This window comes from Bacillus sp. PS237, assembly GCF_037963345.1.
In the GTDB taxonomy this organism is placed as follows: Bacteria; Bacillota; Bacilli; order Bacillales; family Bacillaceae; genus Bacillus; species Bacillus subtilis.
Window position 1 is genome coordinate 446,716 of record NZ_CP150156.1, and the last position, 230,686, is coordinate 677,401.

General features: G+C 42.9%; 235 protein-coding genes, 11 tRNA genes, 3 rRNA genes, 6 pseudogenes and 3 riboswitches (2 of these 258 running past the window's edge). Of the genes and pseudogenes, 180 read left to right on the forward strand and 75 right to left on the reverse strand.

What is annotated here, in order from left to right:
• Both ycnJ and ycnK read right to left on the reverse strand, forming a co-directional pair.
• Nucleotides 1-1,308: the 5' portion of a copper transporter YcnJ gene (gene ycnJ, locus NST22_RS02260; RefSeq protein ID WP_003246637.1), read on the reverse strand. The gene continues 318 nt to the left of window position 1, outside the view; the window shows 1,308 of its 1,626 coding nt (coding positions 1-1,308); it begins with the start codon at nucleotides 1,306-1,308; the stop codon falls past the left edge of the window.
• 34 nt (nucleotides 1,309-1,342) lie between these two features.
• Nucleotides 1,343-1,915, reverse strand: a complete 573-nt coding sequence (ycnK, locus tag NST22_RS02265) for a copper uptake transcriptional regulator YcnK (RefSeq protein ID WP_003246724.1) — start codon at nucleotides 1,913-1,915, stop codon at nucleotides 1,343-1,345.
• Between the two features lie 164 nt (nucleotides 1,916-2,079).
• Between ycnK and NST22_RS02270 the strand changes: the two genes are divergently transcribed.
• The 6 genes from NST22_RS02270 (at nucleotide 2,080) to lepB (ending at nucleotide 7,474) form a co-directional block, all read left to right on the forward strand.
• A complete protein-coding gene (locus tag NST22_RS02270; protein WP_003246726.1) occupies nucleotides 2,080-2,433 on the forward strand; it encodes a hypothetical protein in 354 nt (117 codons plus the stop codon).
• Between the two features lie 172 nt (nucleotides 2,434-2,605).
• Nucleotides 2,606-4,042 (forward strand): PTS mannitol transporter subunit IICB, encoded by a 1,437-nt coding sequence (locus tag NST22_RS02275; RefSeq protein WP_010886406.1) that lies wholly within the window; start codon nucleotides 2,606-2,608, stop codon nucleotides 4,040-4,042.
• A 24-nt stretch (nucleotides 4,043-4,066) separates the two neighbouring features.
• A complete protein-coding gene (locus NST22_RS02280; protein ID WP_003246714.1) occupies nucleotides 4,067-4,498 on the forward strand; it encodes a PTS sugar transporter subunit IIA in 432 nt (143 codons plus the stop codon).
• Between the two features lies 1 nt (nucleotide 4,499).
• Complete coding sequence (locus NST22_RS02285) at nucleotides 4,500-5,621, forward strand: mannitol-1-phosphate 5-dehydrogenase (RefSeq protein ID WP_003246548.1); 1,122 nt, start codon at nucleotides 4,500-4,502, stop codon at nucleotides 5,619-5,621.
• Nucleotides 5,622-5,711: 90 nt separating this feature from the next.
• Nucleotides 5,712-6,776 (forward strand): tartrate dehydrogenase, encoded by a 1,065-nt coding sequence (locus tag NST22_RS02290; RefSeq protein WP_003234436.1) that lies wholly within the window; start codon nucleotides 5,712-5,714, stop codon nucleotides 6,774-6,776.
• Between the two features lie 134 nt (nucleotides 6,777-6,910).
• Nucleotides 6,911-7,474: a signal peptidase I gene (gene lepB / locus NST22_RS02295; RefSeq protein ID WP_003234434.1), complete on the forward strand. Its 564-nt coding sequence runs from the start codon at nucleotides 6,911-6,913 to the stop codon at nucleotides 7,472-7,474.
• Between the two features lie 59 nt (nucleotides 7,475-7,533).
• Here lepB and NST22_RS02300 read toward each other — a convergent pair whose 3' ends face one another.
• Complete coding sequence (locus NST22_RS02300) at nucleotides 7,534-8,142, reverse strand: dienelactone hydrolase family protein (protein WP_003246621.1); 609 nt, start codon at nucleotides 8,140-8,142, stop codon at nucleotides 7,534-7,536.
• A gap of 85 nt (nucleotides 8,143-8,227) precedes the next feature.
• On the opposite strand from NST22_RS02300, the gene NST22_RS02305 reads away from it, so the two are divergent.
• Nucleotides 8,228-8,620 (forward strand): 3-hydroxyacyl-ACP dehydratase FabZ family protein, encoded by a 393-nt coding sequence (locus NST22_RS02305; protein ID WP_003246580.1) that lies wholly within the window; start codon nucleotides 8,228-8,230, stop codon nucleotides 8,618-8,620.
• Between the two features lie 32 nt (nucleotides 8,621-8,652).
• Here NST22_RS02305 and NST22_RS02310 read toward each other — a convergent pair whose 3' ends face one another.
• Nucleotides 8,653-8,817: a hypothetical protein gene (locus NST22_RS02310; RefSeq protein ID WP_003234425.1), complete on the reverse strand. Its 165-nt coding sequence runs from the start codon at nucleotides 8,815-8,817 to the stop codon at nucleotides 8,653-8,655.
• 132 nt (nucleotides 8,818-8,949) lie between these two features.
• Between NST22_RS02310 and NST22_RS02315 the strand changes: the two genes are divergently transcribed.
• From NST22_RS02315 to NST22_RS02355, 9 genes are all read left to right on the forward strand, one after another.
• Entirely contained in the window at nucleotides 8,950-9,699 is a 750-nt protein-coding gene (locus NST22_RS02315) for a phosphoglycolate phosphatase (RefSeq protein WP_003234424.1), read from the forward strand.
• 205 nt (nucleotides 9,700-9,904) lie between these two features.
• Nucleotides 9,905-10,678, forward strand: a complete 774-nt coding sequence (gene pxpA, locus NST22_RS02320; RefSeq protein WP_003234423.1) for a 5-oxoprolinase subunit PpxA — start codon at nucleotides 9,905-9,907, stop codon at nucleotides 10,676-10,678.
• A gap of 14 nt (nucleotides 10,679-10,692) precedes the next feature.
• Nucleotides 10,693-11,907 carry an NRAMP family divalent metal transporter gene (locus NST22_RS02325; protein ID WP_003234422.1) on the forward strand — a complete coding sequence of 405 codons (1,215 nt, stop codon included), beginning with the start codon at nucleotides 10,693-10,695 and terminating at the stop codon, nucleotides 11,905-11,907.
• A gap of 23 nt (nucleotides 11,908-11,930) precedes the next feature.
• Nucleotides 11,931-12,704, forward strand: coding sequence for a putative hydro-lyase (locus tag NST22_RS02330; RefSeq protein ID WP_010886407.1), 774 nt, complete (start codon nucleotides 11,931-11,933; stop codon nucleotides 12,702-12,704).
• Between the two features lie 44 nt (nucleotides 12,705-12,748).
• Entirely contained in the window at nucleotides 12,749-13,471 is a 723-nt protein-coding gene (gene pxpB, locus NST22_RS02335) for a 5-oxoprolinase subunit B (RefSeq protein WP_003234420.1), read from the forward strand.
• A 2-nt stretch (nucleotides 13,472-13,473) separates the two neighbouring features.
• Entirely contained in the window at nucleotides 13,474-14,481 is a 1,008-nt protein-coding gene (gene pxpC / locus NST22_RS02340) for a 5-oxoprolinase subunit PxpC (RefSeq protein WP_003234419.1), read from the forward strand.
• A 15-nt stretch (nucleotides 14,482-14,496) separates the two neighbouring features.
• Nucleotides 14,497-15,249 (forward strand): IclR family transcriptional regulator, encoded by a 753-nt coding sequence (locus tag NST22_RS02345; protein WP_003246517.1) that lies wholly within the window; start codon nucleotides 14,497-14,499, stop codon nucleotides 15,247-15,249.
• A gap of 63 nt (nucleotides 15,250-15,312) precedes the next feature.
• Nucleotides 15,313-15,954 (forward strand): spore germination lipase LipC, encoded by a 642-nt coding sequence (gene lipC / locus NST22_RS02350; protein ID WP_003234415.1) that lies wholly within the window; start codon nucleotides 15,313-15,315, stop codon nucleotides 15,952-15,954.
• A gap of 172 nt (nucleotides 15,955-16,126) precedes the next feature.
• Nucleotides 16,127-16,372, forward strand: coding sequence for a YczI family protein (locus NST22_RS02355; protein ID WP_003240256.1), 246 nt, complete (start codon nucleotides 16,127-16,129; stop codon nucleotides 16,370-16,372).
• A 5-nt stretch (nucleotides 16,373-16,377) separates the two neighbouring features.
• On the opposite strand, the gene NST22_RS02360 is transcribed toward NST22_RS02355, so the two are convergent.
• Nucleotides 16,378-16,665 carry an antibiotic biosynthesis monooxygenase gene (locus tag NST22_RS02360; protein WP_003234413.1) on the reverse strand — a complete coding sequence of 96 codons (288 nt, stop codon included), beginning with the start codon at nucleotides 16,663-16,665 and terminating at the stop codon, nucleotides 16,378-16,380.
• Between the two features lie 150 nt (nucleotides 16,666-16,815).
• Here NST22_RS02360 and pbpC point away from each other — a divergent pair, with 150 nt between their 5' ends.
• The 4 genes from pbpC to NST22_RS02380 all read left to right on the forward strand — a co-directional run bounded on the left by pbpC (nucleotide 16,816) and on the right by NST22_RS02380 (nucleotide 23,818).
• Nucleotides 16,816-18,822, forward strand: coding sequence for a penicillin-binding protein 3 (gene pbpC, locus NST22_RS02365; protein WP_003246590.1), 2,007 nt, complete (start codon nucleotides 16,816-16,818; stop codon nucleotides 18,820-18,822).
• Between the two features lie 100 nt (nucleotides 18,823-18,922).
• Nucleotides 18,923-19,825, forward strand: a complete 903-nt coding sequence (locus NST22_RS02370) for an aldo/keto reductase family oxidoreductase (RefSeq protein ID WP_003246655.1) — start codon at nucleotides 18,923-18,925, stop codon at nucleotides 19,823-19,825.
• Between the two features lie 185 nt (nucleotides 19,826-20,010).
• Nucleotides 20,011-22,095 carry a mannitol operon transcriptional activator MtlR gene (mtlR, locus tag NST22_RS02375; protein ID WP_003246695.1) on the forward strand — a complete coding sequence of 695 codons (2,085 nt, stop codon included), beginning with the start codon at nucleotides 20,011-20,013 and terminating at the stop codon, nucleotides 22,093-22,095.
• Between the two features lie 211 nt (nucleotides 22,096-22,306).
• Complete coding sequence (locus tag NST22_RS02380; RefSeq protein ID WP_003246534.1) at nucleotides 22,307-23,818, forward strand: class I adenylate-forming enzyme family protein; 1,512 nt, start codon at nucleotides 22,307-22,309, stop codon at nucleotides 23,816-23,818.
• A 19-nt stretch (nucleotides 23,819-23,837) separates the two neighbouring features.
• On the opposite strand, the gene NST22_RS02385 is transcribed toward NST22_RS02380, so the two are convergent.
• Complete coding sequence (locus tag NST22_RS02385) at nucleotides 23,838-24,434, reverse strand: methyltransferase domain-containing protein (protein WP_003234403.1); 597 nt, start codon at nucleotides 24,432-24,434, stop codon at nucleotides 23,838-23,840.
• A 155-nt stretch (nucleotides 24,435-24,589) separates the two neighbouring features.
• Between NST22_RS02385 and NST22_RS02390 the strand changes: the two genes are divergently transcribed.
• From NST22_RS02390 to amj, 5 genes are all read left to right on the forward strand, one after another.
• Nucleotides 24,590-25,450 carry an SDR family oxidoreductase gene (locus NST22_RS02390; protein WP_003246648.1) on the forward strand — a complete coding sequence of 287 codons (861 nt, stop codon included), beginning with the start codon at nucleotides 24,590-24,592 and terminating at the stop codon, nucleotides 25,448-25,450.
• A gap of 15 nt (nucleotides 25,451-25,465) precedes the next feature.
• Nucleotides 25,466-25,969, forward strand: a complete 504-nt coding sequence (gene lyxE, locus NST22_RS02395) for a D-lyxose ketol-isomerase (protein ID WP_003234400.1) — start codon at nucleotides 25,466-25,468, stop codon at nucleotides 25,967-25,969.
• An 85-nt stretch (nucleotides 25,970-26,054) separates the two neighbouring features.
• Nucleotides 26,055-26,606, forward strand: coding sequence for a GNAT family protein (locus NST22_RS02400; RefSeq protein ID WP_003246691.1), 552 nt, complete (start codon nucleotides 26,055-26,057; stop codon nucleotides 26,604-26,606).
• 77 nt (nucleotides 26,607-26,683) lie between these two features.
• On the forward strand, nucleotides 26,684-27,106 hold the full coding sequence (locus tag NST22_RS02405) for a pyridoxamine 5'-phosphate oxidase family protein (protein WP_003234396.1): 423 nt from the start codon (nucleotides 26,684-26,686) through the stop codon (nucleotides 27,104-27,106).
• Between the two features lie 505 nt (nucleotides 27,107-27,611).
• The gene (gene amj / locus NST22_RS02410) at nucleotides 27,612-28,421 is read left to right on the forward strand and encodes a lipid II flippase Amj (RefSeq protein ID WP_003234394.1); all 810 of its coding nucleotides are present in this window, start codon (nucleotides 27,612-27,614) and stop codon (nucleotides 28,419-28,421) included.
• 43 nt (nucleotides 28,422-28,464) lie between these two features.
• Here amj and NST22_RS02415 read toward each other — a convergent pair whose 3' ends face one another.
• Nucleotides 28,465-28,755 (reverse strand): DUF3817 domain-containing protein, encoded by a 291-nt coding sequence (locus NST22_RS02415; protein WP_003246602.1) that lies wholly within the window; start codon nucleotides 28,753-28,755, stop codon nucleotides 28,465-28,467.
• 184 nt (nucleotides 28,756-28,939) lie between these two features.
• Here NST22_RS02415 and lrpC point away from each other — a divergent pair, with 184 nt between their 5' ends.
• The 10 genes from lrpC (at nucleotide 28,940) to NST22_RS02465 (ending at nucleotide 43,435) form a co-directional block, all read left to right on the forward strand.
• Nucleotides 28,940-29,374 (forward strand): transcriptional regulator LrpC, encoded by a 435-nt coding sequence (lrpC, locus tag NST22_RS02420; protein ID WP_003246585.1) that lies wholly within the window; start codon nucleotides 28,940-28,942, stop codon nucleotides 29,372-29,374.
• A gap of 64 nt (nucleotides 29,375-29,438) precedes the next feature.
• Nucleotides 29,439-31,622: a DNA topoisomerase III gene (locus NST22_RS02425; RefSeq protein ID WP_003246684.1), complete on the forward strand. Its 2,184-nt coding sequence runs from the start codon at nucleotides 29,439-29,441 to the stop codon at nucleotides 31,620-31,622.
• Nucleotides 31,623-31,824: 202 nt separating this feature from the next.
• On the forward strand, nucleotides 31,825-32,913 hold the full coding sequence (locus NST22_RS02430) for a lipoprotein (protein WP_003246551.1): 1,089 nt from the start codon (nucleotides 31,825-31,827) through the stop codon (nucleotides 32,911-32,913).
• Nucleotides 32,894-33,745, forward strand: a complete 852-nt coding sequence (gene epsK, locus NST22_RS02435) for a cyclic-di-GMP receptor EpsK (protein ID WP_003246541.1) — start codon at nucleotides 32,894-32,896, stop codon at nucleotides 33,743-33,745. The genes NST22_RS02430 and epsK overlap by 20 nt, the downstream gene beginning before the upstream one ends.
• A 10-nt stretch (nucleotides 33,746-33,755) precedes the next feature.
• The gene (locus NST22_RS02440) at nucleotides 33,756-35,465 is read left to right on the forward strand and encodes a DUF2334 domain-containing protein (protein ID WP_010886408.1); all 1,710 of its coding nucleotides are present in this window, start codon (nucleotides 33,756-33,758) and stop codon (nucleotides 35,463-35,465) included.
• Entirely contained in the window at nucleotides 35,458-36,720 is a 1,263-nt protein-coding gene (locus NST22_RS02445) for a glycosyltransferase family 2 protein (protein ID WP_003246697.1), read from the forward strand. The genes NST22_RS02440 and NST22_RS02445 overlap by 8 nt, the downstream gene beginning before the upstream one ends.
• Nucleotides 36,721-36,725: 5 nt before the next feature.
• The gene (locus NST22_RS02450; RefSeq protein WP_003246598.1) at nucleotides 36,726-38,837 is read left to right on the forward strand and encodes a cellulose biosynthesis cyclic di-GMP-binding regulatory protein BcsB; all 2,112 of its coding nucleotides are present in this window, start codon (nucleotides 36,726-36,728) and stop codon (nucleotides 38,835-38,837) included.
• Nucleotides 38,838-38,972: 135 nt separating this feature from the next.
• Nucleotides 38,973-39,116, forward strand: a riboswitch (cyclic di-AMP (ydaO/yuaA leader).
• Between the two features lie 196 nt (nucleotides 39,117-39,312).
• Nucleotides 39,313-41,136: a potassium transporter KimA gene (gene kimA, locus NST22_RS02455; protein WP_003246693.1), complete on the forward strand. Its 1,824-nt coding sequence runs from the start codon at nucleotides 39,313-39,315 to the stop codon at nucleotides 41,134-41,136.
• A gap of 58 nt (nucleotides 41,137-41,194) precedes the next feature.
• On the forward strand, nucleotides 41,195-41,644 hold the full coding sequence (gene mutT / locus NST22_RS02460; protein ID WP_003246544.1) for an 8-oxo-dGTP diphosphatase MutT: 450 nt from the start codon (nucleotides 41,195-41,197) through the stop codon (nucleotides 41,642-41,644).
• A gap of 66 nt (nucleotides 41,645-41,710) precedes the next feature.
• The gene (locus NST22_RS02465; protein ID WP_003246569.1) at nucleotides 41,711-43,435 is read left to right on the forward strand and encodes a pyruvate oxidase; all 1,725 of its coding nucleotides are present in this window, start codon (nucleotides 41,711-41,713) and stop codon (nucleotides 43,433-43,435) included.
• Here NST22_RS02465 and NST22_RS02470 read toward each other — a convergent pair.
• The 5 genes and pseudogenes from NST22_RS02470 to NST22_RS02490 form a co-directional block, all read right to left on the reverse strand.
• Nucleotides 43,427-43,631, reverse strand: a pseudogene (locus NST22_RS02470) (hypothetical protein). The gene NST22_RS02465 and the pseudogene NST22_RS02470 sit on opposite strands and share 9 nt — an antisense overlap.
• 27 nt (nucleotides 43,632-43,658) lie before the next feature.
• Complete coding sequence (locus NST22_RS02475; RefSeq protein ID WP_009966591.1) at nucleotides 43,659-43,925, reverse strand: hypothetical protein; 267 nt, start codon at nucleotides 43,923-43,925, stop codon at nucleotides 43,659-43,661.
• Nucleotides 43,926-44,028: 103 nt separating this feature from the next.
• Nucleotides 44,029-45,306, reverse strand: coding sequence for an Nramp family divalent metal transporter (locus NST22_RS02480; RefSeq protein WP_003234364.1), 1,278 nt, complete (start codon nucleotides 45,304-45,306; stop codon nucleotides 44,029-44,031).
• A gap of 229 nt (nucleotides 45,307-45,535) precedes the next feature.
• Nucleotides 45,536-45,793 (reverse strand): GlsB/YeaQ/YmgE family stress response membrane protein, encoded by a 258-nt coding sequence (locus NST22_RS02485; protein WP_003246519.1) that lies wholly within the window; start codon nucleotides 45,791-45,793, stop codon nucleotides 45,536-45,538.
• Between the two features lie 77 nt (nucleotides 45,794-45,870).
• The gene (locus NST22_RS02490) at nucleotides 45,871-46,323 is read right to left on the reverse strand and encodes a DUF2188 domain-containing protein (protein ID WP_003246574.1); all 453 of its coding nucleotides are present in this window, start codon (nucleotides 46,321-46,323) and stop codon (nucleotides 45,871-45,873) included.
• Between the two features lie 117 nt (nucleotides 46,324-46,440).
• Between NST22_RS02490 and NST22_RS02495 the strand changes: the two genes are divergently transcribed.
• The 4 genes from NST22_RS02495 (at nucleotide 46,441) to NST22_RS02510 (ending at nucleotide 48,585) form a co-directional block, all read left to right on the forward strand.
• Nucleotides 46,441-47,259: an EcsC family protein gene (locus tag NST22_RS02495; protein WP_003246628.1), complete on the forward strand. Its 819-nt coding sequence runs from the start codon at nucleotides 46,441-46,443 to the stop codon at nucleotides 47,257-47,259.
• A gap of 128 nt (nucleotides 47,260-47,387) precedes the next feature.
• Nucleotides 47,388-47,759 carry a glucose starvation-inducible protein GsiB gene (gsiB, locus tag NST22_RS02500; RefSeq protein ID WP_003246542.1) on the forward strand — a complete coding sequence of 124 codons (372 nt, stop codon included), beginning with the start codon at nucleotides 47,388-47,390 and terminating at the stop codon, nucleotides 47,757-47,759.
• 131 nt (nucleotides 47,760-47,890) lie between these two features.
• Entirely contained in the window at nucleotides 47,891-48,232 is a 342-nt protein-coding gene (locus tag NST22_RS02505) for a cupin domain-containing protein (RefSeq protein ID WP_003246564.1), read from the forward strand.
• Complete coding sequence (locus NST22_RS02510) at nucleotides 48,226-48,585, forward strand: YdbC family protein (protein WP_003246730.1); 360 nt, start codon at nucleotides 48,226-48,228, stop codon at nucleotides 48,583-48,585. The genes NST22_RS02505 and NST22_RS02510 overlap by 7 nt, the downstream gene beginning before the upstream one ends.
• A gap of 36 nt (nucleotides 48,586-48,621) precedes the next feature.
• Here the strand turns inward: NST22_RS02510 and NST22_RS02515 are convergent, their stop codons facing one another.
• Together NST22_RS02515 and dctB are read right to left on the reverse strand one after the other, a co-directional pair.
• Nucleotides 48,622-49,443, reverse strand: a complete 822-nt coding sequence (locus NST22_RS02515) for a manganese catalase family protein (RefSeq protein WP_003234352.1) — start codon at nucleotides 49,441-49,443, stop codon at nucleotides 48,622-48,624.
• A gap of 84 nt (nucleotides 49,444-49,527) precedes the next feature.
• Nucleotides 49,528-50,580, reverse strand: coding sequence for a C4-dicarboxylate TRAP transporter substrate-binding protein DctB (gene dctB, locus NST22_RS02520; RefSeq protein ID WP_003234350.1), 1,053 nt, complete (start codon nucleotides 50,578-50,580; stop codon nucleotides 49,528-49,530).
• A gap of 69 nt (nucleotides 50,581-50,649) precedes the next feature.
• Between dctB and dctS the strand changes: the two genes are divergently transcribed.
• The 8 genes from dctS (at nucleotide 50,650) to NST22_RS02560 (ending at nucleotide 59,179) form a co-directional block, all read left to right on the forward strand.
• Nucleotides 50,650-52,257 carry a two-component system sensor histidine kinase DctS gene (dctS, locus tag NST22_RS02525; protein ID WP_003234348.1) on the forward strand — a complete coding sequence of 536 codons (1,608 nt, stop codon included), beginning with the start codon at nucleotides 50,650-50,652 and terminating at the stop codon, nucleotides 52,255-52,257.
• Nucleotides 52,247-52,927, forward strand: a complete 681-nt coding sequence (dctR, locus tag NST22_RS02530) for a two-component system response regulator DctR (protein WP_003234347.1) — start codon at nucleotides 52,247-52,249, stop codon at nucleotides 52,925-52,927. Before dctS ends, dctR begins: the two co-directional genes overlap by 11 nt.
• Before the next feature lie 120 nt (nucleotides 52,928-53,047).
• Nucleotides 53,048-54,313 carry a C4-dicarboxylate transporter DctP gene (dctP, locus tag NST22_RS02535; protein ID WP_003246626.1) on the forward strand — a complete coding sequence of 422 codons (1,266 nt, stop codon included), beginning with the start codon at nucleotides 53,048-53,050 and terminating at the stop codon, nucleotides 54,311-54,313.
• A 147-nt stretch (nucleotides 54,314-54,460) separates the two neighbouring features.
• Nucleotides 54,461-55,513 carry an AI-2E family transporter gene (locus NST22_RS02540; RefSeq protein WP_003246523.1) on the forward strand — a complete coding sequence of 351 codons (1,053 nt, stop codon included), beginning with the start codon at nucleotides 54,461-54,463 and terminating at the stop codon, nucleotides 55,511-55,513.
• Nucleotides 55,514-55,789: 276 nt separating this feature from the next.
• Nucleotides 55,790-56,716 (forward strand): ABC transporter ATP-binding protein, encoded by a 927-nt coding sequence (locus tag NST22_RS02545; protein ID WP_003246573.1) that lies wholly within the window; start codon nucleotides 55,790-55,792, stop codon nucleotides 56,714-56,716.
• A complete protein-coding gene (locus NST22_RS02550) occupies nucleotides 56,709-57,476 on the forward strand; it encodes an ABC transporter permease (protein WP_003246631.1) in 768 nt (255 codons plus the stop codon). The genes NST22_RS02545 and NST22_RS02550 overlap by 8 nt, the downstream gene beginning before the upstream one ends.
• 94 nt (nucleotides 57,477-57,570) lie before the next feature.
• Nucleotides 57,571-57,906 (forward strand): hypothetical protein, encoded by a 336-nt coding sequence (locus tag NST22_RS02555; RefSeq protein WP_003225151.1) that lies wholly within the window; start codon nucleotides 57,571-57,573, stop codon nucleotides 57,904-57,906.
• Between the two features lie 127 nt (nucleotides 57,907-58,033).
• Entirely contained in the window at nucleotides 58,034-59,179 is a 1,146-nt protein-coding gene (locus NST22_RS02560) for an acyl-CoA dehydrogenase family protein (RefSeq protein WP_003234334.1), read from the forward strand.
• 24 nt (nucleotides 59,180-59,203) lie between these two features.
• Here the strand turns inward: NST22_RS02560 and fbpB are convergent, their stop codons facing one another.
• Together fbpB and NST22_RS02570 are read right to left on the reverse strand one after the other, a co-directional pair.
• Nucleotides 59,204-59,383, reverse strand: coding sequence for a Fur-regulated basic protein FbpB (gene fbpB, locus NST22_RS02565; protein ID WP_010886410.1), 180 nt, complete (start codon nucleotides 59,381-59,383; stop codon nucleotides 59,204-59,206).
• Entirely contained in the window at nucleotides 59,337-59,501 is a 165-nt protein-coding gene (locus NST22_RS02570) for a Fur-regulated basic protein FbpA (protein WP_003225157.1), read from the reverse strand. The genes fbpB and NST22_RS02570 overlap by 47 nt, the downstream gene beginning before the upstream one ends.
• 246 nt (nucleotides 59,502-59,747) lie before the next feature.
• Between NST22_RS02570 and NST22_RS02575 the strand changes: the two genes are divergently transcribed.
• Nucleotides 59,748-60,620: a cation diffusion facilitator family transporter gene (locus NST22_RS02575; RefSeq protein ID WP_003234329.1), complete on the forward strand. Its 873-nt coding sequence runs from the start codon at nucleotides 59,748-59,750 to the stop codon at nucleotides 60,618-60,620.
• A 14-nt stretch (nucleotides 60,621-60,634) separates the two neighbouring features.
• On the opposite strand, the gene NST22_RS02580 is transcribed toward NST22_RS02575, so the two are convergent.
• The gene (locus tag NST22_RS02580) at nucleotides 60,635-60,955 is read right to left on the reverse strand and encodes a thioredoxin family protein (protein ID WP_003234326.1); all 321 of its coding nucleotides are present in this window, start codon (nucleotides 60,953-60,955) and stop codon (nucleotides 60,635-60,637) included.
• 153 nt (nucleotides 60,956-61,108) lie between these two features.
• Here NST22_RS02580 and NST22_RS02585 point away from each other — a divergent pair, with 153 nt between their 5' ends.
• The 5 genes from NST22_RS02585 to NST22_RS02605 all read left to right on the forward strand — a co-directional run bounded on the left by NST22_RS02585 (nucleotide 61,109) and on the right by NST22_RS02605 (nucleotide 67,646).
• Nucleotides 61,109-62,194 (forward strand): D-alanine--D-alanine ligase, encoded by a 1,086-nt coding sequence (locus NST22_RS02585; RefSeq protein ID WP_003246721.1) that lies wholly within the window; start codon nucleotides 61,109-61,111, stop codon nucleotides 62,192-62,194.
• 71 nt (nucleotides 62,195-62,265) lie between these two features.
• Nucleotides 62,266-63,639, forward strand: coding sequence for a UDP-N-acetylmuramoyl-tripeptide--D-alanyl-D-alanine ligase (murF, locus tag NST22_RS02590; protein ID WP_003246696.1), 1,374 nt, complete (start codon nucleotides 62,266-62,268; stop codon nucleotides 63,637-63,639).
• 399 nt (nucleotides 63,640-64,038) lie between these two features.
• Nucleotides 64,039-65,523 (forward strand): ATP-dependent RNA helicase CshA, encoded by a 1,485-nt coding sequence (gene cshA, locus NST22_RS02595; protein ID WP_003246685.1) that lies wholly within the window; start codon nucleotides 64,039-64,041, stop codon nucleotides 65,521-65,523.
• Nucleotides 65,524-65,695: 172 nt separating this feature from the next.
• Nucleotides 65,696-66,175: a PH domain-containing protein gene (locus tag NST22_RS02600; protein WP_003234318.1), complete on the forward strand. Its 480-nt coding sequence runs from the start codon at nucleotides 65,696-65,698 to the stop codon at nucleotides 66,173-66,175.
• Entirely contained in the window at nucleotides 66,165-67,646 is a 1,482-nt protein-coding gene (locus tag NST22_RS02605) for a PH domain-containing protein (protein ID WP_009966602.1), read from the forward strand. Before NST22_RS02600 ends, NST22_RS02605 begins: the two co-directional genes overlap by 11 nt.
• A gap of 251 nt (nucleotides 67,647-67,897) precedes the next feature.
• Here the strand turns inward: NST22_RS02605 and NST22_RS02610 are convergent, their stop codons facing one another.
• On the reverse strand, nucleotides 67,898-68,497 hold the full coding sequence (locus NST22_RS02610; RefSeq protein ID WP_003246687.1) for a rhomboid family intramembrane serine protease: 600 nt from the start codon (nucleotides 68,495-68,497) through the stop codon (nucleotides 67,898-67,900).
• A 94-nt stretch (nucleotides 68,498-68,591) separates the two neighbouring features.
• Between NST22_RS02610 and acpS the strand changes: the two genes are divergently transcribed.
• The 19 genes from acpS to NST22_RS02705 all read left to right on the forward strand — a co-directional run bounded on the left by acpS (nucleotide 68,592) and on the right by NST22_RS02705 (nucleotide 80,784).
• Nucleotides 68,592-68,957: a holo-ACP synthase gene (acpS, locus tag NST22_RS02615; RefSeq protein ID WP_003234281.1), complete on the forward strand. Its 366-nt coding sequence runs from the start codon at nucleotides 68,592-68,594 to the stop codon at nucleotides 68,955-68,957.
• 165 nt (nucleotides 68,958-69,122) lie between these two features.
• On the forward strand, nucleotides 69,123-70,139 hold the full coding sequence (locus NST22_RS02620; RefSeq protein ID WP_003234282.1) for an outer membrane lipoprotein carrier protein LolA: 1,017 nt from the start codon (nucleotides 69,123-69,125) through the stop codon (nucleotides 70,137-70,139).
• A 114-nt stretch (nucleotides 70,140-70,253) separates the two neighbouring features.
• Entirely contained in the window at nucleotides 70,254-71,423 is a 1,170-nt protein-coding gene (gene alr / locus NST22_RS02625) for an alanine racemase (RefSeq protein WP_003234284.1), read from the forward strand.
• Between the two features lie 115 nt (nucleotides 71,424-71,538).
• Nucleotides 71,539-71,820 carry a type II toxin-antitoxin system antitoxin EndoAI gene (gene endB / locus NST22_RS02630; protein ID WP_003225183.1) on the forward strand — a complete coding sequence of 94 codons (282 nt, stop codon included), beginning with the start codon at nucleotides 71,539-71,541 and terminating at the stop codon, nucleotides 71,818-71,820.
• Nucleotides 71,821-71,824: 4 nt separating this feature from the next.
• Nucleotides 71,825-72,175 (forward strand): type II toxin-antitoxin system endoribonuclease NdoA, encoded by a 351-nt coding sequence (ndoA, locus tag NST22_RS02635; RefSeq protein WP_003156187.1) that lies wholly within the window; start codon nucleotides 71,825-71,827, stop codon nucleotides 72,173-72,175.
• A 114-nt stretch (nucleotides 72,176-72,289) separates the two neighbouring features.
• A complete protein-coding gene (rsbRA, locus tag NST22_RS02640; RefSeq protein ID WP_009966610.1) occupies nucleotides 72,290-73,114 on the forward strand; it encodes an RsbT co-antagonist protein RsbRA in 825 nt (274 codons plus the stop codon).
• A 4-nt stretch (nucleotides 73,115-73,118) separates the two neighbouring features.
• On the forward strand, nucleotides 73,119-73,484 hold the full coding sequence (gene rsbS, locus NST22_RS02645; RefSeq protein ID WP_003225190.1) for an RsbT antagonist protein RsbS: 366 nt from the start codon (nucleotides 73,119-73,121) through the stop codon (nucleotides 73,482-73,484).
• 3 nt (nucleotides 73,485-73,487) lie between these two features.
• Nucleotides 73,488-73,889 carry a serine/threonine-protein kinase RsbT gene (rsbT, locus tag NST22_RS02650; protein ID WP_003246640.1) on the forward strand — a complete coding sequence of 134 codons (402 nt, stop codon included), beginning with the start codon at nucleotides 73,488-73,490 and terminating at the stop codon, nucleotides 73,887-73,889.
• An 11-nt stretch (nucleotides 73,890-73,900) separates the two neighbouring features.
• A complete protein-coding gene (rsbU, locus tag NST22_RS02655; protein ID WP_003234295.1) occupies nucleotides 73,901-74,908 on the forward strand; it encodes a phosphoserine phosphatase RsbU in 1,008 nt (335 codons plus the stop codon).
• A gap of 61 nt (nucleotides 74,909-74,969) precedes the next feature.
• Nucleotides 74,970-75,299: an anti-sigma factor antagonist RsbV gene (rsbV, locus tag NST22_RS02660; RefSeq protein WP_003234298.1), complete on the forward strand. Its 330-nt coding sequence runs from the start codon at nucleotides 74,970-74,972 to the stop codon at nucleotides 75,297-75,299.
• Nucleotides 75,296-75,778, forward strand: a complete 483-nt coding sequence (gene rsbW / locus NST22_RS02665; protein ID WP_003234299.1) for an anti-sigma B factor RsbW — start codon at nucleotides 75,296-75,298, stop codon at nucleotides 75,776-75,778. Before rsbV ends, rsbW begins: the two co-directional genes overlap by 4 nt.
• Nucleotides 75,744-76,532 carry an RNA polymerase sigma factor SigB gene (gene sigB, locus NST22_RS02670; protein WP_003246715.1) on the forward strand — a complete coding sequence of 263 codons (789 nt, stop codon included), beginning with the start codon at nucleotides 75,744-75,746 and terminating at the stop codon, nucleotides 76,530-76,532. The genes rsbW and sigB overlap by 35 nt, the downstream gene beginning before the upstream one ends.
• Nucleotides 76,532-77,131, forward strand: a complete 600-nt coding sequence (gene rsbX / locus NST22_RS02675; RefSeq protein ID WP_003246608.1) for a phosphoserine phosphatase RsbX — start codon at nucleotides 76,532-76,534, stop codon at nucleotides 77,129-77,131. The genes sigB and rsbX overlap by 1 nt, the downstream gene beginning before the upstream one ends.
• A 110-nt stretch (nucleotides 77,132-77,241) precedes the next feature.
• Nucleotides 77,242-77,358 carry a hypothetical protein gene (locus NST22_RS02680; protein WP_003246539.1) on the forward strand — a complete coding sequence of 39 codons (117 nt, stop codon included), beginning with the start codon at nucleotides 77,242-77,244 and terminating at the stop codon, nucleotides 77,356-77,358.
• Complete coding sequence (locus tag NST22_RS02685; RefSeq protein ID WP_003246653.1) at nucleotides 77,319-77,480, forward strand: hypothetical protein; 162 nt, start codon at nucleotides 77,319-77,321, stop codon at nucleotides 77,478-77,480. The genes NST22_RS02680 and NST22_RS02685 overlap by 40 nt, the downstream gene beginning before the upstream one ends.
• A complete protein-coding gene (locus NST22_RS02690) occupies nucleotides 77,431-77,667 on the forward strand; it encodes a hypothetical protein (RefSeq protein WP_147797771.1) in 237 nt (78 codons plus the stop codon). The genes NST22_RS02685 and NST22_RS02690 overlap by 50 nt, the downstream gene beginning before the upstream one ends.
• A complete protein-coding gene (locus NST22_RS02695) occupies nucleotides 77,664-78,104 on the forward strand; it encodes an EVE domain-containing protein (protein ID WP_003246529.1) in 441 nt (146 codons plus the stop codon). The genes NST22_RS02690 and NST22_RS02695 overlap by 4 nt, the downstream gene beginning before the upstream one ends.
• Nucleotides 78,088-78,531: a MarR family transcriptional regulator gene (locus tag NST22_RS02700; protein ID WP_003246643.1), complete on the forward strand. Its 444-nt coding sequence runs from the start codon at nucleotides 78,088-78,090 to the stop codon at nucleotides 78,529-78,531. Before NST22_RS02695 ends, NST22_RS02700 begins: the two co-directional genes overlap by 17 nt.
• A gap of 93 nt (nucleotides 78,532-78,624) precedes the next feature.
• Nucleotides 78,625-80,784: a Tex family protein gene (locus NST22_RS02705; protein ID WP_003246556.1), complete on the forward strand. Its 2,160-nt coding sequence runs from the start codon at nucleotides 78,625-78,627 to the stop codon at nucleotides 80,782-80,784.
• 9 nt (nucleotides 80,785-80,793) lie between these two features.
• On the opposite strand, the gene cmpA is transcribed toward NST22_RS02705, so the two are convergent.
• Nucleotides 80,794-80,907 (reverse strand): cortex morphogenetic protein CmpA, encoded by a 114-nt coding sequence (gene cmpA, locus NST22_RS02710; protein ID WP_003225207.1) that lies wholly within the window; start codon nucleotides 80,905-80,907, stop codon nucleotides 80,794-80,796.
• 103 nt (nucleotides 80,908-81,010) lie between these two features.
• Here cmpA and NST22_RS02715 point away from each other — a divergent pair, with 103 nt between their 5' ends.
• The 8 genes from NST22_RS02715 to NST22_RS02750 all read left to right on the forward strand — a co-directional run bounded on the left by NST22_RS02715 (nucleotide 81,011) and on the right by NST22_RS02750 (nucleotide 82,301).
• A complete protein-coding gene (locus NST22_RS02715; protein WP_003246525.1) occupies nucleotides 81,011-81,463 on the forward strand; it encodes a SprT family protein in 453 nt (150 codons plus the stop codon).
• 122 nt (nucleotides 81,464-81,585) lie between these two features.
• Nucleotides 81,586-81,660 (forward strand) — tRNA-Asn (locus tag NST22_RS02720).
• Between the two features lie 4 nt (nucleotides 81,661-81,664).
• A tRNA-Ser gene (locus tag NST22_RS02725) sits at nucleotides 81,665-81,755 on the forward strand.
• 29 nt (nucleotides 81,756-81,784) lie between these two features.
• Nucleotides 81,785-81,856, forward strand: a tRNA-Glu gene (locus tag NST22_RS02730).
• Nucleotides 81,857-81,867: 11 nt separating this feature from the next.
• A tRNA-Gln gene (locus NST22_RS02735) sits at nucleotides 81,868-81,942 on the forward strand.
• A gap of 26 nt (nucleotides 81,943-81,968) precedes the next feature.
• Nucleotides 81,969-82,044, forward strand: a tRNA-Lys gene (locus NST22_RS02740).
• Nucleotides 82,045-82,055: 11 nt separating this feature from the next.
• A tRNA-Leu gene (locus NST22_RS02745) sits at nucleotides 82,056-82,137 on the forward strand.
• 80 nt (nucleotides 82,138-82,217) lie between these two features.
• Nucleotides 82,218-82,301 (forward strand) — tRNA-Leu (locus NST22_RS02750).
• A gap of 309 nt (nucleotides 82,302-82,610) precedes the next feature.
• On the opposite strand, the gene NST22_RS02755 is transcribed toward NST22_RS02750, so the two are convergent.
• Nucleotides 82,611-83,630 carry an LLM class flavin-dependent oxidoreductase gene (locus tag NST22_RS02755; protein ID WP_003234259.1) on the reverse strand — a complete coding sequence of 340 codons (1,020 nt, stop codon included), beginning with the start codon at nucleotides 83,628-83,630 and terminating at the stop codon, nucleotides 82,611-82,613.
• A gap of 259 nt (nucleotides 83,631-83,889) precedes the next feature.
• Between NST22_RS02755 and lrpA the strand changes: the two genes are divergently transcribed.
• Nucleotides 83,890-84,300, forward strand: a complete 411-nt coding sequence (gene lrpA / locus NST22_RS02760; protein WP_003246601.1) for a transcriptional regulator LrpA — start codon at nucleotides 83,890-83,892, stop codon at nucleotides 84,298-84,300.
• 122 nt (nucleotides 84,301-84,422) lie between these two features.
• On the opposite strand, the gene lrpB is transcribed toward lrpA, so the two are convergent.
• Nucleotides 84,423-84,872, reverse strand: coding sequence for a transcriptional regulator LrpB (gene lrpB / locus NST22_RS02765; protein WP_003246612.1), 450 nt, complete (start codon nucleotides 84,870-84,872; stop codon nucleotides 84,423-84,425).
• A 114-nt stretch (nucleotides 84,873-84,986) separates the two neighbouring features.
• Here lrpB and NST22_RS02770 point away from each other — a divergent pair, with 114 nt between their 5' ends.
• The 8 genes from NST22_RS02770 (at nucleotide 84,987) to cspC (ending at nucleotide 91,836) form a co-directional block, all read left to right on the forward strand.
• Complete coding sequence (locus NST22_RS02770) at nucleotides 84,987-85,529, forward strand: cysteine hydrolase family protein (RefSeq protein ID WP_003234256.1); 543 nt, start codon at nucleotides 84,987-84,989, stop codon at nucleotides 85,527-85,529.
• A 552-nt stretch (nucleotides 85,530-86,081) separates the two neighbouring features.
• The gene (locus tag NST22_RS02775) at nucleotides 86,082-86,846 is read left to right on the forward strand and encodes an MBL fold metallo-hydrolase (RefSeq protein ID WP_003234254.1); all 765 of its coding nucleotides are present in this window, start codon (nucleotides 86,082-86,084) and stop codon (nucleotides 86,844-86,846) included.
• Nucleotides 86,847-87,039: 193 nt separating this feature from the next.
• Entirely contained in the window at nucleotides 87,040-88,350 is a 1,311-nt protein-coding gene (locus NST22_RS02780) for an MFS transporter (RefSeq protein WP_003234253.1), read from the forward strand.
• Between the two features lie 582 nt (nucleotides 88,351-88,932).
• On the forward strand, nucleotides 88,933-89,109 hold the full coding sequence (locus NST22_RS02785; RefSeq protein ID WP_009966645.1) for a hypothetical protein: 177 nt from the start codon (nucleotides 88,933-88,935) through the stop codon (nucleotides 89,107-89,109).
• Nucleotides 89,110-89,133: 24 nt separating this feature from the next.
• Nucleotides 89,134-89,820, forward strand: coding sequence for a hypothetical protein (locus tag NST22_RS02790; RefSeq protein WP_004399401.1), 687 nt, complete (start codon nucleotides 89,134-89,136; stop codon nucleotides 89,818-89,820).
• 424 nt (nucleotides 89,821-90,244) lie between these two features.
• Nucleotides 90,245-90,430: a hypothetical protein gene (locus tag NST22_RS02795; RefSeq protein WP_009966647.1), complete on the forward strand. Its 186-nt coding sequence runs from the start codon at nucleotides 90,245-90,247 to the stop codon at nucleotides 90,428-90,430.
• A 349-nt stretch (nucleotides 90,431-90,779) separates the two neighbouring features.
• Nucleotides 90,780-91,373 (forward strand): type 1 glutamine amidotransferase family protein, encoded by a 594-nt coding sequence (locus NST22_RS02800; RefSeq protein WP_003234249.1) that lies wholly within the window; start codon nucleotides 90,780-90,782, stop codon nucleotides 91,371-91,373.
• 262 nt (nucleotides 91,374-91,635) lie between these two features.
• Nucleotides 91,636-91,836 (forward strand): cold shock protein CspC, encoded by a 201-nt coding sequence (gene cspC / locus NST22_RS02805; protein WP_003234247.1) that lies wholly within the window; start codon nucleotides 91,636-91,638, stop codon nucleotides 91,834-91,836.
• Nucleotides 91,837-92,522: 686 nt separating this feature from the next.
• Here the strand turns inward: cspC and NST22_RS02810 are convergent.
• From NST22_RS02810 to NST22_RS02820, 3 genes and pseudogenes are all read right to left on the reverse strand, one after another.
• Nucleotides 92,523-92,984, reverse strand: coding sequence for a CarD family transcriptional regulator (locus NST22_RS02810; RefSeq protein WP_010886417.1), 462 nt, complete (start codon nucleotides 92,982-92,984; stop codon nucleotides 92,523-92,525).
• 567 nt (nucleotides 92,985-93,551) lie between these two features.
• Nucleotides 93,552-93,818, reverse strand: a pseudogene (locus NST22_RS02815) (DMT family transporter); the annotation flags it as partial.
• Nucleotides 93,819-93,885: 67 nt separating this feature from the next.
• On the reverse strand, nucleotides 93,886-94,761 hold the full coding sequence (locus NST22_RS02820; protein WP_003234240.1) for an AraC family transcriptional regulator: 876 nt from the start codon (nucleotides 94,759-94,761) through the stop codon (nucleotides 93,886-93,888).
• Nucleotides 94,762-94,873: 112 nt separating this feature from the next.
• On the opposite strand from NST22_RS02820, the gene NST22_RS02825 reads away from it, so the two are divergent.
• Complete coding sequence (locus NST22_RS02825; protein WP_003242891.1) at nucleotides 94,874-95,833, forward strand: DMT family transporter; 960 nt, start codon at nucleotides 94,874-94,876, stop codon at nucleotides 95,831-95,833.
• Between the two features lie 152 nt (nucleotides 95,834-95,985).
• On the opposite strand, the gene NST22_RS02830 is transcribed toward NST22_RS02825, so the two are convergent.
• Nucleotides 95,986-96,858, reverse strand: a complete 873-nt coding sequence (locus NST22_RS02830) for an AraC family transcriptional regulator (protein ID WP_003234236.1) — start codon at nucleotides 96,856-96,858, stop codon at nucleotides 95,986-95,988.
• A 226-nt stretch (nucleotides 96,859-97,084) separates the two neighbouring features.
• On the opposite strand from NST22_RS02830, the gene NST22_RS02835 reads away from it, so the two are divergent.
• The 4 genes from NST22_RS02835 to NST22_RS02850 all read left to right on the forward strand — a co-directional run bounded on the left by NST22_RS02835 (nucleotide 97,085) and on the right by NST22_RS02850 (nucleotide 101,310).
• Entirely contained in the window at nucleotides 97,085-98,473 is a 1,389-nt protein-coding gene (locus tag NST22_RS02835; protein WP_003244576.1) for a PLP-dependent aminotransferase family protein, read from the forward strand.
• A 109-nt stretch (nucleotides 98,474-98,582) separates the two neighbouring features.
• Nucleotides 98,583-99,875, forward strand: a complete 1,293-nt coding sequence (locus tag NST22_RS02840; protein ID WP_003234232.1) for an MFS transporter — start codon at nucleotides 98,583-98,585, stop codon at nucleotides 99,873-99,875.
• 230 nt (nucleotides 99,876-100,105) lie between these two features.
• Nucleotides 100,106-100,480 carry a hypothetical protein gene (locus NST22_RS02845; RefSeq protein ID WP_003243802.1) on the forward strand — a complete coding sequence of 125 codons (375 nt, stop codon included), beginning with the start codon at nucleotides 100,106-100,108 and terminating at the stop codon, nucleotides 100,478-100,480.
• A 236-nt stretch (nucleotides 100,481-100,716) separates the two neighbouring features.
• Nucleotides 100,717-101,310, forward strand: a complete 594-nt coding sequence (locus tag NST22_RS02850; RefSeq protein ID WP_003234230.1) for a YdeI family protein — start codon at nucleotides 100,717-100,719, stop codon at nucleotides 101,308-101,310.
• 351 nt (nucleotides 101,311-101,661) lie between these two features.
• Here the strand turns inward: NST22_RS02850 and NST22_RS02855 are convergent, their stop codons facing one another.
• Together NST22_RS02855 and NST22_RS02860 are read right to left on the reverse strand one after the other, a co-directional pair.
• Nucleotides 101,662-102,321, reverse strand: a complete 660-nt coding sequence (locus NST22_RS02855) for a lipoprotein (protein ID WP_003243990.1) — start codon at nucleotides 102,319-102,321, stop codon at nucleotides 101,662-101,664.
• 421 nt (nucleotides 102,322-102,742) lie between these two features.
• Nucleotides 102,743-103,606, reverse strand: coding sequence for a DMT family transporter (locus tag NST22_RS02860; RefSeq protein WP_003234225.1), 864 nt, complete (start codon nucleotides 103,604-103,606; stop codon nucleotides 102,743-102,745).
• A gap of 154 nt (nucleotides 103,607-103,760) precedes the next feature.
• On the opposite strand from NST22_RS02860, the gene NST22_RS02865 reads away from it, so the two are divergent.
• Entirely contained in the window at nucleotides 103,761-105,152 is a 1,392-nt protein-coding gene (locus NST22_RS02865) for a PLP-dependent aminotransferase family protein (protein WP_003234223.1), read from the forward strand.
• Nucleotides 105,153-105,345: 193 nt separating this feature from the next.
• Nucleotides 105,346-105,771: a MaoC family dehydratase gene (locus NST22_RS02870; protein WP_003234221.1), complete on the forward strand. Its 426-nt coding sequence runs from the start codon at nucleotides 105,346-105,348 to the stop codon at nucleotides 105,769-105,771.
• Nucleotides 105,772-105,823: 52 nt separating this feature from the next.
• Here NST22_RS02870 and NST22_RS02875 read toward each other — a convergent pair whose 3' ends face one another.
• Together NST22_RS02875 and NST22_RS02880 are read right to left on the reverse strand one after the other, a co-directional pair.
• On the reverse strand, nucleotides 105,824-106,396 hold the full coding sequence (locus NST22_RS02875) for an alpha/beta hydrolase (RefSeq protein ID WP_003234219.1): 573 nt from the start codon (nucleotides 106,394-106,396) through the stop codon (nucleotides 105,824-105,826).
• An 81-nt stretch (nucleotides 106,397-106,477) separates the two neighbouring features.
• Nucleotides 106,478-106,807 carry a winged helix-turn-helix transcriptional regulator gene (locus NST22_RS02880; RefSeq protein WP_003243941.1) on the reverse strand — a complete coding sequence of 110 codons (330 nt, stop codon included), beginning with the start codon at nucleotides 106,805-106,807 and terminating at the stop codon, nucleotides 106,478-106,480.
• A 254-nt stretch (nucleotides 106,808-107,061) separates the two neighbouring features.
• On the opposite strand from NST22_RS02880, the gene NST22_RS02885 reads away from it, so the two are divergent.
• A complete protein-coding gene (locus tag NST22_RS02885; RefSeq protein ID WP_003234217.1) occupies nucleotides 107,062-107,934 on the forward strand; it encodes a YitT family protein in 873 nt (290 codons plus the stop codon).
• Between the two features lie 149 nt (nucleotides 107,935-108,083).
• Here NST22_RS02885 and NST22_RS02890 read toward each other — a convergent pair whose 3' ends face one another.
• Entirely contained in the window at nucleotides 108,084-108,470 is a 387-nt protein-coding gene (locus tag NST22_RS02890) for a winged helix-turn-helix transcriptional regulator (RefSeq protein WP_003242640.1), read from the reverse strand.
• Between the two features lie 110 nt (nucleotides 108,471-108,580).
• On the opposite strand from NST22_RS02890, the gene NST22_RS02895 reads away from it, so the two are divergent.
• The gene (locus NST22_RS02895) at nucleotides 108,581-109,174 is read left to right on the forward strand and encodes an NAD(P)H-dependent oxidoreductase (protein ID WP_009966655.1); all 594 of its coding nucleotides are present in this window, start codon (nucleotides 108,581-108,583) and stop codon (nucleotides 109,172-109,174) included.
• A 143-nt stretch (nucleotides 109,175-109,317) separates the two neighbouring features.
• On the opposite strand, the gene NST22_RS02900 is transcribed toward NST22_RS02895, so the two are convergent.
• Complete coding sequence (locus NST22_RS02900) at nucleotides 109,318-110,505, reverse strand: MFS transporter (RefSeq protein WP_003244454.1); 1,188 nt, start codon at nucleotides 110,503-110,505, stop codon at nucleotides 109,318-109,320.
• A 203-nt stretch (nucleotides 110,506-110,708) separates the two neighbouring features.
• On the opposite strand from NST22_RS02900, the gene NST22_RS02905 reads away from it, so the two are divergent.
• The 5 genes and pseudogenes from NST22_RS02905 to NST22_RS02925 all read left to right on the forward strand — a co-directional run bounded on the left by NST22_RS02905 (nucleotide 110,709) and on the right by NST22_RS02925 (nucleotide 114,851).
• Entirely contained in the window at nucleotides 110,709-111,305 is a 597-nt protein-coding gene (locus NST22_RS02905; RefSeq protein WP_003244147.1) for a TetR/AcrR family transcriptional regulator, read from the forward strand.
• A 607-nt stretch (nucleotides 111,306-111,912) separates the two neighbouring features.
• A complete protein-coding gene (gene aseR / locus NST22_RS02910) occupies nucleotides 111,913-112,248 on the forward strand; it encodes a metal-responsive transcriptional regulator AseR (RefSeq protein WP_003243257.1) in 336 nt (111 codons plus the stop codon).
• A gap of 12 nt (nucleotides 112,249-112,260) precedes the next feature.
• On the forward strand, nucleotides 112,261-113,568 hold the full coding sequence (locus NST22_RS02915; RefSeq protein WP_003243030.1) for an arsenic transporter: 1,308 nt from the start codon (nucleotides 112,261-112,263) through the stop codon (nucleotides 113,566-113,568).
• 58 nt (nucleotides 113,569-113,626) lie between these two features.
• Nucleotides 113,627-113,872 (forward strand): annotated as a pseudogene (locus tag NST22_RS02920) (hypothetical protein).
• Between the two features lie 193 nt (nucleotides 113,873-114,065).
• Nucleotides 114,066-114,851 (forward strand): GNAT family N-acetyltransferase, encoded by a 786-nt coding sequence (locus NST22_RS02925; protein ID WP_010886420.1) that lies wholly within the window; start codon nucleotides 114,066-114,068, stop codon nucleotides 114,849-114,851.
• 56 nt (nucleotides 114,852-114,907) lie between these two features.
• On the opposite strand, the gene NST22_RS02930 is transcribed toward NST22_RS02925, so the two are convergent.
• Nucleotides 114,908-115,828 carry an EamA family transporter gene (locus tag NST22_RS02930; protein ID WP_003244236.1) on the reverse strand — a complete coding sequence of 307 codons (921 nt, stop codon included), beginning with the start codon at nucleotides 115,826-115,828 and terminating at the stop codon, nucleotides 114,908-114,910.
• A 132-nt stretch (nucleotides 115,829-115,960) separates the two neighbouring features.
• Between NST22_RS02930 and NST22_RS02935 the strand changes: the two genes are divergently transcribed.
• On the forward strand, nucleotides 115,961-117,409 hold the full coding sequence (locus tag NST22_RS02935) for a PLP-dependent aminotransferase family protein (protein WP_003244019.1): 1,449 nt from the start codon (nucleotides 115,961-115,963) through the stop codon (nucleotides 117,407-117,409).
• A 117-nt stretch (nucleotides 117,410-117,526) separates the two neighbouring features.
• Here NST22_RS02935 and NST22_RS02940 read toward each other — a convergent pair whose 3' ends face one another.
• Entirely contained in the window at nucleotides 117,527-118,150 is a 624-nt protein-coding gene (locus tag NST22_RS02940) for a flavin reductase family protein (RefSeq protein WP_003243530.1), read from the reverse strand.
• Between the two features lie 89 nt (nucleotides 118,151-118,239).
• On the opposite strand from NST22_RS02940, the gene NST22_RS02945 reads away from it, so the two are divergent.
• Complete coding sequence (locus tag NST22_RS02945) at nucleotides 118,240-118,920, forward strand: winged helix-turn-helix domain-containing protein (RefSeq protein ID WP_003244115.1); 681 nt, start codon at nucleotides 118,240-118,242, stop codon at nucleotides 118,918-118,920.
• Between the two features lie 79 nt (nucleotides 118,921-118,999).
• On the opposite strand, the gene NST22_RS02950 is transcribed toward NST22_RS02945, so the two are convergent.
• The 3 genes from NST22_RS02950 to NST22_RS02960 all read right to left on the reverse strand — a co-directional run bounded on the left by NST22_RS02950 (nucleotide 119,000) and on the right by NST22_RS02960 (nucleotide 119,848).
• Entirely contained in the window at nucleotides 119,000-119,443 is a 444-nt protein-coding gene (locus NST22_RS02950) for a carboxymuconolactone decarboxylase family protein (protein ID WP_003242768.1), read from the reverse strand.
• An 85-nt stretch (nucleotides 119,444-119,528) separates the two neighbouring features.
• Nucleotides 119,529-119,708, reverse strand: coding sequence for a hypothetical protein (locus NST22_RS02955; protein ID WP_010886421.1), 180 nt, complete (start codon nucleotides 119,706-119,708; stop codon nucleotides 119,529-119,531).
• A complete protein-coding gene (locus tag NST22_RS02960) occupies nucleotides 119,705-119,848 on the reverse strand; it encodes a hypothetical protein (protein ID WP_003243880.1) in 144 nt (47 codons plus the stop codon). The genes NST22_RS02955 and NST22_RS02960 overlap by 4 nt, the downstream gene beginning before the upstream one ends.
• A gap of 267 nt (nucleotides 119,849-120,115) precedes the next feature.
• Here NST22_RS02960 and ydfH point away from each other — a divergent pair, with 267 nt between their 5' ends.
• The 3 genes from ydfH (at nucleotide 120,116) to NST22_RS02975 (ending at nucleotide 124,263) form a co-directional block, all read left to right on the forward strand.
• Complete coding sequence (gene ydfH, locus NST22_RS02965) at nucleotides 120,116-121,339, forward strand: two-component system sensor histidine kinase YdfH (RefSeq protein WP_010886422.1); 1,224 nt, start codon at nucleotides 120,116-120,118, stop codon at nucleotides 121,337-121,339.
• Nucleotides 121,332-121,973, forward strand: a complete 642-nt coding sequence (ydfI, locus tag NST22_RS02970) for a two-component system response regulator YdfI (protein WP_003244318.1) — start codon at nucleotides 121,332-121,334, stop codon at nucleotides 121,971-121,973. Before ydfH ends, ydfI begins: the two co-directional genes overlap by 8 nt.
• Nucleotides 121,974-122,088: 115 nt before the next feature.
• On the forward strand, nucleotides 122,089-124,263 hold the full coding sequence (locus NST22_RS02975) for an MMPL family transporter (protein ID WP_003243548.1): 2,175 nt from the start codon (nucleotides 122,089-122,091) through the stop codon (nucleotides 124,261-124,263).
• Nucleotides 124,264-124,674: 411 nt separating this feature from the next.
• Here NST22_RS02975 and NST22_RS02980 read toward each other — a convergent pair whose 3' ends face one another.
• The 4 genes from NST22_RS02980 to mneP form a co-directional block, all read right to left on the reverse strand.
• Nucleotides 124,675-125,577, reverse strand: a complete 903-nt coding sequence (locus NST22_RS02980) for a carboxylesterase (protein WP_003242638.1) — start codon at nucleotides 125,575-125,577, stop codon at nucleotides 124,675-124,677.
• A gap of 201 nt (nucleotides 125,578-125,778) precedes the next feature.
• Nucleotides 125,779-126,468 (reverse strand): DUF554 domain-containing protein, encoded by a 690-nt coding sequence (locus tag NST22_RS02985; protein ID WP_003242513.1) that lies wholly within the window; start codon nucleotides 126,466-126,468, stop codon nucleotides 125,779-125,781.
• An 89-nt stretch (nucleotides 126,469-126,557) separates the two neighbouring features.
• On the reverse strand, nucleotides 126,558-127,370 hold the full coding sequence (locus tag NST22_RS02990) for a MerR family transcriptional regulator (protein WP_003244218.1): 813 nt from the start codon (nucleotides 127,368-127,370) through the stop codon (nucleotides 126,558-126,560).
• A gap of 110 nt (nucleotides 127,371-127,480) precedes the next feature.
• Nucleotides 127,481-128,374, reverse strand: a complete 894-nt coding sequence (mneP, locus tag NST22_RS02995; RefSeq protein WP_003244477.1) for a manganese transporter MneP — start codon at nucleotides 128,372-128,374, stop codon at nucleotides 127,481-127,483.
• Between the two features lie 475 nt (nucleotides 128,375-128,849).
• Between mneP and NST22_RS03000 the strand changes: the two genes are divergently transcribed.
• The 4 genes from NST22_RS03000 to NST22_RS03015 all read left to right on the forward strand — a co-directional run bounded on the left by NST22_RS03000 (nucleotide 128,850) and on the right by NST22_RS03015 (nucleotide 131,439).
• Entirely contained in the window at nucleotides 128,850-129,470 is a 621-nt protein-coding gene (locus tag NST22_RS03000) for a nitroreductase family protein (protein WP_003244392.1), read from the forward strand.
• Nucleotides 129,471-129,485: 15 nt separating this feature from the next.
• Nucleotides 129,486-130,424 carry a ring-cleaving dioxygenase gene (locus NST22_RS03005; RefSeq protein ID WP_003234172.1) on the forward strand — a complete coding sequence of 313 codons (939 nt, stop codon included), beginning with the start codon at nucleotides 129,486-129,488 and terminating at the stop codon, nucleotides 130,422-130,424.
• Nucleotides 130,425-130,525: 101 nt separating this feature from the next.
• A complete protein-coding gene (locus NST22_RS03010; RefSeq protein WP_003234169.1) occupies nucleotides 130,526-130,915 on the forward strand; it encodes a DoxX family protein in 390 nt (129 codons plus the stop codon).
• Between the two features lie 185 nt (nucleotides 130,916-131,100).
• Entirely contained in the window at nucleotides 131,101-131,439 is a 339-nt protein-coding gene (locus NST22_RS03015) for a thioredoxin family protein (protein WP_339232954.1), read from the forward strand.
• Nucleotides 131,440-131,478: 39 nt separating this feature from the next.
• Here the strand turns inward: NST22_RS03015 and NST22_RS03020 are convergent, their stop codons facing one another.
• The 4 genes from NST22_RS03020 to NST22_RS03035 all read right to left on the reverse strand — a co-directional run bounded on the left by NST22_RS03020 (nucleotide 131,479) and on the right by NST22_RS03035 (nucleotide 133,182).
• Nucleotides 131,479-131,715, reverse strand: coding sequence for a spore germination protein (locus NST22_RS03020; protein ID WP_003244342.1), 237 nt, complete (start codon nucleotides 131,713-131,715; stop codon nucleotides 131,479-131,481).
• A gap of 204 nt (nucleotides 131,716-131,919) precedes the next feature.
• The gene (locus NST22_RS03025) at nucleotides 131,920-132,213 is read right to left on the reverse strand and encodes a hypothetical protein (protein WP_009969672.1); all 294 of its coding nucleotides are present in this window, start codon (nucleotides 132,211-132,213) and stop codon (nucleotides 131,920-131,922) included.
• A gap of 33 nt (nucleotides 132,214-132,246) precedes the next feature.
• Nucleotides 132,247-132,477: a spore germination protein gene (locus tag NST22_RS03030; protein ID WP_003244212.1), complete on the reverse strand. Its 231-nt coding sequence runs from the start codon at nucleotides 132,475-132,477 to the stop codon at nucleotides 132,247-132,249.
• Nucleotides 132,478-132,600: 123 nt separating this feature from the next.
• Nucleotides 132,601-133,182 (reverse strand): DUF421 domain-containing protein, encoded by a 582-nt coding sequence (locus tag NST22_RS03035; protein ID WP_003234158.1) that lies wholly within the window; start codon nucleotides 133,180-133,182, stop codon nucleotides 132,601-132,603.
• A 208-nt stretch (nucleotides 133,183-133,390) separates the two neighbouring features.
• On the opposite strand from NST22_RS03035, the gene NST22_RS03040 reads away from it, so the two are divergent.
• Complete coding sequence (locus tag NST22_RS03040) at nucleotides 133,391-134,098, forward strand: DUF421 domain-containing protein (RefSeq protein WP_003234156.1); 708 nt, start codon at nucleotides 133,391-133,393, stop codon at nucleotides 134,096-134,098.
• Between the two features lie 14 nt (nucleotides 134,099-134,112).
• Here the strand turns inward: NST22_RS03040 and cotP are convergent, their stop codons facing one another.
• From cotP to NST22_RS03055, 3 genes are read right to left on the reverse strand one after another with little or no spacing between them, the layout of a single operon-like run.
• Nucleotides 134,113-134,544 (reverse strand): spore coat protein CotP, encoded by a 432-nt coding sequence (cotP, locus tag NST22_RS03045; RefSeq protein WP_003234154.1) that lies wholly within the window; start codon nucleotides 134,542-134,544, stop codon nucleotides 134,113-134,115.
• 12 nt (nucleotides 134,545-134,556) lie between these two features.
• Nucleotides 134,557-134,799, reverse strand: a complete 243-nt coding sequence (locus NST22_RS03050) for a spore germination protein (RefSeq protein WP_003234151.1) — start codon at nucleotides 134,797-134,799, stop codon at nucleotides 134,557-134,559.
• Between the two features lie 13 nt (nucleotides 134,800-134,812).
• The gene (locus NST22_RS03055) at nucleotides 134,813-135,085 is read right to left on the reverse strand and encodes a spore germination protein (RefSeq protein WP_003243854.1); all 273 of its coding nucleotides are present in this window, start codon (nucleotides 135,083-135,085) and stop codon (nucleotides 134,813-134,815) included.
• 298 nt (nucleotides 135,086-135,383) lie between these two features.
• Here NST22_RS03055 and NST22_RS03060 point away from each other — a divergent pair, with 298 nt between their 5' ends.
• The 3 genes from NST22_RS03060 to NST22_RS03070 all read left to right on the forward strand — a co-directional run bounded on the left by NST22_RS03060 (nucleotide 135,384) and on the right by NST22_RS03070 (nucleotide 136,948).
• On the forward strand, nucleotides 135,384-135,971 hold the full coding sequence (locus tag NST22_RS03060; RefSeq protein ID WP_003234149.1) for a TetR/AcrR family transcriptional regulator: 588 nt from the start codon (nucleotides 135,384-135,386) through the stop codon (nucleotides 135,969-135,971).
• Nucleotides 135,968-136,312: a DoxX family protein gene (locus NST22_RS03065; protein WP_019846817.1), complete on the forward strand. Its 345-nt coding sequence runs from the start codon at nucleotides 135,968-135,970 to the stop codon at nucleotides 136,310-136,312. The genes NST22_RS03060 and NST22_RS03065 overlap by 4 nt, the downstream gene beginning before the upstream one ends.
• 162 nt (nucleotides 136,313-136,474) lie before the next feature.
• The gene (locus NST22_RS03070; RefSeq protein ID WP_003234145.1) at nucleotides 136,475-136,948 is read left to right on the forward strand and encodes a GNAT family N-acetyltransferase; all 474 of its coding nucleotides are present in this window, start codon (nucleotides 136,475-136,477) and stop codon (nucleotides 136,946-136,948) included.
• Nucleotides 136,949-137,107: 159 nt separating this feature from the next.
• On the opposite strand, the gene vmlR is transcribed toward NST22_RS03070, so the two are convergent.
• The 3 genes from vmlR to dinB all read right to left on the reverse strand — a co-directional run bounded on the left by vmlR (nucleotide 137,108) and on the right by dinB (nucleotide 141,137).
• Nucleotides 137,108-138,751 (reverse strand): ABC-F type ribosomal protection protein VmlR, encoded by a 1,644-nt coding sequence (vmlR, locus tag NST22_RS03075; protein WP_003234144.1) that lies wholly within the window; start codon nucleotides 138,749-138,751, stop codon nucleotides 137,108-137,110.
• Between the two features lie 319 nt (nucleotides 138,752-139,070).
• Nucleotides 139,071-140,447 (reverse strand): amino acid permease, encoded by a 1,377-nt coding sequence (locus NST22_RS03080; RefSeq protein WP_003234143.1) that lies wholly within the window; start codon nucleotides 140,445-140,447, stop codon nucleotides 139,071-139,073.
• Between the two features lie 171 nt (nucleotides 140,448-140,618).
• Complete coding sequence (gene dinB, locus NST22_RS03085; protein ID WP_003234141.1) at nucleotides 140,619-141,137, reverse strand: damage-inducible protein DinB; 519 nt, start codon at nucleotides 141,135-141,137, stop codon at nucleotides 140,619-140,621.
• A 168-nt stretch (nucleotides 141,138-141,305) separates the two neighbouring features.
• Between dinB and NST22_RS03090 the strand changes: the two genes are divergently transcribed.
• Nucleotides 141,306-141,764 (forward strand): MarR family transcriptional regulator, encoded by a 459-nt coding sequence (locus NST22_RS03090; RefSeq protein WP_003242874.1) that lies wholly within the window; start codon nucleotides 141,306-141,308, stop codon nucleotides 141,762-141,764.
• Nucleotides 141,761-144,418 (forward strand): MMPL family transporter, encoded by a 2,658-nt coding sequence (locus NST22_RS03095; RefSeq protein ID WP_003242658.1) that lies wholly within the window; start codon nucleotides 141,761-141,763, stop codon nucleotides 144,416-144,418. The genes NST22_RS03090 and NST22_RS03095 overlap by 4 nt, the downstream gene beginning before the upstream one ends.
• Before the next feature lie 145 nt (nucleotides 144,419-144,563).
• Here the strand turns inward: NST22_RS03095 and NST22_RS03100 are convergent, their stop codons facing one another.
• Together NST22_RS03100 and NST22_RS03105 are read right to left on the reverse strand one after the other, a co-directional pair.
• Nucleotides 144,564-145,193, reverse strand: coding sequence for a nitroreductase family protein (locus NST22_RS03100; protein ID WP_003234135.1), 630 nt, complete (start codon nucleotides 145,191-145,193; stop codon nucleotides 144,564-144,566).
• Nucleotides 145,194-145,208: 15 nt separating this feature from the next.
• Nucleotides 145,209-145,703: a MarR family transcriptional regulator gene (locus NST22_RS03105; RefSeq protein WP_010886424.1), complete on the reverse strand. Its 495-nt coding sequence runs from the start codon at nucleotides 145,701-145,703 to the stop codon at nucleotides 145,209-145,211.
• A gap of 310 nt (nucleotides 145,704-146,013) precedes the next feature.
• On the opposite strand from NST22_RS03105, the gene NST22_RS03110 reads away from it, so the two are divergent.
• Nucleotides 146,014-147,222: a Bcr/CflA family efflux MFS transporter gene (locus NST22_RS03110; protein WP_003234132.1), complete on the forward strand. Its 1,209-nt coding sequence runs from the start codon at nucleotides 146,014-146,016 to the stop codon at nucleotides 147,220-147,222.
• A gap of 35 nt (nucleotides 147,223-147,257) precedes the next feature.
• Here NST22_RS03110 and NST22_RS03115 read toward each other — a convergent pair whose 3' ends face one another.
• Entirely contained in the window at nucleotides 147,258-147,995 is a 738-nt protein-coding gene (locus tag NST22_RS03115) for a sulfite exporter TauE/SafE family protein (RefSeq protein WP_003234130.1), read from the reverse strand.
• A gap of 248 nt (nucleotides 147,996-148,243) precedes the next feature.
• Here NST22_RS03115 and NST22_RS03120 point away from each other — a divergent pair, with 248 nt between their 5' ends.
• The 3 genes from NST22_RS03120 to NST22_RS03130 all read left to right on the forward strand — a co-directional run bounded on the left by NST22_RS03120 (nucleotide 148,244) and on the right by NST22_RS03130 (nucleotide 151,655).
• The gene (locus NST22_RS03120) at nucleotides 148,244-148,918 is read left to right on the forward strand and encodes a GntR family transcriptional regulator (RefSeq protein WP_003234129.1); all 675 of its coding nucleotides are present in this window, start codon (nucleotides 148,244-148,246) and stop codon (nucleotides 148,916-148,918) included.
• Nucleotides 148,919-149,044: 126 nt separating this feature from the next.
• A complete protein-coding gene (locus NST22_RS03125; RefSeq protein WP_003234126.1) occupies nucleotides 149,045-150,307 on the forward strand; it encodes a glycoside hydrolase family 18 protein in 1,263 nt (420 codons plus the stop codon).
• A gap of 160 nt (nucleotides 150,308-150,467) precedes the next feature.
• Nucleotides 150,468-151,655 carry a glycosyltransferase gene (locus tag NST22_RS03130; RefSeq protein ID WP_003234124.1) on the forward strand — a complete coding sequence of 396 codons (1,188 nt, stop codon included), beginning with the start codon at nucleotides 150,468-150,470 and terminating at the stop codon, nucleotides 151,653-151,655.
• A 38-nt stretch (nucleotides 151,656-151,693) separates the two neighbouring features.
• Here NST22_RS03130 and NST22_RS03135 read toward each other — a convergent pair whose 3' ends face one another.
• Both NST22_RS03135 and phoB read right to left on the reverse strand, forming a co-directional pair.
• On the reverse strand, nucleotides 151,694-152,404 hold the full coding sequence (locus NST22_RS03135) for a membrane lipoprotein lipid attachment site-containing protein (RefSeq protein ID WP_003244238.1): 711 nt from the start codon (nucleotides 152,402-152,404) through the stop codon (nucleotides 151,694-151,696).
• A gap of 65 nt (nucleotides 152,405-152,469) precedes the next feature.
• A complete protein-coding gene (phoB, locus tag NST22_RS03140; protein WP_003234119.1) occupies nucleotides 152,470-153,858 on the reverse strand; it encodes an alkaline phosphatase PhoB in 1,389 nt (462 codons plus the stop codon).
• A gap of 361 nt (nucleotides 153,859-154,219) precedes the next feature.
• Here phoB and fra point away from each other — a divergent pair, with 361 nt between their 5' ends.
• The gene (fra, locus tag NST22_RS03145) at nucleotides 154,220-154,591 is read left to right on the forward strand and encodes an iron chaperone frataxin (protein ID WP_003244145.1); all 372 of its coding nucleotides are present in this window, start codon (nucleotides 154,220-154,222) and stop codon (nucleotides 154,589-154,591) included.
• 74 nt (nucleotides 154,592-154,665) lie between these two features.
• On the opposite strand, the gene NST22_RS03150 is transcribed toward fra, so the two are convergent.
• The gene (locus tag NST22_RS03150; protein ID WP_003234115.1) at nucleotides 154,666-155,163 is read right to left on the reverse strand and encodes a YdhH/YoaO family protein; all 498 of its coding nucleotides are present in this window, start codon (nucleotides 155,161-155,163) and stop codon (nucleotides 154,666-154,668) included.
• 17 nt (nucleotides 155,164-155,180) lie between these two features.
• The gene (locus NST22_RS03155; RefSeq protein ID WP_010886425.1) at nucleotides 155,181-155,663 is read right to left on the reverse strand and encodes a GNAT family N-acetyltransferase; all 483 of its coding nucleotides are present in this window, start codon (nucleotides 155,661-155,663) and stop codon (nucleotides 155,181-155,183) included.
• A gap of 82 nt (nucleotides 155,664-155,745) precedes the next feature.
• On the opposite strand from NST22_RS03155, the gene NST22_RS03160 reads away from it, so the two are divergent.
• Both NST22_RS03160 and NST22_RS03165 read left to right on the forward strand, forming a co-directional pair.
• A complete protein-coding gene (locus tag NST22_RS03160) occupies nucleotides 155,746-156,723 on the forward strand; it encodes an HD domain-containing protein (protein WP_003234111.1) in 978 nt (325 codons plus the stop codon).
• A gap of 141 nt (nucleotides 156,724-156,864) precedes the next feature.
• Nucleotides 156,865-157,482 carry a YdhK family protein gene (locus NST22_RS03165; protein ID WP_003242997.1) on the forward strand — a complete coding sequence of 206 codons (618 nt, stop codon included), beginning with the start codon at nucleotides 156,865-156,867 and terminating at the stop codon, nucleotides 157,480-157,482.
• A 15-nt stretch (nucleotides 157,483-157,497) separates the two neighbouring features.
• Here the strand turns inward: NST22_RS03165 and pbuE are convergent, their stop codons facing one another.
• Nucleotides 157,498-158,664, reverse strand: a complete 1,167-nt coding sequence (gene pbuE, locus NST22_RS03170; protein WP_003234105.1) for a purine transporter PbuE — start codon at nucleotides 158,662-158,664, stop codon at nucleotides 157,498-157,500.
• Between the two features lie 55 nt (nucleotides 158,665-158,719).
• A riboswitch (purine riboswitch) is annotated at nucleotides 158,720-158,819 on the reverse strand.
• A 175-nt stretch (nucleotides 158,820-158,994) separates the two neighbouring features.
• Here pbuE and NST22_RS03175 point away from each other — a divergent pair.
• The 8 genes from NST22_RS03175 to gmuG all read left to right on the forward strand — a co-directional run bounded on the left by NST22_RS03175 (nucleotide 158,995) and on the right by gmuG (nucleotide 166,235).
• On the forward strand, nucleotides 158,995-159,306 hold the full coding sequence (locus NST22_RS03175; protein WP_003242472.1) for a PTS sugar transporter subunit IIB: 312 nt from the start codon (nucleotides 158,995-158,997) through the stop codon (nucleotides 159,304-159,306).
• Nucleotides 159,306-159,638, forward strand: coding sequence for a PTS lactose/cellobiose transporter subunit IIA (locus NST22_RS03180; RefSeq protein WP_003243550.1), 333 nt, complete (start codon nucleotides 159,306-159,308; stop codon nucleotides 159,636-159,638). The genes NST22_RS03175 and NST22_RS03180 overlap by 1 nt, the downstream gene beginning before the upstream one ends.
• An 18-nt stretch (nucleotides 159,639-159,656) precedes the next feature.
• The gene (gene celB / locus NST22_RS03185) at nucleotides 159,657-160,985 is read left to right on the forward strand and encodes a PTS cellobiose transporter subunit IIC (protein WP_003244271.1); all 1,329 of its coding nucleotides are present in this window, start codon (nucleotides 159,657-159,659) and stop codon (nucleotides 160,983-160,985) included.
• Nucleotides 160,986-161,002: 17 nt separating this feature from the next.
• Nucleotides 161,003-162,400 (forward strand): 6-phospho-beta-glucosidase GmuD, encoded by a 1,398-nt coding sequence (gene gmuD / locus NST22_RS03190; RefSeq protein WP_003243625.1) that lies wholly within the window; start codon nucleotides 161,003-161,005, stop codon nucleotides 162,398-162,400.
• 142 nt (nucleotides 162,401-162,542) lie between these two features.
• Nucleotides 162,543-163,256, forward strand: a complete 714-nt coding sequence (gmuR, locus tag NST22_RS03195; protein WP_003234096.1) for a transcriptional regulator GmuR — start codon at nucleotides 162,543-162,545, stop codon at nucleotides 163,254-163,256.
• Between the two features lie 28 nt (nucleotides 163,257-163,284).
• Entirely contained in the window at nucleotides 163,285-164,184 is a 900-nt protein-coding gene (gene gmuE / locus NST22_RS03200; protein WP_003234095.1) for a fructokinase GmuE, read from the forward strand.
• Nucleotides 164,181-165,128, forward strand: a complete 948-nt coding sequence (gene manA, locus NST22_RS03205) for a mannose-6-phosphate isomerase, class I (RefSeq protein ID WP_003242491.1) — start codon at nucleotides 164,181-164,183, stop codon at nucleotides 165,126-165,128. Before gmuE ends, manA begins: the two co-directional genes overlap by 4 nt.
• An 18-nt stretch (nucleotides 165,129-165,146) precedes the next feature.
• Complete coding sequence (gene gmuG / locus NST22_RS03210) at nucleotides 165,147-166,235, forward strand: mannan endo-1,4-beta-mannosidase (protein WP_003244107.1); 1,089 nt, start codon at nucleotides 165,147-165,149, stop codon at nucleotides 166,233-166,235.
• Nucleotides 166,236-166,295: 60 nt separating this feature from the next.
• Here gmuG and NST22_RS03215 read toward each other — a convergent pair.
• Nucleotides 166,296-167,149, reverse strand: a pseudogene (locus NST22_RS03215) (manganese catalase family protein).
• A gap of 333 nt (nucleotides 167,150-167,482) precedes the next feature.
• On the opposite strand from NST22_RS03215, the gene NST22_RS03220 reads away from it, so the two are divergent.
• The 12 genes from NST22_RS03220 to tsaD all read left to right on the forward strand — a co-directional run bounded on the left by NST22_RS03220 (nucleotide 167,483) and on the right by tsaD (nucleotide 176,671).
• Nucleotides 167,483-167,559: transfer RNA gene (locus NST22_RS03220), tRNA-Arg, on the forward strand.
• Between the two features lie 13 nt (nucleotides 167,560-167,572).
• A tRNA-Gly gene (locus NST22_RS03225) sits at nucleotides 167,573-167,646 on the forward strand.
• A 161-nt stretch (nucleotides 167,647-167,807) separates the two neighbouring features.
• Nucleotides 167,808-169,357, forward strand: a 16S ribosomal RNA gene (locus tag NST22_RS03230).
• 170 nt (nucleotides 169,358-169,527) lie between these two features.
• A 23S ribosomal RNA gene (locus NST22_RS03235) occupies nucleotides 169,528-172,455 on the forward strand.
• Nucleotides 172,456-172,510: 55 nt separating this feature from the next.
• Nucleotides 172,511-172,626: ribosomal RNA gene (gene rrf, locus NST22_RS03240) — 5S ribosomal RNA — on the forward strand.
• The 16S, 23S and 5S rRNA genes sit together here with 4 tRNA genes alongside, the layout of an rRNA operon.
• 14 nt (nucleotides 172,627-172,640) lie before the next feature.
• Nucleotides 172,641-172,717: transfer RNA gene (locus tag NST22_RS03245), tRNA-Met, on the forward strand.
• Between the two features lie 60 nt (nucleotides 172,718-172,777).
• Nucleotides 172,778-172,854, forward strand: a tRNA-Asp gene (locus NST22_RS03250).
• 180 nt (nucleotides 172,855-173,034) lie between these two features.
• Nucleotides 173,035-174,012 (forward strand): thiamine-phosphate kinase, encoded by a 978-nt coding sequence (gene thiL, locus NST22_RS03255; RefSeq protein ID WP_003234080.1) that lies wholly within the window; start codon nucleotides 173,035-173,037, stop codon nucleotides 174,010-174,012.
• A gap of 14 nt (nucleotides 174,013-174,026) precedes the next feature.
• Nucleotides 174,027-174,503, forward strand: coding sequence for a tRNA (adenosine(37)-N6)-threonylcarbamoyltransferase complex ATPase subunit type 1 TsaE (gene tsaE / locus NST22_RS03260; protein ID WP_003234079.1), 477 nt, complete (start codon nucleotides 174,027-174,029; stop codon nucleotides 174,501-174,503).
• Nucleotides 174,484-175,173, forward strand: a complete 690-nt coding sequence (gene tsaB / locus NST22_RS03265; RefSeq protein ID WP_003234078.1) for a tRNA (adenosine(37)-N6)-threonylcarbamoyltransferase complex dimerization subunit type 1 TsaB — start codon at nucleotides 174,484-174,486, stop codon at nucleotides 175,171-175,173. Before tsaE ends, tsaB begins: the two co-directional genes overlap by 20 nt.
• A 9-nt stretch (nucleotides 175,174-175,182) precedes the next feature.
• Nucleotides 175,183-175,638 carry a ribosomal protein S18-alanine N-acetyltransferase gene (rimI, locus tag NST22_RS03270; protein WP_003243019.1) on the forward strand — a complete coding sequence of 152 codons (456 nt, stop codon included), beginning with the start codon at nucleotides 175,183-175,185 and terminating at the stop codon, nucleotides 175,636-175,638.
• On the forward strand, nucleotides 175,631-176,671 hold the full coding sequence (gene tsaD / locus NST22_RS03275) for a tRNA (adenosine(37)-N6)-threonylcarbamoyltransferase complex transferase subunit TsaD (protein ID WP_003244138.1): 1,041 nt from the start codon (nucleotides 175,631-175,633) through the stop codon (nucleotides 176,669-176,671). The genes rimI and tsaD overlap by 8 nt, the downstream gene beginning before the upstream one ends.
• A 229-nt stretch (nucleotides 176,672-176,900) precedes the next feature.
• On the opposite strand, the gene NST22_RS03280 is transcribed toward tsaD, so the two are convergent.
• A complete protein-coding gene (locus NST22_RS03280; protein ID WP_003244150.1) occupies nucleotides 176,901-178,829 on the reverse strand; it encodes an ABC-F family ATP-binding cassette domain-containing protein in 1,929 nt (642 codons plus the stop codon).
• A gap of 125 nt (nucleotides 178,830-178,954) precedes the next feature.
• Between NST22_RS03280 and moaC the strand changes: the two genes are divergently transcribed.
• From moaC to tatC, 4 genes are read left to right on the forward strand one after another with little or no spacing between them, the layout of a single operon-like run.
• Entirely contained in the window at nucleotides 178,955-179,467 is a 513-nt protein-coding gene (gene moaC, locus NST22_RS03285) for a cyclic pyranopterin monophosphate synthase MoaC (RefSeq protein WP_003243499.1), read from the forward strand.
• Nucleotides 179,464-180,111, forward strand: a complete 648-nt coding sequence (locus NST22_RS03290) for a redox-sensing transcriptional repressor Rex (protein ID WP_003234073.1) — start codon at nucleotides 179,464-179,466, stop codon at nucleotides 180,109-180,111. Before moaC ends, NST22_RS03290 begins: the two co-directional genes overlap by 4 nt.
• A gap of 21 nt (nucleotides 180,112-180,132) precedes the next feature.
• Nucleotides 180,133-180,306: a sec-independent protein translocase protein TatAY gene (gene tatAY / locus NST22_RS03295; protein ID WP_003234072.1), complete on the forward strand. Its 174-nt coding sequence runs from the start codon at nucleotides 180,133-180,135 to the stop codon at nucleotides 180,304-180,306.
• A gap of 6 nt (nucleotides 180,307-180,312) precedes the next feature.
• Complete coding sequence (gene tatC, locus NST22_RS03300) at nucleotides 180,313-181,077, forward strand: twin-arginine translocase subunit TatC (RefSeq protein WP_010886426.1); 765 nt, start codon at nucleotides 180,313-180,315, stop codon at nucleotides 181,075-181,077.
• Nucleotides 181,078-181,114: 37 nt separating this feature from the next.
• Here the strand turns inward: tatC and NST22_RS03305 are convergent, their stop codons facing one another.
• Nucleotides 181,115-181,306: a YdiK family protein gene (locus NST22_RS03305; RefSeq protein ID WP_003225680.1), complete on the reverse strand. Its 192-nt coding sequence runs from the start codon at nucleotides 181,304-181,306 to the stop codon at nucleotides 181,115-181,117.
• Nucleotides 181,303-182,037: a type II CAAX endopeptidase family protein gene (locus NST22_RS03310; RefSeq protein WP_003234069.1), complete on the reverse strand. Its 735-nt coding sequence runs from the start codon at nucleotides 182,035-182,037 to the stop codon at nucleotides 181,303-181,305. Before NST22_RS03310 ends, NST22_RS03305 begins: the two co-directional genes overlap by 4 nt.
• 238 nt (nucleotides 182,038-182,275) lie before the next feature.
• Here NST22_RS03310 and groES point away from each other — a divergent pair, with 238 nt between their 5' ends.
• Complete coding sequence (groES, locus tag NST22_RS03315) at nucleotides 182,276-182,560, forward strand: co-chaperone GroES (RefSeq protein ID WP_003155970.1); 285 nt, start codon at nucleotides 182,276-182,278, stop codon at nucleotides 182,558-182,560.
• Between the two features lie 46 nt (nucleotides 182,561-182,606).
• A complete protein-coding gene (groL, locus tag NST22_RS03320; RefSeq protein WP_003243151.1) occupies nucleotides 182,607-184,241 on the forward strand; it encodes a chaperonin GroEL in 1,635 nt (544 codons plus the stop codon).
• Nucleotides 184,242-184,328: 87 nt separating this feature from the next.
• On the opposite strand, the gene NST22_RS03325 is transcribed toward groL, so the two are convergent.
• Both NST22_RS03325 and NST22_RS03330 read right to left on the reverse strand, forming a co-directional pair.
• Entirely contained in the window at nucleotides 184,329-184,460 is a 132-nt protein-coding gene (locus NST22_RS03325) for an integrase (RefSeq protein ID WP_223257635.1), read from the reverse strand.
• Between the two features lie 625 nt (nucleotides 184,461-185,085).
• Nucleotides 185,086-185,391, reverse strand: coding sequence for an Arm DNA-binding domain-containing protein (locus NST22_RS03330; protein ID WP_009966699.1), 306 nt, complete (start codon nucleotides 185,389-185,391; stop codon nucleotides 185,086-185,088).
• 413 nt (nucleotides 185,392-185,804) lie between these two features.
• Here NST22_RS03330 and NST22_RS03335 point away from each other — a divergent pair, with 413 nt between their 5' ends.
• The 5 genes from NST22_RS03335 (at nucleotide 185,805) to NST22_RS03355 (ending at nucleotide 190,070) form a co-directional block, all read left to right on the forward strand.
• Nucleotides 185,805-186,185: a hypothetical protein gene (locus tag NST22_RS03335; protein ID WP_003243716.1), complete on the forward strand. Its 381-nt coding sequence runs from the start codon at nucleotides 185,805-185,807 to the stop codon at nucleotides 186,183-186,185.
• 258 nt (nucleotides 186,186-186,443) lie between these two features.
• On the forward strand, nucleotides 186,444-186,716 hold the full coding sequence (locus NST22_RS03340; RefSeq protein WP_010886427.1) for a hypothetical protein: 273 nt from the start codon (nucleotides 186,444-186,446) through the stop codon (nucleotides 186,714-186,716).
• 196 nt (nucleotides 186,717-186,912) lie between these two features.
• The gene (locus tag NST22_RS03345) at nucleotides 186,913-187,065 is read left to right on the forward strand and encodes a terminase small subunit (protein WP_223257636.1); all 153 of its coding nucleotides are present in this window, start codon (nucleotides 186,913-186,915) and stop codon (nucleotides 187,063-187,065) included.
• A gap of 530 nt (nucleotides 187,066-187,595) precedes the next feature.
• A complete protein-coding gene (locus NST22_RS03350; RefSeq protein ID WP_003234063.1) occupies nucleotides 187,596-188,879 on the forward strand; it encodes a DNA cytosine methyltransferase in 1,284 nt (427 codons plus the stop codon).
• Between the two features lie 21 nt (nucleotides 188,880-188,900).
• Complete coding sequence (locus NST22_RS03355; protein ID WP_003242904.1) at nucleotides 188,901-190,070, forward strand: DNA cytosine methyltransferase; 1,170 nt, start codon at nucleotides 188,901-188,903, stop codon at nucleotides 190,068-190,070.
• Between the two features lie 95 nt (nucleotides 190,071-190,165).
• Here the strand turns inward: NST22_RS03355 and NST22_RS03360 are convergent.
• Nucleotides 190,166-191,570: pseudogene (locus tag NST22_RS03360) on the reverse strand (phospho-sugar mutase); the annotation flags it as partial.
• Nucleotides 191,571-191,995: 425 nt separating this feature from the next.
• Between NST22_RS03360 and ydiR the strand changes: the two are divergent.
• The 5 genes and pseudogenes from ydiR to NST22_RS03385 all read left to right on the forward strand — a co-directional run.
• Complete coding sequence (gene ydiR, locus NST22_RS03365; protein ID WP_003244216.1) at nucleotides 191,996-192,937, forward strand: type II restriction-modification system endonuclease YdiR; 942 nt, start codon at nucleotides 191,996-191,998, stop codon at nucleotides 192,935-192,937.
• 31 nt (nucleotides 192,938-192,968) lie between these two features.
• The gene (gene bsuRB / locus NST22_RS03370; RefSeq protein WP_003234052.1) at nucleotides 192,969-194,000 is read left to right on the forward strand and encodes a type-2 restriction-modification system deoxyribonuclease BsuRB; all 1,032 of its coding nucleotides are present in this window, start codon (nucleotides 192,969-192,971) and stop codon (nucleotides 193,998-194,000) included.
• A 2-nt stretch (nucleotides 194,001-194,002) separates the two neighbouring features.
• On the forward strand, nucleotides 194,003-195,400 hold the full coding sequence (locus NST22_RS03375; protein ID WP_003234050.1) for an LlaJI family restriction endonuclease: 1,398 nt from the start codon (nucleotides 194,003-194,005) through the stop codon (nucleotides 195,398-195,400).
• Nucleotides 195,401-195,973: 573 nt separating this feature from the next.
• Nucleotides 195,974-196,309 (forward strand): hypothetical protein, encoded by a 336-nt coding sequence (locus NST22_RS03380; RefSeq protein ID WP_010886428.1) that lies wholly within the window; start codon nucleotides 195,974-195,976, stop codon nucleotides 196,307-196,309.
• Between the two features lie 217 nt (nucleotides 196,310-196,526).
• Nucleotides 196,527-197,042 (forward strand): annotated as a pseudogene (locus tag NST22_RS03385) (abhydrolase domain-containing 18); the annotation flags it as partial.
• A 105-nt stretch (nucleotides 197,043-197,147) separates the two neighbouring features.
• Here the strand turns inward: NST22_RS03385 and gutR are convergent.
• On the reverse strand, nucleotides 197,148-199,637 hold the full coding sequence (gene gutR, locus NST22_RS03390) for a glucitol operon transcriptional regulator GutR (RefSeq protein ID WP_003234045.1): 2,490 nt from the start codon (nucleotides 199,635-199,637) through the stop codon (nucleotides 197,148-197,150).
• 201 nt (nucleotides 199,638-199,838) lie between these two features.
• Between gutR and gutB the strand changes: the two genes are divergently transcribed.
• From gutB to NST22_RS03425, 7 genes are all read left to right on the forward strand, one after another.
• Nucleotides 199,839-200,900 (forward strand): sorbitol dehydrogenase, encoded by a 1,062-nt coding sequence (gene gutB, locus NST22_RS03395; protein WP_003244156.1) that lies wholly within the window; start codon nucleotides 199,839-199,841, stop codon nucleotides 200,898-200,900.
• A 73-nt stretch (nucleotides 200,901-200,973) separates the two neighbouring features.
• Nucleotides 200,974-202,365, forward strand: a complete 1,392-nt coding sequence (locus NST22_RS03400; RefSeq protein WP_003242688.1) for an MFS transporter — start codon at nucleotides 200,974-200,976, stop codon at nucleotides 202,363-202,365.
• A gap of 94 nt (nucleotides 202,366-202,459) precedes the next feature.
• Nucleotides 202,460-203,422 (forward strand): carbohydrate kinase, encoded by a 963-nt coding sequence (locus NST22_RS03405; RefSeq protein ID WP_009968826.1) that lies wholly within the window; start codon nucleotides 202,460-202,462, stop codon nucleotides 203,420-203,422.
• Nucleotides 203,423-203,617: 195 nt separating this feature from the next.
• On the forward strand, nucleotides 203,618-204,301 hold the full coding sequence (locus tag NST22_RS03410) for a PspA/IM30 family protein (protein ID WP_003243015.1): 684 nt from the start codon (nucleotides 203,618-203,620) through the stop codon (nucleotides 204,299-204,301).
• A gap of 65 nt (nucleotides 204,302-204,366) precedes the next feature.
• Nucleotides 204,367-205,392: a TFIIB-type zinc ribbon-containing protein gene (locus NST22_RS03415; RefSeq protein ID WP_009966712.1), complete on the forward strand. Its 1,026-nt coding sequence runs from the start codon at nucleotides 204,367-204,369 to the stop codon at nucleotides 205,390-205,392.
• Nucleotides 205,392-206,156 (forward strand): YgcG family protein, encoded by a 765-nt coding sequence (locus NST22_RS03420; RefSeq protein ID WP_003242723.1) that lies wholly within the window; start codon nucleotides 205,392-205,394, stop codon nucleotides 206,154-206,156. Before NST22_RS03415 ends, NST22_RS03420 begins: the two co-directional genes overlap by 1 nt.
• 30 nt (nucleotides 206,157-206,186) lie before the next feature.
• Entirely contained in the window at nucleotides 206,187-207,158 is a 972-nt protein-coding gene (locus NST22_RS03425; RefSeq protein ID WP_003244029.1) for an SPFH domain-containing protein, read from the forward strand.
• A gap of 46 nt (nucleotides 207,159-207,204) precedes the next feature.
• Here the strand turns inward: NST22_RS03425 and NST22_RS03430 are convergent, their stop codons facing one another.
• On the reverse strand, nucleotides 207,205-208,230 hold the full coding sequence (locus NST22_RS03430; RefSeq protein ID WP_003242752.1) for a potassium channel family protein: 1,026 nt from the start codon (nucleotides 208,228-208,230) through the stop codon (nucleotides 207,205-207,207).
• Between the two features lie 584 nt (nucleotides 208,231-208,814).
• Here NST22_RS03430 and iolT point away from each other — a divergent pair.
• The gene (iolT, locus tag NST22_RS03435) at nucleotides 208,815-210,236 is read left to right on the forward strand and encodes a myo-inositol transporter IolT (RefSeq protein ID WP_003234027.1); all 1,422 of its coding nucleotides are present in this window, start codon (nucleotides 208,815-208,817) and stop codon (nucleotides 210,234-210,236) included.
• Nucleotides 210,237-210,283: 47 nt separating this feature from the next.
• Here the strand turns inward: iolT and bdhA are convergent, their stop codons facing one another.
• A complete protein-coding gene (gene bdhA / locus NST22_RS03440; protein WP_003234015.1) occupies nucleotides 210,284-211,324 on the reverse strand; it encodes a (R,R)-butanediol dehydrogenase in 1,041 nt (346 codons plus the stop codon).
• A gap of 436 nt (nucleotides 211,325-211,760) precedes the next feature.
• Between bdhA and walM the strand changes: the two genes are divergently transcribed.
• Together walM and NST22_RS03450 are read left to right on the forward strand one after the other, a co-directional pair.
• A complete protein-coding gene (walM, locus tag NST22_RS03445; protein WP_003234013.1) occupies nucleotides 211,761-212,132 on the forward strand; it encodes a cell wall metabolism protein WalM in 372 nt (123 codons plus the stop codon).
• A gap of 65 nt (nucleotides 212,133-212,197) precedes the next feature.
• On the forward strand, nucleotides 212,198-213,244 hold the full coding sequence (locus NST22_RS03450) for a PD40 domain-containing protein (RefSeq protein ID WP_042977956.1): 1,047 nt from the start codon (nucleotides 212,198-212,200) through the stop codon (nucleotides 213,242-213,244).
• A gap of 33 nt (nucleotides 213,245-213,277) precedes the next feature.
• Here the strand turns inward: NST22_RS03450 and NST22_RS03455 are convergent, their stop codons facing one another.
• The 7 genes from NST22_RS03455 to NST22_RS03485 all read right to left on the reverse strand — a co-directional run bounded on the left by NST22_RS03455 (nucleotide 213,278) and on the right by NST22_RS03485 (nucleotide 219,258).
• On the reverse strand, nucleotides 213,278-213,436 hold the full coding sequence (locus NST22_RS03455; RefSeq protein ID WP_003243985.1) for a hypothetical protein: 159 nt from the start codon (nucleotides 213,434-213,436) through the stop codon (nucleotides 213,278-213,280).
• Between the two features lie 189 nt (nucleotides 213,437-213,625).
• Nucleotides 213,626-213,835: a cold-shock protein gene (locus tag NST22_RS03460; RefSeq protein WP_003234008.1), complete on the reverse strand. Its 210-nt coding sequence runs from the start codon at nucleotides 213,833-213,835 to the stop codon at nucleotides 213,626-213,628.
• Between the two features lie 82 nt (nucleotides 213,836-213,917).
• Entirely contained in the window at nucleotides 213,918-214,733 is an 816-nt protein-coding gene (locus NST22_RS03465; RefSeq protein ID WP_041333557.1) for an alpha/beta hydrolase, read from the reverse strand.
• A 12-nt stretch (nucleotides 214,734-214,745) separates the two neighbouring features.
• The gene (locus tag NST22_RS03470; RefSeq protein ID WP_032677457.1) at nucleotides 214,746-215,732 is read right to left on the reverse strand and encodes a DUF4003 domain-containing protein; all 987 of its coding nucleotides are present in this window, start codon (nucleotides 215,730-215,732) and stop codon (nucleotides 214,746-214,748) included.
• A 98-nt stretch (nucleotides 215,733-215,830) separates the two neighbouring features.
• A complete protein-coding gene (cotA, locus tag NST22_RS03475) occupies nucleotides 215,831-217,372 on the reverse strand; it encodes an outer spore coat copper-dependent laccase CotA (protein WP_063695071.1) in 1,542 nt (513 codons plus the stop codon).
• 151 nt (nucleotides 217,373-217,523) lie between these two features.
• The gene (gene gabP, locus NST22_RS03480) at nucleotides 217,524-218,933 is read right to left on the reverse strand and encodes a GABA permease (protein ID WP_003233998.1); all 1,410 of its coding nucleotides are present in this window, start codon (nucleotides 218,931-218,933) and stop codon (nucleotides 217,524-217,526) included.
• Between the two features lie 37 nt (nucleotides 218,934-218,970).
• Nucleotides 218,971-219,258: a hypothetical protein gene (locus NST22_RS03485; RefSeq protein ID WP_009966725.1), complete on the reverse strand. Its 288-nt coding sequence runs from the start codon at nucleotides 219,256-219,258 to the stop codon at nucleotides 218,971-218,973.
• A gap of 72 nt (nucleotides 219,259-219,330) precedes the next feature.
• Between NST22_RS03485 and mneS the strand changes: the two genes are divergently transcribed.
• From mneS to NST22_RS03530, 9 genes are all read left to right on the forward strand, one after another.
• The gene (mneS, locus tag NST22_RS03490; protein ID WP_003233995.1) at nucleotides 219,331-220,203 is read left to right on the forward strand and encodes a manganese transporter MneS; all 873 of its coding nucleotides are present in this window, start codon (nucleotides 219,331-219,333) and stop codon (nucleotides 220,201-220,203) included.
• 349 nt (nucleotides 220,204-220,552) lie between these two features.
• Nucleotides 220,553-221,515: a MoxR family ATPase gene (locus NST22_RS03495; protein WP_003242543.1), complete on the forward strand. Its 963-nt coding sequence runs from the start codon at nucleotides 220,553-220,555 to the stop codon at nucleotides 221,513-221,515.
• Nucleotides 221,515-222,711 (forward strand): DUF58 domain-containing protein, encoded by a 1,197-nt coding sequence (locus tag NST22_RS03500; protein WP_003243539.1) that lies wholly within the window; start codon nucleotides 221,515-221,517, stop codon nucleotides 222,709-222,711. Before NST22_RS03495 ends, NST22_RS03500 begins: the two co-directional genes overlap by 1 nt.
• 21 nt (nucleotides 222,712-222,732) lie before the next feature.
• Nucleotides 222,733-224,946 (forward strand): DUF4129 domain-containing transglutaminase family protein, encoded by a 2,214-nt coding sequence (locus tag NST22_RS03505; RefSeq protein ID WP_003242683.1) that lies wholly within the window; start codon nucleotides 222,733-222,735, stop codon nucleotides 224,944-224,946.
• 162 nt (nucleotides 224,947-225,108) lie between these two features.
• Nucleotides 225,109-226,650, forward strand: coding sequence for a glutamine-hydrolyzing GMP synthase (gene guaA / locus NST22_RS03510; protein WP_003244399.1), 1,542 nt, complete (start codon nucleotides 225,109-225,111; stop codon nucleotides 226,648-226,650).
• Between the two features lie 108 nt (nucleotides 226,651-226,758).
• The gene (locus NST22_RS03515) at nucleotides 226,759-227,292 is read left to right on the forward strand and encodes a sigma-70 family RNA polymerase sigma factor (RefSeq protein ID WP_019712792.1); all 534 of its coding nucleotides are present in this window, start codon (nucleotides 226,759-226,761) and stop codon (nucleotides 227,290-227,292) included.
• The gene (locus NST22_RS03520; protein WP_019712793.1) at nucleotides 227,274-228,740 is read left to right on the forward strand and encodes a DUF4179 domain-containing protein; all 1,467 of its coding nucleotides are present in this window, start codon (nucleotides 227,274-227,276) and stop codon (nucleotides 228,738-228,740) included. Before NST22_RS03515 ends, NST22_RS03520 begins: the two co-directional genes overlap by 19 nt.
• 147 nt (nucleotides 228,741-228,887) lie before the next feature.
• Nucleotides 228,888-228,989: riboswitch (purine riboswitch) on the forward strand.
• Nucleotides 228,990-229,124: 135 nt separating this feature from the next.
• Nucleotides 229,125-230,447, forward strand: coding sequence for a hypoxanthine/guanine permease PbuG (gene pbuG / locus NST22_RS03525; protein WP_003243780.1), 1,323 nt, complete (start codon nucleotides 229,125-229,127; stop codon nucleotides 230,445-230,447).
• A gap of 210 nt (nucleotides 230,448-230,657) precedes the next feature.
• Nucleotides 230,658-230,686, forward strand: the 5' portion of a protein-coding gene (locus NST22_RS03530; RefSeq protein ID WP_003242783.1) for a hypothetical protein. It continues 775 nt past the right edge of the window; 29 of the gene's 804 nt are visible here — the first part of the coding sequence; its start codon is at nucleotides 230,658-230,660; the stop codon falls past the right edge of the window.

Here is a 230,686-nt window from a genome sequence, read left to right on the forward strand (position 1 = left end):
TTGGTAGAACGGTTCCGGCGCTGGCTCAGGCGGGCTTGGCAGGCTTGTAAACACGGCCGCTGTGATCAATACAGCGATGCCGATTGCCCACTCCGCTTTCAACGTTCGGCTGATTCCTGTGCGGCGCTGCTTTCTGGTAAGCAGAAAATGAATTGCGCCTAAGACCAGCATGAAAACAAACAGCCCGCTTTTCACTAAAAGAGCTTGTCCGTACGCTGTATGGAACAGTGAATCCATTGAACGAATGATGAAAAATCCATTGAGCAAGCCTGAAAACAAAATGACGCCGACTGCAGTGAGCGCCCATGGGGAGAACCGTCTGACCGTCTCCCACGCGAGCGTTTTGTCAGGCTGCCTCCATTCTTTTGAGAGCAGCAAAACGAGTGCCGCTATTCCGCCGACCCAGATGGAAGCGGAAGTTAAATGAAGGAAATCCATCAAAATGCCGACCGTTTTTTCTTCAACGACAGCAGCATGCCCGGTAAACGCCTTGGCAAGCAGGAGACCGAAAAAGAAAATGAGCGGCGCTGTCCAATAGCCAAAGGATGAAAAGCGGTTTTTCCGTATCGCAGGGATGACAGACAGTGCGAGCAGCACGAACAGCGCAGCCTGTATGATCCAAATGGAGCCGCCTGCTGTCTCAAACAGTGTTTCTCTGATGTAGCCCGGCTGGAATGCGCTGCCCCAGCCGCCGCCTGCGTTCGCTTTTGTCTGAATCGGAAGCTGAAGCAAAAGCGCCAGCCCCAATGCTGCGATCGAGCCGGTCAGGATACGTCTCGTCCGTTTGACGAGCTGTTCTGATTTCCCTTTATACCAGAAAAGATGGAAGAAAACCGTTCCGATAAACAGAGATAAGGCTGTATACAGAATCGCGCGATCTGCTGCTGTTCCCGGATTCAGCGCTGAATCGGCTGCTTTTTGGCTGCTGAATCCGCCATCCGCTTTCCCGATACTGAACGGAATGACGCCGGAAACAGGATGTCCATCCGCGGATACGGCATTCCATTCCGCTCTGTACACATCTTTAGGCAGATTCTTCTTCAGCTTCACTGTCATGATGTGATGATTATCTTTTTTGATTTCAGTCTTGTCCGTATCCACACGGTCGCCGTTTGAATTATAGACTTTAATGTAATGAAACCCTTCTTCAACCGGTTCATTAAATTCGATTTCCACCTGCGCAGGGGCGCTTTTTAATTCGCTGTTTTCCCCAGGTGAAGATTTGACAATATAGGCGTGAGCAAAGCTTGTTTTCGGCAGGAAAACAAGAAAAAGCAGAAGGATGATCCACCATCTGTTTCGCTTCATCACTCAGACACCACCTTCCGCTGTATGTGTTGTGTTATTTCTTGGTGCAGGTGCAGCGTTTCTTTCGGTCTTGAAGCATGTCTTCCAGCGCTTGGTCGAAAGTGCAGACGGCTCCGCCGAATCCTTTTTGAAATCGTTCGGCATGGTCAAGTGTCGCAAACGGAATGGCCTGCGGCTGGCAGCAGTGCAGGTTTAATTCAGCATTTACGACGAAATAAGCCGAACCGGCACTGACGGTTGTCTGTAACAGAAAATCTCTGCAAATCAAGTGTGAAACCTCTTCCGTTTTATCCGCGTAACGCAAAAACGCGCAATGTGCGCAGCATAGCTGTTCAATGTCTTGGTTTACCGTAATCAGCTGAACCGAATGAGCTTGATTGACGGGCTTCAAGCAATAGCTGCACATATGATCTGTTTGAGGTGTTCGGACGGGGAGCGTGATGCCGCCGGCCGTTTTAATGACCTGATTTGACTGAACCAGCTGATTGACATCTCTATATACCGTCATTTCCGAAACGCCGAACCTTGCGCTGATGTCAGAAATTCTAAGCGAGCCTTCTTCTTTCAGCCACTTCAGTATGTGTTGCTGTCTATTAATCGGAAGCATTCATACACCCTCTTCATTAAGATCTATTTAAGCGTAGAGGATTTTAGAGACGGAGACAAGTAAGTGGATGATAAAAAATGTGAAAATGTGTTGAACAGCAACAAAACGAAACAGAAGGGACTCTGGTATAATAGACAGATGGAATAGAAAGTGAGGAATACCCTATGAAAGAAACACCATGCCCGAACTGCGGCAAACCTTTGACAGGCGATATGGTCAGATCATCAAATGTGCCTTGTCAATTTCGCTGCGGCCACTGCCGGGAACGGCTTTATGAATATAAAGTTTCAGCTCCGATTATGCTGGTATCATTAGCGGCCATCGTGCTGCTTATTTATCTTTTGATGCTCCTCCGCAATGCGGCAGGCTCAGTGCTGCCAGCTGTACAGCACGTGCCGATGGCTGTATTTGCGCTTGTGTGCGCGTATCCCGTTTTTATTGTGAGTGAGCGGATGATTGCAAAGTACGTGATTCAAAATGGCAACATCATTTATAGAGGAAAGAGAAAAGGCTCCTGAAACCAGGAGCCTTTTTATTTTTAAAAAATTGTCACAGTCATGTGCCAAAGTCCTCTTTACTTTCAATTGTATAGGGACTGTAAGCGTTTTAACATAGAGTCAAAGGGAAGCATCATTCTCTGAACATATTTTTGTATCTTACAGCGACAAACAAAACAGGGAGGGTTTATATATGCAGCAGCAAGAACAGCAGCAAGGCGGCATGAAAGTGAAAGTGCAACGCTTTGGGAGTTATTTGAGCGGAATGATCATGCCGAATATCGGCGCGTTTATCGCGTGGGGTATCATTACCGCGCTGTTTATTCCGGCAGGATGGTTTCCGAATGAACAGCTGAACACGCTGGTCAGCCCGATGATTACGTATTTATTGCCGCTTTTGATAGCGTATACAGGCGGAAAAATGATCTACGACCACCGCGGCGGAGTTGTCGGAGCGACAGCGGCAATTGGGGTGATTGTAGGATCGGATATTCCAATGTTTTTAGGCGCAATGATTATGGGTCCGCTTGGCGGATACCTCATTAAACAGACTGATAAATTATTCAAGGATAAAGTCAAGCAAGGCTTTGAAATGCTGATCAACAACTTTACGGCAGGGATTGTCGGCGCGGCTTTAACGATTCTCGCGTTTTACGCCATCGGCCCGGTTGTCTTGACGCTAAATAAATTGCTGGCGGCTGGTGTGGAAGTCATTGTACACGCTAATTTACTGCCGGTAGCCAGTGTTTTTGTAGAACCGGCGAAAGTGTTGTTCCTTAACAACGCCATAAACCATGGAATCTTAAGCCCGATCGGAATCGAGCAAGCATCTCAAACAGGAAAATCAATTCTGTTTTTAGTAGAAGCAAACCCTGGACCGGGGCTCGGCATTTTGCTGGCCTACATGTTCTTTGGCAAAGGATCTTCAAAATCAACGGCTCCCGGTGCGGCGATCATCCATTTCTTCGGAGGGATTCACGAGATTTACTTCCCGTACATTCTGATGAAACCGGCCCTGATTCTCGCAGCCATTGCCGGCGGAGCAAGCGGACTCTTAACATTTACGATCTTTAATGCCGGACTTGTCGCGGCAGCGTCACCGGGAAGCATTATCGCATTGATGGCAATGACGCCAAGAGGAGGCTATTTCGGCGTATTGGCGGGTGTATTGGTCGCTGCAGCTGTATCGTTCATCGTTTCAGCAGTGATCCTGAAATCCTCTAAAGCTAGTGAAGAAGACCTGGCTGCCGCAACAGAAAAAATGCAGTCCATGAAGGGGAAGAAAAGCCAAGCAGCAGCTGCTTTAGAGGCGGAACAAGCCAAAGCAGAAGAAGCGTCTGAGCTGTCTCCTGAAAGCGTGAACAAAATTATCTTTGCGTGTGATGCGGGAATGGGATCAAGTGCCATGGGGGCATCCATCTTAAGAAACAAAGTGAAAAAAGCGGAGCTTGACATCAGTGTGACCAACACGGCCATTAACAATCTGCCAAGCGATGCGGATATTGTCATCACCCACAAAGATTTAACAGACCGCGCGAAAGCAAAGCTGCCGAACGCGACGCACATATCAGTGGATAACTTCTTAAACAGCCCGAAATACGACGAGCTGATTGAAAAGCTGAAAAAGTAATCTTATAGAAAGAGAGTGATTGTCATGCAAGTACTCGCAAAGGAAAACATTAAACTCAATCAAACGGTATCATCAAAAGAAGAGGCTATCAAATTGGCAGGCCAGACGCTGATTGACAACGGCTACGTGACAGAGGATTACATTAGCAAAATGTTTGAACGTGAAGAAACGTCTTCTACGTTTATGGGGAATTTCATTGCCATTCCACACGGCACAGAAGAAGCGAAAAGCGAGGTGCTTCACTCAGGAATTTCAATCATACAGATTCCAGAGGGCGTTGAGTACGGAGAAGGCAACACGGCAAAAGTGGTATTCGGCATTGCGGGTAAAAATAATGAGCATTTAGACATTTTGTCTAACATCGCCATTATCTGTTCAGAAGAAGAAAACATTGAACGCCTGATCTCCGCTAAAAGCGAAGAAGATTTGATCGCCATTTTCAACGAGGTGAACTGACATGATCGCCTTACATTTCGGTGCGGGAAATATCGGGAGAGGATTTATCGGCGCGCTGCTTCACCACTCCGGCTATGATGTGGTGTTTGCGGATGTGAACGAAACGATGGTCAGCCTCCTCAATGAAAAAAAAGAATACACAGTGGAACTGGCGGAAGAGGGACGTTCATCGGAGATCATTGGCCCGGTGAGCGCTATTAACAGCGGCAGTCAGACCGAGGAGCTGTACCGGCTGATGAATGAGGCGGCGCTCATCACAACAGCTGTCGGCCCGAATGTGCTGAAGCTGATTGCCCCGTCTATCGCAGAAGGTTTAAGACGAAGAAATACTGCAAACACACTGAATATCATTGCCTGCGAAAATATGATTGGCGGAAGCAGCTTCTTAAAGAAAGAAATATACAGCCATTTAACGGAAGCAGAGCAGAAATCCGTCAGTGAAACGGTAGGTTTTCCGAATTCTGCCGTTGACCGGATCGTCCCGATTCAGCATCATGAAGACCCGCTGAAAGTATCGGTTGAACCATTTTTCGAATGGGTCATTGATGAATCAGGCTTTAAAGGGAAAACACCAGTCATAAACGGCGCACTGTTTGTTGATGATTTAACGCCGTACATCGAACGGAAGCTGTTTACGGTCAATACCGGACACGCGGTCACAGCGTATGTCGGCTATCAGCGCGGACTCAAAACGGTCAAAGAAGCAATTGATCATCCGGAAATCCGCCGTGTTGTTCATTCGGCGCTGCTTGAAACTGGTGACTATCTCGTCAAATCGTATGGCTTTAAGCAAACTGAACACGAACAATATATCAAAAAAATCATCGGTCGCTTTGAAAATCCTTTCATTTCGGACGATGTGACCCGCGTAGCGAGGTCACCTCTCAGAAAACTGGGAGAAAATGATAGACTTGTAGGCCCGGCAAAGAAAATAAAAGAACCGAATGCACTGGCTGAAGGAATTGCCGCAGCACTGCGCTTCGATTTCACCGGTGACCCTGAAGCGGTTGAACTGCAAGCGCTGATCGAAGAAAAAGGATACAGCGGCGTACTTCAAGAGGTGTGCGGCATTCAGTCCCATGAACCGTTGCACGCCATCATTTTAAAGAAACTTAATCAATAACCGACCACCCGTGACACAATGTCACGGGCTTTTTTTACTATCTCGCAATCTAGTATAATAGAAAGCGCTTACGATAACAGGGGAAGGAGAATGACGATGAAACAATTTGAGATTGCGGCAATACCGGGAGACGGAGTAGGAAAAGAGGTTGTAGCGGCTGCTGAGAAAGTGCTTCATACAGCGGCTGAGGTACACGGAGGTTTGTCATTCTCATTCACAGCTTTTCCATGGAGCTGTGATTATTACTTGGAGCACGGCAAAATGATGCCCGAAGATGGAATACATACGCTTACTCAATTTGAAGCAGTTTTTTTGGGAGCTGTCGGAAATCCGAAGCTGGTTCCCGATCATATATCGTTATGGGGGCTGCTGCTGAAAATCCGGAGGGAGCTTGAGCTTTCCATTAATATGAGACCCGCCAAACAAATGGCAGGCATTACGTCGCCGCTTCTGCATCCAAATGATTTTGACTTCGTGGTGATTCGCGAGAACAGTGAAGGTGAATACAGTGAAGTTGGCGGGCGCATTCACAGAGGCGATGATGAAATCGCCATCCAGAATGCCGTGTTTACGAGAAAAGCGACAGAACGTGTCATGCGCTTTGCCTTCGAATTGGCGAAAAAACGGCGCAGCCATGTGACAAGCGCCACAAAGTCTAACGGCATTTATCACGCGATGCCGTTTTGGGATGAAGTCTTTCAGCAGACAGCCGCTGATTATAGCGGAATCGAAACATCATCTCAGCATATTGATGCGCTGGCCGCTTTTTTTGTGACGCGTCCGGAAACGTTTGATGTCATTGTGGCGAGCAACTTGTTCGGTGATATTTTAACCGACATCAGCTCAAGCCTGATGGGAAGCATCGGCATTGCGCCTTCTGCGAACATCAATCCATCCGGCAAATATCCGTCCATGTTTGAACCGGTTCACGGCTCAGCTCCTGACATTGCCGGACAGGGCCTTGCCAATCCGATCGGCCAGATTTGGACAGCGAAGCTGATGCTCGACCACTTCGGAGAGGAAGAATTGGGGGCGAAAATTCTGGATGTAATGGAGCAAGTGACTGCCGACGGCATCAAAACACGCGACATTGGGGGACAAAGCACAACGGCTGAGGTCACTGATGAAATCTGTTCGCGCTTAAGAAAGCTCTGATGAATCAGGCCGGTGGCAGATGGCTGCCCCGGCCTGTCCATTTCCTTACGAAAATTTCCACGAAAGTCTAACCAAGCAGATCCAAATGCTGTATAATAATTTGGAATTCTTAGGAAAGCATCGGGTGAAGGAAGTTGAATGCAAAAACAATCACGTTAAAGAAAAAAAGAAAAATCAAAACGATCGTTGTACTCAGTATCATTATGATCGCAGCTCTCATTTTTACGATCAGATTGGTGTTTTACAAGCCTTTTCTTATTGAAGGATCATCAATGGCCCCAACGCTTAAAGACTCAGAAAGAATTCTGGTTGATAAAGCAGTCAAATGGACTGGCGGGTTTCACAGAGGAGACATCATAGTCATTCATGACAAAAAGAGCGGCCGCTCATTTGTCAAACGTTTAATCGGTTTGCCTGGTGACAGCATTAAAATGAAAAATGATCAGCTATACATAAATGATAAAAAGGTGGAAGAACCATACTTAAAGGAATATAAACAGGAGGTCAAAGAGTCGGGTGTAACCTTAACAGGTGACTTCGAAGTTGAGGTTCCTTCCGGTAAATATTTTGTGATGGGAGATAACCGTCTCAATTCACTGGATAGCAGAAACGGAATGGGCATGCCTTCTGAGGACGATATCATCGGTACTGAATCTCTCGTCTTTTATCCATTCGGTGAGATGAGACAGGCAAAATAAAATGCAATGCAAAAAGAACATGGAACATGACGGCACCGATAATAAAGCGCCGTGCACGTTTAAAAAAATGATGATGAAACGGTGCGGAGCCGGCTTTCCGCCCCGTTTTTTATGATAGAAAGCGTTTTGAAGAAAAGGGCCCTGTTGAAATAAACAGAATCAGGATTGGCGAAGCCGTGAAGCGCATCGAATTGGTAAATCTCAAGATGGGTATGCTGTTTTTCCCGCAGTTTTTTGATAAGAAGCGCTACGTCAAACGACGGCTCATAATTAGGGAAAAACAATAGGACCGGGCAGGCTGGCATGTGATGAAGAGAGTCGCGTATCCGGGAACCGTAATAACAAACCGATCCGCTCACCTCAGGCATACTGCTGCATTTCCATGCGATAGTAGCCCCCACGCTGAATCCAATCACAAAGATGTGCCGTCCGGCGTTTTGCCTGATCACATTCTGGATGATGGTTTCTCCCGTTTTCAGCCTTTCGTGTTTTGTAAATTGTTCGTATGCCGTTTTTTCTTCTTTCAGTGTGTAGACTTCATCCTCGCCGAGCAGGTTGGGCGTCAACACATCATATCCAGCCATTTTGATCAGCCGGCCCATCTTTTTCATATGGCTGTTTACACCATATATTTCGTGTGCGAGAATGACAAGCGGTTTTGGGAACATAACGGCCTCCTTTTGTGTTTTTTCCATTATATCCTATCGTTTCACTTTAGGCTGAGATATAATGGTCAAAAAAAGGAGATATAAAATGAACTCATTATCTTTGCCTCACCGCTATCCATTTTTGTTTATTGATGGCGTGACGGATAGCGAGCCCGGCAAACATGCGGCAGCTTATAAGCTGATTAGTGAGAACGACTGGTTTATCACTGATACGCAAACAGAAATGCCGTTTTCACTTGTGATTGAAGCGCTTGCGCAAACCGCGGCTTTTACAGGAATTACAGATGAGAACAGCTTGGGATTATTGTCTTCGGTGAAGAAAGCGGAAAAGCTGGGAGAAGCTGTGCCTGGTGACCGGCTTGATCTTACGTTTGAAGTCACGCGCAATCGGCGCGGGTTTGTGTTCGGACATGCCAAGGCATCAGTTGGAGAGCAGCCTGTTGCTGAAGCTGAAATCGGCATCTATATTGAAAAATGAAAAAAACCCTTCACAACATTTTGTGAGGGGTTCTATTTTGTGTCGTAATCCCGTTCGCTTTGAGAGTTATCTCTTTGCTGGCGTTTGTGTTTTTCATCATTCATATTTTCCTTCAGCTCTTCATTAGGAATCGGATCGGTTAAGTCGTTGTGCTCGGGGTTTTCATTTGGTTTGTTTTGCTGTTTTTTTTCTGTCATGTTTGATCACCTCACCGTTTGTTTTCCTCTTATTCATTCTCCTCAAACATAGGAAATCGCTTTTTTGTCCCGCTGGGTATAATGTATTAGAATAGAGAGAAGCACAACAAAAAGATAAAGAGAGGTACATATATGTCTGTTCAAAGAGAAGATGTAGATATCAAGCTGATCGCAATTGATATGGATGGTACACTGCTGAACGACGAGCAGCTGATCTCGGATGAAAACCGCAAAGCCATTCGTGAAGCGGAGGATAAAGGTGTGTATGTGGTGATCAGCACGGGCCGGACGCTGATGACGTGCAGGGAGCTGGCGGAATCGCTAAAGCTGTCATCCTTTCTAATCACGGCAAACGGCAGTGAAATTTGGGATTCGAATTTTAATTTGGTGGAACGGAAGCTGCTTCATACGGACCATATTCAAATGATGTGGGATTTGCGGAATAAGCACAACACTAATTTCTGGGCTTCTACGGTGAATAAAGTATGGAGAGGCGAGTTTCCGGAAAACATTACGGATCATGAATGGCTCAAATTCGGCTTTGACATCGAGGATGACGATATCCGAAACGAAGTGCTTGAGGAGCTGAGAAAAAACAAAGAGCTCGAAATCACAAATTCAAGTCCGACAAACATTGAAGTCAACGCGCTTGGCATCAACAAAGCTGCAGCCCTTGCCAAGGTTACGGAAAAACTCGGCTTTACAATGGAGAATGTGATGGCGATGGGCGACAGCCTTAATGACATTGCGATGATCAAAGAAGCGGGTCTTGGCGTCGCAATGGGCAATGCGCAAGACATCGTAAAAGAAACGGCTGATTATATCACGGATACAAATATTGAGGATGGTGTCGCTAAAGCGATTCGCCATTGGGTACTATAAAAAAAGAGAGTCCTAAGATGGACTCTCTTTTTTAGTTTGGCAGGTTTTATTCTGGGACCATGGTAGGTTTTCTGACAAAAGTATTTCACAAACTGATATGATTCACTTATAATGAAATAAAGTTCAAAAATTCGGAATAGTCGTTCCGAATTTCGGGACAATAAATGACATAAAGCATATCGTTTGCTTTGGCAGGAGGGATTCTGTGTTTCAGATTGATTTAAACTGTGATTTAGGAGAAAGCTTCGGAGCCTACAAGATAGGCCTTGACCAAGATATTTTAGAGTATGTGACATCAGCGAATATCGCATGCGGATTTCATGCAGGAGATCCTAGTGTTATGCGAAAAACCGTCGCGCTTGCAGCAGAAAGAGGCGTGAAAATGGGTGCGCATCCGGGCTTGCCGGATTTACTCGGTTTTGGGCGCCGCAATATGGCGATTTCTCCTGAGGAAGCGTATGATCTTGTCGTTTATCAAATTGGCGCGCTCTCTGGCTTTCTAAAAGCAGAGGGACTTCACATGCAGCACGTCAAGCCGCATGGCGCTTTATACAATATGGCGGCAGTCGATCAAAAACTGTCGGATGCTATCGCGAAAGCTGTCTATAAGGTTGATCCCGGCCTGATTCTTTTCGGTCTTGCTGAGAGCGAGCTTGTAAAAGCGGGAGAACGGATCGGACTTCAGACCGCAAATGAAGTGTTCGCCGACAGAACATACCAATCGGACGGCACGCTGACACCGCGCTCCCAGCCGGACGCACTCATTGAAAGTGATGATGCCGCCGTCACCCAGGTCATCAAAATGGTGAAAGAAGGGGCGGTCAAATCTCAGCAAGGACATGATGTGTCATTAAAAGCAGATACAGTCTGCATTCATGGAGATGGAGCCCATGCGCTGACATTTGCGCAAAAAATCAGAAAACAGCTCAAAGCGGCTGGAATTGAAGTGACAGCTATTTCAGAACAGAGGTCAACATAAAGGAGGAACAATAGATGGAGCAGCAGAAAAAGACAGCAGGAAAAAAAGCGGGCAGCTGGTCATTGCTGATGGGCGCCGCCTTTTTAATGGCGACATCAGCAATCGGACCGGGTTTCCTCACCCAAACCGCAACATTCACAAACACACTCGCAGCAAGCTTCGGTTTTGTCATCTTAATCTCTATTATTTTAGATATTTTCGCCCAAACCAATGTGTGGCGCATCATCGCAGTTTCTGGAAAACGAGGTCAGGAAATTGCGAATATGGTGCTTCCCGGACTGGGGTATTTCATCGCCATTCTCGTCGTGCTTGGCGGACTAGCTTTTAATATTGGGAATATCGGAGGGGCCGGGCTGGGACTTCAGGTGCTGTTCGGCATTACACCTGAAACAGGCGCTTTAATCAGTGCCGTTATCGCCATTTTGATTTTTGTCATCAAGGAAGCAGGAAAAGCGATGGACCGTTTTACGCAAATCGCGGGGTTCGTGATGATTATTTTAACGGTCTACGTTGCGGCGACGACAGCTCCTCCGGTCGGACAGGCAGTCGCAAATACATTCGTCCCGGAACACATCAGCATATTTGCCATTGTCACCCTAGTGGGCGGAACCGTCGGCGGTTATATCACATTTGCCGGAGGACACCGTTTGCTTGATGCCGGAATTAAAGGAAAGGAATCCATTCCGCAGGTGACAAAGAGCTCGGTTGTCGGCATTTTAATTACATCTGTCATGCGTATCGCTCTTTTTCTTGCGGTTCTAGGCGTTGTATCGAAAGGCCTGCACATCGATGAAAGCAACCCGGCGGCTTCTGTCTTCAAGCTGGCTGCTGGAAATGTCGGTTATAAAATTTTCGGATTGATCATGTGGTCTGCGGCGATTACGTCTGTTATTGGAGCAGCCTATACATCTGTTTCATTTTTTAAAACCTTTTCTCCAAAAATTGAAAAGAATTCACGCGGTATTATTATCGGATTTATTGTGGTTTCTACGTTAGCTTTTGTCACAATCGGCCAGCCTGCGAAGATCCTCGTCCTTGTCGGTTCACTGAACGGCTTAATTCTGCCGATTGCGCTCGGAACGCTGCTTGTTGCCGCCTACAAGAAAAACATTGTCGGTGATTATAAGCATCCGCTTTGGCTGACAAGCACAGGCGCGCTTGTAGTGATTGTAATGGCAGTTATGGGAATCTACACGTTATGTACACAACTTCCTCAATTGTGGAGCTGATATAAGTGGAGCAATTAAACAAAATGGCGCCAAAGGATGTACGCGCCCTGATACGAGAGGGGAAAATAAACGGGCCGACCGCAGGCATGTCCGGCGGCTACGCCCAAGCGAATCTTGTGGTTTTGAAAAAGGACCTTGCGTTTGATTTTCTGCTGTTTTGCCAGCGAAATCAAAAGCCCTGCCCCGTGCTGGATGTGACTGAAGCAGGTTCGCCTGTGCCGTCTCTGGCTGCGCCGGATGCTGATATCAGAACGGACTTTCCGAAATACCGTATTTACAGGCACGGTATCCTAACGGAAGAAGTATCTGATATTACGCCATACTGGGAGGACGATTTTGTCGGCTTTCTGATCGGATGCAGTTTCTCCTTTGAACAGGCACTGATCAATAATGGGATAGCTGTCCGGCATATTGATGAGGGGACAAACGTCTCAATGTATAAAACGAATATCGATTGTGTTCCGGCGGGGGCGTTTCACGGACAGATGGTTGTCAGCATGAGGCCGGTTCCTGAACGGCTGGCTGTACGTGCTGCACAAGTGACCTCGCGTTTTCCGGCTGTGCACGGAGGGCCGATCCATATTGGCAATCCGGGAGCAATCGGGATTCGCGATCTCGGGAAACCGGATTTCGGAGATGCCGTTTCCATTCGTGACGGCGAGGTTCCTGTTTTTTGGGCATGCGGAGTGACCCCGCAAGCCGTGGCTATGAATGTAAAGCCTGAAATGGTCATCACACATGCGCCGGGGCATATGCTCATCACAGATATTCGAGACGAGTCGCTTGCGGTGCTGTAGCCTCTCGTCATCCTGATGAACGAGAATTAAAAGAGGTGAGAAAGATGACTGTACGATATCAAATCGAACAGCTCGGTGATTCTGCAATGATGATCCGATTCGGAGAAGAAATCAATGAACAGGTCAACGGCATTGTCCATGCAGCGGCCGCTTATATAGAAGAACAGCCATTTCCGGGATTCATTGAATGTATCCCGGCTTTTACAAGTCTAACCGTATTTTATGATATGTATGAAGTGTACAAGCATTTGCCTCAAGGCATAAGCTCACCTTTTGAGAGTGTCAAGCGCGATGTCGAAGAGCGGCTGGCAGAAATAGCCGAAGACTATGAGGTCAACCGCCGTATTGTAGAAATTCCCGTTTGCTATGGCGGTGAATTCGGTCCGGATTTAGAAGAGGTGGCGAAGATCAATCAACTGTCACCGGAGGAAGTAATCGACATTCATACAAACGGTGAATATGTGGTGTATATGCTTGGCTTCGCGCCCGGTTTTCCTTTTCTAGGCGGGATGTCAAAACGCATTGCAGCTCCGAGAAAATCATCGCCAAGACCGTCGATTCCCGCAGGTTCGGTCGGTATTGCGGGATTGCAGACAGGCGTTTATCCGATTTCAACGCCGGGCGGCTGGCAGCTGATCGGCAAAACGCCGCTGGCTCTTTTCCGGCCGCAGGAAAACCCGCCGACATTGCTGCGGGCGGGAGATATTGTGAAATTCGTTCGCATCTCAGAAAAAGACTATCACGCCTATAAGGAGGAGTCCAATTGAGCATGAAAGTATTAAAGCCCGGACTGCTCACAACGGTTCAGGATATAGGCAGAACGGGTTACCAAAAATACGGCGTTCTGGCCAGCGGCGCTATGGACACGGTTTCACTGCGCATTGCCAATCTGTTGATAGGAAACGGCGAAAATGAAGCAGGTCTCGAAATAACGATGATGGGGCCCGGTCCGTCGTTTCATTTTTCAAAACAGACACTGATTGCTGTGACAGGGGCGGACTTCACGCTGCGTATTAATGACGAGGAAGCGCCTTTATGGAAGCCTGTGCTCATCAAGGAAAACAGCACGGTCAGCTTTGGCCCCTGCAAACTCGGCAGCCGTGCTTATTTGGCGGCAGCTGGCGGCATTGAGGTGCCTGCCGTCATGGAAAGTAAAAGCACATACGTCAGAGGAAGCATTGGCGGACTTCATGGCAGAGCGCTTCAAAAAGAAGATGAACTGAACATTGGAGAGATGTCAGCTCTTTCGCAAACCATCCTTTCTCGCTTAAGTTCGCAGCTTGGAAAACAGGGATTTGCAGCACCGAAGTGGTCAGTCAGCCGCGGCAGATTTCTGCCATTGAAGAAGAATCCCGTCATTCGGGTGCTGGAAGGAAAGCAATTTGCCTTTTTCACAGAAGAATCAAAAACGCGTTTTTATGAAGAAGCATTTCGTGTCACGCCGCAGTCCGACCGTATGGGCTACAGGCTCAAAGGAGAACCGCTCGAACTGAAGGCCCCGCTTGAGATGGTGTCGGAAGCGGTTTCATTCGGAACAGTTCAGGTGCCGCCTGACGGCAACCCGATTATCCTGCTTGCAGACCGGCAGACGACTGGCGGCTATCCGAGGATCGCGCACATCATATCCGCTGATCTTCCGATTGTTTCCCAAATCATGCCGGGCGAGCACGTTCAGTTTGAGCCTGTGTCCCTCCAGGAGGCAGAAGCGCTTGCGGTAGAACGGGAACAGCATATAAAAGAACTGAAAACGAGAATGAAGATGGAATGGCTGACATAGCAAAGGGGATGAATGATGCAGAATAAAAATAAAACCGTAGTCAAATCTATGGCGCTGCTTAATTTGTTTTTGCATAAACCAAGCCTAACCTTAAGTGAACTGGTGTCGCTGACGGGAATGCCGAAGACCTCTGTTCACCGGATGGTCAGCTCCTTGGAGGAAATGGGGTTCCTCAGTCGGGATGCGTCCGGCGCTTATTCGCTGGGATTGGTGTTTTTGGAATTCGGACAGCTTGTCGCTGACAGGCTGGATATCAGAAAAATAGCGAAACCGGTGATGGAAGAGCTGTGCCGGGAAGTGGATGAGGCCGTGCAGTTGATCATGAGGGACGGCAATGAAGCGATATACGTTGAGAAAATAGAAGGGACACAGACTGTGCGGCTGTATACGGCGATCGGCAGGCGTTCCCCCCTATACGCGGGAGCGTGCGCCAGAAGCATTCTGTCCTTTCTTCCCCGTGAAGAAATCGAAGCATACATCAAACAAACCGAGCTCATTTCGATTGGCTCCGGAACGATTACCGATCCCGAAAAACTGCTTCAGGAGATTGATGCCTCTGTGCAAAATGGCTATACTGTCAGCTATTCAGAGCTCGAAAACTATACGGCGGCGATCGGCGCCCCGATCTTTAACCATGAGCGCCAGGTGGCAGCCGGCATTAGCATTGCAGGCTTTGAAGCGAGATTTACAGAAGACAGGCTGCCCTATTTAACAGAAAAGGTGAAGGACGCCGCTTTACAGATTTCAAGAAAAATAGGATATACATAAGTAGCCAATCTTTTCTCTGCTGCGTACATTAACGTATCGACGTTCAAGAGTGGAGGAAAGAACATGGTGCTTCGATATACAGCTCTGGGCGATTCCTTGACGACAGGGAGAGGCTCCGGGCTGTTTTCACCCGGCTTCGTCCAGCGTTTTGGGGACATGATGGAAGCTGACTTGAAAACAAGAACGGCAATAAACATATTTGCCAGATCAGGTCTGAATACAGAAGAGATTTTGGGACTCCTGTCATATCCCTATGTGCAAAAATGTATTCGAGATGCTGATATGATAACGATCACAGGGTGCGGAAACGATCTCATCGATTCGGTCTTAGCCTACCAAACCTCTAAGGATGAAACGATTTTCAGCCGTGTATCCGCCCATTGCCATGAGAATTTTGAAAAGATGATTGCCAAAGTCGCCGAGATTAAAGGAGAAAATCCTTCCCCGTACGCCATTCGTGTGTTCAACTTATACAATCCGTTTCCCGAAATTGATATCGCCGGCAAATGGATCACTTCGTTTAATTCACATTTAGAAACACTTGCATCAGCACCCCATGTCAAAATCGCGGATGCCTATAGCATCTTCAAAGGCAAAGAACAGGAATATCTGTCCTTTGACGGTGTCCATCCGAACAGCAAAGGCTATCAAGCGATGGCTGAAGCCGTTCACAAGCTAGGCTATAAAGAATTATCAGTTTCATAGAAAACGCGCCTCATGACAGGCGCGTTTTTTATGTGTGATCGAAATATTAAAAGAAACTTAAAATTCTCTGTCTTCTGTTCTACAGACAAACAAAGTGCGCTAGAATAATGGAGGGCGTAGGCAAATATAGCCATAACGTTCAATATTTCGTATATAAGGAAGGATGGTCCTTTTGTTTCGGATTTTTAAAATGTCTTTTGCGGTTATCATTATTATACTGGCGCTTATTGCTTTTAACTATACGGAACACACCTCTGTAATCCAATCGGTCATGCTCGTCTTTCTTGGTGCGGTCATGTTTATGCAGGGGCTTGAAGAGCGCAAAAAAGAAAATGACGGCTCAGGCGCTTTTAATATTTATACCGCCGTTTTTGTATGGTCTGTCTCCCTTATCGGTTTTACACTTCATATTATATAAATCTATTACACATCCTGAAAATGCTCGACCGTCGGGAACGGGGTATAGAACCGATGAAGCAAGGCTTTCCACTCTTGATACTCTGAAGAACCGCGAAAGCCTTCCGTATGGTCCTCAAGTGTTTCCCACTCCACAAGAAGCAGATATTTATGCGTTTCCTCCATGCATTTTGATAACGAGTGAGTGATATAGCCCTTCATGCCGGAAATAATCGGCGCAGCTTGCCGGAATGCATCCTCAAACTCTTGTTCAAGGCCTTCTTTAATGTGAAGCATTGCTGCCTCTCTGACCATGCTATCCCTTCTTTCTGTCTTTTCAAATAGTCTACAGCAAACGATAGGAGATTTCTGCAAAATCGGTGAACTTTTCCTTCATTTTCAAAAAAATCTTGCACGCACCAATTCAATTAAGAGAAAATAACAAGTGGAAGGCAGGGGAAAGTCATGTTAAAAAAGTGTATTCTACTAGTATTTCTATGCGTCGGATTGATTGGGTTAATCGGATGCTCCAAAACAGATTCACCAGAGGATCGCATGGAAGCATTCGTGAAACAGTGGAACGATCAGCAATTCGATGACATGTATCAAAGCCTGACTAAAGATGTCAAAAAAGAAATCTCCAAAAAAGATTTCGTCAACAGGTATAAAGCCATCTATGAGCAGGCCGGCGTAAAAAATTTGAAAGTCACTGCGGGAGAAGTAGATAAGGACGATCAAGACAACAAGACGATGAAACATATCCCGTATAAAGTCAGCATGAACACAAATGCCGGCAAAGTCAGCTTCAAGAATACTGCTGTGCTGAAATTAGAAAAAACAGATGACGAGGAGTCATGGAATATAGATTGGGACCCATCGTTTATTTTCAAGCAGCTGGCTGACGACAAAACCGTGCAAATTATGAGCATTGAACCGAAACGAGGCCAAATTTACGATAAAAATGGAAAAGGCTTAGCCGTCAATACAGATGTTCCGGAAATTGGAATTGTTCCCGGAGAGCTTGGCGATAAAAAAGAGAAAGTCATAAAAGAACTCGCCAAAAAACTTGATTTGACTGAAGACGACATCAAGAAAAAGCTGGATCAAGGCTGGGTAAAAGACGATTCGTTTGTGCCGCTCAAAAAGGTCAAGCCTGACCAGGAGAAATTAGTTTCTGAAGCGACGTCATTACAAGGCGTAACAAGAACGAATGTCAGCTCCCGCTACTATCCGTATGGCGAAAAGACAGCCCATTTGACAGGCTATGTCCGCGCCATTACAGCGGAAGAACTGAAGAAAAAGAAAGAAGGAACGTACAGCGATACGTCTAACATCGGTATCGCCGGACTTGAAAATGTGTATGAAGACAAGCTAAGAGGCACAACTGGCTGGAAAATCTACGTGCCGCAAACCGGGGAAGTCATCGCTGAAAAGAAAGCAAAGGACGGCGAGGATCTTCACCTCACAATTGATATCAAAACGCAAATGAAGCTGTATGATGAACTGAAGGATGACAGCGGGGCGGCAGTCGCGCTGCAGCCGAAGACAGGCGAAACACTCGCCCTTGTCAGCGCGCCTTCCTACGATCCAAACGGATTTATTTTCGGCTGGAGCGATAAGGAATGGAAAAAGCTAAACAAAGATAAAAACAATCCGTTTTCAGCGAAATTCAATAAGACATACGCGCCAGGTTCTACCATTAAACCGATTGCGGCTGCTATTGGAATCAAAAACGGCACCCTTAAAGCCGATGAGAAGAAAACAATCAAAGGCAAGGAGTGGCAAAAAGATTCAAGCTGGGGCGGCTATTCAGTGACACGTGTGTCTGAGAGACTTCAACAAGTCGATTTGGAAAACGCCCTTATTACGTCAGACAATATTTATTTTGCCCAGAATGCGCTTGATATGGGAGCGGACACCTTTACAAAAGGCTTGAAGACATTCGGTTTTTCAGAGGACGTTCCGTACGAATTCCCGATCCAGAAATCGTCTATTGCAAATGACAAGCTTGATTCAGACATTTTGCTTGCGGATACAGGCTACGGACAAGGGCAAATGCAAATGTCTCCGCTTCACTTGGCAACTGCTTACACGCCATTTGTTGACAATGGAGACCTTGTCAAACCGACGCTGATCAAAAAAGATTCACAAACAGCTGATGTTTGGCACAAGCAAGTGGTCACGAAGGAAGGAGCGGCAGACATTACAAAAGGTCTGAAAGGCGTTGTGGAAGATGAGCGCGGATCAGCGTATCAGCCTGTCGTGAAAGGAATCACAGTGGCTGGAAAAACAGGAACAGCCGAGCTGAAAACATCAAAAGATGATAAAGACGGCACGGAAAATGGCTGGTTTGTCGGCTACGATTACGAAAACAAAGACCTGCTTGTCGCCATGATGATCCAAAATGTGCAGGACCGCGGCGGCAGCCACTATGTCGTTGAGAAAGCGAAAAAGCAATTTCAATCGAATTAAAATGTCTTTTTAAAAGGAGCGAAAGGAAAAAGGGGATCTGAGGCCGAATGAACTAGTAAGGGGCAAAACCCGGTTTATACAAAGAAAAGAGGGATTTTGCATGCAGCGTATTCAATTGGCGGAGGATCTTCAATTTTCAAGAGTCATACACGGGCTTTGGCGGCTGAATGAATGGAACTATTCAGATGCTGAACTTCTAAGCCTCATTGAATGGTGTATCGATCACGGCATCACGACCTTTGATCATGCGGATATTTATGGAGGCTATACGTGCGAAAAGCTGTTTGGAAACGCCCTTGCCCTTTCGCCTGGATTAAGAGAAAACATAGAGTTGGTCACAAAATGCGGTATCGTTCTTGAATCGCCTGAACGGCCCGCTCACAGATCGCATCATTATAACACAAGCAAATCGCATATTTTGGCATCCGTTGAGCAATCGCTTATGAACCTTAGGACGGATTATATCGATATGCTTTTGATTCACAGACCGGACCCGCTCATGGATCCGGAGGGGGTAGCAGAGGCGTTTCAGGCCTTGAAATGCTCTGGCAAGGTCAGGTACTTTGGCGTTTCAAATTTTAAAGATCACCAGTATCGGATGCTGGAATCATATTTGCCTGAGAAGCTCGTAACCAACCAGATTGAGCTTTCCGCATACGAATTAGAAAATATGCTCGACGGCACTTTGAACCTGTGCCAGGAAAAACGGATTCCGCCGATGGCTTGGTCGCCTCTGGCAGGCGGCAAAGTATTCACTGAAAACACGGATAAAGACCGACGTGTCCGTACGGCGCTTGAATCCGTCCAAGGGGAAATCGGCGCCGCTTCATTGGACGAGGTGATGTACGCATGGCTGTATACGCATCCGGCCGGCATCATGCCGATTGTCGGAAGCGGAAAGCGCGAGCGGATTTCCGCCGCGATAAATGCGTTGTCATACAAGCTTGACCAGGATCAATGGTTCCGCATTTTTACAGCCGTACAGGGTTACGATATTCCATAAAAAGCATCAGTTTACCAGCTGATGCTTTTTCAATATTGTCACACCGCTTAGTGCCAAATTACCATTTATAAGTGATTGATTCTTTCTTGAAAGCGTTTTATATTAAAAGGAAACCTCTCTATATCCTCTACTGCATCTCCTTGCGACTTCATCCGCACATCAAGATTGGCTAGGAGGTCTTTTTTATGTATATGACTGCCAGAGAACAAAAGCTGTTAAAGCACTTATTATTACAAAACAGATATATAACCGTAACTGAGCTTGCTGAGCTGATGCAAGTCAGCACGAGAACCATTCACAGGGAACTCAAATCAATTAAACCGCTGATGGAAACCGTGGGGCTTACGTTAGATAAACAGCCCGGTAAAGGGTTGAAAGCAGTGGGAAGTCCCGAGGGTAAACAAAAGCTGCTTACTGATTTATCATATGAACAGCATGAATACAGCGCCGACGAACGGAAACTGCTCATTCTTTGTTCGTTATTAGAGTCTCAGGAGCCCGTCAAACTGTACACGCTTGCTCATGATCTCCAGGTGACGAATGCCACGGTCAGCTATGACTTAGATGAGCTCGAGAAGTGGATTTCTCCCTTTGGACTGACACTGATCCGCAAAAGAGGTTTTGGCATCCAGCTCATAGGGCCGGAGAATGCGAAACGGAAAATTGTCGGCAACTTGATTGTGAACCGTCTCGACATCCAAATGTTTTTGGAAGCGGTTGAATTAAACATCAAAGGAAAAACCGATTCTTCAGAGAAAATGTTCGGGGTTGTCAGCAAAGGTGAGCTGTTAAAAATGGAGCGCATCTTATTTCAGCTCAAAGAAAAAATCGCTTTTTCATTGTCCGACAGCTCCTATATAGCGCTCGTCGTCCATCTGACGTATGCGATCGAACGAATTAAGCTTGGGGAAACTATCACCATGGAGCAAAATGAGCTTGAGGAACTGATGAATGCGAAGGAATACAGCTCCGCTCTTGAAATCGCGGGCGAGCTTGAACGTGCCTTCGGCGTGACGATTCCAGAGGCGGAGGTCGGCTATATTACAATCCATCTTCGAAGCGCCAATCGAAAATACAAAACAGAATACAAAGCGCAGGAAATTGAGCTGGAAACAGCCCTGCAAACAAAGCGGCTCATTGCTTTTATTTCAGACAAAATCAGAATGGATCTGACGAAAAACTACTCTTTATATGAAGGCTTGATTGCCCATTTGGAGCCGGCCGTCAGCCGCATAAAAGAAAATATTGAGATATACAATCCGATGAAGGAACAGATCAAGCGCGATTATTTTCTGCTTTATATGGCGATCGAAGAAGGTGTCGAAAAGTATTTTCCGGGCATGTCCTTTTCTGATGATGAAATCGCTTTTATCGTTCTTCACTTTGGCTCGGCTCTTGAAATCAAAAAAGAAGAAGCAAAAGTGAAAGCGCTTGTCGTCTGCTCAAGCGGGATCGGCTCCTCGAAAATGCTTGCCTCCAGACTGAAAAAAGAGCTGCCGGAAATTGAATCGTTTGATATGTCATCTCTGATCGAGCTAAAGGGGAAGGATGTTCAAGCCTATGATATGATTGTGTCCACTGTACCGATTCCTTATGAAAACATTGATTACATCATGGTCAGCCCACTATTAAATGAGGAAGACGCAAACCAGGTCAAGCAGTATATCAAGCGGAAGATTCCCCTTATTCTTAACAAAAAAAGAAGCTCGAAGGAAGAGGCGCAGCAAGCTGATGTACCTGACATGCTGGAGGCGGCGGAAAGCATAGGGCGGTATATGGAAGTTATCCAAGATGTTCTGCGCCATTTTACGCTAGCTCAACTCAAAACAAACCCGGACCATAGCATGCTTCTGCTAGAGCTTTTTCAACAGCTGAAGAAGGATGGCCTGATCCGTGATCCGGAAAAAGCCGCGGTTTGCCTGGCTGAGCGGGAGAAACAAGGGGGATTGGGAATCCCCGGAACAAACATGGCGCTTTATCATCTCAAAAATGATGAAATCGTCCTGCCTTTTTTCAAAATGTTTGATCTCAGCACCCCCTATGAAGTGGATGGCATGGACGGAAATACCCTCAGGATGACACGCATTCTCGTCATGATGGCGCCTGGCTCATTATCTGCTGAAGGCTCGGAGATTTTAAGCGCGATCAGCTCGGCAATTATCGAGAGCGGAGAAAGCATGGCGGGGTTTCAGGAAGAAGGAGGACAAGAATTGTATCAGCGGTTAAACCGCATATTTTTCACATGGATGAAAGAAAAAAACATACTGTAAACCTGCATGGCACACGTCAAAAATTTGGCGTGTGTTTTTCTGTGGATGGGGAACAAAATAAGAAAATGTGGGACTATTTTATCATTCAGTATTGGAATAATTCCAAAATGAAATAGTTTTACAAGTTATCTTTTTTGGGTTAAAATGGGTGAGGTAAGGAAGAAAATCTAACAAATTATTGAAGATTCAAGAGAATATAGGAGATGACGATATGGAAACATTACAGCATCTGATTCTGCATGACATGCCGAATAGCGAAGAAATAGAGGCTGTAAAAAGCGGAGACCATACACTGACATATAAAGGTTACCGTAAACGGATTAATCAGCTGGCGAATGCCATGCTTCAAAAAGGAATTCAAAAGGGCGACCGTGTTGCATTGCTTTGCAAAAACGGCCATCCCGCCTCAACTGTTATGTTCGCCGCACTTGAAATAGGTGCTGTTGTCGTACCTGTCAGCTGGCAGCTGAAACCATATGAAATGACAGGCATTTTAAAAGCAAGTGAACCAAAAGCGATGTTTTACGGAGCGGAGTTTAAAGAGATACTGGATGAAGTTCTTCCTGAATTGTCCTCACTGTGTGTAACAATGGAAACAGGAACAGCTTACGAAACATCTGCTGAATTTGAAGCGCTGTTTGCAGGTCCTGATCATTTGCCAGAGACGGAAATGGTTTCACCTGATGATACAGCACTTCTGATGTTTACATCTGGAACAACGGGAAACCCGAAAAGATGCATGATTACACATGGCGGCATATACAGATACGTTAAAAAATCCAACAGCTCAATAGCACGTATGAAGGGCCTTCGTTTTCTCGCGTGCCATCCGATTTATCATACGAGTGCGCTCATTTGCATCATGCTTGGAACGTTTGCAGAAACAACATTTGTGTTTACAAAGGATCAAGATCCTGTTCACATGCTGAAGGTCATTGAAGAAGAGAAGATTCAGACCGTGATGGCTCTTCCTGTGTTCTACACGTATTTGCTTGAGGCGTGGGAAAAGCACCAAACTGACTTATCTTCGCTTGTTATTTTAATGACAGGCGGAACAAAAGTGCCGAGCAGCCTAATAAGCCGCTATCTTGATATTGGCATTCCGCTTGCGCATGGCTATGGAAGTACTGAGGCTTGGGGCATCAGCACATGGACGCCTGATATGGGAATGGATAAAGCGGCATCTGCAGGAAAACCTGTGGCAGGTGTTAAAGTCAAAGTGGAAGATCCTCTGACCGGAGAAGAACTTCCTCAAGGAGAAATCGGCGAAATCGTTGTTCATACTCCATTCTTATTTAAAGGCTATGAAGACAATCCTGAAGCAACAGCGAAAGTGCTGCAAAATGGATGGTTTAGAACCGGAGATTCAGGATATGTAGATGAAGATGGCTTTATTTTCATCACGGGACGCTACAAGGATGTCATTATTTACGGAGGCGATAACGTCTATCCTGATCAGGTTGAAGAAGTTATCCAGCAGATCCCGGGAATCCTTGAAACGGCTGTGGTCGGTATTCCTGACCCGCTTTACGGTGAAAAACCGAAAGCTTTTATCGTGAAAAATGGCGGCCAGCGCATCACGGAAGAGGATGTCATCGCATTTTGTAAAGAACGCCTGTCCGCTTACAAAATACCTGAAGTTGAATTTGTTAACGAACTGCCGAAAAACAACCTTGGCAAGGTGAAAAAAGACGTCCTGCGCAATCAGGCTGTACATTCATAAAAGAAGAAGCCCGTCCACTTTATGTGGCGGGCTTCTTTGCAGTTGCACAGACGGAAAGCTCAGGCTTAATGTTCTTAAATTGTATATCAATGTCTTCGAAGCCGGCTGCTTTAAAGTCAGCAATCATCTGTCTTCCAAATGATTTGGTTTTCTCAGGACTGGCATCCGCTTCCCGCGGCTGCATCGTAATGGCTGCTTTGCCGCCTGGCTTTAATGCCCGATAAATCTGTTTTATGCCTTTTGTTTGGTCATTCCAAATGGTGTAGTTGTTAACGGAAATCACTTTATCATAAAACGAGGCGGGGAGAGGAAATGTCTCGATGCTTCCTTGTATCAGGCGTACGCCCTTTGGTTTCACTCTGCGGGCGGCCAGCTTCAGCATGGCCTCTGATACATCAATCCCATGAAGATGAACATCCTTCTCGCGTTTCAGCATCTGCTGCATGCAGTATCCCGGGCCAAACCCGACTTCTAAAATGCTGTCCCCGCGCGTGATACCCAGCTGATTGATTGTCCACTGATTCAGTGTTTGATTTTCAGCAGCCATGATGTACCCGGCAATCATGCCGATGACGCCCTTTGGCCTGCTGAATCTTCTAGAAAGCATGTTAATCATTCAGCAACCAACCCCCTTTTTGAGTTAATTTCCTCTCAGCGTTCCATGTGAAACATTTTTCTGATAAAGCAATGCGAAGGTGCCAAGCCATGTTTATCCAAAGAGTGTGTGAGGTACACAACAAATAGACATGAAAACAAAGGAGGAGAATCATCATGGCAAATTATCCAAAAGAACTGCCGGCACAAACTCAAAGTCGCCAGCCGGGAATTGAAAGCGAAATGAATCCAAGTCCGGTGTATGAGTACGAGGATTATAAAGGAGCAGACAAATTAAAAGGAAAAGTAGCTCTTATTACAGGCGGCGACAGCGGGATCGGACGCGCGGTTTCCGTCGCTTACGCAAAGGAAGGCGCAGACATCGCCATTGTGTATAAGGATGAGCATGAAGACGCTGAGGAGACGAAGAAACGTGTTGAACAAGAAGGCGTAAAATGCCTGCTGATTGCTGGTGACGTAGGTGAAGAGGAATTCTGCAATGAAGCGGTTGAAAAAACGGTCAAGGAACTAGGCGGCCTTGACATCCTTGTCAACAATGCAGGTGAACAGCACCCGAAGGAAAGCATCAAAGATATTACGAGCGAACAGCTTCACCGCACATTCAAAACAAATTTTTATTCTCAATTTTATTTGACTAAAAAAGCAATTGATTACCTGAAACCGGGCAGCGCCATCATCAATACGACATCCATCAACCCGTACGTAGGGAACCCGACACTGATTGATTATACAGCGACAAAAGGGGCGATCAATGCCTTTACAAGAACAATGGCGCAGGCGCTTGTCAAAGACGGCATCCGTGTAAATGCAGTCGCGCCGGGTCCAATTTGGACGCCACTAATCCCAGCTACGTTCCCTGAAGAAACAGTTGCTCAATTTGGGCAAGATACGCCGATGGGCCGTCCTGGACAGCCTGTTGAGCACGTCGGCTGTTATGTGCTTCTGGCATCAGATGAGTCCTCTTACATGACAGGTCAGACCCTGCATGTCAACGGCGGAAACTTTGTGACGACATAAGAGGGAGTGAGACATATGGGCATCACGAAAGAAGAAGTGAACAGCTACTATCAAAAAGCAGGGATTGTATTAACGGACGAGGAAGTAGACCAAATCCAGCTGATGGATTACGGCTTAGGAAAAGAAAGAAAAGTCGGGCTCCAGCTCTTCGTCTACGTCAATACAGACCGTTATTGTTCAAAGGAATTGGTGCTGTTTCCGGGACAGACTTGCCCGGAACACCGCCATCCACCGGTCGACGGCCAGGAAGGCAAGCAGGAGACCTTCCGCTGCCGCTACGGAAAAGTGTATCTTTACGTAGAAGGAGAAAAAACGCCGCTTCCAAAAGTTCTCCCTCCTCAGGAAGACAGAGAACACTATACGGTCTGGCACGAAATTGAGCTAGAACCGGGCGGGCAATACACGATTCCACCAAACACAAAGCATTGGTTCCAGGCCGGGGAAGAAGGTGCCGTCGTGACGGAAATGTCATCGACGAGCACGGATAAACATGATATCTTTACCGATCCAAGAATATAAGGATGGGCTTAACAGCCCATCCTTTTTGTATTGAAAAAAACAGAATCATCGCTATAATGGGTAAAAAAGGAAAGAGGGCGAGGCAATGTTCACTTGCAAGGTAAATGAGCACATCACCATCCGATTATTGGAGCCGAAGGATGCGGAGCGGCTGGCCGAACTCATTATCCAAAATCAGCAGCGGCTTGGCAAGTGGCTGTTTTTTGCGGAAAATCCAAGCAGCGCTGACACGTACCGAGAAACAATCATTCCAGATTGGCGGCGCCAGTATGCCGACCTGAACGGCATTGAGGCGGGTCTCCTTTATGACGGCAGCCTATGCGGCATGATCAGCCTGCATAACCTTGATCAAGTGAATCGTAAGGCGGAAATCGGATATTGGATTGCCAAAGAATTTGAAGGGAAAGGCATTATTACAGCTGCCTGCCGAAAACTCATTACGTATGCTTTTGAAGAGCTTGAGCTGAATCGTGTGGCGATCTGTGCGGCTGTCGGAAACGAAAAAAGCAGAGCGGTTCCGGAGCGGATCGGGTTTCTAGAGGAAGGAAAGGCACGGGATGGCTTATACGTAAACGGCATGCATCACGACCTCGTCTACTACAGTCTGTTAAAGCGTGAATGGGAAGGCGAAAAATAAAGAGCACACTTTCTTGTTTAAATCTTCCCCGGATGTGGAAAAGTAACAGCGGAGACGTTAAAAAGGAGTGATTCGAGATGAATCAGCAAGACATTAAACAAAAAGTGCTTGATGTTCTAGATCACCATAAAGTAGGTTCGCTCGCAACAGTTCAAAAGGGCAAACCGCATTCCCGCTACATGACTTTTTTCCATGACGGGCTGACGATTTACACACCGACAAGCAAGGAAACTCATAAAGCGGAAGAAATTGAGAACAACCCCAATGTCCACATTTTATTAGGCTATGATTGTGAAGGTTTTGGCGACGCATATGTCGAAGTTGCCGGAAAAGCAAAGATCAACAATTCGGCAGAACTCAAGGACAAAATATGGAGTTCCAAATTAGAGCGCTGGTTTGACGGCAAGGATGATCCGAATCTGGTGATTCTTGAAATTGAACCGGAGGATATCAGATTAATGAATGCCGGGGAGAAAACACCGGTCTCACTCGAACTATAAAAAATTTGTGTTTTCAGGGGCGATATGTTATTATGAATAGCTAGTAAGAAAAATAAGCAAATAAAAAAGAAAGTAAACTTCTTTTTTCTGTTTTGAGAGAGAAGCTTACCGCTTCCCAAGCAGCATAACCAGCTGCCCTTATTCTTTTCCTTCATAACAAATCGCCCCTAACGATGAGATGGAAAAAAGACTTTTTTGTTTTACAATTCACACCGGCGCGGCTTCGGAGCCGCAGTGACGATTGAGAGGTAGGGCTTTCGTTGTCTTGTGTTCAAGAAATTTCCATGGTGTTTACTTTCCAGAATGATTCTTCGGAACAATGCTTTATGAATCTAACCCGCCTGACTTGGCGGATGATATAATCTTTATTTGCGTATAGAAAAGAATAAGACAAACCGCCCGGCGTACGCCGGACGGTTTTTTTATTGCAAAAAACACATCGTACTGAAACCTCCTTGTCTTCTTTCCAGTCTTATCTCTAGGATGAAATTGGAGGAAGAATAACGTGCATGTCATTACAACACAAGTACTTTTTATTTTTTGTTTTTTATTGCTGATTCACTCGATAGAAACCTTAGCCTATGCGACAAGGCTTTCCGGAGCTCGCGTTGGATTTATTGCGTCCGCGCTTTCTCTGTTTAATGTCATGGTCATCGTATCCAGAATGTCGAATATGGTGCAGCAGCCCTTTACTGGGCATTTAATTGATGATGCTGGAAAAAACGCACTGGCGATTGTAGGGGAGCAGTTCCGCTTTTTAATTTTCGGATCGACAGTCGGCACCATTTTGGGCATTATCCTGCTCCCGTCTTTTGTCGCTCTTTTTTCACGGGCGATTATTCACTTGGCGGGCGGCGGCGGCTCCGTTTTTCAAGTATTCCGAAAGGGATTCTCGAAACAAGGATTCAAAAATGCCCTTTCCTATTTGCGTCTGCCGTCCATTTCATATGTAAAAGGATTTCATATGCGCTTGATTCCGAAGCGTTTGTTTGTCATCAACATGCTGATCACATCGATTTATACGATTGGTGTGCTTTCGGCTTTATACGCAGGCCTTTTGGCGCCGGAGCGCAGCACGACAGCCGTCATGGCTTCGGGTTTGATCAACGGAATTGCAACGATGCTGCTGGCTATTTTTGTTGATCCTAAGGTATCCGTTCTTGCTGATGATGTGGCAAAAGGAAAACGAAGCTATATCTATTTAAAATGGACCTCTGTCACAATGGTCACATCAAGGGTGGCGGGCACACTCCTCGCCCAGCTCATGTTTATTCCCGGGGCCTACTATATCGCGTGGCTGACAAAGTGGTTTTAATAAGAAAGGCTGGATCATAAAGATCCAGCCTTTTTGCGCTTCCTTATTTATAGTTCCTTAATCCGCGGTCGTACAAAAAATTTCCGAATGGGACGAAAGCGGCGATGAAGCCGGCAGCTGACCATTTCAGCGGCCATTTGACAGAGAAGGTTGCATAAGCCAAGACAAGCAAATACAAAATGAACAACCCGCCGTGAACCGAACCGACAATTGTCACCGCAAGCGGAAGGCCTGCCCAATATTTAAGCGGCATAGCGATGAACAACAGGATTAAGAGTGACATTCCTTCAATAAAACCCATCGTGCGAAGTCTTCCGATCGGCGTGTGCAGCATAAATCGCCCTCCTTGTGGACACGTTTTCATTTTATACTATAAACAATCCGGGGGGGCATATGACAGCTTTCAAAAAATGTTCGGAAAACATTCATTTTTACATGCCTTTTCTAGGGAACTGTACTTGTCATTTACAAAAATACCCGAGATAATGTGTACAAAATCAAAAAAGAAGGATGTTGAAATGAAACTTGACCAGATTGATCTGAATATCATTGAGGAGCTGAAGAAGGACAGCCGTTTGTCGATGAGGGAATTAGGCAGAAAAATTAAGCTGTCGCCTCCATCTGTAACAGAACGGGTAAGACAGCTTGAATCGTTTGGCATCATCAAGCAATACACGCTGGAGGTCGACCAGAAAAAACTGGGGCTTCCCGTTTCCTGCATTGTGGAAGCAACCGTTAAAAACGCGGATTATGAGCGGTTCAAAAGCTATATTCAAACATTGCCGAATATTGAATTTTGCTACCGGATTGCGGGTGCAGCCTGCTATATGCTGAAAATCAATGCCGAAAGCCTCGAAGCGGTAGAAGATTTCATTAACAAAACATCGCCCTACGCGCAAACCGTCACTCACGTCATTTTCTCAGAAATTGACACGAAAAACGGGCGCGGTTAGAGAGTGCCGCGCGAAGTCTGTTATAATAACAGGATGAGCGTGAAAGAAAGAGAAGTGATCAAGCATGTCAAAAACAGTTGTATTAGCTGAAAAACCTTCAGTCGGCCGGGATTTAGCCCGGGTACTGAAGTGCCATAAAAAAGGAAACGGTTATCTCGAAGGCGATCAATATATTGTGACTTGGGCTTTAGGCCATTTGGTGACGCTTGCTGATCCGGAAGGCTACGGAAAAGAATTTCAATCATGGCGCCTAGAGGATCTGCCGATTATCCCAGAACCCTTGAAGCTTGTGGTGATAAAAAAAACCGGAAAGCAGTTCAATGCAGTCAAATCCCAGCTTACCCGTAAAGACGTCAATCAGATTGTCATCGCGACTGACGCAGGCCGGGAAGGTGAGCTTGTTGCGCGCTGGATCATTGAGAAAGCGAATGTCCGAAAACCAATCAAGCGGCTGTGGATTTCATCTGTGACGGATAAAGCGATCAAGGAAGGTTTTCAAAAGCTGCGCAGCGGCAAAGAATATGAAAACCTGTACCATTCTGCCGTCGCCAGAGCGGAAGCGGATTGGATTGTGGGGATCAACGCCACCCGTGCACTTACCACAAAATTCAATGCCCAGCTCTCATGCGGGCGTGTGCAGACTCCGACGCTTGCCATGATTGCAAAGCGCGAGGCAGACATTCAGGCGTTTACGCCCGTTCCGTATTACGGCATACGTGCTGCAGTCGACGGCATGACGCTGACGTGGCAGGATAAGAAATCAAAGCAGACGAGAACGTTCAATCAAGATGTAACAAGCCGTTTGCTAAAAAATCTCCAAGGAAAGCAAGCGGTCGTAGCTGAGCTGAAAAAAACAGCGAAAAAAAGCTTTGCGCCTGCGCTTTATGATTTAACGGAGCTCCAGCGTGACGCCCACAAGCGCTTCGGTTTTTCTGCCAAAGAAACGCTTTCTGTCCTGCAGAAGCTATATGAGCAGCATAAGCTCGTCACATATCCGCGGACGGACTCTAGATTTTTATCCAGTGACATCGTCCCGACGTTAAAAGACCGTCTGGAAGGCATGGAAGTAAAACCGTATGCCCAATATGTCAGCCAAATTAAAAAACGCGGCATTAAATCTCATAAAGGATATGTCAATGACGCGAAGGTGTCAGACCACCACGCGATTATCCCGACCGAAGAGCCGCTCGTTCTCAGCAGTCTGAGTGATAAAGAACGAAAGCTGTATGACCTGATTGCGAAACGTTTCCTGGCTGTATTAATGCCTGCATTCGAATATGAGGAAACAAAGGTCATCGCAGAAATCGGCGGAGAAACCTTTACGGCGAAAGGCAAAACCGTGCAGTCGCAAGGGTGGAAAGCCGTTTATGATATGGCGGAAGAGGATGATGAGCAGGAGGATGACAGAGATCAGACACTTCCTGCGCTTCAAAAAGGCGACACACTTGCCGTCCGCACGTTAACGGAAACAAGCGGCCAAACGAAGCCGCCTGCCCGCTTTAATGAAGGGACCTTGCTGTCAGCGATGGAAAACCCAAGCGCGTTTATGCAGGGAGAAGAAAAAGGCCTCGTCAAAACGCTTGGAGAAACAGGCGGCCTCGGCACGGTGGCAACGCGTGCCGACATTATTGAAAAACTGTTCAACAGCTTTTTAATCGAGAAAAAAGGCCAAGATATTTTTATCACATCTAAAGGAAAACAGCTCCTGCAGCTTGTTCCGGAGGATCTGAAATCACCGGCCTTAACAGCAGAATGGGAGCAAAAGCTGTCTGCGATCGCGGCCGGCAAATTGAAATCGGCTGTTTTTATTAAAGATATGAAGGCTTACGCTCACCAAACGGTAAAAGAAATCAAAAACAGCAGCCAAACCTTCCGACATGACAACATTACGGGAACGGCATGTCCGGAATGCGGCAAAATGATGCTGAAAGTAAACGGCAAACGCGGGACGATGCTCGTGTGCCAAGATCGTGAATGCGGAAGCAGAAAAACGATTGCCCGAAAAACAAACGCACGCTGCCCAAATTGCCATAAAAGAATGGAGCTTCGCGGCCAAGGCGAGGGCCAAACCTTTGCGTGTGTGTGCGGTCACCGTGAAAAGCTCTCTGTATTTGAAAAACGAAAAAACAAAGACAAAGCGCGTGCTACCAAACGGGACGTATCCTCTTATATGAAAAAACAAAATAAAGATGAGCCGATTAACAACGCGCTGGCAGAACAGCTGAAAAAACTCGGTTTGGATAAATAATAAAAAAACCTGTGCCTATCGCACAGGTTTTTTATTGGACTTAGGTCCTGTTTTCTTAATGTTCAAAAAGGGAAAAAAAAGCTAGCAATCTGCATTTTTTTTCTTTTATAGTAAATGTACTTTGTAACATGGCAGTCATATTTTCGTCTATAACTATTTGTGAGCGTCTGATTTGCTTCAGGCGACAAAGGGGGATTTGCCTGTGAGGCATGTACTAATTGCTGTCATCTTATTCTTCTTATCTATCGGACTTTCCGCAGGGTGTGCTGAAGCTGGAAACAAGACCCAAAATCAGTCGGCGACAGAAGTGAATGCCAGCCCGCTCCAGCCGGCGGAATATTTCATCTATCACAATTTAATGAATGACAAAGGGCTGATCAAAACCGATTTTTCAGACCAGCCTTCTTACTTGTCGGAATCTCTCGGACTGTGGATGGAGTTTCTGCTCAGCAAAAATGACGCACCACATTTCCAGGATCAATATCAGCATCTGACTGATTCATTTCTGATGAGCAATCACTTGGTGACGTGGAAGATTCAAAATGGCCAAGCGAGCGGGACGAATGCGCTGATAGATGATATGAGAATTATGCTGTCTCTTGACCAAGCCGCCGCAAAATGGGGCCGCAGCGACTACGCGCAAACGGCTAGGGATATCGGCACGTCTTTGAAGACATACAATATGAACAACGGGTTTTTTACAGACTTTTACGACTCACAGGCCGCTTCAAAGGATGTGACGCTTTCATACGTCATGCCTGATGCCTTAGCTGTCTTAAAGAAGAATGGAATCATAGACGAAGAAACAGAACAGCGGAATGCCAATGTTCTCTATTCAGCTCCTTTAAAAAATGGCTTTCTGCCGAAGACATACAGCTCGGAGACGAAGGAATACACATATGATAGTGAAATCAACCTGATTGATCAGCTTTACGCTGCTTGGCATTTGCCGGAAGGGGATGAAAAAGCATCTGTTTTAGCGGACTGGATCAAGCAGGAATTTCAGAAAAACGGAAAGCTGTACGGGCGGTATTCGGCATATACGAAGGAGCCTGCCGTCCAATATGAGTCTCCATCCGTATATGCCTTAGCCGTATTGTTTTTGACAAAACAGCATGAAAACAGTTCTGTCATCAAAGCCATATATGATAGAATGAATGACTTTGAAATTCATGATCCGGTGAAATCGTATTATGGAGGCTATATGAGCGGCACTCAGACGCATTCATTTGACAATCTGCTGCCGCTGTTAGCCGAAAGGAAGCTTTTTAATGAAAATATCATTCAGTGAATCACAAAAATTATTTGCTTATTTTTCAGGGCTCATCGCGGCCCTGTCTTTGTTTATTTATTATGTGTCAGCCCAGCAATCAGAAGGTGCTCTGATCCTTTGCATCACATTTGGCGTCATCGCCGCAGGCATCTGGTTCGGCCCGATTTACGCGCTGGCAGTGACCTTAATCGTACTCTTTGTTCTCGGCACCTTAATGATGTTTTTCCAGACTGGACAGACATCGCTCTTTCCGGCTGAGGAAGGGCTGCGAATGCTTGTCGTGTGGGGAATCGCGCTTTTGCTGTTTTCTTTTATTTCTGGAAGAATCCACGATATTACAGCAGAGCTTCGGCGCTCAATGACACGGCTTCAATCCGAAATTAAAAGCTATGTTGCTGTTGACAGAGTGACTGGTTTTGATAACAAGCAAAGGATGAAGCTGGAACTTTCAGAAGAAATCAAGCGGGCGGAGCGCTACGGCAATTCTTTTGTGTTTTTGCTGCTCCATATGCATTATTTCAAAGAGTTTAAGTCTTTGTACGGTGAAAAAGAAACGGACCGCCTCTTCCAATATGTCGGTCAGCAAATCAGGACAAGCGTTCGGGAAACGGATAAGAAATTCCGTCCCTCTGACGAGCGTATCGGGATCGTGCTGACGCACACGCCTGCTGAACATATGCCGGCCGTTCTGACTAAGCTGAAGAAACAATTGGATACATATCAGCTGGAAAATGGAAAGTATGTGTCGCTTACGTTCCACGTTTGCTATTTGCCCTACCGCAACGATATCCAAACAGCTGATCAATTTTTAGAAGAACTGGAAAACGAGATGATGATGAATGAACTATAAAGGAATCACATTGCTATGCGTCATGATGCTTCTATTTTCAGCTATTGCGTCTTTTCCCGTTTCTGCGCAAGCGAAAGATCAGGATGCCGGCATTCTCATCATCTACTCAACCTTGGACGGCAAAGAGTCGTCACAAGTCAAAATGCTCGATTTGCTTGCGGGCCACTTTACATCCCATGTGACAGTCAAAAAAGATTCAGACGTTGAAGCGTCGGATTTCAAAGGGAAAGACCATGTGATTTATTACGGCCAAACGAAAAGAAAGCTCAGCCAAAAATTGCTGTCTCTTATCAGCGGCGTGAAAAAACCGGTTGTCGCCATTGGCTATAACGCAGGCCAAATCAGCCAATTTTCTGGGCTTTCATTAGCCCGCAAAGAAAATGTGTTTCAGGTTCACAGCAGGTCAGAAAAGGCCGATGTGTCTCTGGAAAGCGGGCTTAACGTGCTGAGTGTATCAGGCCTGAAAGGAACGGCGCTTTACACCTTCAAAGCGGATGAAGGCACAACGCATTCTTTTATATGGAAAACAAAAAAAGGGAATGTGTACATTGGATTAACAAATTTGTTAAATGACAATTTGATCGTGGCGAAACAGCTCAGAGAAGCTTTCGGAGAGAAGGCGGGGACGACGTTATTGTATTTGCGTCTCGAGGATATCAGCCCGATGTCTGATGAAAAACTGCTGCTTCAAGCCGGTACATACCTGCATAAGCGGCATATTCCTTTTATCCTGGCGGTCATTCCGGTTTACTTGAATCCGGAAACAGGCGACAAAGTGTATTTGTCTAATCAACCGAAGATGGTCAAGGTGCTGAAGAAGCTGCAAAGCATGGGCGGCAGTATCATAGTTCACGGCTATACTCACGCTTATCGCTACAGTGAAACAGGAGAGGGATTTGAATTTTGGGATGCAAAGGCGGATCAGCCGATTACATCCGGAAATGCCGAAGACCCCCCGTCCATTTTGGAGAAAGAACAGGACTTCCCGAACGAACAAGCCTATCACAGCTATCTTGAACCATTTCGGGAAAAGGAAGAAACGTATACAAAACAAAAACTGACGCGTGCCATTGAGGATTTGACATCATCGGGTCTTTACCCGCTGGCGTTTGAAGCGCCGCATTACACGATGTCCGAATATGGCTATCAAATCGCCTCGCAGTATTTTACAAGCATTTTCGGCCAGGTCCAGCTCAGCAGCACAACATGGAAAACATCCGGTGCACCTCCGTTTGTGACTGCTCCTTCGATGCTGCACGGAATGACGCTTTATCCGGAAACGATCGGCTTTGTCGACACATCGAAGCAAAACCCGCTCGGTGAGATGGAGGAGCATATCTCCCAGATGATTGATTTTGAAGGCGGAGTAGCCGGAGGATTTTATCACCCGTACCTTGGGATGAAATATCTGCCTGAGCTGGTTGATCAGATGGAACGCATTCCAGACAGTGAATGGCTTGATTTAAAGAAAACGAAACAAACCGTCAAAACAGACAAAGTGGAAATTCATACAAGCGGTGACGGAACGATTCAGGTGAAAAACGGCGTAAGCCCCATTTACGAGTTTTTCGATCATCACCGGCAAACCCCTCTGGAAAAGGCGTTATGGATTCTCTCCGCTGTTGTGCTCTTATTTGTCATCATGTTTGTCAGTTATACGTTTTACTTGAGAGCCACATTGAAAAAACGAATTTTTAAGGAGAGAAGAAGCCTTGGGTAATACGCTGTTCTTTATCTCGCTAAGTTTAATATGGGTTATGCTTCTCTACCACATGTTCCTCATGCAGGGCGGGTTTCGCCACTATATGACCTTCGAACGGAATATCCCGAAGTGGAGAGAAAATATGAAGGAACTGCCGAAGGTCAGCGTCCTCATCCCGGCGCATAACGAAGAGGTTGTGATTCGGCAGACGCTGAAGGCCATGGTCAACCTTTATTATCCGAAGGACCGGCTGGAGATTATCGTCGTTAATGATAATTCATCAGACCGGACGGGTGATATCGTCAATGAATTTTCCGAGAAATACGATTTCATCAAAATGGTGATTACGAAGCCGCCAAATGCAGGAAAAGGAAAATCCTCTGCACTTAACTCGGGTTTTGCCGAATCGAACGGCGATGTGATCTGTGTGTATGACGCCGACAACACGCCTGAGAAAATGGCCGTGTATTACCTCGTGCTCGGCCTGATGAATGACGAAAAGGCAGGCGCCGTGGTAGGGAAATTCCGCGTCATCAATGCGGCAAAGACGCTGCTGACGAGGTTTATTAATATCGAAACGATCTGTTTTCAGTGGATGGCCCAGGGAGGCAGATGGAAGTGGTTCAAAATCGCCACGATCCCAGGCACCAACTTCGCGATCCGCAGAAGCATTATCGAAAAGCTCGGAGGCTGGGATGACAAAGCGCTCGCTGAGGATACTGAGCTGACCATCCGGGTATATAATCTCGGCTATCACATCCGCTTTTTCCCTGCCGCCATCACGTGGGAGCAGGAACCGGAAACATGGAAGGTATGGTGGCGCCAGCGCACCCGATGGGCGCGCGGCAATCAATATGTCGTGCTCAAATTTTTGGCGCAGTTTTTTAAGCTGAAACGAAAACGGATTATCTTTGATTTGTTTTATTTTTTCTTTACGTACTTCCTGTTTTTCTTTGGCGTGATCATGTCAAATGCGATTTTTGTAGTGAATTTGTTTTATGATTTGCATTTGTCTGTTGGATTTTTGGCAATGATTCTCTGGATTTTGGCGTTTTTCTTATTTATGACAGAGGTCATGATTACGTTGAGCATTGAAAAAACAGAAATGAACAAGCAAAACTTTTTTATCGTATTTCTCATGTACTTCACATACTCGCAGGCATGGATTGTGCTTGTTATCTACTCTTTATTCGTAGAAATCAAGCACCGTTTATTCAAGCAAGAGGTCAAATGGTACAAGACAGAACGATACAATCAACATAAAAGCGGGTGACCTTTTTGAAACAAATAATGATTTTTCTCACAAGCTTCATGCTGCTGGCGATGACTGGACAAACGGCTCTTGCCAAAGACGTACAGGTCAGCGGTTCGCTCCTTGGGAAAAGCAGCCAAGAACAAGCCAAACAGCAGGTGCTGACAAGCGAGCTGATTACACTGTATGGATCAAAAGACAGCGCAGAGCTGACGTATCAGATCCCGGCAGGCGCCTCTTCGGGCAATCAGCAATTGGTAATCGAATACGAGGCATCAAATCTTTTAATTTCTCCATCATCGTTAACGGTTGTCATTGATGATGAACCGGTCAAGACGTTAAAGCTTGATGGTGATTCCAAACGGAAAACAGTGAAGCTGAATCTGAATAAAAGCCAGTCTGCGCAAGGCTATCACAACGTATCGCTGAAATTCTACGGCGTAATGAAAGAGGGCGTGTGCGTCAGACAGGATACATCAGGCAACTGGATCAAAATTTATCCGGACAGCCGGCTGACACTTGCTGACAGCAGTGAAGCGAAGGGAACGTCGCTGGACCATTATCCGTATCCTTTCGCCCAATCTGGAAATACAGCGGAAGAAACAGCTATCGTCATTCCGGATAACCCAAGTTCAGCAGAAATAGAAGCTGCTGTTAAAACAGAAGGCTATTTGAAAACGGTGGACAGCAGTGTCAGTATTGCGTATGTCACGGAATCTGAACTGAAAAAAATCGATAAGCCGACGATTGTTATCGGCGTGGACAAGCATTGGAACGGCAAAGTGAAAAAACTGTTGAAACAAGCCGGGCTACAGGCAAAAGGAGAAAACCTTCTGCTTGCGGAGCGGGTGCTGAAAGCAGAGGGCAAACAGCAGCCGGTTCTGTTTGCGCAAGCGGCGTCCGAGGACGCGCTCACAAAAAAAATCAGCGTGATGACAGATCAGACATATACAGGCCAGCTCAGCGGCGATACACTTTCAATCAGCAAGCTTCAGCAGACTGAAAAAAAAGAAAGCGATAAGCTGACCCTTGAGAATTTTGGAGCGGGTGATATCACAATTGGAGCCGACAAAACATCTTCAGCACATTATTTTTATCCGGCTTCGGCTGTTTTAGATGAAAACCAATCGGCGAAGCTGTCGCTTAAACTGAAAAAGTCTGAAACGATTCAAGCCTCAACGGCTGAAAACGAGTCAGCCTCTCAGGCTGCAGAACTGAAAGTGATGATCAACGGCCAGCCGCACTCGGTCCGGCTTGATGAATTAGGAAAAGAAGATAAAAACGGATTCTATCATGTCACAGTGAAAGTGGACCCTAAGCTGCTGCAAAAAAACCGCTACATTGATATTCAGTTCGTCACGACCGGTTTAAAGGAAAACAACCCTTGTAACACCACTGATGAAGAAAAGTGGGTTTTTATCGATAAAAACAGTACATTATCATACGCCATCAAAGGCATGTCCCCGTCAGCGGATTTTCAAGAGTGGCCGCTGCCTTACGCCGGAAACCAGGATCAAACAACGTTAATCGTGCTTCCTGACACCGTAAGCCAATCGAAGCTAGAGGAGCTTTCTCTCGTAACAGAATCCTTTGGCAACGAAGCACAGCATTCATATACGGTAAAGAAATCATCTGACGTTACAGCAAATGATGCGAAAGGACGAAACCTCATTTTCATAGGAGGGATCAATCAATTTTCTCTTCTGAAGGAGAAATCATCAGATCTGCTTGTGCCGCAGGAAAAGAACGGCTCGTTTGATGTATCTAGTTTCGAGATGCTGAATGAGACGACAAAACAAGTGGTATTTACCCAAGCATCGGTTTGGGATTCACGCTATACAATGGCTGTCTTTGCACCGTCAAAAGGAGATGGCACGGCTGTCACAAAAGAGATCATCAGTTATCTGAACAGCAACGATGAGTCGGCAACCGTCCTTAATGAAACAAACAGCCAGCAGGTGTTTACAAACCACCAGCAGCTCAAATCGGAAACAAACAGTTCCGATGCAGAACAACCAACACAGGATCATAGCCAGAAATGGATGTATATTGGTGTGCTGGCACTCATTATGGTGGTTGCGGCAGTGTTCATTTGGATTGCCGTAAGACGCAAAAAAAGAAAGACAGATACAGAATAAAACAGAGGCGATTTTAGCCTCTGTTTTTTTATTTTTGGTAAGTAAATTCCATTTGTGGAACCTGTCATTTTATTTTTTTCTCTCAGCCAATAAGCCTCTTTACAACGTGCGGGAACGGGAGTATGATCTCTTTTAGAAAACAAATCGCTTAATCTGAAATCAGAGCGGGGGACCCAATAGAACGGCTTTTTGCCGTTGGGGTGAATCCTTTTTAGGTAGGGCTAACTCTCATATGCCCGAATCCGTCAGCTAACCTCGTAAGCGTTCGTGAGAGGAGATGAATGAAACCTGTGTTCGATGTTATGGCACAGGGGCATCCGTTTGCCTCTGTGTTTTTTGTTGTTCATTTTTGAATGCAAATCGCATACAGAGACATCATAGCAGAAAGGACTATCATCAACATGTGAGAGCAAGACACTGATGGATGTTTTATTGTTTTAATTGAAAAATGAGAAATTAAAAGGGGAAGACATCGATGTATCATTCAATCAAACGTTTTTTGATTGGGAAACCACTAAAATCCCAAGCAGCTGGAGAGCAAAAACTGACGAAATTAAAAGCCTTGGCTATGCTTTCCTCAGATGCGCTGTCATCTGTCGCATATGGGACAGAACAAATTCTAATCATTTTGGCAACAATCAGTGCAGCCGCATTTTGGTACTCCATTCCGATTGCGGTTGGCGTTCTCATCTTGCTGCTCGCACTGATTCTTTCATACAGGCAAATTATTTACGCTTATCCGCAGGGCGGCGGGGCGTATATCGTTTCTAAAGAAAATCTCGGTGAAAAACCGGGATTGATTGCGGGCGGTTCATTGCTTGTTGATTATATTTTAACAGTAGCGGTAAGTATTTCCGCAGGCACGGATGCCATCACGTCAGCCTTTCCTGCATTGCATGATTATCATGTGCCGATCGCTATTTTTCTCGTGTTAGTGATTATGATTTTGAACCTGCGCGGGCTTTCGGAATCAGCATCCATACTTGCCTACCCGGTTTATCTGTTTGTGGTGGCGCTTTTGGTTCTCATTGCAGTCGGGTTGTTTAAACTTATGACAGGACAAATAGACCAGCCAGCCCATCATACATCGCTCGGCACACCTGTAGCCGGCATTACGCTATTTTTGCTGCTTAAGGCTTTTTCCTCCGGATGCTCAGCGTTGACCGGGGTTGAGGCCATTTCTAATGCGATTCCTGCATTCAAAAACCCGCCTGCGCGAAACGCGGCAAGAACGCTTGCGATGATGGGGATTTTGCTGGCGATTCTGTTTTCCGGCATCACGGTTCTCGCGTACGGGTATGGTACGGCGCCGAAACCTGATGAAACAGTGGTTTCACAAATTGCGTCCGAAACCTTTGGGCGGAATGTGTTCTACTATGTCATCCAAGGTGTCACATCGCTTATTTTGGTTCTTGCGGCAAATACGGGATTCTCAGCCTTCCCGCAGCTTGCCTTCAACCTGGCGAGAGACCAGTATATGCCGCGAATGTTTACAGTCAGGGGCGACCGCTTAGGCTTCTCAAATGGGATTATCTTTTTAGGCTTTGCCTCCATTGTTCTCATTATCTTATTCGGGGGACAGACGGAGCACTTAATCCCGTTATATGCTGTGGGCGTATTTATTCCATTTACGCTTTCACAAACCGGCATGTGCATGAAATGGATCAAGCAAAAACCAAAAGGCTGGATCGGAAAAATGCTGATCAACTCCTGCGGCGCTCTGATATCATTTATGGTTCTATCCATTCTGTTTGTGACGAAGTTTAATGTCGTATGGCCTGTGTTAATCTTTATGCCTATCGTCGTTTTGCTGTTTTTTGCGATTAAAAATCACTATACTGCGGTTGGTGAACAGCTTCGCATCGTAGACAAAGAGCCGGAAGAAATCAAAGGCACCGTTGTGATTGTGCCTGTGGCCGGTGTCACCACCGTCGTGCAAAAATCGATTCACTATGCGAAATCACTGTCCGATCAGGTGATCGCCGTTCACGTGTCATTTGACAGAGAACAGGAAAAGAAATTCGAAAAACGTTGGGAAGAGCTTAATAACGGAGTGCGTCTCGTGACGCTTCACTCCTCTTACAGAAGCCTTGTCCATCCGTTTGATAAGTTTTTGGAAACAGTTGAGGCAAAAGCGAAGAAGGAGCAGTTTTCCGTTATGGTGCTGTTTCCGCAATTTATAACGAAAAAACGCTGGCACACCATCCTTCACAACCAATCGGCCTTCCTCCTCAGAGTCCGGCTGTTCTGGAAAAAGGACATAATGGTTGCCACACTGCCGTATCATTTTAAAAAGTAAAGCTCTAGGACCAAGGGAATCACCTTGGTCCTTTTTAGCGGGAAAAGGAGGTATGGGGGTGTATACACAAGGTGCTTTTGTGATCGTATTGAACGAAAGTCAGCAAATTCTGCTGGTGAAACGAAAAGATGTCCCTCTATGGGATTTGCCGGGCGGCAGGGTTGATCCCGGGGAATCGGCTGAGGAAGCGGCAGTGCGGGAGATATTGGAAGAAACGGGATACAATGCAGCGCTTTCTGCGAAAATAGGTGTTTACCAAAGGCCAAAGTTTCAAGATGAACAGCATCTGTTTTTCGGAAGCATTACAGGCGGACAAGCAATGGCTGACGGCACAGAGACAGCGGGATTAAAGTGGGTTTCCCCGGGGCGTTTGCCGCTTTTTATGGTGCCGAATCGAAAAAGGCAGATCAATGATTTCAAGAACGGCGCTCAAGATGTAAATGTCACCGTCAAGGATAGCGGGTTGCTCGCGGCGATCGACCTGTTGAAAAGAAGACTGGGCAAGTGATTCAGGTCTCCGGGTTTTAAAGCCTTTCTCCTGTGGTATTGAAAAAAGGAAAAAGGAGGATACGTTATGGCACACAAAACTGCAGGACAAGCAATGACAGAGCTGCTTGAGCAATGGGGAGTTGATCATGTATACGGCATCCCCGGAGACAGTATAAATGAGTTTATCGAAGAATTAAGACACGAAAGAAATCAACTGAAGTTCATTCAAACCCGCCACGAAGAGGTAGCGGCACTGGCAGCCGCGGCTGAAGCAAAACTCACCGGCAAGATCGGAGTCTGTCTGTCAATCGCAGGGCCGGGAGCGGTGCACTTATTAAATGGTTTATATGATGCTAAAGCCGACGGCGCCCCTGTGCTGGCGATTGCAGGACAGGTTTCTTCTGGCGAAGTCGGACGGGACTATTTCCAGGAGATTAAGCTGGAGCAAATGTTTGAGGACGTGGCCGTGTTCAACAGAGAGGTACATAGCGCGGAATCACTTCCGGATCTCTTAAATCAGGCGATCAGGACCGCCTACAGCAAAAAAGGCGTTGCGGTATTGAGCGTGTCAGATGATTTGTTTGCGGAGAAAATCAAACGGGAGCCCGTGTATACTTCACCGGTGTATATTGAAGGGAACCTAGAACCGAAAAAAGAACAGCTCGTCACCTGCGCCCAATATATTAATAACGCTAAGAAACCGATTATCCTGGCAGGGCAGGGAATGAAAAAGGCGAAACGGGAGCTCTTAGAATTTGCGGACAAAGCCGCCGCTCCGATCGTTGTTACACTCCCGGCAAAGGGTGTTGTTCCCGATAAGCACCCACATTTTCTCGGCAACCTCGGTCAGATCGGAACAAAGCCGGCTTACGAGGCAATGGAGGAATGTGATTTATTAATCATGCTCGGAACGTCATTCCCGTACCGTGATTATTTGCCTGATGACACGCCGGCGATACAGCTCGATTCAGACCCGGCAAAAATCGGAAAACGGTATCCGGTGACAGCGGGCCTTGTCTGTGATTCGGCTCTCGGTTTGCGCGAATTGACAGAGTATATTGAACGCAAGGAAGACAGAAGATTCCTGAATGCCTGCACAGAACATATGCAGCATTGGTGGAACGAAATTGAAAAAGATGAGACAGAGGCAACAACACCGCTTAAACCTCAGCAGGTCGTGGCCCGTCTTCAGGAAGCGGCAGCCGATGATGCGGTGCTCTCTGTAGATGTCGGCACTGTGACAGTCTGGATGGCGCGTCATTTCAAAATGAACGCGAATCAGGATTTCATCGTTTCCAGCTGGCTTGCGACAATGGGCTGCGGCCTGCCGGGAGCGATTGCAGCGAGCTTGTCCGAACCGGAACGCCAGGCGATCGCCGTCTGCGGTGACGGGGGATTTTCCATGGTCATGCAGGACCTTCCGACCGCCGTTAAATATAAGCTCCCGATCACAGTCGTTATTTTAAACAACGAAAATCTCGGCATGATTGAGTACGAGCAGCAGGTCAAAGGCAATATCGACTATGTCACAAAACTTCAAAATGTCGACTATGCCGCATTTGCAGAAAGCTGCGGAGCAAAGGGCATCAAAGTGACCAAAGCGGAAGAGCTTGCGCCGGCTTTTCATGAGGCGCTGCACTCTGACCAACCGGTCGTAGTGGATGTCATGATTGGAAACGAACCGCCGCTTCCTGGCAAAATCACCTACGGGCAGGCGAAAGGCTTTAGCAAGTACATGCTGAAAAACTTCTTCGAAAACCAAAAATTTGAAATGCCGTCACTGAAGAAAAGTTTGAAACGGTTATTTTAAAAAAACAGGGGCCCTAAGAGCCCTTGTTTTTTTTTTTTTTTTTTGGAAACAAATGTATTTTCAGCATGTTTGAATTCATAAAATGATCGGTATATGTATTAGGAACTGATTTCGCCATACTCGAAACAGACAAAAGGACAAATGCATCTTGTTTCAAAGGAAGATGCATTTGTCCTTGCATGCTTATTCTTATCAAATCTTACAGAACTCTTCTCATAATAGGTTATTTTTCTTTTTTCTTCAGCCCGAAGAAGAAAGGAAAAGCAGAACCGACCAAGAAGGTGCCGAATAAAAACATGCCGCCGATAAACACGTGGAAATTTGTGTGTCCGGCCGTAAACGCCGTGATTAGGGAAATGATACTGAGCACGATCATGGCAATGCCGGGCGCGACTCTCATTTTTCCCTTGGATTTATGGGCAGCAACAGAACATAAAATGCCGATAACAATAGGAACAATCCACAAATAAAACAGAATAAATACTGACATCATCAAAACTCCGATTTTTCTTCTATCATAACAAATTTCTGTCAAAAAGGGTATCAATGAGCTTTTGCGGAAAAATAAAAACCGGCTTTAGAAGCCGGTTTTTTTATCGAAACGTATCTACAATTAAAAACACATTCAAAGCAACGATCAATACAGCAATCAGCCAAGACACCACTGTGATCCATTTGGCGTTGATCAGAGATCCCATGATCCGTTTATTGCTTGTAAACATAATAAGCGGAATGAGGGCAAAGGCGATCCCGAAGGACAGCACGACCTGGCTCAGTACGAGAGCGGTCGTCGGATTAACACCTGACGCGATGATCAAGATCGGCGGAATGATCGTGATAAAACGCCGTACATACAGCGGAATGCGGTAGTTGATAAATCCTTGCATAATCACGTCGCCTGAAAGTGTGCCGACAGACGAACTGGATAGACCGGCAACGAGCAGCCCGATCCCGAACAAAGCCGCAGACATAGGGCTGACAAGATGTCCGAATTGCTGAAATGCGACGTCGAGATCCTCAACAAACAGGCCGTTTTTGAAGAATAATGCGGCAGCCACAATCAGCATACTTGCATTAATAGCCCCTGCAATCAGCATCGCTATTAAAATATCAATAAATTCAAACCTAAAGATTTTTTTCCGTTCTGCATCAGTTTTGCCAACCACCCGCCGCTGTGTAAGGGCAGAGTGTAAATAAATGGCGTGCGGCATAACAGTTGCGCCAAGAATACCCGCTGCAAGAAGCACACTGTCGGTGCCATGAAACGCCGGGACAAAAAGGCCCTTCATCACTGACACGGCATCAGGCTTTGCGAAAAAGGTCTGCAACGCAAAGGCGATCACGACCACAAACAGCATACCGGCAATACCTGCTTCAAGTGAGCGATAACCACGGCGCTGAAGCTCCAATATCGCGAAAGAACCGATCGCCGCAATAATAGACGCTTCAAGCATCGGAATGCCGAACAGCAAATACAGTCCCAGAGCCGCTCCGATAAATTCCGCCAGATCAGTTGCGATAATGACCAACTCGCCCTGAATCCATAATCCGATCGAGACAGGCTTCGGGAATTCTTCACGGGCAACCTCAGGCAGATTTTTGCCTGTCGCAATACCGAGTTTGGCGGATAGGGATTGAATTAAAAGCGCCATGATATTGGAAAATAAGATCACCCATAAGAGCATATATCCGTATTTAGAACCCGCCGAAATATTCGTTGCGAAGTTGCCGGGATCAATATAGGCAATGGCTGCTATAAATGCAGGGCCGAGAAAAGGGAGCAGCCCTCTGAATCCTCTGATTTTCCCGTCAAGCGCATCTTGGACGGCTTTGGAACGGGGAGATTGTGCTGTGATGTCCTTGTTCATCATGTCTCACCTGAATTCTGTTTGTTTTTGCCGTACAACAAAGAGTTTCCTTAAGGCAAATTATTTTATCTACATCATATGACCATCCCGGTTTCTTGTCAACCGAAAATGTTCAAAATACACTTCTGAATTTTTCCCTGTTATGTAACATGATATGTAGGGATTCGTGATAAGGTCCCATATAAAAAGACATCGTTTCATTTCGAAACGATGCCTCCTGTATCTAATGAGTCTAGGCTTCCTTCCGCAGCCCGCGGAATATAAGGCCCAGCAAGAACACGAAGATGGCTGCCCCGATGATGGCCGGGAAAATAGCAAAGCCGGCGAGGCTCGGTCCCCATGTGCCAAGAAGTCCGTGCCCAATCCAAGCGCCGATCAGCCCGGCAATCATAGAGCCGAAAATTCCTCCCGGCAGCCGGTTTCCTACAATGGCGCTCCCAATTAATCCGATAACAATTGCAACAACTAATGAAACCAAAAAGCTAAGCATCATGATCACCTCTCATAAATGATTTACCAATCAATAACCGCTCCTGATCATTTCGAAACACTTGAAAGCATATTCCTTTATGATCCTGTTTTAATCTTTCTCTGCACACTGCCGTCAGCTAAATGAACAATGACCTCAGTGCCTTTATGCGCCGCGATTTCCTTTGCCCGTTCAATCGCTTCTTTCTTTGTATCCTTGATTTCAGACACACGTTTGGCGCCCTCGGCTTTGACTGCCCAGCCTTTTTTATGCTTAATAACATGCTCTGCTTTATTCATGAGCTCGGGGCCGCTGCCGCTGCTTGGATCAGCATCGCGTTCTGTCTCATCATCATGCGTCAGGAAATCATCAATTTCATCTGTAGAGGCGTTTTCCGCCCATTCCTTCGCTTTGCTTGTCGCAATTGGAATCGCGCGCCCTTCCTCATAGCCTTCATCAATCATCGCATTCGCAATGTCTATCGCCTTTTTTCTCACCGGCTTCTCAAGATTTTTTAATGAAGCAGGATAATCCTTCATCGACCAAGGCATGTCTATCACTCCTTTTCCTTTTATAAAAATGGTACCCGCAGGTGAAAAATAAAAACGCATCCGAAAAAATGAAGGTATACTATATAGTAGAAAAAACGGAAGGGAAGTGCGGGTTGGGTGCCAACAGAACGAAAAGAAGACTTACATCAGCAATTAAAAGAGATAGAGAAATGGGAAAAAGATCAGCAAAAAGTCTGGTTTTGGGAAAAGCTCAGCCGTCTCCCGTTTCAACTCCTGGACAAGCTGACACCAGAATTCATCCAGAAAAAGATCGGCAAGCTCTTGGATGAGGTCGGCAGCTTTGTTCAAACAGGCGGACAGTACCTGACATCTGAAAAACAGATTATCAGGATGTTTCAAAAGAAACTGCCGGAGGAGATCTTTGAATCGCTGGAGGACATCCGGAAAGCGCCTCTTCCTGTCATGGATGAAATTGCGGAAGGAATGGGCAAAAACAGAACCAACGCAGCAACCGTTCAAGGCGCGACAACCGGTGTGGGCGGCGTGTTTACGCTGGCGGCAGACATTCCGGCAGTGCTTGGCTTATCACTAAAAACATTACAGGATATCGCAGTCGCATACGGCTATGACCCAAAGGAGAAAAAAGAACGAGTCTTCATTGTGAAATGCCTGCAGCTTACGTCGGCTGATGTTGTCGGCAAAAGATCGATTTTGCAGGAATTAAAACACTACGATCAAGACCGTACATATAAGAATGTCGCTTCTCAAATCCAAGGCTGGCGAGAAGTCGTTTTGGGCTATCGAGACACGTTTGGCTGGAAAAAACTTTTCCAGATAGTGCCGGTTGCCGGAATGGTTTTTGGCGCCGCTGCCAATCGCTCAACATTAAACGACATTACCGAGACAGGCATGATGCTGTACAAAAAGAGGCGCATTCTTGAACGACTGAAAGAAACAGAACGAGAGATGGAATAGCAGAAAGCAGACGGACACCGCGATCCGCCTGCTTTTTTTAGTGGAAACATACCCAATGTGTTTTGTTTGTTTAAAAGAATTGTGAGCGGGAATACAACAACCAACACCAATTAAAGGAGGAATTCAAAATGGCAGACAATAACAAAATGAGCAGAGAAGAAGCAGGTAGAAAAGGCGGAGAAACAACAAGCAAGAACCATGACAAAGAATTCTATCAAGAGATTGGTCAAAAAGGCGGAGAAGCCACTAGCAAAAACCATGACAAAGAATTCTATCAGGAAATCGGCGAAAAAGGCGGAGAAGCCACTAGCAAGAACCATGACAAAGAGTTCTATCAAGAAATCGGTGAAAAAGGCGGAGAAGCCACTAGCGAAAATCATGACAAAGAATTCTATCAAGAAATCGGCCGAAAAGGCGGAGAGGCAACAAGCAAAAATCATGATAAAGAATTCTACCAAGAAATTGGCTCAAAAGGCGGAAACGCCCGCAACAACGACTAATCAAAAGCATAAAGGCAGACAACCTGTAAATAAAAAAGCGATCCGGCACATCAGCTGGATCGCTTTTTTTTGGAATCTTCTCAATTTATGCCGCTATTGAGATACAATAAGTGAAAAAGGGGTTTTCGCTAATGTCCAAGATGCAAAACTTGCTCGCCATCGCAAATGAAGTCAAAGAAAAGCACGCCAATTTTTCAATCTCAGAGGTCAACGACCACTGCGTGCGCCTTGCGGTGTTTACGGGAGAATATGACTGGCACCATCACCCTGACTCAGACGAATTGTTTATTGTTCTTGAAGGGGAGCTGCTGATCGATTTTAAGGACAAAGAAACCGCGGTGCTCAAAGCAAATGACAGCCTGCTGATCCCTAAAGGCACGGTTCACCGCACACGCTCTTACGTCAGAACGGTAAATCTCTGTGTGGAGCATAAACAAGCCGAAACCGTCATCATAGAGGAGCAGCCATGCTAATCAAAAAGATGATATGTGAAGTAGATGCTGCAAACGCTGAAGCATTTGCAAAAGCGCAGTCACAGTGGGAAGCGTTATCGCATATAAGCGGCTTTATCAAACAGGCCGGCGGCTGGCGAAAAACGATAGACGAGCCGCTCACCGCAGAAATCATCAGTGTATGGGAAAACAGAGAAGCCTATGATCATTTTATGGAGAACGAACATGACAGCATATACGAGGAAAACGATCAGAAGGCTGTAATTCTTTCGATAGAGGTGACGGTGTACGAAGAGGATAAACCGTTCGTTCACGATCTGTTACATAACCCCGATATCCGGTACGAACCAAACTGGACGGTTCTGAAGGCATAATCAAAGCCCAAAACATCATGTTTTGGGCTTGTCTCTTTACTCGCGTCCCGGAAGTGTATTATGAACAAAAGGCGGTGCTGGTTTTAACTCCGGTTTTTCTCCAAACGTTTTTGCTTCTTTCACATATTCAAAGGCTTCTCCGTCCGGCGCTTTTTCATTCAGCCAGTTTTGCTCGGCGCTTACTTCGCCTTCAGAGAAATTGATAAGCTGATGTGAGAACTCTTGTTTTTCGAGCGCTTTCGGGAATGTACCCGGCACAACCGGACCTTCCTGTGCTTCTAATTCTTTAATGGCGGCGAGCCATTGGTTCTGGTGCATCGTGTCACGCGCCAGCAGGAAGCTGAGCATATCTTTGACGCCTTTGTCATCCGTCATTTCAAACAGGCGTGCGACCTGCAGACGGCCCTGAGATTCCGCATTCAGGTTGGCGCGGAAGTCTGCCAGCAGGTTTCCGCTTGCTACGATATAACCGCCGCTCCAAGGTACGCCTGTACTGCTTTCCGGCATGGCGCCAAGTCCTGATACAATCGCATGGTGAGGGTTCATGCCGCCTAGGATGGAGCCGATGACCGGATCTTCAGCAGCTTTTTCCTGCTGATCAAGAGGGGCATCCTCAAGAAGTCTGGCAATCATCGTTGCGATCATTTCAACATGCCCGAGCTCCTCAGTTGCCGTATCCATCAGCAAGTCCTTGTATTTTTCATTTCCTCTTGTGTTCCAGCCTTGAAATAAGTACTGCATGGCAACTGAAATTTCTCCGAATTGCCCGCCTAAAATTTCTTGCATTTTTTTAGCGAATAATGGATCTGGACGATCTGGTTTAGCAGGATGCTGCAGCATTTTTGTGTGCTTAAACATGTACCCATCTCCTTTTTCGTTTATCTCTTTTTATATTTCCGATCGATAGAAAGATAAACGAAAAACAGCGTATCGAGATGGGAACTATGAATCTTTTCGCAGCTCCAACAGTTCCCGGATCAGCTCCCGGCCAAAGATGGGCTCATACTGCCGGTAAACAGGGTCAAGACGCTTCATCCATTCTTGTTTCTCTTTATCTGACAGCTCATAAATATGTATAGCAGAATTCTTTTTGATTTCTTCCAGCTGCTCCTTGTTCATTTGTTCGGCATACGTTTCATTCCACTCCGTTGTCTCCTTCATCGCTTCAGTCAAAATGCGTCTTGTTTCTGGTGTTTGCGCCTTCCAGAAGTGTTCATCAGTCATGACAGCGTAGCCGAGATAACCGTGGCTGCTTATTGTCAAATAGTCCTGAACATTATAAAATTTTTTAGAATAGATGTTTGAAATTGTATTTTCTTCGCCATCGACTACATTGTTTTCTAACAGCTGAAAGGTAGAATTGAAGGATTCCTGATGAGGTGTTGCGCCAAGCAGCTTGAACTGATCCTCAATCACATCGCTTTGCATAATGCGCAGATCCTGCCCTTTTAAGTCATCCGGTGTTTTGACCGGCCCTTGATTTGTTGTGATTTGCTTAAAGCCGTTCGTCCAATAGGCCAATCCTTTCAATTGGTTTTTCTTTAGAGAATCAAACAGCTGTGTGCCGATGCTTCCGTTCAGCCCTTTTTTGACGGCGTTGTAATCTGTAAATGCATACGGCAGATCCAGCACTCCCCATTCAGGCGAGAGCATGCCGAGCTTCGATGTGGAGGGGGCGATAAATTGAACATCGCCGTTTTGCAATGCTTCAATTTCTTCAATGTCCGAGTACAGGCTTCCATTCGGAAATACTTCTATTTTTATTTTTCCGCCTGATTTTTCGTTCACCAGATCAGCGAATTTATTGGCGGCCAGCCCTTTTGGCGTATTTTCAGCAACCACGTGGCTGAATTTAAACACGATTTGATCCTGCAGGCCTTCCTGGTCGTCATCATAAACAATCTTTTTATTGCCGGTATGATCATGGAATCCGATAAATAAAGCGGTTGCAATTCCAGCGATCATCAGTGCGAGACATGCAAGCAAACTCTTCATGAAAAGCCCTCCCCTATGTTAAGGATAATGGGGGCTATGACATTCGTAAAGACCTGAAAGGAGAAGCTGATGAACAAAAAGAAGCTCTCAATCCGTTGGAAAATCACGATCTTATCCTATATACTCGTCATTTTCTCCTTTTTGATCGGCGGCATTGTGCTCATCGGCAACATTCAGCATACAGAGGAGCGGGAGCTGAAAAAGCGGCTGATGAATACGGCCCGGACGGTGTCAGAGATGACAGAAGTGAAAGAAGCCTTGGCGCGAAAAAAACAAACAGAAGCGGTTCGCCATGCGGTTGAAGAAATCAGGATGATTAATGAAGCAGACTATATTGTCGTCATGGATATGAATCACATCCGATATACGCATCCTGTCAGCACAAGCATTGGCAAGAAATCAGAAGGTGCAGACGAGGAGGCAGCTTTTGCGGAGCACATTTATTTCTCTGAAGCAAAGGGCGAGATCGGCACGGCGGTTCGCGCTTTTTATCCGGTAAAGGATCAAGACCTGAACCAAATAGGCGTGGTGCTTGTCGGAAAAACGCTGCCGGGGATCGCTGACATCCTGCTTCATTTAAAGCGTGATATCGCCTTCATCGTTGTGCTGACACTCGGCTTTGGCCTTGCTGGTTCCTTTTTGCTGGCCCGCCATATCAAAAAACAAATGTTTCAGCTTGAACCCCATGAGATTGTCCGAATGTATGAAGAACGGACAGCGACGTTTCACTCGATGAATGAAGGGGTGATCGCTATTGACAATCGTCTCGTCATTACGATCTTCAATGAAAAAGCGAAACAGATCTTTGAAGTGCAGGGGGATCTAATCGGCAAGGTGATTTGGGAGGTTCTCAAGGATTCGCGCCTGCCCGAAATCGTGGAGCGGAACAAAGCGGTTTATAATGAAGAAATTCGTGTCAGCGGTAAGGTGATCATGAGCAGCAGAATTCCGATCGTCATGAAGAAAAAAGTGATCGGCGCCGTTGCGATTTTTCAGGACAGAACGGAAGCGGCCAAGATGGCAGAGGAATTGACTGGTGTCAGAAACTTTGTGGAGGCGCTCCGTGTCCAAAACCATGAGCATATGAATAAGCTGCACACGATCGCCGGTCTCATCCAGCTGGGGAAATCTGAAAAAGCCTTGCAGCTTGCATTCCAGGCGTCAACTGAGCAGGAAAATGTGACTGAATTTCTGCACCGCTCGATTCAAAATGACGCTGCGGCAGGCCTTCTATTAAGTAAAATCAGAAGGGGAAGAGAGCTCGGCATTGCTGTTCATATAGATGAAAACAGCAGTCTTCAGCAATTTCCCGAGCATGTTGATCAGCATGATATTGTCGTGCTTTTGGGGAATCTGATTGAAAATGCCTTCGGCTCATTTGAAACCGTTCAATCTGAAGACAAACGAATTGACATTAGTATCGAACAAACAGATGATATCCTTGCTATTTTAATAGAAGATAACGGCTGCGGAATTGAACCGACACATATGCCTCGCCTTTATGACAAAGGTTTTACGGTCAATAAAACTGGCGGCACAGGCTATGGCCTGTATCTAGTGAAACAAATCATAGACAAAGGATCGGGCACGATAGAAGTTGATTCACATGCGGGGCAGGGGACATCTTTTTCTATCGTTTTTCCAATGAAGGGGGAGGAAGCACAGCATGGCTCGTAAAGAATGGAAGGTTCTGCTCATTGAAGACGATCCGATGGTTCAAGAGGTCAATAAGGATTTCATTACAACTGTTAAAGGCGTTACTGTCTGTGCAACGGCAGGAAACGGAGAGGAAGGCATGAAGCTGATTAAAGAAGAACAGCCAGATCTCGTCATTCTCGATGTGTACATGCCGAAAAAAGACGGCATCAAGACCTTGCAGGAGATCAGAAAGCAAAAGCTTGAAGTGGATGTCATTGTCGTCTCCGCTGCAAAAGACAAGGAAACGATCTCACTCATGCTGCAAAACGGGGCGGTTGACTATATCTTAAAGCCGTTTAAGCTTGAGCGAATGAGACAGGCACTCGAAAAGTACAAGCAATATAAACAAAAAATCGAAGCGAATGATACGCTGTCCCAGGAACAGCTCGATGCGATCCTGAATATTCCGCAGCAGGCCGTACAGGATCTGCCGAAAGGGTTGAATCACTTCACGATGAATGAAGTCACTGCTTTTTTGAAACAGCAAACCGCATCCCTTTCTGCTGAAGAGGTTGCCAAGGCGCTCGGCATCGCCAGAGTGACAGCCAGACGATATCTTGATTACTTAGAAAAAACCGGGATCATCAAATTGGACGTTCAATACGGCGGAGTCGGCCGGCCGGTCAACCGCTACGTGTTAAAAGGATAAACCTGAGACCAAAAAGACCAAAATGTCCGTTATGATCATAAACTTCCCCAGACTGTATGAAAACGCTATCATTCTAGTAAGAAAGACACAAAAGGCGAATAGGACAGGGGGATGAAGGATATGAAACTGTTTAAAAATTTAACAGTTCAGGTCATAACCGCGGTCATCATCGGGGTCATTGTCGGGCTGGTCTGGCCGGATGTCGGCAAAGAAATGAAACCGCTTGGTGATACATTTATCAACGCTGTTAAAATGGTGATCGCACCAATCATTTTCTTCACAATCGTTCTCGGGATTGCAAAAATGGGCGATATGAAGAAGGTTGGAAAAGTAGGGGGAAAAGCGTTTATCTATTTCGAGGTTGTCACCACCCTCGCACTCATTATCGGTTTATTTGTCGTCAATATTATGAAGCCGGGTGCGGGTCTTGATTACAGCAAGCTTGAAAAAGGAGATGTATCACAATACACGCAAAATGGCGGTCAGGGAATCGACTGGATTGAATTTATTACACACATTGTTCCGTCCAACATGGTTGATGCCTTCGCAAAAGGGGACATTTTGCAGGTCTTATTCTTTTCTATTCTTTTCGGAGTGGGTCTTGCGGCATTAGGCGAAAAAGGAAAAAGCGTCATTGATTTCTTCGACAAGGTTTCTCACGTTTTTTTCAAAATTATCGGCTACATTATGCGTGCCGCGCCAATCGGGGCATTCGGGGCGATGGCGTATACAATCGGACACTTCGGGCTCGATTCCATCAAACCGCTGGCAAGCTTAATGATGTCTGTTTATATTACGATGTTCCTGTTCGTATTTGTTGCTTTAAATATCATCTGCAAGCTTTACGGATTCAGCCTGTGGAATTACCTTCGCTTCATTAAGGATGAGCTTTTGATCGTGCTTGGCACAAGCTCTTCCGAATCGGTGCTTCCGCGTATGATGGATAAAATGGAGCGCTACGGCTGTTCCAAATCCGTTGTCGGGCTTGTTATTCCGACGGGCTATTCGTTTAACCTCGACGGCACATCCATCTATTTATCAATGGCGACTGTCTTTTTGGCACAGGTGTTTGGAGTAGACCTCAGCATCGGCCAGCAAATTACGATTATCCTCGTTCTGATGCTGACATCGAAGGGAGCGGCAGGTGTGACGGGAAGCGGATTTATCGTCCTTGCCTCAACGCTGTCAGCGCTGCAGGTCATTCCGCTGGAGGGGCTTGCACTCCTGCTCGGGGTCGACCGTTTCATGAGTGAAGGAAGAGCCATTGTGAACCTGATCGGAAACGGAATCGCCACGATCATTGTTGCCAAAAGCGAAAATGAATTTGATGAAGCAAAAAGCATAGAGGCTGTTGAAGGCATGAAAAAAATGAAAACAGCAGTCTGAAAAAAGAACGGCCCATCCATGGGCCGTTTTTTTAATTGTTTAAGAATTATTAAGGTAAGGACAGAGACCTCAGCATTTTTTTGTTATATAATTTACAAATGGATACTATATTGAATGAAGGACGTTTGTCCTAACAGGAGTGTATAAATGGCCGCTTTAGTTAAATTTTTTCAGCACCCGGGAGTAAGGCGTTTCTCCATCTTTGTCGTGTTAACTGGTGTGTTATATCTATTTAAGAGCATGATCAACTTAATATTGCTTACCTTCATTTTCACATTTCTAATGGATCGTTTGGAGCTTGTCGTGCGGCAGTTTGTAAGCCAGTTCTTCCGCGTGAGCCAGCGGGTTGTCATTACGTTTCTTTACATGTTGCTGGCTGTGCTGCTTACAGTCGGGGGCTTTGTGTTTTATCCGGTCGTCGCGGCGCAGATCCAGCAGCTGGTAAAGCAGATTAAACATATTGCGTATCATCCTGACAGCATCCCTTTCTTTGATGAGATCACCAGTGTCTTCGGAGATATTAACATCAGTTCATATGTCAAAGAGGGCTTCAATGTAGTGTATACGTATCTGGCCGATATCAGCACATTCGGCTTGCAGGTCGTGATGGCGCTCATTCTTAGCATGTTTTTCTTATTTGAGAAAAAACGGCTTTCTGAATTCATGGCGAAATTTAAAACGAGCAAACTTAGGGTCTTTTATGAGGAGATTGCTTTTTTCGGAAGCAAATTTGCAAGAACGTTCGGCAAGGTGCTCGAGGCTCAATTTATCATTGCGCTCGTCAACTGTATTCTGACGTTTATCGCGCTTTGGATTATGCATTTTCCGCAGCTGTTTGGGCTTTCGATTATGGTGTTCTTCCTTGGATTGATCCCTGTAGCAGGCGTCGTCATTTCCCTGATTCCGCTCAGCATTATCGCCTACAGCACTGGCGGTGGAATGTATGTGCTCTACATTGTCCTTGTCATATTCGCCATTCATGCGATCGAAACCTATTTCTTAAATCCGAAGCTGATGTCGGCGAAAACAGAGCTGCCAATCTTTTTCACCTTCACAGTACTCATTTTCTCTGAACACTTCTTCGGCATTTGGGGTTTAATTATCGGGATTCCGATCTTTGTGTTTCTCCTTGATATTCTGGATGTCACCAACAAGGAAGATAGGTCTAAAGGACCCCGAGAGAATAGCGATAAAAAGTAGTTTAAAATCGAATAATGAGTGTGCCTCGATCTGCCGGCCTGCCTGTTCAGGGCATGGAATTAAGACTCGGAATCGGAGCTTGGCATTGCCTTGCACAGTGGTGAACACAACAGGTGACAATGCTTGTCATCAGTACGGAAACTGAAAAGAACAAACAGTCGGAGCAAACGCTCATCATCGGTTTAACCAAACATTTGGAAGCAACAAATGCTATAATACAAACAGTGCCTAATGTTGGGCACTGTTTATTTTTTGTCGAAAAAGGAGGAAGGCTTTATGGCTGAGCCGATTTTACATATTGAAGGCCTCGATAAAAAAATTGGGTCTAAACAGATTTTAAAACAGATCAGCATGGACGTCATGGAGGGTGAAATCATCGGCCTTCTCGGTCCGAATGGTTCCGGAAAAACAACACTCATCCGTATCATCGTCGGGCTGTTGAAACAAAACAGCGGAAGCGTGACAATCAGCGGATTCCAGCATGATACAGAGTTTGAAAAAGCGATGGAAGCGGTTGGAGCGATTGTTGAGAACCCTGAGTTCTATCCGTACCTGACAGGCTGGGAAAACCTCAAGCACTTTGCGAATATGCACAAAAAAATAGCGGATGAACGGCTTGATGAAGTGGTGGAACGTGTCGGGCTGACGTCAGCGATTCATGATAAGGTGAAAACCTATTCCCTTGGGATGCGCCAGCGTCTGGGAATCGCCCAGGCAATTCTTCACCGGCCGAAGCTTCTCATTCTAGATGAACCGACAAACGGCCTCGATCCTGCGGGGATGAAGGATTTTCGGGATCATATTAAGGAACTCGCAGAAATGGAAGGAACAGCTGTCCTGTTCGCCACTCATTTATTGCGCGAGGTTGAAGACTTGTGCGACCGTGTCATCATCATTCAAAAAGGTGAGATCAAAGCGGAAGTCAGCTTACAAGGAACCGATCAAACCACAGAAAAAGCGATTATAGAAGTGCAGCCGCAAGAAAAAGCGCTCAATTGGCTGACAGGCAATCAATATCAAGCTGAGAGCCAAGACGGGACGATTGTAGTTGAGGTGGCAAAAGAAAACATACCGGAGCTGAACCGATCACTTGTCGGACAAGATCTGAATGTATTTTCCATTACGCCTTACACGCAGTCACTGGAAGACGAATTTATAAAAGCGACAACAGCTCATCAAGAGGAGGGAGAAGAGCTTGTCTAAATTAATTTGGAATGAACATATGAAACTTTTTAATCGGAAGGTCACTTTGGTTTCTCTTATCCTGATGGCTGTCTTTCAATTCTTCATGGCATTGATCATTAAACGGATTGTCATCAGTGCCGGAACAGATGAAAACTTCATCGGCTATTTATCGTATACACCGAGCCTGAACATTTTGCTGCAGGCTTTAACGATCGTAATTGCAGCAACAATTGTTTCGATGGAATTTGATAAAAAGACGATCAAATTTTTGCTCATTCGTCCGGTTAAACGCCAAAAGGTCTTTTGGTCAAAATTAATCACAGTCGTGATGGTCAGCTTCTATTTGTATTTGGCATACTACATTCTGGCATTATTATTCGGTCTCTTGTTTTTTGGCACATCGGTGACTGCGGAATCAAAGACATTGCTGGTCAACACCTTGGCGCTGATCGGGTCAAACTGGCTTGAAGCTGTAATGATGGGATTATTCGGGCTGCTTTGTTCTTCGCTGTTCCGCAATAGCGCGGTAGCAGTTGTTGTTTCTTTTGTCGTTTTATACGGAGCGAGTACACTTGTTCAGCTCATGAAGTTGTTTGAAAACAAGTGGGGCAGCTTTTTGCTTTTTGCGAACACTGACTTTACGCAATACAGAAGCGGAGAGACAGCGTTGTTTTCAGGCATGACGCCATTGTTTTCAATTGGAATTCTCATCATACATGCCATATTCTTCATCGTTGTTGGCTGGTGGTGCTTCTGTAAACGGGATGTTCGGGTCTAAAGGCAAGGAATGACATTTTTGTGAAAAAGCTCACGTAAATCAATATCATTTGATATTTTGGTTTATACTAAAGGTACTGACGGAGGTGTCTCGATTGAGGAACTTTATTACCGCTTTACCGATCGTATTGCTGCTTGGATTCTCATTTGTGTCATTCATGTTTCAGTTTGAACATCTTGTTTATTTCAGGCTCGCGCTTGGGTTGTTTTCTCTCGTGGGACTGTACATGATATATAAAATGAAGACGGGCATCCGCTATTTTATCATCTATCTGTATGCCAGCTGGATTGTGTTGGCCGCAGTGACCGCTTTTGAAGAGCCGATTTTCTCAAGCTTTTTCTTTGGCGGCCTGGTGATGACGATGGGTTACCTGACATATATGCTGATTTATCTCGGCATGAAACAAGACCGGGATGCAAATCCTGTGTAATCGCGCTGTTCCCTTGGGGAACGGCGTGTTTTTCTATACTGGGCAAAAGGTTAACAGTTGCGGAAAAATGGCAGGAAATCTATAATACATATTAAATTTATCGGAATTAAAACTGGGGGGCTGCCGGATGTCATTATTTATACAAAACGATCAACAGCGGCAATGGATGGAGAAAATCGGACGGATTGCGGATGAATTTCAGCAAACAGCTGCTGAAGATGACGAACAGGGACGTTTTCCTGCAGAGAAAATACAAAAACTGCGTGATGCTGGGTATACAGCATTAACATTGCCGGCATCTCATGGCGGAGGGGGCATTTCTGTTTACGATATGCTCTTGTTTCAAGAACGGCTTGCACGGGGAGATGCTCCGACGGCTCTTAGCATCGGCTGGCATTTGAGCGTGATCGGGGAGCTTGGAGAAGGCAACAGCTGGGATGAAGACGTATTTGCATTTGTTGCCAAGGAAGTCCAAAACGGAGCCGTCATTAACAGGGCGGCGACTGAAGCGAAAACCGGAAGCCCGACAAGAGGAGGGCGTCCCGGTACACACGCCGTCAAAAAGGATGGCAAATGGGCAGTGAACGGGAGAAAAACCTTTACGACGATGTCACAAGCTCTGGATTATTTTTTAGTAACCGCATGGATTGAGGACAAACAAACAACAGGCGTGTTTCTCATTCATAAAGATGATCCCGGCTTGTCGATTGAAGAAACGTGGGATATGATGGCGATGCGGGCGACTGGGAGCCATGACCTTGTACTGAACGAAGTAATGCTTGATGAGAATAAGCTGGTGGAACTGCTTCAAGGGCCTCGTGGAGCTAAGCCGAATGGCTGGCTGCTTCACATTCCTGCGATTTATCTTGGTGTGGCTCAAGCTGCTCGTGACTATGCAGTGCAATTTGCATCTGAGTATTCTCCAAACAGCTTGAATGGACCGATCAAGAATGTCCCGGCCGTACAGCAAAGAACAGGCGAAATGGAGCTTGAACTGCTCAATGCCAGACACTTTCTTTTCCATATCGCTCAATTGTATGACGATCCGGTGCGGCGTCCACACTTGACCAGCGAGCTCGGTGCGGCGAAACATATCGTCACAAACGCTGCGCTGTCTGTTGTTGATAAAGCGATGAGAATTGTCGGGGCCAAAAGCCTGGAACGAACCAACCCGCTTCAGCGCTATTACCGTGATGTGCGCGCCGGTCTTCACAACCCGCCGATGGATGACGCCGTGATACACAAGCTGGCAGCTGAAGCGTTTGAGTCATAAAAAAAAGAGCCTTACCGGCTCTTTTTATGTATTGTTTTGCTCTTGCAGATTTTTTTGATGCTTGCGGTCGATCCTGTCATAAATAACGTTCATCAGCTTTGGATTGCCCATAATCGCCTCTTTGTTTTCCTGGATCAGCTGTTGGTAAGTTTTCACTTTACGCTTCGGCATGCTCCGGCGCCCTCCTGACATGTTTGTATTCACTTTCTAACTCCGTCAGCGACAATTCATACAGATGACGCTTTGACTTTTTGTATATACCATTCTGTATTAACAGATGAATGAGCTGTTTTTTTCTGATTTCTGCAGACTGAGGTGTCATTGTGTCACCAACCTCCAATCAAACGATATTGATAATCATTATCAATTAACTTCAGTATACAATGTCCGCAATAGCCTGTAAAGATGAAAAGAGTCCTATTCTTGGCCAATTTACAAACATTCAACAAATCGACAAAAAGTTTCCCGGGCAATAATTTGCTGTCGAAATATTCCGCTTCATTGAACGCACCCTGCTATTTTTCATGTTTTGAACCATACTATGTAATAGAATGGAGGCTGGTATTCAATGGAGCGGACAGAAAATCTGAAAAAGGGAGAAAAAGGGGCGCTCCTCAATATTTTTGCATATGTCATCCTTGCTGTTGTAAAGCTAGTTATCGGGATTCTATATCATTCTGAAGCGCTGAGAGCAGACGGGTTAAATAATGGAACAGATATTGTTGCGTCAGTAGCAGTGCTGATAGGATTGCGGATTTCTCAAAGACCGGCTGACAGCGATCATCCATACGGCCATTATCGGGCTGAAACAATTTCGTCTCTTGTTGCGTCTTTTATTATGATGGCAGTCGGCATTGAAGTGTTAATCGGCGGAGGAAAAGCGATTGCGGGCGGCACAACGGAAACGCCAAATCTTATCGCGGCATGGACGGCGTTAGGCAGTGCTGTGTTTATGTATGGCATCTATTTATATAACAAAAGGCTGGCAGCGTCCATTAAAAGCTCTGCCCTGATGGCAGCGGCAAAGGACAGCAGGTCAGACGCTTTTGTAAGTGCCGGCGCGTTTATCGGTGTTTTTTCGTCCCAGCTGAAGCTGCCGTGGGTTGATCCGGTAACGGCTTTTATCATCGGCATCATCATTTGCAAAACTGCGTGGGATATCTTTAAAGACGCTTCACATTCCTTAACAGACGGCTTCCATTTAAAAGATCTTGAGCCTTACAAACAGACCGTCGGCAGGATCGAAAATGTGCATCGCCTAAAGGATGTGAAAGCGAGGTATTTAGGCAGTACAGTTCATATCGAGATGGTGATTACGGTTGATCCGAAGCTTACAGTAGAAGAAGGCCATGGAGTGGCGGATGAAGTAGAAGACAAAATAAAACATGAACACGATGTCACTCATGTTCATGTTCATGTAGAGCCTGACGACATAAAATAAGGCTGTTTAACGAATTAGCTTATATGTTCAGATAAAAATTCAGTCACTTCTTCAGGCGTTTTGGCATTGGCGCTGTGAAGGTGAGCTGTTTTTTCACCGTTCTTGAAAATAAGCAGGCTGGGAATGCCCATTACTTGGTATTTTTCAGCCAGGTCAGGAAGCTCGTCCTTATTCAGCTCATACCAGTCGTTTTGGTTGTATTCTTCCAAAATATCGCCGATGAACATATTCATGCGTGTGCAGTCTGGGCACCAATCAGCATAAAACTTTACAATGATTTCTTTATCAGATTGAATCAGTTCATTAAATTGTTCGTTTGTTGTGATTTTTTTCATATGTCACATCTCCTTTTCAATGCCATTTTAATATAAAATAAAAAGGAATTACATACAAATGCATTCAACATCAGCATGCCCAAAAATAATTAGATCATTTTCCGGTGAAAATGATAAGATAGTAAAGATGAATTGTAGTGGGGGGAGTATCCATTGAAAACAAGTCTAGGATTAGTGTACGGAGGAAAGTCGGCAGAACATAATGTTTCCCTGCAGACAGCTCTGGCTGTAATCAAAGCGCTAAATACTGAGAAGTTTGATATACATCCGATTTATATAACAGAAAAAGGCGAATGGGTTAGAGGCGCCCGTTTAACTGAACCTGTTTCAAACGTGAAAATGCTTCAATTTGAGCAAGGAGGCAGTGCTTTTTCTCCAGCTGCCCTGAACCAGGAGATGTTTCCGCAGGAAGCGTCACAGCAAAATGAAGCCATCGACGTCGTATTCCCGCTCCTCCACGGACCGAACGGAGAAGACGGTACGATCCAGGGAATGCTCGAGCTGTTGAACATTCCTTATGTCGGCAACGGAGTGCTTGCTTCCTCAGCTGGCATGGATAAAGTTGTCATGAAACATTTATTTGCGCAGGTTGGCCTTGCTCAGGCTAAATACGCAGCTTTCCTTAAGAAAGACTGGACTCGTTCTCCGAAAGAAAGCTGTGAGGAGGTTGAACAGGAATTAGGCTACCCTTGCTTCGTAAAACCGGCGAACCTCGGCTCAAGTGTCGGAATCAGCAAATGCCGAAACCGTGAAGAACTGCAAAAAGCGTTTGAGCTTGCTTTCCAATATGACCGCAAAGTCGTCGTTGAAGAAGGAATTAACGGCCGCGAGATCGAAATCGGCGTTCTTGGAAATGATGATCCTAAATGCTCTGTTGTGGGAGAAATCGCACCGAAGACAGATTTCTACGATTACAAAGCGAAATATGAGGATGGAGATACTGATCTGATGATTCCGGCGATTGTGACTGATGAGGAATACGCAACAATCAGTGATATGGCGATCAAAGCGTTTAAAGCGATCGACGGTTCAGGACTCGTCAGAGCGGACTTTTTCCTGACAGCTGACGGCGAAGTTCTGATCAATGAAGTCAACACAATGCCTGGCTTTACACCTTTCAGCATGTTCCCGTTGCTCTGGAAAGAAGCCGGAGTGGAATATGCTGACCTGATTGAACAGCTTGTGGAGCTTGCAAAAGAACGCCACGCTGAAAAACAATTGATTAAGCATACATTCTAATGAAGAAGGACACTGCCGGTAAAAGGGCAGTGTTTTTTCCCGTATATACAAAAGAAAGAGAGGGACCTTACTTGATTAAGCGAACAGTAAAAAACATTGCCGAAATGGTTAAAGGCACACTAGCAAATCCGCAATATGAACAAACAGTCATTCATGGAGTGGCAACCGATACAAGAAAACTGGAACAACATCAGCTCTTTATTCCGCTGAAAGGGGAACGTTTTGACGGCCACTCTTTTGTGGAGCAGGCCTTTGAAGCTGGTGTAGCGGCTGTTCTTTGGGATCGGTCAGTACCAAATCCGCCCGAGAATCACGCCGTCATTTTAGTGGACGATACCCTTACTGCACTTCAGCAGCTTGCAAAAGCTTATTTGCAGGAGCTTGGCACGCGTGTCATCGGAGTAACCGGAAGCAATGGCAAAACGACAACAAAAGATATGATTCACGCCGTATTGGGGACCCAGTACCGTGTCCACAAAACTGGAGGAAACTTCAATAATCATATCGGTTTGCCGCTGACGGTTTTAGCGATGCCTGAAAATACGGAGATCGCCGTATTGGAGATGGGAATGAGCGCCAAAGGAGAAATTGACCTCTTGAGCCGACTGGCAAACCCGGATGCGGCAGTGATTACGAATATCGGCGAATCGCATATGCAAGACCTCGGCTCTAGAGAGGGCATCGCGGAGGCGAAGCTTGAAATCATAAACGGGCTTAAAGAAGACGGAGTGCTGATTTATATCGGGGACGAACCGCTTCTTCAAAATGCATACAGCTGCCAGACGAAAACGTACGGTACGGGAACGCATAATGATTATCAGCTTCAGGATGTCAGCCAGAGTGAGGAAGGAACCCATTTTACAATCAAAGGGATAGAAAACACGTTTTTTATTCCAATACTCGGCAAGCACAATGTGATGAACGCCATGGCTGCAATTGCTGCAGGGGCTTATTTTGGCATCGCGCCTGAGGATGCGGCAAAAGGACTGAGCGGCCTAAAGGTAACCGGGATGAGGCTTGAACTCATCAAAACAGACAGCGGCCTTTCGATAATCAATGACGCTTATAATGCGAGCCCGACTTCCATGAAAGCTGCAATTCAATTGACAGAAAGCCTTGAAGGCTACGGCAAAAAAATGCTCGTGCTCGGTGATATGCTTGAACTCGGCGATCTTGAAGAAACGTTCCATAAAGAGTGCGGCGCTGTGATCAGCCCTGATAAAATTGACCGCGTCTTTACGTACGGAAAACTGGGAGCTTTTATCGCGGAAGGCGCCCTGAAACACTTTGAGAAAGACCGCGTCAGCCATTACACTGAGAAAAAAGATCTCCTTCAAGCTGTGAAGGAAAACGCATCAAAAGGCGATTTGATTTTATTCAAAGCGTCCAGAGGTATGAAGCTTGAAGAAATCGTTAAAGATTTAATAGAGAGCCCGCTTTCATAAGAAAATATTTTGCGAAAAAACGCATATTGCATCATAAAATAACCTGATATGCAAACACTAATGTATGCCGGCCGAAAATTATGTATATCTGGCCGGCTGCGGCTATGATACAATATATATAGGTTATTTCGCGATACGAACATATTCGTCCGGACTTTTCATCGTGACCCGAAGTTCTCCGCTGGATTCTTGGGAGCGGATGGAGCAGCAGCCGGCATATTCGAGATGCCGATCTGCTTCTCATCTTATTGAAAAACAAATAGTGTAATGGTAAGATAAAACTTAAAGTAATTCGGGCTTTGTATACGGATGGATCCTGTCCTTCTTGTCTAAAGGGCAGTTTTATAAGTGGTAAATCACGACATTACTGAAACAGCAATTAGAAGGAGTTTGAATAATTTGACTATAACGTTTCAAGATTTTAATTTAAGTTCTGATCTCATGAAAGCAATTAATCGTATGGGATTTGAAGAAGCAACACCGATTCAGGCACAAACGATACCGCTCGGACTTTCAAATAAAGACGTCATTGGACAAGCGCAAACAGGTACAGGTAAAACAGCTGCGTTTGGTATACCCCTTGTTGAAAAAATTAACCCCGAGTCTCCTAATATTCAAGCAATCGTAATCGCGCCAACCCGTGAATTAGCCATTCAAGTATCTGAAGAATTGTATAAAATCGGACAAGATAAACGTGCGAAGGTTCTTCCTATTTACGGCGGACAGGATATTGGACGGCAAATCCGGGCGTTAAAGAAGAATCCGAATATTATTGTCGGAACACCTGGACGTCTTCTTGACCACATCAACCGCCGCACCATTCGTTTAAACAATGTAAATACCGTTGTAATGGATGAAGCGGATGAAATGCTGAACATGGGATTCATTGACGATATTGAATCTATCCTTTCAAACGTGCCAAGCGAGCATCAGACACTTCTGTTCTCTGCCACAATGCCTGCGCCGATCAAACGCATTGCAGAGCGCTTCATGACTGAGCCGGAACACGTAAAAGTAAAAGCGAAAGAAATGACGGTTTCTAACATTCAGCAGTTCTATTTGGAAGTGCAAGAACGTAAAAAATTCGATACACTGACTCGCCTTCTTGATATTCAGTCTCCTGAGCTTGCGATCGTATTCGGACGTACAAAACGCCGTGTCGATGAGCTGGCTGAAGCTCTGAACCTTCGCGGATATGCAGCTGAAGGTATTCACGGTGACTTAACGCAGGCGAAACGTATGGTTGCGCTTCGTAAATTTAAAGAAGGCGCAATCGAAGTTCTAGTCGCAACTGATGTTGCCGCTCGCGGACTTGATATCTCAGGTGTTACACACGTATACAACTTCGACGTGCCTCAAGATCCTGAAAGCTACGTTCACCGTATCGGAAGAACGGGCCGTGCAGGAAAAACAGGTATGGCGATGACGTTCATTACACCGCGTGAGAAAAGCATGCTTCGCGCAATTGAACAAACAACAAAACGCAAAATGGACCGCATGAAGGAGCCTACACTTGATGAAGCGTTAGAAGGTCAGCAACAGGTTACTGTTGAACGTCTTCGCACAACAATCAGTGAAAACAACCTGAACTTCTACATGACAGCGGCAGCTGAGCTGCTTGAAGATCATGATGCAGTAACAGTGGTTGCGGCGGCTATCAAAATGGCTACAAAAGAGCCAGACGACACACCGGTTCGCTTAACAGACGAAGCGCCGATGGTCAGCAAACGCTACAAGAACCAGCGCTCTTCTAAACGCAGAGACGGTCAAGGCGGCGGCTACCGCGGCGGAAAAGGGAAAAGCAACAACCGTTCTTCCTATGACAAAAAGCGTTCAAACGATCGCCGTTCTTCAGGTGACAGACGCCAGAAAAAATCTTACTAATTTGATCGATTCAGAGCCCAAAACATGATGTTTTGGGCTTTTTTATGTTCGTGATTTGTTATTCAGCAAACTTTCAGCTGACGGAAGCCATTTTTCTCTGTATGCTTAAGAATGAAACCTTTCTGTAAAAGAGACGTATAAATAACGACGAAAAAAAGGGAGGTAGGTATTTTTGAGAGAGCAGCCAAAAAACCAAATCAGTCCAGACGGATTAAAGGTTTGGCGACTTCAAGAGATCATCATATCCGCTGTTTGCTTGCTTATTGTCATTGCAGTTGCAGTGTTAAGCTATTATTTTCATTGGCCGTACTGGATCAGCGGCGTGCTCGGCGCTGTTTGGCTGCTGGGATCGATTGTGACGGTCTTTATCATTCCGAAGGTCCGTCATAAGGTGTGGCGATATGAAGTCCATGAACATGAAATAGATATTCAGTCAGGTATTTTTGTGGTGACACGTGTGATTGTTCCGATGGTCAGAGTTCAGCACGTCGATACGTCACAAGGGCCATTATTAAAAAAATACAACCTGGCAACGGTGAAAATTTCCACAGCCGCGACCGTTCATTCGATCCCCGCTTTAGAGATGGAGGAAGCGGATCGGCTAAGAGACTCCATTTCCCGTCTGGCGAGGGTGACTGACGATGATGTCTGAACCGAAACGCCTGCACCCGGTGGCAGTCATTTTGAATTTATGCCATACCATTATTCAAACGATAAAAAATATCATTCTGCCATTCTTTTTTGTGTATATTGTCAATTCAAACCATACTGTCCGTTTTTACGGAGCCATTGCGCTCGGTGTGCTGTTCATCTGGCTTGTAGCGGCAAGCATTATCAAATGGAGAAGGTTTACCTATCGAATTGAAGATGATGAATTTAGAATTGAAGAAGGCTTATTTGTTACGAAAAAACGATACATATCGATTGATCGGATTCAAACAATGAATACGAGCGCGGGCCTTGTCCAGCAAATCTTTAAGCTTGTGAAGCTGCAAATTGAAACAGCAGGCGGAGGCAAGGAGGCAGAAGCCGTTCTTTCTGCTATTTCTGTTGAAGAAGCGGAACGCATCAAAGAAGCTGTCTTTAAGAAAAAAGCGCAAAGACGAGAAAATGAACTTGATGAAGAACGGCTTGAAGCTGAAGAGGAGTTGGATCCGTCCGTTGAGGTGCAAGAGCACTATCGCATGAACGCGAAAGAATTGCTCATGGCCGCTTCTACCTCCGGCGGAATCGGAGTCATTATCTCCGCTGTATTTGCACTTATTTCCCAGCTTGATGAAGTGCTGCCGATGGATTGGTTATTCGATAAATTTTCCTTCCTTCAGCACGCCAGCATCGGTATTTATGCGGTACTCATTTTTATCGGTTTATTTATCGCCTGGATTTTCAGCATCGCGGGCATGATGTTTAGATACGCGAACTTTCAAATCATAAAAAAAGAGCAGGAACTGGTGATTTCAAGGGGAATTATTGAAAAACATCAAGTCACGATTCCGCTGCGAAAAATACAAGCCATTAAAATCAAAGAAAATATCATTCGCCAGCTTTTCGGCTTTGTAACGGTGTCCATCGTCAGCGCAGGAGGCGGCGACCGGGAAAAAGAAGAAGGCGCTTTGACCATTCTCTTTCCAATGATTCATAAAAAAAAGCTTCCGCACATGCTCCGAACATTTACGCCGGAATACACGCTGGAAGAAAACTGCCGCCGCCTGCCGCGGCGCGCGTTGAAACGCTATTTGTTCCGTTCTGTCATTTTTTCACTCTTTTTGATCATCCCGTTATGTATCTTCTTTCAGCCATGGGGCTATCTGTCAGTGATCCTGCTGCCGATAGAATTGCTCTTCGGCTATCTCGCGTATAAAGAGGCTGCATGGACGATCAACGGGGACCGTCTTCAGCTGACGTCTAGATTTATAGGCAGAACAACCGCCATTGTACTGAAAAAACGAATGCAGGTCTGCAAGTTCAGCCAATCCTATTTCCAAAAGAAAGGCCGCTTGTATACCATTTCTACTTCGGTGAAATCATCGAGCCATATGGAAGAGTTAACGGTGAGGGACGTAGGTGAAGAGGATGCAGCCTTCATTTTAAAGTGGTACTCATATGAAAAAGCGGACGGTTAATACCGCCGCTCCAGCGTGTCGGCAAACCCTCGCATTCGTTGTCAGGACTGCGCTTCGGTGCTCAATGCGAAGTGGATCAACGGCTAAATTCTCAGGCGTCCTGCCTAAACGCCGTCGTCATCACATCCTGTGAAAGTCCGCTCCTATGCTCGTCCTTCCTAGACTTCATGGGTTTTCAATCACGCTGAAAAGATGACAAAATCCTAAAATGAAAACCATTTTAGGATTTTGTCAACAATCTGAAGCGGCGGTTAATACCGCCGCTCTTTTTTTTGCACGCATAAAAACGAAAGAAGAAACCCGCCGCATAGTCCAAACAAATGGGCCATCATGTTAATATTGGAGTTGATAAACGACATGAGAACGGCAAATGCGAGCAGTGTGATGATCATTTTGGAATGCTCCTGCCCAATTAACTCATTGCGAAAAAGAACCATAAACAGGTATACGCCAAATAGCCCGAAAATGGCGCCTGAAGCCCCGACATGCACGTAATCAAGCGGCTCTGTAACATAAGTGCCGATATTGCCGATGATGCCGGAGCCGGCGTATACAAGAAGGAAACGCGCTTTTCCCAGCATGCGTTCCAAAGCCGGGGCAAATAAAAAGATGGACATGGAATTAAACAGCAGATGTGTGAAACCGGCGTGCAGCAAAATCGGTGTGATAAGCCGCCACCATTCACCGTTTGCGACACCTAGATTATAGCCTGTGACGGTATCCCTCCATAACACGACTGAATGGGCAGGAAGTGAAAAAAACAGCCAGAGAACAGCTTGCAAAGCCAATATAAAGGTGACAACGGGGTAAAGCCTGATAAATGTTTGAAAATTTTCAGTCCGTATAAACATTCCGAGCCCCTTTTCTTCATTTTGGTATATCTATAGTAACACGTTTATGAGACAAACCATTTAAATAGTACGTACGCAAAGGAGGTTATCATACATGATTTACGGCATTGGGCTGGACATTACCGAGCTTAAACGGATCGCCTCTATGGCTGGGCGCCAGAAAAGGTTTGCCGAGCGGATTTTGACGCGAAGCGAGCTTGACCAATACTATGAGCTTTCAGAGAAAAGAAAAAACGAATTTCTCGCGGGCAGATTCGCGGCAAAAGAAGCGTTCTCGAAAGCATTTGGCACCGGCATTGGGAGGCAGCTCAGCTTTCAGGACATTGAAATTAGGAAAGACCAAAATGGCAAGCCCTATATCATTTGTACGAAACTGAGCCAGGCCGCCGTTCACGTATCGATCACTCATACAAAAGAATACGCTGCCGCGCAGGTTGTGATTGAAAGGTTGTCAAGCTAGTCTGCATATTAGGGAAACCCCACTCATATATTTGATAGTGCATTAAGGGAGACAAGTTGTTTGAGGCTTTTATGGTACGCATCTGTTCTGCCTAAACGTGTACCGAGCGTACCGTTAAAGTCAAACAAGCGATTTCTTCCTTTTACATCAATTGAGAAAAAGGGGTTGAAAAAGGTGAGAAAAAGCTTTGTTTTGCTTTTAACGGGACTGCTTGCTGTTCTTATTCTTTCTGCCTGCGGGCAAAAAACACAGCAAGATATTGTGGCCGGGTTAGATGAAAAGGCGAAAGAATACACCTCGTACAAAGCAAAAGCGAAAATGACCATCGAGACAGGGAGTGAGCCTCAAGTATACAATGTGGAAATCTGGCACAAAAAGCCGTCTCTGTACAGGGTTTATTTAGAAAATCCGAAAAAGGACCAAAACCAAGTCATTTTACGAAATGAAAACGGAGTATTCGTTCTCACGCCGTCTTTAAATAAGAGCTTCAGATTTCAAAGCGATTGGCCGAACAACAGCAGCCAGGTTTATCTGTTTGAATCGCTCGTAAAGGATGTTCAAAACGATTCGGATGCAGTTTTCACAGCGAAAGAAAAGAAATACGTATTTGAAACAAAAACAAACTATCAGCATAACAAAATGCTGCCCACGCAAGAAATCACATTTAACAAAAAAGATATGAGCCCGTCATCTGTCAAAGTGATGGATACTGACCGGAAAGTGATGGTCAAAGTAGAATTCAGCAGCTTTGAATTTAATAAACAATTTGATAAAGAATCATTTGATGAAAAGAAAAATATGACCCTTTCTCAAATGGATGTCGCCACAAGCGCAAAGCCTTCCGATACATTTGCGGTCAAAACGCCGCTGGAACTGCCGCTTGGCGTCAAGCTGCTTGAAGAAAAAGATATATCTACTGAAGACGGGAAGCGCATCATCATGACGTACGGAGGAGAAAAATCATTTACGTTAATTCAGGAAAAAGCCCAGATTGCCAAGGCTTCCTCCTCCGTTACGCTGAACGGCGAACCGGTAAATCTCGGCTACACCATCGGCGCCCTGTCGGATGCATCATTATCATGGACATATGACGGCGTAGATTACCTTCTCTCTTCTAAAGATCTTTCTAAAGAGGAAATGGTGACAGTAGCGAAAAGCATGCAGGGACAATCATCGAAATAACCGCCAAAGGCCAAACATGATTTGGCCTTTTTTTCGTTAGACATCGTTTCCCTTTAGCCTTTAATTTTAGTATGATATGTAAATGATATTGAATAAAAGCTAGGAAGTGTCGTAATGAGCACAAAACCTTTTTACAGAGATACGTGGGCGGAAATTGACTTGTCCGCGATAAAGGAAAATGTCAGCAATATGAAAAAACATATCGGTGAACATGTCCACTTGATGGCAGTTGTGAAAGCAAACGCCTACGGGCATGGTGATGCAGAAACAGCAAAGGCTGCTCTTGACGCAGGTGCTTCATGCTTGGCCGTGGCCATTTTGGATGAAGCGATTTCACTGCGCAAAAAGGGATTGAAGGCGCCTATATTGGTGCTTGGCGCGGTTCCCCCGGAGTATGTGGCAATCGCTGCTGAGTATGACGTGACCTTAACAGGTTATTCTGTTGAATGGCTTCAGGAGGCAGCCCGCCACACGAAAAAAGGTTCTCTTCATTTTCATCTGAAGGTCGATACGGGGATGAACAGACTTGGTGTAAAAACAGAGGAAGAAGTTCAGAACGTGATGGCAATTCTTGACCGCAACCCTCGTTTAAAGTGCAAAGGGGTATTTACCCATTTTGCGACAGCGGATGAAAAAGAAAGAGGCTATTTCTTAATGCAGTTTGAGCGCTTTAAAGAGCTGATTGCTCCGCTGCCGTTAAAGAATCTAATGGTCCACTGCGCGAACAGCGCCGCTGGACTCCGGCTGAAAAAAGGCTTTTTTAATGCAGTCAGATTCGGCATCGGCATGTATGGCCTTCGCCCGTCTGCTGACATGTCGGACGAGATACCGTTTCAGCTGCGTCCGGCATTTACCCTGCATTCGACACTGTCACATGTCAAACTGATCAGAAAAGGCGAGAGCGTCAGCTACGGAGCCGAGTACACAGCGGAAAAAGACACATGGATCGGGACGGTGCCTGTAGGCTATGCGGACGGCTGGCTCCGAAAATTGAAAGGGACCGACATCCTTGTGAAGGGAAAACGCCTGAAAATTGCCGGCCGAATTTGCATGGACCAATTTATGGTGGAGCTGGATCAGGAATATCCGCCGGGCACAAAAGTCACATTAATAGGCCGGCAGGGGGATGAATATATTTCCATGGATGAGATTGCAGGAAGGCTCGAAACCATTAACTATGAGGTGGCCTGTACAATAAGTTCCCGTGTTCCCCGTATGTTTTTGGAAAATGGGAGTATAATGGAAGTAAGAAATCCTTTATTGCAGGTAAATATAAGCAATTAACTTACCTAAATGGAGAATTCATAAAACAGCTTTGCTTGAAGAGTGAATAATGGTATCATTATCACTGGATGGATAAAAGAGTCGTATCCGTAAGTTTGGTGGAGGTGTATGTTTTTTGTCTGAATCCAGCGCAAGAACCGAAATGAAAATCAGCTTGCCCGAAAACCTAGTAGCTGAATTGGATGGTGTAGCGATGCGGGAGAAACGAAGCAGAAACGAACTGATATCACAAGCAGTGAGAGCGTATGTCAGCGAACGAACAACTCGTCACAACCGTGATTTGATGAGACGCGGCTATATGGAAATGGCGAAAATCAACCTGAATATTTCTTCTGAGGCTCACTTTGCGGAGTGCGAGGCTGAAACGACAGTTGAGCGCTTAGTCAGCGGAGGATAATCATTTGATTGTGAAACGCGGCGATGTTTATTTTGCTGATTTATCTCCTGTTGTTGGCTCAGAGCAAGGCGGGGTGCGCCCGGTTTTAGTGATCCAAAATGACATCGGAAATCGCTTCAGCCCAACTGCTATTGTTGCAGCCATAACAGCACAAATACAGAAAGCGAAATTACCAACCCACGTCGAAATCGATGCAAAACGCTACGGTTTTGAAAGAGATTCCGTTATTTTGCTGGAGCAAATTCGGACGATTGACAAGCAAAGGTTAACGGATAAGATTACTCATCTGGATGATGAAATGATGGATAAGGTTGATGAAGCCTTACAAATCAGTTTGGCACTCATTGATTTTTAGACATATTTGCAGGTTGCTCAAATAGAGCAACTTTTTTTGTTTTCAAAAAACATAAACGATATAATAGTGAAATAACGAAAAAATATGTTGTTTTTTATTGGGAGGTAAGCGAATTTGATGTCGAACCAGACTGTATACCAGTTCATTGCCGAAAATCAAAATGAACTGCTCCAACTGTGGACTGACACACTAAAAGAATTAAGCGAGCAAGAATCCTATCAGCTGACTGACCAAGTGTATGAAAATATATCTAAAGAATATATCGACATTCTGCTGCTGTCTGTTAAGGACGAAAATGCTGCTGAAAGCCAAATCAGCGAACTGGCGCTTCGAGCGGTCCAAATCGGACTGTCTATGAAGTTTTTGGCTACTGCACTTGCCGAATTCTGGAAGCGTCTCTACACGAAAATGAATGATAAGAGATTGCCAGATCAAGAGAGCACGGAATTAATCTGGCAGATTGATCGCTTTTTCAGCCCGATTAACACAGAAATTTTTAATCAATACTCAATCTCATGGGAAAAAACAGTATCCCTGCAAAAAATCGCGCTGCAAGAGCTGTCTGCGCCGCTTATCCCGGTGTTTGAAAATATCACTGTGATGCCTCTTGTCGGAACAATTGATACCGAACGCGCGAAACGAATTATGGAAAACCTTCTTAATGGCGTCGTCAAACACCGTTCCCAAGTCGTGCTGATTGACATTACAGGTGTCCCTGTCGTCGATACGATGGTTGCCCATCATATTATTCAGGCATCAGAAGCTGTAAGGCTTGTCGGAGCAAAATGCCTGCTGGCCGGAATCCGTCCGGAAATTGCTCAAACAATCGTCAACCTGGGGATTGATTTATCCCAAGTTATAACTAAGAATACCCTGCAAAAAGGAATTCAAACAGCATTGGAAATGACGGATCGAAAAATCGTTTCATTGGGGGAATAACATTTTGAGACATCCGAAAATCCCGATCTTGAAACTGTATAATTGCTTATTAGTGTCCATTCAGTGGGAACTTGATGACCAGACAGCATTAACTTTTCAAGAAGACTTATTAAATAAAATATACGAAACAGGTGCTAACGGAGTCGTCATTGACCTGACATCTGTGGATATGATTGATTCATTTATCGCGAAAGTGCTGGGGGACGTCATTACAATGTCTAAGTTAATGGGGGCTAAAGTCGTCTTGACCGGCATTCAGCCCGCTGTGGCAGTGACGCTGATTGAACTTGGAATCGCGCTTGAGGAAATCGAAACTGCGCTCGACTTAGAGCAGGGGCTTGAGACATTGAAGCGGGAATTGGGGGAATAGCGAATGAACGACCAATCCTGTGTAAGAATCATGACAGAATGGGATATTGTGGCCGCCAGACAGCTGGGACGAAACGTTGCGAAAGAACTGGGTTTCGGCACGGTAGACCAGGCTAGAATTACAACGGCTATTTCAGAATTAGCCAGGAATATTTATTTATATGCCGGCAAAGGGCAGATTGGAATTGAACAGGTCGCAGACAGAGGAAAAAAAGGCCTGAAAATCATAGCGGAAGACCAAGGGCCGGGAATTCCTGATATCCGAAAAGTCATGGAAGACGGGTTTTCAACGTCTGGAGGACTTGGTGCGGGACTTCCCGGGGTCAAAAGGCTGATGGATGAATTCAGCTTAAATTCCGTAGCGGGGGAAGGAACAGAGATACAAGCCATCAAATGGCTTCGGTAGGAGGTAAGAACGTGGATTTTAGGGAGGTTATTGAGCAGCGGTATCATCAGCTGCTTAGTCGATATATAGCCGAATTAACAGAAACATCTTTATATCAAGCCCAAAAATTCAGCCGAAAAACAATCGAGCACCAAATTCCTCCGGAAGAAATCATCAGCATTCACAGAAAAGTGCTGAAGGAGCTGTATCCAAGTCTCCCGGAAGATGTGTTTCATTCGCTGGATTTTTTAATAGAAGTCATGATTGGCTATGGAATGGCTTATCAGGAGCATCAAACCCTTAGAGGGATACAGCAGGAAATCAAATCAGAAATTGAAATCGCGGCAAATGTCCAGCAGACGCTTCTCGGAACTAAAGTTCCTCAGGAGGAAGCGCTGGATATCGGCGCCATCAGTGTTCCCGCTAAACAGATGAGCGGTGATTACTACCACTTTGTCAAAGACAAGGAATCCATCAATATCGCAATCGCGGACGTGATCGGAAAAGGCATTCCAGCGGCTTTATGCATGTCCATGATTAAATACGCAATGGACTCTTTGCCGGAAACGGGCATACACCCTTCTCAAGTGCTGAAAAATTTGAATCGTGTTGTTGAACAAAACGTTGATGCCAGTATGTTTATTACGATGTTTTATGCGAATTACAATATGGACAAGCATCAATTTACATATGCTTCAGCGGGACATGAACCGGGATTCTATTATTCTCAAAAAGACAACACGTTTTACGATTTAGAGGCCAAAGGACTCGTTCTCGGCATCTCGCAGGACTATGACTACAAACAATTCGATCAGCATCTGGAAAAGGGCGATATGATTGTTTTATTTTCTGACGGCGTCACAGAATGCAGAACGGAAAACGGTTTCTTGGAGCGTCCTGATCTGCAGAAGCTCATTGAGGAACATATGTGTTCCTCTGCGCAGGAAATGGTCAAAAACATTTATGACAGCCTCCTCAAATTGCAGGATTTTCAGCTTCACGATGATTTTACGTTAATTGTTTTGCGGAGAAAGGTTTAACGTCTGTCAGACGAGGGTATAAAGCAACTAGTGATTTGAAGGAAAATTTGAGGTGATACGAATGAATATAAATGTTGATGTGAAGCAAAACGAGAATGATATACAAGTAAACATTGCAGGAGAAATTGATGTATACTCAGCCCCGGTGCTTAGAGAGAAGCTCGTTCCTCTGGCAGAACAAGGAGCTGACTTAAGAATTTGCCTGAAAGATGTCAGCTACATGGACAGTACCGGATTGGGCGTTTTTGTAGGGACCTTTAAAATGGTGAAAAAACAAGGTGGTTCGCTGAAACTTGAAAATCTTTCTGAACGGCTGATCCGACTGTTTGACATTACAGGCTTGAAGGACATCATTGATATTTCTGCAAAGTCAGAAGGTGGAGTGCAATGAAGAATAATGCTGATTACATCGAAATGAAAGTGCCGGCCCAACCTGAATATGTGGGAATTATAAGACTGACGCTGTCAGGGGTCGCAAGCAGAATGGGCTATACGTACGATGAAATTGAAGACTTGAAAATCGCAGTCAGTGAGGCGTGCACAAATGCGGTTCAGCACGCTTACAAAGAAGATAAAAATGGGGAAGTGTCAATACGATTCGGTGTGTTTGAAGACCGTTTAGAGGTTATTGTGGCGGATGAAGGAGACAGCTTTGACTTTGATCAAAAGCAGCAGGATCTAGGGCCGTACACACCTTCGCACACAGTTGATCAATTATCAGAAGGAGGGCTCGGTCTATATTTAATGGAAACGCTCATGGATGAAGTCAGAGTGCAAAACCACTCCGGCGTCACCGTAGCGATGACAAAGTATTTAAATGGGGAGCGAGTTGATCATGACACAACCATCAAAAACTACGAAACTAACTAAAGATGAAGTCGATCGGCTCATAAGCGATTACCAAACAAAGCAAGATGAACAAGCGCAGGAAACGCTTGTGCGGGTGTATACAAATCTGGTTGACATGCTTGCGAAAAAATACTCAAAAGGCAAAAGCTTCCACGAGGATCTCCGCCAGGTCGGCATGATCGGGCTGCTAGGCGCGATTAAGCGATACGATCCTGTTGTCGGCAAATCGTTTGAAGCTTTTGCAATCCCGACAATCATCGGTGAAATTAAACGTTTCCTCAGAGATAAAACATGGAGCGTTCATGTGCCGAGACGAATTAAAGAACTCGGTCCAAGAATCAAAATGGCGGTTGATCAGCTGACCACTGAAACACAAAGATCGCCGAAAGTCGAAGAGATTGCCGAATTCCTCGATGTTTCTGAAGAAGAGGTTCTTGAAACGATGGAAATGGGCAAAAGCTATCAAGCCTTATCCGTTGACCACAGCATTGAAGCGGATTCGGACGGAAGCACTGTCACGATTCTTGATATCGTCGGATCACAGGAGGACGGATATGAGCGGGTCAACCAGCAATTGATGCTGCAAAGCGTGCTTCATGTCCTTTCAGACCGTGAGAAACAAATCATAGACCTTACGTATATTCAAAACAAAAGCCAAAAAGAAACTGGGGACATTCTCGGTATATCTCAAATGCACGTCTCGCGCTTGCAACGCAAAGCTGTGAAGAAGCTCAGAGAGGCCTTGATTGAAGATCCCTCGATGGAGTTAATGTAATGATCCAGGTTGAAGAAAACGAGCATATTCAAACTCTAGTATATCAACTGAATAAAGAAGGGAAATCGATTTGCGGTGACAGTTTTTTTATGAAAGCTGATGATAAGGAGTTAATTTGCGCGGTTGCTGACGGACTGGGAAGTGGATCACTTGCTAACGAATCCTCTGCAGCCATCAAAGACTTAGTGGAAAACTATGCGAGTGAAGACGTAGAAAGCATTATCGAACGCTGTAATCAGGCGATGAAAAACAAAAGAGGCGCTACAGCATCTATCCTGAAAATCAATTTTGAGCAAAGGCAGTTTACGTACTGCTCTGTCGGAAATGTACGGTTTATTCTGCATTCCCCGTCTGGTGAAAGCTTTTATCCTCTGCCGATTTCGGGCTATTTATCAGGCAAGCCGCAAAAATACAAAACGCACACCGCCACCTATGAAAAGGGTTCAAAGTTCATTATACATACAGATGGACTCAACGTACCTGATATCCGCTCCCATTTGAAAAAAGGCCAATCGGTAGAAGAAATATCGAATTCGCTGAAAATGTATACGACATCGAGAAAAGATGACCTGACCTATATTCTCGGACAGCTGTCCTAAAAAACCAGAAAAAGAAGCTGGACATCCGGCTTCTTTTTTTTGCGGTTGACTATTAATAAGTGCGCTTATTATAATTAATAAGTGAACTTATCATTCTGGGAGCTTATGGGATGTGGAATTATGAATACACAGCGATAGCTGATGTGGATGTGGGAAAACCTGGAACTGTTATCAGGAAACAGAAACAATGGATCAATGGGAGACGGGTATTGCATCAGATTCTTTGAAAGGACAATTTCAAAATGGAACGGAAGGAACATTGCTTCTGCAAGGAAAAACAATTCTCTTATGGCTTGAGCATGTGGAGAAACATCGGGCGTTTTCTGTCATGGTCAACATGCCCGCATAGCAATGTAATAATGGAGTTTTTTCACGTGCTTCAAAAGCAAAAAGAAGATTTGTGTATCACATATGGAATTGTATTAGAAGGCGCTGAAGCAAAAAAGTGGGGAGAAATCATTGGGACTGAACTGTCTAAAGACATGCCGACGGCTGTCAGCAGGCTTGTCCATCTTTACGGAGGAGTGATAAAATGAACACAAATTACTGGATCGGCGTTGTGTCAGAGCAACATGTATTAAAAGGCGCTGCCGGCGGTTTTGCACAGCTGTGCCATGGAAAAAAAGCCCCGCTCGCCAAAATGAAAGAGGGAGATTGGCTGATTTATTATTCTCCGAGAGACGCATATCCAGACGGCAAACTGCTGCGAAGCTTTACTGCGATCGGCAAAGTAAAAAGCGGAAACATCTATCCGTATCAAATGGCTCCGAATTTTATTCCATACCGATTAGATATAGACTATTATCCATGCCATAAAATCGGTTTTTACGACATTAAATCAAAGCTTGAATTTGTTCAGGAAACCAAGCATCTTGGCTTTTTATTTCGCAGAGGACACTTTGAAATAAGCAAAAAAGATTTTTTGACAATAGCACAAGCGATGGGAGTTAACATAAGTGGAATGGCACTCTAAATTTAGCGGTCCGAACACAAGCCCGGGCTTTTTATTATGGCAGGCCACGCAAAGTTGGCAGCGGAAAGTAGGAAAAGCATTGGCTGAGTTTGACCTGACCCACGTTCAATTTGTTCTGCTGACCTCGTGCAAGTATATGATTGCTCACGGAGAAACCGTCACGCAAAAAAAACTTGCAAGCTTCAGCCAGACCAATATCATGATGGTTTCGGAGGTTGTGCGGACGCTTGAGAAAAAAGGATTTATCGAAAGAAGCAAAAATCCCCAGGATAAAAGAGAGGTCCTCCTGTCTCTTACAGAAATAGGAGGAGAAAAAGTAACAGCGGCTTTGCCAATTGTTGAGAAGATTGATCAAGCCTTCTTTGCAGCTGCGATGAAAAAAGAGAATTTTCTGAGCGGCTTACAGGAACTATTGAAACATGAGTAAAGATACGGGCAGCGCCAGCTGTCTTTTTTTATGTGTTTTTTTCGGTTTTTGATACACTAGAGAAAGAACGACAAAATTGGAGGCTTTGGTTACATGGAAACGTCAGCCCTTTTAAAACAGCAAATTGCGAAAGAAATAGGTTTATCACAAAAACACGTTGAAAGTGTCATCCGCCTGCTTGAGGACGGCAATACAGTCCCGTTTATTGCCCGGTATCGAAAAGAGCAGACGGGTTCAATGGATGAGGTTCAGATTCAGACGATTTCTGAACGCTGGCAATACATACAAAACCTGAATCAGCGAAAAGAAGAAGTCATCAGGCTGATTGCAGAGCAGGATAAACTGACAGATAATCTAAAACGTAAAATCGAGCAATCGGTGAAGCTTCAGGAAGTGGAAGACCTTTACCGCCCTTATAAACAAAAACGTAAAACAAAGGCGACAGTCGCCAAAAGCAAAGGCCTTGAGCCGCTTGCCGACTATATCCTGACACTTCCCCAAGATGATCATCTGGCAGCAACTGCAGACCAATACATCAGCGAAGAAAAAGAAGTGTTCACACGAGAAGAAGCGATTGAAGGCGCCAAGCACATTATTGCGGAACAAATCTCAGACGAGCCGACCTTCAGAAAGTGGATTCGCCAGGAAACCTTCAAAAGAGGAACCATTAAGTCTGCAGCCGGAAAGTCGGCAGACACCGATGAGAAAAATGTGTATGAAATGTATTACGAGTATGAAGAGCCAATTGCAAAAGTTGTTCCGCATAGGGTGCTGGCAATGAACCGCGGCGAAAAAGAAGACATTTTAAAGGTAGCGATCGAACCGCCTGCGGATCACATTAAGGCGTATTTAGAAAAACAAATCATCAAAAATCGCTCAACATCCGTAAGAGAGATTTTGCAGGAGACAATTGAAGACAGCTATAAAAGGCTGATCCAGCCGGCAATCGAGCGTGAAATCAGGAAAGAGCTCTCAGAAAAAGCTGATGAACAGGCGATTCATATTTTCTCAGAGAACTTGAGAAAGCTTCTTTTGCAGCCGCCGATGAAAGGCAAAACCGTTCTCGGTGTTGACCCAGCCTTTCGAACTGGCTGTAAGCTCGCTGTGTCAGATGAGACCGGAAAAGTCTTGAAAATTGATGTGATCTATCCGCATGCGCCAGTCAACAAAACAAAAGAAGCCCATGAAAAAGTGAAAAAGATTCTTGAGCAGTATCAAGTCGAGATGGTGGCGATCGGAAACGGCACAGCATCCAGAGAAACAGAGCAATTCATCGTCAATGTACTCAGAGACATGCCGCGCAAAATTTATTATGTGATCGTCAATGAAGCGGGAGCAAGCGTCTATTCGGCTTCAGAGCTTGCCAGAGAAGAATTCCCTGACCTTAAGGTTGAAGAGCGCAGTGCCGTATCTATTGCTCGGAGACTTCAAGACCCGCTCGCGGAGCTCGTTAAGATCGATCCGAAGTCTGTTGGTGTCGGACAGTATCAGCATGACGTCAGCCAAAAACGCTTAAATGAATCTCTGCGGTTTGTCGTCGAAACTGTCGTAAACCAGGTTGGAGTAAACGTCAACACAGCCTCCGCCGCGCTGCTTCAATATGTAGCTGGATTATCGAAGTCTGTAGCAGGCAACGTTGTCAAAAAACGTGAGGAAATCGGAAAGTTTTCAAATCGAAAAGAACTGAAGGACATCCCAAGGTTAGGTGCGAAAACCTATGAGCAATGTATCGGTTTCTTAAGAGTGCAGGAAGGGACAGAGCCTTTGGATAGAACAGGCATCCACCCGGAAAGCTATAAAGAAACAAAAGCACTTTTGAAAAAACTCGGACTTTCAACAGAACATATCGGCACGGCGGAATTGAAGGACAAAATCAATCAGCTGGCGCTCTCTGAAACGGCAAAAGAGCTGGGAATCGGCGAAATCACTCTGAAAGACATTTGTGAACAGCTGACAAGGCCGGAACGCGATCCACGCGATAAGGTGCCTAAGCCTTTGCTGAAAACAGACGTCCTTCAGCTGGAAGATTTGAAAGAGGGAATGGAACTGCAGGGCACCGTGCGCAATGTAGTGGACTTCGGAGCGTTTGTTGATATCGGAGTCAAACAAGACGGGCTTGTGCATATCTCAAAATTGAGCAATCAATTCGTCAAGCATCCTCTTGATGTCGTATCTGTCGGCGATATTGTGACAGTTTGGGTTGACGGCGTAGATGTACAAAAAGGCAGAGTATCGCTGTCTATGGTAAAATAAAAGCACTGCTTACGAGCAGTGTTTTTTCCTATAGAAATACCAGCATTGATTCAGCAGTTTAATTTGGTAATTATCTTTTTCAAGGAACGCTTTTTGCATCTGCTTTTTAAGCCAATTTGGCATAGGCTCATTCCTCCTCAGCTTTTATCATAAGAGGGACAGTGATTACCATATTGTATGCGAACGGTGAATTGTCCCGTTCAATGTTTTTTAAGTGAGGTGCACCATGGATAACAAAGAGCTTCAAAAGCTGACAGAGGATATTTCTGAAACATATTTTAAAAAGCCGTTCCGCCATCAGGCGCTTTTTAATGACCGGCTTAAAACCACTGGCGGCAGGTACCTGTTAACCTCCCATAACATTGAATTGAACAGAAAATATTTGATTGAACACGGCAGGGAGGAACTGATTGGCATCATCAAGCACGAGCTCTGCCATTATCATCTTCATCTTGAAGGAAAAGGGTACAAGCACAGAGACAGAGATTTTAGAATGCTATTGCAGCAGGTCAACGCGCCGAGGTTCTGTACACCCCTTAAGAAAAAAGCGGAAAACAAAAAAACTTATATGTATATCTGTACGACCTGCGGCCAACAGTATATAAAGAAGCGCGCCATGAACCCTGACAGATACAGATGCGGAAAATGCCGCGGAAAAATAAAAAGAATTTTTTCGTGAAAAAGGTTGACGAATATGGCAAGCCTATGTTACATTATAAAAGTCGTCACGAGAGATAAATAAAAACATTTACCTCTTGACACTGCAAATCAAGGCTGATATAATAAGTCTTGTCTCATTATTCCACAGTAGCTCAGTGGTAGAGCTATCGGCTGTTAACCGATCGGTCGCAGGTTCGAATCCTGCCTGTGGAGCCATATTGGAGAAGTACTCAAGTGGCTGAAGAGGCGCCCCTGCTAAGGGTGTAGGTCGCGTAAGCGGCGCGAGGGTTCAAATCCCTCCTTCTCCGCCATAAGATTTCGATATAAGTTCTCAACCATCGGCCCGTTGGTCAAGCGGTTAAGACACCGCCCTTTCACGGCGGTAACACGGGTTCGAATCCCGTACGGGTCATTCCATTTCGTTGGGCTATAGCCAAGCGGTAAGGCAACGGACTTTGACTCCGTCATGCGTTGGTTCGAATCCAGCTAGCCCAGCCATTTTTATTTTTGAAATCTAATAGTAAGAGCCATTAGCTCAGTTGGTAGAGCATCTGACTTTTAATCAGAGGGTCGAAGGTTCGAGTCCTTCATGGCTCACCATTTGTCTTTTTGCGGGTGTGGCGGAATTGGCAGACGCGCTAGACTTAGGATCTAGTGTCTTACGACGTGGGGGTTCGAGTCCCTTCACCCGCACTTTATTTACAAAGTGCACGCAAATCTGTTTTACTAGGTTAAGAGCCTACTAAACCAGCACAACACAATTTAATGATCACGCGGTCGTGGCGGAATGGCAGACGCGCTAGGTTGAGGGCCTAGTGGGTGAATAACCCGTGGAGGTTCAAGTCCTCTCGGCCGCATCTCAATAATACCAAGGGTTTAACCACCTTTGGTATTATTTTTTTGTGTGGAAAATACGGCTATGGGAGAAGACTTGCTCACCAAAACTCACCAGTTACTTAAAGTAAGTCATCCAAACGGTCGGCGGTTCCTTCTGTTTATTAGGAAAAAGATATCCGTTCATTGTAAAAGAAACGAACCATGTCCTATTCGTTCAAAAAAACTAAAGGGTGATACATATTATACATGATTAATATGTATCACCCTTTTCTTTCTTGTTCAACAATCGCGCTTGAGGAGAACATAAGCTAATACAACTGACTCGATTTCTAAAGTTGCTCCATTCTTTTTTTAAACAACTCATCCACAACCTGTTTTAAAATCTCGTACGACTGAATTTCCTTGCTCAATTCGTAAATATTAGATAACACAATTAATTCATCTGCGTGATACATTTGTTGGAAATCAATTAGTTCGCGACGAATTGTTTCTCGATCACCCATGATTGTATACCCCAGTCGACTGTGGAGAATTTCTAATTCAAACTGTGATAACGATTCTAGGAAGTTTTCAGTGGGTGGAATAAGCTTACTTAAATTATTTGTATAAATATCAATATACACCTGCAAATGACTTGCAGAAATAAAAGATGCCTCGTCTATAGATTCTGCTGCAATCACATTAATGCAAGCGATCACATAAGGTTCTTGTAAATAAGAAGACGGTTGGAAATTTTCTCGATAAATAGAGAGCGCTTCTTCCATCGAATGGGGTGAAAATTGAGCGCCAAATGCATAGGGTAAACCAAGCTTTGCAGCAATTTCCGCTGAATCCGTTGAGGATCCTAACACAAAAACAGGCACATGCGTTCCAATACCCGGATAAGCGCGAACCTCACCCTGTACACTCTTATCCCCGACAAAACGCAAAATATCATTTACTTCTCTTTCAAAGAAAAACACTCCATTATGGTTGGAACGACGAATCACATCGGCCGTTTTTTGATCCGTTCCGGGTGCGCGTCCTAATGCCAAATCTACACGATTTGGATATAATGTTTCAAGTGTTCCAAATTGCTCCGCTACGATTAATGGGGAATGATTTGGCAACATAATACCCCCTGAACCTACGCGAATGTCTTTTGTATTTGCTAATATATGTTGTACAATTGATACGGTTGCTGCACTTGCATAAGCGTCGTGATTATGATGCTCTGCAAACCAAATCCGTTTATAGCCCATATTATCTACAGCTTTAGCTAATGACACTGCAGAATCAATCCCTTGTTTCATTGTTTCTCCTTGTCTTAATGGAGCAACTGATAAAACAGATATATCAAATTTTTTCATAATTTCACCTCTAAAATAATGAACTTATACAAGATCAATGGAAAAAACATTTTGAAAAATTGTTTCATATTAAATGGTGTCCATTCCTCTTTGATTTGCATGCAAATAAATATATACTTTCTCAAACGATCAATACATAGGCAAAATAAAGTTATTTCACAATTTCACTTTACTTTTAAAGTTTTAAGCAAACATAAAAAAATGTTCAGTGAACAAAATATGTAAAATACATCTTATTTTTCAGAAAGGATACAAGAAAATGATTGATGAAATAGATAAAAAAATACTTGATGAGCTGTCTAAAAATAGTCGCCTTACAATGAAAAAATTAGGGGAAAAAGTACATCTCACTGCACCAGCAACCGCATCAAGAGTAGTAAAGTTAATAGACAATGGCATAATAAAAGGATGTAGTATCGAAGTGAATCAAGTGAAATTAGGCTTCTCTATACATGCTTTTCTTAATATTTATATCGAAAAAATCCATCATCAACCCTATTTAGCTTTTATAGAAACACAAGATAACTATGTAATAAACAATTATAAAGTTAGTGGAGACGGTTGCTATTTGCTTGAATGTAAATTTCCTTCAAACGAGGTATTAGATCAATTTTTAAATGACTTAAATAAACATGCAAACTATAAAGTGTCGATTGTTATTGGTAAATAGTTAACTTTATAAAACGGAGATGTGCGGTCATATAACATGATATATATGCTCTAAAAAAGCCCTAGGTTGGATATGGAATTTACCAAGCTGGGGCCTTTTTATACATTATAATAACAAGCGCATTATTCATCAGACATTAATGAAGTATTATAATGCTTTTTTACTTCCTTAATAGACAAATAAAGCTGATAGTTTCCATACTTCAATAAATCATTCAGAAGGTGATTTAAAACTTCTTGTGAATGAACCGTTACCTTCAGAAGATAACATGCATCTCCCGAAACACGATGAGCTTCGCTAATTTCATTACGAGTAGCAATAAATTTCAATAAATCATCATGCATATATGCATTCATGAAAAAGAAGACAAAGGCTGTAAAAGAAAACCCCATCTTCAATTCATCAACCACAATCGAATATGCTTTAATGATACCGTTATCCTCCATTTTTTTGATGCGATTGCCTACCGCTTGTCCTGTCATATGAATTTTTTCACCGATTTCTTTCCATTGTATCCGAGCATTTTTATTTAATAATTGGAGAATTTGAAAATCAATTGAATCAATTTGCATAGTAACTCCTTTCACAGTGAAAAAGTTTTACAAAATAGTATTTCATGAGACCATCGAAAATTCAATGGAAATTATATATCCTTATACAGTATAAAAATTTTAAGAGGTGAAAAAATGACAACAGCTTTATTAGTGATTGATATTCAAAATGATTACTTTCCAAATGGGAAGATGGCTTTAACAAACCCAGAGAAAGCAGCACAAAATGCGGCTAAACTACTTTCACACTTTAGAAACACAGGCGCACCTGTCTTTCATGTACAGCATATCACAGAAGGTAACATCGCTCATTTTTTCCATCCAAATACAGAAGGTGTCGAAATTCATGAGTCAGTACGTCCATTAGAGAAAGAGACAGTCATTGTAAAACATATGCCGAATAGCTTTTTCAATACAGATTTAAATGGAAAGCTACAAGAAGAAGGGGTTAAAGAATTAGTTGTTTGCGGTATGATGTCCCATATGTGTATTGATGCAACAGTTCGTTCTGCAGTTGAACATGGTTATGTATGCCAAGTGGTAGAAGATGCTTGCGCAACAACAACATTGCAAATTGAAGATAAAATCGTTCCTGCTGAGCATGTCCATTACGCATTTATGGCCGCATTAAATGGTGTCTATGCAACAGTAAAAACCACAGAGGCATTTTTAAAATAAAAGAATTTCCTGCGCGAACATAACGTCTTTCTTTTCACAAGAAAGATGATTCAACAACTTAAAAAAGGATGTTCAGAAAAATACTTCTGGACATCCTTTATTCATTATCTTTTATTGTTTTTCAGTATCATTATTCCCATCTGATAAAAGATCAAGATGTCCTGTTTTTGATCCATAGTAAGACCATATACAGGGATTGTTTTTGCCATAAATATAGATATTGATGAAGGTTTACATAAAGCACCTAATTGCTTGATTTACTTTAATGTTAGATCCCTCAATAACTCCATTCTCTTCTAATTTCTCTACTCTAGCTGTAGCTGCTGGGCATGTTAAATGTACTCTCTCCCAGATCTTTCATTGAATTCGGCTATTATACATAATTTCTCTATAATTTTTTATCTGTTTGATCTATTTGAACGTTAATTCCTTTCGAAAATAAAGTCAAAGAGTTAAAACACTTTTTTTTATCTATGTATTCGAACACTGCTGATATTATACACTTAACTCTGTCGATCTAAGACAAATAAAAAAAGAAAGTGAGTTGTAAATATGAATATTACACAAATTCGAAATGCAACAATTGTTGTAAAATACGCAAATAAAAAATTTTTGATAGATCCTATGTTAGCAGAGAAAGGTACGTACGCTACTTTCCCTGAAACGATCAGACAAGATTTATTTAATCCTTTGGTGAGTTTGCCAACATCAATTGATAACATTCTGGATGGCGTAGATGCGGTAATTGTTACTCATCTACACCTAGATCACTTTGATGATGTGGCAAAAAACGTATTGCCAAAAAACATCAAAATGTTTGTTCAAAATGAAGCAGATGCAAAAGAAGTAAAAGCAAGTGGTTTCAAAAATGTAGAAGTGCTACATCAAGACACTGTTTTTGAAGGGATCCAATTAGTAAAAACAAAAGGTGAACATGGCAGAGGGGAAGAGTTATTAAACTTAATGGGTGATGTTTGTGGATTAGTATTCAAGCACCCAAGTGAAAAAGTTTTATATGTAGCTGGGGATACAGTTTGGTATGATGCTATCGAAGACGAGATTCATACACATCAACCAGAAATCATTGTGGTTAATGGTGGAGACAATCAAAGATTAGATTTAGGTTCACTCATCATGGGAAAAGAAGACATCTATGAAGTTCACAAGGCTGCTCCTCATGCTAAGATTATATCTGTTCATATGGAAGCTGTTAACCATTGGACACTATCTAGAGAAGAATTAAAAAACTTTAGTAAAGAAAAAGGATTCTCAAGTAATATTTTAGTGCCAGAAGATGGCGAGTCTTACACATTTTAATATGAACACCGACAAATAAATAGAAGAAGCTCATAATTATAAAAACTAATCATGAGCTTCTTCTAATAATGAATATTTTAAATTTTAAATATATCGAAAATCCTAAATATACGGAATAACAAAAATGGAATGTTCCAATGATGACAAAAAAACTTGAAAAGCAACAAAGATGTGTCGTTAGGAGGTAGAATTCATGGTAATGACAAAAAAAGATACAAATATATCAACACAGCAGCCTCTTTGGTTACAAGGTTATATTGATTCACCAGAAAAACAAAACCAACTTTATAAAAAAACATTAAAAATCTTGATTTTTTCACAAATATTTGGGGGAGCAGGACTTGGAGCTGGGATAACAGTTGGGGCGCTTCTTGCACAAGATATGATAGGATCGGAAAATGTAGCAGGAATTCCAACTGCCCTCTTTACTTTTGGATCTGCCGTAGCTGCCCTGCTTATAGGAGCATCCTCACAACGTTTTGGTCGCAGAGCTGGACTTGCAGGTGGTTTCCTTATAGGCGGATTAGGTGCTATAGGTGTGATAATCGCGGCTTTAATTAACAGCGTTGCCCTATTATTTGTTTCTCTTCTTATTTATGGAGCAGGTATGGCTTCTAATCTTCAAGTTCGGTATGCTGGGACAGACCTTGCAAATGAGAAACAACGGGCAACTGCTGCAAGTATGGCCTTAGTTTCTACTACTTTAGGAGCTGTAGTAGGTCCTAACTTAGTTAATACAATGGGGGAATTTGCAGATTCAATTGGTGTTCCCAATTTAGCTGGTCCGTTTATTATGTCAGGAGCAGCTTTTATAATTGCTGGAATTATTCTCTTAATTTTTCTTCGTCCAGATCCGCTGTTTGTATCAACAGCTATTGCGAATGCTGAGAAAAAAGACGATAAAGTACAAATAGGAGGAAGTCTAAAAAATCCTGCTATAGACAAAAAAGGAATAATGGTAGGAGCTGTCATTATGATTTTAGCTCAACTAATCATGACAGCTATTATGACAATGACACCGGTTCACATGGGTCATCACGGTCATGGTTTAAGCGAAGTGGGATTAGTTATAGGACTCCATATTGCAGCGATGTATCTTCCTTCACCATTGACTGGTTTATTAGTAGATAAGTTTGGTCGCACAACTATGGCTATTGCTTCAGGTGCCACACTTCTTGCCGCTGGGTTGGTGGCAGCTATTGCACCGGCAGACTCATTATCATTGCTAATCCTAGCACTAGTATTACTAGGGGTAGGTTGGAACTTTGGTTTACTAACGGGAACTGCCCTTATTATAGATTCAACACATCCATCTCTACGTGCAAAAACACAGGGAACATTCGATGTTTTATTAGCACTATCAGGAGCAGCAGGTGGAGCCTTGTCAGGAATGGTTGTTGCACATTCTAGTTATACAATACTATCAATTTCTGGAGCCGTTTTATCATTGTTACTCATTCCAGTAGTTATTTGGTATTTTAGAAGGATTCAGGAAAAAGCATAAGCTTATATAACTGTCTTTGAAGAACCTAAGTAGACATTACTTTACCGGAACCTCCTTTTTCTATTTATTATAGTAAGGAGTTGACATGGCATTAGTGGCATGTGTATAACTACACAATTATTTGGGATTCAGAGAGCATGTAATGAACGGAAGAGATAATTATTTATCACTTTTATTATTGTACGGTGTTCTTGTGGCATTAAGTTCAGTCAATTTTGGTCTAACTGTTTTCTTTTTGTTTTCATCACCTCTCCATATTATTAACAAACACGAAAAGGATTTTAATGAAAATAAAATGATTAGCGTATGTATCTCTAATTTTCAAAATGAATGAATAGTCCTTTTTAAGATTTACACACTTATTCTCCAAGGAAAAATGACTCAATTTTTCGATTTTTTATGTAAATCAAAAAAGAATCATGTTAGAGTAGGTGTGCTGAAAATAATTCAAAAAATTATTTTGCGATATGATTAAAGTAATATTGCCAGAGAGTTTCAATTGGACAAAATTGTAAGTGTTTAATACACTGGGGCTGCAATCAAATATGCACCTGGAATCAATTGCTAAACGGGGGAGTTTATATGAACAACAAGAAAAATATCTTTGATATTGTTATGTACATTATTTTCGGTGTGTTAAGTCTTTTTCTAGTTGCAAAAACTGATTATGGCACTGGAGTTTTAGTGTTTGTTGCAATTTTATACCTCGCTGTTATTGCTTATAAAATTAAGCAAGTATTTAGTAATTCAGATTCTTAAGGTGTAACACAAGGAGGATTTCAATTGAGAAAGAAAAGAGTTATTACTTGTGTTATGGCTGCATCATTGACTTTAGGCTCACTTTTACCTGCAGGTTACGCTTCTGCAAAGGAGGACTCTAAGACAACCCCTTCTTACGAAGAACTAGCTCTACATTACAAAATGAAAAGTGAAAAGATTTCATCGAACGGGAAATTAGTTGAAATTGAGTATGTGAGTGGAAATGAAACTCACAAAGTTCAGATGAACGGAAATAATCATACTGTAAAAGTCGATGGCATAGAACAAAAAGGTTTAAACTTTGAGTATGATGAAAATGTTGCTAAAAGAACAAATTATGAAAACAATAATTTGAAATCAAATGAATTCACAACACAGGCTGCAAAACCTAAAAAGGGATACCATTATGTGGGGACTTTATCTGGGCATACAAAAGCAGCTAAAAATGCGTTATCAGTTACAATGTCATTAGTCGGTATTGTCCCTGGCTTGGGATGGGGGAGTAAGGCTGCCACTATTTTATTCTCTTATTGGGCAAAAGAACAAATCCCTGATGCGTATTATAAATATGATTTATACGAAAAAGGAGCAATGACTGATAGTTGGTATCAGTATGCTACAGTTCAATTTTTTGAAGATAAAGCTCATAAAAAGAAAATGGGCAAACCTTGGACAAGTACTCCTGCAAAAGTAGATTTACCTAATAGCTAATTTTAAAATCACTTTGTCTTTATAAAGGACAAAGTGATTTTTTGTTATACAGAAGTAAAATCCCTCGTCTGAGGAATCTTGGAAAAAACTTGGTTCAATTTTGATATAACATGTTTTTTTCTTGCTAATTTAGTTTTTCTATGTATCGCTACACATTCTAAATAATAAGATATTAGCCGGACGGTTGATGCCAAGCTCAAAAGTTTATATGGAAGTCAAAGCATAAAAAAGGGTGTTACAACGTGTAGTCTTCTTTTTATTTTGCCAACGTAACAAGTGTGAAAGTAATGATTTGTAGGATCAGTTAAGAAAGGTTTAAGATTAGATATTGAAAAATTTTATATATTTTCAATAAAATACTGGTACTATAATAAATGTATACAGATTGTATGGAGATGTAATTAATTAAAAAGGAGTTTTTTAATTGCGTTGGAGTAAATGGTTCAATGTTTTTTGTATAGTAGCATTGGGATCAATATATGGTTATAAATTATTTACTAACCAAGAAGTCAGTACTACTCGTTTAATAATAGCTTCTGTAATTGTGTTGTGGAATATTGTTGGACTTTTTAGCAAAGAATCAGTAAAACAAGCACAGCAAGCAAATTAAAAGTCATAAAGTTGGGAAAGAAGGATGTTACTTATGTAGTATCCTTCTTTATTATTCCTTGAAAAATGAAACAAATTGGAGATTACAGCTTATATAATCAATTGAAGTCGTTGATTATTTTCATGAACAGGAGATTTAATGCTTTCTGATGAAATATTATCGTATGAATGTTGCAAGAGGAAACGTTACTCAAAGATTACAGGGATGTGATGAACACTCCTCTTTATCGCACTCACCTGACCCCAAATTGTTGGGGAAGGGCAGGTACGGAAGATAGAGTATTTTTTCTTCGTAACAAATCGAAAAGGTTGGATAATAAAAAACTTATAATCTAAGGCGGTATATAGTTGTGAAAAAGGCGTTATTTCTTATATTAGACCAGTATGCAGATTGGGAAGGTGTTTACTTAGCATCTGCATTAAATCAAAGAGAAGATTGGTCGGTTCACACTGTTTCTTTAGACCCTATTGTAAGCTCAATAGGTGGTTTTAAAACATCTGTCGATTACATAATAGGGTTAGAACCTGCAAATTTTAATTTGCTAGTTATGATTGGCGGGGATTCCTGGAGTAATGACAATAAAAAACTATTACATTTTGTAAAAACTGCATTTCAAAAAAACATTCCAATAGCAGCGATATGCGGTGCAGTGGATTTTTTGGCGAAGAATGGTTTGCTGAATAATCATAGCCATACAGGTAATTTTGTTTACTTATGGAAAGATTACAAACAATATAAACCGATTAGCAGTTTTGTAGAGAAACAAGCAGTAAGAGATAAAAATTTGGTTACTGCTAATGGAACTGCCCCTATTGAATTTACTAATTTAATTTTAGAGATGATTGATTTTGATACTCCTGAGAACATAGAGAAAATGATGTATATGAATCGTTATGGTTTTTATCATTTTTGTGATAAATATGGAAATCCATTTGTTGATTAATTTGCTGGAAATGATTTTCCCGAATAGGGGGCTTTGCGATTGAGTTGAATTTCCTAATAAAGCAAAGAAAGATGATTTGAGGTCAAGTTTAACAAATAATGCCATCAATATTAATTTGCAGTTATTTCCGATTCCTGATATAATAAAGAAGAATTATTTTTGTTCGGTGTAAAGGATAGTATGAAGATTGACTTTTCGTCTTGATGATACTTTGGGCAAGGATAGTATATACTGTGTGGTTACACACTAGGAGGCAACAAAAATGGAACAAGGTACAGTTAAATGGTTTAATGCAGAAAAAGGTTTTGGCTTTATCGAACGCGAAAATGGAGACGATGTATTCGTACACTTTTCTGCAATCCAAAGTGACGGATTCAAATCTTTAGACGAAGGTCAAAAAGTATCGTTTGACGTTGAGCAAGGTGCTCGTGGAGCTCAAGCTGCTAACGTTCAAAAAGCTTAATCTTCAATCGTTTATACAAACAGGCTCTTTATATAGGGCCTGTTTTTTTATGTCTATATCATACTCAATAAAAAACCCTACTCAACGTTCGAGTAGGGAGATGCTACAAGGTAATAGAAAAAGATTTAAAACTTCAAAGGTTTGTTTACAGTATAACATACTGGATTGACAATATGCGGAATGTATATAAATTATTTAATGTTTTGTTCAAATATAGATAACTGACTCTTTTTTTCACTAACCTGTTCGTTCATTTAAGTAAGATTAGATGAATTATAAAAATGGTTTCATCTAAATGTTATCAACTCGCATATCTCTTTTATGAGAAGAAGATAAACAATTATTATTCAATGTTGCAGTGGATATAAGAAATTCTTAAAAATAATGAGGAGATCGATTGTTTTTTTCTCCTGGAAATAATCACTTAGAGATACCTAAAACAATGAAAGCCCTACCTCTCTTCCATCCTTACGGCTCCTTGTCCGTGCCAGTGTGAATCAGGATACTAAAAAAAGTGACTATTTTATTGAGTTTTTTGGTAAAACTTCAATCTTCGCAGAAGAAATGTAAATAATAAAAATGGATTAGAATGTAGGAATAACAAAAGAGGTCGTTAATGTTCTAAACATAAGTTGGAGAAGATTTGCTTTTCATCATAATATTCCGAAATATCTTTTGGGATGTATCTAACCAAAACTTTTTATTTGTTTTTCAGTGATTCCTTTAATTACTTCCAGTTCACTAATCAAAAATTCATATGCATTATCCAGCATTTTTTTTTCGCTTGCATTAAGTGCTTTTTCTTTCTTCATACGCATTAAATCACGTACAACTTCAGCACCTTCTTGTATTTCACCTGTTTTTATTTTGTCCGTGTTTATTTTGTACCTTTGCTTCCATGGCAGTAACCTATCGGATTCTCCATGCTGAAAAATGTGCATAATGTGTTTTAATGCAAGTATATCGGTAACTGGTCGTATATTCGAACTCAATATTTTACTCGTTGGAATCATAACTGTCATATTACTGATTGACATTCTTATGACATAATACTGTTGTTTTTCCTCTAAGAATTCTTTTTCTTCTATGGCTTCAATTATACCTGCTCCGTGCATTGGATAAACAATGTTATCGCCAATTTGAAACATATCATCCACCTCCATATATGGTATCCTTCTTAAGATTACCATATATGGAGGTGTAATATCAAAATTTTAATAATAACATGATCGAATTTTTGATGTCAATAACTTTTTTGAAAAAACAGATCAAGCAAAAACAATAGGGAACGTGTCGGATTTCCAATCAGGAAAAGGTCAATTGATCCGTGTGAGCAGTTTTTCATTGGCTCAATGACATTACAGAAATGATTTGAGTAGATAAGAAAGAACGATATTCGTGAAATGTCAGCTAAAAATATTTAAAGCACATGATTAAGTTCTAATTTCTTTACCGATTTGATATGGATAACGGCCGACTTACTTAATGATGCATTTTCACTTATCTTGCAAGCAGAAAAAGGTTTGTTGATAAACATTTAGCCACCAAATTGGCATTATTATCAGGGAAATTGACAACCTTCAAATGGGTATTGAGGCGAGAAGAAAAATAAAGAAAGGAGAGATTATAAATGAAGACCAGAACATAAAGAAGTAAAGGGGAAAGAACAAGGTTAATTGAAAAGCAAACTATATAAAATAGTTTGCTTTTTTTTGTTATGACTTCACTTCTTTTTCTTTCTCTTTAATGACTAATAAAACACCGCTCAGAATTAAAAACGAACCTATCCAAAATGTCCCGCCTATTTGTTCTCCAAGCAGAATCCATCCGAGTAAGGTTCCAACCAGAGGCTGAAAAAAGAAAAAGAGGCCTCCACTTGAGGCATTTAATAATTGTAAGCCGTGGTTCCACAATAAAAATGCACAAGCTGTTGAAACAATTCCCAAATACAAAAGGCCACCTAGAATTTTAGGGTCAAGCAGTAGTGGCGTAAAAATCGTGCTAGGGGAGTACCATTAACAGGGACTCCATTTATTAATAGAATAAACTTTATGAATTCATTTTTTTGTATGATAATGGCGTCATATTCATCGCTTGTTGAAATTTACTTATGAAATAACTGGTACTGTTAAATCCAACTTGATAAGACACTTCTGTCACATTGGATTCAGGGTGTTGCAGTAATAATAAGCTTTTTTGAATTCTATAATCCATTACATAACGTAATGGCGTCTTATTCAGCATTCGTTTAAAATAACGGCAGCATTCAGAACGGCTCAGTTGGCCAGCTTTTGCAATGTCCTCTAATGTGATTTTTTCAACATAATGGAGATGGATCCAGTTTAACATTTGTTTCATTCGATGACTTTTTATCATTTCAGATTGATCGTACTCTAATTGAAAACCATTAACGACCAGGTTTTTCCACATTAACGTTAATTGCATCGTAATGTCAATCTCATAGAGCGATGTCTTTTGTTGAATCAATTGATTTATTTTTTTAACAGCATCTAGAATATTTTTTGCCCACTGTTGATTTCCAGCCAAAAATAAATAGGGCAAATTGGTTGAAAACATATAGGGCTGAACATAGCTTGAATACAGTTCCTGAGATAAAACGAAATGGGGTGACACATTCAAGCAAATATACGTACAATCCGAGCCTTCCTTTTCTTCGGCCATGTGCAGGTAGCCGCTATTGATAAATAATCCATCCCCTTCGTGAACCTCTATTTTTTCTTCATTTATTTGAAAGAGAGCTATCCCTTTTAGTATCAAAACAAATTGGATTTCATCATGCCAATGAAGCGGAATATAGCCATTTATATTTTGATTGATCGTTGTCTTGTAGCAGGCAACTGGCAATTCTACCGTTCGGTGCTCTGTTAATTCTTTTAAATTTTGATCGATCACAAAATTCTTCATTCTGACTTCACACCTCAATATATTTATATTTTTTCATTCAATTTGAGTATTTTTTATCATGTTTTGCATTTATTATAACACTATTATTATATTTATTAGTGAGGAGTCATGTATGAATACTTCCAATAGAAGAATGGGATTGTTCTATGTTATCACAGGGGCGACATGTTGGGGGATTGGAGGCACAGTAGCCAAAAAACTTTTTCAAGAATATCAAATTGATGTCAATTGGCTTGTAACGACACGCTTGCTTACGGCTGGAATGTTACTTTTAATGCTGCAACTGTTCAGAAAGGATCGTTCCCAGGTTATTGAGGTGTGGAAACACAAAGCGTCGGCTGGCCAGCTTCTAATTTTTGGCCTATTGGGAATGCTAGCTGTGCAGTACACATATATGGCATCCATTCAACATGGGAATGCTGCCGTTGCTACGTTATTGCAATATTTATCCCCAGTAATCGTCATTATCTACACGCTGTTGCGAAAACAAACGGTTCTTACCAAACAAGATATCATAACTGTTGTACTTGCTTTAGTGGGTTGCTTTTTTTTGTTAACAAATGGTTCAATGTCTCAACTTTCAGTGCCGGCAGCTGCAGTAGTATGGGGAGTTTTATCAGGATTCGCGGCAGCTTTTTATACTTTGTATGCCGTTGGTTTATTAAATAAATTTGATTCTCTTGTCGTTGTAGGTTGGGCTATGATTATTGGCGGTTTTGCATTGGGTTTTATCCATCCGCCATGGCAACTGGATTTTCAACGATTAACTGCTGAGGCGTATGCATATATCTTATTCGTGATATTATTTGGAACAATGATTGCGTTCTGGTTCTTCATAAAAAGCTTGGAAAGCCTCTCTCCAAAAGAAACAAGCCTACTAGGCAGTCTAGAGCCTCTATCAGCTGTTGTAACAACTGTCGTTTGGTTAAAAGCGCCATTTGGTTCTTTTCAATGGATTGGTGCTATTTGTATTATAGGGATAACTTTAATATTGGCTTTACATAAAGAGCCTTCTATGGAGAGTGAAAAATCGATATTAAAGATTAGGAATCATGCAAATCGGGATATATAGGGGCTTTTTTTGCTTACATGACCGGTCCGGCAATGAAAAACACTGGTGGAGTTTGAGCCCTCTCGGCAGTATCAAAAATACCAAGGGTTTTGACGCCCTAGGTATTTTTTCTTCAAGAACCTTCAATTTTTCTTCTCTGATTGAAAAACGTATTACTTTTTTGTGATTGGTATCCAAATTTCACTTTTAAAAGATGGTGATGTTACATCCTTATGCTCGTTCCACAATATTTCTGGACCTTCTATTTGTTCGTAATTTGACGATGGAAACCATTCGGAATAAATGCGTCCCCATACTTCTTGCAGTGTATCCGGAAATGGCCCGATTGATTCGAATACAGCCCATGTTGAGGCAGGAACTTCAAGCCGTGAGAAGTTATCTGGACACCGTTTCGTTGTGGCTGCGCCAATATAGTGATCGAGCTCTCCGTTTTCCTCTGTCCGACCTTCAGAAAAATTCGTGGATGCACTAATGAGGCCTGATGGTGCTACATTAGATAGCTCTTTTAGTTTATTTATTGCTTTTTCATCTAAACTTTCCCACATAGATGCAATTTCCGGATTAATTCCTTTGAAAATAATAGGAACTCTTTTTTTAATGCCAACGATGCGAAATGCCTCTTTTTCTTCAATACGGTAGTTCATTTCATTTCCTCCTTTAATTGTTAGCTGGAAGGTCATTCGTGGATAAGCTTTAAGGGAATGGCCATTAAATCTGGCTTTTGATGGGTTTATGCCATGTAAATTTTGGAATGCCCGTGCAAAAGAATCTGGTGAGTTATAACCGTACTTTATTGCAATATCAATCACTTTTACATTGCTGTCTTTCAGTTCAAAAGCTGCAAGAGTAAGACGTCTGCGACGAATATATTCCGATAATGAAATACCTGCAAGGAAGGAAAACATCCTTTTAAAATGATATTCAGAGCAGAAAGCAAGCTTTGCTGCCTCTTGAAAATCAATATCATTAGTGAGGTTTTCTTCAATATACTTTAACGCCCTATTCATACTTTTAAGCAAATCCATTTATTTGGCCTCCTTTAACCAAAGAATAACAGGAGTGAAATGTATTTATCCGACATTCTGTGCACAGTTTTGCAGGATGACTTATATGAAATAAAGTAAGTGATTCACTTGTATTTGTACAGGTTTTATTGAAGCATGCTGTTCATAAAAAGGCATCAATAAAAGAAAGTTATAATTGTCTTATAAACGGCACATTCATATAATTGAGTGAAAAAGGATGCGTATCATGCCTATCAATTCTTTTGAAAATTATCCGATGAGCTGGAAGCCATCGATTGATAAAGCTGAAAAGCCTATTTATAAAGCACTTGCAGGGCAATTGGAACAGGATATTTTAAACGGAGTTTTATTACCTGGAACAAAACTTCCTCCACAGCGAGAATTGGCCGATTATCTAGATTTAAATGTGAGTACGATTTCAAAAGCATTTAAAGTGTGTGAGTTAAAAGGGCTGCTGAGTGCGACTGTAGGGAGCGGCACATTTGTATCGTATGATGCGTTGTCGAATGCGTATTTACTTGAGGATACTAAGCCGACACATTTAATTGAAATGGGAGCAATACTTCCAGATCACGCTTCATATGAGCCCTTGTTATACCAACTGAAAAACATGGTTCATGAGGAGGATTATGAAAAATGGTTTAGCTATGGCCGGGCAGGTGAAAGCCTTTGGCAAAAAGATGCAGCTGTAAAGCTCATCCAAAGAGGCGGATTTGAAACATCCGTTGATCACATTTTATTTGCAAATGGAGGGCAAAATGCGATTGCAGCGACATTGGCGAGTCTTTGTAAGCCTGGAGATCGCATCGGAGTTGACCATCATACGTACCCTGGATTAAAAACTGTTGCATCATTGCTTAGTGTGCAAATCGTACCGATAAAATCAGAAAACGATGAAATGAGTCCGGAGTCACTTGAATATGCGTGTAAAAACGAAAATATTAAAGGTTTGTATTTAATCCCGGATTATCATAATCCGACGACTTCCTTTATGTCTGTTGAGAATCGAAGAATGGTTGCAGACATTGTAAAGAAATATAATCTGTTTGTTATTGAGGATGCATCGTACCATCTTCTCAACAAAAATCCGCTTCCGGCACTCGCCTCATTCGCACCGCAACAGGTTATTCATATTGCAAGTTTATCAAAATCGTTAGCGCCAGGCCTGCGTTTGGCTTATGTAGCAGTGCCGAGACAATATAAGGAGCCAATATCAAAGGCGCTTTATAATTTAAATATAACTGTTTCCCCGCTATTAGCTGAACTTACTGCTCGCACGATTGTATCAAATCAATTTGAAGTCTTAATTGAGAGTCATCGTGAACAAACCATTCGCAGAAATCAACTCGTAAACCGATATGTTGCGGGATATACATGTTTAGGTGTTGAAACAGGCATTTTTCGTTGGTTGTTGTTACCGGGTAAAATGTCTGGTGCCGAATTTGAAGAATTGGCTGCTCGACTTGGCGTGCAAGTGTATGCGGCTGAACGCTTTGTAGTGGGAAATAGTTGTCCTGAAAGGGCTGTAAGGGTTTCTGTCTGTGCACCAAAAACACTTGAAGAGCTTGAACAAGGATTAATGATCCTGAGACGTTTGCTAGACGATCTTACCTAATATTGTTTGCCATACAATTATGACATTGTATGGCTTTTTTGTGCGTGTTATGATGATCCACATCTAGAGGGAGGTTTATACAAAATTGGCTTTTAGAAAGGAAGGTCAGATGATGTTAGACAAGGACAGCGTAAAAGCAATAGATGTTCAAACTGCTTCATTACAGAGCTACATCAGTTCACCAGAAAAACAAAAATCGTTATACAAGCGTACACTATTCGTTGTGAGTATCTCACAAATTTTTGGCGGTGCGGGGCTGGCGGCAGGAGTGACTGTCGGTGCGCTTATTGCACAGCAAATGCTTGGCACTGATGCGTTTGCTGGTTTGCCTTCTGCTTTATTTACTTTAGGGTCAGCAGGATCTGCATTAATTGTTGGAAGACTTTCTCAACGTTATGGCCGTCGAACAGGTCTTTCAGCTGGCTTTATGATTGGCGGACTTGGAGCAATAGGCGTTATTATGGCAGCAATCATAAATAGTATTTTCTTGTTATTTATTTCGTTGCTTATTTACGGTGCAGGTACAGCCACTAATTTACAGGCCCGTTATGCAGGTACAGACTTAGCAAATCATAAGCAGCGAGCGACTGCTGTTAGTATAACCATGGTTTTTACTACATTTGGCGCAGTGGCAGGTCCAAGCTTAGTGAATGTGATGGGGGATTTCGCTCTTTCTATTGGTGTTCCATCACTTGCTGGCCCTTTCATTTTAGCCGCAGCAGCATATATGTTAGCAGGTGTGGTCCTTTTCATTATGCTTCGTCCAGATCCATTAGTTATAGCAAGAACAATAGAAGCGGCAAATGAAGAGCCTGGTGATAAAGGACATTTGGCGGCAACTGAGCATACAGAAAACAAAAAAGGGATAATCGTTGGGGCAACGGTTATGGTTCTTACCCAAATAGTAATGGTAGCTATTATGACAATGACACCGGTTCATATGAGACATCATGGGCATGACTTGGGTGCAGTCGGTCTTGTTATTGGTTTTCATATAGGTGCTATGTATCTCCCTTCACTTGTTACAGGTGTTCTTGTAGATAGGTTGGGACGTACCGCAATGGCTATTTCCTCTGGAACAACGTTGCTTTTGGCAGGTGTAATAGCAGCATTTGCTCCGGGAGAATCTATGATTCTTCTCGTCATTGCTCTTTCTTTACTGGGATTAGGGTGGAATTTTGGTTTGATAAGCGGGACTGCCCTTATTGTAGATTCAACTGATACTGCCACACGAGCTAAAACGCAGGGGACAGTGGATGTTCTGATTGCGTTGTCAGGAGCTGCTGGCGGAGCATTATCTGGAATGATTGTGGCAGGTTCAAGTTACCTCGCATTATCACTTATTGGAGGGATTTTGTCCTTATTACTCATTCCGGTGGTGGTATGGTCTAGGGGCCGCTAAAGGGTAGGATTGTTTAATTTACATTAATTTGTTATATTGTTAGATAAAGTATATTGCAGCATCTAATATTCTAACGAACTATAGTTGCTCCATTAAATCTATTATAAAGATTTGACCAGGATTCCTTATAGCTGTGTCACTCACTGCATATTCTTTAATTGAATCACATAAAATGGTTATCGGATTTGAAAAAGGCAGGATTACTCGCTTTAGGTAAAGGAGTCATAACGTTGTTAAAAAGGTTTTCTCTTGTTATTGTTACACTAATGATGTCTATCGTTGTTGTTTTAGCGGCTGCTAAAGAGTCGCCTGGAGATCATGTCATCTCATTTGATGAACCTATTATCTTGATGATCTCAATTGGAATCGTTGTATTTTTATTGATCCCTCCATTAGTCATGTCCTTTTTTGGCAATTTGGTTGTAAGAATAATATCTGGTGTATACCAATGTTTTATCGTTTTCACTTTTCTGGGGCTCATTCCAATTGGATTTCTTATTCCCAATGGCTTTTTGACAATTCTAGTTTCTATTGCAGGAACTTTAGTCAGTATAGCTAGTGTTGCCGTAACCTTATGCATTGGCAAGAATAAAAAAGATATATAATCATCGAATTGTTATTTTTTCAGATTGTCAGTGAAATAATTATACAAAAAGAGAAGGCTTGTGGGCCTTCTTTTTTTGTTGTTGCATCATCCCCACTTTGAGCTTAATCTATTGAATAATAAGAGAAGGAACCTATAGAAGAATAAAATAAATACCGAGATGTCAAAAATAAAACTGGACTTCATTATTGTGAATTCACGTAAATGTAAAAAGATTGGAAAGAGGGGAATTCCTTCATGACAAATAGCAGAACAAATCCGAAGGTTGATGAATTTTTAAGTAAAGCGAAAAAGTGGAAGGAAGAATTTGAGAAGTTGAGAACCATCATTCTTGACTGTGAGCTGACTGAAGATTTTAAGTGGATGCATCCTTGTTACACATATCATAATAAAAATATTGTTTTAATACATGGGTTTAAAGAATATTGCGCGCTTCTGTTCCACAAAGGCGTCTTATTACAGGATACAGATGGAATTCTCATTCAACAAACGGAGAATGTACAGGCGGCGCGCCAGATTCGGTTTACAAATGTTCAGGAAATAAATGAGCTAGAAAACATTTTGAAAGCCTATATTCACGAAGCCATTGAAGTTGAAAAAGCCGGTTTGAAAGTGGATGTTAACAAAAATATTGAATTGAACATTCCTGAAGAACTTCAAAATAAATTCGATGAAATCCCTGCATTGAAAATTGCTTTTGAAGCTTTGACCCCGGGACGGCAAAGAGCGTACACTCTTTATTTTTCTCAAGCCAAACAATCCAAAACCCGAGAATCGAGAGTCGAAAAATATGTGCAAAAAATTCTCGATGGAAAGGGATTAAAGGATTAGGCACGCCAAGGTTCAGGCTAAAGGAATAGCATCATAGCGTAATAAGATCATTTCTATAGAAGAAAAACAAGCATAGTAAGATGCTTGTTTTTTCTTAGGACAACATTCACTTACTGCTGAAATGCTTCTAACATTGTATGCCACTAGACAGCGTTATAAAATATTAATGCAACACCTAGAAATCTATCCAATGAAATAGCTCAATGGTATGGCTCATTACATTTAGAATGCCTAGGAGAACTAATAGAACCGGAAGATTTTTAGCAAGTTACTACACTCCAAACTTTGTTTTTGTATTAATATACCTTATTAACCATTGTTTTTAGTCAGGTGCAGACAAACGAATACTGATTAATGAATCATCATGATATCAATGAGCCGCTTGATTTTTTCATCGTCGCCTGTATCAACGTACACTGTTTTTCTGTTTTTTATGATACTCTCAGTCACTTCCCGCATGACGCCTTTTTCTATATCATCAGCGGAATCCCAGCGTAAAGGCACATTATATACATGAATTGTGCCATCCCCATTGCCATGATAAGTGACTGATCCATCCACTAAACGAGAACCTGCCAACTGGGTCACATTTTCTGGATAGCTGGCACTTGTATCATCATTAGGATTAATTGGCTCGCCAGCCGCAATATGTCGAACATTTAATTCATCTATCTCTTGATTAGGTCCAAGTTGAAGCCAAACTCTGGCATATTCAATTTTTTCCGAAGAGTATGCTGCCAATACATTGTCTTCTTTGCTTTTCTCTTCTGCTGAAGAGGTATCATTTGCAGCTTTTGTTGCGGATTCTTCTGATTCTGTTATTGGCTCCGCTTCATCCTTGCGTATTTTGGTGCTCTCTTCAGGCTCAGTGTGTTTTTCGTCAGTTTGCACAGCAGAAGCTTGATTTGAAGGTTGTTGTGCTTCTCCATCCTTACTGTCCGTACATCCAGCAAGCAAAATCATAAGCAGCAGGGCAGTATTGCAATAACATATCTTTCTGCGTTTCTTCATTTTTTCATTCCTCTCTATTAATTCAGGTCAGCTTCATATATAAGTTTATGTATCTAAATATTACCATGGAATAGATAGGATGATATTGAAAACTGTTTAAGAAGAGGAAACGATCTTGAATAGCATCGCGAAAACCTAAGAATCTTAAGAAGTTTTGCCCCTTTTTCTTCAGGTATTGAATGTAAAGTGGGATATAAATGCAAACAAAAACGAAATGCCTTATCCACCTCGTGTCATGGCAGAAAAAGTGGGGGATTTATTAGAGCGGATTTGATAATGGCGGCAGGTAAATGGGTGTTGACTTATATGTCTAAGCGGGAGACTCAAGTCTGCTCGATCGCATACAAAATACCAAGGGCCAGCAACCCTTGGTATTTTTATACCTTCATGCATTTTTGAAGTTTATGCTTAAAGGTCTGCCTTACTTTGCAAATCGCCGAGCTGCTGCAACGCACATGATAACGGCGATATTCACTGCTACGAGTGCCCAGCCCACTTTCTCGTGCAGAATCACTGAGGCAAGCAGCAGTCCAAAAAAAGGCTGGAGAAGCTGGAGCTGCCCAACCGCTGCAATTCCCCCTTGGGCAAGACCTCGATACCAGAACACGAAGCCAATCAGCATGCTGAATAAGGATACATATGCAAGACTGAGCAGTGCGGGAACGCCGATCGCCGACCATGAGTCCGGCGTAAAAAAGAACGACAATGGCAGCATAAGAGGAAGCGACAGAACGAGTGCCCATGAGATCACCTGCCAATTCCCCAGACGCCGTGAAAGTTTGGCCCCTTCTGCATAACCAAGACCGCATACGACAATAGAAGCCAGCATGTACGCGTCGCCAAGCGGGGATGAACCTCCCCCCTGAATGAGGGCGAAACCTGCTACTAACAAGCTGCCGGCAGCTGAGAAAATCCAGAAGACGGGGCGAGGGCGTTCACCCCCGCGCAGTACGCCGAAGACTGCCGTTGCGAGTGGAAGAAGTCCAATGAAGACAATGGCGTGTGCGGATGTGACATGCTGAAGCGCTAAAGCTGTCAGCAACGGGAAACCAATCACTACGCCGAACGCTACCACTAACAATGAAATGAGATCTCTTTTGGCAGGATGCTGCTGCCGGAAGATGAGAAGGAGACCTCCCGCCAGTACACCAGCTATCGCAGCACGGCAAACTGTGAGAAATAACGGATCGAAGTCTGACACAGCCAAACGGGTCGCAGGCAGCGAGCCGCTGAAAATGAGTACGCCTATAAAACCATTTATCCAGCCATTTGTTGTTTTGTTCATTATAATCACTCCACATATCTTTCTTGTTCATTGTCTGTATTTTCTTAACAAAACCAGCAGCTAAGGATTACAATGACTATAAACTGGAATTGGCCTTTTATAAACAGCCAGTTTTCATAAAAAAATGCATACCAGTTAGGAGAACAACGCGCAAATGGATATCACGCCTTTTTTGAATAGAACTCTGGATATTCCGCTTTATCAGCAGCTTTATCGGTATTTTAAAGAAAATATGCATCGGGGCCGTATTCAAAAAGGAATGAAGCTTCCTTCAAAAAGACTCCTGGCGAATCAGCTTTCCATCAGCCAAACGACTGTAGAACGTGCCTATGAACAGCTCGCTGCTGAAGGTTATATTGTGAGCAAGCCAAGAAGCGGGTGGTTTGCTGATTATCATGATTCTGATTTTGCTTATGATAGAATGCCAAGCACAACACCCATTCAACAAGAAGCAGAAGAAAATAAACAATGGATTGATTTTCATTATGGGAATGTAGATTCTTCTTACTTCCCTTTTTCCGCATGGCGAAAAAGCATGGTCAATAGCTTAGACCAATATGGACACGAGCTTTATCGGCCGGGACATGTTTTAGGAGAGTTTGAGCTGAGAACACTCATTGCAGAGTACCTGTATCAATCTCGGGGGGTTCATTGCGGCCCTGAACAAGTGATTATAGGTGCCGGGAACCCTATTCTGCTGCAAATCTTGTGCCAAGTTTTTGAGCCGAATATTTCTATAGGGTATGAGGATCCTGGTTATCCAAGAGCACGCAAGATTTTTGAAGCCAACCGCATGAATATTGTTCCTATACCAGTCGATGATGAGGGAATCTGTATACAGAAGATCAAAGAACAGCAGCCAAACCTTGTATATGTCACACCTTCCCATCAATTTACGCTGGGAACCATAATGACAATAAACAGAAGAATTCAGCTGCTCAAATGGGCGGCCGAAAATCAATCCTTTATCATAGAGGATGATTATGACGGGGAATTTAGGTACACAGGACAGCCGGTTCCTTCTCTGCAAGGGCTTGATCAGCATAACCGTGTCATTTATATGGGCACTTTTTCTAAGTCTCTTTTGCCCTCGCTGCGTATCAGCTATATGATTCTTCCTTCGCCTCTTTTAAAAAAGGGTCATGAAATCACGTCCTTATATAAGCAGACAGTGTCCTGCCACAGTCAGCTAACCCTAGCTGAATTTATAAAAAATGGAGAGTGGCAAAAACACATCAACAGAATGAGAAAACTTTACCGCAAAAAAAGAGCCATTGTATTAGAGGCAGTGCAAAGGGAATTAGGAGAGCATGTCAGAATCCGCGGAGAAAACTCTGGGCTTCGTATCTTACTTGACGTTTATTTGCCATTTGGTGAAAAAGAGTTAATTGAGAAGGCGAAAAAACATGGAGTAAAAATTTATCCTGTTTCTCTTTCTTATCAACATCATCCTCCTACAAAAACGGTCTCGCTCGGGTTTGCAGGGGTTTCTGAATCCGACATAAGAGAAGGCATAAAAAAACTGAAGGCTGCCTGGAAGATATGAGGGAGCTTTCAGTTTAGCAAAACGGCCAAGTGACGACTAAGTGTTGAGAGCTGTTCAATATTTTTTAAGTATATGATGAGTGCCTGCAGTCCAGGCCACGATACGTCTGTTTAGCGAAAAACAGAATTTTTTATTTGCTCCTCACAGTGCTAAAATAAACAAAATAGACAATTGAAAAAATAGAGGTGTAAGAATGAAGTTAGATGAGTTTACAATTGGCCAGGTCTTCAAAACGAAATCATTAAAAGTATCAAAAGATGATATTATGCGGTTTGCGGGTGAATTTGACCCTCAGTATATGCATGTAGATGAAGAAAAAGCGAGTAAAGGCAGATTTAATGGAATTATCGCTTCCGGCATACAAACACTGGCCATATCTTTTAAACTTTGGATTGAAGAAGGTTTCTATGGAGACGATATTATAGCCGGAACAGAGATGAATCATATGACATTCATAAAACCCGTATATCCGGATGATGAATTGTTTACAATTGTTGAGGTTCTTGATAAGCAGCCAAAGAGAAATGAATTGGGAATACTCACAGTATTGCTATCTACTTATAATCAAAAAGAAGTAAAAGTGTTTGAAGGTGAGTTATCTGTATTGATCAAACGATAACTCAGAAAGCCCGCTTTTCGCGGGCTCGATTGAAGCAGATGGGTGAAAGATGTTAGCGGGTTTCCTTTGAAAAATAAGAGGTTAAAACATCATAAACAATAGGCAAAGAAGTAAATCCCTCATCTTCTAGAAAATGACCTCCGTGCTGAACTTCATATAACGCAGCATCAATTTGTTGTGCCAGATCCTTGCTGAATGAAAAAGGCACAATTTGGTCGTCCTTAGAAGCAATGACAGCACGGTGCTTCGCGGACTCGATGATTTTTTGATGATCAAACGATCCCTGTGTAAATTCATCTAACATCTGTAAAGTGGGCAATGATTTGGCAAAGCCGGAAACAAGTATGATTCCGCCAAGCTGTTTTCGTAATTGAAGATGTTCCAAAAATCTCAAAATGGCGGGGCAACCTAAGCTGTGCGCAACCAAATACGTATTTTCATGTAAAGTGTGCTGATATAAAGAGAGTGTATCCAGCCAATCCTCAAGTCTTGGCTGGAGCGGATTAGGCATGTTTAAAATGTCTGCTTGGACCCCATCTGCGAGCAGACGTTTTTTCAGCCAAGGGAACCAATGATTTGTTGAGGAGGCTCTGTAGCCATGAATGATATAGACTTGTTTTGTCATTATTTCCTCCTAAGAAATATTTTCATTCAGTATAAAATTCCTCTCATTGGGAAACAAGTACGCACTTTTTTGTAAGTAGCTTTACATATGAGGCCCTCCTTGTGCCATTCCCCACTTACACATCTCATCTATGAGGGGATACAAAGATCGCCCTCTGTCAGATAACGAATACTCTACTTTCAGTGGGGTGTGAGAAACCTCAGACCGATGAATAAGGCCGTCAGTTTGCAATTCCTTAAGCTGTGCGCTTAACATTTTATGGGTGATGAAGGGCATAGCCCTTTTCAGCTCGCCGTATCTCATCGTTTTTTCACACCCTAACTCATAGAGAATTCTCATTTTCCATTTGCCCCCTATAAGAGATAAGGTGTATTCAAATGGGGCTTGTTTACTGCGGCACAGGCTATTCATTGTAATCAAACCTCCTTTTTTAAGTATCATATCAGAATAAATTAGGATTTTCGGTGTTGAAGTTTGAGGGCGATTCACGATCTGAAGTGAAAGGGGCCGCTTGCTCAACAGGCGGCACGGTACATGAATGTTCTAAGTCAAAGAGGGTTACCTTACTGTTAGTTACTTTATTTAAAAAAACGCATGTTTTTAGCTGAAAATATCTATTATGGTATATTTAAATATAAAGAAATATTTGAGAAATGAGGAATGGTATGAATACACCCAAAAAACATAAGAAATTTAAAGCGAAAATGATTCTCCAAATCATCATGGTTATCATTGGAGGAATCATAGCGGCATATGGACTAGAAACAGTGCTCATTCCAAACAGTGTATCTGATGGAGGGGTGACGGGTCTTAGCATCGTTGGTTCACAGCTATTCAACTTGCCGCTGGGGATTTTGATTGCTGTGATCAACATTCCATTTGTCTGGTTAGGATATAAGCAAATTGGGAAAAGCTTTGCATTATTATCAATTATCGGAATCGTATCGCTTGCCGCGGGGACAAGCTTTTTCCACCACACACCCGCTATCATAGAAGGAGATACCCTGTTAATTACCGTTGTCGGCGGGATTATCCTTGGATTCGGAATGGGGCTGGCGCTGCGTAATGGCGGCGCATTAGATGGAATTGACATGCTTGCTGTGCTGCTATCCCGAAAACTGCCATTCGGAACGAGCGATCTCATTCTATTCTTAAACCTATTTGTGTTTATTTTTGTTTCCACAGTATTTGGCTTACAAGGGGCATTGCTTTCAGTCATTGCTTACTACATTGCATCCAAAGTGATTCATGTTGTGGAGGAAGGCTTAAGCGGCTCTAAAACCTTTCAAATTATTACAACCCAACCTGAATTAATGGTAGAGACAATACGTGATCAATTAGGCCGAAGCGCCACATATAAAGAAGCTTACGGGGGTTTTTCCCACGAGAAATTTAAAGAAATCACATGTGTCATCAACCGTTTAGAAGAAACCAAACTAAAGGAAATTATTAATGATATTGATAAAACTGCCTTTGTTACCGTGTATGATGTAGCTGAAGTGAAGGGCAGCAATTTTAGAAATCTTAATCATCACTAAAAAATAGAATGACCTTTTTAACCGTAACTGACATGCCGCGGGTAATTTAATCAAAAACACTTTTTTGAGGCTTGTGGGTGAATAACCGGTGAAGGTCTGAATCACAGAAATACCAAGGGCGTCAAAACCCTTGGTATTTTTTCTGGTTATTAGATTTTATCTTCAGCTTTACGTGCTGCTTCGAGCTTATCAATCCTGTCTTTATATTTTTCTCCCCAGTCCTTCATGTGCAGGATAACAGGTTCTAATGTTCTTCCAAACTCAGTTAAAGAGTATTCGACTTTTGGAGGGACCTGTTTATAAACCTCGCGGTGAATCACGCCATCCCGTTCCAATTCTCTTAATTGTAGCGTGAGCATACGCTGGGTAATTTTTGGGTATAGTTTTCGAAACTCATTAAACCTCTTTTTACCGTCAATGAGATGATAAAGAAGAATGCCTTTCCACTTACCTCCGATGATATCTAATGTTGTCTCCACCGGACATCCTTCAAAGTCATCAGAAGAATAATCAATGCCGAGTTTACGATTTCTCAAGCTGTTCACTCCTAATAGTATACTTTTTGATACTATATACATTCAATGTGCGTACTTTTTATATTTTAATATACATCATATAATGATGTCACATCTAAGGAATGAAAGGAATGGATCATATGAAAACACTCGTACTCGTTGTACATCCGAATATAGAATCCTCTCGTATCAATAAAAAGTGGAAAGAAGCCGTTTTAAGTGAACCAGATGTAACTGTCCATGATCTTTATGAAAAATATCGCGATCAACCAATTGATGTGGAATTTGAACAACAGCAGCTCCTGGCCCATGACCGTATCGTTTTTCAGTTTCCATTATACTGGTACAGCAGCCCACCGCTTTTAAAACAGTGGTTTGATGAAGTGTTTACGTTTGGCTGGGCTCATGGTCCCGGCGGAAATAAATTGAAGGGGAAAGAGTGGGTAACTGCCATGTCCATCGGTTCACCTGAACACTCTTATCAAGCCGGCGGATATAACTTGTTTTCGATAAGCGAGCTGACAAAACCGTTCCAAGCATCTGCCCATTTAGTAGGCATGACCTATCTGCCTTCCTTTGCCGAATATCGCGCCAATACAATCAGTGACCAAGAAATTGCCGAAAGTGCGAATCGGTATGTAAAGCATATTACAAATATAGAATTAAACCCGAAGGTTCGCCTGCAAAGGTATTTGAAACAGCTGGAGAGTGTCGATTTAACATAAAGATTGATTTTTGAAAATCCTGTACTCACCAAGCAGGATTTTTTCTTGTTCAGCAGAGGGATTTTAACATATAGCAAAAAAAGAAGAAGCCACCAAAAATAAGCTATTTGCTTGGTCCTGACTGCTTATTTTTGGTGAAATACTTATTTCTCTGTGATGAAATAAAGCAAAGCGATGACCGGAAAAGCGATTCCAATCCATAATGCTGTACTCCATCCGCCTGAGGCATATGCCCATCCTCCAATTGATGACCCTATCGCACCGCCTAGAAAGAAGATCGCCATGAATAATCCGTTTAATCGACTGCGAATTTCAGGCGCCAACGAAAAAATAGCACGTTGACTGAGCACAAGGTTTGCAGATACACCCATATCTAACAGAATAGCAGCGGCCACTAGAACTGTTATACCGACGGGGGAGCTGCTCTGAATCATGAGCGGCAGTAATAAAGAGACAACGACAACACCGAGAGCGATTCCAGTGGCAAGCCTGGTTAAGCCTCGATCAGCCAGGCGGCCGCCTATTGGTGCAGTGACTGCACCCGCAATGCCCACCAATGCGTAGAGTGCTATTGCCTTCTGAGAAAAATGAAAATCAGGACCGGACAATAATAAAGGAACAGTTGTCCAGAACAAGCTGAAAGCTCCAAATACAAACGCATGATAGATGGCACGGCGGCGTAAGACTGGAGTCGTGCGCAGCAGCTTCCACATTGAACCGAGTAAGGCAGTATAGTTTGTATTTGCTGTTGGTTTTCTGGCAGGAAGCACTTTTGATAATACGATGGCCAGGATAACACTTACCACGGCGGACAAAGCGAATATTGCATTCCACCCCCAGATATCAGCGACTAGACTAGATATCGGACGGGAAAGCATAATACCGAGTAATAAGCCGCTCATGACATTGCCAACAACCCGGCCGCGTGCAGCGTCTGATGCAAGGTATGATGCAAATGGAACAAGCACTTGGGCTGCGATTGATCCCAATCCGACGAAAAACGCAGCTGCTAAAAACAGTGTTCCATGCTTCACAAATGCTGTTAGTGTCAAAGCCGCTGCGCTTAGAAGGAGCGATACAACAATAAGTTTTTTGTTTTCGATAATATCTCCTAAAGGGACAAGGAATAGTAAGCCGGCAACGTATCCGATTTGGGTGAGTGTGACAATCAATCCAGCACCGCTTGGAGAAAGTCCAATTGCCTTACTAATTAATCCGACCAAGGGTTGTGCATAGTAAAGATTAGCAACAATGATACCGCATGCAGTTGCGAGAAGAAGGGTTAAACTGGGTGAAATCCTCTGACCTGCTTGTTTGTTTCCATTAGCCATATGAATGAACTCCTTTTTAAGTGGTTTTTTGAGTGTAATCATGACTTCTCACAAGTGATTTTATAAACTGAACGTTCAGTTTCGTCGATTAATAAAAATAATATACTAAACGTTCAGTTTTGTAAATGGATTTCTGTTTTCTTTTTTTATTCAATTTAAGTATACTGAACGTATAGTTTATATTGCGGGAAGGAATGATTTATGTGCAGAGTAAACGAGGGCGGCCGCGTGATGAAGGAACGCATAAGGCGATTCTCTCTGCAGCCTATGACCTATTGCTGGAAAAAGGCTTCGATGCGGTGACAGTCGATAAAATTGCCGAGCGTGCGAAAGTGAGTAAAGCAACGATTTATAAATGGTGGTCTAACAAGGCTGCCGTTATCATGGACAGCTTTCTTTCGACCGCGACGGACAGGCTGCCTGTGCCTGATACAGGGTCGTCAGTACAAGATATAGTAACCCACGCCACGAATTTAGCTAGGTTTTTGACAAGCCGGGAAGGAACCGTTATTAAGGAATTAATAGGTGCAGGGCAGTTGGATGAAAAATTGGCAGAAGAATATCGCACGCGATTTTTCCAGCCTCGCCGCCTCCAAGCGAAAGGCCTTCTAGAAAAGGGAATTCAGAAAGGTGAATTGAGAGAGAATCTTGATATTGAAGTAAGCATAGATCTCATTTACGGACCAATTTTCTATCGTCTGCTTATAACAGGGGATGAGGTGAATGATTCCTATGTGCGTGATTTGGTGATGAATGCGTTTAAGGGAGTTCAAGCTACCTCTGCTACAGAGAGTATGTAGCTGATAAGAACTGCAAAAGCTGCGGATTATATGACAAATTGGTTCCATCGTACAGTGAAATATAAGATTTTTGTTGCTGAGCGGAATCATCGAGGGAAAAGTTCTCTTATCGGATGTCGAAAAAGAAGTCATTCAATCGTGAATACATAACATCATATTATTACATTCCTTTTCATCGATTGGAACAAGGGTTCTATACTTCAATGGAATACCGCAAAGTTGGAGTATTTAAACAACAGGGGAAAATCGATGGCCATTATGTAGGTGTCATGGCAATGGAAAAAATACTTGCAATGTAAACAGGCCTCTAAAGAGACCTGTTTTTTAATATCCAGATGATTGTCTAGTTTCAGCTTGGGCTCTATGACCACTCCCATAACTGAAATAGTCTAATATTTATACCAGAAGGGATTGTTTATATAAATAAAAGTTTATATAATGACGGGGGCGCTAAGGAAACGCGGGGAGCGACTCAGGTTTTCGTTTCAAAGTTTTGATCCTTAAGATATACGGAGCGCTACATATGGAAACGTAAAGGGGAATGTATAATCATTTGGCGTGTATATAACGATTTGCTTATATATTGATTTGGGAAGGAGGAGCTCATATGACGATTGATGTTGCGGCGATGACTCGTTGTTTGAAAACACTTAGTGATCAAACTAGGCTTATCATGATGAGATTATTTCTTGAACAAGAATATTGTGTCTGTCAATTGGTTGATATGTTCGAAATGAGCCAGCCCGCCATAAGCCAGCATTTGCGGAAATTAAAAAACGCAGGTTTTGTGAATGAGGACAGAAGAGGCCAATGGCGTTATTATTCAATAAATGGTTCCTGTCCTGAGTTTGATACATTGCAATTGATCTTACATCAAATTGATCAAGAGGATGAATTGTTAAACCATATCAAACAAAAGAAAACTCAAGCGTGTTGCCAGTAAGGAGGCATTAGATTGACATCAATGATTTTGGCAGTATTCATCTTTTTATTAACTCTAGTATTGGTCATATGGCAGCCGAAAAATTTATCTATAGGGTGGTCAGCCTGTGGAGGCGCAGTTTTAGCTCTAATAGCAGGTGTTGTCAATTTTCATGATGTGTTAACTGTGACAGGGATTGTTTGGAATGCGACCTTGGCTTTTGTGGCCATCATACTGATATCGTTAATTCTTGATAATATCGGTTTCTTTGAATGGGCAGCGCTTCATATGGCTAAGGCTGCAAAAGGATACGGTGTGCGGATGTTCGTTTATGTATCTCTATTAGGAGCTATCGTCGCCGCGTTATTTGCAAATGACGGTGCAGCTCTTATATTGACACCAATCGTATTAGCGATGGTCAGAGCATTACATTTTAATGAAAAATTAGTTTTTCCTTTTATCATTGCCAGCGGATTTATTGCGGATACCACTTCGCTTCCTTTTGTAGTAAGCAATTTGGTCAACATTGTTTCAGCGGACTATTTTCATATTACGTTTATTGATTATGCATCCAGAATGGTTGTCCCGTACCTGTTTTCGCTGCTGGCGAGCATCATTGTACTTTACCTTTTCTTTAGAAAAAGCATACCAAAACGCTATGATCTGACTGAGGTTAAAAAACCTGTTGAAGCAATTAAAGATCAAAACATGTTCAGACTGTCATGGTATATCTTAGGGCTGCTGTTAATTGGATATTTTGCAAGTGAATTTTTTTCTATCCCTGTATCAGTGGTAGCGGGCAGCATTGCAATCATTTTCTTAATCGCTGCGCAAAAGAGTCCGGCCGTCCATACAAAGAAAGTGGTGAAAGAGGCGCCATGGGCTATCGTATTCTTTTCAATTGGCATGTACGTTGTTGTGTATGGTGTCCGAAATGCCGGATTAACGGATGTCCTTTCAGATGTGATTCAAGCCGCAGCTGATCAAGGATTGTTTGCTGGGACAATTGGAATGGGCTTTATTGCGGCGATTCTTTCTTCCATTATGAATAACTTGCCGACTGTTATGATTGACGCATTGGCCATTGCCGGTACAGATACACATGGGATGATGAGAGAAGCGCTTATTTATGCAAATGTGATCGGTTCAGATTTAGGGCCTAAAATAACACCGATTGGTTCCTTAGCGACATTATTATGGCTTCATGTTCTTTCGCACAAAGGTATGAAGATTTCCTGGGGCACGTATTTTAAAACAGGAATTATCCTCACGATACCCACTTTATTGATCACACTTGTCGGCCTGTATATTTGGCTGCTGATAATCCATTCTTGTTTCTAAAAGGACAAGGTCACTATATCAAGGAAAACAATGCACTGGTAACTCTTGCCGCAGCCAAATGGCTGAAGGGTGGGGGAGAAAATACCTTGGGGCTAAGTGGAATGTGTACAGCGCAGGAATCGAAGCTCAAGGATGACATCGAGTGCTGTCAAAGCAATGAAAGAAGCAGGGATTGATATTTCAAATCAAACATCGGAGAAATTTGATGATCCGGCAAAAGCACACGGAACAGAAGAAGTGTTTCCAAAGGGTCCGTGATGAAATTGGTGACCGTTTAAAACAGTTTGCTGTAACTGGGGAATAAAGAATCGATATATTCAGCGTTTTCTTGGGTTATATAATACAATGTGTTGTTCAACAGGTGTCTGCGAGCTGAGTGCAGACACCTGTTTTTGTTTTTATTTGTCTGAGATTCGTAACAGGGAAGTTATTTAGCTGGTGACAGAGGAAAATTGATTTGTGAACAGAATCATGAAGGAGACGGTGTTTTAAAGGAGTTGTCTGTTTTGCAGGAATTAACAAAAAAAAAATACAGTAGCTTAAAAACAATGTTTGATGACAAATATTGTCCCACATTTGTCTATTCAATATTAGACCAAACCATTCCGGGAGCTGTTTATGCAGATGATCAAACCTTTCCTAAATCGTTTTTTATAGGAACTGAATCAGGCATTTATTTTATTGCGGGAGACCAAGGGAATCGGGATTTTCATGATTTCATTGCAGGATATTATGAAGAACAAGTGAAATCATCAAAACGATTTACCTTGTTTTCTTCCAGTGATACATGGGATAGCGTACTGAAACCCATACTGAAAGATGACTTAAACCAAATGAGAAGAGCTGCATTTTCTTATCAACCAAAATCTTTCAAAAAGACTTTGCAACTGCCAAAGGGGCTTGTATTGAAAAGAATTGACGAAGACATCATTTCACATAGCACAGCGTTTAACAGCGCGTATTATGAGGAGTATTGGAATTCTGTCTCACAGTTTGCTTCAAAAGGTTTTGGATTTGCCGTATTACATGGCAATCACGTAGTAAGTGAGTGTACCTCTATATTTTTAGGGCATAATCGAGCGGAAATGGATATCTATACACTTGAAGAATATAGAGGACTGGGGTTAGCTTATTGCGTAGCAAATAGGTTTATAGCGTTTTGTATGGAAAATGGGATTGTTCCTAGCTGGGATTGTGATATTTGCAACAATTCGTCCATTGCATTAGCAGCTAAACTAGGGTTTAAGACGGTAACGGAATACACTATTTACTACTCTGGCTAACCTTAATGAAAGAACCTTAAAAGGAGATACCAACCGATGTTGGTATCTTTTTTGTTTTAGAGTTTTTTTACCCTTTTAGCAGAAAAATGGGTGATGAAAATCTTATTCATTTTATTTACTTTTAGGTAGGTAAAACATACCCCGCCAACTGTAACCACTCCGCCTAGCAGAGAGAGCAGTGTGGGTATCTCGCCGATCCAGAGCCAAGATATGATCAAGGCTAAAGCCGGTGTAACATAAAGTGAAAGGGTTGCTTCTGAAGCACCGACGAATGAAGTGACATATGCTAGTGCGAAGTAAGGAATAACCGTCGGCAATAATCCTAAGTAAACGATAGACAAAGTTGCGCTTATTGAAGCGTTCATCATCTCTTCGCCTAAGCCTGGCAGAAACACAAGCATAGGTATTGTTCCGCCCCAAATGGTGAATGTAACGAATGGAATAAAACCATATTTTTTTATATAGCGGGCTTGAAAAACGAAATAAATACTCTCCGAAAATGCTGCCAGCAGGATGACCAAGATACCGCTCATTGAATATGTAAAGTCTCCCGCCCCAAATGCAATCAATAATACACCCAATAAACTGATCATAGAGCCAAGCCATTTCGTAAATCCAAAATGCTCTTTATAAAACAGGCGGGATAGCATGGCTGAGAAGATCGGTGCCGTAGTAACGAGTAAGCTTGCAACTCCGGCACTAACTGTTTTTTCACCGATGTTCAGCAAAATGTGATAGAATGCAAATCCTAAAAACCCTAAAAGAAAAATGGCAGGAATGTCTTTCAAGTCGGGTAGGCGCATCTGAGTCAAAACAGCAAAAAGCAATAATGCCATAGAGCCGATTAACAAACGAAATAAAGCAAGGTGTTCTGGCGTGTACCCTTCAAGTCCTGCGCGAATTCCCGGAAAAGCAGATGCCCATAAACCAATCATGAGACTATGAGATATCATTATTTGAACTGTTTTCTTTCGCATTCCTCTCACTCCTCTTTACAAAAACCAACCAGTTATTTAATGTGTTTCTATACTAATAAAGATTTGATGATATGGCTTCAACCAGTTCAATAGATTTTGACCCAACCAATTTATTTTAAGGAGACCGATTCTATGAGCTTTCCAGAAGAAAAAAAGATGAAAAAGCTCCCTAAGTACAGACAAATCGTTCATTTTATTAAAGAGAAAATAGGAAATGGAGAGTGGCCGATTGGAAGCAAGATTCCAAGCCAGCGCACGCTTGCAAAAGATTTTCAGGTAAATCGGAGCACAGTGATTACAGCGTTAGAGGAATTGATGGCCGATGGGCTAATAGAAGGCACAATGGGGAAAGGCACAGTTGTTATCAACAACACATGGACACTGATGGCTAAGAATTCTGCTCCCGATTGGGATCAATATGTCACCTCTGGCATTCAGATGCCAAGCCGAAAAATCGTTCAAGAGATAAATCAATCAGAATCAAATACAGACCTTATACAGCTCAGTAAAGGTGAACTTTCAGCTGAGATTTTTCCTTTGGCTGTTATGAAAGAGATGATGGGGAAGGTATCTCAACACATGGAGGCATTCGGATATGAAGAACCAAAAGGTTACTTACCTTTGAGGGAGGCATTAAGCAACTATTTAAAAACCATTGGAATCAACGTCTCATCTTCTTCCATTCTGATTGTCTCAGGAGCGTTGCAAGCCTTGCAGCTGATATCAATGGGGCTGTTACAAAGAGGATCAACCGTTTATCTTGATCAGCCCTCCTACCTTTATTCATTACACGTATTTCAATCAGCTGGTATGAAGCTGACTGGACTTCCTATGGATAATGAAGGACTTTTGCCTGAAAATGTTCATTTAACAAGAGGAGAGCGGGGAAGGGCTATCTTATATACAAATCCATGTTTTCACAATCCGACTGGTATTCTTATGTCTAAAAAGCGACGGGAAGAAATCCTAGCAGTAAGTGAGAATACACAGCTTCCTATTATTGAAGATGACATTTATCGTGAGTTATGGATCGATGAAATTCCGCCATATCCTATTAAAACAATTGATAAAAATGGACACGTACTGTACATAGGAAGTTTATCGAAAACATTAAGCCCAGGTTTGAGGATTGGATGGATCGTCGGACCGGAACCGGTGATTGAACGTTTATCTGACATTAAAATGCAAACAGATTACGGATCCAGTTCGCTATCCCAGAGAGTAGCGGCAGAGTGGTTTACTTCCGGCCACTACCAGCAGCATGTAGAAAAGGTTAGGCAGCAATTAAAGGTGAGAAGAGAATTGGCCTTGAGTGCTTTAGAAACTCATTTGAAAGAAGTGGCGACATGGAATATCCCAAAAGGAGGGTTTTTTGTCTGGATAAAAATATTGCCTTCCATATCAATGAAATTACTTTATACTAAAGCCTTATCAAAAGGGATTCTGATCAATCTCGGCAGTATCTATGCTCAGGAAAAAGGGAATTATATTCGCTTATCATATGCTTATGCATCTCTTGAAGACCTTCAAAAGGGGATTTATGAGTTGGGTTTAATGATTAAAGAATTGGCAAGCAGGTAACTTTTATATCCTTAAATGGATGTTTCACTAAAAAAGAGATCAAGCCTAATGATCGCTTGATCTGATAATAACAAGGGTTACTAGAATAGACCAAATCATGGTTCGGTCTTAAAATAATCATGTCTCTGAACGAAAAGTCTTTCCGACTTCTCTTCCTAAACCAAAGTAGTGTCTGAAATTATAGATAAGCGGGCTCCATTTGGAAGGGTTGATATGGTTTTCGTCCAGAATGATACTTTCCTCGGCATGAAAATGTAGTGCCTGCGTCTCTACAATTGCGAATGACGATTCATATTCTGGAAGCCGAATGTGTTTCACTTCGGCTTCGATTTGGATAGGGCATTCTTTAATTCGTGTTGGTGATACTGTTTTTGATTGTAAAGGCGTTAACCCTGCTGCCTCGTATTTTTCTTTTTTATATGTAAATCCGATCTGCTTCTTTAAAGGCGGTATACTCTTTTTTCCGCTATAAGATGAAATTCTTTCAACGTTTTCCCATAAATCCGGGCCAGGCAAGTTTATGACACACTCTTTGTGTCTTTCCAAATTGTCGATGGCTTTTCCTCCCAGTCCTACTCCAAGGATTATATAATGTCCAAGAGCCCAAGAAGAAGACATAGGACTAATATTAGTGGTTCCATCCTCATTCAATGTGGTTAGAAGAAATGTCGAGGTACCATAATACATGATCTTGGGTTTGATTTCCTTAAATCGACGAGTGTCTTGTTTTTTGATGTCCAACGTTTTTTCCTCCTTGTCACGCTTACATTTATATTGTAAAGGATTAACATTTCAACTATCATCGAAATATGAATGTAAGGAGGAAAATCATGAATCCTAATATTGCAAAAATCTCTTCGTTGCTATCAGATCCCTCGCGTTCTTCCATTCTTCTCAGTCTGATGGATGGAAGGATACACCCTGCGGGAGAGCTTGCATATCTCGCTAACATTAAACCTCAAACTGCAAGTTTTCACCTGAATAAATTGCTTGAAGCAAAGCTGATTAGCGTAGAGAAGCATGGGAGACATCGGTATTACAGATTGGCTGACTCAGATGCTGCAAATGTGATCGAACAATTGCTTCATATTGCGCCTAAAGCAAAAGTCAAATCTTTAAAAGAGTCAAAAGAGAAAAAGGACTTGCATTTCGCCCGGACCTGTTATGATCATTTGGCAGGTTATGTGGGCGTGCAAATGGCACATTCACTAGTTGAGCAGGGGATGTTAAAAAAAGTTGATTTAAACTTTGAGGTGACTTCAGAGGGTGCTTTATTCTTTTCGAAGTTAGGCATCAATGAAGAGCAACAACGGAATAAGAGGAGAGCCTTTGCCCGCTGCTGTTTGGATTGGAGTGAACGGCAGCATCATATTGCAGGAGCATTAGGAAACGCCCTATTGGTGCGCATGTTAGAAGAAGAATGGATCGTTCGTATGCCTAAAACGAGAGCGATTAGGATTACACAAAGCGGGAAAATCGCGTTTGAAAAGCACCTAAACGTGAAGATTTAGGATTTTGAAGCGGAAACATCAGATGATGAGGCACGATATCTAGGAGGAGTAAGATTTGTTCTAATCTTACTCCTTCTTCTTATTTTGAAGCAGCTCGATTCCCCATTGCAATAGAGATGCGGTTCCAACTGTTTATTTGATTAATGATCAGAACAAGGTCAACATATTGTTCCTCATCATAATGTTCCCGCACCCGATGATATAGCTCATCAGGAACCCTTTTAGATGGAATGAGCGTGATGTGTTCAGATAGTTCGAGAGCCGCTTTCTCTTCAGGTGAGTAAAAATCACATTCATTCCAAGCATGTAAACAGTAAATTCGCTGTTCAGTTTCTCCCATTTTGCGGGCATCGGACGTATGCATATCTATGCAGAAGGCACAGCCGTTCATTTGAGAGACTCTGATTTTGATTAGTTCTCTCGTCGTTCGGTTAATTGAGGATTGTTTCGTGTATTTCTCCATATCCATCATGATTTTCATACCTTCAGGTGCAATCTCATAGTAGGACACTCTTTGACTCATAAAGCAAGACTCCTTTCCATAGAATACCTAGATTGTATCCCGGTATTGATCATTTTACCAATGTGCGGTTTGAATGACAGCTGTTTCAGCGTCTTTTGGAAAGAAGCTTCTTTGAATAAAAATAAGGGTAGCCAGCAATGATGAGTGGAGCTGCTAATGCAAGCAGTATCCATGAGCCTGATTGGCTGTCTCTAGTGACTCTAATGAATATATAAGTACCGATCAGAAAATATAATAAAGCACCTAGAAACCAATACATGTTCATTCCTCTTTTTCCTTGCTTTTTGGTTGCGCATTTTTGTCTGTCATATGGCTTAATCGATCAGGGTTCTGATTTTTTAATACCTTTTCGGTCCGGATTCCTTTTCTCTTTAATGATAAAATTGTGAGATCAATCGATTTCAATGATGATCATTCCTTCAATGAATAGTAAGTTCCTTATGATTTTAAAGGTAAATTTGAAAAGATAAAACGTACATAGAGGCAGAACGTTCATGTACGTTTGGGCAATGATCACTTGTTGGAAACTCTAATGTTTCCCTGCACCTGATATTGTTGTGTTCCTTCTCTTCCTATAAAATGATTGGATACATGTATGTTTGCACGTTGAAATATGGGTTCGATTTTCATGAATCTCTATTCGGTGAAACAGGTAAAGGAAGTGGATAAGGTTTGCTTATAAGGAATCCTTTTAAAGATAAATATTACTCACATGATAGGCGGGCATTAAACATGCTTGCACTCAGAGTGCCGGGCCTGGCTTTTATTCTCATGATCTATATAGCCTCTATCGTGCTGCAATTTGTTTCTGGGGGCTGGTCCATTTTATTGCTTTATGCGTTTACCATATTAATCGCCATTTTTGCTTTGCTTCATTGGCACTCATATCGCTGGGTTAAGAAAAGAGTGATTCTGTATTTCGCGGTACAAGGTTTGATCACCTTTGCACTTGCTAATCTCATGACTGGCTTCTTTATACTTGTGATTATCGGCCTTTATGCATTTTTAATTGGACAAATTATAGGAATGGCAGACAGAAGAAGGACTTTTCTCATTCTTTATCTATTGCTGCTGCTGGTCATAAATTCGGCGTATCACCTTCATAAAGGTGAAGTTTTGCATTTTATTGTTATTGCTGCGCCGATCATGATTGTCATCATCACTTATGCCGCAACATTTTTTGCCCAAGTCGATGAAAAAATAAAAGCTCAATTGACTCTTGAAAGGCTGGAGCTGGCTCATCAGCAGGTAGAACAGCTGACGCTGCAGAACGAAAGACAGCGGATGGCCCGAGACTTACACGATACGCTTGCTCAAGGTCTTGTCAGTTTAAATATGCAGCTGGATGCGATTCATGTTCATCTCGCCAAAGGCAACACAGAGAGAGCGAAGGAAATCATACAACAATCGATGAAAAGAGTGAAAAGCACAATAGCTGATGCACGTTCAGCTATTGACGATCTCCGCAGCAAATCAGAAGAAATCGGTGTTTTAAAAGAAAGAATTACCTCGCTAATGGATCATTTTATAGAGTCGACAGGCATGGCTTGTTTATTAGATTACAGATTGCATCAGGTGCTGGATGTGCGTACAGCTGAAAACTGTTATTACATCATTGGAGAATGCATGACGAATGCGGCAAAGCATGCTGAGGCGAAAACAATCTGGATATCCATTTGGGATGATGAAAAGGGAAGGCTCCATTTAACAGTTAAGGATAACGGCAAGGGATTTGATGTTGAAAAAGGAAAGAAAAAGAGAGGACATTATGGGCTTCTTGGCATACAAGAACGCGTCAGGGCAATAAATGGCCAATTCAATATCAAGAGTACAAAATTGAAAGGAACACAAATTGAGATCACTGTACCAATTCAGGGAGAGATGCAAGATGAATAAGGTTTTAATCGTTGATGACCATCTTGTCGTGAGGGAAGGTCTGAAGCTTTTAATTGAAACGAATGATCAATACACCATTATAGGAGAGGCGGAAAATGGAAAAGTAGCAGTCCGTCTTGCAGATGAATTAGAACCGGATATCATTCTGATGGATTTGTATATGCCGGAGATGAGCGGGTTAGAGGCCATTAAACAAATAAAAGAAAAACACGATACCCCCATCATTATTTTGACTACATATAATGAAGATCACTTAATGATCGAAGGGATTGAATTAGGAGCGAAAGGATATCTGTTAAAAGATACGAGTTCAGAAACCCTTTTTCACACAATGGATGCAGCCATCAGAGGAAATGTGCTATTGCAGCCTGATATCCTTAAACGTCTGCAAGAAATCCAATTTGAGCGGATGAAAAAGCAGCGCAATGAGACGCAGCTGACAGAAAAGGAAGTCATTGTTCTAAAAGCAATTGCTAAAGGTCTTAAAAGCAAAGCGATTGCCTTTGATTTGGGCGTCTCTGAGCGAACAGTAAAGTCCAGATTAACGTCCATTTACAATAAATTAGGCGCGAATTCAAGAACTGAGGCAGTAACGATTGCCATGCAAAAAGGTATTCTGACAATAGACAACTAAACTGCATATTTGAAAATTGCCCAAACGTACATGCCCGAATGTACGTTTTTTTCATTTCATTGTCAACTACAATGAGAAAGAATGTGATCAAGCAATGTGTTGAAAGGAGATTATCATGTCAAAAATGTTATATACATTAGGAGGATGGGTTGCTCGCAATCGCATAAAAGCAATATGTGCGTGGATCGTTGTGTTAGTTGCTGCGATAGGCCTTGCAGTGACCTTGAAACCAAGTTTTTCTGAGGATATGTCCATACCTGACACACCTTCGGAAAAAGCGATGGATGTGATTCAAAAAGAATTTCCTCATGGTCCTGATAAAGGGAGCATACGGGTTATTTTCGGTGCTGGTGATGGGGAGAAACTTACTGGGAAGCCAGCAAAAAAAGCAATAGAAGATACGTTCAAAGAAATCAGTAAAGATGATTCTGTTGACTCGATTGCAAGTCCTTTTGTGACAGGGACAATCGCGAAAGATGGCACAGTTGCCTATGCTGATATCCAGTATAAATCATCAGCAGATGATATAAAGGATTACTCTATCAAACACTTAAAAGACAGTTTGAAAATGGCTGATGATGAAGGATTGCAAACTGAGCTAAGCGGAGATGTACCGGGAGCGGAGATGGAGATAGGCGGTGTCTCTGAAATTGTCGGCATTATCTTGGCTTTTGTCGTTTTAGCCATTACATTCGGTTCTTTATTAATAGCAGGTTTGCCGATTTTAACTGCACTGATTGGTTTAGGTGTAAGTATTGGACTGGTTTTGATTGGGACACAAGTATTTGATATTGCTTCTGTCAGTCTTTCATTAGCCGGAATGATTGGCCTTGCTGTTGGTATTGATTATGCTTTATTTATTTTTACGAAACACCGCCAGTTTTTAGGCGAAGGCATACAAAAGAATGAATCAATTGCGAGAGCCGTGGGAACAGCGGGAAGTGCAGTGGTTTTTGCCGGACTTACTGTTATCGTTGCACTTTGCGGATTAACTGTCGTTAACATTCCTTTTATGTCTGCGATGGGGCTGACAGCAGGGCTTAGTGTACTGATGGCTGTTTTGGCTTCCATCACACTTGTGCCTGCGGTCTTATCGATTGCAGGGAAGCGGATGATTCCGAAATCAAACAAGAAAATAGAAAAACAAAGCACTGAAACAAATGTCTGGGGACGCTTTGTCACCAAAAATCCTATCATGCTAAGTGTATGCAGCATTCTGATTTTGATCGTCATTAGTATCCCATCTATGCATTTGGAACTGGGCTTGCCTGATGCTGGGATGAAAGCTAAGGATAATCCGGATCGCCGGGCATATGACTTGCTTGCCGAAGGCTTTGGAGAAGGATTTAATGGCCAATTAACAATCGTAGCGGATGCCACAAATGCTACAGAAAATAAGGCGGAGGCTTTCGCAGATGCAGTGAAAGAAATAAAGGGCTTAGACCATGTAGCAAGTGTCACTCCTGCAATGCCTAATAAAGAAGGGAACTTTGCCATCATTACGGTCGTTCCTGAAACAGGTCCAAATGATGTCACAACGAAAGATTTGGTACATGATGTACGCAGTTTATCAGATAAAAACGGAGTAGATTTGCTTGTTACTGGATCAACTGCAGTGAATATTGACATTTCAGATCGCCTGAATGATGCGATACCGGTGTTTGCTGTACTTATTGTTGGCTTTGCGTTTGTATTGCTGACCATCGTTTTCCGTTCGCTGCTTGTGCCGCTTGTTGCTGTTGCAGGTTTCATGTTGACGATGACAGCCACTCTTGGAATCTGTGTATTTGTCTTGCAAGACGGGAATCTCATCGACTTTTTCAAAATACCTGAAAAAGGGCCGATACTCGCGTTCCTGCCGATTTTATCGATTGGGATTCTGTTCGGGTTAGCCATGGATTATCAAGTATTCCTTGTCAGCAGAATGCGTGAAGAATATGTAAAAACAAACAATCCAGTACAAGCCATTCAGGCTGGATTAAAACACAGTGGTCCTGTTGTTACAGCAGCCGGCTTGATCATGATCTTCGTTTTTGCAGGATTTATCTTTGCAGGCGAAGCTTCTATTAAAGCCAATGGGCTGGCTCTTTCCTTTGGTGTACTCTTTGATGCCTTTATTGTAAGAATGACACTGATTCCAAGTGTCATGAAGCTGATGGGGAATGCAGCCTGGTATTTGCCGAAATGGTTAGACAAGATTATTCCGAATGTGGATATAGAAGGGCATCAACTGACAAAGGAAATACAGCCGGAAATAGATCATGAACAAAAGAAACAAATCAGTGTGTAATAGAAAAAGCAGATCTTTTATGATCTGCTCTTTTGCTTATGGTAGTATTTAGAAGATGAAGTCGGCAGTTAAAAGGAGACGCTTATGGCGCCATCACTCATTTTCGATATGGATGGAACTTTGTTTCATATTGGCAGAAGCTGCATCATACTAGCAGGCATCCCAGGAGAAGTGACATGATTTTTTGACTTTGCATTCACTACTTGATGCCAAGGATCTTGAGAATCCTTCTTGAAAATAAAGGATTTTACAACTGATCATATAAGAAACCTAAAGAAACAAGCACACAAAACCAGCTGCGGGTTTTGTCCAAGAAAAATAGAGTCCATAAGAGGGACTCTATTTTTTGAAGTGCCCGGCTAGAAGCATATTGCAGGACTTTATGAATGCAAATCACTATCTTATAAGCCCTTACCGTGAAATGCCTGTTTCTGCATTGAAAAAACGCATTACACGTTCATTTACGTAAGTGGGTTGTTCCATCGATAAAACATGTCCGGCATTTTTAATGACTTCCGCCTCAATATCTGGAACGAATGAAGAGGCTCGGTGCAGGGCTGAGTGGGGATCATAGATGACTTCATGTTCACCAAGTAATAATAGGATAGGAACTCTTGCTGAACGTAATTCCTCATCGGTAAAAACATACGGAAATCCGTCGGCATTAGGATTTGGATTTCTTGATCCATCCTGCCACATTACCCCTGCCTTAAACTGCTTCACAAAAATCGGGTGCAGCACATTCTGATCATTCATCATCCAATTTAAGAATGTTTCAACTCCATTTGACGCTGTAAGGCCAAGAGCGTATTTGTAGAAATCGTGATGAAATGGCAAAAACGTTTCTGCCGGACTCAGTATAGCTGCGCTTTTTACTCTCTCAGGCATACGTAAAAGGAAATTCATCGTATGGAGACCGCCAAGCGAAAGTCCGATCATGTGGGACTTTTCGATCCCCAGATTGTCAAACACATCAAGAAGCCAATTGGCGTAATCCGTTCTTGTACCGCTTACATTCTCAGGAATACTCTTGTTTTTATCACCTATGATATCAACTGCATAAGTTCTGTATTTACTGCTCCAATCGGCGATGTTGGGATACCACATCGTCGAGCTGAATAATGCTCCGTGGAGTAATACAAGCGGCGGGGCATCCTCTGGGCCGCTTGCAATCACATGTGTTTGACCAAAACGAGTAGATATATAGAATGATTTACAACGGACCGGCCAAAGACTAAGGCTTTCATTATAAGTTTGATAATAGCGGATACCGTTGTCACTTAATTCGGGAATACTAGATGAATGGTTTGACATACAAATGCCCCTCCCAATTTTGTTTAAATGAATGTGCCGTTTCGTGATGGGGAATCTGATTTTGATATAACAGACTTTATTTACAATATAATACAGTTGTTATTAGACGTCAAATCCAAGATGAAAAGGAAAAAAACGATTGAAACAGATTATTGAAAATCAATATAACAGAATATTAACCTCCTTTGTGGAGCCGCTTCATTAAAACCGCAATCCAAATGCATGAATCACAAAAATCACAACAGGAGGGATCAGGAGGGAAGGCAGCAGATTCAGTGTTTTGAACTTCTTGATTCCAAGAATGCTTAGACCTGAACTGAGGATGAGTATGCCTCCCACAATTGTGATTTCATTAATAAGGTCTGTATTGATTGCGCTCTCCATTACTTGTGCAAATAAATAGATGGAGCCCTGCCAGGAAAATAATACAAGTGCGGCAGCCGCTATTCCAAAACCAAAAGTTGAAGCGAGCACAATGGAGGTGATCCCATCTAACATCCCGTTTGTCAGAAGGTATGTATAATCTCCATGCAAAGCGGCTTCAACAGGGCCTAATATTGACAGCGAACCTATACAAAATAATAAGACCGCAGTTGATAAGCCCTCTGCTAAATTGCTTTTAGAAAATTTGTTCACCAGCTTGTTGAATCGTAATTCTAAATTGATGATCTGGCCTAGCAAACCTCCAATGGCTAAACTCACGATGAATAGAATGGGGTATTTACTATCAGGCAAATGCTGTGTAATGGCGTTGATCCCCAGTGCGACCGCAGCGAATCCCATTGCCTGCATCAAAATATCCTGGTATTCATCTTTAATGCCTTTTTTGAATATCCCCCCGATTATGCTTCCTGCAATGATCATCACTGTGTTAAAAATCGTTCCAAACATAAGCTTTCTCCTCCAAAAATCATTCCTGCATAAAAAATAAACCCTCTAGTTAGTAGAGAGTCAAGGGAGATCAAAACATATTCATGAGATTATTTGATGGGCAGCAGGATTTCAGTCACGTAATTATCTAGGTTATTCGTAATGCCATAATCAATGAGTGTGATTTCGATTGAGTCCCCTGCTACCTCATAATGATGTTCTTTCATATATGCCAGTAATTTTTTGTAGTATGGTTCGGCTTCTGGATGTGACCCTTTAAACCTAATTTGCAGATATTCTCTTGAAGGAAAGATGATTTCTGAAGAAGTTTTTTCATTTTCATCTTCAAGAATCATAAATATACTGGAATATTTGTCAAACTGTTTTGCTTTCACATTTGCTGCAGAAATGGATAAACCAATCTTGCCTATGAATATATCTTCGTTTACATTCAGGTGGGTTCTCAATTCAGCTAACGAATGTTCGATATCATGGCCGAGAACATATTCATGCTGCAAATAGGCCACACGCATTGCGGGAAGTTTGATTTTTGAAATTTGATGTAACGGCATGTTAACGGCATCTTCTATATGTGTGATGCGTCGGGAGATCTTTCGTTCAATGCGTTCCAATTCTTTCTTCTTGCGATCAATTTCAACCTGCTGGCTTTTTAGTAAATGAAGAAGAGTGTTTGTATTTTGAGAGTTATAAAAATCAAGAAGCTTATTGATTGGCAGGCCTAGGGCCCTCAAATACTTGATGGTATCCAGCCGCTCAAACTGTTGGGTAGAATAATATCTATAGTTCGTTTGCTCATCTTTATATTCCGGTTTCAAAAGGCCGATTTCATCATAATACCGAAGAGCAGAGATTTTCACATTGAATAACTTTGACACTTCTCCAATCGAAAAAAATTCCTTCATTCTAACAACCTTTCTGTCCTATGATTGATATACACACATTATATAGTACGGCGAGTACTAAAGGTAAAGTTTGCAGCATAAAGAAAAAACTCCTTCTAAAAAGGAGCTTTTCATTCTTCGAAATAAGGATTTACATGGATGAGCACTTCTTCTACATCTGAAAACTGTCTTTTGATTTCATTTCGAATTTCGCGGGCAATGTCGTGTCCCTGCTTAATTGTCAAATCATGATCCAAAGATAAACGGACATCAAGCAATTTATAGTGGCCATGTTCTCGCGCGCGGATTCTATCAATTCGTTTTACCTGATCACATTGAAAAATAACAGCTTTATATTCCTCTATCAGCTCGGGATCAACACTCTTTTCCATGAGCACATCAACAGACGGCCTGATTAATTCCATTGAAATCTTAAAAATGAGGTAAGCAACGATTGCACTGGCAATGGCATCGGCGTACAACAGATAGGACCATCCACGGCTGTTTCCGATGATAGCCAACAGGACGCCGATAAAAGCGGCAAGAGAGGCAACGATATCGCCTTTATGATCGTACGCAATCGCTATAATCGCTTTGCTGTTCCATTTTTTCCCTTGCTTTATAGAATAACGATATAAGATTTCCTTAGCCACGTACGAAATCAGAGCCGCAAACAATGCGCTGTATTGGGGAACGCTTGGCCCTTTAACAAAGGACAGAATCGCTTCTATGAGGATATAAACGGATACGATCACTAAGATAATTCCTACAATCGCCTCACTAATGACTTCAGCTTTTCCGTGACCAAAAGGATGGTCTTGATCGGGCGGTTTATTGGAAATTCCGATCACTGCCAAGACTGCAATCGAAGCAACGACATCTGCCGCGGAATGTATTCCGTCTGCAAACACGGCTTCACTATCGCCTACCAGCCCAAAAAAGACCTTTCCTGCCATTAAGATCAGATTGGCGATCAATGCAATCAAAGCAACTTTTCTGCTTATTTGTTCTCTTTCACTTGCCATTTTTTCCTCCTATAAAACTGCACAAAAAAATAGGAGTGCTCTATATACGCTCTCCGTATCCTTTCCTGTGTAATCACTTTGTTTATCATACCAATTCAATTTCGAGTGGGTCTATAGCAACGTTGTTTCCTGTTTACTAATAAATAAGGTGACAGAAAAAAAGTTGGAGCTATGCTAAAAAGGTCATACAGCAAACAAATGAGTTCTTATGTAACAACAGTGATGATTCGCTATTAAAATGCTGCCGTCAGTGAAAAATTTCCACCTAATTTTCAAAAACCTATTGACATGAGAAGATCTGTATTTTACTATTATCTCATATTCAAGATATTTTAATTTGAGATATTTGGTCGGAAAGATCAGCGATCAAGCGCAACTCTAAGTGTTCAATCGTTGTCAGTTCTTTTACACAATATTCAATATGATTTTTTATAACATAATATCTCGAATTCGAGATAAAAGGGAGTGTAGCGTAATGGCTGAATTTACTCATTTAGTCAATGAAAGACGATCTGCAAGCAATTTTCTTTCAGGTCATCCAATCACAAAAGAAGATCTCAATGAGATGTTTGAATTGGTTGCATTGGCACCATCGGCTTTTAATTTGCAGCATACAAAATATGTGACGGTTCTTGACCAGGACGTAAAGGAAAAGCTGAAGCAGGCCGCAAACGGACAATATAAAGTGGTTAGCTCTTCTGCGGTTCTCTTGGTATTAGGGGATAAGCAGGCATATCAACAAGCGGCCGATATCTATGAAGGTTTAAAGGTATTGGGGATATTAAATAAGCAAGAGTATGACCACATGGTGCAAGACACCGTTTCGTTTTATGAAAACAGGGGAGAACAATTTAAGAGAGATGAGGCGATAAGGAATGCTTCACTTTCTGCGATGATGTTTATGCTGAGTGCTAAGGAAAAAGGCTGGGATACCTGCCCGATGATCGGCTTTGATGCGGAAGCCGTAAAACGGATTTTGAACATAGACGACCAATTTGAGGTTGTCATGATGATTACGATTGGAAAAGAAAAAACAGAGAGCAGAAGACCGCGCGGCTACCGGAAGCCTGTGAATGAGTTTGTTGAGTATATGTAAAAGGAGCGGATAAAAATGGCTAAAAAAACGATGGGAATTCATCATATTACAGCGATTGTCGGTCACCCTCAAGAGAACACAGATTTTTACGCAGGAGTGCTTGGGCTTCGTTTGGTCAAGCAAACTGTCAATTTTGATGACCCAGGTACGTATCATCTTTATTTTGGGAATGAAGGCGGGAAGCCGGGAACAATCATTACCTTCTTTCCGTGGGCCGGAGCCCGCCAAGGCGTCATTGGAGACGGTCAAGTTGGCGTGACTTCGTATGTCGTGCCGAAAGGGGCTATGGCATTTTGGGAAAAGAGACTAGAAAAGTTCAACGTTCCCTACACCAAAATCGAGCGCTTTGGGGAACAATATGTAGAATTTGATGATCCTCATGGACTGCACTTAGAAATCGTGGAAAGAGAAGAAGGAGAGGCTAATACGTGGACTTTCGGAGAAGTAACGCCCGATGTTGCCATTAAAGGTTTTGGGGGTGCAACCCTATTATCAGAGCAGCCTGACAAAACCGCTGACCTTTTAGAAAACATCATGGGGCTGGAGCGAGTCGGCAAAGAAGGAGACTTCGTTCGTTATCGTTCCGCCGGTGATATCGGAAATGTGATTGACCTTAAGTTAACGCCTATTGGCCGCGGGCAAATGGGGGCCGGAACGGTGCATCACATCGCTTGGCGGGCTAACGATGATGAAGATCAGTTAGATTGGCAAAGATATATTGCTTCCCACGGATATGGTGTAACTCCTGTTCGGGATAGAAACTACTTTAATGCCATTTACTTCAGGGAACACGGGGAAATCCTGTTTGAAATCGCAACTGATCCCCCAGGCTTTGCACATGATGAAACACAGGAAACAATGGGCGAAAAACTGATGCTGCCTGTGCAATATGAACCGCATCGCACACAAATTGAACAAGGGCTGCTGCCGTTTGAAGTAAGAGAGTTAGATTGATTTGACACATAAAAAATAAAGAAACATATATTCAATTGATGATTGCTGGATGGTACTGTCAGCAAAGAATCAGATAAAATCAAAGATGAGGAGAGATACAAATGGAAGATGCAGGACTGTTGCTTATTCGTATAATGATTGGTGTGGTGTTTTTGTTTTATGGCACACAAAAATTATTCGGCTGGTTTGGCGGATACGGGATTAAAGGAACCGGACAATGGTTCGAATCAATTGGGGTGAAACCAGGAAACGTTGCGGCCGCTCTATCAGGTCTTGGGGAGTTAGTAAGCGGAATTCTATTTATTTTAGGCGTATTCCTCCCGCTTGGAGCTGCTATCATAACAATCATCATGTTAGGTGCTATCGTAAAAGTCCATGGAGCGAAAGGTTTTGCGAATGGCGCCGGAGGTTTTGAATATAACCTGGTGCTCATTGCAGTTTCCATAGGGGTTGCACTCATCGGTTCAGGAGCTTACGCTTTGCATTTTTAATACGAAAGTATGTAAGAACAGTTGCTGCTTGTCAGTAACTGTTCTTTTATTTTCACATTTTCGGCAAGCTTGCAGGTACTCTGCAAAGCAAAAAAGCGGATATCATAAATATAAATCTGTATAGTGAATGATACGTATTGATGAGCTTGGTCATGAAAAACAGACCTATTTGAAGGAGTAAATGGATGAAAGAGATGACAGGATTACATTCATTAGTTTCTATAGAAAACTTTATCAAACAGCACAAATTCAGTTTTATTTATATATCAAGGCCTGGCTGTACAGTATGTCACGCAGTTCTGCCCCAGCTCGGAATAGTATTGGATCAGTTTCCAAACATCAAATTGGGGCATATCAATGCTGACGATGTAGCAGAGGTCGCCGGCAGATTTTCAGTTTTCACCGTTCCTGTGCTTCTTTTGTTCATTGATGGGACTGAGTTTCTAAGAGAAGCCCGTTTTGTTCATTTTGAACAGCTTGAACAAAAGCTGAAAAGGGTTTATCGATTATATGAAGGCGAATAAAGGAATAAGGCAAAAAAAGAACTCAAATGAGTTCTTTTTTTATTCTTCACTAGGCGAAGAAGGGTTATCAACCTGCCCTTGATCACTTGTATCATTATCACAACTTGCTGAAATAATAATTGAATGAGAAGGAGAGTAATCTCCTAATGTGAAATTCACTCCGTAATTTTTGCTGTTCGCAGTATGGCTGTTTTGCAAGTTTTGTCCGATATCTGTATTGGCGTTTTGTGTCATTCCATTTATCGTGAGATTTGAGATGTTGATTTGAGATCGCATGCTTCAAAAACTCCTTTCACTCAGAAGTAGCTGTCATAAAGGACGCTGGCAGTCTATTTACTTCTATGATATTGCGTTTTTATATCATTGCATCAACATAATGGTAAAAATAATAGCGAGTGAATGATCATCTTTTGAAGATGATCAACCTATCAGCAGAAATAAAGCCGCCTGATAAAGAGGCGGCAGATCGTTATATGTCATCTATGAATTTGATGTATCGTTTTTCGTTTGCCTGAAGGATAAGATAGTCGTTTTTAATGATGAGTAGGAGCCTATAGCAGCGTAGCCATAAAACCAGCCCATAAATACGCCAGAAAAGAGGCTGTGTCGATGGCTTATGAAAACAGAAATGACAAGGCCTGTTATTAAGGCAACTGACGGTACAAAAGTTTTGGGGATTTTCAATAATATTTTGAGGATTTGGGTTATCAATATGATGATTGGAACAGCTATCACAGCATCCCAAAAGTTCGTGTGAATAATTGGAAAAGCCATACGGCACCTCATGAAGTGTTTATTTCTTAATTTTTACGCTAAAAGCTTGGAAAGCAGCTCTTGGATCGCATATGTTACATTTTGGGCTTGATTGGCGGAGCTTGTTTGGCTTAAAGCATTGGATTCAAAAACCAAACCTGTATTACTCCCACCGGAACCCTCTGTTGTTTTAGACACAGAGAACGGGCTGATGGAAACTGCAAATCCGTTATTAAAAACGCTGTTCCCGGATATCGAATGAATATAAACTGGGAATTTCATCATTCATCTCTCCTCTCTGTTATGACTGTTTATACAATATGGTGTGTGAGCAGCAGTTGCTTAAACAAAACGGCAAAAACTTTCAGTAAGAGACAAAAACCTGCAAAATGCCACAAGCGCCTTTTGTTAATGCAGCTTTTTAGGGACGTTTTTTTTATTTTTTTTGCCAACTTCATCAAAAATATTCTGATTGCCAGACTGGGCTTGTCCGTCCTTATTTATGAAATCGGGGTGAATGAGTTTTTTCAGATCCCTGACTGTTAAAGGCTTGGCGTCATCAGTTAATTCTATTCCTAATTGCCCGTTTGCCTCTAATGTCGCAATTTTGACATCTTGTATAGCCGTAACGCCGTGAAGCCTTAGCTGCATTTCAAGCTGGTCAGCTGTAAGTCTCATCTTCTTTAAGTTTTCGATATGAAGCTGTCCGTTTTCAATGACGATTTTTGCTTTTCCGGTTAACATCTTTTCAATGGTGTTCGATTTCATTTGGATCCATTCCATAACGATGAGTGTGCTTGTGAAAATTGCCGCTGCAATTAATGTTTTGAAGAGGCTGTACTCGATGATTGGCTGAACGATAATAGTTCCGATCGAAATCATGACAACCGTTTGAGTCGACGTCATTTGTGCGATTGATTTCCTTCCTGAAATTCTCAGCAAAATGACCCCGGCTACAATGAGAACAAGAGATTCCCAAGTGAAATTCATGCTACCACCTGACCAATGATGAATTAGATTTGTCATGGGATTGGCTTTTCTTCCGGCCAATCGCAATTTAATATATCCGAAAGGCAGTCGGTTCATTCTGTCCTGAACCGAACAATATTTTTGGTATAGATGGATATATTAAGCCAAACAATGATAGCAACAGGAGTTTTTTGGCCGAAACAATCTGGGAAGCGGGGAGCGCCATAACATGATTGAACTTGAAGTTGTCATTAGAACGGTTGCCAGCTTTGGCTTGCTGTTAATCGCAGAACGAATTTTAGGCAAACAGACAATCTCTCAAATGACGATTTTTGATTTTATTGCGGCGATCACACTAGGGGCGATTGCTGCCGGATTAGCTTACAATACTTCAATAAAACCGCACAATATGGCCATTTCGTTTAGTATTTTTGTGCTAACCATTTTTCTAATTTCGTTTCTGTCGATAAAGAACAGGAAGCTGAGGAAATTTTTTGCCGGAGATCCAACAGTGCTGATTCAAAACGGGAAGATACTTGAATCAAATATGAGGAAAATGCGTTACACACTTGATTATTTAAATCAGCAATTACGGGAAAAAGAAATATTTAATATCGAAGAAGTTCTTTTTGCCATTCTTGAAACGAATGGTCAGCTGACTGTGTTAAGAAAACCGCAATTCCGGCATGTGACCAAACAGGATTTAATGATTGCGGTAAACCAAGAACAAAGGCTTCCGATAGAACTTATTATGGACGGAGAAATCATTGAGAATAATTTAAAGCAGAATCGTTTGACGGAATCCTGGCTTTTGGAAGAATTGCGAAAAAGAGACATAAAGGTGAAAGAGACCGTGTACGCAGTGCTGCTGGGTAATGGGGATATTTATGTGGATCAATATAAAGACCATATATCAGTCCCTATGGATAAGGAATGAAGGAACAATCAATCTTAAAGCCCCTTATTGAACGCAACGGTTTCAACTTGTCTTGGGTACGAAATATGCAGAAGCCCGTTTAACAGCTGAATCTGTAACAAATGAGTTTCAGCGGCTTCGGGAAGCTGAATGATTCGCTCAATTTCTCCGTAATACCGTTCACGCAGCACTTCCATTTCGGCTGGAAAAACAGGCGTGATCGTTCCTTTGATCAGCAGCTGGGTTTTAGACAGTAAACGGATCGTTAATTCTTCCTCATACACACCGGGCATTTCCACAATGATAAAATTATATTCCTCATCTTGATAAAAGTCGTAAACAAACGTAGAAGCTTCGGAATCAAAAAAATGTTCCGGGGCTTTATATTTGAGCACATTTGTCCAAAAGTCACTTTGTTTATATTCATTCGTAATCTCAAGCCACTTTCGAATTTTTTCGAAATCCATATGAGATTCTCCTTAAATTTGATTTGAAATCGGCGCAGAAGGGTTTCCGATTTGGTCTTGGTCACTAACGTCTGAATCAATATTTCCAGTGTTTAAAAGTGAAGACGTAGGCGAAAGATCCCCTAAGGAAAAGTTTGCTCCAAAATATTTGCTGTTCGCAGTATGGCTGTTGTGCACAGTCGGACCGACATCTATATTTCCGTTTTGCGTGACGCCGTTGATCTTAATATTTGCGATATTAATTTGATATGGCATAGACGAAACCCCTTTAATCTAAAATTGGCGGTGGTGCAATCGGAGGAGCATTAACGTTGGATGTATCAGAGTTGCCGATAGATGTCTGGTCATTTACATCAGGATCGTTTAAGAAGTTTTCCATTACGGATTCTGTAGGTGATGTATCACCGAAAGAAGAGTTGGTCCCTTGAGATTTTTGATTGTTGGTAGGGCTGTTATAAGCAGCTTCGCCTATTGTAATTGAACCATTGCCCGAAATACTGTTGATCTTCAAATAATATAGGTTGATTACTGTAGACGGCATCCCATCACACCCTTCCATCTTTCTGTACAGTACATTATGCGCCGCTGCACCCAATTGTTCCTTGCATTTACGGGCAAAACTCTATCTGGCCCCGGAGTGATGCTCAATTATCAGTGAATGAAAAGCCATTGATATAGGAATCAATGAATTGATTCAGTTATTCGAAATGCATGAGACCTTTTAATAAAGGAAGCTGGCAAACAGGATCAGTTTGAAATAATTGACAATGAAGCTAATGCCATGAAATAATACTCGTGAGTAACATTACTCGTGGGTATTATTTTTGGGGTGGTCCTAGTTGAAAAGTAAAGGAGTAGAAAGCCGAAAACGATTACTTAAAGCTGCCGCTAATGAATTTTCGGTTCGGGGATTCCATGACGCGAAGGTAAGTGAAATTGTGAAAAAAGCTGGGTTCACGCAGCCTTCATTTTACCTGTACTTTCAAAGCAAAGAAGCCATCTTTGCCGAGTTAATAACCGATTTTCACTCTCGAGTCAGAAAGCTGACAGAGTCACTTCTTCTGGAAAACGGATTAAACACGGAGGATGTGTCAAAACGGGTACTGCTAGCTGTAGAGACTGTTTTTCAATTTTTGGATGAGGACAAGGATTTAACCAAGATCGGCTTTTTTCTCAACCCGGAAGCAAAACAAATGAAAAAAGACTTGGCGATGGTTTTGAAAGAGAACTTAGAAGCAGAACAGCGGCTTGGCTATTTTCACTCTGAACTGGATATGGAAACTGTCGCTGAGTGTTTGGTCGGCATGATTGAACATTTAACCGAATCATTTTTGTTAACCGGAATCAAAGATCCGGCAAGCCTCGCAGCAGAGGTTGTGAATCTTTTAATTTACGGGATGCTTCCGAAAGGGAATGATGTAAGATGATATCTATTATGATGAAAGTCAGTTTGGCAGTTTTTATGCTTGCGGGAGGCATCATAAAGGTAAGCCGCGTTCCCTTTCAAGTTGAGCATTGGCGGCATTATCAATATCCATTATGGTTTCTGACTGTTACTGGCATTCTTGAAATAGCCGGGGCACTTGCTATGACAGCGGGAATTTGGAATCGGTATGCAGCAATTGGAGCAGGTGTTCTGTTTGTCGTTCTCATGGCGGGAGCAATTCATGCGCATATGTTTCGAGCAAGACAATCTGTCATCATGGCGATACCAGCGATGATTTGTTTGATTGTTTCAATCATGATCATCATGGGGAGTTACACGTAAGCTTTTCACTAATGTTTAAGAACAAGCCCATTTGCAGGAAATCTCCTTTTCTTATCGAATAATAGAAAGTCCAGGAATTAACTGAATCAGTAAAATAGAGCTCCATTTCTGTGTTATTCGTCCGGCATCAGCTGGGCTTTTTTTATAAAGGAGGAATACAGGATGGCATTCACTTTGGAAGACATGACTGAGGAAGAGTTCGAAGCCTTTCGCGGGATGTCCGTGCAAAATTTTGCGAAACAAAACATAACGTCAGGAACTTGGACGGAAAAAGAGGCATTTGAGAAATCGGAGCAGGCATATGAGAACATGATTCCGAATGGGCGAGACAGCAGCAATCATTATTTTTGGAACATCACAAATGACCAAGGAGAAAGAATGGGCTGGCTCTGGCTGTATGCTGATCCATTACATCCGCAAAAGGAAGCGTTTATCTATTCCTTTGGATTGTATGAAGCCTTTCGCGGAAAAGGACTTGCTCAATTGGCGCTTCAAACGCTTGATGAAAGAGCAAGAGAGCTTGGTGCGGAAAGGCTGGCTCTACATGTATTTGCACACAACGAGACAGCCGTCTATCTTTATCAGAAGATGGGCTATGCCATGACCAATATACGTATGCGGAAACAGCTATGCTGAAAAGCCGCTTACGTTACCCAAATACAACATGCCTATCTGGAAGCGGTGGCAGGGTACTATAAGTCATCATTAGAAAGATTAAGGTCATGGGAGGCTTGAACATATAAAGAAAAAGGACAACAGCTGTTGTCCTTTTCAATGCCGCTTGAACTTTCTCCCTCAGTCTTTTTTGTCTTGATGATCCAGCTCTTTTATTCGTTTCGTAAGCTCATTGAAAGCCTGATCAAGCTCCTTATACCCTTTATCATTTGGCGTCATAAAACTGAGCTTTCCCAGCACTTCTTGTCTTTCTGTCTCAAGCTTTAACCGAAGCTCCTCCCGCTCATTTCTTTCTGAAGGAACGTCGTTTAACTGCTTTTCGATGCCGTTGTTTGAGATGACGAGTTTACTGTTTGTTGTTTTTTCGAGAAAGTATCGGTCATGTGAAACCGCCAGCAATGTGCCGCTGTATTGTGACAGTGTTTCTTCCAGCTGTTCGCGTGACGGCAGGTCGAGATGGTTTGTCGGCTCATCTAAAATCAGCACGTCTTTTTCCTCCAGAATATATGCCATCAGCTTGATCTTTACACGCTCACCCATACTCATATGCTTGATCGGTTCAGTCCATTGGGCGGCTGTAAAACCTAAGTGCCTCATCAGATTTTGAACGTGCCCCCTTGCTTTGAATGTTTCATTCTCAAATAACTCTTCCGGTGTTTGTTCTAAAGGCAAATCAAACACCTCCTGCGTTAAATAGCCGATGTTTGCGGACGGCGACACCCATACACTTCCTTCTGCTGTTTCCTGTCCCAGAATGATGTTCAGTAATGTCGTTTTTCCGCTGCCATTGGGGCCTATGATCGCAACCTTTTCGCCGTGCTGAATTGTAAAGTTTGCGTTTTTAAAGAGAGTCCTTTCTCCAAACGCTTTTGTTACATTCTGAACTTCTAAAAAACGTTTTCCTGTTTTGTGGGTTGTATCGATTGAAAAGCGGACTGTATATTCTGGGGTAACGGGTTCCGCCTTTGCTTTTTCAAGCTCTTTTTCAAGCCGCTTCTGCTTGGATTTTATCTGGGCATCCGTACGCTTCGCTTTTACCCGGTGATATTCTTTAAACCCTTCCTTTTTCGTCGATTGAGCATGGGCTTTTTCCGACCAAGAAGCGAGCCCATTCATTTGTGCTTCAATCCGTTCAACCATTTTTTGCTGCTTTTCATATTCACGCTGCTGGGTGAGTCTTTTCTTCTCCCGGAACTTCATATACCCGGAGTAATTCCCTTTGAATTCAATCAGCGTCTGATCCTCAAGCGACCATATTTTTGTTGCGGCTTCGTCTAAAAAATATCGATCGTGAGAAACGAGAATCACAGTGCCGTTATAATGTTTCAGCTGTTGGATGAGAAATTGCAAGCTTTTTTCATCAAGGTGGTTTGTCGGTTCATCTAACAGCAGCAGATCTGCATCCTCTGATAGTCCTTTCGCCAGCCGCGCTTTCAGTTTTTCACCGCCGCTTAACTGATGAAAATCACGAAGAGGCACATGCCATTTCTCCAGTAACTTCTTTTCGGCAGGTGTCTGATCCGCAAAGGAATACGCCGCGGTTTCCTGTTCAACCAAAGCCAGTTTTATATCCTTCCGAAGGATTTGACCCTGTGCAGGGGCTAAGTCATTGTGAATGAGGTGCAGCAACGTAGATTTCCCAGCGCCGTTTTTGCCGATAATCCCAATGATATCTCCTTGCTGAACACTGGCGTTTACATGTTTAAAAACAGTTTGATCCTTTACTTCATAGCTAACGTTTGTTAATGTTACGATCTCTTTCATCCATATCCCTCGCTTTAAAGGGAGAATAAAAAAATCCTCCCAAATGTGTTGGAAGGATTAGCCGTGCCTGTGCATGATCAAATAAGCTATTTTTTATAAATAGCAGTGTCGTATATATAGAAAATGGGCAGACTAATCCTATTTTTTGATTTGAAATATTGATTTCAAACGGTAAAAATAAGATTAGTTAATCATTGTCCACCCATCATCCCTTCTTGTTTTGATTACAAACACTATAGCATACCTTTAAATTCAAAAGCAAAGGTCATTTTCATCAAAAAAACTCCTGCTCTCATTTTTGAGGCAGGAGTTTTGAGTCTTATTGATGCTTCGCTTTTCTCACTTTATAAATCACAATCAGCAAAATAAACCAAACCGGTGTGACAAATAAGGAAACACGAGTATCCTGTGCCAGTGCCAGCACAACCAGAACAAACGCCAGGAACGCAAGAATCAGGTAATTTGTAAACGGATAAAGCGGAAGCTTAAACTTGTTTGTTTTCGCTAATTCAGGTCTTGTTTTGCGGTATTTCATATGGCAGATGACCGTAATCCCCCAAATGTAGATAAAGCATACGGTTGAAATACTTGTGATCAGGGTGAATACGCCTTCTGGCATGATGTAGTTTAACGTAACACCGATTAAAATCACGATAGCTGAAAAGAATAAAGCATTTCTAGGCACTTTACGCTGAGTCAGTTTCGCCATTGACTCAGGCGCATTGTGATCTTTCGCCAGGGAATAGACCATACGGCTTGTACTGAATACAGCGCTGTTGCATGCTGAAGCAGCGGATGTCAACACAACAAAGTTGATAATACTTGCAGCCCCGACGATGCCAACAGCGACAAATACTTGTACGAATGGGCTTTCGCTGGGATTGATGATATCCCAAGGATAGATGCTCATAATCACGAGAAGAGCCCCGATATAAAAAAGCAGCACACGGACAGGAATATTGTTGATCGCCTTAGGGATTACTTTTTCAGGGTTTTCTGTTTCACCGGCCGTAAGCCCGACAAGCTCAATGCCGACAAAAGCAAACACAACCATCTGGAACGAGAGGATAAACCCGTGCATGCCATTCGGGAACAGGCCTCCGTGGCTCCAGAGGTTTGTGAAGCTGGACACTCCTGAGCTTGTGGAAAAGCCTTTGAAAATCATCACAAGGCCAATGACGATTAACGCCAAAATGGCAATGACTTTAATCAAAGCGAACCAAAATTCTAATTCTCCAAAAAGCTTGACTGTCGCCAGATTCATAATCAGTAAAATAATAAGAGCGATTAAGCCAGGCACCCATTGCGGCACACCCGGGAGCCAATATTGAGTGTAGAGCCCGACTGCTGTCAGATCAGCCATCGCAATGGAAATCCAGCAGAACCAATATGTCCAGCCGGTGATAAAAGCTGCCATATCGCCTAGGTAGTCTTGTACAAAATCCACAAAAGAGTGATAGTTCAAGTTTGATAACAGCAGTTCACCCAGCGATCTCATAATTAAAAAGCAAATGATCCCTGTGATCATATAAGCAAATAAAATCGAAGGTCCGGCAAAATGAATCGATTTGCCCGAGCCGAGAAATAAGCCTGTCCCAATGGCTCCGCCGATGGCGATGAGCTGGATATGCCTGTTTTTCAAGCCTCTCTGCAACGTTTGCTGATTTATATTGTCTTTCGTCATGTCGTCTGTCACTTTATGTGTTCCTCCATTGAAAATTGTTTATTGAGTCAGCAATCTATTTTTAATGATTATTATAACACTAAAATTTCTATCTTTTTTACTAAAAAAGGATTGATGAAAAGAATTTTAATGTGATTTGGACTATTTCCCGAAAAAAGCGGCTCCATTTAGGGAGCCGCTTTTTTATGCTTTTTCAGTTTTTGTCATAAACAGGTAGAGCCCGTAATCTGTCGGTGCGGATGCGTAGCCTGCCTGCCGCAGCATTGCTGTGATATTGCCGCGGTGGTATGTCCCGTGATTGACAACGTGGGGAAGCAGTTCGGAAACAGTTGTTTTCATGATTCCGCTTGAGGGATTTTGAATCTGGAGTGGCTTATTGAGCTGTTCTTTTTGCTGTAAAAATAGTATATAGCGCTCGGATAACCTCAGAAAAAGGTCTTCCATTTCCTCTATTTCTTTAGCCTCTGTCTGTTCTTTAAGCTGTTCAGCTAAAGCCAACGCATCGCTCAAGGTTTTGCCGGAAAACACTTCAATCCAGCCGAGATCAGAAAGATAAACATGAGACAATACATGGGATATTGACGGAAACACGCTTTGAATTTCTTGATGGTATATCTCTTTTGGAAGCTCTTTTAATCGGTTGAATATTTGTTGATTGGCCCAGACGTTATATTCATACAATTTGAATGCAAAATCTGACATGTTAAAATTCCCCCTTTCGTGTGTATAGCTTTCATTATACACGAACATGAGTTCTTATGTAGAGTGCTCGAAAATAAAATTTGTTGACATATATAGTTTAGAGGAATAAACTAATTGACATTGAACATAAAGTTTAGCGGGGTAAACTATAATGAGGAGGGGAAGATATTGAATGAACAAAAGCTATGTCAGGCGATAAACCTGTTTGTGGAAGTCCTGCTTGAAGGGACAGAATTTGTGCATCGTGAAATCAATCAGGATGTCTTCAAGCATATCTCAAGGGAACAGGCAGACCTGTTGAAAATTTTAAAAGTCAAGGGCCCAACCTCTCCCGGCAGCCTGGCCATGTACCAAAATGTACATAAGAGCGCGATCTCTAACAGACTGAAAAAGCTGCTCGAAAAGGGATTGGTTCAATGGGACGACTGTCCGGAAAAAAGTGATAGGCGCTCTAAGCTTATTAACATTACACCCAGTGGTGAACACATACTAGAAGAATTAGATTCTGCCATCTTTAACGCGCTCAAACCGTTGATTGATGATATAGATGAGGAACACTTACATTCTATCATCGAGATATTCACCATTTTAAAAAGCAAATTTAAAGGAGGAGATTCTGCCGAATGAGAGCAATCATCAAATTCAAGTGGGCAATTGCAGCCATAGTATTAGCACTTACCGTCGTTTTGAGTTTGTTTTCTCCGAACTTAACGGAGCTGGCCAATCAAAAGGGGCAGGCCCAGCTTCCCGCTGATGCTGTTTCAGAAAGGGCAAACGCCATTTTAAAACAAGCGGGAGAAGACAATAATTCGATCAGTGTAGTCTTTACATTAGACAACGCTATAAAGAAAGAAACAGAGAATCAGCTCCGGATAATAATTGATAAAATCAAAAAGATCGACGGTGTAGAAGAGGTAACATCTCCTCTGTCAGCGGAAAAAGAAGTCAAAGACCAGTTGATGTCGAAAGACAAGAAAACCGTTCTCATGCCTGTCACGATTACAGGTTCTGATAAAAAGGCGGAAAAAATTGCGGACGAGATTTATCAAATCGTTCCTGATGACTTGACGGCATATATTACGGGAGCTTCCCTTATCAACCAGGATTTCGCTCACAGCTCAGAGGAAGGGCTTAAGAAAACGGAAGTGATAACAGTCTGCCTGATCATCGGTTTACTGTTGATCGTGTTCCGATCTGTTGTGACGCCTTTTATCCCGATTGTGGTTGTCGGTTTTTCTTATCTGATCAGTCAATCTATACTGGGCATCCTTGTATACAATGTTGATTTTCCTATCTCGACGTTTACGCAAACCTTCTTAGTTGCGATCCTGTTCGGCATTGGAACAGATTACTGCATACTGCTTCTTACACGGTTCCGTGAAGAATTGGCAAACGGGCATGATAAAAAAGAAGCGGCGCTTATCGCTTACCGCACAGGGGGAAAAACCTTATTTATCAGCGGATTTGCGGTATTGATCGGATTTTCCGCCTTAGGATTTGCGAAGTTTGCGATTTTCCAATCCGCAGTAGGGGTAGCAGTCGGTGTGGGAATTTTAATGATCATCCTCTACACACTGCTGCCATTATTTATGGTGACGCTGGGTGAAAAATTATTCTGGCCTTCTAAGAAAGTGCTGTCACACAGTGATAACAAACTATGGGCGTTTCTCGGCAGACACTCCGTTGCGCGTCCGTTTCTGTTCATTGTCATCACGGTGGTGATTACGCTTCCGTTCATCTTGACCTATGATGACCAGATTTCATTCGACTCAACTGCGGAAATCAGCAGCGATTATAAATCTATAAAAGCTCTCGAGGCCATTAAGGATGGATTCGGGGAAGGAAAAGCGTTCCCGATCAATGTTGTCGTAAAAGGAGACAAAGATCTTACAACAGCTGATACAATCCCCTATCTAGGAAATATCAGCAAAGCGATCGAGAAAGTTGATCATGTTGACTCTGTTATGACCATTACGCAGCCGACTGGTAAAAAAATCAAAGATTTATATATTGATAACCAGCTAGGATCGGTTTCAGACGGGCTGGATAAGACGGTGAAAGGGATTGCCGATGTCCAAAGCGGATTAACGGATATAGAAAACGGACTGAATCAAATGGCAGGGCAAACCGGCTCGGCCTCAAATGGAGGGTCTGGCGGTTCACTGGGCGATGCGGCAGATGGCTTGGGCAAAATCAATCAGCAGCTGCAGCTCGTGAGCAAACAGATTTCCCAAACCGGCAATACCGCACAGACCGTGCAGCAGCTTACGGCAATAAGCGGACAGCTTGGCCAGATTCAAACCGGCCTTGAACAAGCGAACCAACAGCTCTCAGGCCAGCAGGCACAAGCCGGAACGCTGACAGAAAGCCTGAAAAAGCTGTCCGAAGGCGTGAAAAGCGCAAATGAGGGCCTGACGAAAGTCTCTGACGGTATTACAGCTTCCAGTGATATATTAGAGGACATGAGCAAAAGTCCAACTGTAAGAGATACTGGCATATTCATTCCTGATCAAGTAATGAAGGACAAAGACTTTAAGAAGTCAATTGACCAGTATTCCTTTGCAGACGGCAAAGGTGTTCAATTAAGTGTCGTTCTGGATTCAAATCCGTACTCAGAACAAGCTATTACGACAATAAACCAAATCAAAAAAGCTGTCGCAAACGAAGTTGACGGCACTCCTTTGGAGAATGCACAGATCGTGTACGGCGGGGTCACGAGTATGAATGCGGACTTAAAGGAGCTATCCACAACGGACTTCTCCAGAACAATGGTGATTATGATTATAGGCCTGTTTATCGTGTTAACCATTTTGTTCCGCTCAATGATCATGCCGATTTATATGATCGCGTCATTGCTGCTGACGTACTATACGTCGATATCCATAACAGAATTAATTTTTGTAAACGGCTTAGGAAACGCGGGTGTCAGCTGGGCAGTGCCATTCTTCAGCTTTGTCATCTTGATCGCGTTAGGGGTAGATTATTCGATCTTCTTGCTGGATCGATTTAAGGAAGAGGTGCACCTTGGCATTGAGCAAGGTGTCGTCAGGTCAATGAGCAAAATGGGATCTGTCATTATTACAGCTGCCATTATATTGGCCGGTACGTTCGCGGCGATGATGCCTTCAGGTGTCAATACACTGATGCAGGTGGCAAGTGTTATCATCATCGGGCTCTTGCTTTACGGCCTTGTCATACTTCCGCTCTTCATCCCGGCAATCATTGCGACCTTTGGAGAAGGAAACTGGTGGCCGTTCGGCAGGAAGAAAGGAAAAGAGTAATCGAGAGAAGAGTGATGAATGGTCATCACTCTTTTTTCATGACTAAACGACTAACTTCAGACGTGTTACCCAAAAAGATCAGACGATCAAACGGCGGCTGTACTTAAAAACAAAGAGCCCGGAAAACATTCCCGGGCTCTTTGTTTTATTTCCATTCTGCAATTGTATCAATCGGCAGACGGTAGGAAGCATAGCCTTCGTCTGCTGCTTTTCCGATAGAAAGTAGCATAACCGGTACATAACGTTCTTTATCTAATCCGAAGGTTTCCGCGATGTTTTCTTTATCGTATCCGCCGATCGGGTTTGTATCGTAGCCATGCGCGCGTGCAGTCAGCATCAGCTGCATGGAAACAAGACCTCCGTCAATCAGGATCGTTTCACGGTTGACCTGTGCCGGAAGCTTTTCAAAATGTGCGGTCAGCGCGGCGATTTGTCTGTCTTTGACCTCCTGCGGCATGTAACCAAGTTCCACGGCTTTTGAATAGATTTCTTCTAGATAGTCTGCGTTGTTCATGTCTGCAAATACAGCGATGACAGCAGATGATGTTGTGACTTGTGTTTGGTTAAAGCTTGCAAGCGGTGCGAGCTTTTCTTTTCCTTCCGGGCTGTCAATGACAAGAAAACGCCATGGCTGCGCGTTAACAGAAGATGGGGCAGTTGTTGCTTCCTCTAAGATCTCTGTCATTTCTTCTTTGCTGATTTTTACTGCCGGATCATAGTTGCGGATAGAACGGCGGCCTTTCATAATTTCCATAAAATCGTTTGTTTTGATCATGTTGATACACTCCTCTTAAGCTTCGATATTATTTATATTGTTTCGCATGCGCGCCAGCACATCAATGAGCAGGCGGCGTTCTTCTGCGCTTACATTTGCGAGCATTTCCTTCATGAAACGCTCCTTTTCCTTCTTAGAAGACTCAATTCGCTCTCTTCCTTGGTCTGTTAACCGAACAAGGGTGATGCGGTTGTCCTCAGGCTTGCGCCGCCTTGATACCATGCCTTTGGATTCCAGCTGTTTCAGGTGTCTGGTAACGGCTGCGCTATCGATATTTACTTTCTTTTGAAGGTCGCTTTGACTGATCTCATCTGCATGATAAAGCAATGTCAGCAATTCCAAACGAGATTGGCTGATGCCCGTGCATGCCTCGAACTTCACGCCAATCACCTTGTTCACGCCTTGCAGCTGATATAAAATCTCGGCTTCCTCTGAACAAAATGACGCCAAAACCCATCCCTTCTTTCCTGTCAAAACTATTAATTGATATATCAATGATTGACACGTCAATTAATATACAACGATTGATTTCATCTTGCAAGCCATTTGCACTTTTGAACAACCTCCCAGCGCATAAAATTCGCTAGGCTAGAACTTAGCAAAAAAAGCTGGCCGCTTCTTCAGATGATGCTGGTCACGATGATTCCCTGCATCATTCCCATTTATAGGTGTTCGGAATATCACTTTGCCGGCCCGTGCTCAAGCGGCTTTCACAGGCTGAAAGTTATGATACAATATACAAATGTTTCACAGCTTCAATCCATAGTTGGAGCTGACATCCATTATATAAGGGACTAGGTTGAAGGGAAGGTTTGATAACATGCTGCACAATCCAACTGGAAAAGAACGCTTGGCACTAGCGTTTCTGCTCGGCATGCTTGCTATATTGGGCCCGCTTAATATAGATATGTATTTGCCAAGTTTTCCTGAAATCGCGAAAGATTTATCAGCAAGTGCTTCACTTGTTCAGTTAAGTTTAACAGCCTGTCTGGTCGGGCTTACGATCGGCCAGCTGATTGTCGGGCCGGTCAGCGATGCGCAGGGAAGACGAAAACCGCTATTAATCTGTATTTTTTTATTTGCGTTATCTTCTCTGTTTTGTGCACTGTCGCCCAATATAACAACTTTAGTGGCTGCGCGTTTTTTACAAGGCTTCACTGCTTCTGCAGGGCTTGTGCTGTCTCGCGCAATCGTCCGCGATGTGTTTACCGGAAGAGAGCTTTCTAAATTTTTCTCGCTGTTAATGGTCATTACCGCGGTGGCGCCAATGGTTGCGCCTATGACAGGCGGTGCCATTTTGCTTTTGCCGTTCGCAACGTGGCATACAATTTTTCACGTCTTAATGATCATCGGATTTTTACTAGTTCTTCTGATTGCATTGAGGTTAAAAGAAACGCTTCCGCTGGAAAAACGGATTCCAAGCTCAATCGGAACATCCGTCAAAACGATGGGCAGCCTGCTGAAGGATCGATCCTTTATGGGGTACGCGTTAACTGTCGGATTTATTCACGGGGGAAGCTTTGCATATGTGTCTGGTACGCCTTTTGTATACCAGGATATCTACGGGGTGTCTCCGCAGGTATTTAGTATTCTTTTTGGCATTAACGGGCTGGCGATTATATCGGGCAGCTTTATCATCGGACGCTTTGGCGGAATCATTCATGAAAAAAGCCTGCTTCGTATAGCGGTCATTACGGCTATGATTGCGACGGCTGTGCTATTAACCATGACCATGATTCACGGTCCTCTTGCTACATTAGTCATATCCATTTTCATTTACATGATTACGATCGGCATGGTTCTGACCAGCACGTTTACCCTAGCCATGGAAAAGCAGGGGCACCGCGCCGGAAGTGCAAGTGCGCTGCTTGGAATGCTTCCGCTGCTCCTCGGTTCAATCGTGTCACCGCTTGTAGGCATTAATGAGACAACAGCCGTTCCGATGGGAGCCATCATGTTTGTGACAGCTGTCATCGGCTCACTGGCGTTTTTTGGATTAACGAAAGAACGAGTAGGGCAGAATTCATAAAAAAACCTGACATGACGTCAGGTTTTTTGTTTTATTTAGAATAACAACAGCAGGCCTGCAATCGCCGGAGTCAAAAAGATGGCTGATTTCAAAACCACCTTTGGCATGAGGTTGGTGAATTTCGCGCCTACATAGGCCCCGCACATTGTCCCGACCAGAACTTTGACAAGTAAAACGTAATCAACAAAACCTTCTGTAATATATCCGATGCCTCCACCTACAGCCAGAGGGATGATCACAAGCATCGTCGTTCCGACAGAATGGCGAATGGACAGATTCAGCATAATCATTAAACCGATTTGAATAAAAGGTGCCGACCCGATGCCGAATGTGCCGGAAAGAACGCCGGCTGCAATTCCTAAGATGACCGCTCTCGTATACGTTGAAAGAGTGCTTTGATTCACTTGAGCCTTCTCTTTTAAAATAAATAATCTGATTAAAATGAGAATTGCTGATAAAAATAACATTCCAGCCGTCAAATAATGAAGCAAATCAGCCGGAATAAAAGAAGTCAGCTTGGCGCCGAAAAATGAGCCAACCGCAGCAAAGCCTCCGACTATTAAGCCGATTTTCATTTGAATGTTACCCTCGCGATAGTGGCTGTATGCCCCTGATAAGCTTGTAAAAGCCATGCCGGCAAGCGAAGTGCCTAAAGCCGTATGAATCGGGATATGGAAAAGAAGCGTTAAAAGGGCAATGACAAAGCCGGCTCCACCGGCGCCAATAAAGCCTAAAATAATTCCTAGAAGAAACATAACAAGAATAATGAGCATATTTTTTCCTCCATTGAAAAGATGTAAAAATGTAATCGTGCGCTATTCTGGCGGAGGTATGGTGTCCTATTGACGAAGAAAAACACGCCGTTTTTTCAGTTGCCAGTAGTCCGTCGACCGTCGTTCAGCAAACATATCGTACCTCAAATTCAGGGATCTGACAAGGCAGTTTGTTGCTTCCCATTACCATCTGTTATATGATTTTGATGAAGAAAAGCCCTTGAATATATTCAAAAGAGGTATTATATATGGACGATTTTAAATTAGATAAGCCGACTCCCTACTACCTGCAATTTTATAACCAGCTAAAAAAAATGATCTTCAACGGGACTTTTAAGCCTGGGGAACGGATAAACGAAACACAGCTGGCGAAAAGCTTTGGCGTCAGCCGCTCTCCGATAAGGGAAGCCATGCGATTGCTTGAGAAAGATGGTTTGTTAAAAGCGGATGACCGAAATGGGTTTTCGATCACGTCGTTAACGGCAAAAGATGTAGATGAGATTTATAAAATCAGAATTCCGCTGGAGCAGCTGGCAGTCGAATTAGTCATAGACGAAGCGGACGAAGAAGAGCTGACCATACTCGAAAAACAGCTTGAAGAAACAGAGAAAGCGATTCACAACGGCACGGAAGATACAGAAATCATTCGTTTAAACCAAAAATTTCATGAGCTGCTGGTTGATTTCAGCCATAACAGACATTTGAAAAATTTGCTTGAGCATGTAAATGACCTGATTCATTTTTGCAGAATCCTTAATTATACCGGCGACCACCGCGCAGAAACGATACTGCGTGAGCACCGCAGGATATTTGAAGAAGTGAAAAAGAAAAACAAAGAAGCAGCCAAACAACATGTGCTGGCTCATTTCAATCATGACTGTGAGCATTTGAAGCATGTGCTTGAAGAAGGTAAAGAGAATTGATTTGTATGATCCGGTACCAAGGGAGAGCAGAACCCTTGGTATTTTTTTATGTATTCACCACATATCTAAGAGGCCCCGTTAATAAGATTTTATGATGGTTTGACTAACGAATAATGGGGGTTAAATATGTTTATCCATATCGTCGGGCCTGGTGATTCTTTGTTTTCGATAGGCAGAAGATACGGTGCTTCTGTTGATCAAATACGGGGTGTGAATGGTTTAGATGAAACGAATATCGTGCCGGGGCAGGCTCTGCTTATCCCTCTTTATGTATATACAGTCCAGCCGAGAGATACGCTTACCGCCATTGCAGCTAAAGCGTTTGTGCCATTAGAGCGACTGCGAGCGGCCAATCCGGGCATCAGCCCAAATGCTTTACAAGCGGGAGCAAAAATAACGATTCCTTCGATCTCAAATTACATTGCGGGAACGTTAAGTTTTTATGTGCTCCGAAACCCAGACCTCGATCGGGAATTAATCAATGATTATGCGCCATACTCGTCTTCGATTTCAATTTTCGAATACCATATTGCACCGAACGGCGACATTGCAAACCAATTGAATGATGCGGCCGCTATTGAGACAACTTGGCAAAGACGAGTCACGCCGCTGGCAACAATAACGAACCTTACATCAGGAGGCTTCAGTACGGAGATTGTTCACCAAGTGCTAAACAATCCGACAGCGAGAACCAATCTGGTCAACAACATTTATGACTTAGTTTCCACAAGGGGATATGGCGGTGTCACAATCGATTTTGAGCAGGTGAGCGCCGCGGATCGCGATCTTTTCACTGGATTTTTACGCCAGCTGAGAGATCGACTTCAGGCGGGAGGGTATGTGCTGACGATAGCTGTTCCTGCAAAAACAAGTGATAATATCCCATGGCTGAGGGGCTACGATTACGGGGGGATAGGAGCGGTTGTCAATTATATGTTTATCATGGCTTATGATTGGCATCATGCGGGAAGTGAGCCGGGTCCTGTAGCGCCGATTACTGAAATAAGGAGAACCATTGAGTTTACGATTGCGCAGGTGCCGAGCAGAAAAATCATTATCGGAGTCCCGCTCTACGGGTACGACTGGATCATCCCGTACCAGCCGGGCACAGTTGCTTCAGCGATTTCAAATCAAAACGCAATCGAAAGAGCGATGAGGTACCAAGCCCCGATACAATATTCAGCCGAATATCAATCACCGTTTTTCCGGTACAGTGATCAGCAGGGGCGGACGCATGAGGTATGGTTTGAGGATGTCAGAAGCATGAGCCGGAAGATGCAGATCGTCCGTGAATACAGATTGCAGGCTATTGGCGCTTGGCAGTTAACGCTGGGCTTTACGCCGGGCCCATGGCTTCTGCGGAAATTTTTTACGATCAGAAAAGTGTAAAAAAAGACACCAGAGCTTGGGTGTCTTTTTTTTGATTAAGTCCAGAGCAGCAGAATAGTTCATTCATTTGTACCTTGCATGGGTTGTGTTCCCATTTTACGATTAGTAGTAGTCTGATCAAACAAAGAGTCAGAATACGATTTGAGAGGGAGTTGTCTACATGAAGACAGTATTGATTTTGAATTTTCCTGCGGAAGGCCATGTGAATCCTACTTTAGGCATTACGAAAGCGTTTTCCGATAAGGGATATGATGTCCATTATATATCCACTGAAAAATATAAAAAACGATTAGAAGCAGCGGGAGCAACGGTCCATCTTCACCGGGATCTGCTGCGAACGACACCTATTCATGTCGGTTCGCCCAATGGCATTCTTGATTTCGTGAAAATCCATATCAAAACGTCATTGGACATTTTACAGATTGTCAAAGACTTATCTAAGAGCATTCAATTTGATTTTGTTTATTATGATAAATTCGGCGCGGGGGAATTGGTGAGGGATTACTTAGATATTCCAGGGGTCTCTTCATCGGCGTCTTTCCTGTTTGGCGAGGAGCATCTGAAAATCCTGCCGCTGCATCCGGAGTCTGGAGCGCCGCTTGAATTGGATCAAGAGTGCGAAGACCTTTTGGCAAAAATGAAAGAAACGTACGGTGTTGCCCCGAAAAACCTGGTTCAATTCATGAACAATAAAGGGGAATTGAACGTAGTGTATACAAGCCGTTATTTTCAGCCAGAAAGTGATCGTTTCGGGGATGAATGTCTATTTATCGGGCCGAGCTTTCCAAAGAGAGCGGAAAAAACAGATTTCCCGATTGAACAGCTAAAAGATGAGAAGGTCATTTATATTTCAATGGGGACTGTACTGGATCATACAGAGGATTTCTTCAACCTTTGTATTGATGCATTTTCAGGCTTTAACGGAAAAGTCGTCATCGCTGCCGGAGAAAAAGCGGACCTGACCAAATTAAAGCAGGCGCCGGAAAACTTTATCATTGCTCCGTATGTCCCTCAGCTGGAAGTGCTGGAGCAATCGGATGTTTTCATTACACACGGCGGAATGAACAGCGTAAACGAAGGCATTCATTTCAGCGTGCCACTGGTTGTCATGCCTCATGACAAGGATCAGCCGATGGTGGCGCAGCGTCTCTCTGAACTCCATGCAGGCTATGTCATCTCTAAAGATGAAGTCAATGCCCAAATATTAAAACAGGCCGTAGATGAGGTTTTGCGCAACGATCAGTATACGGCAGGCATTAAAAAAATCAATCAAAGCTTCAAAGAATGTATGGACATGGAAGAAGTGATGGAGCGGATTGATGAGTTGATTCGCCAAAAAAACAAATAAGAAAAAGAACTCCCGTACCTTGTACGGGAGTTCTTGATTTAAAACTTGATTTTGATTTTTTGAGCATCACTGATTTTCTTATGGTTATGGTCAAAGACGTCACTTGTCGTGATTTCGATCCACTTGATCTCTTTTGTTTTCTTCTCAGCATCCGCGGCCTTATCATGAGCATGGCCGCTTGATGCGTTCACAATAAAGCCGAGATTTCCGGACTTTTCGGCGCCGCCTTCCAATTCGCCGTTTAACTCTTCAAGATAAATATCTTTGTTCCAATCAAAGGTTTCACCCGTATTTGTTTTCATCAATGCAATCGGCGCAACATTTACTTTTTTTGTAGAGGTGTTCTTGATATCAACGAAAACCTTAACGAAATCAAACTCTTCATCGTGTGTTAACTCATGAAAGTAATCAATCATGCTGTAGTCCGGGCGCAAGTGGATCAGCTTCATTTCTTTTACTGTTAACTCCACGTCGCCAATTTTATAGGTTTTGTTCACTTGTTTGATATCTTTTAAGACAGCTTTTCCTTTATCATCTGAAAACGTTTGGCCGACCTTATGCAATGTCCGGTCATCAGTTACCTGGGAATTAGGCTGATAATCATCTGTGCTGTCCTTCTGGGATGAAGTGCTTTGCGGCTCAGCTTTTACTGTTTTCTCCCCGCCTGCATGCTGTTTTTCAGTACTGGCGTTTGATGAGCAGCCCGCAAGCATGATAGCAAAAACGAGAATTGAAAGAATTCTTCTCATGATGATTCCTCCATTAAAAAGAGATCCCGTTACTTCATACAAGCAACGGGACACCTTGTATTCTTTTACTTATCGTTAATCTTAATGTTGTATTGTAAAGCCTTGAAAACATTTTTGGCGATTTCTGTATTGTCGATTTGGCCGGCAAATGTCTCACTAGACGGACCGTATGCATAGACGGGAACATCTTCACCGGTATGTCCGCCTGTTGTCCATCCAGTGTGAGAGCGTTTATTAAAGATGTTCTCGATTGCGTTATCGATATCCAGTACTTCCTTCGATTTTGCCGCTTCTTCAACAGATTGAATTTCGGCTTTTGTTAAAGCCAATTTCTTTTGATCGATATATGTTTTCAACGTTTTTTCAACATCCGCGCCGTCAGCGATCTTTTCTGCCATAAAGTCTGGTGTGCGCTTTGCGGCTTTAATGGGTTCACTGAACCAGTTGTAGATGCCGTCCGCACCGATGGAATATCCGCCGGTTGAGTGGTCAGCCGTTGCGACAACCAATGTGTGCTTGTCTTTTTTAGCGAAATCAATAGCCGCCTTATAAGCTTGTTCGAAGTCTTCCATCTCGCTCATGGCGCCAACGATATCATTGTCATGGCCCGCCCAGTCAATCTGGCTGCCTTCCACCATGAGGAAGAATCCGTCTTTATCCTTGTTTAATTTTTTAATGGCTGTGTTTGTCATATCTTTAAGTGATGGAATATCCTTCGTACGGTCAATCTTTTTAGGCAGGCCGCCGTCAGCGAATAGGCCGAGAACTTGGCTGTCTTTGTTTTTCAGCATGTCCTTGCGATCATCCACGTAGCTGTACCCCGCCTTTTTGAATTCCTTAATCAAATTACGGTCCTTACGGTCAAAATTGCTCTTTCCTCCGCCTAGAAGGACATCAATTTTGTGCTTGCCGTTGACCATCTCATCAAAATAATCATCCGCAATTGAGTTCATATTTTTTCGGCTGTGGTCGTGTGAACCAAAAGAGGCCGGAGTGGCGTGTGTAATTTCTGAAGTGGCCACAAGTCCTGTTGCTTTTCCTTTTTCTTTCGCAGCTTCAAGCACCGTTTTGGCTTCTGACCCGTCGTTATCAACGGCTATGGCATTATTGTATGTTTTAATTCCCGCAGACATAGCCGTTGCCGCCGCTGCAGAATCCGTTACATTTTGTTCAGGATCATCGGGGTAAGTTGTTTGCTGGCCGACAAGATACTGATCAAAAGCCGTAGGCTCCACAACTTTTGTCTTTTTATTATCCTTTAAGTATCGATAAGCAGACGTATAAGACACACCCATACCATCACCAATCAGAACAATAACATTTTTAATTTCGTCTTGGTTCCCCTTTTTCTTTTCCTGGGCGCTGGCTTCAGGCACACTGCCGCTGGCTAAGCTGCTGAACGCAATTGATGATAAAACCGCGATAGGCAGTAATTTCTTCGGGAATTTTTTCAACTGGATAACCTCCTAAATATAGATGAATCTCAATGACAACCCAATTATATTTTTAAACTGTTAAGCTAGTATTAATCGATTTTAAAGATTGGATTTACAAGAATAATGAACTGGCACCCTTAAATAATGGTTATTCTTTTATGAGAAGTTTTAGAAGGAAAGAGCGATAGTACTAAAGAAATAAATTGGAGGAATAGATACTGGCCGTGGATAGGCGGACTGAAATCTGCTATAGTCGCATAGAAGCAACCCGCTTACATCTTGAACAATTTAAAGTATTACGTTGGAAAGAGGTATTGTGTAAGCACATGTCTGAGCAGTTCATATGGAGTGGCATCATTTTATTTTAGGAGGGAACAACATGGACGTTTTTTCTGAGTACTTAGCGGGGATTGCTGACCCGTTCCACCGAGAAAGAACGGAAGAGGTGTTAACTTGGATAAAAAATAAATATCCAAATTTACATACAGAAATAAAATGGAATCAGCCGATGTTTACGGATCACGGTACATTTATTATTGGCTTTAGTGTTTCTAAAAAGCATTTAGCTGTCGCTCCTGAAAAAGTAACGATAGCGCACGTAGAGGATGATATTGTGAAGGCCGGATATGATTACACCGAGCAGCTGATACGTATCCCTTGGAACGGTCCAGTTGATTATACGCTACTTGAGAAAATGATTGAGTTTAATATTCTGGACAAGGCGGACTGCTCCACTTTTTGGCGGAAATGAAGAAAAAGGCATAACATATGAGCTGTATAAAATATGTTACGCCTTTTCATTTGTCTATTTTTCGTTTTGATCATCTATTGCTGCTTTTCATCAAACAAGGTCTTTTCATTGAGCGTAAGCTGACTCGCAGAATAATGATTACCTTGTTTCCATTTCACTTCAATCGTAATATCATGGCCTTCAAGCTCATGTTCATCTAACCGCTCTAAAAAAGAAACGGACTTTTCTTTTGCGCTTCCATCAGAAAAAGTGCCTCCAGCATAATCATGCATCGGGATTTCCGTGTCAGAACTCAGCAGAACTTCATCATCCTTTTTTACAATCAGTGATTCCAGATAAGTGTTGTCTATTTCAATTGTATCACCGATCCAATAAAGTTTGCCGCTGTATTCATTCGGTGCATCTTCATTTTTTGTGAAAACAGCTTCCCAATTCTGATCTTTGCTTTCTCCCTGCCAATTTGGATACTCCAAACGAACATGATGAATCAGGTGATAGGAAAAAAAGATCAAGCAGAAAGCGATTAATAGGAATGCCGTGAAAATGAGAGGGTATTTATAATGACTGGACATAAAAGACTCCTATTCGTTTAATCAATTACCTTCGAAAATAGAATTTCATCCCGAATCAAAATGCCGTTTTCAGCCACCTCGGGAATCTCCGGCTTGAGTCGGCGCGCTTTTTCAACTGCGTTCGGAAACACTGCGGCGAATTGATAGCCTCTCTTTTGATAAAACGCTATCGCATTTACATTATCATTCGTTGTGATAAGCTTTATTCGTTGACAATGTGCATGTTTAGCCTTCTCTTCAACCTGCTGAAGTAAAGCTGTGCCGATTCCTTTATTTTCAATCATACTATCTAATGAAATAATTTCACAATCTTTCCCATCTATTGTGTATGTAATACAGCCAATGATTTCGCCGCTTTCATTTACTGCGGCAAATCCATCTAATTCATCACACCGAAAAATGCCGCTGGAAATCGCCATCTCGGGTGTACCCCAATGCTTGGCAAAAAAATCGGTCAACATATGTTTCGCTATCTCATTGTTTGGGATGATGATCATCATAACACTCCTCTATTGAAAGATTGCATATGTACTATCAATATAAACAATATATAACAAAAAAAATAGATGTTGAGGTGACGGCATGGAAATCAGCGATATCATTTACGGGCAGCACCATATAGACGGAGTGCTGGAAGAGCTTATCAAAAGCGCTCCTGTGCAAAGATTAAAAGGAATCTATCAAGGCGGAGCAAGCTTTTTAGTCAATCGAAAGTGGAATGTGACCAGGTATGAGCACTCCATCGGCGTGATGCTCCTCATCAAAAAGCTCGGAGGAACGATAGAAGAACAGATTGCGGGTCTGCTCCACGACGTATCACACACAGCTTTTTCTCATGTGGTCGACGTTGTCTTTGAAAATCAAGCAGAAGACTATCATGAAAACATCTTTCAACAAGTCATTGTTCACTCTGAAATCCCGGACATTTTACAAAAACACGGCTATCATACTGAAGAACTTTTATCTGACGATTCAAGGTGGACATTGCTCGAACAGCCCGCACCGGAGCTGTGTGCTGATCGGACAGACTATACGCTGCGTGATATGTACCGATATGGACACATTAACCTGCACGAAGCGCAAACCTTTTTGGATCATCTTATTGTGAGAAACGGAAGGATGTTTCCTGATAGTATTGAAGCCGCCGAATGGTTTGTCAGTGTGTACTACAAGGAAGTAATTGATTTCTTTTTGAATCCTGTGAATGTATATGGATATGAATATTTAGCGCGAGCATTGAAGGCAGCGCTGCGGCATGATGTCATATCTGCAGAGGATCTGCTGAAAACGGACCAAGAGGTACTGAACATCCTGCGTGCATCAAAAAATGAAGAAGTCCTGAGCTTGCTTACATCCATTCATCCCGGCATACAAGTAATAGAGGATGACATCCAGTACGATTTCCATCAAAAGAAGAAAATGCGCCTAATCGATCCATCCATTTTTCTTGATGACAAATGGATCAAATCCTCAGGTGTTTCTGAAAAGGTGAGGAAAATGGGTGAGGCCGCTTATCAAAAAGCAAAAAAAGGTGTGTATATAAAAATCTTAAAGCAGTAATTGCCGCCTGACAGCGGCTTTTTTTATGTTTGGCTTTGCAAACAAAGGGGAATAGGACAAACTGCGGGAACGCTTTATGAGAATATCAGCGTATTTACATACCGTTCGGGGGTATAGTATTATCGAGAGGGCATGTTTTCATTGTCTGCGGGCAAAAGTTACAGGAAAAAAATGAAGCAAAGGAGAATGAACATGAAAATCTCTAAATATGCACTGGGAATTCTGATGTTATCTCTAGTTTTTGTTTTATCAGCATGCGGCAATAACAACAGTACGAAAGAAAGCACACATGACAATCATTCAGACTCCTCAACACATGAAGAGATGGACCATTCCGGATCAGCTGACGTTCCAGAGGGATTACAGGAATCTAAAAATCCGAAATACAAAGTAGGCAGCCAAGTAATCATCAATACTTCTCATATGAAAGGCATGAAAGGTGCTGAAGCTACGGTAACAGGCGCCTATGATACAACGGCGTATGTTGTTTCTTATACTCCGACTAATGGGGGACAGCGTGTGGATCATCACAAATGGGTGATCCAAGAAGAAATCAAAGATGCCGGAGATAAAACGTTACAACCCGGAGATCAGGTGATTTTAGAGGCTTCTCATATGAAAGGCATGAAAGGAGCAACAGCCGAGATCGATTCCGCGGAAAAAACAACTGTATACATGGTTGACTACACATCGACAACGAGCGGCGAAAAAGTGAAAAACCACAAATGGGTCACAGAAGATGAGCTTTCAGCTAAATAATAAAAAATCCTCCTTTTACAAGGAGGATTTTTTTGCTGTTTGAACAGGTCTTGTTAAAGAAATGAAAGCAAACAGGACAGCGATGATCACAATCGATCCGCCGCACCATGCCGTTGACACCACAGTACCCGTCTGATCCAAAACAACACCGCCAATGGCTGAGCCAAGGGCAATTCCGACTTGGAGGGCCGATGTGTTAAAGCTTTGCTGAATGTCAGACGAATCAGGTGCAATTTCAATTAAATAGCTTTGCTGAGCCGGGGCGAGGCTCCAGCTCAGAAGACCCCAAATCACCATGACAGGCAAAAAGAAAATCATAGACGATGTAGACAGCGGCAGTAAGAACATAATGATGGCAAAGGAACCGGTCACCAGCAAAATGCTCTTAAAGGAACCAAGCCGGTCAGATAGCGCTCCTCCGAAAGGGCCTCCGCATACAGCAGATATCCCGAAAAGGAAATAACAAATGCTGACCCAGAAAGAGCTCAGGTGAAGAGTCTCTTCTAAAAACGGCGCAAAGTAAGCGTAAAGCGTGTAGTGGCCAGCTAATGTAAACATCGTGACGAGGTGTGAACTCGCGATTTTCAGATTACCGATCGTCTTGAGTTGTTCCCGGAAAGGAATCATTTTCTCCGCCGGTATTCTTTCAAAGAAGATTGAAATAATCAGCATGGAGATCAGTGCCAACAGGCCGATGCCAAGGAACAAAATCCGCCACCCGAAGGAATCGCTGATTAAGATTCCGAGCGGCACGCCTAATGCGATAGCAGAGCTGAATCCCATAAAAATAATTCCGATTGCGCGGGCTCTGTATTCAGGCGCTACAATTTTCGGGGCAATTGTTAAAGAAAGCACAACAATCAGCCCTGTACTCATTGCTGCCAATACCCTAGATACCATCAGTGTTGCGAAATTAGGGCTGAAATAGGCGACAAGATTGCTAAGGAAGAAAACAAATAAAGCAATTAGATATAAGCGCTTCCGCTCAATCTTCGCAGTCAATGCCAAAAGCAGCGGCCCAGATACTGCATATCCCAGCGCAAACACACTGATCAGCTGTCCGGCTGAAACAATGGAAATGTCTAAATCATTTGCGATCTGAGGAAGAATTCCCCCCACAATTAACTCAACCAATCCGACTGCAATCGTAGAAGCTGCAAGCAGGAAAACTTTGAAATTCATAACAAACTCCTTTACTTAAATGTTTTGATAAATAAAAAAAATCCTGATTACAAAAAATGTCATAAACAAATTTTGTAATCAGGATTTTACGGTTCCTGGTAGACACCCTCAAACCATATTATTGAGGTTATACAAGTGATAATAGCTATTTAATTGATTCGTTTCCGTTGATGAGTGTACCACATTATGAATGAATCTTCCATAGAAAAATTTATAAAACGGTGAACCGGAAAAAAATATGATTATATTTATTTTATAAAAGTATAGACATTTAAAATTAAATGACTATAATAATCAATGTAAGCGTTTTAATAACAGGGGGGATAGCAGTTGAAAAAAATATTACTCGCGTGCAGTTCAGGAATGTCTACCAGTTTATTGGTGACAAAAATGAAGGAATACGCACAGTCTATCGGTGAGGAAGCGGAGATTTGGGCTGTTGGCCAGGATAAAGCAAAAGAAGACATGAGAAAAGCGGATGCCGTTTTGATCGGTCCGCAAATGAGCTTTCTGAAAAGCGAGCTCCAAAAAGAAGCAGATCAATACAACATTCAAGTTGAAGTCATTGACATGATGGCCTACGGAATGGCAGATGGGAAAAAAGCGTATGAGCAGGCATTGTCCTTAATGGTGAATCAATAATGGAACAGATGAAAATCACGAATTTAACAGACGAGCAAATCAGTTTTCAGCTAATCCTGCACAGCGGAAATGCCCGCAGCTGCATCATACAATCACTGCGCGCCTATAAAGAAGGGAAAAAGGACGAGGCTGATGCCCTCATTGCCAAGGCGGAGCAGGATTTATCCGCGGCCCATGACATTCACTTTCAAATGATACAGAAGGAATCCGGCGGAGAAGCAACAGCTTTTTCATTGCTGCTTATGCATGCAGAGGATCATCTGATGTCAACATTATCCATGAAAGAATTAGTGAAAGAGATGCTTGATCTCTTTAAAACCAAGAATATATAAAAAATCGGGGTGGATAGGGTGTTCGAGAAAATCAGCCAATTCCTTGTTCCAATTGCAGGGAGGTTAAACAATAACCGCTATTTGCAAGTGTTGCGTGATGCATTTATGCTGGCTTTCCCGCTGACGATATTCGGGTCCATTTTTGTCGTGTTAACGAATTTGCCGTTTCTAAACAAAATCATGAACGCCTCAATGCTTACGTCGTTTCAGTCTCATTTCGGCATTGCCTCCACGGCGACAATGGGCATTATGTCTGTCTTTGTTGTGTTCGGGATAGGCTATTACCTGTCGAAAAGCTATCAGGTCGAAGCTGTATTTGGCGGAGCGATCGCTTTGGTTTCCTTTTTGCTCTTAACGCCATTTATCATTCAGCCGGAAACAGGTGATGCCATTACAGGGGTTATCCCGGTCGATCGTCTCGGTGCAAAAGGGATGTTTCTTGGGATGATTACGGCATTTCTTTCTGGCGAAATTTACAGAAGAATCGTTCAAAAAAACCTGACAATCAAAATGCCAGCCGGCGTTCCGCCTGCTGTAGCAAAATCATTCGCCGCACTTATTCCGGCTTTTATCACATTGACTGTATTTTTGCTGATTAACGTAATGGTGACTCTGTTTTTTAAAACAAATATGCACGACGTCATTTATCATGCGATTCAGGCTCCGCTTGTCGGACTTGGAAGCGGTATCATTCCAACACTGATTGCCGTGTTTTTCATTCAAATTCTTTGGTTTTTCGGACTGCATGGACAGATCATTATCAACTCCGTGATGGACCCGATTTGGAATACACTGCAGGTAGAAAACCTTTCTGCTTACACGGCGGGAAAAGAAATCCCTCATATTATTTCAAAACCGTTTATGGAGATTTATACAGTAGGGATGGGCGGAACAGGGATGACGCTTGCGATTGTGTTTACCATTCTCATATTCATGAAAAGCAGGCAGATGAAGCAAGTATCAAAACTTGGCCTCGCTCCCGGTATTTTTAACGTAAACGAACCGATTATCTTTGGGCTTCCGATTGTCATGAATCCGATCATTATTGTGCCTTGGGTGCTGGCACCGATGGTTGTTACGCTCGTCACCTATCTGGCTATGTCAGCCGGGCTCGTTCCGCCTCCAACTGGTGTGACAGTGCCGTGGACGGTTCCATTATTCATTAATGGCATCATGGCGACGAACTCAATCATGGGGGGCGTGATGCAGCTTATCAATCTGCTGATTGTCTTCGTGATCTGGTTTCCGTTCCTAAAAGCAATGGATAAATTAAATCTGGCAAAAGAAAAAGAACAGGCTGTGCAGGAGACAGCTGCTCAGCAAAATGATAACAGCATAAAAATGTGACATAAGGGGAGAGAGACTTGGCACATACAGAACAATATCGTTTTCCAAAGGATTTTTGGTGGGGATCATCCGCTTCAGCAACACAAATGGAGGGTGCCGCCGACAGAGACGGAAAAGGCCAGAATATATGGGATTATTGGTTTGAAAAAGAACCGCATCGTTTTTTTGATCATGTCGGACCCGCAGACACATCCCAATTTTACGACAACTATAAAGAAGATATCAGGCTGATGAAGGAACTTGGCCACAACTCGTTCCGGATGTCGATTTCCTGGTCACGTTTAATACCAAACGGAACGGGCGAGATCAACGATAAAGCCGCAGATTTCTATAACAATGTCATTGATGAGCTGATCGCTAACGGAATTGAACCTTTTGTCAATTTGTTTCATTTCGATATGCCGATGGCGCTTCAAAAAATCGGCGGCTGGGTCAACAGAGAGACGGTTGACGCGTATGAAAACTATGCAAGAACTTGCTTCCGTTTGTTTGGCGGCCGGGTGAAAAAATGGTTCACGCATAATGAACCAATCGTTCCCGTAGAAGGCGGATACCTATATGATTTTCATTATCCAAACAAGGTCGATTTTAAAGAGGCCGTCCAGGTTGGATTTCATACGATGCTATCAAGTGCCCGCGCCATTCAGGCTTACAGGGAGATGAAGCAGGACGGAAAAATCGGCATCATCTTAAATTTGACCCCTTCATACCCGAGAAGCAGCCATCCGGCGGATGTGAAAGCCGGGGAAATCGCAGACGCGTTTTTTAACAGATCTTTTTTAGACCCATCTGTCAAAGGCGAATTTCCCAAAGAGCTGGTTGACATTTTGAAGCATGAAGGCTTTATGCCTGATTACAACGCTGAAGATCTCGACATCATCAAAAAGAACACGGTTGACCTGTTGGGAGTGAATTATTACCAGCCGAGACGTGTGAAAGCGAAAGAACATCTTCCGAATCCCGACGCTCCTTTTTTGCCGGACAGGTATTTTGATCCCTACGTCATGCCGGGCCGCAAAATGAATCCGCATCGCGGCTGGGAGATCTATGAAAAAGGCGTTTATGATATTTTGATCAATTTAAAAGAAAACTACGGCAACATCGAGTGTTTTATCTCTGAAAACGGTATGGGGGTTGAAGGTGAAGAGCGATTCAGGGATGAACAAGGCATCATTCAGGATGATTACCGGATTGAATTTATAAAAGAGCACCTCAAATGGATTCACCGCGCCATACAGGAAGGCTCGAACGTAAAAGGCTATCACTTATGGACGTTCATGGACAACTGGTCTTGGACAAATGCCTATAAAAACCGATACGGATTTGTATCAGTCAATCTTGAGAAAGACGGAGAAAGAACCGTCAAAAAGAGCGGAAAATGGTTCAAAGAGGTTGCTGAGCATAGCGGTTTCTAGATTTTCCTAAAGGTCAAGATCTTCCGGCAATCATCATAACGAATAGAGATGACGAAAATCCGCAACATTGATGAAATAGGGAAAAGAACTTATGATATCCGTAAAAGCTTATGTGATATCAAACAGCTGCCGGAGGATACCAATGAATAAATACGAAATCATTGCAAATGAAATGAGAAATAGAATTAAAAATAACGTATATCCGATCGATCAGCCCATTCCTGATGAAGTATCTCTTGCAAAAGAATTTAACTCAAGCCGCATGACGATGAAGAGAGCCTTGGATAATTTAGTTGCCGAGGGTCTGCTGTTTAGAAAACGAGGCCATGGCACGTTTATTATTCAATCTGCAATACAGGATGACCATGTCCATGTAGTCAGCAATGAGATTCTCGGATTGACCAACTTGCTGAAAGATAAAAAAATCAAAAGCAAGGTCATTCAGTTTGAAGTGCAATTTCCCACTGAGGAAGTGGCCGCCCATTTGTCTATTGATCAGAAAACACCGGTTTATTATGTCGTTCGGCTGCGAATTGTAGAAGGTGAACCCTATGTATTAGAAAAAACATATATGCCGACTCATTTAATACCGGGCATTAATGACGATGTCCTTCATGATTCGATCTACAATCATATTACAAATGTGCTGCAGCTCAAAATCGCCGGAACGCATCGGAAAATCAGAGCCTGCAAATCTGATCATATTGACCAGCAGCATCTGGGCTGTAAACAGGATGATCCAATTCTTGAAGTGGAACATGTGGGCTTCTTAGATACCGGGATTCCATTTGAATATTCCTTTTCACGTCATCGGCATGACAAGTTTGTTGTGACTTCTGTAAACATACGGCGCTGATTGCGGAGACAACAAGGAGGCCATCTGCATGCTTGGCGGTATTGAAGCAGGCGGCACAAAGTTTGTTTGTGCTGTCGGTAGAGAAGATGGAACGATCATTGACAGGATAGAATTCCCCACAAAGATGCCGGATGAAACGATAGAGAAAGTAATTCAATATTTTAGCCAATTTTCATTACAGGCAATCGGCATCGGCTCCTTTGGTCCCGTTGATAACGATAAAACCAGTCAAACATACGGTACCATTACGGCCACGCCGAAAGCGGGCTGGAGACACTATCCCTTTTTGCAAACCGTTAAGAACGAAATGAAGATCCCAGTCGGATTTAGTACAGATGTCAACGCTGCGGCGCTGGGTGAATTCCTTTTCGGTGAAGCGAAGGGTCTTGACAGCTGCCTGTATATAACGATTGGCACTGGCATCGGAGCGGGGGCTATTGTAGAGGGGAGGCTCCTTCAGGGGCTGTCACACCCAGAGATGGGCCATATTTATATCCGGAGGCACCCGGATGACGTATACCAAGGGAAGTGCCCTTATCATGGAGATTGCTTTGAAGGCTTAGCTTCAGGCCCCGCTATCGAAGCCCGCTGGGGGAAAAAAGCCGCGGATTTATCAGATATAGCACAAGTCTGGGAACTGGAAGGGTACTATATTGCCCAAGCACTGGCTCAGTATATTTTGATCCTTGCACCTAAAAAAATCATTCTTGGCGGCGGCGTCATGCAACAGAAACAAGTGTTTTCTTATATCTATCAATATGTACCAAAAATCATGAACAGCTACTTAGATTTTTCTGAATTATCAGATGATATAAGTGATTATATTGTACCTCCACGTTTAGGCAGTAACGCCGGAATCATCGGCACGCTAGTTTTAGCGCATCAGGCCTTACAAGCAGAGGCAGCATCCGGGGAGGTGCGATCATGACGCATCCATTATTTTTAGAGCCTGTCTTTAAAGAAAGACTATGGGGAGGGACGAAGCTTCGTGACGCTTTTGGCTACGCAATACCCTCACAAAAAACAGGTGAGTGCTGGGCCGTTTCTGCACATGCCCATGGCTCGTCGTCTGTAAAAAATGGCCCGCTGGCAGGAAAGACACTTGATCAAGTATGGAAAGATCATCCAGAGATATTCGGGTTTCCGGATGGTAAGGTGTTTCCGCTGCTGGTAAAGCTGCTGGACGCCAATATGGATCTCTCCGTGCAAGTCCATCCTGATGATGATTATGCAAAACTGCACGAAAATGGCGACCTTGGTAAAACGGAGTGCTGGTATATCATTGATTGCAAAGATGACGCCGAACTAATTTTGGGACATCATGCAAGCACAAAGGAAGAGTTCAAACAACGAATAGAAAGCGGTGATTGGAACGGGCTGCTGAGGCGAATCAAAATCAAGCCAGGAGATTTCTTTTATGTGCCAAGCGGTACACTCCATGCTTTATGTAAGGGAACCCTTGTCCTTGAAATCCAGCAAAACTCTGATACAACATATCGCGTATACGATTATGACCGCTGTAATGACCAGGGCCAAAAAAGAACTCTTCATATAGAAAAAGCCATGGAAGTCATAACGATACCGCATATCGATAAAGTGCATACACCGGAAGTAAAAGAAGTTGGTAACGCTGAGATCATTGTTTATGTGCAATCAGATTATTTCTCAGTGTACAAATGGAAGATTAGCGGCCGAGCTGCTTTTCCTTCATATCAAACCTATTTGCTGGGGAGTGTTCTGAGCGGATCAGGACGAATCATAAATAATGGTATTCAGTATGAATGCAATGCAGGCTCACACTTTATTCTGCCTGCGCATTTTGGAGAATTTACAATAGAAGGAACATGTGAATTCATGATATCTCATCCTTAATGAATGGGGGAGTTGCATTTGTTTAAGAAACATACGATCTCTTTGCTCATTATATTTTTACTTGCGTCTGCTGTTTTAGCAAAACCAATTGAAGCGCATACTGTGTCGCCTGTGAATCCTAATGCCCAGCAGACAACAAAAACAGTGATGAACTGGCTTGCGCACCTGCCGAACCGAACGGAAAACAGAGTCCTTTCCGGAGCGTTCGGAGGTTACAGCCATGACACATTTTCTATGGCTGAGGCTGATAGAATCCGAAGCGCCACCGGGCAATCGCCTGCTATTTATGGCTGCGATTATGCCAGAGGATGGCTTGAAACAGCAAATATTGAAGATTCAATAGATGTAAGCTGCAACGGCGATTTAATGTCGTATTGGAAAAATGGCGGAATTCCGCAAATCAGTTTGCACCTGGCGAACCCTGCTTTTCAGTCAGGGCATTTTAAAACACCGATTACAAATGATCAGTATAAAAAAATACTAGATTCTTCAACAGTAGAAGGAAAGCGGCTAAATGCCATGCTCAGCAAAATTGCTGACGGACTTCAAGAGTTGGAGAACCAAGGTGTGCCTGTTCTGTTCAGGCCGCTGCATGAAATGAACGGCGAATGGTTTTGGTGGGGACTCACATCATATAACCAAAAGGATAATGAAAGAATCTCTCTATATAAACAGCTCTACAAGAAAATCTATCATTATATGACCGACACAAGAGGACTTGATCATTTGATTTGGGTTTACTCTCCCGACGCCAACCGAGATTTTAAAACTGATTTTTACCCGGGCGCGTCTTACGTGGATATTGTCGGATTAGATGCGTATTTTCAAGATGCCTACTCGATCAATGGATACGATCAGCTAACAGCGCTTAATAAACCATTTGCTTTTACAGAAGTCGGCCCGCAAACAGCAAACGGCAGCTTCGATTACAGCCTGTTCATCAATGCAATAAAACAAAAATATCCTAAAACCATTTACTTTCTGGCATGGAATGATGAATGGAGCGCAGCAGTAAACAAGGGTGCTTCAGCTTTATATCATGACAGCTGGACACTCAACAAGGGAGAAATATGGAATGGTGATTCTTTAACGCCAATCGTTGAGTGAATCCGTAATGTCACAATTAAGAAGGTGCTCAAGAAGTTTCTTGAGCACCTTCCCACTGGATTAAGCATTCATATCGCCTAACCCAGGACTGTGTTCATTTGGTATTTCAGGAAGCACTGGTACGGGAAACCCTGCCGGAGGATCTATTACTTGTAACTCTCCGCCATTTCGGCTTGGAGATTTCCCTTGATAGATTTCACTGATTCTCGTTTCATCCAACCTAAAGTTAAAATGTGTATTATGGTAGCCTAATTCGACATACTTTCTGCACTCAGGATATTTATTAATGTCATAATTCGGCACAGGGAGCAGCTTCGCCCATTCAACGCCCAATGTCTCGAGCGCTTTCGCGAATGCATTCTGGTGAGCATTGTCGCGTACAATCAGAAAAGCAAGTGTTTCGCGGAACGTCTGATTAGAGCTCATTTCATAAATTCTTGTTTTTTGCAGCACACCTGTCGACTCAAGAAGCAGGTTATCCAGCAGGTCAGTAATTAAGTTTCCGTGGTTATACACCCACGACCCGTTCCACGGATTGCCCCCTGCATCAACAGGAAGGGAACTTTGCGCTCCAATAATATAATGATGAGGATTAGCATGTTTAACCGCTTCATCAAGTGGCGCTTGATCTGTACCTTGACTGCCGACACCTTCACCGCCTGATTCATCTAATAAAGCATTGATTGTGTTTTGAACCAGTTCAACGTGGGCAATCTCCTCTAAAAAAATGCCGCGAAGCAGATCGCGGTACTGTTTCTGCTTTCCTCTGAAATTAGAGCTTTGGAAAAAAACTGCATCATTGTACGCATTTCTCCGTAATGACCGCCTAATATCTCCTGCAGGACCTTAGCAGCTGCCGGGTCTGGCTTGTCCGGTTTAATGATATTAATCAGTTCCTCTTTGTAGTAATACATAACACGCCTCATTTCTTCTTAAGAGATTTTCTTATATTATTTGTAAGATGAGATAAAATATATACATGATAAGCATGGGAAGGCGTGAAAGAAGAAAATAAAAAAATACAGGAAAAGTGTTGACCAAATAAAACAGGCATGGTATATTATTAAACGTCGCTGATGAACAGCGTGAAACAAAACAGAAAAACAAAAAAGTTTTCCTAAGGTGTTTACAAGATTTTAAAAATGTGTATAATAAGAAAAGTCGAATTGAAAAAGATTCGAAAAAACATTAAAAAACTTCTTGACTTCAACATCAAATGATAGTATGATAGTTAAGTCGCTCAATAAGCGCCCGTAGCTCAATTGGATAGAGCGTTTGACTACGGATCAAAAGGTTAGGGGTTCGACTCCTCTCGGGCGCGCCATATAAGATACCACGCGGGTGTAGTTTAGTGGTAAAACCTCAGCCTTCCAAGCTGATGTCGTGAGTTCGATTCTCATCACCCGCTCCATTATTGAATGATCTTTGAAAACTAAACAAGACAAAACGTACCTGTTAATTCAGTTTTTGAAAATCGCACAGCGATGTGCGTAGTCAGTCAAACTAGGGCCTGCACGATGCAGGTCACACAGGTGTCACCGCGGGATGCGGTGGACTTAACCTGTGATCCATTTATCGGAGAGTTTGATCCTGGCTCAGGACGAACGCTGGCGGCGTGCCTAATACATGCAAGTCGAGCGAACAGATGGGAGCTTGCTCCCTGATGTTAGCGGCGGACGGGTGAGTAACACGTGGGTAACCTGCCTGTAAGACTGGGATAACTCCGGGAAACCGGGGCTAATACCGGATGGTTGTTTGAACCGCATGGTTCAAACATAAAAGGTGGCTTCGGCTACCACTTACAGATGGACCCGCGGCGCATTAGCTAGTTGGTGAGGTAACGGCTCACCAAGGCAACGATGCGTAGCCGACCTGAGAGGGTGATCGGCCACACTGGGACTGAGACACGGCCCAGACTCCTACGGGAGGCAGCAGTAGGGAATCTTCCGCAATGGACGAAAGTCTGACGGAGCAACGCCGCGTGAGTGATGAAGGTTTTCGGATCGTAAAGCTCTGTTGTTAGGGAAGAACAAGTACCGTTCGAATAGGGCGGTACCTTGACGGTACCTAACCAGAAAGCCACGGCTAACTACGTGCCAGCAGCCGCGGTAATACGTAGGTGGCAAGCGTTGTCCGGAATTATTGGGCGTAAAGGGCTCGCAGGCGGTTTCTTAAGTCTGATGTGAAAGCCCCCGGCTCAACCGGGGAGGGTCATTGGAAACTGGGGAACTTGAGTGCAGAAGAGGAGAGTGGAATTCCACGTGTAGCGGTGAAATGCGTAGAGATGTGGAGGAACACCAGTGGCGAAGGCGACTCTCTGGTCTGTAACTGACGCTGAGGAGCGAAAGCGTGGGGAGCGAACAGGATTAGATACCCTGGTAGTCCACGCCGTAAACGATGAGTGCTAAGTGTTAGGGGGTTTCCGCCCCTTAGTGCTGCAGCTAACGCATTAAGCACTCCGCCTGGGGAGTACGGTCGCAAGACTGAAACTCAAAGGAATTGACGGGGGCCCGCACAAGCGGTGGAGCATGTGGTTTAATTCGAAGCAACGCGAAGAACCTTACCAGGTCTTGACATCCTCTGACAATCCTAGAGATAGGACGTCCCCTTCGGGGGCAGAGTGACAGGTGGTGCATGGTTGTCGTCAGCTCGTGTCGTGAGATGTTGGGTTAAGTCCCGCAACGAGCGCAACCCTTGATCTTAGTTGCCAGCATTCAGTTGGGCACTCTAAGGTGACTGCCGGTGACAAACCGGAGGAAGGTGGGGATGACGTCAAATCATCATGCCCCTTATGACCTGGGCTACACACGTGCTACAATGGACAGAACAAAGGGCAGCGAAACCGCGAGGTTAAGCCAATCCCACAAATCTGTTCTCAGTTCGGATCGCAGTCTGCAACTCGACTGCGTGAAGCTGGAATCGCTAGTAATCGCGGATCAGCATGCCGCGGTGAATACGTTCCCGGGCCTTGTACACACCGCCCGTCACACCACGAGAGTTTGTAACACCCGAAGTCGGTGAGGTAACCTTTTAGGAGCCAGCCGCCGAAGGTGGGACAGATGATTGGGGTGAAGTCGTAACAAGGTAGCCGTATCGGAAGGTGCGGCTGGATCACCTCCTTTCTAAGGATATTATACGGAATATAAGACCTTGGGTCTTATAAACAGAACGTTCCCTGTCTTGTTTAGTTTTGAAGGATCATTCCTTCGAAACGTGTTCTTTGAAAACTAGATAACAGTAGACATCACATTCAATTAGTAATACAAGATATCACATAGTGATTCTTTTTAACGGTTAAGTTAGAAAGGGCGCACGGTGGATGCCTTGGCACTAGGAGCCGATGAAGGACGGGACGAACACCGATATGCTTCGGGGAGCTGTAAGCAAGCTTTGATCCGGAGATTTCCGAATGGGGAAACCCACCACTCGTAATGGAGTGGTATCCATATCTGAATTCATAGGATATGAGAAGGCAGACCCGGGGAACTGAAACATCTAAGTACCCGGAGGAAGAGAAAGCAAATGCGATTCCCTGAGTAGCGGCGAGCGAAACGGGATTAGCCCAAACCAAGAGGCTTGCCTCTTGGGGTTGTAGGACACTCTGTACGGAGTTACAAAGGAACGAGGTAGATGAAGAGGTCTGGAAAGGCCCGCCATAGGAGGTAACAGCCCTGTAGTCAAAACTTCGTTCTCTCCTGAGTGGATCCTGAGTACGGCGGAACACGTGAAATTCCGTCGGAATCCGGGAGGACCATCTCCCAAGGCTAAATACTCCCTAGTGACCGATAGTGAACCAGTACCGTGAGGGAAAGGTGAAAAGCACCCCGGAAGGGGAGTGAAAGAGATCCTGAAACCGTGTGCCTACAAGTAGTCAGAGCCCGTTAACGGGTGATGGCGTGCCTTTTGTAGAATGAACCGGCGAGTTACGATCCCGTGCAAGGTTAAGCAGAAGATGCGGAGCCGCAGCGAAAGCGAGTCTGAATAGGGCGCATGAGTACGTGGTCGTAGACCCGAAACCAGGTGATCTACCCATGTCCAGGGTGAAGTTCAGGTAACACTGAATGGAGGCCCGAACCCACGCACGTTGAAAAGTGCGGGGATGAGGTGTGGGTAGGGGTGAAATGCCAATCGAACCTGGAGATAGCTGGTTCTCTCCGAAATAGCTTTAGGGCTAGCCTCAAGGTAAGAGTCTTGGAGGTAGAGCACTGATTGGACTAGGGGCCCCTACCGGGTTACCGAATTCAGTCAAACTCCGAATGCCAATGACTTATCCTTGGGAGTCAGACTGCGAGTGATAAGATCCGTAGTCGAAAGGGAAACAGCCCAGACCGCCAGCTAAGGTCCCAAAGTATACGTTAAGTGGAAAAGGATGTGGAGTTGCTTAGACAACCAGGATGTTGGCTTAGAAGCAGCCACCATTTAAAGAGTGCGTAATAGCTCACTGGTCGAGTGACTCTGCGCCGAAAATGTACCGGGGCTAAACGTATCACCGAAGCTGCGGACTGTTCTTCGAACAGTGGTAGGAGAGCGTTCTAAGGGCTGTGAAGCCAGACCGGAAGGACTGGTGGAGCGCTTAGAAGTGAGAATGCCGGTATGAGTAGCGAAAGAGGGGTGAGAATCCCCTCCACCGAATGCCTAAGGTTTCCTGAGGAAGGCTCGTCCGCTCAGGGTTAGTCGGGACCTAAGCCGAGGCCGAAAGGCGTAGGCGATGGACAACAGGTTGATATTCCTGTACCACCTCCTCACCATTTGAGCAATGGGGGGACGCAGGAGGATAGGGTAAGCGCGGTATTGGATATCCGCGTCCAAGCAGTTAGGCTGGGAAATAGGCAAATCCGTTTCCCATAAGGCTGAGCTGTGATGGCGAGCGAAATATAGTAGCGAAGTTCCTGATTCCACACTGCCAAGAAAAGCCTCTAGCGAGGTGAGAGGTGCCCGTACCGCAAACCGACACAGGTAGGCGAGGAGAGAATCCTAAGGTGATCGAGAGAACTCTCGTTAAGGAACTCGGCAAAATGACCCCGTAACTTCGGGAGAAGGGGTGCTCTGTTAGGGTGCAAGCCCGAGAGAGCCGCAGTGAATAGGCCCAGGCGACTGTTTAGCAAAAACACAGGTCTCTGCGAAGCCGTAAGGCGAAGTATAGGGGCTGACGCCTGCCCGGTGCTGGAAGGTTAAGAGGAGCGCTTAGCGTAAGCGAAGGTGCGAATTGAAGCCCCAGTAAACGGCGGCCGTAACTATAACGGTCCTAAGGTAGCGAAATTCCTTGTCGGGTAAGTTCCGACCCGCACGAAAGGCGCAACGATCTGGGCACTGTCTCAACGAGAGACTCGGTGAAATTATAGTACCTGTGAAGATGCAGGTTACCCGCGACAGGACGGAAAGACCCCGTGGAGCTTTACTGCAGCCTGATATTGAATGTTGGTACAGCTTGTACAGGATAGGTAGGAGCCTTGGAAACCGGAGCGCCAGCTTCGGTGGAGGCATCGGTGGGATACTACCCTGGCTGTATTGACCTTCTAACCCGCCGCCCTTATCGGGCGGGGAGACAGTGTCAGGTGGGCAGTTTGACTGGGGCGGTCGCCTCCTAAAAGGTAACGGAGGCGCCCAAAGGTTCCCTCAGAATGGTTGGAAATCATTCGCAGAGTGTAAAGGCACAAGGGAGCTTGACTGCGAGACCTACAAGTCGAGCAGGGACGAAAGTCGGGCTTAGTGATCCGGTGGTTCCGCATGGAAGGGCCATCGCTCAACGGATAAAAGCTACCCCGGGGATAACAGGCTTATCTCCCCCAAGAGTCCACATCGACGGGGAGGTTTGGCACCTCGATGTCGGCTCATCGCATCCTGGGGCTGTAGTCGGTCCCAAGGGTTGGGCTGTTCGCCCATTAAAGCGGTACGCGAGCTGGGTTCAGAACGTCGTGAGACAGTTCGGTCCCTATCCGTCGCGGGCGCAGGAAATTTGAGAGGAGCTGTCCTTAGTACGAGAGGACCGGGATGGACGCACCGCTGGTGTACCAGTTGTTCTGCCAAGGGCATCGCTGGGTAGCTATGTGCGGACGGGATAAGTGCTGAAAGCATCTAAGCATGAAGCCCCCCTCAAGATGAGATTTCCCATTCCGCAAGGAAGTAAGATCCCTGAAAGATGATCAGGTTGATAGGTCTGAGGTGGAAGTGTGGCGACACATGGAGCTGACAGATACTAATCGATCGAGGACTTAACCATATTTTTGAATGATGTCACACCTGTTATCTAGTTTTGAGAGAACACTCTCAATTTGTTTGGTGGCGATAGCGAAGAGGTCACACCCGTTCCCATACCGAACACGGAAGTTAAGCTCTTCAGCGCCGATGGTAGTCGGGGGTTTCCCCCTGTGAGAGTAGGACGCCGCCAAGCATTACTTTTATCATCGCGGGGTGGAGCAGTTCGGTAGCTCGTCGGGCTCATAACCCGAAGGTCGCAGGTTCAAATCCTGCCCCCGCAACCAAATATATGGTTAAATAAGGAGTGCCCTAAGGGTGCAACCAAAATAATCCTATACAAATATGGTCCGGTAGTTCAGTTGGTTAGAATGCCTGCCTGTCACGCAGGAGGTCGCGGGTTCGAGTCCCGTCCGGACCGCCATTAATGTAAACGAAACGATCATGTTTTCGTTTTTTTTGTGTTTTCTTTTACTGTATCTTCTGCTTGGTGTCATAGCCAAGCTTTCTTTATATCGGGAACATCTTGGATATTCCAGCAAAATTCGATAAACTAGGAAGAGCACAAATAGGCATAAGCAGGGTTGAAAGGAGGTTTTGGTTCATGGATGAATTTGATTTGATACATAGCATTACTCCGCGGACCATTCACCATTCTTCCGTTGATGTAGGAATAGGTGATGATGCAGCGCTCTACACTGCGAAACACGGCGTTCAGGAAATTGTTTGTGTTGATACTATGGTAGAAGACGTGCACTTCAAATTACACTATTCCTCACCTGAAGATATCGGGTACAAGGCGTTAGCCGTTAATATAAGTGATATTGCCGCGATGGGAGGCATTCCTAAGTTTTATCTGGTATCACTTGCGGTACCTTCAAAATGGACTGAATCTGAAATCAAGGCGATGTATGAAGGAATGAATGAACTGGCGAAACTATATCATATGGATCTGATTGGCGGCGATACAGTTTCTACCGCTGACAAATTAGTCGTTACAGTCACTGTAATCGGTGAAATTGAAAAGGGACAGGCCTGTTTGCGCAGCTTGGCAAAACCGAATGATATTGTGTTTGTAACCGGTGAAATCGGTTCTTCTGCAGCAGGGCTTTCTTTATTGCTGGAAGAGACTAATCCTCAAAACTCATCTGTGGAAACGGATTACTTTATCCACAGGCATAAACGGCCTGAGCCAAGAGTAAGCGTCGGCAGATTATGCTCGATTTTTAAACGGGCAGCTTTAAATGATGTTAGTGACGGATTGGCTAGTGAACTGAACGAGATTGCAGAAGCCAGCTGTGTTTCAATTGAAATTGTTGAAAGCATGCTTCCAATTCATTCTGATTTGCCTAAGCTTCATCCTAACTGGAAAGAATGGGCTTTGTTTGGCGGTGAGGATTTTGAGCTGACAGGGACGGTTTCAAATGAGGAGTGGGAAGTGTTGAAGCAGGAGTGCGCAGCGCTTCATCTTCCCATTACAAAGATTGGCTATGTCAGGGAAAAAACAAAATCTAAAGTGATCCTAAAAACAGATCAAACATCAATGATCTTAGAGAAAAAGGGATATAATCATTTTAAATAAGACGGGTGACTCGTGTGAAGCAATTAAAATGGAGAACTGTAAATCCAGAAGAAACAAAAGCAATTGCCAAGCTGACGGCAGCGTTTGCTAAACCGGGAGACGTCCTGACATTAGAGGGCGATTTAGGTGCAGGAAAAACGACTTTTACGAAAGGTTTTGCAGAAGGGCTGGGAATTACACGTATTGTAAACAGTCCGACTTTTACAATTATAAAAGAATATAACGATGGCGTACTTCCTCTTTATCACATGGATGTGTATAGAATGGAAGATGAAAGTGAAGATTTGGGACTTGATGAATATTTTCACGGACAAGGTGTCTGTCTCGTTGAATGGGCTCATTTAATTGAAGAACAGCTGCCACAGGAGCGACTGCAAATTGTCATCAAAAGAGCTGGTGATGATGAGCGGGAAATTACCTTTACTGCTGTCGGGAATCGGTATGAAATGCTTTGTGAGGAGTTAAGTAGACATGACAATATTAGCAATTGATACATCAAATTATACATTGGGCATTGCGCTGCTTCGAGAAGACACTGTTATAGCAGAATACATTACATATTTGAAAAAGAACCACTCTGTAAGAGCGATGCCTGCTGTTCATTCATTGCTGAATGATTGTGATATGGCACCGCAGGACCTTTCTAAAATTGTCGTTGCAAAAGGCCCTGGTTCATACACAGGAGTAAGAATAGGTGTGACGTTGGCCAAAACACTTGCCTGGTCTTTAGACATTCCAATAAGTGCTGTATCAAGTCTTGAGACGCTTGCGGCAAATGGCCGGCATTTTGACGGTCTGATCAGCCCAATCTTTGATGCTAGACGGGGACAGGTGTACACAGGTCTGTATCAATATAAAAATGGGCTTTTAGAGCAAGTTGTTCCAGATCAAAATGTGATGCTGGCAGATTGGCTGGAGATGCTAAAAGAAAAGGACCGCCCTGTTTTGTTTTTAGGCCATGATACTTCTCTTCACAAGCAGATGATCGAGGATGTGCTTGGAACAAAAGGATTCATTGGAACTGCCGCCCAGCATAACCCGCGCCCTTCAGAATTGGCTTTTCTCGGGAAGGAAAAGGAAGCAGCTGATGTTCATGGGCTTGTCCCGGATTACTTGCGGCTGGCAGAAGCTGAAGCGAAATGGATTGAAAGTCAAAAGTAGGGTGATAGGATGAAAACAAAAGCAGCGGTCAGAAATATGCGGCTTGAAGATATAGATCACGTATACGAAATCGAAGCATCCTCCTTTACGTCTCCTTGGACGAAGGATTCGTTTTATCATGAGCTGCTGGAAAATCCGTATGCTCATTATCTCGTGATTGAAAAGGACGGCCATCTTGCTGGGTATTGCGGGATTTGGATTGTGATGGACGATGCCCAGATTACAAATATAGCGATAAAACCAGAGTATCGCGGCCAGTCTTTAGGAGAAACGCTTTTTCGCTCAGCTGTTGAACTGTGCAAAGAAAAAGACGCAAGGCGGCTTTCGCTTGAAGTGAGGGTTTCGAATCATCCTGCTCAAGGCTTATATAAGAAATTCGGGATGCAGCCCGGCGGAATAAGAAAGAACTATTATACTGATAACGGGGAAGATGCGTTAATTATGTGGGTGACGATAAATGAGTGAGCAAAAAGACATGTACGTATTAGGAATTGAAACAAGCTGTGATGAGACTGCTGCAGCTATTGTGAAAAACGGGAAAGAGATCATTTCAAACGTAGTAGCCTCTCAAATTGAAAGCCATAAGCGCTTCGGAGGCGTTGTTCCGGAAATTGCTTCAAGACATCATGTTGAACAAATCACTTTGGTTATAGAAGAGGCGTTTCGCAAAGCTGGCATGACGTATAGTGATATTGATGCGATTGCAGTAACAGAAGGTCCGGGACTGGTGGGAGCGCTTCTTATCGGAGTGAATGCCGCTAAAGCATTGAGCTTTGCATATAACATTCCGTTAGTAGGCGTTCATCATATAGCCGGTCATATATACGCGAACCGTCTTGTAGAAGACATCGTGTTCCCGGCACTGGCATTGGTCGTTTCAGGAGGCCATACAGAACTGGTTTATATGAAGGAACATGGATCATTTGAAGTCATTGGGGAAACCCTTGATGATGCGGCAGGAGAAGCCTACGACAAAGTGGCGCGGACGATGGGATTGCCATATCCGGGTGGACCGCAAATTGACAAGCTAGCTGAAAAAGGGAATGACAATATTCCGCTTCCTCGCGCATGGCTTGAAGAAGGCTCTTACAACTTCAGCTTTAGCGGATTGAAGTCTGCGGTGATCAATACGCTTCATAATGCATCCCAAAAAGGGCAAGAGATTGCTCCGGAAGATTTGTCTGCCAGTTTCCAAAATAGTGTGATCGATGTCTTGGTAACCAAAACGGCGCGCGCGGCAAAGGAATATGATGTCAAACAGGTCCTTTTAGCCGGAGGAGTAGCTGCAAACAGAGGCCTCAGAGCTGCATTAGAAAAGGAATTTGCCCAGCATGAAGGGATTACGCTTGTCATTCCTCCATTAGCTTTATGCACGGATAATGCTGCGATGATTGCTGCTGCTGGTACAATTGCTTTTGAAAAAGGAATTCGCGGTGCATATGATATGAATGGCCAGCCCGGCCTTGAATTGACTTCTTATCAAAGTCTCACGAGATAATAGCGTGAGACTTTTTATCTGTTTGTTATTAACAGACAATTCACAATTTATCCACATATCTGTGAGTAATTATAGAGATATTGATGGATAAAGGGCTGAGGTCACTGTTAATAAAGTGGATAAATTCAGAATATTTTGTGGATAGTGTGTATAAAGCGCTTACTTTGTTTATTTATTAGGGGATGTTCTGTGGATAAAAAGCACCTCTAAAAAGAGGTGCTTGACTTTTTTAATCTTCTTCTGTGGATAGTTCTTCCCATTCGGACAAAAGAGATTCCAGCTCCTGATTAAGCTTCTCATTGTCTGCATGGATAGCTTGTACTTTTTCATGATCCTGATAGACTTCAGGGTCACATAGCAATTCATCATTGCGGCTGATGTTCTCCTCAATGGTTTGAACGGTGGTTTCAATTTCTTCAATCCGACGGAGTCGTTGGCGCTCTTTCTTTTTCCATTCTTTTTCTTCCTCGTAGGAACGTTTGGAGTCAGACTTCACTGTAGCTGGCGTTTTATCAGTTTCCTCTTGCTGATTCATTTTCTCCAATTCAAGCTGCTCTGTTTTTTTCTCTGTATAATAATCGTAATCTCCCAGATACTCCTCTATATGGCTTGAAGAAAGCTCCAATACTCTTGTGGCGATTCTGTTAATAAAATATCTGTCATGTGAGACAAATAACAGTGTGCCTGGATAATCAATCAGCGCGTTTTCGAGAACTTCTTTGCTGTCTAAATCCAGATGGTTCGTCGGTTCATCAAGGATGAGAAAGTTGGCTTTTTGAAGCATCAGCTTAGCTAGAGCCAATCTTGCTTTTTCGCCTCCGCTCAGTGAATGAACTGGTTTCAGCACATCATCTCCGGAGAATAAGAAATTTCCGAGACACGTTCTGATTTCTTTTTCTGGGAGCCCGGGGTACTCGTCCCACAGCTCATCAAGGACACGTTTAGAGGAAGTCAACTCAGCCTGTTCCTGGTCATAATAGCCGACACTGACATTTGAGCCGTAAGAAATTGTTCCCTGATCTGGTTTTAGGGTGTCTATTAATGTTTTCAGCAATGTCGATTTACCTATTCCGTTAGGGCCGACAAGCGCAGCGCTTTCTCCTCTTGTGAGCATGAATGACACTTCTGTTAAAAGCGGCGGCTGGTTTTCATAGCTGATTGTGAGATCCTGAACACGAAGGACTTCATTTCCGCTCTGTTTTGTAATATCAAAATGAAAGTTTGCGGATTTTTCATCGCCAAGCGGTTTTGACATGACATCCATTCGCTCAAGCTGCTTTCTGCGGCTTTGCGCCCTTTTGGTGGTAGAGGCTCTCGCCAGATTTCGATCTACGAAGTCCTGCAGCTTTGCAATCTCGTCCTGCTGCTTTTCATACATTTTCAGATCTTTTTCATACTGCGCGGCTTTTTGGTCGAGATAAGCGCTGTAGTTGCCGTGATACTTTTTGCTTTCTGCTCTTGATACCTCGTATACCTGGTTTACTACTTTGTCCAAAAAGTAGCGGTCATGCGAAACGATGAGAATGGCGCCTGAATAGCCTTGTAAATAATGCTCAAGCCAGGTAAGCGTATCAATATCCAGATGGTTTGTCGGCTCATCAAGAATGAGCAAATCAGGCTGTGTTAATAGAAGCTTACCTAAAGCCAGTCTTGTTTTCTGGCCTCCGCTGAGGCTTTGAACCTGTGTAGAATCGTCAAAATGGCTGAAGCCGAGACCATGCAGCACAGATCTAACATCCGCTTCATATTGATAACCGCCTTTATCTTTGAATTCCTGCTGAAGACGGTCGTAGGTTTTCATGATGCTTTCTAATTCACCCGGGTCAGCTGCCGCCATTTTTTCTTCCATAGCCCGCATTTCCTTTTCCATTGCTTTTAAGTGGTCAAAAACAGTCAGCAGCTCTTCTTTTATGGTAAGCTTAGAATCCAAGCCAGTATGCTGGGCGAGATATCCCATTGTAATATCTTTCGGTTTAATAATTTCGCCCTTTTCATACGAAAGCTGGCCTGCGATAATTTTAAGGAGCGTGGATTTTCCGGCGCCATTTCTTCCTACAATGGCGATGCGATCACGATTTCTGACTTCCAGCTTTATATTGTTTAAAATAGTATCAGCACCAAATGATTTGGACAGCTGATTAACTTGTAAGATCATCATATTATTTCACCTCTGCTATAATAAGTTAAGTGTAGCTTATGAACCAGAAGTCAGCAAACAATACATTGGCCATATAAGACATAGAGAAGAAAATAGTGTATGATCTGTTTAAGGAGCGTTTTAATATGAATGGATTTTCTCATTTTAATGAACAGGGCAGAGCCCAGATGGTGGATATTAGCGAAAAATCTTCGACTGTCCGTACTGCGGCGGCTGTTTCAAGCGTACACATGAAGAATGAAGTGTACGAGAAAATACAAAGTCACGATATCGGCAAAGGAGATGTACTGGCTGTCGCACAGGTGGCAGGCATTATGGCCGCAAAGCAAACGTCGAATATCATTCCGATGTGCCATCCGCTTTCATTGAGCGGGGTAGATATATCGTTTGACTGGAAAATAAAAGAAGCAGAAGTTATACTTCATATAAAAGCACAGGTCAAAACGAAAGGGAGTACAGGTGTGGAAATGGAAGCGCTCACTTCTGCATCGGTGTGCGCTCTTACCGTTTACGATATGTGCAAGGCCCTTGATAAGGGAATGGTCATCGGCCCTACTTTCTTGCTGGAGAAGACAGGCGGGAAAAACGGTGACTTTAAAAGAGAACTATCCGAGTATAATTTGGAGGACCAAAAATGAATAAGGATCAATCAAAAATTCCGCAGGCGACGGCGAAACGGCTGCCGCTTTACTATCGCTTTTTAAAGAATCTGCATGCGTCAGGAAAACAGCGTGTATCATCCGCTGAACTCAGTGATGCCGTAAAGGTTGATTCTGCCACGATTCGGAGGGATTTTTCCTATTTTGGAGCTCTTGGCAAAAAAGGATACGGATATAATGTGGATTATTTGCTGTCTTTTTTCCGGAAAACGCTTGATCAGGATGAGATGACAGACGTCATCTTGATTGGTGTCGGGAACTTGGGAACGGCATTTCTTCACTATAATTTCACAAAAAACAATAACACAAAAATTTCTATGGCTTTTGATATAAATGAGAGTAAAATAGGAACTGAGGTAGGCGGCGTGCCCGTCTATAACCTTGATGACCTTGAACAACACGTAAAAGATGAATCAGTTGCCATTCTTACAGTGCCAGCAGTTGCCGCTCAATCCATTACAGACAGATTGGTCGCATTAGGAATCAAGGGAATCCTTAATTTTACGCCGGCCCGTTTGAATGTGCCGGAACACATTCGAATTCATCATATAGATTTAGCAGTTGAGCTTCAGTCACTGGTTTATTTTTTGAAGCATTATTCAGTTTTAGAGGAAATCGAATAGAGGGAAAGGAGGAGCCCAAATATGCCGATCGGTCCTGGAAGCCTTGCTGTTATCGCAATCGTTGCTCTGATTATCTTCGGTCCCAAAAAGCTGCCTGAATTGGGGAAAGCAGCGGGAGACACACTTCGTGAATTTAAAAACGCTACTAAAGGATTAACGAGTGATGAAGAGGAAAAAAAGAAAGAAGATCAGTAAGTTAGGATGACACGAATGAAAGTGAATCAAATGTCGCTGCTGGAGCATATTGCTGAGCTTCGAAAACGGTTGCTGATTGTAGCGCTGGCGTTTGTCGTTTTCTTTATTGCTGGATTTTTTTTAGCAAAGCCGATTATTGTGTATCTGCAAGAAACAGATGAAGCGAAGCAGCTTACGCTTAACGCGTTTAACCTGACAGACCCGCTTTATGTGTTTATGCAATTTGCGTTTATCATCGGCATAGTCTTGACCTCGCCGGTTATTCTTTATCAGCTTTGGGCTTTTGTGAGCCCGGGCCTCTATGAGAAAGAGCGCAAAGTAACGCTCAGCTACATTCCGGTCTCTATTTTGCTGTTTTTAGCGGGCTTATCTTTTTCATATTATATTTTATTTCCTTTTGTTGTTGATTTTATGAAGCGGATTTCTCAGGACTTGAATGTCAATCAGGTGATCGGAATTAATGAATATTTTCATTTTCTTCTGCAGCTGACGATTCCGTTTGGACTGCTGTTCCAAATGCCGGTCATCCTCATGTTTTTGACAAGGCTCGGAATTGTGACACCGATGTTCTTGGCGAAAATCAGAAAGTATGCGTATTTTACGCTGCTGGTGATCGCAGCCCTGATTACACCGCCTGAGCTTCTGTCCCATATGATGGTCACAGTCCCGCTTTTGATTTTATATGAAATCAGTATCCTTATATCGAAGGCCGCTTATCGGAAAGCACAGAAAAGCAGTGCTGCCGATCGGGACGTGTCTTCTGGGCAATAATAAAAAATCCATTTCTCATGCGAGAAATGGATTTTCTTTATTTTTGGTTCTTTTTGATTTTAAATGAAAAGGCGAACATCTTAAAAGAAATGCTGATGTTGTAAGCGGCGAACACCATCAGCAGGATGGAGTAAAATGACCACATGCTGCCTGGCGAGCTTGCGGCAAGATAAGTAAAGATGCACCCTACGGCAAAGTAGATCATTCCCCAAACTACCGGGTTTCTCATAAAAATAATCCTCCAATAATCAATTGCATTTGTGTGCTCTGCTGTTCAAGGTAATTACGAACAGGCTCAAGCTGCATGATGACGACGAATGTATTCATCATTAAATGGGCGAAAATCGGCACCCATATCCGTTTTGTTCTCGCATATAAAAAGGCAAAGGTAAAGCCCATTGCTGTATATAGAAGGAGATGCTTCAAATCAGCGTGAACAATACCGAAGATAACCGAGCTGATCAGTCCTGCGAAAAAGAAATTCGTTTTTTCGTACAGCGCGCCGAAAATGATTTTTCTGAAGATGATTTCTTCTAATATAGGCCCGACGATGGAAGAAACGATAATCATGAGCGGGACTGCCTGAATGACATCCAGAATCGCTTGTGTATTTTCTGATTCTCTTCCGATGCCAAAAACATAATATTCAATAGAGCCTGCTATTCCTTGAGAGAAAAGGGCAATGAAAAAACCGGCTATCGCCCAAAGGATAGAAAGTCCGATTGAGTCCTTCTGTCCGTTTCGCAGCGTTTCTTTCGGAACGGTTCTCAGAATGAGCAGAACAACAACGAGACAGGCGATAAAGCTGATAACGGACCATAATCCTTGTGCATGCAGCATATTTTCATCTGTAGGCTGTCCTCCGGCATAACCGAATTTAAATAACAAGGGAATCGCGATTAATGCGGAAAACTGCATGATGATATATGTCAAAATAATAAACCAATACTGTTTTCTCAAATGGTATGTACTCCTTTGTTAAGTGGGTTTCGTTCATCTACAGCTATTGTAACATAATCGGTACGGGGGTGAAAAAGCTAACGGAAAAGGGAGCGGAAAAGAATGATGTAAGCGTGAAAAATTTTTTATCTTATCACTTGAAATTGGAAGGGAGATTCTTTATTATAAGAATTGTGTTAGCACTCTTTAGTGCTGAGTGCTAAAATTACATATTCATACTATTGAGGAGGTTATTTCATTGTTAAAGCCATTAGGTGATCGCGTTGTCATTGAACTCGTAGAATCTGAAGAAAAAACTGCCAGCGGAATTGTGTTGCCGGATTCTGCAAAAGAAAAACCGCAAGAAGGCAAAATCGTGGCAGCTGGTTCAGGTCGCGTGTTAGAAAGCGGAGAGCGCGTTGCTTTAGAAGTAAAAGAGGGCGACCGCATTATCTTCTCAAAATACGCAGGTACTGAAGTGAAATACGAAGGTACTGAATACTTAATCTTACGTGAAAGCGACATTTTAGCTGTTATCGGCTAATTCTTAAATAAACAATACTTAAAACATTTGAGGAGGTCTTGTAAACATGGCAAAAGAAATTAAGTTTAGTGAAGAAGCTCGCCGCGCAATGCTTCGCGGTGTCGATGCACTTGCTGATGCTGTTAAAGTAACTTTAGGACCAAAAGGACGCAACGTGGTTCTAGAGAAAAAATTCGGTTCTCCGTTAATCACAAATGACGGTGTAACAATCGCTAAAGAAATCGAGCTAGAAGACGCGTTTGAAAACATGGGTGCTAAGCTTGTTGCTGAAGTAGCCAGCAAAACAAACGACGTTGCCGGTGACGGTACAACAACTGCAACAGTTCTTGCGCAAGCAATGATCCGTGAAGGCCTTAAAAACGTAACAGCAGGCGCTAACCCTGTAGGCGTGCGTAAAGGGATGGAACAAGCTGTAGCGGTTGCGATCGAAAACTTAAAAGAAATTTCTAAGCCAATCGAAGGCAAAGAGTCTATCGCTCAGGTTGCTGCGATCTCTGCTGCTGATGAGGAAGTCGGAAGCCTTATCGCTGAAGCAATGGAGCGCGTAGGAAACGACGGCGTTATCACAATCGAAGAGTCTAAAGGCTTCACAACTGAGCTTGAAGTTGTTGAAGGTATGCAATTCGACCGCGGATATGCGTCTCCTTACATGGTAACTGACTCTGATAAGATGGAAGCGGTTCTTGACAATCCTTACATCTTAATCACAGACAAAAAAATCACAAACATTCAAGAAATCCTTCCTGTGCTTGAGCAGGTTGTTCAGCAAGGCAAACCATTGCTTCTGATCGCTGAGGATGTTGAAGGCGAAGCACTTGCTACACTTGTTGTGAACAAACTTCGCGGCACATTCAACGCAGTGGCTGTTAAAGCTCCTGGTTTCGGTGATCGCCGTAAAGCAATGCTTGAAGACATCGCTGTCCTTACTGGCGGAGAAGTCATCACAGAAGATCTTGGCCTTGACCTGAAATCTACTCAAATCGCTCAATTGGGACGCGCTTCTAAAGTTGTCGTTACTAAAGAAAACACAACAATCGTTGAAGGCGCTGGCGAAACAGACAAAATTTCTGCCCGTGTGACTCAAATCCGCGCTCAAGTGGAAGAAACAACTTCTGAATTCGACAGAGAAAAATTACAAGAGCGTCTTGCTAAACTTGCTGGCGGCGTAGCTGTCATCAAAGTCGGCGCTGCGACTGAAACTGAGCTGAAAGAGCGTAAACTTCGCATCGAAGACGCCTTGAACTCAACTCGCGCAGCTGTTGAAGAAGGCATCGTATCCGGTGGTGGTACAGCGCTTGTAAACGTATATAACAAAGTCGCTGCAGTTGAAGCTGAAGGCGATGCTCAAACAGGTATCAACATCGTGCTTCGCGCGCTTGAAGAGCCAATCCGTCAAATCGCACACAACGCTGGCCTTGAAGGATCTGTCATCGTTGAGCGCCTCAAAAACGAAGAAATCGGCGTAGGCTTCAACGCTGCAACTGGCGAATGGGTAAACATGATCGAAAAAGGTATCGTTGACCCAACAAAAGTTACACGCTCAGCTCTTCAAAACGCTGCGTCTGTAGCTGCAATGTTCTTAACAACAGAAGCTGTTGTCGCTGACAAGCCAGAAGAAAACGGTGGCGGCGCAGGAATGCCTGATATGGGCGGCATGGGCGGTATGGGTGGAATGATGTAATAAAGGGATATTAACCCTTATACATCAATGTTTTAACCGTCTTAAAAAACTAGACAAAGCGTGAATAAAAAAAGAGAAGGTCTTTCATCAGTTTACTAAACTGTTGGGAGACCTTTTCTCCATATTAGCGGTCATATGAGCATAAATGTCCATCGTCGTATTTATGTCCGAATGACCAAATTGTTGCTGGATTTCTTTAATGCCTACTCCTGCCTCAATTAGTAAGGAGGTATGGGTATGCCTAAAAGAGTGGGGGGTGACATTCTTTTTATCCCAGCTTTTTTGAGCAGCCGTTTAAGTCTAGTCTCAATAACCTTTCTTAATTGCGGATGACCATCCTCCCGCTCAAAAATAAATGATGAGTCTTGATAAATCAATCTATTTTTAAGCTTAATTTCATTTTGATAAATTTTATTTTTTTTTAGTAGATTGACATCGTTTCATCAATTCGAACGATATCAACAGATCCTGTTGTTTTAGGTGTTAGCAATTGGTATTTTTCAATTTGATTGTTAGGGGTGTATAGGGTCTTTGTGACCTGGCTTATCATTGAAATCTGTCCATTTTAAAGCAAGAAGTTCACCAATTCTTAGGTCGGTCTAGGCAAGTACGGTAAAGACCAAATGGTCCATTTCTAGCCCGTCAGATTGAGCGAGCTTTAGAAAATGTGTCAGCACCTCTTTTTCCAATGCTTTGTTGCTTCTTGGGTAATTGAAAATCCCCAGTTGGGTTCATTTTAATAATCCCTTGAGTTTTAGCTTTTCGGAAAATCATACGGCCGCAGGCATGAATACCTCCCAAACAATTGTGACTGTATTGCTCGTTCAGTTCTAACGTGCGGTCTTCATACATTTTTTTGTGTTTTGCTAATCGGGTATTGACCCAATACTGCGATAAAATGCATCATTTTCTTTTCACTGGCCCGTACACTGCTTATTTTTACCCCACTCCGGTTGTAAATCTTAAGCCAACCTTTTGCAAATGTTTTGAAGGGCATATCTGACTCCTTAATAAAAGTCCCGTTGTCGTTTTGGAGTTCTACGTGACGGGCTGCTACTGGGGCTTCTTTCTTTGTTTTAAATCTTCCTTTGGATATTTCTAGACGTTTTTTGGTTAAAGGGTCAATGCCTAGTAGATATGATAACTCCACGTCTTACCGCATTGCTTGAGTTTTGCCATTTATTTGTCCCTAACTAATTTTTTTTCATCAAATTGGTCTTTAAGTGAGTTTAATAATTTTTGTTTCTCTCGACTGGTCAATAATTGCCCTTCATATTTCAAAAGATTGGATAAATTTGAGATGGAATCAATCCTGATGGATTCTAAAAGCTTTGTAAATTTCTAATTTTATCCTGGCCTACTGTGCAACAGACCTTCTTAATCGAGCCTAATTTTCCATCTATTTGATTGGGGAACAAATGGCTTTTTAACAAGAAAGAAGTCCAAGAATACATTGATTGGTGGTCAATTGAGGTTAAAAGGAAAAAGAGGGCCTGATATATCTTTCACTTTCGCCTAACTAGCAAAATTTAATAAAACGATAAGCGATGTGAGGTGAAAATTATGCTAAGTGATAATAATTTTGTTTCCGAAACACTGGAGAATGTACAGTATCTATTGCCAGGTGCAAAAGTAATCAAATTGAGGGGATACAGCAGGGCCCACAAAGTATACACCATTGCAAAATCCCCGGTAGAAAAGTGGAAGGTCGCCGCAGGTTTATCCGGATCAGAGATAGCAATTCTGATTAGAAAAGGTCATTGGATTGGTGCAAGCATTCCAGCTGGCGGAATTGTCATCGATATTGATGATTCAAAACAGGGAGAGCTAGTGAAAGGTTTACTAGATGCGCAAAACTTTCATTGTCATTGTATTAGGACCCTAATGGGTGGCAGTTTATTTTTAAGGATAACCAACATGGGGAAAAGAAAATTAAACAAATAACCAAATTTTTTACTCAAATAGGTATCATAGTCGATGCTGGGATCGCTGGGGCAGGCTATATTGTTTTCCCAACAAGTAACACTGAGGACGATATATAGTAACTAAGAGTCCTAATGAGTTAGATGAAATACCTAATTATCTGAGGCCTGTACGGAATTCTGTTAATGTAAAGGACAACAACACTGGTGAAAAATATGTATTCCCTGTACCAATCGACAGAGTTGGTAGCAGAAATGATACTTTAAATTTGCTACACATTTGAAAGCCTGGAAGGTGGAACCATACGAAATTAGCAAGGCCATGGAATTGATTTATAAATACCTTCTGCTGGATAAAAAAGATTTCTCTTTGGAGGAATTTTATAAACTCACCATATATGCTATCAAATGGAAACTGGAACAAGCTCAGTTTCCATTGTATTTAGAATCCACAAAAAAATCGCATCAAAATGTTATTCCCCAGCCGTTTAAGATAAAAGGAAATGTCTTATATAAAACGGTAATCAAGAATAGCGGGGACTTTGAAGAATAGCTCATCATGGCGTGTAGGAGTGATTCACCCTTTTAAGAAACTGTCTAATATCGAAAGAAACAGTGTTCATTATGAACTAGCCTCAAACGATAACGGACGCGAAAAAAAGGATATAGTTCCTGCTAGTGTTATATCACCAAGCGGGAGTTGCTTTTCATTGGCGGATAATGGGCTAGTTGAGAAGGAAGGGCAAAAAATGAAGCTGACAGAGAGACAACGACGCTTTTGTGATTTCTTTACAGAAACTAGAAATACAACAGAGGCTACGCGTCTAGCCGGAAACAAAGGGAAAAATCTCAACAGAGTAGCTTCTCAAAACTTGTCAAAACTAGACATTCAAACTATATAGAGCAAAGAAATAATCAACTAGAAGCGGAGCGCATAGCAAACATTATTGAGGTAAAAATGTTTTGGACAATTATTATACGCGATGGAATAGTTCGGTTAAAGAGCGACTAAAGGCGTCTGAGTATATTACTAAAACAAATGCGGCCTTCAAGGAATAGATTGAACATACTGGTGAAATTAAAACAGGGAATGAGGAAGAAGCTAAATTCGAATGAGAGTGATCTAAGGCTTCTAGAATTGTATATGGAGGTGTGGTAACGTGAGCAAGCTTATATAGAAGGATTAAGTGATCAAGTTTAGTGTAATACTAGGAATGATAAGGTGTTCATTAACGCACATTACAACTAAAAATACCGTAAATGCCCTCAAGAGGATGATATATCCAAAGCAAAAACCTTCATTCTTTCATGAATTTAAAGTATTATATAAGCTACTGAAAAAGTTTTGTATAAAAGGTATAATGATAAAGAACATTCGTTCTTGTATGGGGTACTTTCTCTGAGAATGAAAATAATGTCTTAGGGTGATATAATGACAAATTTTATTTTAAATGAAAATAAACAGTTATCATTGGCAATTGAAGATGAGAACATAGAAAATTTTTATATAGATGGTACAGATTTAGTCCGAAAGATAATCCGTAGATCAGGTTCAGGAGTTACATCACGGGTTCCGGTCCTTAGCACCCAAGATTTAGAAAACAAGAACCTTCATGAATTATACGATGAATCTTGGCTCCGTATGAAAAACAGACCCAATACTGAGCTCACTACTGAGAGTATAAATATTGCGGATTTATTTAGTGGATGTGGAGGTCTATCCTTAGGGGTTTGGGAGGCATGCCGTGCCCTGGGGATAAATCCAAGATTTTCGTTTGCTTGTGATCTTAACGAAGCTGCCTTATCTGTGTACGAAAAAAACTTTTCTCCCGATTTTAGCTTGAATGAATCCATCGAAAAACATATTAATGGCGAGTTAGGTGCTCCATTAACTGTTGAAGAGCAAAGAATAAAAGATAAGGTGAAAAAAATAGATTTCATTCTAGCAGGTCCTCCTTGCCAAGGGCATTCTGATCTTAATAACCATACTAGACGAAAAGACCCTAGAAACGCTTTACTAATGAGAGTAAGTAGAGTTATAGAGTTGTTCCAACCTTCTTCAGTATTAGTGGAGAATGTACCAGGAATTATTCATGATAAATCTGGTTCTTTTAAAGAATTTAAGAATCATTTAAAGACACAAGGTTATTACTTCGATGAAATCGTACTAAATGCTGAAAAACTAGGTGTTTCACAAGCACGTCGTAGATATTTTATTTTTGCTTCAAAAACTCCTGTATCTTCCTTAAATCAAATAAATGAATTTTATTCAACCAATAGTAGGCCAATTAGTTGGGCAATATCAGATTTAGTAGAAAATGTAGGTGATGATATATTCAACACTGCTTCCGAGCATTCATTGGAAAACAAAAGGAGAATAGAATATCTTTTTGAAAATAACTTGTTTGAATTACCTAATTCAGAAAGACCGGATTGTCATCGGCTAAAACCACATTCATACAAATCTGTGTATGGCAGAATGTATTGGGATAGACCTGCTCCCACTATAACCAGAGGGTTTGGATCAACAGGTCAAGGGAGATTTGTTCATTCTTTGTTAAAGAGAACGATAACTCCCCATGAAGCAGCTAGGATTCAGTTCTTCCCGGACTTTTTTAACTTTGGTGACCTTCGGAGGAGACAGTATCAAGACGTTATCGGTAATGCTGTGCCTTCCAAACTATCCTATTTATTAGCATTACATCAATTAAGATAAAAAGATTTGAGGTTGATATCTTTGAAAGTTGTTAGTTTATTCTCCGGCATAGGCGGAATAGAGCTTGGCCTTCATCAGTCAGGACATACAACAGAAATATTTTGTGAGGTTGATCCTTTGGCAAAAGCTGTTTTATCAAAAAACTTCCCTGGCGTTAAGATAGAAGATGATATTAATGAAATTAGAGAGTTACCAAGCTGTGATTTAGTTGCGGCAGGGTTTCCATGCCAAGATTTAAGTCAAGCTGGAGGTAAAGAAGGGATTGACGGATCACGCTCCGGTTTAGTTAAGAAACTATTTGAACTTATAGAAAAGAAAGAACATGCAAATCGCCCTCCATGGATACTAATTGAAAATGTCCCATATATGTTAAGGTTAAACCGTGGTAAAGCTATGTCATATTTAACATCTGTCCTTTCTGAATTAGGTTATACTTGGGCATATCGAACTGTTGATGCTCGTTGTTTTGGTTTACCGCAACGAAGACATAGAGTTATTTTGTTAGCCTCTTTATTTGAAGATCCAAAAGATGTGATTTTTTCACAGGATCATTCAGAACCAGATTTAGATGGAAAGCCTTCTGTTGTGGATCATTCCAACTATTATGGTTTTTATTGGACGGAAGGGTTAAGAGGTGTCGGCTGGGCACGTGAAGCAGTTCCACCTATAAAATGCGGATCGTCTGTAGGTATAGCCTCTCCACCTGCAGTTTGGTCTCCTTACGAGGATATAGTAGGGACCATTAATATAAGGGATGCTGAGCGCCTACAAGGATTCCCGGAAGATTGGACAAATATCACTACTGAAACAGGTAAGGATATAAAAGAAGGTGCCAGATGGAGATTGGTGGGAAATGCTGTTTCGGTAAGGGTTTCTAAATGGATTGGTGAAAACTTAAGTCAGCCAAAAGGGTCGATATCAGATTTTGAAGGTGAATTAGTGACCAAGACTTGGCCAAGTGCAGCATGGGGGTACGGAGATAAAAAGTATAAAGTTCCCGTATCAAAATGGGTTGCAAACACAGAACAAATAGCTATTTCAGAGTTTTTAAATCATCCATTAAAACCTTTATCTGCTAGGGCATTAAACGGTTTTTTAGGTAGAGCAGCCAGGTGTACAAATGTAAATTATTCGGATGAATTTATTAACTCGTTAGAACGTTGTAAGGATAGGCAACTTCAAAAGGTTTAACTTTTCACATTAAAGAGAGCATACTAAAAAGTATCGGAGCTGGATAAAACCAGCTCCGTTTTTTATCTTTAATTTTTTTTGCATTATTCCATCTTTTATTCGACCAGTTCCATAAACTCCTTTTCAATTCTTTGGGGGTTTCGGGTCTCGGCAAGACTTTCATCTACCCTGAAGTAGAATTTGATTTTTGGTTCTGTTCCTGAAAGTCGCAGGCACATCCAGGGATCCGACTTCAAGAAAACATTTAAGAACATTTGACTGTGGAAGGCCCATGAGTTCCTCAGGGCCTTCCACAGTCTCTCGATTCCGGTCAAGTAATCCTCAACAGTGGTAACCTTGACGGAACCAAAGCTGGCCAAATTCAGAACGGAAGGCAGCGAGGGTCTGCTGAATCAGTTCTGCCCCTTCTTTTCCCTTTAGTGTTAATGAGCGCAGGCCTTCCTGAAAGTAGCCATATTCTTCAATACTAAGGAGAGCTTCGTATAGTGAAATCCTTTTTTCTTATAGTAAGCACATACCTCAACTGCAAGGACATCCGTCTGAACAGCATCCTTGTCTCGGACAAAGTCGCCAATCAGATAGCCATAGCTCTCTTCGTACCCAAAGAGGAAATTATGTTCTCCTGTCTTGTAGTAGCCATTAATCTTTCTGGCAATGAACTTAAATCCCGTTAATACACCGATTGTTTCGACTCTGAAAGAGGTTGCAACTTCCCTCCCAAGCTCCGAGGTAACAATCGTTTTAAGAACGATCCCATTAGATGGAAGTGTTCCTTTCTTTTTTATTTGGGTTAAGATATAGTGGAGCAGAAGTGGCTCGGTTTGATTTCCGGTTAAAACCGTATACTCACCATTTTCATTTTTAACAGCAATTCCAAGCCTGTCTGCATCGGGATCTGTTGCAATTAAATATCGGCGTCAATTTGCTGCCTTCCCTGATGGCCAGCTCAAACGCGGCATGTTCTTCAGCATTTGGACTGGTGATAGTGGAAAACAGAGGGCAGGCTGCTCCTGTTCTTTTCCCACCGCTACATGCTTGTAGTTCATTGCCGCCAAGGCCATTGCAGTAGATTTGCTGTACCATGAAGCGGCGTAAATACAACCTTGATGTCTGTTTCATCTTAAATATTTGAGTTTTCTGAAATAGTTCAAGGTATGCCTTGTCCACCTCTGCGCTATATTTTGATCAGGCCCTTTGCTAGGAGGAAGCTGGCCGCCATCTGGCCCATAAACTTTATATCCATTGTATTCAGGCGGGTTATGGCTCGCAGTCACAACAATACCGGCAAAACCATGAAGGTGACGTACTGCAAACTTAACACGGTTGTAGGCCTTAATGACTCGAAAACGTATGCGCTGGATGCCAGTGTCCTGGCGGCTTCCATTATAAAAGCCGCCAACCCAGCAGAAACTTTCCTTAACGTATAGATGTCATCCGGTTTGTTCCAGCTCCAATTTCCCCGCGCATGCCTCCTGTTCCATATCCCAAATTCCTTATAAAAAGCATCTTCCAGGTCTTTCTCATTCCTTCCTGATTTACCCAACCCCGATTTTAGCTCGGTGCAAGTTGACTAAACTGTAGCCATTTTTCTGTTTTGTTTTTCCAGCCTATGATTGACCTACAATAAAATAACATTATTGTTCATTATAATATAGTCTAGAGGTTTTCGAACGACGACTTTCTGACATAAATCGAGTGCTCTTGTCTGATTATGTCTAGTTATAGTTGGTTTTTTTTATTTTGTCTCTAAATTTGATGAGATCATGGTGGCGAGGAATTTCTTTTTCGACAGCCCCAATCAGTACCAATTCGATATTTGAATTGGTCTCTCAAACAATTCCATCCTCTTTATTTATTATGATACAATTATATTAATTAGAAAATACATACATATTAGCTTGTGTGATTTTATGGGGGTAAAATCAATGACTTTTATAAAAAGATTAGAGGACGCTTATGAAACTCTATTAGGGAATTACCCTGCCGGAGTATCTAGTACCAGTACTAGTAAGTATAACGAAATACGAAAGATTGTTTCAGAAGCCTTCTTGATCGGTGAAAATGAAGTGTATGTAACGGGAACATCAAGAAGGATTAGCAATTTGGACACTCGGTTTGCTCAAGGAAATCAACGGAATAAACATACCCGGATGGCAGTTGCTTTTATTTCTATACCTTCTGTGGACGATTCGGAATTAGATGAACTAATTATAAGAACGAGAAATAGTGCAATTACAACCTCATCTAAATTCTGTAACGGGGAAGAAAGGGGCACGATTTTTGACGGAATATTACTTTTTTTAGTATTTGAGGGTGAAACCAAAGTGTATCCGCTAGCATTCTTAGTTTTCGAGAACGATTTTGAATTAAAGGAAAAGGCTGAGGAATTGATTCCAGGAATTGAACTCAAAGAATACCCGCGAGCTAATCAATCCCCAGCCCAGGAAAATAACAAAAGCGCTAAAAATGAAGATGAGGAAAGTGCAAAGAGCTATGTAGTCTTCCTTGATATTGAGGAAGATGGTTCTATTGTGGAATTTGTAGAAGATAAAGACAAAACCTATAGAATTGGTGATATGATTTGGACGGCTTCACATACTAATGGTTCATCAGCTATCACACGCAGACTGGAAGTAATTGAAGTCGTTGAAAATCTTGTGGTGTGTAAGATAAAACATAAATATAATGAACCTGTTGATAAGAATTCACTGCTTAAGTTTGTAAATATTGAACAAGATTTGATTTCATTTCTAGACTTACATCCAAATGTCCAAAATGGAAGTGAGGGATTTGTATCTGGGGACATTGTTGATGAGAACGCTACTACATCATCGGATGACTTACCGGAAGACTTTGAAAATAACTAAGCGATAAACTTTAAATAGGGGAAATGAACTGATGGAAATATCCAAACAAACTTCAGATTTATTATTGAGCCTAGAAAAGAAAAAAGGCACTTTACCAAAATTCAGCGTTTTACGCAGTATTCCTAGGAATAGGATTATTTATGGTGCACCAGGAACAGGGAAGAGTAATTATCTAGAAAGGGAAGTGGGAAAGATCTTTGGTGATAATCCATATGTATTCACCCGAGTTACTTTTTTCCCTGGTTATACATATGGACAATTTATAGGTGCTTATAAACCGGTTCCTATATATAAAAAATTAAGCGGTGAGGAAGAGATATTTAGTTCAAACTTTAGGGATAAGATGGAAAACTTTGAGCCAATGATTGATTATCAATTTGTTCCTGGCCCATTTATCGATGTATTAATTAAAGCTCTGAAAAATAGATACACTAATTTTATATTAATTATCGAAGAAATTAATCGTGCCAATGCAGCAAGTGTTTTTGGTGATATTTTTCAATTATTAGACAGAAATAAAAACGGTGAAAGTGATTATCCTGTTACATTCGGGCCGGACATTATGAATTATTTAGCGAGAAACGGAATTAAAGATGAAATGATTAAGCTACCATCCAATTTCTTTATTTGGGCAACTATGAATAATGCGGATCAGGGTGTTTTACCGCTCGATACCGCTTTTAAGAGAAGGTGGTCATTTGAATATTTAGAGTTGGAAAAGTATAGAAAGGCAGTGGACTCTTGGAAGCTGAGCCTCAGATATAAAGGTCATAATAAAGTAATTATGTGGAATGATTTCCGAGACATTATTAATAAGCGTCTTAAAGGAAAAGTACCAGAGGATAAGCTGCTTGGACCTTTTTTCCTGAAAGAAAGTGAACTGTGGAATCAGAATGTATTTAAAAATAAACTGCTTTATTATTTGAAGGAAGATGTTTTCAAGCATAATCCAACGATTGATTTTTTAAATGCTAGTACTTTCTCTGAGCTAATTGAAAAATATGATGGCTCGGATAACATTTTTACTTTTGACATAGATGATTCGTCTTTTGTGAGTGATTAACTATGGATAAGTCAAGTAAGTTCTTCTTTGAAGATCAAAAATACAATAAAGAAAGGATTGTACGTGTACTCGGTGGTAATTTAGCTTTACTCAAAAGTAAAGGTATATTATATGAAGATTCTAGTGGGGATTTAATATTTAACTATGTAGGTGTTATATCTAATGGGCGCAATGTAATATTCATTTTGCCTAAATACTGTAACAGGCACTTAGATGAACATTCAAAGCGGACTTTGTTTAATAAGTTGCTGAAGATTTTTAAAAAATATTCAGGTTTAAATAAAAGCCGGGAATCTGATTATTTCGTATCGGAGCTAGATAGTGATGAAGTCTCCGACTTTATGATAGCAGATTATTTGCTTAATGATTTCTCATTGAATGGGTATTATCAAAAAAAATTTACTGAATATGAAATTGATGGAGAAGGAATTATAGATTGGAGTAAGACAGTTAATGAAATTACCCCAGTATTCTCAAAGGGAGTTCCATATTATTTCAGTACTTATAATGAAGTGGTACAAAAAGACGAGTATCACTTGATAGTTAAAATTCATAAATGGGCTTTAAGTAAATATTTTAATGATTTCGGAGTCATTTTAGGTTTTACGGGACTAGAATTTGATAAATCCTGTGATGGTATGAAAATTTTGGACTACGCTGATTTTTTTGGCTCAGTAATAAATAAAGAAATCGTGAACACATATGTTGATCGTGACGTTAAATTGTTAAAGGCATTGAAAACCGCAATTGATAGGGAAGAGAATCAGTTTTCTAAACGACCCACTCTTTCTCTGTATGGAACAAAATACTTTCACAGAGTATGGGAGGAAGTATGTAAGACCGTATTTTCCCATGTTAATGAATACGTAAAAAAGATATCAAGGCCAAATTGGATTAACTTTACGGATATAGAGGTTAATAAAGAGAAAAAAACACTAGAACCCGATATTATTAAGGCTTTCGAATACCGTTCAAAAGAATACTTTTTAATATTAGATGCTAAATATTATAATATAAATTTTGACGGAAAAAAGCTGGAGGGGAATCCTGGGGTTGAAGATATAACTAAGCAGCTGTTATATGATAAGGCACTTGAAAAACTGTCCAGAGGTAAAACAAAACATAATGCTTTTCTGTTTCCTTCCTCTAATTCAACCAATACCTTTAAAGTATTTGGTTCTGTTGATTTTGATTTTCTTGATATAGCCGCTGTAACTCTTGTTTATATTTCTGCTGAACAAGTTTATAACTTATATCTTGAAAATAAAACATTTTCCACTGATGACTTATTTAAATTTGTAAGTGAAATTAATAAGTCAAAAAAACGACATAGCGTTATAACTTCAACATTGTATGGTAATATGTTTTTGTTTACAAAAAGATTAAGTGATAAAAATTAGTTCTAGAAGGTTAAAAGCCGATAACATAATACTTGTCCTCGGTTTTGTCCTCCTATAGTTTTAAAAATATTTATCAGCATTAAATGTTAAGTCTAAAAAACAGTATTTTGAGCTGGTTTTTTTAATACTATTTTCAACTGTTATTAGTCGGAATGAATGGGTTGCATGATGTAAAACCGACAAAAAACTCTTGATAAACAGGGGTTTGTCGGCAACGGACTTTTATTTTTGATGCCCTTTTGGCCATTTGCAAATTTTCAAGGCTTCTCATGAGTTCACCGAACTTGTGAGAAGCTTCTTTTTTGATGTATAAATAAACATGTGTAGTGTGTACAAGCTTACATGGCATTTCATTTATGGACCGCTTCTCTCTCTATTGCAGACAGGATACCCTATTGGTATACTCTCATACGACACAAAAAAGACCCAGTTATCTAAATAAGTAGTGCCACCCACTCTTAGACTGTTTCCCCTAGAAAAGCACTGTCAAAGAGGAATCCTGTTAAATCTTGTGCTTCTTTGCTTTTTTAGCTAAAAGACGATGTTTTCCTTGCAATAAGGAACTCGTCTTTTATGTTAAATATAAAGAGCGACAGAATAATGACATCTGATCCCCAAAAATTCACTGTCGATGGAGTTAGATTCTTCCAACAGTACCTTAATAAAATCCGTCCCGACGCTATGGAGATAGACAACCTAATTATCAACTCTGATATTATCAAGGAGGACTTAATAGTGCATGTCTCAAAAATGATAGATCGTTTGGCTTTATATGATTTACACAGAAAAAGAAGCATAGATAAACATTTTTCTGCTGCTTTTACAGTCGATATCAATGATAGAGAGGAATTTTACAGTGCAAATATAGCTGATGTTTCAATTGATTTGAATGAATCTAGTGGTGTTTAATTGAATCTCATATTCTTCAGAAGAACCATTCAATACTTCTTGAACAATATTTAAAGTATTCATCAGCTTCCTCTACTGAAACAATATCTTCAATGAAATCGGAAAAGTATTCTAGTTCTGTTCTTGTTGGAAGAACTATTCTTAAGTATCCTAAAGGGTCTCTTTTAAATGAATATACCATGATAAATCAGTCTTTCCTTTCTGTTTATTCTTAGTTAATATTGATCGTACAATTGAGTCGACAAGACAGGCTATTGTAGATTTACGGGCGTTCATTCACTGGATAAAAGCAAATAAAAAAGGGCCTGTTATCATAGTCGGAGTAAGCCTTGGGGGATGGGTTACTAATCTAATTGCTACCCTGGAATCGAAAATTGATGTAGTGGTATCTATCTTTTATGCCAATCGCCTTTCTTATTCGATATGGAACACGATCCCAGGTAAATACATAAGAGAAGAATTAGAACAAAATGGTGTGACCTATAATGAGTTAATAAAATATTGGGATATCACAGATCCTAGTCAAGCCTTGCCGAAAGTTAATAAAGATAACGTACTGCTGATTTCTGCTAAACATGATCAATATATTGACTTGAAAGATGCAGATTATTTATGGGAAAGTTGGGGGAGACCTACAAGATATGTCTACAATTGTGGTCATTCCGGTATTGTTCTTTGTCGCAAAAAGCTGGCAAATGATACGCTTTCCTTTATACGAGAAAAACTGGTTTGATACATTTGTAGACTTTAATAAGAAACGAAAGGCCAACTGCGACTTCAGTTGGCCTTTCCTATTTATAATAAAGAAATTGAGTGAGATTGCTGACAGAACTACGTACTACTCGTTTTCTTTAGTTGCCCTTGCTAATCGTTCAACCTCTCCCCGAATCCCAATCGCAGGCTCCCACGAATCAATCAAACGAATCGCCTTCTGATTAGATTCCACCGCTTTCGTTTTCTCTCCTTTACGATACAACAGCTGCGCCATTCCGTAGTGATAGTAGATCAGTTCAACTTGATTGGCGTTATGTTTGTCATAGAGCATTTGCTCAAAGGCTTCTTCCGCTTTTTCAAACTGATCACATTTCACGTAAGCGACACCCAGATTGAAATAGGCTTCTATCGTTTTTTCGCCGCCGTATGTGGAGCTGATTTCATTTGCCGCTTCGTATAATTGAATGGCTTCTACATGATAACCTCTCGCAAAGCTTAAGTCACCGCGAACCAATAGAACTCTGTGTTGAATGGTAGGGGAAATCGGTTGATTTTCGATTTCGTTTAAAATTGTCTCTGCTTTTTCCTGTTGCCCGTCTTTTAAAAACAGCCTTGCTTTGAGTGCATGTCCCCAAACCTTTAGATCATAGGCATCGTGAGCGTCTGATTGTTCAAGAATCTTCAGCCCGGCTTCTATTTGCTGAAGCGCTCCGTCTAAATCATTGACTTCCATCAATGCCCAGCCTGAGGTGTCGATTCGGAAGTACGCTTCTCGTGTGTGTTGGCCTAAGTGATGGGCGGCGTCGGCCGCTTTGCGTCCGTATTCGATTCGCAGGGGCAGGTTGATTCTGCTTAGAAAATGGCTAATGCGGGTGATGAGTTCGATTAGGATTTCTTTTTGTTCAGTTTCACTTGCCCATTGGATGACCTTTAAGATGTTTGGCCATTCTTGTTTCATTTGATCTAAGTTCCGTCCCAGCAGGTAGCTCCAATAGATAGAGTTGGGCTGTTCCCGCTTTAAATGGGTTTCGGCATAATCAATATAATAGTGCGCCCAGCGATTGCGGGCTTCTTTTTCATATTCGTGCTGTTCGGACAAGTGCTGTTCTCCGTAAGCGACAACGGTTTGGTGCGCTAAGTATTGTGTCCTGCCTTGGCTTCGTTCCGGCTGAATCAGCGCATATGACCGCATTTGTTCCATAGCGTAATGAAAACGGCGGGCGTCTAATCCGGCTGCTGCCGCCAGGCTTTTTTCATCAGGCGGCTTGCTGAAAAAGCAAAGCGTCTGCCAGAGCTTTCGCGTATCTTCATTGCATCTATCCCAGGTGCGGCCAAAGAGGAATTCAAACAATTCCAGCAGTGAGTAGCCTGCTTTTCCAAGCTCATGAATCAGCTGCTGAGCGGGGATGTCATCGTCTGACATATAGGCAATGCTGAGTGCCATGGCTTTCGGGTTTCCGGCAGTCGCTGAAATGAATTCGTTTTTCAGGTCAGATGATAGATGTAACAGCTGCTCCAGCTTTTCCCGTTTACGTGGGAGGTTGCATGTTTGTAAGCAGTGATGCACTTCTTGTTGAAAAAATTCGTGGGCATCTGTTTGGTCAAGACCGCTTAGCTGAATGGCTGTCATTTCTCCGAAGCTTTCCCGATAAGTTTGCTTTACGTTTTCCCGCGCTGTAAGGAGAACTTTTACGCCTTGCGGAAGGCTGGTGATAAATTCATGAATGTCACGTTCTGCAGTATCAATGCTGTCAACGATCAGCAGGATCGGTTTTTCTCTAGTGTAATTGGCTAACGCATTGCGGACGACAAACCGTTTTACATTGATTGATTTATCGATTTGTTCTTTGCGTCCGAGCTGATAGGCGATCGTATTTAAAAAATCGCTAAAGCTTAATCCTTTCCAATCAGCGCTGACCCAGATGATGCTGTTGAATGCCGGCCAAACTGAAGTATCGTCGACACAGGAATAGGCGGCTTCAAGAGCAATTGTGGTTTTTCCCATGCCGGCCCAGCCGGTGATTAAACAGACTGGTGATGGAGAAAGCATCCATTGCCGTATCGCTTCCATATCAAAGCTGCGTCCGATAAAGCGTCCGGACCAGCGTGAGGGTAAATTATGCGTGATGGGCTGTTCTGTAAGCGCATTCGTTTCTTGGCCGGGTCTGTCATGAAACAGCCGTTTTACTACATTTTCAATTTCGCCTTCACTCGGAGCCCCGAATAATCCGTCTTTTCGCAGTATTTTCGCTTTTTTCAAACAGGATGCTGCCCATACAGGCAATGCGGGTTTGATGACTGGGATAGTGGTGGCTTCCAGCAAGTCGGTCAACCACTCGATATCCAAGTCGGTCTTTTCGAGAATGATCCAGATCATTCCGAACAGTTTTCCGTCGTCGATTCTTCCGGGAATGTAGTTTGCCCCCATCTGTCCGATCCAGCTTTTGATCGTGTTTGGGGAGACTCCCAGCTGGAGTGCGATTTTATCTATGTAAGACTGTCCTGTTTTTTCATTCTTTTTCCTTCTGACTTTATAATCAGGATGAAGTTTTAGCGTTTTGACGCCAGGTGCCAGCATTTGTGCAAATTGTTTTCGGTTTTCAAGTTCAGCCATAAGCCTGCACCTCCTATTAGTACTATTTTATCAATCCAGCGTTTTTTGTATATGAAAAAATAAAAGTACAGTGCCGCTGTCCTTTTATACAGCAGGAAAGGCTGTTGAACGTGTTAAAAAGCAGATAAAATGGGGGCAGTAACAGAGAAAACAAAAATGTATGCACTTACATTTTATTTTCTAAAGAAAGGAACTTGCCAAATGACTCACACAGTACCTCAAAACATGAAAGCGGCTGTTATGCACAACACAAGAGAGATCAAAATTGAAACATTGCCTGTGCCTGATATCAATCATGATGAAGTGTTGATTAAGGTGATGGCTGTCGGAATTTGCGGATCTGATCTGCATTACTATACAAATGGCCGAATAGGCAACTATGTTGTGGAAAAACCATTTATCCTTGGGCATGAATGTGCGGGTGAAATTGCCGCTGTCGGATCATCTGTCGATCAATTCAAGGTGGGAGACCGCGTCGCTGTAGAGCCGGGTGTTACGTGCGGACGCTGTGAGGCGTGCAAAGAAGGACGCTATAATCTTTGCCCGGATGTACAGTTTTTGGCTACACCGCCGGTAGACGGTGCGTTTGTCCAATATATTAAAATGCGTCAGGACTTTGTTTTTTTAATCCCAGACTCACTTTCTTATGAAGAAGCTGCTTTGATCGAGCCGTTTTCTGTCGGTATCCATGCGGCGGCCAGAACGAAGCTACAGCCCGGATCAACGATTGCGATTATGGGGATGGGCCCTGTTGGGTTAATGGCTGTTGCCGCAGCTAAAGCATTTGGGGCAGGCACAATCATTGTCACCGACTTAGAGCCGCTGCGGTTAGAAGCTGCGAAAAAAATGGGAGCGACTCACATTATTAATATACGTGAACAGGATGCACTTGAAGAGATTAAAACGATCACGAATGATAGAGGCGTTGATGTTGCTTGGGAAACAGCAGGGAATCCAGCGGCATTGCAATCCGCACTGGCTTCTGTGCGCCGGGGCGGAAAATTGGCGATTGTCGGTTTGCCTTCACAGAACGAGATTCCGCTCAACGTGCCGTTTATTGCGGATAATGAGATTGATATTTACGGGATCTTCCGTTATGCCAATACGTATCCAAAGGGAATCGAATTTCTTGCTTCAGGCATTGTGGACACGAAGCATCTAGTAACGGACCAATATTCGCTGGAGCAGACGCAAGATGCGATGGAGCGGGCGCTTCAATTTAAGAATGAATGTTTAAAAGTGATGGTGTATCCAAATCGCTGAGTGAACAGGGAGGATCTTCGTATTCTCCCTCTTGTTTACTGGAAATGAAAACGGATTCTTGGGGTGGGAAATGATGATTGGAACAGAAAAAGTAACGGCATTGAAGGCGAAGCATCAGTCAAAATCCAGCACCGGCCTGTCCTGGTTTGAACGAATCGGTTATGGATTCGGCGATATGTCGTATAATATTATCTTTCAGTTTGTAAACGCATACTTATTATTTTATTATACAGACGTCGGCGGCATTCAGCCTGCGGTAATCGCAACTTTGTTTCTTGTTGTGCGTGTGCTGGATGCTATTTTTGACCCGATCATGGGATTGATTTTAGATAAAACGAATACAAGGTGGGGAAAAGCAAGGCCATATTTGCTGTGGGTGGCATTTCCTTTTGCGCTATTCACATTCTTATGTTTCACGACGCCTCATTTCGGTGAGACCGGAAATATGGTATATGCGTATGTCACTTATATTCTGCTTGGGATGTCCTTTAGTATGCAAACGATCCCGGTGAACAGCTTAACGGGGCGGATGACGAATTCGGTGGAGGAACGAACGGTTCTGACCACAACCCGGATGATTTTGGTGTATATCGGCATTCTTTTATCCATTTCCTGTGCGACACCGCTTGCAACTGCTATCGGAGGAGAGGATCAGGCGTTTGGATTTCAGATGACGGCGCTCATCTATGCGGCTGTCAGCATCGTTTTGAATCTATTTAGTTTCTTTACTGTACGGGAGCGGATTCAGCCTAAAAAGAGAAAAAAACAAGGGATCAAAAAGACGTTATCCGTTTTATTCAAAAACAAACCCTTGCTCATGTTAATTTCATCATTTTTGGCTTTTGCGATCGGGTTTAATATTAAGCTCAGCACGATGGTGTATTATTTTACGTATAACGTAAACCATAAAGAGTTCGTGTTTATGGGCACCGTTTTATTTTTCGGGGCAGCGCTGATCAGCAATTTGTTTATTCCTTTCTTTTCTGAGAAGTGGGGCAGAAAACAAGTCATGATTATCACGGCAGCTCTATCGCTTATTTCTTATGCCGGCCTGCATTTTACGCCGTATTCTTCAATTCCACTCATTTTCATTTGGCTTTTCGCTTCGGGATTTTTCACAACGCCTTTAAATACGCTTGCTTGGGGAATGGTTGCGGATTGCGTCGATTATGCGGAATGGAAAACCGGAATTCGCGCGGATGGTGTTGTGATTTCGAGCATGAGCTTTATTAATAAGCTGGGTGTTGCGTTAGCCGGGTCATTTTCGGCCATTTATTTAGGAATCGCCGGGTATGTGGCGAATACAGACCAGACAGTTGCGTCGTTGAATGCGATTAAAAATATGAATGCTTTGATTCCGGGATTTTTCATTTTGCTTTCTATTATTCTTATCGCCTTCTATCCTTTAACGGAAAAAAGATATAAACACATCATCTCTGAGCTGGAGCAAAGGTCTGCGAGATAAATAGATGTAAAATTTTTAATATTCAATGTTGTATTTATGGCAAAAAGTAATATACTGAGACTGTAATCTAGACTTTATAAATGAGTGTGATAATATGCGTAGTCATTCTGTAGTTTGTATTGGGGAATTGTTGATTGATTTCTTTTGTACCGATGTTGACGTTGATTTAATGGAAGGGCGCCAATTCCTGAAAAGTGCCGGCGGGGCACCGGCGAATGTGTCGGCAGCGATTGCCAAGCTGGGCGGAGACGCCGCTTTCAGCGGAAAAGTAGGAAAGGATCCGTTTGGGTATTTTCTGAAGCGAACATTGGACGCTGTACATGTCGATACCTCTATGCTGGTGATGGATGAGAAAGCGCCTACAACGCTTGCTTTTGTTTCATTAAAACAAAATGGAGAGCGTGACTTTGTTTTTAATAGAGGCGCGGACGCTTTGTTTACGCTGGAGGACATTGACCAGGAAAAACTAAACGAAGCGAAAATCCTTCATTTCGGCTCTGCGACGGCACTGTTATCGGATCCGTTTTGCTCAGCCTATTTACGGTTGATGTCGATTGCGAAAGACAATGGACAGTTTATTTCGTTTGACCCTAACTACCGTGAAGATTTATGGAGGGGAAGAGTCTCAGAGTTTGTAAGTGTTGCGAAAAAAGCGATCGCTGTAAGTGATTTTGTGAAAGTCAGTGACGAGGAACTTGAGATTATCAGCGGTGTGAAGGATCATGAAAAGGGAGTTGCGATCCTTCATGAGATCGGAGCCAACATTGTCGCTGTGACACTTGGGAAAAGCGGAACGCTTCTTTCCAATGGAAAAGACCGTGAAATCATTCCAAGCATTCCGGTGACATCAATTGACTCAACAGGGGCGGGAGATGCTTTTGTCGGTGCGGCTTTATATCAATTGGCAAACACGGATCAGATTCAATCTGTAGATGCTGATTTTGTGAAACTGCGTGAGATTGTGGCGTTTGCCAATAAGGTCGGAGCTCTTGTGTGCACTAAAATTGGAGCGATTGATGCACTGCCGAGTTTGGATGAGATTGGAGTTTCTTTGTAAATCATTGAAGATGTTTCTTGAAAGTCTTTGGACTTTTGGGGGCATCTTTTTTTATTGCTTACATTTTTGTTCAGGTAAAAAGTTGTATATTTTTTGTTTGAAATGTCATTTTTTATTAAAAAAGTGAAACTTTTAACGATAATAAATAGTATATGTAACAAGGGTTACCGAATTAGCTTTAGGAGGAACGATATAATGAGTATAATTGGAAGATTTAAAGATATTATGTCTGCGAATATCAATGCTTTATTGGACAAGGCTGAAAATCCGGAGAAAATGGTAGATCAATATTTAAGAAATATGAATAGCGATTTGGCTAAGGTTAAGGCAGAAACAGCAGCTGTTATGGCTGAGGAGCAGAGAGCAAAAAGAGAATATCACGAATGCCAGGCGGATATGGAAAAGATGGAAAGCTATGCAATGAAGGCGCTGCAAGCCGGGAATGAGAGCGATGCGAGAAAATTTCTTGAAAGAAAAACATCTTTGGAGTCAAAGCTTTCTGAGCTGCAGGCGGCGAATCAAATTGCTGCAACCAATGCCGCACAGATGAGAAAGATGCATGACAAATTGGTATCTGACATTGGAGAGCTGGAAGCACGCAAAAATATGATCAAGGCGAAGTGGGCAGTAGCGAAAACGCAAGAAAGAATGAACAAACTGGGCGCTTCTGTTTCAAGTACAAGCCAATCAATGTCTGCATTCGGCCGAATGGAGGACAAAGTAAATAAGGCACTTGATCAGGCCAATGCAATGGCTGAACTGAACAGCGCTCCGCAGGATGATATGGCTGATCTGTCTGCAAAGTATGACACTGGCGGTTCAAGCCAGGTTGATGATGAACTTGCGGCGTTAAAAGCGAAAATGATGCTCGATAAGTAATACATAGGAGGCCGCAGCTTTCGGCTGCGGCGTCATTTTATCATAAAATGTGAGAGGGAACGGTAATGATAATATCTTATAAGTGTCCGAACTGCGGCAGTGATATGGCATTTGACAGTGAAACCGGCTCGTTATCCTGCAGCAGCTGCGGAAGACAGGACAATATTGAAAGCCTTCCGAAAGAAAACATTGCGGCACGGTTTTCTGATGATGAAGCAAAAGAATATCAATGTAAAAACTGCGGTGCCGTTTTGATCACGGAAGCTGAAACGACAGCAACGACGTGCAGCTTCTGCGGAGGTGCTGCAATACTTGCCGATCGTTTATCAGGACATTTGGCGCCGGCGAAGGTCATTCCATTTACAATCAGCAAGCAAGAAGCGGAGCAGGCATTTCGAAAGTGGTGCAAAAAAGGCCTTCTGACACCAAGAGGTTTCATGTCTGCTGATCGTATCAAAAGCATCACCGGCATGTATATTCCATTTTGGATGTTTGATTTAAATAGTGAAGTACAGGTGAGAGCAAACTGTACCAGAGTCCATCAATATGAAGAAGGGGATTATATTTGCACGGAAACAGAGCACTTTGAAGCGTTTCGTGATATCAATCTCGATTATTTGAAAATCCCTGTCGATGCCTCTGAAAAAATGAAAGACGAATTAATGGACAAATTGGAGCCTTATTCATACGAAGAGCTGAAGGACTTTCAAACGGCATATTTGGCCGGTTATATTGCGGAAAAGTACAATTATACCGATGAGGAGCTTTTTCCGAGGGCAAAAGAGAAAATCAGCAGTTATATAGATTCATACATCCATTCTACTTTTTCCGGATATACGTCAGTCAATGTGAGGGACAAACATATTCACACGAAAAACGTGAACAGCTTTTACGTTTTGCTTCCTGTTTGGATGGTCAGTTACGATTATGAAAGAGCGGAGCATATCTTTGCGATGAACGGGCAAACAGGAAAGGTCGTTGGAAAGCCGCCGATCAGTCGAGGAAAAGTGGCTGCATGGTTTAGCGGAATAGCAGGCGGGACATTTCTTGCGTTGAAGCTCGTCTCATTGATGATGGGAGGCGGATTTTGATGCGTGGATTTTTTGGGAAAGCGATCTTTGTTGTGCTGGCTGTTTTCATCATGATGCCTTTACTGGGTATCGAAGCGGTAAGAGCCTCTGAATTGCAGCAGCATGTGTACGATCGCGCTCATCTATTGTCAAAAGCGGAGATCGGAAAACTTGAATCTCTCTCGGCAAAGCTGGGTGCAAAGAGGGACACTGATTTCATCATTATTACGACCAAAAGCACAAACGGTGAAGATATTGCAGACTATACCGGCGATTTTTATGATCGTTACGGAAAAGGCAGTACAGCCATTCTGACGATTGATATGACAAACAGAGAAGTGTTTATCGCAGGCTTTAAAAAAGCCGAACAGTATTTGGACAACAGCAGGCTCAATAGCATCAGAAATACGATTTCATCTGATTTATCCAATGAAAATTATTTTGAAGCTTTTGAGACATATATTCAGCTTTCCTATAAAGATATGGGCATAAAACCGGGAGTAAACCCTGACAACATATTCTTTACATGGTGGTTTCAGCTGATTGCTGCCATCGCAGTCGGGGGAATTGCGGTTTCAATCATGCTTTATCATGCAGGCGGCAAAGTAACGGTTAATGGAAGTACATATATGGATCAGCGTACGTCTGATGTGATTGATCAATACGACACTTATATTAGAACGACTGTAACAAGAGAAAGAAAACCATCAGATAAAGACAGCGGCAGCGATGGCGGTGTTACGAAAGGCGGCACGTCATACAGTGGGAGCCGGGGCAGTTTTTAAATGTAAGAAATAGAGAAAGGGAGAGGCGTAATGTCGTTTTTCAGAAATCAATTAGCGAATGTAGTAGAGTGGGAAGAATTTAGAGATGATATGATTTTTTATAAATGGAACAATCGTGAAATCAAAAAAGGGAGCCGTTTAATCATTCGTCCCGGACAGGATGCTGTCTTTTTGAACAATGGGCGGGTTGAAGGAGTCTTTCAAGATGATGGCGATTATGATATTGAATCAGAAATTATTCCATTCCTTTCAACGTTAAAGGGCTTTAAGTTTGGCTTTAACAGCGGCATGCGAGCTGAGGTGCTGTTTGTCAATACGAAGGAATTTACCGTAAGATGGGGAACAAAACAGGCGATAAATATTCCGGCAGCGGGAATGCCAGGCGGGATGCCCATTCGCGCAAACGGCACATTTAATTTCAAGGTGCAGGACTATATCAGCCTGATTGATAAAATCGCTGGCGTGAAAGATCAATATTTTGTAGAGGATATTAAAACCCGTATCATTTCTATTCTGGATCAGCTTCTCATGAAGTGGATCACAAGAGAAGGGAAAGATATGTTTAATCTTCAAGCAAACGCTTTTGATATTGCCAAGGGAATTCAAGAGGACTTAGATATGCAATTAATAAGCGACGGGATGACGGTCACTGGTTTTCAAATCATGAGCTTTAATTATCCTCAAGAGGTTCAAGATATGATTACAAAGAACGCTTCCTACGGTATGGTTGGGGATGTGAACAGATACCAGCAAATATCAATGACGGATGGAATGGCATCCGGAAAGATGAGCGGAAGCGGAGCGGCTTCGGATATGGCTGGAATGATGATGGGAATGAATATGGCCAATCAGATGATGAACCAAATGAATCAGAATCAGCAGGCACAGTCATCAGGCCCACAGTCAACTGGCAGCGGAAGCAAACCGAATTTCTGTCCAAACTGCGGAACAAAAACGGGCGAAGCCAATTTTTGTCCGAATTGCGGCCAGAAGCTTGTATAAGAATCATACAGTGAAAAGTCCGGAGTGATCAGCACTCGGGACTTTTTTATTTAGGAGAATAAGCATTACCTATTGCTTGCTCCTGAACAGGCCATTTTCGAGCCCCCGCTTGGATAATTCCCAGCAGCAATTGACGACGTTCCTTTATTGAATTGACGGCAATTTGAAATGTTTGCTTTGATAAAGCCGGTATGCCTGATTGTTGAAGCTTTGAGATGTCTGGTTCTGGCGGCGCTTGTTCTGCAGGATGGATATAGGCAGTATGAACGGTATCCAGATAGTTTTTGATACTTGAGCGCGCTTCTTTGATATGAAGCTGATTCGGCTGATATTGTTCAGGAATTCCGTATTTGAAAATGGTTAGAGCCTCATCCAATACAGCAACAGCTATAATGGATGATTCCTGATGCTGCGTGCTGTGGTAAAAATGAAGGATGGGGAAGGCGTTATGCTGAGCGGTCAGCTTTCCCAGTTCTGATGAGGCAGCGACAAGAAGAAAATCAATGTCGTGAAAATCTTTGCCATTCCATGCATTATGGACGATTTCAGTTCCGTCATGCCCTAGACTTAATACACTTTGGGCAAAGGAGCGTTTTTGATTAACCGCACTCAAGACGGAAATCAAATACGTGACAGAAAATGTGATGGTAAGCAGTCCTTGAGCTGTTTCAATAATCGTGACAAGCTTCCATAGGCCTCCGTTCGGAGCGAGGTCGCCATTTCCTAATGTAAACATGACATAGCCGGAAAAATAAATTCGGTCTGACCAGGAAGCCGGTTCTTTTGATTGAGTTTCCATAAGTGAGTGAGGGTCACTCGAGTAAATCAAAACCCACCCGCTCCAAAATAGACTGATCCATATCACTAACGTCAGGCATAACAGCAGAGGACCAGCCATACTTAGAACCTTTGCGTGGTCACCGCTGATTTTGCGGCAGCCCTTCCACAGCCAGGCAGACAGGCATCTTGTGATCGGGCCGGCACCGCTCTCTAACCATAACGTGGTCCATAAAAAATCAATCATCCCCGCTGTCAATAATAAAAGGCCTGCAATGATATAACCCTCATTCATTTTGGTTGCCTCCCTTAAGTCAGCCTTCTTTTATTTTCTTCTCTATTTCCTTTTATCCTGAGTCTGAAACAATTGAACGAATGTTTGATTTTACAGAGAAAAATAGGTGGGAGTTACCCAACACTTACTCATTTTTCGATATGAACAGAAAATCACAAGATTTTTGACTTGATTCACACATTTTCATGAAGAAAAACGTTCATTTTCCCCTTGAATTGGTGATTTTCCTTTTATAGAGTAAAAAATTTTCAGAAATTTATATTGACTGAAAGCGTTTTTATAATTATGATAATATCAGATATAACAAAAATGTCACTATAACATCACTACAATTGAACTATTAAGTGACTAATAAATACCAAATGAACGAGGTTATGCACAAAGAAATGACCATTGTTCTTTTAACGAGAAATGAAATCGCTTCCATAGGGATTGACATGCTAAGAAGAAGGGAAGGTTATGAGGTTATTGGATAAAAACATGAACAACTATTTTCTGAAGCCTGCTTACGAAATGTGAGGAAGGCAGCAGCCCTGGAATAAGTTTTTGACATACGCATTTTGAAAAAGACTGGGGGAAACAGTATGAATAAACAAGGAAATCAAATGTCATTTTTACGTACAATTATTTTAGTCTCCACTTTCGGCGGGCTTCTTTTTGGCTATGATACCGGTGTGCTCAATGGAGCTTTGCCGTATATGGGAGAGCCGGATCAGCTTAATCTCAATGCCTTCACAGAAGGCCTTGTCACCAGTTCACTTCTTTTTGGAGCGGCACTGGGTGCTGTGTTTGGCGGCAGGATGTCTGATTTTAACGGCCGCCGCAAAAATATTTTGTTCCTCGCTGTTATATTTTTTATTTCAACGATTGGGTGTACGTTTGCACCAAATGTTACGGTCATGATTATTTCCCGTTTTGTGCTCGGTATTGCGGTTGGGGGTGCATCCGTAACGGTGCCTGCCTATTTAGCAGAGATGTCTCCTGTGGAAAGCAGGGGACGGATGGTGACGCAGAACGAATTGATGATTGTATCAGGACAGCTTTTGGCCTTTGTTTTTAATGCGATCCTTGGAACAACAATGGGAGACAACTCCCATGTGTGGAGGTTTATGCTGGTCATTGCGTCACTTCCAGCCTTGTTCCTGTTTTTCGGCATGATCAGAATGCCCGAGAGTCCCCGTTGGCTTGTTTCTAAAGGAAGAAAAGAAGATGCTTTGCGTGTATTGAAAAAAATCAGGGACGAAAAACGGGCAGCAGCTGAGCTGCAAGAAATTGAATTCGCTTTCAAAAAAGAAGACCAGCTTGAAAAAGCGACATTTAAAGATCTTTCAGTCCCATGGGTGCGCCGTATTGTGTTTATTGGATTAGGGATTGCGATTGTACAGCAAATTACAGGTGTGAATTCGATTATGTATTATGGGACTGAAATTCTAAGAAATTCCGGTTTCCAAACGGAAGCCGCTTTAATCGGAAATATTGCGAATGGCGTGATTTCGGTATTGGCAACATTCGTCGGAATCTGGCTGCTGGGAAGAGTGGGGCGCCGGCCGATGCTGATGACAGGCTTGATCGGTACGACAACAGCATTATTGCTAATCGGGATATTCTCACTTGTACTTGAAGGATCACCGGCACTTCCGTATGTAGTCCTGTCATTAACGGTCACATTTCTTGCTTTTCAGCAGGGCGCCATTTCACCAGTGACTTGGCTGATGCTATCTGAAATTTTCCCGCTTCGCCTTCGCGGACTGGGAATGGGTGTTACGGTATTCTGTCTGTGGATGGTGAATTTTGCAGTCAGTTTCACGTTTCCGATATTGCTGGCAGCTATCGGGCTGTCCACAACGTTCTTTATCTTCGTTGGATTAGGAATTTGCTCTGTCTTGTTTGTGAAGAGGTTTTTGCCGGAAACGAAAGGGCTTTCGCTTGAGCAGCTGGAGGAAAACTTCCGCGCTTATGATCACAGCGGGGCAAAGAAGGATTCTGGGGCTGAAGTGATTGGATAATTTAAAAAAGAATCCGCACCCGAGTGCGGATTCTTTTTGGTTTCAAATTAGTTAGGTCTAACAAGGATTTTGACTTGGCTTTTCTCTTTAATAAGAGCCCCGAAGCCTTCCTCGATCAAATCATCTAGTACGATTTTTTTCGTTACGAGTTTGTCGGCTGAGAAATAGCCTTCTTTCATTAATGACAATACAGCCGGGAAGATGTCGCGGTATCCGATAATTCCTTTTACTGTACGTTCTTTGATTACGATATCGTTCGGATGGATTTCAGCACCTTTTTCCCAAATGCTGACGATGACGGTTTCACCGGCAATTGTAGTGGACTGGATGGCTTGTCGTAACACCACTGGGACACCAGTGACTTCGAATGCTACGTCAACACCGCCTCCTGTACGTTCTGCAATCTCAGCGACTACATCGTCTGTTTTAGACGGATCAACGATGATCGCGCCAAGCTCCTCAGCTTTTTGCTGGCGTTCAGGAGAAAGCTCAACAGCGTAAATATCAGTTGCACCGGCAGCCTTCAGCGCTTCAATGACAAGAAGTCCGATCGGGCCGCAGCCGAATACAGCCGCTTTGTCGCCTGCTTTGAGTTTGCTTGAGCGGACAGCGTATAGAGCAACTGCAGAAGGTTCAACGAGCGCGCCTTGTTCATATGATAATTCATCAGGAAGTTTGAACAAAAGCTCTTCATCTACAGAGACGTATTCAGAGAAACCGCCGCCTCCGCCGGCTAAGCCGAGGAATCCCATTTGTTCATCAAGGTTGTAGGCGCCTTGGTGGCCGTGTGTAGCAAAAATCGGCTCGACTACAACGCGGTCTCCAACTTTATAATTTTCAACGCCTTCTCCGACTTCGACAACTTCACCGGAGAATTCATGCCCCATTGTGACAGGTGCCGTTTCATTTGTTAATGGGTGCGGTTTGTCAACCGGAATAAAGATCGGGCCGCCCAGATATTCGTGTAAATCACTTCCGCAGATGCCGCACCATTTGACTTTGATCTTTACTTTTCCCGGCTCCGTTTTTGGCTCTTCGATATGTTCAATACGGATATCCTTTTGGTTATGCCATCTTGCTGCCTTCATGGATTACCACTCCTATAACTTTTGATGTGAGTAATTCCGCACCGGTCAATATGAACTGTTCACAAAATCGCCATTTTTAAAACCAAAAAAGAAATGAAATTTTTATATAATATAATCTACGTTTTTTTGAAAAAAGAAACTTTAAAGAAAAAAGGGTCTCGCACACTCTTTTTTCTTTATATGAGAGTATCAATCGTTTACATAGCTATGAATTTGGTTTGAACAATACGGTAATGGTTCGTTCATATTGAATGCGACAACTACTCTATCAATAATTATAACGCTAATACCGCTATTATAATAGGATAATCTTCCATGGTTTAATTTAGCAGAGGTAACTTTTTGACTTTGTAACATTACTGTAAGGATATTGAAATAAAAAATAGCTGGTTGATCGTGTATAATCTTCCTAGATGTTAACAAACAGGGGGACGAAATGTTGAAGAAAGTCATTTTAGCCGCTTTTATCTTAGTAGGAAGTACTTTGGGAGCTTTTAGTTTTTCATCAGATGCCAGTGCGAAACATGTGAACGGAAATATTACTTGGTATAACGGAGTCGGGAAAAAAGGCTCTTCAGGTAAGAAACTTGGACATTGGGATTGTGCGACCAAAATCGGATTTGATGTTCCTAGAAACGGGACAAAAATCAGAGCTTATGCAAAAGCGAAGCCTAAAAAGGTGATTACGGTTTATAAAAATGATGTTGGCAGAATGCCTAATGCAGTGCTGGATGTTAGCCCTAAAGCGTTTAAAGCGCTTGGATACCCATTAAGCAAAGGGAAAGTAGCGGGGCATTACAGCTATTAATGTACATATATAATCTGGAAAGCAAGAAGTCACATTCTTGCTTTTTCTATTGGTGGAGATAAAAGATGAAAAAAAGAATCATATTATTATTAGCAGTGATAATAGCGGCAGCTGCCGCGGGGGTTGCGTTTTATGTTGCAAAGGATAAAGGCCATGAGAAGGCTGCTGATGTTTCAGTCAATACTGAAAGCGGTGATGAGCTGCTGGTTTCAATTACAGATACGGATCTGCTGACAAAGTATTATGAAAATGACAAGGTGATCCATGAGGAGAAGCTGACCAGCTATCCGGCATTTGCCTTGGATCAAAAACAGCAGGTGCTCTATTATACGGGCAATAATGAACAGAATGAAATGAGGCTTTTTAAACTGGATCTAAAGTCTAATAAAAAGACGGTGCTTTATAAAGGCGCGGAGAGTGCGGACAGTTTGTTTTTATCAAAGGACCGTTCAACCATCTATTTCCGCTTAGGAAAATCGGACGAAAGCAATTTTCGGATCGCCGCTTTTGATCTGAAAACGAAAAAGTACAAAAATCTTTATCCTGCCGCTAATGATCAGGATAACACCGTCAGCAGCTTCTTTTATAACCAAAAAAACGATTCATTTGCATTGCTTCATTATTCTGTAGAAGAAGACTACAAGAAAACAGATGAAGCAAACGAAAAGGGCATCGACCCAGAACCGACAACGATTCATTTTGCGGAAGGCCGCCAACATAAATTTAATGAGCTGAAAAGCCTGAACCAATTTATCAGCGATATTGCTGTTTCTGATGATGATAAACGTATTTTATTCACATCATATACGCAGAAAGGAACGGAGCAAACCGCTTCTATTCAGATGCTCAATGCGGATACGAAAAAGTATGAAAGCATCATCTCAAATCAAAAATCATTTAAGCTGTTAATTGACGCACAGCCTCAGTTCTCTAAGGATGGAAAGAACATTTATTTTCTTGCCGAAGCCAAGGGGGCTAAAAAACTGAAGGATGAAACAGGGCGTGAAGCTAAGGTGCGGACGATTTATTCCTATAGCCTTGAAAATAAGACCTTCAAAAAAGTATGGGAAAATCCAAACGGCATCATCAACAGCTTTTCTGTGATAAACTAATAAAAACCACTCGGCATAAGCTGAGTGGCTTTTTTAATGGATGAGGTGCAGGGCTAATGATCCGAGCCATTTAAAGATATGAATCAGAGGTACTGACAAAAACAGAAGTTCAACATATGAGTTCATTGCAACATTCAGCTTTTTGAACGCAGCTCTTTTTTTCAAGTCTTTTTGCTGCTGGTTTGAGATCACGTTATCACTCCTCTTATATCCATATTATACCATTGAAACAGACAAAAAAGCCCTAAACGTTTACAGTTTTGGGCTTCTTTCTTCGTATTTGGCCTCTTGCAATGAGAGGCTTTTATTCTGAAATATAGAATTTTGTCTCCGTTCGGGGTTTGTTTGCTTGCAGGAGACTGCATTTGTTATAGGGAAGAACTAGCTTGTTTTCGTTTGGCTGTTGTTTTGGAGATTCACTAATGAACGGATGCCGTCGACCATTTTACTTCCGCACAAAGGGCACAATGGCGTATCACTGCTGGCGAAGTTTTTTCGGGTCCAGCCATTACAGTCTTCTTTTGTGCATTCCCAAGTACTCACATCTTCTTTTGGCAGCGGTTCTTGATTTCGTTTGTTATAGTAAGACATAAAGTCACTTCTTCCCTCATGTATTTTACTGCACATTCCTTATTGTCTCATACTTTTCCCTAATCTCCTAATTCCTTTTTCTTTATGACTTTCCAATAACCCCATCTAAAAAGGAGAGGAGTGTGCTGTTAAAAGCATCTGGCTCTTCTAAAAACGGGCAATGGCTGCTTTTAGAAAAGGTAACGAGTGTCGCGTTCGGAATATTGCTGCGCAAGTGTTCCCCAGCTGCTGTAGAGAAAAATTTCTTGTCTTCCCCGAAGCACAGCAATGTCGGCACATTGATGTTTTGGAGGGTGCCCCGGTAATCAGCGGCCGTTTGGTTAAATAAAATCGTGCTAGAAATGGCAGCCGGCTGTTTGAGGATTTCTGCCAGCATCCATTCTGTTTCGGTCTCGGCAGGCGGTTCTGCGAACATGTTCTGGATGAAGCTTTCGTAGAAAGGCAGCGGGTCAGTTTGAATGGCGTGCATCGCTGTTTTTAAGCCGTCAAAATCAAATGGACCGTGTTCCCAGCCCTCCCATTGATAGTCGGAAGCGGATTGATCGATGATCACAGCGGCTTGAATGTTATCATTCCCAAATTGATTGAGATAATCCCATACGACAAAAGCGCCCATTGACCAGCCGGCAAGAACGACATGGTCAAGCTCCATTGCATTTAGAAATTCCCTTATGTCACGGGCATATTGGGAAATGGTGTGGCCGTGAAGCACTTTGTCAGATTCGCCGTGTCCTCTAAGATCAAGACGAATACATTGATAATTGGCAGAAAGCGCCGAAAATTGTTTGTGGAAAAATTGTCCGCTCATCAGCACCCCATGTATAAACAGGATCGGCGTCCCGTTCCCGTGTGTTACATAGTAAAGGCGTGTCTGATCTTCTAATGTGATGTATGGCATGTTTCTCCTCCTTTAGTTTCCATCATGAGTATGGCTGGCTGCTGTTGAGCTGATGATGGCAGCTGTCGCGGCTGCCTGCTGTGCTTGAATGACTGTTTCGATAGCGGTGTATAGTCCTGATTCCATCAGCAGATTTTTCTCCATATGCTCACTGAGATAGAGGCTGACAGCAATTTTAAAGTTCATTTCCTTTTGCCATTTAAAAGCTTTTTCCTGGTTTAATTCGTCAGTGATGCACAAAACGGTTTTGATATCTGGCTCTTCCAGAAATGTGAGGAGAGCAAGGTCTGGATAATGATAATCCTTTGGTTTTTTGACATCAGTGATCGATTGATATATCTGTTTGCAAGCGGAAACAAGCATTTCGGGCTCTTTTTCACTTTGCAAGGCCAGAATATGGCTGACCTGATGTAAGTACTGTCCTTTTTTAAAGCCGTTGGCTGCCAGCAGTTGATAGCATGTTTCCGCCTTCTGTAGCGCCTGCAAACCTTTTCCGTTTTCTCCAAGCAGTATGGCGAGCGGAACATTCTGAGTTGAAGTGAGGAAATAATGATTTTTCTTCATCTGCTGATAAACTGCTAGCCCCATGTTCATCTGTTCTTTTTGGTTTGTCGTTTCAGATTTGCCGGTGAGCAAGATCAGAGTGGAAAGGTATGTGAACATATCCCGCTTATATCCTAGCTTCACCATTTCATTGTATACATCGATAAAAGTATGAAATGTTTGTTTTGCCTCATGCTGAAAATGAATGTCCAGAATAGATGCAACAGTAAAGCGGTGGTGTGAATTGAGTGTTGAGAAGCTGCCGATGTTTGATTTGATATAGCTGCTCAAATCATAAAAGCGCTGAAAATCAAACTCTCTTTTATTCACAATATATGCAGAAGAAATGAGCATTAATATCTGATCGTGTGAAACTTTCCATTTTAATTTTGATTTTAATTCAGCATAAATGGAAATGTATTGCTTTATTTTTTCATGTAGGTCGTGTGTCAGCATAAAAAGCAGCTCCTTTTTGCTGTTTTTACGTAATACGATAAATAGGGCCAAAGGTTTCATAAGGAAAAAACTTGCCTGCTAGAGGCAAGTTTGTCGGGTTATTTATGGGGATCTGTTATATCCATCGGTCTCATCATGTCATAGTCTTCATGCTCTAGAATATGGCAATGCCATACGTATCGTCCGCTGTACGGACCGAATGTCGCCGCGATTCTCAGGACTTCACCTGCATGCGCTTGAATGGTGTCTTTCCAGCCCTTTTCACTTGGCGGCGGCGGGACAGCCGGACCGGTATAGGACAATTCCCCGCTTTCTTGATAACGGGCGATATCAAACGGCCGCCGGTCTAATACACGGAAGGAGACTAGATGCAGGTGAATCGGATGTGTTCCGCGTGTCGGGTTGATAATGGACCATATTTCAGTTGTGCCCACTTTTGGTGCTTCTGTGACGGGATCGTGCCAGCGTTTGTTATTAACCAGAAGGACGGGTCTGCCGTATTCGTCCTGGGTGCCTGCCAGTTTTAACGTTCTGATGTTTTGTATTCTTTCATGCTGTACCGAAGGGTATGAGGCGAGGTACTTCGGCTTTCTGCTTTCGTCTTTTTGTGCCAATGGTTTTGTGACTCTGAATTGCATGATATTCGCATCTGTTTCAGGATTGACGTCACCGCCGCAGCCCGCGCTGTTTGCCAAAATGATCGATTCTCCTTCATATGCTGTGAAGTCAATGATGATATCATAACGTTCAGCAGGCGCAAGGCTGAAAGAATTCAGTTTAACAGATCGCGGCAGGAGCCCTCCATCTGAACCAATCTGAATAAACTCTCCGCCATTATCGAGTGACAGGTTATAGGTTCTTGTATTGGAGGCGTTGATGACACGGAATCGGTATTTCCTCGGCTCGACTTCCAAGTATGGCCATACCTTCCCGTTGACGAGTATGGTTTCTCCGCAAAAAGCCGGAACGATTGAAGGATTAGGCAGTGACGGAGAAGGGTTTTCCGGTGCGCTCGGATAAAACAAAGAACCGTCCTCATTGATCGTGCGGTCTGTGATAAGAAGCGGCACATCGTATTCGTCTGAAGGCAGTTTTAAGCGTTTTTCCTTTGGGTCATGAATGATATAAGCACCGACAAGTCCGGCATAGACATTTAGCCTGGTGAGCGCCATGGCGTGATCGTGGTACCACAATATAGCCCCGCGCTGCTGGTTTGGATAATGATAAACCTCTCTTTTGAAATAAGGTCCTGTTTGTTCAAAGTCTTTGGAAAACCAAGCCTCCGGATACCCGTCACTATCATCTGGCGTGACGCCGCCGTGTAAATGAACAACAGTCTTTACCTCGGGCTCTTCATGCTGGCTGTCACTGTGATGAATGGTGTGATCAATTGGAAGGAAATGCGTGGAAGGAAGGTTATTCATCCATTTTACATATACGTTTTCATTTCTTTTAACCTCAATGGTCGGCCCCGGAAATAAGCCGTTGTAGCCCCACAGGCGGGTTGGAGGGAGATCGCGATGGAGCTGATGAGTGCATTCCTCCATGGTGACTTCGTAGTATGTTTTTTCTTTTGATTGCTGTACTGGCTTTAGTGTATCTGGGATTGGGAGAGCATCCACAAATTTTTCAAGTGTCATTTTCATCTGTCCTTATCTAAATTTTCCAAATTGGTACTATAGTTAATGACAATAAGGACGTGATGGTTACAAAAAATCTTCGTGCTGCAGACCACCCGAAGAAGAAAATAACAAAATCCTAAACGGCAGGCCGTTTAGGATTTGATCAGCATTAAGGCAGGATATCGGGCTGCTGCTGTGTGACTGGGTTGGCAGCCGCTTTCTCGCTCACCTTGCGTTTTCTGAACACAAGGTAAGAAATCAAAACGATTCCCGTGATGACGCCTGTCAGCAGCAGCTCGTCTCTCATGGAATCAATAAACGCCATGGACACTAAAATTCCGCAAATGGCGATGATGGTCAAGTAGGTTAGGAAAGGGAAGAGCCACATTTTGATCTTCAATGCTTCTGGGTTTGTTTTTTCGAGTTTTTTCCGCATTTTCAGCTGGGAAACGGCGATGACAAGATAGACGAGTAAAGCGATTGCGCCTGATGAGTTGACTAAGAATAAAAAGACGGTATCCGGTGAAAAATAGTTCATTACGACCGCGATATAAGAGAAAAATGTCCCGGCCACAATGGCTTGTACGGGAACGCCTTTTTTGCTCAATTTCATAAAACGGCGCGGCGCTTCATTTCTTTCTGCAAGTGAATACAGCATTCTGGATGTGGTATACAAACCTGAATTCAGGCAAGAGAGTACGGCTGTGAGGACGATAAAGTTCATAATCTGTGCGGCTGCCGGCACTCCTATATGCTCAAGTACAGCGACGAAAGGGCTTTCTAAAATATTTGCTGAATTCCATGGCAACAGCGCCACGACAATGGCGATTGAGCCCACGTAAAAGACGATGATGCGCCATACAACGGATCTGGTGGCTTTTGTCACAGATTCGATCGGGTTGGATGTTTCCCCTGCTGCAATGGCAACGATTTCAGTTCCCATAAAAGAGAAGATGACAACGACAATGCCGAGCAATACGGAGCTGATGCCCTCCGGGAAAAATCCGCCTTTGCCTGTAAGATTCGAAAAACCGACTGGCTCACTGCCCGGTGCAAAGCCAAAAATAAAGGCAAAACCAACGATTAGAAAAGCAATGATAGTCACAACTTTAATGAGGGAGAACCAATATTCAAACTCACCGAAAGACTTAACGGAGTAGACGTTTGTCAGGGTGAGCACAATGGTCAAGATCAAACTTGTCAGCCACAGCGGAATATCATGGAACCAGTATTGAATAATGCCAGCACCGGCAATGGCTTCGATCGCTATGACGATCACCCAGAAAAACCAGTACAGCCAGCCGATTGTAAATCCTGCCCACGGTCCGATGGCGTCGTGAGCGTATTGAGAAAACGATCCGCTCGTCGGGTTTACGGCAGACATCTCACCGAGCATTCTCATAATAAAAATCACCAATAATCCGGCTAACGCGTAAGAAACAACGGCACCCGGACCGGTCGAGTGAATCACTGAACCGCTGCCTACAAATAGGCCGGCTCCGATTACACCGGCAATCGAAATCATTGTCATATGGCGGGTCTTTAATTCCTTTTTTAATCCTGATTGAGACTGGTTCATAAGTTACCTCCTTTTAAAATGCAATCATTACTGAATATTATGATAATTGAAACTCTATCATAAATATACAGTTTGTCGAAAATTCGTGTAAGAAAATATACCAGCTTATTTCAAATTTGTAGTGTTTTGTTTGCGCTTTCAGCGAATGTGTGGAAAAAATGTTTCGTTTTTTATTCGCTGTGTGATTTTGCGTAATATTTACAATTCGATAGAATGCGAGAAGCACTGGTGTCCTTGGGTTTGATGGGATTTTTGGCGGAGCAAATAAATTGGATGAGAGAAAAAGTGTTCCTTCGTCACTATTTTTCTGTGGCGGGTGAATCATGTTTCTGTAGACCCACTGCGGATCAGCTTTGTAAGATAATAATAGGAAAATGTGAGCGAGAGGAGGTTTTGTATGGAGAGATATGATGAACTGAAAAAGGGAGAATCCGGAGCGCTGGTCAGCATTGCCGCGTATCTAGTTCTTTCCGCAATTAAACTGATCATCGGTTATCTTTTTCACTCGGAAGCACTTACGGCAGACGGGTTAAATAACACAACTGACATTATTGCTTCTGTTGCTGTGCTGATTGGCCTGCGCATCTCTCAAAAGCCTCCTGACGAAGATCATCCATACGGCCACTTTCGAGCGGAAACGATTGCATCGCTTATCGCATCGTTTATTATGATGGTTGTCGGACTGCAAGTGCTGTTCAGCGCCGGAGAATCTATTTTTTCTGCTAAACAAGAGACGCCAGATATGATTGCGGCTTGGACGGCAGCGGGCGGGGCAGTCCTGATGCTGATCGTTTACCGGTACAATAAAAGGCTGGCCAAAAAGGTGAAGAGCCAGGCGCTCCTTGCTGCGGCTGCTGATAATAAATCAGACGCATTCGTCAGTATCGGCACATTTATCGGCATTGTGGCTGCTCAATTCCATCTTGCTTGGATTGATACGGTCACTGCGTTTGTGATCGGTCTGCTTATTTGCAAGACCGCATGGGATATCTTTAAAGAGTCATCTCACTCTTTGACAGATGGATTCGACATAAAGGACATTTCCGCTTATAAACAGACAATCGAAAAAATCTCCGGTGTGAGCCGTTTAAAAGACATAAAAGCAAGATACTTGGGCAGTACGGTTCATGTTGATGTGGTGGTTGAGGTATCGGCAGATTTAAATATTACGGAAAGCCACGATATAGCCAATGAAATTGAGCGGAGAATGAAGGAGGAGCATGCGATTGATTATTCGCATGTTCATATGGAGCCTTTAGAACAAAAATAATGGAGCTTCCTGTCACAGGAAGCTTCAGCGTGTCGACAAACCCTCGCATTCGTTGTCAGGTCTGCGCTTCGGTGCTCACGAATTAGAACATTCGCTCCGCTCCTATGCTCGTCCTTCCTAGACTTCAAGGGTTTTCAATCACGCTGAAAAGATGACAAAACCCTAAAATGAAAGCCATTTTAGGATTTTGTCAACAATCTGGAGCTTCCTGCCACAGGAAGCTTTTTTGTGTGTTTTGGCCAGCTTTATTGGTAACAATTTGCTAGAATCGTTTTTTTATACAGATTGCTTTTTGTGGTAAAGTTAGGTTACATTATGATGAATTTTGTAGATGACTAGGAGGAAAATAATGGCATATCAAGAAGACCTGCATCCTTTGCTGGGGAAAGCAGTTGAACATATTAATAGAGTAATGGTTGGAAAACGAGACATCGCCATACTCAGCTTAGCAGCCCTTCTTGCCAAAGGGCATGTGCTGCTTGAGGATGTACCCGGAGTCGGAAAAACGATGATGGTCCGCGCGCTGGCAAAGTCAATCGGCGCCGATTTCAAAAGAATCCAATTCACTCCGGATTTGCTGCCATCTGATGTAACAGGGGTATCTATCTATAATGCGAAAACGATGGAATTTGAATATCGTCCCGGCCCAATTATGGGAAATATCGTGCTGGCAGATGAAATCAACCGTACCTCTCCGAAGACACAGTCGGCTTTGCTCGAAGCGATGGAAGAGGGGAGCGTCACGGTAGATGGCCATACGATGCAGCTTGCCGATCCGTTTTTTGTGATGGCAACGCAAAACCCGGTCGAATATGAAGGGACCTATCCTTTGCCGGAAGCTCAGCTTGACCGTTTTTTATTCAAACTTCGGATGGGTTATCCGTCCTTTAATGAAGAGCTTGACGTCTTATCTCTTCAGGAAAAAAGCCATCCGATTGAGACGCTTGAGCCGGTTATTGCAAAAGAAGACTTCATCTTTTTACAGAGGGAAGTGCAAAATGTCCGTGCTGATGACAGCATTAAGGAATATATCGTTGAAATTGTGCAGAAAACGAGACAGCATCCTTCTGTTCAATTAGGCGTCAGTCCGCGCGGCTCAATCGCCCTCATGAAAGCGGCACAGGCATACGCGCTGCTGCATCATCGCGACTATGTCATACCGGATGATATTCAATATTTAGCTCCTTTCACGCTGCCGCACCGGATGATGCTTCATCCTGAGGCAAAATTTGAAGGGATTCAGGCAGAAGCGATCGTAAGGGAGATCATGTCAGCTGTGAAGGTGCCGGTTCAAAGGTCGGCGGTCCGCTGATGAATAAGAAATGGCAATGGCTCGTATATGGTTGGAAGCTGATTATATTAACTTTATTGACGGCTGCTGTTTTTTCTTATGCGATGTTTCAGGGCGGCTTTGTCAGCTGGTTTTTGTTTTACGCGTTTCTCCCTTTTGTCTTGTATGCCGGGCTGTTGGCCTTGTATCCGCTCCGTTCTTTTCAGGCTTCAAGGCAAATGGATAAAACACAATTGCATGCGGGGGACAGGCTGGGCGTAACGGTTACGCTGAGAAGAAAGCTGCCATTTCCGCTGATGTATATGGTGATTGAAGATTGCCTGCCAGAAGGTATCGAGTCATTAAATCGAGACGGAGCCGCGGCCAAACGGCTCGTTTTTCCTTGGTTTAAACGGAGCATGACGATGTCGTATGAATTAGCTCGGGTACCGCGCGGAGAGCATCACTTTCATTCTGTCAGGGTGCGAACCGGGGATGTTCTTGGCTTGATTGAAAAAACAGCATTTTTTGAGCTGGATGATACCTTGTTTGTTTATCCATTCTATCAGCGTTTTTCCTATCAGGTGAATGAGAGGCATCAGGAAGACGGTGTAAGCGGTTCTTCTCCTATTCATCAGCACCATTCCTCAGTCGCAGCAAGTGTGCGGAATTATCAGCCGGGAGACCGGTTTGCTGCGTTAGATTGGAAGACATCTGCACGGCGGAGCCAGCTGATGACGAAGGAATTTGAGCCTTCTCGCAGCAAAAATCTGTTTCTGCTGATGGACCGTTTTTCCTCAGACGCATTCGAAGAGGTCGTTTCAGTGACAGCTTCGATTCTTCATTCTGTTTTAAAAAACGGCGCGGGTGCTGGTCTGGCTTCCATCGGGAAGGAAAAAAACATTTTCCCTATTCAGGAAGGGGATCAGCATTTTAAGCACATGCTTCGGCATTTAGCCATCGCTCATTGTGATGCGGCAGACCCGATAAGCCGATATGCACGGGAAGAGCTGGGAAAGCCATCTGTTCGCCAAGCTGATCAAGTTGTTGTCACGGGACAGTTAACGGAAGATATGCTGCACCTCGCAGAAATAGGAGGCGGCCGGGTTACGGTGATACTGGCAAAAGAGAAAGATGCTGAGCTCTCTCAAGCTGAAAATGTCATGATTGAACGCATGATGAAACGCCAAATCAGAGTTCGGATCATGAGGGGCGGGCGAGTTTCGCGTGTTGTTTAGAAAGAGAGGTGACTGGTTCACATGCCGCACGATGATCACAAGGGAAGCCGTTTGAGCTTGCTGTTATTTTATTTTCTGGCTTTTTTATTGCTGTGGGAGTGGCTTAGGCCGCTTGACAGTTTTACTGAAACGAAACATACAGGCTTTTTTAGTGTCTTTATCGGCTTGACGTTTCTGCTGACTTTTTTCAGGATGAGGTGGTTTGTCACCGTTCCTTTTTGTGTCATATTTACATTGATCTCGATACACATCCTGTTTTATCAAGGATCTATATTCGACTTGAGCTGGGTCAGCTCTTTTTTGCAGGATGTCTATCTGAATATCACGCTGATTCAATCAGGGCAATGGAATGACATGATTCCTTCATTTCGGACCCTGCTGTTTTTTGTGCTGCTGTGGCTGCTGGTCTATCTCCTGCATTATTGGGTGATTTACCAGAGAAGAATTTTGTTTTTCTTTTTGATGACAGTAGCGTATATTACGATTCTTGATACCTTTACGCCATATGATGCCACTTTTGCCGTAATCCGTATCGTGCTGATCGGCTTCTTTATGCTGGGCCTTTTATACTTGGAACGCATTAAGCTGATGGAAAGAATCACACTGCCAAAAACATCTGTCCTGAAATGGTTTCTTCCTTTATCTGTATTGGTTTTGGCTGCAACGGGATTCGGACTCGCCGCTCCAAAATCAGAGCCGGCTTGGCCTGATCCGGTGCCTTTTCTTAAAAAAATCACTCATCAAGACCGCGTGTCTGCAGGGGAAAGCAAAATCGGATACGGGAATCATGATGAATCACTCGGCGGCCCGTTCCAGCAGGATGCTACACCTGTTTTTACATGGCAGGGAAAAGAGCGTACGTATTTCCGTGTGGAAACGAAGGACACGTATACCGGAAAAGGCTGGATTGAAACAGACACAGGCATGTCGTATCAGCTTAGCAATGGAAAAGTTGAAAATCTGTGGTTTGACCATAAGGTTGCGACAGAGCGCCGCACCGTCCGTGTAAAAGTCGATAAGCACTACGGGTATAACCATCTGATGTATCCGATTGGTGCGGAAACCATTCAGCCAAAGCAGGCTGTCTCACTTGAAATGAACGGCAACACGGAGCAAATTTCTCCGATCAGTGAACAAGCCGGTGAAATCAGAAATATGGGGAATTATACAGTAACGTACAATTCCCCGGTCTATAAGCTGGATGAACTGAGAAAGGTAAAAGTGAGAAAAAACAGTGAGGAGTACACATTCAGCGATCGCTACATGCAGCTTCCAGATTCACTGCCAGAGCGGGTGAGAACCCTTGCGATCAAACTGACTCAGGATCACGACAATATGTTTGATAAGGTGAAAGCGGTTGAGGACTATTTAGGGTCAAATGCGTTCACATATGAAACAGAAAACGTGACCATTCCGAAGAATGATGAAGATTATGTCGATCAATTTCTCTTTGAAACGAAAATGGGTTATTGTGATAACTTTTCTTCCGCCATGGTGGTGCTCTTGCGCTCGGCCGGCATTCCGGCCCGCTGGGTAAAGGGTTATACGTCCGGCGAATACAAAGAAGCAGGGAACAAAAATGGCAGCATTTACGAAGTGACAAATAACAATGCCCATTCCTGGGTAGAGGTGTATTTCCCGGAACAGGGCTGGGTTACATTTGAGCCGACTAAAGGGTTTACAAATCCGGCTCAATTTACATCTTCTGACACAAAAGACTCTGGCAGCGATAGCAGCAGCTCGCCGAAGAAAGCAAAAGAGAAACAGAAAGAAGAGAAAAAACAGCCGCAAAAAGAGGAAAAACAAAAGGAAAAGCGGGAGCCAGCTGTTTCTAAAAAGCCGTCCGCTTCGCATACTAATGCCGGTGCGGGCTTGTATGCAGCGCTTGCGGTTCTTGCAGTCCTCCTGGTGGCAGCTGTATTGCTGTATGTTTTCCGCTCGTTATGGATTCCTGTTTTCGCCGTGAGGAAATTGAAGCGGCGCAGTGATCAGCACGCGTTTTTTGAGGCATATGGCGCGCTGCTGAAACAACTGAAGAGAAAAGGACTGCCGAAACGAGACAGTGAAACGCTGCGTGATTATGCAAAACGAATTGATGAAAAATACGACATAGAAGACATGTCAAAGCTGACATTAAGCTATGAAAGGGCGCTTTACAGAAATGAAGATTCTTCGGCGCTATGGAATGATTCGAGAGAGTTATGGGAAAATTTAATTAAAAGAAGATGGTCTTGACCGCTTATCGACGTGTTGTTAGAATTAGTGAATATTATCGGAGTCTGGGAGCGAGTTGGCCTGACTCCGGCAAACGGCCTTGCCAAAGAGGGCGGAGCGAGCTTCATATCTGTCCTCGTTTTTTTCTGTGTCAAAAAACTTAGAGGAGATTAGGTGACAACCATGACAAAGTTAGTGAATGAAATGATTCTTGTCCTTGATTTCGGCAGTCAGTATAACCAGCTGATTACACGCCGTATCCGTGAATTCGGTGTTTACAGCGAGCTGCATCCACATACATTGACGGCTGAAGAAATTAAAAAAATGAATCCAAAAGGAATTATTTTATCCGGCGGTCCAAACAGTGTGTATGATGAAAACTCTTTCCGCTGTGACGAGAAAATCTTCGAGCTTGATATTCCTGTTTTGGGAATTTGCTACGGCATGCAGCTGATGACTCATTACCTTGGCGGTAAAGTTGAAGCGGCAAGCCAGCGTGAATACGGAAAAGCAAACATCCGCATCGAAGGCACACCTGATTTGTTCAGAGATCTTCCGAATGAACAAGTGGTTTGGATGAGCCACGGCGATTTGGTTGTAGAAGTTCCTGAAGGCTTCACTGTTGACGCGACAAGCCATCACTGCCCGAACTCAGCAATGAGCAAAGCGGACAAAAAATGGTATGGCGTTCAGTTCCACCCGGAAGTGCGCCACTCTGAATACGGCAATGATCTTCTGAAAAACTTTGTATTCGGTGTTTGCGAATGCGAAGGCGAATGGTCAATGGAGAACTTTATCGAAATCGAAATGCAAAAAATCCGTGAAACGGTCGGAGACAAACAGGTTCTTTGCGCGCTAAGCGGCGGCGTTGATTCCTCTGTTGTTGCTGTTTTGATTCATAAAGCGATCGGCGACCAGCTGACTTGTATCTTTGTAGACCATGGTCTTCTCCGTAAAGGCGAAGCTGAGGGTGTTATGAAAACATTCAGCGAAGGCTTTAACATGAATGTGATTAAAGTAGACGCAAAAGATCGATTCTTAAACAAACTAAAAGGCGTTTCTGATCCTGAGCAAAAACGCAAAATCATCGGTAATGAATTCATTTACGTGTTTGATGATGAAGCGGACAAGCTCAAAGGCATCGACTACCTTGCACAAGGTACGCTTTACACAGATATCATCGAGAGCGGTACAGCAACGGCGCAAACGATCAAATCTCACCACAATGTCGGCGGACTTCCTGAAGACATGCAGTTTGAGCTGATCGAGCCGTTAAATACGCTCTTCAAAGACGAAGTGCGCGCGCTTGGCACAGAGCTCGGCATTCCGGATGAAATCGTATGGCGTCAGCCGTTCCCAGGACCGGGACTCGGAATCCGCGTTCTTGGCGAAGTAACAGAAGAAAAACTTGAAATCGTTCGTGAATCAGATGCAATCTTGCGTGAAGAAATTGCAAATCACGGCTTAGAGCGTGATATCTGGCAATACTTCACTGTTCTTCCTGACATCCGCAGCGTTGGTGTTATGGGTGACGCAAGAACATATGATTACACAATCGGAATCCGCGCCGTTACATCAATCGACGGCATGACATCTGACTGGGCGCGTATCCCGTGGGATGTGCTTGAAGTCATTTCGACACGTATCGTAAACGAAGTGAAGCACATTAACCGCGTGGTGTACGATATTACAAGTAAGCCGCCTGCGACGATTGAGTGGGAATAAGAAAATAACAAAGGAAAAACGTCCCTTTTTCAAAAGGGGCGTTTTTTTGTTAACTTTTTGAAACCGTTTCGACAGTTTTCGTATCTAACAACATAGGAGGTGGATAAGGTGAAGGAAGAAAGATTGATTACAAAGGCGAGAAAAGGAAATGCTCGGGCCTTTGAAAAGCTTATGCTGGCACATCAGGAGACTTTATATAAAACAGCTTATCTCTATTTAAGAAATAAAGAAGATGCACTTGATGCTGTACAGGAAACGGCTTATAAAGCTTTTATAGGTATAGAAAAACTAAAAGAGCCAAAGTACTTTTTAACGTGGCTCACCCGAATTCTTATTAATTCAATTTTTGCAATGAAGAAAAAGAAGGGGGAATTAGTTCCGTTTGAAAGCCATCATGACACTGGCACGGACCAAAGGAATATTGAAGAATATATAGACTTGCGCAATGCGCTGGATACACTTGATGAACATGTTCAGTTAACAATTCAGCTATATTATTTTCAAGATTATTCGATTTCAATGATAGCTGAACAAACAGGAATGGCAGAAGGCACAATTAAAACCCATTTACATAGAGCGAGAAAAGCATTGAAACAGGAGCTGGAAAAGGAGGATCAAAACAAATGGACAAACACCAAGTAAAGCAGATATTTGATGATATTGAAGTGCCTAAGAAAGCGCTAAAAAAGACAGTACATCAAGCTGTCGTTCGTGCTGAAAACGAAGGTAACACGAGGCGCCGTTTTAAATGGGGACGAACCTTTACAAATGGAATTGCTGTTGCTGCTGTGGTAGGTATACTGTATTTAACGTCCGGCCTTTTTCTGCCTTCTGTAAACAAAGCGATGGGGAGCATACCCATTGTCGGACAAATTTATAAGGATTTTCAAGATAAAGTTGGTCTATCATTGTTTAAAAGCAATTTGGTCACAGCTTTAAATGAAAAAGCAGACTCCAGGGGAATCACTGTTTCTGTAAACAGCTCCTATTACGATGCCGGACAGCTTGTTTATAACTTCACTGTTGATAACTTCCACTCTGATGAAAAAGAGATCATGTATGATGTCGACGAAACGAGTTATAGCGACAACTTTTCAATCAACTACGATTCCTTAATGCTTAAAAAATTAAATAACAAGCAATACGCAGGACAATTAAGGATTTATACAAATGGTACTGAAATAAAAAATGGGGAAACCGTGCCCTTTGTAATTACTCATATCAATGAAATACAGGGAAATTGGAGATTCAAACTGCCTATTACCAAAAAGAATGCGGGTTATTTAGAAAGCTCAAAAGTTATATCGGCTTATCATAATCGTTATCAATTTTCCAATATTCAAGTGGAAAACGGGAAACTTGGATCTGTCCTTCAATTTACAATCGATTATCAAGGCATAGCAAAGCATGATACGGTTGAAATTAACGAAGTTAAAGATGATTTAGGAAACACATACGAGATGTCAGCATCAAACATCGAACTTGGAGATCGCATAAAGGTAAACGAGAGAACGGTTAGAGCAAAAGGACAAACACAGTTAGAATCACCAATCAATCCAAAAGCGAAAAAGCTAACATTAATTGCAGATATTAGATCTGAGGCTGAGGGCAGTGAAATCGTCCCTCTAAATGCAGAGATGCCGTATCGTCTTTCGGAAACAAAGCATCAAAACATAGGGATAGAAATCAATAACATTAAACAAGAGGGGAGGGAAGTATTGGTTCATTACCGTTTCACTGGAGTTGATACTTCAAATATGTCAAAAGATGACTTAGTGAATATAGGTGAAACGATTGGCCTTGGTGATATAAAAAAAATGCAATCTTGGCCTGATCCAGTAGGTGATTATGAAGAAGGTTATTATTTGAAAGGAAATATTGCTAAAGTGAAAAATATGAAAACAGCCGAAATGGTATCTACTTTTGAACTGGATGATGATTATAATGATAAGCTGTCTTTAAAGCATTTTGAGTTTAATGAATACGGTCTGTATATTGATAACGGCGTTTTAAATGACCTGATTCAACTAAAGCCATTCTCGTTTACTGTACCAGTGCATCAGGTGAGTCAGCCTACCGAAAAAAAATAATCATAAGTTGAAAAGCCGTATGTTGCCATACATACGGTTTTTATCATTGTTACCAATTTAGTCAATAGACGAATAAACCAATTTTTTTAATAAGTAATGTTCGTTGTTTATATTGTCAATTCAAAATGAACTTGGTACAATAGACACAGAAATCAAATAAGATGAATTCGTATAATCGCGGGAATATGGCTCGCAAGTCTCTACCAAGCTACCGTAAATGGCTTGACTACGTAAACATTTCTTTCGTTTGATATAAATAAAACACGTTTATTTATTCGAACTGAAATCCGTCTGTAGTCAAGCGTCCCAAAATGTATTGGGACGTTTTTTATTTGGCGTTTTCAGGACAGAATAAATAGCAAAGAGTGAAGGGAGTCAAATAGCTTGAAAACGTTTTTTCAGTTTGATGAGCTGGGCACCAGCTATCGCAATGAAATCATTGGCGGATTAACGACTTTTTTATCTATGGCATATATTCTGTTCGTCAATCCGATTACGCTTGCTTTGGAGAGCGTGAAAGATTTTCCGGAGGCGCTGAGAATTGACCAGGGTGCGGTCTTTACGGCGACAGCGCTGGCGTCTGCAGCAGGCTGTATCTTAATGGGATTAATAGCGAGATATCCGATTGCCATTGCGCCGGGTATGGGGCTGAACGCGTTTTTTGCGTTTTCTGTTGTCCTTGGTATGGGTATTTCATGGCAGGCAGCTTTGTCCGGTGTTTTTATTTCAGGTCTTATTTTCGTTGCTCTTTCTTTAACAGGTTTTCGTGAAAAAATCATCAACGCCATTCCGCCTGAGCTGAAATTGGCAGTCGGTGCGGGGATCGGCCTGTTTATTACATTTGTTGGATTACAAGGTTCAGGAATCATTACAGCGAATCCTTCTACGCTCGTCACGATCGGAAACATTCACAGCGGTCCTGTGCTGTTAACGATTTTCGGTGTGATTGTCACGGTTATTTTAATGGTGCTTCGCGTGAACGCAGGCGTGTTTATCGGGATGCTATTAACAGCGGTAGCCGGCATGATTTTCGGTTTGGTTCCGGTTCCGACTCAAATTATCGGCAGTGTGCCAAGCCTTGCGCCGACTTTCGGACAAGCGTGGATTCACCTCCCGGATATTTTCTCTGTACAAATGCTGATCGTTATTTTAACATTCTTGTTTGTCGGATTTTTTGATACAGCTGGTACACTTGTTGCTGTGGCAACACAAGCTGGTTTAATGAAGGAAAACAAATTGCCGCGTGCGGGCCGTGCGCTTTTAGCTGATTCATCTTCTATTGTGATCGGTGCCGTGCTTGGTACGTCTACAACAACTTCTTACGTGGAATCAAGCTCAGGTGTCGCTGCGGGTGCCCGGTCAGGATTTGCCGCAATTGTAACAGGGATTCTCTTTTTACTGGCTACGTTTTTCTCGCCGCTCCTATCAGTCGTTACGTCAAATGTAACAGCGCCGGCGCTTATTATTGTTGGTGCATTGATGGTGGCGCCGCTTGGCAAAATCGCTTGGGATAAGTTCGAAGTGGCCGTTCCTGCTTTCCTTACCATGATCATGATGCCGTTAACGTACAGCATCGCGACTGGTATTGCCATCGGATTTATTTTCTATCCGATTACAATGGTGTGCAAAGGAAAAGCAAAAGAGGTTCATCCAATCATGTACGGGCTGTTTGTCGTATTTATCCTGTACTTTATCTTCTTAAAATAAGGAATGAAAAACCAGCTGCACTGGCAGCTGGTTTTTTTGTTGCAAAAGATAAAACCATTTCATACGATATACCGTCATGTAGATGTGCCGCCATGCTTTACTTAAATGGAAATGACTTGACTGTTCAGGAAGGCTTCGGTACCTTATATAAGTGTTTTATTTTCTTGCTGAATGGTATTCCGCCGTATTTTTTTGATAGGAGTTGCTGACATGACGGAAGAAAGAAAAGAAACGTTTGA

Coding starts and splice junctions, on each gene's coding strand:
- NST22_RS03180 (WP_003243550.1), top strand. CDS start 159,306: ATGGAACAGATGAAAATCACGAATTTAACAGACGAGCAAATCAGTTTT.
- NST22_RS02715 (WP_003246525.1), top strand. CDS start 81,011: ATGGATAACAAAGAGCTTCAAAAGCTGACAGAGGATATTTCTGAAACA.
- NST22_RS02305 (WP_003246580.1), top strand. CDS start 8,228: ATGAACTCATTATCTTTGCCTCACCGCTATCCATTTTTGTTTATTGAT.
- NST22_RS03380 (WP_010886428.1), top strand. CDS start 195,974: ATGTTAAATATAAAGAGCGACAGAATAATGACATCTGATCCCCAAAAA.
- cotA (WP_063695071.1), bottom strand. CDS start 217,372: ATGACACTTGAAAAATTTGTGGATGCTCTCCCAATCCCAGATACACTA.
- rsbV (WP_003234298.1), top strand. CDS start 74,970: ATGAATATAAATGTTGATGTGAAGCAAAACGAGAATGATATACAAGTA.
- gutR (WP_003234045.1), bottom strand. CDS start 199,637: ATGGCTGAACTTGAAAACCGAAAACAATTTGCACAAATGCTGGCACCT.
- NST22_RS03400 (WP_003242688.1), top strand. CDS start 200,974: ATGATTGGAACAGAAAAAGTAACGGCATTGAAGGCGAAGCATCAGTCA.
- NST22_RS02785 (WP_009966645.1), top strand. CDS start 88,933: ATGAACAACAAGAAAAATATCTTTGATATTGTTATGTACATTATTTTC.
- NST22_RS03050 (WP_003234151.1), bottom strand. CDS start 134,799: ATGCCATATCAAATTAATATCGCAAATATTAAGATCAACGGCGTCACG.
- NST22_RS03465 (WP_041333557.1), bottom strand. CDS start 214,733: ATGCCATACATCACATTAGAAGATCAGACACGCCTTTACTATGTAACA.
- NST22_RS02990 (WP_003244218.1), bottom strand. CDS start 127,370: ATGAAGGAATTTTTTTCGATTGGAGAAGTGTCAAAGTTATTCAATGTG.
- thiL (WP_003234080.1), top strand. CDS start 173,035: ATGGATGAATTTGATTTGATACATAGCATTACTCCGCGGACCATTCAC.
- NST22_RS03010 (WP_003234169.1), top strand. CDS start 130,526: ATGGAAGATGCAGGACTGTTGCTTATTCGTATAATGATTGGTGTGGTG.
- NST22_RS03410 (WP_003243015.1), top strand. CDS start 203,618: ATGAGTATAATTGGAAGATTTAAAGATATTATGTCTGCGAATATCAAT.
- dinB (WP_003234141.1), bottom strand. CDS start 141,137: ATGTCAGATTTTGCATTCAAATTGTATGAATATAACGTCTGGGCCAAT.
- NST22_RS02465 (WP_003246569.1), top strand. CDS start 41,711: ATGGCACACAAAACTGCAGGACAAGCAATGACAGAGCTGCTTGAGCAA.
- NST22_RS03150 (WP_003234115.1), bottom strand. CDS start 155,163: ATGTCCAGTCATTATAAATACCCTCTCATTTTCACGGCATTCCTATTA.
- alr (WP_003234284.1), top strand. CDS start 70,254: ATGAGCACAAAACCTTTTTACAGAGATACGTGGGCGGAAATTGACTTG.
- NST22_RS02850 (WP_003234230.1), top strand. CDS start 100,717: ATGACAAATAGCAGAACAAATCCGAAGGTTGATGAATTTTTAAGTAAA.
- NST22_RS03345 (WP_223257636.1), top strand. CDS start 186,913: ATGAAGCTGACAGAGAGACAACGACGCTTTTGTGATTTCTTTACAGAA.
- mtlR (WP_003246695.1), top strand. CDS start 20,011: ATGTATATGACTGCCAGAGAACAAAAGCTGTTAAAGCACTTATTATTA.
- NST22_RS02825 (WP_003242891.1), top strand. CDS start 94,874: ATGAATACTTCCAATAGAAGAATGGGATTGTTCTATGTTATCACAGGG.
- NST22_RS02285 (WP_003246548.1), top strand. CDS start 4,500: ATGATCGCCTTACATTTCGGTGCGGGAAATATCGGGAGAGGATTTATC.
- gabP (WP_003233998.1), bottom strand. CDS start 218,933: ATGAACCAGTCTCAATCAGGATTAAAAAAGGAATTAAAGACCCGCCAT.
- NST22_RS03350 (WP_003234063.1), top strand. CDS start 187,596: ATGACAAATTTTATTTTAAATGAAAATAAACAGTTATCATTGGCAATT.
- acpS (WP_003234281.1), top strand. CDS start 68,592: ATGATTTACGGCATTGGGCTGGACATTACCGAGCTTAAACGGATCGCC.
- NST22_RS03450 (WP_042977956.1), top strand. CDS start 212,198: ATGAAAAAAAGAATCATATTATTATTAGCAGTGATAATAGCGGCAGCT.
- NST22_RS02280 (WP_003246714.1), top strand. CDS start 4,067: ATGCAAGTACTCGCAAAGGAAAACATTAAACTCAATCAAACGGTATCA.
- cspC (WP_003234247.1), top strand. CDS start 91,636: ATGGAACAAGGTACAGTTAAATGGTTTAATGCAGAAAAAGGTTTTGGC.
- NST22_RS02405 (WP_003234396.1), top strand. CDS start 26,684: ATGAATCAGCAAGACATTAAACAAAAAGTGCTTGATGTTCTAGATCAC.
- NST22_RS02780 (WP_003234253.1), top strand. CDS start 87,040: ATGGTAATGACAAAAAAAGATACAAATATATCAACACAGCAGCCTCTT.
- NST22_RS02860 (WP_003234225.1), bottom strand. CDS start 103,606: ATGAACAAAACAACAAATGGCTGGATAAATGGTTTTATAGGCGTACTC.
- gmuE (WP_003234095.1), top strand. CDS start 163,285: ATGCTTGGCGGTATTGAAGCAGGCGGCACAAAGTTTGTTTGTGCTGTC.
- NST22_RS02900 (WP_003244454.1), bottom strand. CDS start 110,505: ATGGCTAATGGAAACAAACAAGCAGGTCAGAGGATTTCACCCAGTTTA.
- NST22_RS02300 (WP_003246621.1), bottom strand. CDS start 8,142: ATGTTCCCAAAACCGCTTGTCATTCTCGCACACGAAATATATGGTGTA.
- dctP (WP_003246626.1), top strand. CDS start 53,048: ATGAAACTGTTTAAAAATTTAACAGTTCAGGTCATAACCGCGGTCATC.
- NST22_RS03115 (WP_003234130.1), bottom strand. CDS start 147,995: ATGCTCATTATTCTTGTTATGTTTCTTCTAGGAATTATTTTAGGCTTT.
- cotP (WP_003234154.1), bottom strand. CDS start 134,544: ATGGATTTCGAAAAAATTCGAAAGTGGCTTGAGATTACGAATGAATAT.
- NST22_RS03470 (WP_032677457.1), bottom strand. CDS start 215,732: ATGCTGACACACGACCTACATGAAAAAATAAAGCAATACATTTCCATT.
- NST22_RS03415 (WP_009966712.1), top strand. CDS start 204,367: ATGATAATATCTTATAAGTGTCCGAACTGCGGCAGTGATATGGCATTT.
- lrpA (WP_003246601.1), top strand. CDS start 83,890: ATGATTGATGAAATAGATAAAAAAATACTTGATGAGCTGTCTAAAAAT.
- NST22_RS03505 (WP_003242683.1), top strand. CDS start 222,733: ATGCCGCACGATGATCACAAGGGAAGCCGTTTGAGCTTGCTGTTATTT.
- vmlR (WP_003234144.1), bottom strand. CDS start 138,751: ATGAAAGAGATCGTAACATTAACAAACGTTAGCTATGAAGTAAAGGAT.
- rsbX (WP_003246608.1), top strand. CDS start 76,532: ATGATCCAGGTTGAAGAAAACGAGCATATTCAAACTCTAGTATATCAA.
- NST22_RS02975 (WP_003243548.1), top strand. CDS start 122,089: ATGTCAAAAATGTTATATACATTAGGAGGATGGGTTGCTCGCAATCGC.
- NST22_RS02370 (WP_003246655.1), top strand. CDS start 18,923: ATGCAGCGTATTCAATTGGCGGAGGATCTTCAATTTTCAAGAGTCATA.
- NST22_RS03110 (WP_003234132.1), top strand. CDS start 146,014: ATGCTGCACAATCCAACTGGAAAAGAACGCTTGGCACTAGCGTTTCTG.
- cmpA (WP_003225207.1), bottom strand. CDS start 80,907: ATGCCAAATTGGCTTAAAAAGCAGATGCAAAAAGCGTTCCTTGAAAAA.
- NST22_RS02680 (WP_003246539.1), top strand. CDS start 77,242: ATGTGGAATTATGAATACACAGCGATAGCTGATGTGGATGTGGGAAAA.
- lrpB (WP_003246612.1), bottom strand. CDS start 84,872: ATGCAAATTGATTCAATTGATTTTCAAATTCTCCAATTATTAAATAAA.
- NST22_RS02425 (WP_003246684.1), top strand. CDS start 29,439: ATGTCAAAAACAGTTGTATTAGCTGAAAAACCTTCAGTCGGCCGGGAT.
- manA (WP_003242491.1), top strand. CDS start 164,181: ATGACGCATCCATTATTTTTAGAGCCTGTCTTTAAAGAAAGACTATGG.
- rsbW (WP_003234299.1), top strand. CDS start 75,296: ATGAAGAATAATGCTGATTACATCGAAATGAAAGTGCCGGCCCAACCT.
- NST22_RS02390 (WP_003246648.1), top strand. CDS start 24,590: ATGGCAAATTATCCAAAAGAACTGCCGGCACAAACTCAAAGTCGCCAG.
- NST22_RS02510 (WP_003246730.1), top strand. CDS start 48,226: ATGCTAATCAAAAAGATGATATGTGAAGTAGATGCTGCAAACGCTGAA.
- NST22_RS02330 (WP_010886407.1), top strand. CDS start 11,931: ATGGCGCCAAAGGATGTACGCGCCCTGATACGAGAGGGGAAAATAAAC.
- NST22_RS03095 (WP_003242658.1), top strand. CDS start 141,761: ATGAGAGCAATCATCAAATTCAAGTGGGCAATTGCAGCCATAGTATTA.
- NST22_RS03120 (WP_003234129.1), top strand. CDS start 148,244: ATGGACGATTTTAAATTAGATAAGCCGACTCCCTACTACCTGCAATTT.
- iolT (WP_003234027.1), top strand. CDS start 208,815: ATGAATAAACAAGGAAATCAAATGTCATTTTTACGTACAATTATTTTA.
- NST22_RS03160 (WP_003234111.1), top strand. CDS start 155,746: ATGGAAATCAGCGATATCATTTACGGGCAGCACCATATAGACGGAGTG.
- NST22_RS02705 (WP_003246556.1), top strand. CDS start 78,625: ATGGAAACGTCAGCCCTTTTAAAACAGCAAATTGCGAAAGAAATAGGT.
- NST22_RS02870 (WP_003234221.1), top strand. CDS start 105,346: ATGAAGTTAGATGAGTTTACAATTGGCCAGGTCTTCAAAACGAAATCA.
- NST22_RS02515 (WP_003234352.1), bottom strand. CDS start 49,443: ATGTTTAAGCACACAAAAATGCTGCAGCATCCTGCTAAACCAGATCGT.
- NST22_RS02775 (WP_003234254.1), top strand. CDS start 86,082: ATGAATATTACACAAATTCGAAATGCAACAATTGTTGTAAAATACGCA.
- walM (WP_003234013.1), top strand. CDS start 211,761: ATGTTGAAGAAAGTCATTTTAGCCGCTTTTATCTTAGTAGGAAGTACT.
- NST22_RS03375 (WP_003234050.1), top strand. CDS start 194,003: ATGGATAAGTCAAGTAAGTTCTTCTTTGAAGATCAAAAATACAATAAA.
- NST22_RS03015 (WP_339232954.1), top strand. CDS start 131,101: ATGAAAGAGATGACAGGATTACATTCATTAGTTTCTATAGAAAACTTT.
- NST22_RS02575 (WP_003234329.1), top strand. CDS start 59,748: ATGGAGCGGACAGAAAATCTGAAAAAGGGAGAAAAAGGGGCGCTCCTC.
- NST22_RS03100 (WP_003234135.1), bottom strand. CDS start 145,193: ATGATCAAAACAAACGATTTTATGGAAATTATGAAAGGCCGCCGTTCT.
- NST22_RS02580 (WP_003234326.1), bottom strand. CDS start 60,955: ATGAAAAAAATCACAACAAACGAACAATTTAATGAACTGATTCAATCT.
- NST22_RS03420 (WP_003242723.1), top strand. CDS start 205,392: ATGCGTGGATTTTTTGGGAAAGCGATCTTTGTTGTGCTGGCTGTTTTC.
- NST22_RS03070 (WP_003234145.1), top strand. CDS start 136,475: ATGGCATTCACTTTGGAAGACATGACTGAGGAAGAGTTCGAAGCCTTT.
- gsiB (WP_003246542.1), top strand. CDS start 47,388: ATGGCAGACAATAACAAAATGAGCAGAGAAGAAGCAGGTAGAAAAGGC.
- NST22_RS02315 (WP_003234424.1), top strand. CDS start 8,950: ATGTCTGTTCAAAGAGAAGATGTAGATATCAAGCTGATCGCAATTGAT.
- NST22_RS02270 (WP_003246726.1), top strand. CDS start 2,080: ATGAAAGAAACACCATGCCCGAACTGCGGCAAACCTTTGACAGGCGAT.
- NST22_RS03495 (WP_003242543.1), top strand. CDS start 220,553: ATGGCATATCAAGAAGACCTGCATCCTTTGCTGGGGAAAGCAGTTGAA.
- NST22_RS03125 (WP_003234126.1), top strand. CDS start 149,045: ATGTTTATCCATATCGTCGGGCCTGGTGATTCTTTGTTTTCGATAGGC.
- NST22_RS02875 (WP_003234219.1), bottom strand. CDS start 106,396: ATGACAAAACAAGTCTATATCATTCATGGCTACAGAGCCTCCTCAACA.
- ycnK (WP_003246724.1), bottom strand. CDS start 1,915: ATGCTTCCGATTAATAGACAGCAACACATACTGAAGTGGCTGAAAGAA.
- NST22_RS03280 (WP_003244150.1), bottom strand. CDS start 178,829: ATGATGATCTTACAAGTTAATCAGCTGTCCAAATCATTTGGTGCTGAT.
- rimI (WP_003243019.1), top strand. CDS start 175,183: ATGAAAACAAAAGCAGCGGTCAGAAATATGCGGCTTGAAGATATAGAT.
- NST22_RS03290 (WP_003234073.1), top strand. CDS start 179,464: ATGAATAAGGATCAATCAAAAATTCCGCAGGCGACGGCGAAACGGCTG.
- NST22_RS02830 (WP_003234236.1), bottom strand. CDS start 96,858: ATGGATTTGCTTAAAAGTATGAATAGGGCGTTAAAGTATATTGAAGAA.
- mneP (WP_003244477.1), bottom strand. CDS start 128,374: ATGGCAAGTGAAAGAGAACAAATAAGCAGAAAAGTTGCTTTGATTGCA.
- NST22_RS02855 (WP_003243990.1), bottom strand. CDS start 102,321: ATGAAGAAACGCAGAAAGATATGTTATTGCAATACTGCCCTGCTGCTT.
- NST22_RS02345 (WP_003246517.1), top strand. CDS start 14,497: ATGCAGAATAAAAATAAAACCGTAGTCAAATCTATGGCGCTGCTTAAT.
- mneS (WP_003233995.1), top strand. CDS start 219,331: ATGGAGAGATATGATGAACTGAAAAAGGGAGAATCCGGAGCGCTGGTC.
- ydiR (WP_003244216.1), top strand. CDS start 191,996: ATGACTTTTATAAAAAGATTAGAGGACGCTTATGAAACTCTATTAGGG.
- NST22_RS02930 (WP_003244236.1), bottom strand. CDS start 115,828: ATGCGAAAGAAAACAGTTCAAATAATGATATCTCATAGTCTCATGATT.
- NST22_RS02840 (WP_003234232.1), top strand. CDS start 98,583: ATGATGTTAGACAAGGACAGCGTAAAAGCAATAGATGTTCAAACTGCT.
- aseR (WP_003243257.1), top strand. CDS start 111,913: ATGACGATTGATGTTGCGGCGATGACTCGTTGTTTGAAAACACTTAGT.
- kimA (WP_003246693.1), top strand. CDS start 39,313: ATGTATCATTCAATCAAACGTTTTTTGATTGGGAAACCACTAAAATCC.
- NST22_RS02895 (WP_009966655.1), top strand. CDS start 108,581: ATGGATCATATGAAAACACTCGTACTCGTTGTACATCCGAATATAGAA.
- gmuR (WP_003234096.1), top strand. CDS start 162,543: ATGAATAAATACGAAATCATTGCAAATGAAATGAGAAATAGAATTAAA.
- NST22_RS03065 (WP_019846817.1), top strand. CDS start 135,968: ATGATATCTATTATGATGAAAGTCAGTTTGGCAGTTTTTATGCTTGCG.
- NST22_RS03040 (WP_003234156.1), top strand. CDS start 133,391: ATGATTGAACTTGAAGTTGTCATTAGAACGGTTGCCAGCTTTGGCTTG.
- dctB (WP_003234350.1), bottom strand. CDS start 50,580: ATGAAGAGTTTGCTTGCATGTCTCGCACTGATGATCGCTGGAATTGCA.
- tsaB (WP_003234078.1), top strand. CDS start 174,484: ATGACAATATTAGCAATTGATACATCAAATTATACATTGGGCATTGCG.
- NST22_RS02505 (WP_003246564.1), top strand. CDS start 47,891: ATGTCCAAGATGCAAAACTTGCTCGCCATCGCAAATGAAGTCAAAGAA.
- bdhA (WP_003234015.1), bottom strand. CDS start 211,324: ATGAAGGCAGCAAGATGGCATAACCAAAAGGATATCCGTATTGAACAT.
- NST22_RS03500 (WP_003243539.1), top strand. CDS start 221,515: ATGAATAAGAAATGGCAATGGCTCGTATATGGTTGGAAGCTGATTATA.
- NST22_RS03000 (WP_003244392.1), top strand. CDS start 128,850: ATGGCTGAATTTACTCATTTAGTCAATGAAAGACGATCTGCAAGCAAT.
- lipC (WP_003234415.1), top strand. CDS start 15,313: ATGGTGCTTCGATATACAGCTCTGGGCGATTCCTTGACGACAGGGAGA.
- NST22_RS02290 (WP_003234436.1), top strand. CDS start 5,712: ATGACGATGAAACAATTTGAGATTGCGGCAATACCGGGAGACGGAGTA.
- NST22_RS03035 (WP_003234158.1), bottom strand. CDS start 133,182: ATGAATTTCACTTGGGAATCTCTTGTTCTCATTGTAGCCGGGGTCATT.
- fra (WP_003244145.1), top strand. CDS start 154,220: ATGGACGTTTTTTCTGAGTACTTAGCGGGGATTGCTGACCCGTTCCAC.
- lyxE (WP_003234400.1), top strand. CDS start 25,466: ATGGGCATCACGAAAGAAGAAGTGAACAGCTACTATCAAAAAGCAGGG.
- pbuE (WP_003234105.1), bottom strand. CDS start 158,664: ATGAATTTCAAAGTTTTCCTGCTTGCAGCTTCTACGATTGCAGTCGGA.
- gutB (WP_003244156.1), top strand. CDS start 199,839: ATGACTCACACAGTACCTCAAAACATGAAAGCGGCTGTTATGCACAAC.
- NST22_RS02695 (WP_003246529.1), top strand. CDS start 77,664: ATGAACACAAATTACTGGATCGGCGTTGTGTCAGAGCAACATGTATTA.
- NST22_RS02945 (WP_003244115.1), top strand. CDS start 118,240: ATGAATCCTAATATTGCAAAAATCTCTTCGTTGCTATCAGATCCCTCG.
- NST22_RS02690 (WP_147797771.1), top strand. CDS start 77,431: ATGTGGAGAAACATCGGGCGTTTTCTGTCATGGTCAACATGCCCGCAT.
- NST22_RS03030 (WP_003244212.1), bottom strand. CDS start 132,477: ATGATGAAATTCCCAGTTTATATTCATTCGATATCCGGGAACAGCGTT.
- pxpB (WP_003234420.1), top strand. CDS start 12,749: ATGACTGTACGATATCAAATCGAACAGCTCGGTGATTCTGCAATGATG.
- NST22_RS02610 (WP_003246687.1), bottom strand. CDS start 68,497: ATGTTTATACGGACTGAAAATTTTCAAACATTTATCAGGCTTTACCCC.
- NST22_RS02835 (WP_003244576.1), top strand. CDS start 97,085: ATGCCTATCAATTCTTTTGAAAATTATCCGATGAGCTGGAAGCCATCG.
- NST22_RS03155 (WP_010886425.1), bottom strand. CDS start 155,663: ATGATGATCATCATCCCAAACAATGAGATAGCGAAACATATGTTGACC.
- NST22_RS02545 (WP_003246573.1), top strand. CDS start 55,790: ATGGCTGAGCCGATTTTACATATTGAAGGCCTCGATAAAAAAATTGGG.
- tatAY (WP_003234072.1), top strand. CDS start 180,133: ATGCCGATCGGTCCTGGAAGCCTTGCTGTTATCGCAATCGTTGCTCTG.
- lrpC (WP_003246585.1), top strand. CDS start 28,940: ATGAAACTTGACCAGATTGATCTGAATATCATTGAGGAGCTGAAGAAG.
- NST22_RS02415 (WP_003246602.1), bottom strand. CDS start 28,755: ATGCTGCACACGCCGATCGGAAGACTTCGCACGATGGGTTTTATTGAA.
- NST22_RS02400 (WP_003246691.1), top strand. CDS start 26,055: ATGTTCACTTGCAAGGTAAATGAGCACATCACCATCCGATTATTGGAG.
- NST22_RS02310 (WP_003234425.1), bottom strand. CDS start 8,817: ATGACAGAAAAAAAACAGCAAAACAAACCAAATGAAAACCCCGAGCAC.
- NST22_RS02980 (WP_003242638.1), bottom strand. CDS start 125,577: ATGTCAAACCATTCATCTAGTATTCCCGAATTAAGTGACAACGGTATC.
- NST22_RS03130 (WP_003234124.1), top strand. CDS start 150,468: ATGAAGACAGTATTGATTTTGAATTTTCCTGCGGAAGGCCATGTGAAT.
- bsuRB (WP_003234052.1), top strand. CDS start 192,969: ATGGAAATATCCAAACAAACTTCAGATTTATTATTGAGCCTAGAAAAG.
- NST22_RS02275 (WP_010886406.1), top strand. CDS start 2,606: ATGCAGCAGCAAGAACAGCAGCAAGGCGGCATGAAAGTGAAAGTGCAA.
- NST22_RS02385 (WP_003234403.1), bottom strand. CDS start 24,434: ATGATTAACATGCTTTCTAGAAGATTCAGCAGGCCAAAGGGCGTCATC.
- dctS (WP_003234348.1), top strand. CDS start 50,650: ATGAACAAAAAGAAGCTCTCAATCCGTTGGAAAATCACGATCTTATCC.
- NST22_RS02360 (WP_003234413.1), bottom strand. CDS start 16,665: ATGGTCAGAGAGGCAGCAATGCTTCACATTAAAGAAGGCCTTGAACAA.
- NST22_RS02820 (WP_003234240.1), bottom strand. CDS start 94,761: ATGAAGAATTTTGTGATCGATCAAAATTTAAAAGAATTAACAGAGCAC.
- NST22_RS02490 (WP_003246574.1), bottom strand. CDS start 46,323: ATGCCTTGGTCGATGAAGGATTATCCTGCTTCATTAAAAAATCTTGAG.
- NST22_RS03055 (WP_003243854.1), bottom strand. CDS start 135,085: ATGCCGTCTACAGTAATCAACCTATATTATTTGAAGATCAACAGTATT.
- ydfI (WP_003244318.1), top strand. CDS start 121,332: ATGAATAAGGTTTTAATCGTTGATGACCATCTTGTCGTGAGGGAAGGT.
- NST22_RS03460 (WP_003234008.1), bottom strand. CDS start 213,835: ATGTCTTACTATAACAAACGAAATCAAGAACCGCTGCCAAAAGAAGAT.
- NST22_RS03520 (WP_019712793.1), top strand. CDS start 227,274: ATGGACAAACACCAAGTAAAGCAGATATTTGATGATATTGAAGTGCCT.
- groL (WP_003243151.1), top strand. CDS start 182,607: ATGGCAAAAGAAATTAAGTTTAGTGAAGAAGCTCGCCGCGCAATGCTT.
- NST22_RS02810 (WP_010886417.1), bottom strand. CDS start 92,984: ATGTTTCAAATTGGCGATAACATTGTTTATCCAATGCACGGAGCAGGT.
- NST22_RS03135 (WP_003244238.1), bottom strand. CDS start 152,404: ATGAGAAGAATTCTTTCAATTCTCGTTTTTGCTATCATGCTTGCGGGC.
- NST22_RS02485 (WP_003246519.1), bottom strand. CDS start 45,793: ATGCTTAGCTTTTTGGTTTCATTAGTTGTTGCAATTGTTATCGGATTA.
- moaC (WP_003243499.1), top strand. CDS start 178,955: ATGAATGGATTTTCTCATTTTAATGAACAGGGCAGAGCCCAGATGGTG.
- tatC (WP_010886426.1), top strand. CDS start 180,313: ATGACACGAATGAAAGTGAATCAAATGTCGCTGCTGGAGCATATTGCT.
- pbpC (WP_003246590.1), top strand. CDS start 16,816: ATGTTAAAAAAGTGTATTCTACTAGTATTTCTATGCGTCGGATTGATT.
- NST22_RS02475 (WP_009966591.1), bottom strand. CDS start 43,925: ATGTCAGTATTTATTCTGTTTTATTTGTGGATTGTTCCTATTGTTATC.
- pxpC (WP_003234419.1), top strand. CDS start 13,474: ATGAAAGTATTAAAGCCCGGACTGCTCACAACGGTTCAGGATATAGGC.
- NST22_RS02755 (WP_003234259.1), bottom strand. CDS start 83,630: ATGAAAAAATTTGATATATCTGTTTTATCAGTTGCTCCATTAAGACAA.
- NST22_RS03430 (WP_003242752.1), bottom strand. CDS start 208,230: ATGAATGAGGGTTATATCATTGCAGGCCTTTTATTATTGACAGCGGGG.
- NST22_RS03005 (WP_003234172.1), top strand. CDS start 129,486: ATGGCTAAAAAAACGATGGGAATTCATCATATTACAGCGATTGTCGGT.
- NST22_RS02685 (WP_003246653.1), top strand. CDS start 77,319: ATGGATCAATGGGAGACGGGTATTGCATCAGATTCTTTGAAAGGACAA.
- NST22_RS03025 (WP_009969672.1), bottom strand. CDS start 132,213: ATGGCTTTTCCAATTATTCACACGAACTTTTGGGATGCTGTGATAGCT.
- sigB (WP_003246715.1), top strand. CDS start 75,744: ATGACACAACCATCAAAAACTACGAAACTAACTAAAGATGAAGTCGAT.
- NST22_RS03305 (WP_003225680.1), bottom strand. CDS start 181,306: ATGAGAAACCCGGTAGTTTGGGGAATGATCTACTTTGCCGTAGGGTGC.
- NST22_RS02885 (WP_003234217.1), top strand. CDS start 107,062: ATGAATACACCCAAAAAACATAAGAAATTTAAAGCGAAAATGATTCTC.
- NST22_RS02865 (WP_003234223.1), top strand. CDS start 103,761: ATGGATATCACGCCTTTTTTGAATAGAACTCTGGATATTCCGCTTTAT.
- NST22_RS03405 (WP_009968826.1), top strand. CDS start 202,460: ATGCGTAGTCATTCTGTAGTTTGTATTGGGGAATTGTTGATTGATTTC.
- NST22_RS02985 (WP_003242513.1), bottom strand. CDS start 126,468: ATGTTTGGAACGATTTTTAACACAGTGATGATCATTGCAGGAAGCATA.
- NST22_RS02955 (WP_010886421.1), bottom strand. CDS start 119,708: ATGAACATGTATTGGTTTCTAGGTGCTTTATTATATTTTCTGATCGGT.
- NST22_RS02950 (WP_003242768.1), bottom strand. CDS start 119,443: ATGAGTCAAAGAGTGTCCTACTATGAGATTGCACCTGAAGGTATGAAA.
- NST22_RS02570 (WP_003225157.1), bottom strand. CDS start 59,501: ATGACACCTCAGTCTGCAGAAATCAGAAAAAAACAGCTCATTCATCTG.
- NST22_RS02605 (WP_009966602.1), top strand. CDS start 66,165: ATGATGTCTGAACCGAAACGCCTGCACCCGGTGGCAGTCATTTTGAAT.
- NST22_RS03335 (WP_003243716.1), top strand. CDS start 185,805: ATGCTAAGTGATAATAATTTTGTTTCCGAAACACTGGAGAATGTACAG.
- NST22_RS03425 (WP_003244029.1), top strand. CDS start 206,187: ATGTCGTTTTTCAGAAATCAATTAGCGAATGTAGTAGAGTGGGAAGAA.
- NST22_RS02540 (WP_003246523.1), top strand. CDS start 54,461: ATGGCCGCTTTAGTTAAATTTTTTCAGCACCCGGGAGTAAGGCGTTTC.
- dctR (WP_003234347.1), top strand. CDS start 52,247: ATGGCTCGTAAAGAATGGAAGGTTCTGCTCATTGAAGACGATCCGATG.
- NST22_RS03020 (WP_003244342.1), bottom strand. CDS start 131,715: ATGCGATCTCAAATCAACATCTCAAATCTCACGATAAATGGAATGACA.
- epsK (WP_003246541.1), top strand. CDS start 32,894: ATGAAAATATCATTCAGTGAATCACAAAAATTATTTGCTTATTTTTCA.
- NST22_RS02380 (WP_003246534.1), top strand. CDS start 22,307: ATGGAAACATTACAGCATCTGATTCTGCATGACATGCCGAATAGCGAA.
- NST22_RS02325 (WP_003234422.1), top strand. CDS start 10,693: ATGGAGCAGCAGAAAAAGACAGCAGGAAAAAAAGCGGGCAGCTGGTCA.
- rsbT (WP_003246640.1), top strand. CDS start 73,488: ATGAACGACCAATCCTGTGTAAGAATCATGACAGAATGGGATATTGTG.
- NST22_RS03485 (WP_009966725.1), bottom strand. CDS start 219,258: ATGATTCACCCGCCACAGAAAAATAGTGACGAAGGAACACTTTTTCTC.
- NST22_RS02480 (WP_003234364.1), bottom strand. CDS start 45,306: ATGATGAACAAGGACATCACAGCACAATCTCCCCGTTCCAAAGCCGTC.
- NST22_RS02770 (WP_003234256.1), top strand. CDS start 84,987: ATGACAACAGCTTTATTAGTGATTGATATTCAAAATGATTACTTTCCA.
- NST22_RS02880 (WP_003243941.1), bottom strand. CDS start 106,807: ATGAATAGCCTGTGCCGCAGTAAACAAGCCCCATTTGAATACACCTTA.
- NST22_RS02560 (WP_003234334.1), top strand. CDS start 58,034: ATGTCATTATTTATACAAAACGATCAACAGCGGCAATGGATGGAGAAA.
- NST22_RS02935 (WP_003244019.1), top strand. CDS start 115,961: ATGAGCTTTCCAGAAGAAAAAAAGATGAAAAAGCTCCCTAAGTACAGA.
- tsaD (WP_003244138.1), top strand. CDS start 175,631: ATGAGTGAGCAAAAAGACATGTACGTATTAGGAATTGAAACAAGCTGT.
- guaA (WP_003244399.1), top strand. CDS start 225,109: ATGACAAAGTTAGTGAATGAAATGATTCTTGTCCTTGATTTCGGCAGT.